Origin of the sequence: Rheinheimera maricola (assembly GCF_016918075.2) — a bacterium.
GTDB lineage: Bacteria > Pseudomonadota > Gammaproteobacteria > Enterobacterales > Alteromonadaceae > Alishewanella > Alishewanella maricola_A.
This window is the reverse complement of sequence record NZ_JAERPS020000003.1, coordinates 173015-403700: the sequence shown is the minus strand read 5'-3', so window position 1 is coordinate 403700 and position 230686 is coordinate 173015. Positions and strand designations below refer to the sequence as shown.

At 48.6% G+C, this 230686-nt stretch carries 220 protein-coding genes, 7 tRNA genes, 1 other RNA gene, 2 pseudogenes and 1 riboswitch (2 of these 231 cut by a window edge); of the genes and pseudogenes, 134 read left to right on the top strand and 96 right to left on the bottom strand.

All coding sequences use genetic code 11. The features are described 5' to 3' along the window. The 13 genes from I4W93_RS10605 to I4W93_RS10545 form a co-directional block, all read left to right on the top strand. Positions 1-12, top strand: a tRNA-Pro gene (locus I4W93_RS10605); it begins 65 nt to the left of the window's first position. Positions 13-80: 68 nt separating this feature from the next. Then, a tRNA-Arg gene (locus tag I4W93_RS10600) sits at positions 81-157 on the top strand. A gap of 25 nt (positions 158-182) precedes the next feature. Next, positions 183-258 (top strand) — tRNA-His (locus I4W93_RS10595). Positions 259-280: 22 nt separating this feature from the next. Continuing rightward, positions 281-357 (top strand) — tRNA-Pro (locus I4W93_RS10590). 115 nt (positions 358-472) lie between these two features. Then, a complete protein-coding gene (locus I4W93_RS10585; protein ID WP_205310945.1) occupies positions 473-1120 on the top strand; it encodes a GNAT family N-acetyltransferase in 648 nt (215 codons plus the stop codon). Between the two features lie 211 nt (positions 1121-1331). Continuing rightward, entirely contained in the window at positions 1332-2453 is a 1122-nt protein-coding gene (gene proB, locus I4W93_RS10580; protein ID WP_205310946.1) for a glutamate 5-kinase, read from the top strand. Continuing rightward, positions 2450-3703 (top strand): glutamate-5-semialdehyde dehydrogenase, encoded by a 1254-nt coding sequence (locus I4W93_RS10575; protein WP_205310947.1) that lies wholly within the window; start codon positions 2450-2452, stop codon positions 3701-3703. Before proB ends, I4W93_RS10575 begins: the two co-directional genes overlap by 4 nt. A 242-nt stretch (positions 3704-3945) precedes the next feature. Further along, positions 3946-5256 carry a trigger factor gene (gene tig, locus I4W93_RS10570; protein WP_205310948.1) on the top strand — a complete coding sequence of 437 codons (1311 nt, stop codon included), beginning with the start codon at positions 3946-3948 and terminating at the stop codon, positions 5254-5256. A 105-nt stretch (positions 5257-5361) separates the two neighbouring features. Then, entirely contained in the window at positions 5362-5985 is a 624-nt protein-coding gene (clpP, locus tag I4W93_RS10565; protein WP_205310949.1) for an ATP-dependent Clp endopeptidase proteolytic subunit ClpP, read from the top strand. A gap of 54 nt (positions 5986-6039) precedes the next feature. Next, positions 6040-7320: an ATP-dependent protease ATP-binding subunit ClpX gene (gene clpX, locus I4W93_RS10560; protein WP_205310950.1), complete on the top strand. Its 1281-nt coding sequence runs from the start codon at positions 6040-6042 to the stop codon at positions 7318-7320. A 126-nt stretch (positions 7321-7446) separates the two neighbouring features. Continuing rightward, positions 7447-9843, top strand: a complete 2397-nt coding sequence (gene lon / locus I4W93_RS10555) for an endopeptidase La (protein ID WP_205310951.1) — start codon at positions 7447-7449, stop codon at positions 9841-9843. A 210-nt stretch (positions 9844-10053) separates the two neighbouring features. Beyond that, positions 10054-10326, top strand: coding sequence for a nucleoid-associated protein HU-beta (hupB, locus tag I4W93_RS10550; protein WP_008220336.1), 273 nt, complete (start codon positions 10054-10056; stop codon positions 10324-10326). Between the two features lie 227 nt (positions 10327-10553). Further along, positions 10554-12461: a SurA N-terminal domain-containing protein gene (locus I4W93_RS10545; protein ID WP_205310952.1), complete on the top strand. Its 1908-nt coding sequence runs from the start codon at positions 10554-10556 to the stop codon at positions 12459-12461. A gap of 42 nt (positions 12462-12503) precedes the next feature. Here the strand turns inward: I4W93_RS10545 and I4W93_RS10540 are convergent, their stop codons facing one another. The 6 genes from I4W93_RS10540 to pspF are packed head-to-tail and all read right to left on the bottom strand — an operon-like array spanning position 12504 to position 18904. Beyond that, positions 12504-13265, bottom strand: coding sequence for an ATP-binding cassette domain-containing protein (locus I4W93_RS10540; RefSeq protein ID WP_205310953.1), 762 nt, complete (start codon positions 13263-13265; stop codon positions 12504-12506). A 9-nt stretch (positions 13266-13274) separates the two neighbouring features. Then, the gene (locus tag I4W93_RS10535) at positions 13275-14261 is read right to left on the bottom strand and encodes a peptide ABC transporter ATP-binding protein (protein ID WP_205310954.1); all 987 of its coding nucleotides are present in this window, start codon (positions 14259-14261) and stop codon (positions 13275-13277) included. Continuing rightward, positions 14261-15157: an ABC transporter permease subunit gene (locus I4W93_RS10530; RefSeq protein ID WP_205310955.1), complete on the bottom strand. Its 897-nt coding sequence runs from the start codon at positions 15155-15157 to the stop codon at positions 14261-14263. Before I4W93_RS10530 ends, I4W93_RS10535 begins: the two co-directional genes overlap by 1 nt. A gap of 2 nt (positions 15158-15159) precedes the next feature. Then, on the bottom strand, positions 15160-16176 hold the full coding sequence (locus I4W93_RS10525) for an ABC transporter permease (protein ID WP_205310956.1): 1017 nt from the start codon (positions 16174-16176) through the stop codon (positions 15160-15162). Beyond that, entirely contained in the window at positions 16173-17819 is a 1647-nt protein-coding gene (locus I4W93_RS10520; protein WP_205310957.1) for an ABC transporter substrate-binding protein, read from the bottom strand. Before I4W93_RS10520 ends, I4W93_RS10525 begins: the two co-directional genes overlap by 4 nt. Further along, complete coding sequence (gene pspF, locus I4W93_RS10515) at positions 17816-18904, bottom strand: phage shock protein operon transcriptional activator (RefSeq protein ID WP_205310958.1); 1089 nt, start codon at positions 18902-18904, stop codon at positions 17816-17818. Before pspF ends, I4W93_RS10520 begins: the two co-directional genes overlap by 4 nt. A 184-nt stretch (positions 18905-19088) precedes the next feature. Between pspF and pspA the strand changes: the two genes are divergently transcribed. The 15 genes from pspA to I4W93_RS10440 all read left to right on the top strand — a co-directional run bounded on the left by pspA (position 19089) and on the right by I4W93_RS10440 (position 33988). Then, positions 19089-19760, top strand: a complete 672-nt coding sequence (gene pspA, locus I4W93_RS10510; protein ID WP_205310959.1) for a phage shock protein PspA — start codon at positions 19089-19091, stop codon at positions 19758-19760. A gap of 24 nt (positions 19761-19784) precedes the next feature. Beyond that, entirely contained in the window at positions 19785-20021 is a 237-nt protein-coding gene (pspB, locus tag I4W93_RS10505) for an envelope stress response membrane protein PspB (protein WP_205310960.1), read from the top strand. Continuing rightward, complete coding sequence (pspC, locus tag I4W93_RS10500) at positions 20014-20430, top strand: envelope stress response membrane protein PspC (RefSeq protein ID WP_205310961.1); 417 nt, start codon at positions 20014-20016, stop codon at positions 20428-20430. The genes pspB and pspC overlap by 8 nt, the downstream gene beginning before the upstream one ends. A 16-nt stretch (positions 20431-20446) precedes the next feature. Then, the gene (locus tag I4W93_RS10495) at positions 20447-21826 is read left to right on the top strand and encodes a YcjX family GTP-binding protein (RefSeq protein ID WP_205310962.1); all 1380 of its coding nucleotides are present in this window, start codon (positions 20447-20449) and stop codon (positions 21824-21826) included. Further along, positions 21823-22848, top strand: a complete 1026-nt coding sequence (locus tag I4W93_RS10490; protein WP_205310963.1) for a TIGR01620 family protein — start codon at positions 21823-21825, stop codon at positions 22846-22848. Before I4W93_RS10495 ends, I4W93_RS10490 begins: the two co-directional genes overlap by 4 nt. Positions 22849-22951: 103 nt before the next feature. Then, on the top strand, positions 22952-24145 hold the full coding sequence (locus tag I4W93_RS10485; protein WP_205310964.1) for a trans-sulfuration enzyme family protein: 1194 nt from the start codon (positions 22952-22954) through the stop codon (positions 24143-24145). A 106-nt stretch (positions 24146-24251) separates the two neighbouring features. Beyond that, positions 24252-25430 (top strand): DUF547 domain-containing protein, encoded by a 1179-nt coding sequence (locus I4W93_RS10480; RefSeq protein ID WP_205310965.1) that lies wholly within the window; start codon positions 24252-24254, stop codon positions 25428-25430. A gap of 209 nt (positions 25431-25639) precedes the next feature. Beyond that, positions 25640-26440 carry a phenylalanine 4-monooxygenase gene (gene phhA, locus I4W93_RS10475; RefSeq protein ID WP_205310966.1) on the top strand — a complete coding sequence of 267 codons (801 nt, stop codon included), beginning with the start codon at positions 25640-25642 and terminating at the stop codon, positions 26438-26440. A 9-nt stretch (positions 26441-26449) separates the two neighbouring features. Beyond that, complete coding sequence (locus I4W93_RS10470) at positions 26450-26791, top strand: 4a-hydroxytetrahydrobiopterin dehydratase (protein WP_205310967.1); 342 nt, start codon at positions 26450-26452, stop codon at positions 26789-26791. A 182-nt stretch (positions 26792-26973) separates the two neighbouring features. Continuing rightward, the gene (tyrR, locus tag I4W93_RS10465) at positions 26974-28536 is read left to right on the top strand and encodes a transcriptional regulator TyrR (protein ID WP_205310968.1); all 1563 of its coding nucleotides are present in this window, start codon (positions 26974-26976) and stop codon (positions 28534-28536) included. Positions 28537-28749: 213 nt separating this feature from the next. Further along, positions 28750-29823: a 4-hydroxyphenylpyruvate dioxygenase gene (gene hppD / locus I4W93_RS10460; protein ID WP_205310969.1), complete on the top strand. Its 1074-nt coding sequence runs from the start codon at positions 28750-28752 to the stop codon at positions 29821-29823. Further along, entirely contained in the window at positions 29816-30949 is a 1134-nt protein-coding gene (locus tag I4W93_RS10455) for a homogentisate 1,2-dioxygenase (RefSeq protein ID WP_205310970.1), read from the top strand. The genes hppD and I4W93_RS10455 overlap by 8 nt, the downstream gene beginning before the upstream one ends. 23 nt (positions 30950-30972) lie before the next feature. Further along, positions 30973-31989, top strand: coding sequence for a fumarylacetoacetate hydrolase family protein (locus tag I4W93_RS10450; protein ID WP_205310971.1), 1017 nt, complete (start codon positions 30973-30975; stop codon positions 31987-31989). A gap of 227 nt (positions 31990-32216) precedes the next feature. After that, positions 32217-32855 (top strand): maleylacetoacetate isomerase, encoded by a 639-nt coding sequence (maiA, locus tag I4W93_RS10445; protein WP_205310972.1) that lies wholly within the window; start codon positions 32217-32219, stop codon positions 32853-32855. Between the two features lie 206 nt (positions 32856-33061). After that, positions 33062-33988: a chemotaxis protein gene (locus I4W93_RS10440; RefSeq protein WP_205310973.1), complete on the top strand. Its 927-nt coding sequence runs from the start codon at positions 33062-33064 to the stop codon at positions 33986-33988. A gap of 250 nt (positions 33989-34238) precedes the next feature. Here the strand turns inward: I4W93_RS10440 and I4W93_RS10435 are convergent, their stop codons facing one another. From I4W93_RS10435 to gloB, 3 genes are read right to left on the bottom strand one after another with little or no spacing between them, the layout of a single operon-like run. Beyond that, positions 34239-34742: a hypothetical protein gene (locus I4W93_RS10435; protein ID WP_224673381.1), complete on the bottom strand. Its 504-nt coding sequence runs from the start codon at positions 34740-34742 to the stop codon at positions 34239-34241. An 18-nt stretch (positions 34743-34760) separates the two neighbouring features. Further along, complete coding sequence (locus tag I4W93_RS10430; RefSeq protein ID WP_205310974.1) at positions 34761-36365, bottom strand: LysM peptidoglycan-binding domain-containing protein; 1605 nt, start codon at positions 36363-36365, stop codon at positions 34761-34763. A gap of 57 nt (positions 36366-36422) precedes the next feature. Further along, positions 36423-37190 (bottom strand): hydroxyacylglutathione hydrolase, encoded by a 768-nt coding sequence (gene gloB / locus I4W93_RS10425; RefSeq protein WP_205310975.1) that lies wholly within the window; start codon positions 37188-37190, stop codon positions 36423-36425. A gap of 39 nt (positions 37191-37229) precedes the next feature. Here gloB and I4W93_RS10420 point away from each other — a divergent pair, with 39 nt between their 5' ends. After that, positions 37230-37964, top strand: a complete 735-nt coding sequence (locus I4W93_RS10420; protein ID WP_205310976.1) for a class I SAM-dependent methyltransferase — start codon at positions 37230-37232, stop codon at positions 37962-37964. On the opposite strand, the gene I4W93_RS10415 is transcribed toward I4W93_RS10420, so the two are convergent. Beyond that, positions 37961-38467, bottom strand: a complete 507-nt coding sequence (locus I4W93_RS10415; protein WP_205310977.1) for a GNAT family N-acetyltransferase — start codon at positions 38465-38467, stop codon at positions 37961-37963. The two genes, I4W93_RS10420 and I4W93_RS10415, sit on opposite strands and share 4 nt — an antisense overlap. A gap of 32 nt (positions 38468-38499) precedes the next feature. Beyond that, positions 38500-39033, bottom strand: coding sequence for a DUF2058 domain-containing protein (locus I4W93_RS10410; protein ID WP_205310978.1), 534 nt, complete (start codon positions 39031-39033; stop codon positions 38500-38502). A 147-nt stretch (positions 39034-39180) separates the two neighbouring features. Here I4W93_RS10410 and I4W93_RS10405 point away from each other — a divergent pair, with 147 nt between their 5' ends. Then, a complete protein-coding gene (locus I4W93_RS10405) occupies positions 39181-40497 on the top strand; it encodes a DEAD/DEAH box helicase (protein ID WP_205310979.1) in 1317 nt (438 codons plus the stop codon). A 268-nt stretch (positions 40498-40765) separates the two neighbouring features. Continuing rightward, a complete protein-coding gene (locus I4W93_RS10400) occupies positions 40766-40978 on the top strand; it encodes a cold-shock protein (protein WP_068230058.1) in 213 nt (70 codons plus the stop codon). A 68-nt stretch (positions 40979-41046) separates the two neighbouring features. Here I4W93_RS10400 and dinB read toward each other — a convergent pair whose 3' ends face one another. Then, positions 41047-42111, bottom strand: coding sequence for a DNA polymerase IV (gene dinB, locus I4W93_RS10395; RefSeq protein ID WP_205310980.1), 1065 nt, complete (start codon positions 42109-42111; stop codon positions 41047-41049). A 270-nt stretch (positions 42112-42381) separates the two neighbouring features. Here dinB and glyA point away from each other — a divergent pair, with 270 nt between their 5' ends. From glyA to I4W93_RS10345, 10 genes are all read left to right on the top strand, one after another. Further along, positions 42382-43635 (top strand): serine hydroxymethyltransferase, encoded by a 1254-nt coding sequence (gene glyA / locus I4W93_RS10390; RefSeq protein ID WP_205310981.1) that lies wholly within the window; start codon positions 42382-42384, stop codon positions 43633-43635. 102 nt (positions 43636-43737) lie between these two features. Beyond that, a complete protein-coding gene (nrdR, locus tag I4W93_RS10385; protein ID WP_205310982.1) occupies positions 43738-44199 on the top strand; it encodes a transcriptional regulator NrdR in 462 nt (153 codons plus the stop codon). Continuing rightward, positions 44192-45310: a bifunctional diaminohydroxyphosphoribosylaminopyrimidine deaminase/5-amino-6-(5-phosphoribosylamino)uracil reductase RibD gene (gene ribD, locus I4W93_RS10380; RefSeq protein WP_205310983.1), complete on the top strand. Its 1119-nt coding sequence runs from the start codon at positions 44192-44194 to the stop codon at positions 45308-45310. Before nrdR ends, ribD begins: the two co-directional genes overlap by 8 nt. Positions 45311-45359: 49 nt before the next feature. Then, on the top strand, positions 45360-46010 hold the full coding sequence (locus I4W93_RS10375) for a riboflavin synthase (protein WP_205310984.1): 651 nt from the start codon (positions 45360-45362) through the stop codon (positions 46008-46010). Between the two features lie 12 nt (positions 46011-46022). After that, on the top strand, positions 46023-47132 hold the full coding sequence (gene ribBA / locus I4W93_RS10370; RefSeq protein WP_205310985.1) for a bifunctional 3,4-dihydroxy-2-butanone-4-phosphate synthase/GTP cyclohydrolase II: 1110 nt from the start codon (positions 46023-46025) through the stop codon (positions 47130-47132). A gap of 117 nt (positions 47133-47249) precedes the next feature. Further along, positions 47250-47714, top strand: coding sequence for a 6,7-dimethyl-8-ribityllumazine synthase (ribH, locus tag I4W93_RS10365; protein ID WP_205310986.1), 465 nt, complete (start codon positions 47250-47252; stop codon positions 47712-47714). A gap of 15 nt (positions 47715-47729) precedes the next feature. Next, positions 47730-48143, top strand: a complete 414-nt coding sequence (gene nusB, locus I4W93_RS10360) for a transcription antitermination factor NusB (protein ID WP_205310987.1) — start codon at positions 47730-47732, stop codon at positions 48141-48143. Between the two features lie 11 nt (positions 48144-48154). Next, entirely contained in the window at positions 48155-49138 is a 984-nt protein-coding gene (gene thiL / locus I4W93_RS10355; protein WP_224673379.1) for a thiamine-phosphate kinase, read from the top strand. Then, positions 49135-49614 (top strand): phosphatidylglycerophosphatase A family protein, encoded by a 480-nt coding sequence (locus tag I4W93_RS10350; RefSeq protein WP_205310989.1) that lies wholly within the window; start codon positions 49135-49137, stop codon positions 49612-49614. Before thiL ends, I4W93_RS10350 begins: the two co-directional genes overlap by 4 nt. Positions 49615-49641: 27 nt before the next feature. Next, the gene (locus I4W93_RS10345; RefSeq protein WP_205310995.1) at positions 49642-52674 is read left to right on the top strand and encodes a ligand-binding sensor domain-containing protein; all 3033 of its coding nucleotides are present in this window, start codon (positions 49642-49644) and stop codon (positions 52672-52674) included. Between the two features lie 37 nt (positions 52675-52711). Here the strand turns inward: I4W93_RS10345 and dxs are convergent, their stop codons facing one another. From dxs to xseB, 3 genes are read right to left on the bottom strand one after another with little or no spacing between them, the layout of a single operon-like run. After that, entirely contained in the window at positions 52712-54571 is a 1860-nt protein-coding gene (gene dxs, locus I4W93_RS10340; protein ID WP_205310996.1) for a 1-deoxy-D-xylulose-5-phosphate synthase, read from the bottom strand. A 14-nt stretch (positions 54572-54585) separates the two neighbouring features. After that, complete coding sequence (gene ispA, locus I4W93_RS10335) at positions 54586-55473, bottom strand: (2E,6E)-farnesyl diphosphate synthase (RefSeq protein ID WP_205310997.1); 888 nt, start codon at positions 55471-55473, stop codon at positions 54586-54588. A gap of 1 nt (position 55474) precedes the next feature. Then, positions 55475-55720 (bottom strand): exodeoxyribonuclease VII small subunit, encoded by a 246-nt coding sequence (gene xseB / locus I4W93_RS10330; RefSeq protein WP_205310998.1) that lies wholly within the window; start codon positions 55718-55720, stop codon positions 55475-55477. Positions 55721-55918: 198 nt separating this feature from the next. Between xseB and pomA the strand changes: the two genes are divergently transcribed. Beyond that, positions 55919-56686, top strand: coding sequence for a flagellar motor protein PomA (gene pomA / locus I4W93_RS10325; RefSeq protein ID WP_205310999.1), 768 nt, complete (start codon positions 55919-55921; stop codon positions 56684-56686). Between the two features lie 3 nt (positions 56687-56689). Next, complete coding sequence (locus tag I4W93_RS10320) at positions 56690-57643, top strand: flagellar motor protein MotB (protein ID WP_205311000.1); 954 nt, start codon at positions 56690-56692, stop codon at positions 57641-57643. A gap of 70 nt (positions 57644-57713) precedes the next feature. Here the strand turns inward: I4W93_RS10320 and I4W93_RS10315 are convergent, their stop codons facing one another. Beyond that, positions 57714-58073, bottom strand: a complete 360-nt coding sequence (locus tag I4W93_RS10315; RefSeq protein ID WP_224673377.1) for a serine aminopeptidase domain-containing protein — start codon at positions 58071-58073, stop codon at positions 57714-57716. A gap of 6 nt (positions 58074-58079) precedes the next feature. Then, complete coding sequence (locus I4W93_RS10310) at positions 58080-58256, bottom strand: hypothetical protein (protein ID WP_205311002.1); 177 nt, start codon at positions 58254-58256, stop codon at positions 58080-58082. 273 nt (positions 58257-58529) lie between these two features. On the opposite strand from I4W93_RS10310, the gene I4W93_RS10305 reads away from it, so the two are divergent. Genes I4W93_RS10305 through I4W93_RS10280 form a run of 6 tightly spaced genes read left to right on the top strand, consistent with a single transcriptional unit; the run spans position 58530 to position 63617 of the window. Continuing rightward, on the top strand, positions 58530-59000 hold the full coding sequence (locus tag I4W93_RS10305; protein ID WP_205311003.1) for a hypothetical protein: 471 nt from the start codon (positions 58530-58532) through the stop codon (positions 58998-59000). Positions 59001-59011: 11 nt separating this feature from the next. Continuing rightward, positions 59012-60460 carry an Lcl C-terminal domain-containing protein gene (locus I4W93_RS10300; RefSeq protein ID WP_205311004.1) on the top strand — a complete coding sequence of 483 codons (1449 nt, stop codon included), beginning with the start codon at positions 59012-59014 and terminating at the stop codon, positions 60458-60460. A gap of 52 nt (positions 60461-60512) precedes the next feature. Continuing rightward, on the top strand, positions 60513-60698 hold the full coding sequence (locus I4W93_RS10295; RefSeq protein WP_205311005.1) for a hypothetical protein: 186 nt from the start codon (positions 60513-60515) through the stop codon (positions 60696-60698). 11 nt (positions 60699-60709) lie between these two features. Beyond that, positions 60710-61876, top strand: a complete 1167-nt coding sequence (locus I4W93_RS10290; RefSeq protein ID WP_205311006.1) for an Lcl C-terminal domain-containing protein — start codon at positions 60710-60712, stop codon at positions 61874-61876. Continuing rightward, complete coding sequence (locus I4W93_RS10285) at positions 61857-62828, top strand: hypothetical protein (RefSeq protein WP_205311007.1); 972 nt, start codon at positions 61857-61859, stop codon at positions 62826-62828. Before I4W93_RS10290 ends, I4W93_RS10285 begins: the two co-directional genes overlap by 20 nt. Positions 62829-62864: 36 nt before the next feature. Next, a complete protein-coding gene (locus I4W93_RS10280) occupies positions 62865-63617 on the top strand; it encodes a hypothetical protein (protein WP_205311008.1) in 753 nt (250 codons plus the stop codon). A 1-nt stretch (position 63618) separates the two neighbouring features. Here the strand turns inward: I4W93_RS10280 and I4W93_RS10275 are convergent, their stop codons facing one another. The 3 genes from I4W93_RS10275 to I4W93_RS10265 are packed head-to-tail and all read right to left on the bottom strand — an operon-like array spanning position 63619 to position 67428. Further along, a complete protein-coding gene (locus tag I4W93_RS10275) occupies positions 63619-64134 on the bottom strand; it encodes a hypothetical protein (protein ID WP_205311009.1) in 516 nt (171 codons plus the stop codon). A gap of 14 nt (positions 64135-64148) precedes the next feature. Next, positions 64149-66866 (bottom strand): serine/threonine-protein kinase, encoded by a 2718-nt coding sequence (locus tag I4W93_RS10270; RefSeq protein WP_205311010.1) that lies wholly within the window; start codon positions 66864-66866, stop codon positions 64149-64151. Between the two features lie 28 nt (positions 66867-66894). Beyond that, a complete protein-coding gene (locus I4W93_RS10265) occupies positions 66895-67428 on the bottom strand; it encodes an ECF-type sigma factor (protein WP_205311011.1) in 534 nt (177 codons plus the stop codon). Between the two features lie 208 nt (positions 67429-67636). Here I4W93_RS10265 and I4W93_RS10260 point away from each other — a divergent pair, with 208 nt between their 5' ends. From I4W93_RS10260 to thiI, 5 genes are all read left to right on the top strand, one after another. Further along, positions 67637-67834, top strand: coding sequence for a hypothetical protein (locus I4W93_RS10260; protein ID WP_205311012.1), 198 nt, complete (start codon positions 67637-67639; stop codon positions 67832-67834). 98 nt (positions 67835-67932) lie between these two features. After that, a complete protein-coding gene (locus tag I4W93_RS10255) occupies positions 67933-68250 on the top strand; it encodes a hypothetical protein (RefSeq protein WP_205311013.1) in 318 nt (105 codons plus the stop codon). A 58-nt stretch (positions 68251-68308) separates the two neighbouring features. Beyond that, complete coding sequence (locus tag I4W93_RS10250; RefSeq protein ID WP_205311014.1) at positions 68309-68530, top strand: hypothetical protein; 222 nt, start codon at positions 68309-68311, stop codon at positions 68528-68530. 152 nt (positions 68531-68682) lie between these two features. Continuing rightward, positions 68683-68931: a hypothetical protein gene (locus I4W93_RS10245; RefSeq protein WP_205311015.1), complete on the top strand. Its 249-nt coding sequence runs from the start codon at positions 68683-68685 to the stop codon at positions 68929-68931. A gap of 386 nt (positions 68932-69317) precedes the next feature. Then, positions 69318-70790, top strand: coding sequence for a tRNA uracil 4-sulfurtransferase ThiI (thiI, locus tag I4W93_RS10240; RefSeq protein WP_205311016.1), 1473 nt, complete (start codon positions 69318-69320; stop codon positions 70788-70790). Here the strand turns inward: thiI and I4W93_RS10235 are convergent. Both I4W93_RS10235 and I4W93_RS10230 read right to left on the bottom strand, forming a co-directional pair. Then, the gene (locus I4W93_RS10235; protein WP_205311017.1) at positions 70778-71683 is read right to left on the bottom strand and encodes a ketopantoate reductase family protein; all 906 of its coding nucleotides are present in this window, start codon (positions 71681-71683) and stop codon (positions 70778-70780) included. The two genes, thiI and I4W93_RS10235, sit on opposite strands and share 13 nt — an antisense overlap. Beyond that, complete coding sequence (locus I4W93_RS10230; RefSeq protein ID WP_205311018.1) at positions 71650-72006, bottom strand: VanZ family protein; 357 nt, start codon at positions 72004-72006, stop codon at positions 71650-71652. The genes I4W93_RS10235 and I4W93_RS10230 overlap by 34 nt, the downstream gene beginning before the upstream one ends. Positions 72007-72100: 94 nt before the next feature. On the opposite strand from I4W93_RS10230, the gene I4W93_RS10225 reads away from it, so the two are divergent. Both I4W93_RS10225 and I4W93_RS10220 read left to right on the top strand, forming a co-directional pair. Continuing rightward, complete coding sequence (locus tag I4W93_RS10225; protein WP_205311019.1) at positions 72101-72583, top strand: YajQ family cyclic di-GMP-binding protein; 483 nt, start codon at positions 72101-72103, stop codon at positions 72581-72583. A gap of 76 nt (positions 72584-72659) precedes the next feature. Beyond that, positions 72660-72845: riboswitch (cobalamin riboswitch) on the top strand. Positions 72846-72881: 36 nt separating this feature from the next. Continuing rightward, positions 72882-74645, top strand: coding sequence for a TonB-dependent receptor domain-containing protein (locus I4W93_RS10220; protein ID WP_205311020.1), 1764 nt, complete (start codon positions 72882-72884; stop codon positions 74643-74645). A 53-nt stretch (positions 74646-74698) separates the two neighbouring features. Here I4W93_RS10220 and msrA read toward each other — a convergent pair whose 3' ends face one another. Beyond that, positions 74699-75235: a peptide-methionine (S)-S-oxide reductase MsrA gene (gene msrA, locus I4W93_RS10215; RefSeq protein ID WP_205311021.1), complete on the bottom strand. Its 537-nt coding sequence runs from the start codon at positions 75233-75235 to the stop codon at positions 74699-74701. Positions 75236-75400: 165 nt separating this feature from the next. On the opposite strand from msrA, the gene I4W93_RS10210 reads away from it, so the two are divergent. Both I4W93_RS10210 and I4W93_RS10205 read left to right on the top strand, forming a co-directional pair. Further along, a complete protein-coding gene (locus I4W93_RS10210; RefSeq protein ID WP_205311022.1) occupies positions 75401-76381 on the top strand; it encodes an NAD(P)/FAD-dependent oxidoreductase in 981 nt (326 codons plus the stop codon). Continuing rightward, entirely contained in the window at positions 76378-77082 is a 705-nt protein-coding gene (locus I4W93_RS10205; protein ID WP_205311023.1) for an SDR family NAD(P)-dependent oxidoreductase, read from the top strand. Before I4W93_RS10210 ends, I4W93_RS10205 begins: the two co-directional genes overlap by 4 nt. A gap of 62 nt (positions 77083-77144) precedes the next feature. Here the strand turns inward: I4W93_RS10205 and I4W93_RS10200 are convergent, their stop codons facing one another. Both I4W93_RS10200 and I4W93_RS10195 read right to left on the bottom strand, forming a co-directional pair. Beyond that, on the bottom strand, positions 77145-80267 hold the full coding sequence (locus I4W93_RS10200) for an efflux RND transporter permease subunit (RefSeq protein WP_205311024.1): 3123 nt from the start codon (positions 80265-80267) through the stop codon (positions 77145-77147). Between the two features lie 2 nt (positions 80268-80269). Further along, entirely contained in the window at positions 80270-81322 is a 1053-nt protein-coding gene (locus I4W93_RS10195; protein ID WP_205311025.1) for an efflux RND transporter periplasmic adaptor subunit, read from the bottom strand. Positions 81323-81527: 205 nt separating this feature from the next. On the opposite strand from I4W93_RS10195, the gene I4W93_RS10190 reads away from it, so the two are divergent. The 4 genes from I4W93_RS10190 (at position 81528) to I4W93_RS10175 (ending at position 85228) form a co-directional block, all read left to right on the top strand. Then, positions 81528-82190 carry a DUF2982 domain-containing protein gene (locus I4W93_RS10190; RefSeq protein ID WP_205311026.1) on the top strand — a complete coding sequence of 221 codons (663 nt, stop codon included), beginning with the start codon at positions 81528-81530 and terminating at the stop codon, positions 82188-82190. A gap of 59 nt (positions 82191-82249) precedes the next feature. Continuing rightward, a complete protein-coding gene (locus I4W93_RS10185; RefSeq protein ID WP_205311027.1) occupies positions 82250-82585 on the top strand; it encodes a hypothetical protein in 336 nt (111 codons plus the stop codon). Between the two features lie 182 nt (positions 82586-82767). Further along, complete coding sequence (locus I4W93_RS10180) at positions 82768-84351, top strand: flagellar assembly protein A (RefSeq protein WP_224673374.1); 1584 nt, start codon at positions 82768-82770, stop codon at positions 84349-84351. Positions 84352-84466: 115 nt separating this feature from the next. Continuing rightward, the gene (locus I4W93_RS10175) at positions 84467-85228 is read left to right on the top strand and encodes a DUF2884 family protein (RefSeq protein WP_205311029.1); all 762 of its coding nucleotides are present in this window, start codon (positions 84467-84469) and stop codon (positions 85226-85228) included. 14 nt (positions 85229-85242) lie between these two features. Here the strand turns inward: I4W93_RS10175 and I4W93_RS10170 are convergent, their stop codons facing one another. The 4 genes from I4W93_RS10170 to I4W93_RS10155 all read right to left on the bottom strand — a co-directional run bounded on the left by I4W93_RS10170 (position 85243) and on the right by I4W93_RS10155 (position 89650). Continuing rightward, a complete protein-coding gene (locus I4W93_RS10170) occupies positions 85243-86298 on the bottom strand; it encodes a succinylglutamate desuccinylase/aspartoacylase family protein (protein WP_205311030.1) in 1056 nt (351 codons plus the stop codon). Next, the gene (gene rimK / locus I4W93_RS10165; protein WP_205311031.1) at positions 86298-87215 is read right to left on the bottom strand and encodes a 30S ribosomal protein S6--L-glutamate ligase; all 918 of its coding nucleotides are present in this window, start codon (positions 87213-87215) and stop codon (positions 86298-86300) included. Before rimK ends, I4W93_RS10170 begins: the two co-directional genes overlap by 1 nt. 102 nt (positions 87216-87317) lie before the next feature. Further along, entirely contained in the window at positions 87318-88667 is a 1350-nt protein-coding gene (gene mgtE / locus I4W93_RS10160) for a magnesium transporter (RefSeq protein WP_205311032.1), read from the bottom strand. 20 nt (positions 88668-88687) lie between these two features. Continuing rightward, positions 88688-89650 (bottom strand): magnesium transporter CorA family protein, encoded by a 963-nt coding sequence (locus I4W93_RS10155; protein WP_205311033.1) that lies wholly within the window; start codon positions 89648-89650, stop codon positions 88688-88690. A gap of 200 nt (positions 89651-89850) precedes the next feature. On the opposite strand from I4W93_RS10155, the gene I4W93_RS10150 reads away from it, so the two are divergent. Both I4W93_RS10150 and I4W93_RS10145 read left to right on the top strand, forming a co-directional pair. Beyond that, positions 89851-90726: a hypothetical protein gene (locus tag I4W93_RS10150; protein WP_205311034.1), complete on the top strand. Its 876-nt coding sequence runs from the start codon at positions 89851-89853 to the stop codon at positions 90724-90726. A 76-nt stretch (positions 90727-90802) separates the two neighbouring features. Next, positions 90803-91519 (top strand): substrate-binding periplasmic protein, encoded by a 717-nt coding sequence (locus I4W93_RS10145; RefSeq protein WP_205311035.1) that lies wholly within the window; start codon positions 90803-90805, stop codon positions 91517-91519. 60 nt (positions 91520-91579) lie between these two features. Here the strand turns inward: I4W93_RS10145 and I4W93_RS10140 are convergent, their stop codons facing one another. The 8 genes from I4W93_RS10140 to I4W93_RS10105 all read right to left on the bottom strand — a co-directional run bounded on the left by I4W93_RS10140 (position 91580) and on the right by I4W93_RS10105 (position 98129). Continuing rightward, the gene (locus I4W93_RS10140) at positions 91580-93424 is read right to left on the bottom strand and encodes a DUF885 domain-containing protein (RefSeq protein WP_205311036.1); all 1845 of its coding nucleotides are present in this window, start codon (positions 93422-93424) and stop codon (positions 91580-91582) included. A 105-nt stretch (positions 93425-93529) separates the two neighbouring features. After that, on the bottom strand, positions 93530-94672 hold the full coding sequence (gene hemW / locus I4W93_RS10135; protein ID WP_205311037.1) for a radical SAM family heme chaperone HemW: 1143 nt from the start codon (positions 94670-94672) through the stop codon (positions 93530-93532). A gap of 3 nt (positions 94673-94675) precedes the next feature. Then, positions 94676-95281 carry an RdgB/HAM1 family non-canonical purine NTP pyrophosphatase gene (rdgB, locus tag I4W93_RS10130; protein ID WP_205311038.1) on the bottom strand — a complete coding sequence of 202 codons (606 nt, stop codon included), beginning with the start codon at positions 95279-95281 and terminating at the stop codon, positions 94676-94678. A gap of 9 nt (positions 95282-95290) precedes the next feature. Then, a complete protein-coding gene (locus tag I4W93_RS10125) occupies positions 95291-95713 on the bottom strand; it encodes a DUF4426 domain-containing protein (protein WP_205311039.1) in 423 nt (140 codons plus the stop codon). 42 nt (positions 95714-95755) lie between these two features. Further along, entirely contained in the window at positions 95756-96052 is a 297-nt protein-coding gene (yggU, locus tag I4W93_RS10120; RefSeq protein WP_205311040.1) for a DUF167 family protein YggU, read from the bottom strand. After that, positions 96049-96588: a YggT family protein gene (locus I4W93_RS10115; protein ID WP_205311041.1), complete on the bottom strand. Its 540-nt coding sequence runs from the start codon at positions 96586-96588 to the stop codon at positions 96049-96051. The genes yggU and I4W93_RS10115 overlap by 4 nt, the downstream gene beginning before the upstream one ends. 30 nt (positions 96589-96618) lie before the next feature. Beyond that, positions 96619-97434: a pyrroline-5-carboxylate reductase gene (gene proC / locus I4W93_RS10110; RefSeq protein WP_205311042.1), complete on the bottom strand. Its 816-nt coding sequence runs from the start codon at positions 97432-97434 to the stop codon at positions 96619-96621. Between the two features lie 8 nt (positions 97435-97442). Continuing rightward, a complete protein-coding gene (locus I4W93_RS10105) occupies positions 97443-98129 on the bottom strand; it encodes a YggS family pyridoxal phosphate-dependent enzyme (protein WP_205311043.1) in 687 nt (228 codons plus the stop codon). A 30-nt stretch (positions 98130-98159) separates the two neighbouring features. Between I4W93_RS10105 and I4W93_RS10100 the strand changes: the two genes are divergently transcribed. The 4 genes from I4W93_RS10100 (at position 98160) to I4W93_RS20525 (ending at position 101016) form a co-directional block, all read left to right on the top strand. After that, positions 98160-99212 (top strand): type IV pilus twitching motility protein PilT, encoded by a 1053-nt coding sequence (locus tag I4W93_RS10100; protein WP_205311044.1) that lies wholly within the window; start codon positions 98160-98162, stop codon positions 99210-99212. Positions 99213-99218: 6 nt separating this feature from the next. Beyond that, complete coding sequence (locus I4W93_RS10095) at positions 99219-100343, top strand: PilT/PilU family type 4a pilus ATPase (RefSeq protein ID WP_205311045.1); 1125 nt, start codon at positions 99219-99221, stop codon at positions 100341-100343. A gap of 26 nt (positions 100344-100369) precedes the next feature. Next, the gene (locus I4W93_RS10090) at positions 100370-100798 is read left to right on the top strand and encodes a CBS domain-containing protein (RefSeq protein ID WP_205311046.1); all 429 of its coding nucleotides are present in this window, start codon (positions 100370-100372) and stop codon (positions 100796-100798) included. 98 nt (positions 100799-100896) lie between these two features. Beyond that, complete coding sequence (locus I4W93_RS20525; RefSeq protein WP_205311047.1) at positions 100897-101016, top strand: PEP-CTERM sorting domain-containing protein; 120 nt, start codon at positions 100897-100899, stop codon at positions 101014-101016. A 332-nt stretch (positions 101017-101348) separates the two neighbouring features. Here I4W93_RS20525 and I4W93_RS10080 read toward each other — a convergent pair whose 3' ends face one another. Both I4W93_RS10080 and I4W93_RS10075 read right to left on the bottom strand, forming a co-directional pair. Beyond that, a complete protein-coding gene (locus I4W93_RS10080) occupies positions 101349-102059 on the bottom strand; it encodes a lytic transglycosylase domain-containing protein (protein ID WP_224673372.1) in 711 nt (236 codons plus the stop codon). A 62-nt stretch (positions 102060-102121) separates the two neighbouring features. Next, positions 102122-103399, bottom strand: coding sequence for a DUF3422 family protein (locus I4W93_RS10075; RefSeq protein WP_205311048.1), 1278 nt, complete (start codon positions 103397-103399; stop codon positions 102122-102124). A gap of 314 nt (positions 103400-103713) precedes the next feature. Between I4W93_RS10075 and I4W93_RS10070 the strand changes: the two genes are divergently transcribed. Next, complete coding sequence (locus I4W93_RS10070) at positions 103714-104592, top strand: EamA family transporter (RefSeq protein ID WP_205311049.1); 879 nt, start codon at positions 103714-103716, stop codon at positions 104590-104592. Between the two features lie 8 nt (positions 104593-104600). On the opposite strand, the gene I4W93_RS10065 is transcribed toward I4W93_RS10070, so the two are convergent. Further along, positions 104601-105086 carry a fasciclin domain-containing protein gene (locus I4W93_RS10065; RefSeq protein WP_205311050.1) on the bottom strand — a complete coding sequence of 162 codons (486 nt, stop codon included), beginning with the start codon at positions 105084-105086 and terminating at the stop codon, positions 104601-104603. A 211-nt stretch (positions 105087-105297) separates the two neighbouring features. Between I4W93_RS10065 and I4W93_RS10060 the strand changes: the two genes are divergently transcribed. Next, positions 105298-105726 carry a CBS domain-containing protein gene (locus I4W93_RS10060; RefSeq protein WP_205311051.1) on the top strand — a complete coding sequence of 143 codons (429 nt, stop codon included), beginning with the start codon at positions 105298-105300 and terminating at the stop codon, positions 105724-105726. 138 nt (positions 105727-105864) lie between these two features. Here the strand turns inward: I4W93_RS10060 and I4W93_RS10055 are convergent, their stop codons facing one another. From I4W93_RS10055 to I4W93_RS10005, 11 genes are all read right to left on the bottom strand, one after another. Beyond that, complete coding sequence (locus tag I4W93_RS10055; protein ID WP_205311052.1) at positions 105865-108021, bottom strand: S46 family peptidase; 2157 nt, start codon at positions 108019-108021, stop codon at positions 105865-105867. A gap of 161 nt (positions 108022-108182) precedes the next feature. Beyond that, positions 108183-109880 (bottom strand): diguanylate cyclase domain-containing protein, encoded by a 1698-nt coding sequence (locus I4W93_RS10050; protein ID WP_205311053.1) that lies wholly within the window; start codon positions 109878-109880, stop codon positions 108183-108185. Between the two features lie 87 nt (positions 109881-109967). Beyond that, a complete protein-coding gene (gene hisIE / locus I4W93_RS10045; RefSeq protein WP_205311054.1) occupies positions 109968-110582 on the bottom strand; it encodes a bifunctional phosphoribosyl-AMP cyclohydrolase/phosphoribosyl-ATP diphosphatase HisIE in 615 nt (204 codons plus the stop codon). A 383-nt stretch (positions 110583-110965) separates the two neighbouring features. Next, a complete protein-coding gene (gene hisF, locus I4W93_RS10040; RefSeq protein ID WP_205311055.1) occupies positions 110966-111739 on the bottom strand; it encodes an imidazole glycerol phosphate synthase subunit HisF in 774 nt (257 codons plus the stop codon). After that, positions 111721-112458: a 1-(5-phosphoribosyl)-5-[(5-phosphoribosylamino)methylideneamino]imidazole-4-carboxamide isomerase gene (gene hisA / locus I4W93_RS10035; protein ID WP_205311056.1), complete on the bottom strand. Its 738-nt coding sequence runs from the start codon at positions 112456-112458 to the stop codon at positions 111721-111723. The genes hisF and hisA overlap by 19 nt, the downstream gene beginning before the upstream one ends. After that, entirely contained in the window at positions 112455-113048 is a 594-nt protein-coding gene (hisH, locus tag I4W93_RS10030) for an imidazole glycerol phosphate synthase subunit HisH (protein ID WP_205311057.1), read from the bottom strand. The genes hisA and hisH overlap by 4 nt, the downstream gene beginning before the upstream one ends. Further along, positions 113048-114118, bottom strand: a complete 1071-nt coding sequence (gene hisB / locus I4W93_RS10025) for a bifunctional histidinol-phosphatase/imidazoleglycerol-phosphate dehydratase HisB (protein ID WP_205311058.1) — start codon at positions 114116-114118, stop codon at positions 113048-113050. The genes hisH and hisB overlap by 1 nt, the downstream gene beginning before the upstream one ends. Beyond that, the gene (gene hisC, locus I4W93_RS10020) at positions 114115-115215 is read right to left on the bottom strand and encodes a histidinol-phosphate transaminase (RefSeq protein WP_205311059.1); all 1101 of its coding nucleotides are present in this window, start codon (positions 115213-115215) and stop codon (positions 114115-114117) included. The genes hisB and hisC overlap by 4 nt, the downstream gene beginning before the upstream one ends. A 12-nt stretch (positions 115216-115227) precedes the next feature. Then, entirely contained in the window at positions 115228-116544 is a 1317-nt protein-coding gene (gene hisD / locus I4W93_RS10015; protein ID WP_205311060.1) for a histidinol dehydrogenase, read from the bottom strand. A 2-nt stretch (positions 116545-116546) separates the two neighbouring features. Next, positions 116547-117455: an ATP phosphoribosyltransferase gene (hisG, locus tag I4W93_RS10010; RefSeq protein ID WP_205311061.1), complete on the bottom strand. Its 909-nt coding sequence runs from the start codon at positions 117453-117455 to the stop codon at positions 116547-116549. A 390-nt stretch (positions 117456-117845) separates the two neighbouring features. Beyond that, a complete protein-coding gene (locus I4W93_RS10005; protein ID WP_205311062.1) occupies positions 117846-118919 on the bottom strand; it encodes a M24 family metallopeptidase in 1074 nt (357 codons plus the stop codon). 147 nt (positions 118920-119066) lie between these two features. Between I4W93_RS10005 and I4W93_RS10000 the strand changes: the two genes are divergently transcribed. Then, positions 119067-119729, top strand: coding sequence for a GntR family transcriptional regulator (locus I4W93_RS10000; protein WP_205311063.1), 663 nt, complete (start codon positions 119067-119069; stop codon positions 119727-119729). Positions 119730-119791: 62 nt separating this feature from the next. Here I4W93_RS10000 and I4W93_RS09995 read toward each other — a convergent pair whose 3' ends face one another. Continuing rightward, entirely contained in the window at positions 119792-122548 is a 2757-nt protein-coding gene (locus I4W93_RS09995) for a M9 family metallopeptidase (RefSeq protein WP_205311064.1), read from the bottom strand. 239 nt (positions 122549-122787) lie between these two features. Here I4W93_RS09995 and I4W93_RS09990 point away from each other — a divergent pair, with 239 nt between their 5' ends. Continuing rightward, entirely contained in the window at positions 122788-125049 is a 2262-nt protein-coding gene (locus I4W93_RS09990) for a S9 family peptidase (RefSeq protein ID WP_205311065.1), read from the top strand. A 55-nt stretch (positions 125050-125104) separates the two neighbouring features. On the opposite strand, the gene I4W93_RS09985 is transcribed toward I4W93_RS09990, so the two are convergent. The 3 genes from I4W93_RS09985 to I4W93_RS09975 form a co-directional block, all read right to left on the bottom strand. After that, positions 125105-126511 carry a peptide MFS transporter gene (locus tag I4W93_RS09985; RefSeq protein ID WP_205311066.1) on the bottom strand — a complete coding sequence of 469 codons (1407 nt, stop codon included), beginning with the start codon at positions 126509-126511 and terminating at the stop codon, positions 125105-125107. 95 nt (positions 126512-126606) lie between these two features. Beyond that, positions 126607-129579 carry a TonB-dependent receptor gene (locus I4W93_RS09980; protein ID WP_205311067.1) on the bottom strand — a complete coding sequence of 991 codons (2973 nt, stop codon included), beginning with the start codon at positions 129577-129579 and terminating at the stop codon, positions 126607-126609. Between the two features lie 93 nt (positions 129580-129672). Further along, positions 129673-130935: an NAD(P)/FAD-dependent oxidoreductase gene (locus I4W93_RS09975; RefSeq protein ID WP_205311068.1), complete on the bottom strand. Its 1263-nt coding sequence runs from the start codon at positions 130933-130935 to the stop codon at positions 129673-129675. 80 nt (positions 130936-131015) lie between these two features. Between I4W93_RS09975 and dapA the strand changes: the two genes are divergently transcribed. The 11 genes from dapA (at position 131016) to I4W93_RS09920 (ending at position 141028) form a co-directional block, all read left to right on the top strand. Beyond that, positions 131016-131939 carry a 4-hydroxy-tetrahydrodipicolinate synthase gene (gene dapA, locus I4W93_RS09970; RefSeq protein ID WP_205311069.1) on the top strand — a complete coding sequence of 308 codons (924 nt, stop codon included), beginning with the start codon at positions 131016-131018 and terminating at the stop codon, positions 131937-131939. A gap of 17 nt (positions 131940-131956) precedes the next feature. Beyond that, a complete protein-coding gene (locus I4W93_RS09965; RefSeq protein WP_205311070.1) occupies positions 131957-132958 on the top strand; it encodes a 4-hydroxyproline epimerase in 1002 nt (333 codons plus the stop codon). Between the two features lie 2 nt (positions 132959-132960). Continuing rightward, positions 132961-134466 (top strand): aldehyde dehydrogenase (NADP(+)), encoded by a 1506-nt coding sequence (locus tag I4W93_RS09960; protein ID WP_205311071.1) that lies wholly within the window; start codon positions 132961-132963, stop codon positions 134464-134466. Next, positions 134463-135659, top strand: coding sequence for a M24 family metallopeptidase (locus tag I4W93_RS09955; protein ID WP_205311072.1), 1197 nt, complete (start codon positions 134463-134465; stop codon positions 135657-135659). Before I4W93_RS09960 ends, I4W93_RS09955 begins: the two co-directional genes overlap by 4 nt. Before the next feature lie 107 nt (positions 135660-135766). Then, positions 135767-136018, top strand: coding sequence for a hypothetical protein (locus I4W93_RS09950; protein WP_205311073.1), 252 nt, complete (start codon positions 135767-135769; stop codon positions 136016-136018). 88 nt (positions 136019-136106) lie between these two features. Then, complete coding sequence (yoaA, locus tag I4W93_RS09945) at positions 136107-138032, top strand: DNA repair helicase YoaA (protein ID WP_205311074.1); 1926 nt, start codon at positions 136107-136109, stop codon at positions 138030-138032. A 1-nt stretch (position 138033) separates the two neighbouring features. Next, positions 138034-138732: a tRNA (adenosine(37)-N6)-threonylcarbamoyltransferase complex dimerization subunit type 1 TsaB gene (gene tsaB / locus I4W93_RS09940; protein ID WP_224673370.1), complete on the top strand. Its 699-nt coding sequence runs from the start codon at positions 138034-138036 to the stop codon at positions 138730-138732. A 210-nt stretch (positions 138733-138942) separates the two neighbouring features. After that, positions 138943-139245, top strand: a complete 303-nt coding sequence (locus I4W93_RS09935; RefSeq protein ID WP_205311075.1) for a hypothetical protein — start codon at positions 138943-138945, stop codon at positions 139243-139245. A gap of 61 nt (positions 139246-139306) precedes the next feature. After that, the gene (locus I4W93_RS09930; RefSeq protein WP_205311076.1) at positions 139307-140047 is read left to right on the top strand and encodes an SDR family NAD(P)-dependent oxidoreductase; all 741 of its coding nucleotides are present in this window, start codon (positions 139307-139309) and stop codon (positions 140045-140047) included. Further along, entirely contained in the window at positions 140044-140544 is a 501-nt protein-coding gene (locus tag I4W93_RS09925; protein WP_205311077.1) for a DUF2878 domain-containing protein, read from the top strand. Before I4W93_RS09930 ends, I4W93_RS09925 begins: the two co-directional genes overlap by 4 nt. Further along, positions 140528-141028 carry a chalcone isomerase family protein gene (locus tag I4W93_RS09920; protein ID WP_205311078.1) on the top strand — a complete coding sequence of 167 codons (501 nt, stop codon included), beginning with the start codon at positions 140528-140530 and terminating at the stop codon, positions 141026-141028. Before I4W93_RS09925 ends, I4W93_RS09920 begins: the two co-directional genes overlap by 17 nt. 4 nt (positions 141029-141032) lie before the next feature. Here I4W93_RS09920 and I4W93_RS09915 read toward each other — a convergent pair whose 3' ends face one another. Then, positions 141033-142331, bottom strand: a complete 1299-nt coding sequence (locus I4W93_RS09915) for an alkaline phosphatase (RefSeq protein WP_205311079.1) — start codon at positions 142329-142331, stop codon at positions 141033-141035. Positions 142332-142582: 251 nt separating this feature from the next. Here I4W93_RS09915 and I4W93_RS09910 point away from each other — a divergent pair, with 251 nt between their 5' ends. The 4 genes from I4W93_RS09910 (at position 142583) to I4W93_RS09895 (ending at position 147977) form a co-directional block, all read left to right on the top strand. Further along, positions 142583-143434, top strand: coding sequence for a class I SAM-dependent methyltransferase (locus I4W93_RS09910; RefSeq protein WP_224673369.1), 852 nt, complete (start codon positions 142583-142585; stop codon positions 143432-143434). Positions 143435-143587: 153 nt separating this feature from the next. Next, positions 143588-145243 (top strand): long-chain-fatty-acid--CoA ligase FadD, encoded by a 1656-nt coding sequence (gene fadD, locus I4W93_RS09905; protein WP_205311080.1) that lies wholly within the window; start codon positions 143588-143590, stop codon positions 145241-145243. A gap of 67 nt (positions 145244-145310) precedes the next feature. Further along, complete coding sequence (gene rnd, locus I4W93_RS09900; protein WP_205311081.1) at positions 145311-146444, top strand: ribonuclease D; 1134 nt, start codon at positions 145311-145313, stop codon at positions 146442-146444. Positions 146445-146588: 144 nt separating this feature from the next. Then, on the top strand, positions 146589-147977 hold the full coding sequence (locus I4W93_RS09895; protein ID WP_205311082.1) for a DUF4397 domain-containing protein: 1389 nt from the start codon (positions 146589-146591) through the stop codon (positions 147975-147977). Positions 147978-148065: 88 nt separating this feature from the next. Here I4W93_RS09895 and I4W93_RS09890 read toward each other — a convergent pair whose 3' ends face one another. Beyond that, the gene (locus tag I4W93_RS09890; RefSeq protein ID WP_205311083.1) at positions 148066-148218 is read right to left on the bottom strand and encodes a hypothetical protein; all 153 of its coding nucleotides are present in this window, start codon (positions 148216-148218) and stop codon (positions 148066-148068) included. Between the two features lie 66 nt (positions 148219-148284). Here I4W93_RS09890 and I4W93_RS09885 point away from each other — a divergent pair, with 66 nt between their 5' ends. Next, the gene (locus I4W93_RS09885; protein ID WP_205311084.1) at positions 148285-149007 is read left to right on the top strand and encodes a hypothetical protein; all 723 of its coding nucleotides are present in this window, start codon (positions 148285-148287) and stop codon (positions 149005-149007) included. Positions 149008-149048: 41 nt separating this feature from the next. On the opposite strand, the gene I4W93_RS09880 is transcribed toward I4W93_RS09885, so the two are convergent. The 4 genes from I4W93_RS09880 to minC form a co-directional block, all read right to left on the bottom strand. Beyond that, complete coding sequence (locus I4W93_RS09880; protein WP_205311085.1) at positions 149049-149273, bottom strand: hypothetical protein; 225 nt, start codon at positions 149271-149273, stop codon at positions 149049-149051. Between the two features lie 811 nt (positions 149274-150084). After that, on the bottom strand, positions 150085-150345 hold the full coding sequence (gene minE / locus I4W93_RS09875; RefSeq protein ID WP_205311086.1) for a cell division topological specificity factor MinE: 261 nt from the start codon (positions 150343-150345) through the stop codon (positions 150085-150087). Between the two features lie 3 nt (positions 150346-150348). After that, a complete protein-coding gene (gene minD / locus I4W93_RS09870; protein ID WP_205311087.1) occupies positions 150349-151158 on the bottom strand; it encodes a septum site-determining protein MinD in 810 nt (269 codons plus the stop codon). A gap of 10 nt (positions 151159-151168) precedes the next feature. Further along, the gene (gene minC / locus I4W93_RS09865; protein ID WP_205311088.1) at positions 151169-151900 is read right to left on the bottom strand and encodes a septum site-determining protein MinC; all 732 of its coding nucleotides are present in this window, start codon (positions 151898-151900) and stop codon (positions 151169-151171) included. A 165-nt stretch (positions 151901-152065) separates the two neighbouring features. On the opposite strand from minC, the gene I4W93_RS09860 reads away from it, so the two are divergent. The 9 genes from I4W93_RS09860 (at position 152066) to I4W93_RS09820 (ending at position 162299) form a co-directional block, all read left to right on the top strand. Next, on the top strand, positions 152066-152338 hold the full coding sequence (locus tag I4W93_RS09860) for a YcgL domain-containing protein (RefSeq protein ID WP_205311089.1): 273 nt from the start codon (positions 152066-152068) through the stop codon (positions 152336-152338). Between the two features lie 30 nt (positions 152339-152368). Then, the gene (locus I4W93_RS09855; protein ID WP_205311090.1) at positions 152369-153418 is read left to right on the top strand and encodes a lytic murein transglycosylase; all 1050 of its coding nucleotides are present in this window, start codon (positions 152369-152371) and stop codon (positions 153416-153418) included. A 2-nt stretch (positions 153419-153420) separates the two neighbouring features. After that, complete coding sequence (locus I4W93_RS09850; protein ID WP_205311091.1) at positions 153421-154083, top strand: fumarylacetoacetate hydrolase family protein; 663 nt, start codon at positions 153421-153423, stop codon at positions 154081-154083. Between the two features lie 2 nt (positions 154084-154085). Beyond that, entirely contained in the window at positions 154086-154580 is a 495-nt protein-coding gene (locus I4W93_RS09845) for a YcgN family cysteine cluster protein (protein WP_205311092.1), read from the top strand. Positions 154581-154597: 17 nt separating this feature from the next. Next, positions 154598-155215, top strand: coding sequence for a mechanosensitive ion channel domain-containing protein (locus tag I4W93_RS09840; protein ID WP_205311093.1), 618 nt, complete (start codon positions 154598-154600; stop codon positions 155213-155215). A gap of 76 nt (positions 155216-155291) precedes the next feature. Beyond that, on the top strand, positions 155292-158705 hold the full coding sequence (gene smc / locus I4W93_RS09835) for a chromosome segregation protein SMC (protein WP_205311094.1): 3414 nt from the start codon (positions 155292-155294) through the stop codon (positions 158703-158705). Between the two features lie 14 nt (positions 158706-158719). Next, positions 158720-159661 (top strand): cell division protein ZipA, encoded by a 942-nt coding sequence (gene zipA / locus I4W93_RS09830; RefSeq protein ID WP_205311095.1) that lies wholly within the window; start codon positions 158720-158722, stop codon positions 159659-159661. A gap of 93 nt (positions 159662-159754) precedes the next feature. Next, a complete protein-coding gene (gene ligA / locus I4W93_RS09825) occupies positions 159755-161788 on the top strand; it encodes an NAD-dependent DNA ligase LigA (RefSeq protein ID WP_205311096.1) in 2034 nt (677 codons plus the stop codon). A gap of 28 nt (positions 161789-161816) precedes the next feature. Then, on the top strand, positions 161817-162299 hold the full coding sequence (locus I4W93_RS09820) for a DUF2919 family protein (RefSeq protein ID WP_205311097.1): 483 nt from the start codon (positions 161817-161819) through the stop codon (positions 162297-162299). On the opposite strand, the gene I4W93_RS09815 is transcribed toward I4W93_RS09820, so the two are convergent. The 4 genes from I4W93_RS09815 to I4W93_RS09800 form a co-directional block, all read right to left on the bottom strand. Beyond that, positions 162296-163921 carry a response regulator gene (locus tag I4W93_RS09815; RefSeq protein WP_205311098.1) on the bottom strand — a complete coding sequence of 542 codons (1626 nt, stop codon included), beginning with the start codon at positions 163919-163921 and terminating at the stop codon, positions 162296-162298. The genes I4W93_RS09820 and I4W93_RS09815 overlap by 4 nt on opposite strands. Before the next feature lie 214 nt (positions 163922-164135). Next, a tRNA-Val gene (locus I4W93_RS09810) sits at positions 164136-164211 on the bottom strand. A gap of 21 nt (positions 164212-164232) precedes the next feature. Then, positions 164233-164308 (bottom strand) — tRNA-Val (locus I4W93_RS09805). Between the two features lie 25 nt (positions 164309-164333). Next, a tRNA-Val gene (locus I4W93_RS09800) sits at positions 164334-164409 on the bottom strand. 200 nt (positions 164410-164609) lie between these two features. Between I4W93_RS09800 and gltX the strand changes: the two genes are divergently transcribed. Together gltX and I4W93_RS09790 are read left to right on the top strand one after the other, a co-directional pair. Then, complete coding sequence (gltX, locus tag I4W93_RS09795) at positions 164610-166028, top strand: glutamate--tRNA ligase (protein WP_205311099.1); 1419 nt, start codon at positions 164610-164612, stop codon at positions 166026-166028. A 29-nt stretch (positions 166029-166057) separates the two neighbouring features. After that, entirely contained in the window at positions 166058-166855 is a 798-nt protein-coding gene (locus tag I4W93_RS09790) for a DUF481 domain-containing protein (RefSeq protein ID WP_205311100.1), read from the top strand. 51 nt (positions 166856-166906) lie between these two features. Here the strand turns inward: I4W93_RS09790 and serA are convergent, their stop codons facing one another. The 4 genes from serA to ssrS form a co-directional block, all read right to left on the bottom strand. Further along, on the bottom strand, positions 166907-168133 hold the full coding sequence (gene serA / locus I4W93_RS09785) for a phosphoglycerate dehydrogenase (protein WP_205311101.1): 1227 nt from the start codon (positions 168131-168133) through the stop codon (positions 166907-166909). Between the two features lie 80 nt (positions 168134-168213). Continuing rightward, on the bottom strand, positions 168214-168870 hold the full coding sequence (gene rpiA, locus I4W93_RS09780) for a ribose-5-phosphate isomerase RpiA (protein ID WP_205311102.1): 657 nt from the start codon (positions 168868-168870) through the stop codon (positions 168214-168216). 152 nt (positions 168871-169022) lie between these two features. Further along, the gene (locus tag I4W93_RS09775) at positions 169023-169643 is read right to left on the bottom strand and encodes a 5-formyltetrahydrofolate cyclo-ligase (protein WP_205311103.1); all 621 of its coding nucleotides are present in this window, start codon (positions 169641-169643) and stop codon (positions 169023-169025) included. A 37-nt stretch (positions 169644-169680) separates the two neighbouring features. Next, a non-coding RNA gene (gene ssrS / locus I4W93_RS09770) (6S RNA) lies at positions 169681-169865 on the bottom strand. A gap of 195 nt (positions 169866-170060) precedes the next feature. Between ssrS and I4W93_RS09765 the strand changes: the two genes are divergently transcribed. The 10 genes and pseudogenes from I4W93_RS09765 to I4W93_RS09720 all read left to right on the top strand — a co-directional run bounded on the left by I4W93_RS09765 (position 170061) and on the right by I4W93_RS09720 (position 180462). Next, a complete protein-coding gene (locus I4W93_RS09765) occupies positions 170061-170642 on the top strand; it encodes a UPF0149 family protein (protein ID WP_205311105.1) in 582 nt (193 codons plus the stop codon). Further along, entirely contained in the window at positions 170643-171827 is a 1185-nt protein-coding gene (gene ubiH / locus I4W93_RS09760) for a 2-octaprenyl-6-methoxyphenyl hydroxylase (protein ID WP_205311114.1), read from the top strand. It begins immediately after the preceding gene. Further along, a complete protein-coding gene (locus tag I4W93_RS09755; RefSeq protein ID WP_205311115.1) occupies positions 171828-173051 on the top strand; it encodes an FAD-dependent monooxygenase in 1224 nt (407 codons plus the stop codon). It begins immediately after the preceding gene. Positions 173052-173241: 190 nt separating this feature from the next. Next, complete coding sequence (gcvT, locus tag I4W93_RS09750) at positions 173242-174321, top strand: glycine cleavage system aminomethyltransferase GcvT (protein ID WP_205311116.1); 1080 nt, start codon at positions 173242-173244, stop codon at positions 174319-174321. Positions 174322-174378: 57 nt separating this feature from the next. After that, the gene (gene gcvH / locus I4W93_RS09745) at positions 174379-174765 is read left to right on the top strand and encodes a glycine cleavage system protein GcvH (RefSeq protein ID WP_205311117.1); all 387 of its coding nucleotides are present in this window, start codon (positions 174379-174381) and stop codon (positions 174763-174765) included. A 100-nt stretch (positions 174766-174865) separates the two neighbouring features. Continuing rightward, a complete protein-coding gene (gcvP, locus tag I4W93_RS09740) occupies positions 174866-177757 on the top strand; it encodes an aminomethyl-transferring glycine dehydrogenase (protein ID WP_205311118.1) in 2892 nt (963 codons plus the stop codon). 170 nt (positions 177758-177927) lie between these two features. Continuing rightward, positions 177928-178116: pseudogene (locus I4W93_RS09735) on the top strand (HigA family addiction module antitoxin); the annotation flags it as partial. A gap of 325 nt (positions 178117-178441) precedes the next feature. Further along, positions 178442-178699 (top strand): type II toxin-antitoxin system ParD family antitoxin, encoded by a 258-nt coding sequence (locus I4W93_RS09730; RefSeq protein ID WP_205311119.1) that lies wholly within the window; start codon positions 178442-178444, stop codon positions 178697-178699. An 80-nt stretch (positions 178700-178779) separates the two neighbouring features. Next, complete coding sequence (locus tag I4W93_RS09725) at positions 178780-179469, top strand: RluA family pseudouridine synthase (protein ID WP_205311120.1); 690 nt, start codon at positions 178780-178782, stop codon at positions 179467-179469. 180 nt (positions 179470-179649) lie between these two features. Next, entirely contained in the window at positions 179650-180462 is an 813-nt protein-coding gene (locus I4W93_RS09720; protein ID WP_224673366.1) for a PhzF family phenazine biosynthesis protein, read from the top strand. An 8-nt stretch (positions 180463-180470) separates the two neighbouring features. Here the strand turns inward: I4W93_RS09720 and I4W93_RS09715 are convergent, their stop codons facing one another. Beyond that, positions 180471-180935, bottom strand: a complete 465-nt coding sequence (locus I4W93_RS09715; protein ID WP_205311122.1) for a CreA family protein — start codon at positions 180933-180935, stop codon at positions 180471-180473. 248 nt (positions 180936-181183) lie between these two features. Here I4W93_RS09715 and I4W93_RS09710 point away from each other — a divergent pair, with 248 nt between their 5' ends. Genes I4W93_RS09710 through I4W93_RS09700 form a run of 3 tightly spaced genes read left to right on the top strand, consistent with a single transcriptional unit; the run spans position 181184 to position 182776 of the window. Then, a complete protein-coding gene (locus tag I4W93_RS09710) occupies positions 181184-181705 on the top strand; it encodes a GNAT family N-acetyltransferase (protein WP_205311123.1) in 522 nt (173 codons plus the stop codon). Next, positions 181705-182268: a GNAT family N-acetyltransferase gene (locus I4W93_RS09705; protein ID WP_205311124.1), complete on the top strand. Its 564-nt coding sequence runs from the start codon at positions 181705-181707 to the stop codon at positions 182266-182268. The genes I4W93_RS09710 and I4W93_RS09705 overlap by 1 nt, the downstream gene beginning before the upstream one ends. Continuing rightward, positions 182258-182776, top strand: a complete 519-nt coding sequence (locus I4W93_RS09700) for a SixA phosphatase family protein (protein WP_205311125.1) — start codon at positions 182258-182260, stop codon at positions 182774-182776. The genes I4W93_RS09705 and I4W93_RS09700 overlap by 11 nt, the downstream gene beginning before the upstream one ends. Positions 182777-182826: 50 nt before the next feature. On the opposite strand, the gene katG is transcribed toward I4W93_RS09700, so the two are convergent. Beyond that, entirely contained in the window at positions 182827-185085 is a 2259-nt protein-coding gene (katG, locus tag I4W93_RS09695) for a catalase/peroxidase HPI (RefSeq protein WP_205311126.1), read from the bottom strand. A 369-nt stretch (positions 185086-185454) separates the two neighbouring features. On the opposite strand from katG, the gene I4W93_RS09690 reads away from it, so the two are divergent. Next, positions 185455-185898 carry a hypothetical protein gene (locus I4W93_RS09690; RefSeq protein WP_205311127.1) on the top strand — a complete coding sequence of 148 codons (444 nt, stop codon included), beginning with the start codon at positions 185455-185457 and terminating at the stop codon, positions 185896-185898. A 49-nt stretch (positions 185899-185947) separates the two neighbouring features. Here the strand turns inward: I4W93_RS09690 and I4W93_RS09685 are convergent, their stop codons facing one another. The 4 genes from I4W93_RS09685 to I4W93_RS09670 form a co-directional block, all read right to left on the bottom strand. Then, positions 185948-186694, bottom strand: a complete 747-nt coding sequence (locus I4W93_RS09685; protein WP_280847881.1) for a class I SAM-dependent DNA methyltransferase — start codon at positions 186692-186694, stop codon at positions 185948-185950. 87 nt (positions 186695-186781) lie between these two features. Then, on the bottom strand, positions 186782-187189 hold the full coding sequence (locus I4W93_RS09680; RefSeq protein ID WP_205311128.1) for a glutaredoxin family protein: 408 nt from the start codon (positions 187187-187189) through the stop codon (positions 186782-186784). A 123-nt stretch (positions 187190-187312) separates the two neighbouring features. Further along, positions 187313-187717 carry a nucleoside diphosphate kinase regulator gene (gene rnk / locus I4W93_RS09675; protein WP_205311129.1) on the bottom strand — a complete coding sequence of 135 codons (405 nt, stop codon included), beginning with the start codon at positions 187715-187717 and terminating at the stop codon, positions 187313-187315. Positions 187718-187728: 11 nt separating this feature from the next. Then, positions 187729-188151, bottom strand: a complete 423-nt coding sequence (locus tag I4W93_RS09670; RefSeq protein WP_205311130.1) for a GreA/GreB family elongation factor — start codon at positions 188149-188151, stop codon at positions 187729-187731. 359 nt (positions 188152-188510) lie between these two features. On the opposite strand from I4W93_RS09670, the gene I4W93_RS09665 reads away from it, so the two are divergent. The 3 genes from I4W93_RS09665 (at position 188511) to I4W93_RS09655 (ending at position 194125) form a co-directional block, all read left to right on the top strand. After that, positions 188511-189041: an OmpA family protein gene (locus I4W93_RS09665; RefSeq protein ID WP_205311131.1), complete on the top strand. Its 531-nt coding sequence runs from the start codon at positions 188511-188513 to the stop codon at positions 189039-189041. A 174-nt stretch (positions 189042-189215) separates the two neighbouring features. Further along, complete coding sequence (locus tag I4W93_RS09660) at positions 189216-191876, top strand: CHASE domain-containing protein (protein WP_205311132.1); 2661 nt, start codon at positions 189216-189218, stop codon at positions 191874-191876. Between the two features lie 173 nt (positions 191877-192049). Beyond that, on the top strand, positions 192050-194125 hold the full coding sequence (locus I4W93_RS09655; RefSeq protein WP_205311133.1) for a collagen-like triple helix repeat-containing protein: 2076 nt from the start codon (positions 192050-192052) through the stop codon (positions 194123-194125). A gap of 46 nt (positions 194126-194171) precedes the next feature. Here the strand turns inward: I4W93_RS09655 and I4W93_RS09650 are convergent, their stop codons facing one another. Further along, a complete protein-coding gene (locus I4W93_RS09650) occupies positions 194172-194582 on the bottom strand; it encodes a hypothetical protein (RefSeq protein WP_205311134.1) in 411 nt (136 codons plus the stop codon). Positions 194583-194820: 238 nt separating this feature from the next. Between I4W93_RS09650 and I4W93_RS09645 the strand changes: the two genes are divergently transcribed. The 3 genes from I4W93_RS09645 to I4W93_RS09635 all read left to right on the top strand — a co-directional run bounded on the left by I4W93_RS09645 (position 194821) and on the right by I4W93_RS09635 (position 196857). After that, positions 194821-195201, top strand: a complete 381-nt coding sequence (locus tag I4W93_RS09645; RefSeq protein WP_205311135.1) for a hypothetical protein — start codon at positions 194821-194823, stop codon at positions 195199-195201. Between the two features lie 25 nt (positions 195202-195226). Continuing rightward, on the top strand, positions 195227-195637 hold the full coding sequence (locus I4W93_RS09640; protein ID WP_205311136.1) for a type 2 periplasmic-binding domain-containing protein: 411 nt from the start codon (positions 195227-195229) through the stop codon (positions 195635-195637). Positions 195638-195804: 167 nt separating this feature from the next. Then, positions 195805-196857 (top strand): aldo/keto reductase, encoded by a 1053-nt coding sequence (locus tag I4W93_RS09635; RefSeq protein ID WP_205311137.1) that lies wholly within the window; start codon positions 195805-195807, stop codon positions 196855-196857. 26 nt (positions 196858-196883) lie between these two features. On the opposite strand, the gene dinF is transcribed toward I4W93_RS09635, so the two are convergent. Continuing rightward, a complete protein-coding gene (gene dinF / locus I4W93_RS09630) occupies positions 196884-198206 on the bottom strand; it encodes an MATE family efflux transporter DinF (RefSeq protein ID WP_224673364.1) in 1323 nt (440 codons plus the stop codon). A gap of 218 nt (positions 198207-198424) precedes the next feature. On the opposite strand from dinF, the gene I4W93_RS09625 reads away from it, so the two are divergent. The 3 genes and pseudogenes from I4W93_RS09625 to I4W93_RS20520 form a co-directional block, all read left to right on the top strand. Then, the gene (locus tag I4W93_RS09625; RefSeq protein WP_205311138.1) at positions 198425-198877 is read left to right on the top strand and encodes a GNAT family N-acetyltransferase; all 453 of its coding nucleotides are present in this window, start codon (positions 198425-198427) and stop codon (positions 198875-198877) included. Positions 198878-199231: 354 nt separating this feature from the next. Next, on the top strand, positions 199232-199693 hold the full coding sequence (locus I4W93_RS09620; protein ID WP_205311139.1) for a GNAT family N-acetyltransferase: 462 nt from the start codon (positions 199232-199234) through the stop codon (positions 199691-199693). A gap of 161 nt (positions 199694-199854) precedes the next feature. Further along, positions 199855-199959, top strand: a pseudogene (locus tag I4W93_RS20520) (nucleoside deaminase); the annotation flags it as partial. Between the two features lie 13 nt (positions 199960-199972). On the opposite strand, the gene ytfE reads toward I4W93_RS20520, so the two are convergent. Continuing rightward, the gene (gene ytfE, locus I4W93_RS09615; protein ID WP_205311140.1) at positions 199973-200689 is read right to left on the bottom strand and encodes an iron-sulfur cluster repair protein YtfE; all 717 of its coding nucleotides are present in this window, start codon (positions 200687-200689) and stop codon (positions 199973-199975) included. 170 nt (positions 200690-200859) lie between these two features. On the opposite strand from ytfE, the gene norR reads away from it, so the two are divergent. The 4 genes from norR to I4W93_RS09595 all read left to right on the top strand — a co-directional run bounded on the left by norR (position 200860) and on the right by I4W93_RS09595 (position 204566). After that, entirely contained in the window at positions 200860-202386 is a 1527-nt protein-coding gene (norR, locus tag I4W93_RS09610; protein ID WP_205311141.1) for a nitric oxide reductase transcriptional regulator NorR, read from the top strand. Positions 202387-202406: 20 nt separating this feature from the next. Then, entirely contained in the window at positions 202407-202808 is a 402-nt protein-coding gene (locus tag I4W93_RS09605; RefSeq protein WP_205311142.1) for a YbaN family protein, read from the top strand. After that, complete coding sequence (moeB, locus tag I4W93_RS09600) at positions 202792-203577, top strand: molybdopterin-synthase adenylyltransferase MoeB (protein ID WP_205311143.1); 786 nt, start codon at positions 202792-202794, stop codon at positions 203575-203577. The genes I4W93_RS09605 and moeB overlap by 17 nt, the downstream gene beginning before the upstream one ends. A 125-nt stretch (positions 203578-203702) precedes the next feature. Beyond that, positions 203703-204566 (top strand): DUF5694 domain-containing protein, encoded by an 864-nt coding sequence (locus I4W93_RS09595; protein WP_205311144.1) that lies wholly within the window; start codon positions 203703-203705, stop codon positions 204564-204566. Between the two features lie 26 nt (positions 204567-204592). Here the strand turns inward: I4W93_RS09595 and I4W93_RS09590 are convergent, their stop codons facing one another. The 3 genes from I4W93_RS09590 to I4W93_RS09580 all read right to left on the bottom strand — a co-directional run bounded on the left by I4W93_RS09590 (position 204593) and on the right by I4W93_RS09580 (position 207753). Next, on the bottom strand, positions 204593-204970 hold the full coding sequence (locus I4W93_RS09590; RefSeq protein ID WP_205311145.1) for a putative zinc-binding protein: 378 nt from the start codon (positions 204968-204970) through the stop codon (positions 204593-204595). 261 nt (positions 204971-205231) lie between these two features. Next, on the bottom strand, positions 205232-206434 hold the full coding sequence (locus I4W93_RS09585; protein ID WP_205311146.1) for an NnrS family protein: 1203 nt from the start codon (positions 206432-206434) through the stop codon (positions 205232-205234). Beyond that, positions 206425-207753 carry an MFS transporter gene (locus I4W93_RS09580; protein ID WP_205311147.1) on the bottom strand — a complete coding sequence of 443 codons (1329 nt, stop codon included), beginning with the start codon at positions 207751-207753 and terminating at the stop codon, positions 206425-206427. The genes I4W93_RS09585 and I4W93_RS09580 overlap by 10 nt, the downstream gene beginning before the upstream one ends. Positions 207754-208056: 303 nt before the next feature. On the opposite strand from I4W93_RS09580, the gene I4W93_RS09575 reads away from it, so the two are divergent. The 4 genes from I4W93_RS09575 to I4W93_RS09560 all read left to right on the top strand — a co-directional run bounded on the left by I4W93_RS09575 (position 208057) and on the right by I4W93_RS09560 (position 212345). Continuing rightward, positions 208057-209553: a NarK family nitrate/nitrite MFS transporter gene (locus tag I4W93_RS09575; protein WP_205311148.1), complete on the top strand. Its 1497-nt coding sequence runs from the start codon at positions 208057-208059 to the stop codon at positions 209551-209553. A gap of 14 nt (positions 209554-209567) precedes the next feature. Further along, complete coding sequence (locus tag I4W93_RS09570) at positions 209568-211307, top strand: bifunctional protein-serine/threonine kinase/phosphatase (protein ID WP_205311149.1); 1740 nt, start codon at positions 209568-209570, stop codon at positions 211305-211307. An 80-nt stretch (positions 211308-211387) separates the two neighbouring features. Then, a complete protein-coding gene (locus I4W93_RS09565; protein ID WP_205311150.1) occupies positions 211388-211777 on the top strand; it encodes a TA system antitoxin ParD family protein in 390 nt (129 codons plus the stop codon). Next, positions 211767-212345, top strand: a complete 579-nt coding sequence (locus I4W93_RS09560; RefSeq protein ID WP_205311151.1) for an ATPase — start codon at positions 211767-211769, stop codon at positions 212343-212345. The genes I4W93_RS09565 and I4W93_RS09560 overlap by 11 nt, the downstream gene beginning before the upstream one ends. A gap of 6 nt (positions 212346-212351) precedes the next feature. Here I4W93_RS09560 and mog read toward each other — a convergent pair whose 3' ends face one another. From mog to ubiU, 3 genes are all read right to left on the bottom strand, one after another. After that, positions 212352-212888, bottom strand: coding sequence for a molybdopterin adenylyltransferase (gene mog, locus I4W93_RS09555; RefSeq protein ID WP_438646775.1), 537 nt, complete (start codon positions 212886-212888; stop codon positions 212352-212354). Between the two features lie 153 nt (positions 212889-213041). Then, complete coding sequence (locus I4W93_RS09550) at positions 213042-213914, bottom strand: U32 family peptidase (RefSeq protein WP_205311153.1); 873 nt, start codon at positions 213912-213914, stop codon at positions 213042-213044. Positions 213915-213918: 4 nt separating this feature from the next. Continuing rightward, positions 213919-214911, bottom strand: coding sequence for a ubiquinone anaerobic biosynthesis protein UbiU (ubiU, locus tag I4W93_RS09545; protein WP_205311154.1), 993 nt, complete (start codon positions 214909-214911; stop codon positions 213919-213921). A gap of 110 nt (positions 214912-215021) precedes the next feature. On the opposite strand from ubiU, the gene ubiT reads away from it, so the two are divergent. Together ubiT and hemN are read left to right on the top strand one after the other, a co-directional pair. Next, positions 215022-215534, top strand: a complete 513-nt coding sequence (gene ubiT / locus I4W93_RS09540; RefSeq protein WP_205311155.1) for a ubiquinone anaerobic biosynthesis accessory factor UbiT — start codon at positions 215022-215024, stop codon at positions 215532-215534. A gap of 85 nt (positions 215535-215619) precedes the next feature. Then, positions 215620-216981, top strand: a complete 1362-nt coding sequence (gene hemN / locus I4W93_RS09535; protein ID WP_205311156.1) for an oxygen-independent coproporphyrinogen III oxidase — start codon at positions 215620-215622, stop codon at positions 216979-216981. Positions 216982-217114: 133 nt separating this feature from the next. Here hemN and I4W93_RS09530 read toward each other — a convergent pair whose 3' ends face one another. Together I4W93_RS09530 and I4W93_RS09525 are read right to left on the bottom strand one after the other, a co-directional pair. Further along, on the bottom strand, positions 217115-217432 hold the full coding sequence (locus I4W93_RS09530) for a CcdB family protein (RefSeq protein WP_205311157.1): 318 nt from the start codon (positions 217430-217432) through the stop codon (positions 217115-217117). Next, a complete protein-coding gene (locus I4W93_RS09525; RefSeq protein ID WP_205311158.1) occupies positions 217432-217677 on the bottom strand; it encodes a type II toxin-antitoxin system CcdA family antitoxin in 246 nt (81 codons plus the stop codon). The genes I4W93_RS09530 and I4W93_RS09525 overlap by 1 nt, the downstream gene beginning before the upstream one ends. Before the next feature lie 219 nt (positions 217678-217896). Between I4W93_RS09525 and I4W93_RS09520 the strand changes: the two genes are divergently transcribed. Next, complete coding sequence (locus I4W93_RS09520; RefSeq protein WP_205311159.1) at positions 217897-218592, top strand: hypothetical protein; 696 nt, start codon at positions 217897-217899, stop codon at positions 218590-218592. 76 nt (positions 218593-218668) lie between these two features. On the opposite strand, the gene I4W93_RS09515 is transcribed toward I4W93_RS09520, so the two are convergent. The 3 genes from I4W93_RS09515 to I4W93_RS09505 all read right to left on the bottom strand — a co-directional run bounded on the left by I4W93_RS09515 (position 218669) and on the right by I4W93_RS09505 (position 222769). Continuing rightward, entirely contained in the window at positions 218669-219073 is a 405-nt protein-coding gene (locus I4W93_RS09515) for a ribonucleotide reductase subunit alpha (protein WP_205311160.1), read from the bottom strand. Positions 219074-219171: 98 nt separating this feature from the next. Next, a complete protein-coding gene (locus I4W93_RS09510) occupies positions 219172-220401 on the bottom strand; it encodes an HPP family protein (RefSeq protein ID WP_224673363.1) in 1230 nt (409 codons plus the stop codon). 100 nt (positions 220402-220501) lie between these two features. After that, on the bottom strand, positions 220502-222769 hold the full coding sequence (locus tag I4W93_RS09505; RefSeq protein WP_205311162.1) for a nitric-oxide reductase large subunit: 2268 nt from the start codon (positions 222767-222769) through the stop codon (positions 220502-220504). Between the two features lie 318 nt (positions 222770-223087). Between I4W93_RS09505 and I4W93_RS09500 the strand changes: the two genes are divergently transcribed. Beyond that, positions 223088-223468 carry a SirB2 family protein gene (locus I4W93_RS09500; RefSeq protein WP_205311163.1) on the top strand — a complete coding sequence of 127 codons (381 nt, stop codon included), beginning with the start codon at positions 223088-223090 and terminating at the stop codon, positions 223466-223468. Between the two features lie 65 nt (positions 223469-223533). Here the strand turns inward: I4W93_RS09500 and nrdD are convergent, their stop codons facing one another. From nrdD to narH, 7 genes are all read right to left on the bottom strand, one after another. Next, on the bottom strand, positions 223534-225369 hold the full coding sequence (gene nrdD, locus I4W93_RS09495) for an anaerobic ribonucleoside-triphosphate reductase (RefSeq protein ID WP_369408125.1): 1836 nt from the start codon (positions 225367-225369) through the stop codon (positions 223534-223536). Then, entirely contained in the window at positions 225350-225802 is a 453-nt protein-coding gene (gene nrdG / locus I4W93_RS09490; RefSeq protein WP_205311165.1) for an anaerobic ribonucleoside-triphosphate reductase activating protein, read from the bottom strand. Before nrdG ends, nrdD begins: the two co-directional genes overlap by 20 nt. A gap of 315 nt (positions 225803-226117) precedes the next feature. Continuing rightward, positions 226118-227308 carry a hypothetical protein gene (locus tag I4W93_RS09485; RefSeq protein WP_205311166.1) on the bottom strand — a complete coding sequence of 397 codons (1191 nt, stop codon included), beginning with the start codon at positions 227306-227308 and terminating at the stop codon, positions 226118-226120. A 419-nt stretch (positions 227309-227727) separates the two neighbouring features. Next, positions 227728-228495 (bottom strand): peptidylprolyl isomerase, encoded by a 768-nt coding sequence (locus I4W93_RS09480; RefSeq protein ID WP_205311167.1) that lies wholly within the window; start codon positions 228493-228495, stop codon positions 227728-227730. A gap of 71 nt (positions 228496-228566) precedes the next feature. Then, positions 228567-229256: a respiratory nitrate reductase subunit gamma gene (narI, locus tag I4W93_RS09475; RefSeq protein WP_205311168.1), complete on the bottom strand. Its 690-nt coding sequence runs from the start codon at positions 229254-229256 to the stop codon at positions 228567-228569. A gap of 12 nt (positions 229257-229268) precedes the next feature. Then, the gene (gene narJ / locus I4W93_RS09470; protein ID WP_224673362.1) at positions 229269-230039 is read right to left on the bottom strand and encodes a nitrate reductase molybdenum cofactor assembly chaperone; all 771 of its coding nucleotides are present in this window, start codon (positions 230037-230039) and stop codon (positions 229269-229271) included. A gap of 5 nt (positions 230040-230044) precedes the next feature. After that, positions 230045-230686, bottom strand: partial view of a nitrate reductase subunit beta gene (gene narH, locus I4W93_RS09465; protein ID WP_205311169.1) — the final stretch only. 894 nt of this gene lie beyond the right edge of the window; 642 of the gene's 1536 nt are visible here — the last part of the coding sequence; the start codon falls outside the window, past its right edge; its stop codon occupies positions 230045-230047.

Below are 230686 nucleotides of genomic sequence, written 5' to 3'. Positions count from 1 at the left end.
CATCACCGACCAATTTAAAAATGGTAAGATATAAAGTATTCAGACCATTAGATTTATAGCTTGGTAGGGCTTTCGATAGTGCGCCCGTAGCTCAGCTGGATAGAGCAACGCCCTTCTAAGGCGTGGGTCATAGGTTCGAATCCTATCGGGCGCGCCATAACAAGCGCAAAACAGGTTCAGTGGTGGTTGTAGCTCAGTTGGTAGAGCCCCGGATTGTGATTCCGGTTGTCGTGGGTTCGAACCCCATCATCCACCCCATCTTTCCCAGAGTTTATATAGTCGGTGATTGGCGCAGCTTGGTAGCGCACTTGGTTTGGGTCCAAGGGGTCGCAGGTTCAAATCCTGCATCACCGACCATTCTCCCTTAAGTTAAATATACGCACTTGTTTTGGGTGCTCCTAATCCCACGGGTCGCAGGTTCAAATCCTGCATCACCGACCATTCTCCCTTAAGTTAAATATACGCACTTGTTTTGGGTACTCCTAATCCCACGGGTCGCAGGTTCAAATCCTGCATCACCGACCATTCTCCCTTAGTTTTAAAAAATCAAAATCCTGTTTCCATCGCCTTCAAGCTTGTTGTATGCTTTTTATCAGTTAATCCAGTGAGGATAGCGATTTTGGTTATAGCAGAAACCCCACGCTTGCGTATTCGCCATATGGTTGCAACAGACGCTGCTTTTATCTGTAAGTTGCTTAATGAACCTTCTTTTATCGAAAATATTGCTGATAAGGGGGTTCGCAACGAGCATGATGCGTTGCATTACATGGCTGAGGGGCCAATTAAAAGCTATCAGCAGCATGGATACGGTTTATTTTTGGTCGAAGACTGTAACAGCATTCAGCCAATGGGCTTGTGCGGCTTATTGTTTCGTGATTTCTTGCAGGAAACAGATATTGGTTTTGCATTTTTGCCGCAATACTGGGGGCAGGGGTTTGCCTATGAAGCTGCGTCGGCTGTTATGCATTTCGGGTATAAAAAGTTGGCCCTTAAGCGAATTGTCGGATTAACCAGTGCCGGCAACAGCACTTCAGTAAAGTTGTTAACGCGTCTTGGTATGCAGTTTGAAAAAATGGTCACCATGTGTCCTTCGCAGGAGAGCGTCCAGCTGTATTCCTGAAAGCAGATAAAAATGTAATTAAATTACATTTCCAGTCAGTTTTGTTGCCTGTGTCACGCCTTATGGTAGGTATTCATAATCTTTATAATATAAGTTAATCAACTGCTTGCTGAGTGTTTTGCTTCGCCTGTGGCCAGGAAAACTGTAACCCAAGTGGAACCAAGTTACAGTTTTTGCTATCATAGCCGCCGAAACAACCATTGGAGGAGTTATGATTAACCCATCCTGGCGTCGGATCGTGCTTAAAGTTGGCAGTGCTCTGATAGCGCCGGAAAACCAGGGGTGTAGCGAGCAGTATTTACGTCCCATCGCCGAATTTATCCGGCAATGCCGGTTACAGGGTCTTGAAGTTATCTTGGTTTCTTCAGGCAGCGTGGCCGCTGGCCGCCATCATTTTAATTTTCAGCATCAACGGGTGCCTCTCGCTTTAAAGCGGGCGATGGCAGCTGTTGGCCAGAATGAGTTGATGAATTTCTGGAGCCGCTGCTTTGACTTCCCTTGCGCGCAGGTACTACTGACGCATGGAGACTTAAGTGACCGTGTGCGTCACGTCAATATTAAGAATACCTTACGGCGTTTGCTAGACCACCAGGTGCTGCCTATCGTGAATGAAAACGACACCATAGCCACCAATGAGCTTAAAGTTGGCGATAACGATAATCTGGCGGCGATGGTAGCTACTGTAGCTAATGCGGATGCATTAATTATCTGCTCAGATGTTGATGGCTTGTACACCGCCGATCCGAATAAAGACCCGTTTGCCAGCTTGATCCCCGAGGTACGTAAGATTGACCAGCGTATTTATGATTTGGCTGGTGGTGCTTCGTCAAAAGTGGGTACCGGAGGTATGTATACCAAAATTGAAGCAGCAGAAAAAGCCGCGGCACACGGTATTGATACCGTTATTATCGACGGCCACAAGCCTGATGGCTTTCAGTGTATTTTGGCGGGTAAGAATCCCGGGACCATTTTTTATGGTCAGGCCGAACCGTTACCGGCTAAAAAACATTGGGTACGTCATACCTTACGTGCTAAAGGCGAAATTTGGGTGGATGACGGTTGTATAGAGGCATTAAGCCGTCATGGTGCGTCTTTACTGTGCAGTGGTATAGTGAGCATCAGCGGTGAGTTTGACTCGGGCGATGCCGTGTTGGTGCGCTGCTCGCAAGGCAAACGTAAAATTGCTAAAGGGGTGAGCCGCTTTAGTGCCAGTGAGCTGTTTTCGATTAAAGGTCAGCAAAGTCGCGATATTGCCGCCTGCCTTGGCTATTGTCCTGCCGGCAGCGATGCGGTTATTCATCGCAGTGAAATGATGTTACTGGAGAGAATATGACTACCGATGTTGCGGCTTCAATAGCCGCTAAAGCGTCACAGGCTGCCAAAGCTGTGGCGAACTTAACCACCGAACAAAAGAATTTTGTGTTGCAAAGTATGGCTAATCATATTCGTGCAGCCAGTCCGGCTATTTTGAACGCAAATAAAGACGAAGTGGCCACTGCCAGTGCCAATGGCACCAGCACTGCCATGCTGGATCGGTTGACGCTGAATAACGACCGTATAGAAGCTATGGCTAAAGCCATAGAGCAGATTATTTCCCTGCCCGACCCTGTTGGTGCGATGCGTCATATTGAGCAGCGGCCAAATGGCATTAACATCGAAAAGCGCCGTATAGCACTGGGCGTTATTTGTATGATTTACGAAGCACGGCCTAATGTTACTGCTGATGCCGGAGCTTTATGCTTTAAATCGGGCAATGCGGTTATTCTGCGTTGCGGCCGTGAAGCGATACAAACCAGCCTGTCGATAGCGGCTGCAATGCAACAAGCGCTGCGTGAGCATGATTTGCCGGATGAGGTGATCAGTATAGTGCCCGACCCTGACCGCGATTTAATGCTGGCGTTGTTAAAGCAAGATAAGTATATCGACCTGGTTATTCCACGCGGCGGCGAGGGCTTAATCCGCTTTGTTACCGAGCATAGCCGTATCCCGGTTATTCAGCATTATAAAGGCGTATGTCATTTATATGTTGATCAAAGCGCAGATTTAACCATGGCACTGGGCTTACTGCTTAACGGTAAAGTGCAGCGCCCGGGTGTGTGTAACGCGCTGGAAGGCTTGTTAGTTAATAAGCATGTCGCCTCCGATTTTCTGCCGCTGGTGGCCAATGCGTTGGCGCAGCACGATGTTATAGTGCATGCCTGCAACCAAAGTATCGGTTACTTTAACCAGGCACAGCCGATAGCCGATGATGAGTTTGGTCAGGAATATCTGGCGCCGGAAATTGCCATCAGAGTAGTTGACGATATGGACGCGGCCATCGCGCATATTGACCAGTTCGGCAGCCAGCACACAGAAGTCATTTGTACCGCTGACCAGGCCAATGCTGAGCGTTTTATCCGCCAGGTAGACTCCGCCGTGGTAATGCACAATGCCTCATCACGTTTTTCTGATGGTGGTGAATTGGGCTTAGGTGCTGAGATTGGTATTTCTACCAGTAAGTTGCATGCTTACGGCCCTATGGGACTGGAAGCGTTAACCACCGAAAAATATGTGGTAACCGGCAGCGGCCAAACCCGCAGTTAACTCGGCTTATCGCAAAATAAAATACAACGCAGTAACGCCAATATACTGGCTATACTGCGTTTTTTGTTGGCTTAGTAAAAGCCTTATTTGGCTACTTAGTTAAGGGCTCGACGCCAGACATTTACCCCGCTATAATGCCGCGTCCTATTTTATAACAGGTCTGGTTCAGTGCTGCGTTTTGATACCAGATCACACTAGTAAGGCGTCAATTACACGCCTGTTTTTGAATTTGAGGTAACAAGATGCAAGTTTCTGTGGAAACCACTCAGGGTTTAGAACGCCAATTAACTATCACTGTTGCGGCCGATAAAATTGATTCAGAAGTAAAAAACCGCTTACGTGATTTGGCCAAGCGTCAGCGTATCGACGGTTTCCGTCCGGGCAAAGCGCCGGTATCATTGATCCAGAAGCGTTATGGCCTGGCCGTATTGCAAGAAGTGGCTGGTGAGCAAATGCAGCGTCATTTTTATGATGCGATTATTGCCAACAAACTGACGCCAGCCGGTTCACCTACTTTTGCACCTGGCCAGTTGGAGCAGGGCAAAGATTTAGAATTTAAAGCCACTTTCGAAGTGTATCCAGAAGTAGAAGTTAAAAACCTGGATAAAGTTGAAGTAAATAAGCCAGTGGTTGAAATTGCTGATGCTGATTTAGATAAAATGCTGGAAACACTGCGCAAGCAACACGCGAAGTGGGAAGCGAAAAAAGGCAAAGCCGCTACTGGTGATCGCGTAATCATCGATTTTGTTGGCTCTATTGATGGTGAAGAATTTGAAGGCGGTAAAGCCACTAACTTCACGTTAGAGCTGGGCCAGGGCCGGATGATCCCAGGCTTTGAAGATGGCATCGTTGGCAAAAAGGCCGGTGAGCAGGTAACGGTAGACGTTACGTTCCCGGAAGAGTACCACGCTGAAAATTTAAAAGGTAAGGCTGCTAGCTTCGCCGTAACGGTTAACACGGTTGAGCACCAGGTTCTGCCAGAGCTAAATGATGAGTTTGCTACGTTATTCGGTTTAGAAACCGCTAGTGTCGATGCGCTGAAAACTGAGGTGCGTAAAAACATGGAACGTGAGTTAAACCAGAACATTAAAGCGAAAGTAAAAGAGCAAGTAATCAAAGGTTTACTGGCTAACAACGACGTTGACGTGCCACAAGCATTGATTAAAGGCGAAGTTGAAGTGTTACGTAAACAGGCACTGCAGCGTTTCGGCAACAACTTAGATCCTAAGCAGTTACCTGAGTTACCGGCGTCATTGTTTGAAGAACAGGCAAAAGATCGCGTTAAAGTAGGTTTGTTGCTGGGCGAAGTGATCAAAACTAATGAACTGAAAGTAGACGATAAAAAGGTTCAGGCGTTAATAGCATCTGTTGCTTCTGCTTATGAAGATCCAGAAGAAGTAGTGCAGTACTACAACAGCAATAAAGAGTTATTGCAGAGTATGCGTAATGTTGCTTTGGAAGAACAAGCTATCGAAGTAATTTTAGCCGGTGCTAAAGTCACTGAGCAAAAAGCGGCTTTTGACGAGATAATGAACCCGCAAGCTGCCAACTAACGTTGACTTATTTGGGCTTGACGGCTTTAATGGCTCGGACAACAGTTCGGGCCATTTTATTTTCTGCAACAGCAAAACCCAGCCATTTAGAGGGAATCCTATAATATGTCTATGCCGCAACATTTGAATGACATAGTAAGCGCTCTGGTACCAATCGTAATTGAGCAAACTGCCAAAGGCGAACGTTCGTTCGATATCTATTCACGCTTGTTAAAAGAGCGGGTTATATTTTTAACCGGTCAGGTAGAAGACCACATGGCTAACCTGATCGTGGCGCAATTATTGTTCTTAGAATCAGAAAATCCGGAAAAAGACATCTATATTTATATTAATTCACCGGGTGGTTCAGTCACTGCAGGCTTGTCAATTTATGACACTATGCGTTATATAAAGTCAGATATCGCTACAGTGTGTGTAGGCCAGGCAGCCAGTATGGGCGCATTTTTATTATCTGGTGGTACTAAAGGTAAGCGTTATTGTTTACCCAATGCCCGCGTGATGATCCACCAGCCATTAGGTGGATTCCAGGGCCAGGCTACGGATTTCGAAATCCATGCCCGAGAAATTTTAAGCATTAAAGAGAAATTAAACCGCCTGATGGCAGAACACAGCGGTAAAACTTACGAGCAGGTATGTAAAGATACCGAACGTGATAATTTCTTAAGTGCGCAGCAAGCCTTGGAATATGGCCTGGTAGATGCCATATTAACCAATAGAGAAACGAAGTAATCATATTGGCCGCTCTGCATCACAGGGCGGCACTGTAGTGAAAGAGGTAGTTACATGTCTGATCACCGCACTGACGGCGATAAGAACGGTAAACTGTTGTACTGTTCTTTTTGTGGCAAATCACAGCATGAAGTGCGTAAGTTGATTGCAGGCCCACAGGTTTATATTTGTGATGAATGCGTAGATTTATGCAATGACATCATTCGTGAGGAAATTAAAGATATTTCCCCGAAGCGCGATGCGGATAAATTACCGGTACCGCGTGAGATCCGTAATCATCTTGACGACTATGTAATTGGTCAGGAGCATGCGAAAAAAGTATTGGCAGTTGCGGTATATAACCACTACAAGCGCCTACGTAACGCACAGCACAAACAAGACGTCGAACTAGGTAAAAGTAATATTTTGCTGATCGGTCCAACCGGTAGCGGTAAAACCTTGCTGGCTGAAACCCTGGCGCGGTTACTCGATGTGCCGTTTACTATGGCCGATGCCACTACATTAACGGAAGCCGGTTATGTCGGTGAAGACGTCGAAAACATAATTCAGAAGTTGCTGCAAAAGTGCGATTACGACGTAGAAAAAGCCCAGCGCGGCATAGTCTACATTGATGAAATTGACAAAATTTCGCGCAAGTCAGATAACCCGTCCATTACCCGTGATGTGTCAGGTGAAGGGGTACAACAAGCCCTGTTAAAGCTGATTGAAGGTACCGTTGCTTCAGTACCACCGCAAGGCGGCCGCAAACATCCACAGCAGGAATTTTTACAGGTTGATACCTCAAAAATTCTATTTATTTGTGGTGGGGCTTTTGCAGGGCTAGACAAAGTTATTGAGCAGCGTTGTGCTAAAGGATCTGGCATTGGTTTTGGTGCTGAAGTACGCAGCAAAGAAAGTACACGTAGTTTAAGCGAATCGTTTCGCGATGTTGAGCCGGAAGATTTAGTGAAATACGGTTTAATTCCAGAATTTATCGGTCGTCTACCGGTAGTGGCGACGCTAACTGAGCTGGATTTAGCTGCGTTGGTACAAATTCTAAGCGAGCCGAAAAACGCCCTGGTGAAACAGTTTGCAGCCTTGTTTGCTATGGAGGACGTAGAATTAGAATTCCGCGAGGATGCCCTTAAAGCCATAGCGCAAAAGGCAATGGAGCGTAAAACGGGTGCTCGCGGTCTGCGGTCTATTGTTGAAGGTGTATTACTGGATACGATGTACGAATTACCGTCCATGCAAGATGTTACCAAGGTCGTGGTGGACGAAACTGTGATCCGTGGTGAAACAGATCCTATCCTCATTTACCAAAGCAATGAGCCGGTTGCGGCAGAATCACATTAAACTTTGATAATAGAAAAAAGGAGCTGAATCAGCTCCTTTTTCGTATATGTAATTGAAGTTTCTAATTTGAACCCCATATACTTATACATATTCGCGCCTGCAGTAACTAATTTCGAGAGAGAATCAATGACATCAGAACACGCTGAACGTTTGCATATGCCGGTACTGGCCCTGCGCGACGTGGTCGTCTATCCCCATATGGTTATTCCATTGTTTGTTGGACGGGCGAAATCGATTAAGTGCCTGGACGCGGCGATGGAAAATGATAAACAAATCTTCCTGGTCGCTCAGAAAGATGCCACTTTGGACGATCCTGCTGCAGCTGACCTGTACCAGGTAGGTACAGTGGCAACTATTTTACAGTTACTCAAGCTACCTGATGGCACTGTAAAAGTGCTGGTTGAAGGCAGTCGTCGTGCTCGCCTGACTGAATTCACTGAAACCGATAAAGCTTTTGCTGCTTATATTGAAGTGATTGAAACGGCAGAAGTAGAAAGCAGCGAGCAGGAAGTGTTTTTGCGCTCTGCGATAAACCAGTTTGAGGGTTATATCAAGCTGAATAAAAAGATCCCGCCCGAGGTTTTAACTGCACTTACCGGCATAGATGACCCAGCCCGGTTGGCTGATACTATGGCAGCGCACATGCCATTGAAAGTCGAAGACAAGCAAAAAGTACTGGAAATCTTCGATGTGACGGAACGGCTTGAATACCTGATGGCAATGATGGAGAGTGAAATCGACATCTTGCAAGTTGAGCGTCGTATTCGTAGCCGGGTTAAAAAGCAGATGGAGAAAAGCCAACGCGAATACTACCTGAATGAGCAGATGAAGGCCATTCAGCGCGAGCTGGGTGAACTTGAAGATACGCCTGATGAATTTGAAACGCTGAGCAAAAAGATTGAACAGGCGCAAATGCCAACAGAGGTATCTGATAAAGCCAAGGCTGAGTTGCAAAAGTTGAAAATGATGTCTCCGATGTCAGCGGAAGCAACCGTTGTGCGCAGCTATATTGATTGGCTTGGCAATGTACCCTGGAAAAAGCGCAGCAAGGTAAAGAAGGACCTGGCTGCGGCAGAGAAAATTCTTAATGCCGACCACTACGGCCTGGAGAAGGTAAAAGAACGAATCGTTGAGTATTTAGCCGTACAGCAGCGGGTGCAAAAGTTAAAAGGGCCAATCTTATGCTTGGTTGGTCCGCCGGGTGTGGGTAAAACTTCATTAGGGCAGTCGGTAGCCAAAGCGACTGGACGTAAATATGTGCGTATGGCCTTGGGCGGCGTGCGCGATGAAGCGGAAATTCGCGGACATCGGCGTACTTATATAGGCTCTATGCCAGGCAAAATTATCCAGAAAATGGCCAAGGTAGGAGTGCGTAACCCGCTATTCCTGCTTGATGAAATTGACAAAATGGCATCAGATTTTCGCGGCGATCCGGCTGCCGCGTTGTTGGAGGTGTTAGACCCAGAGCAAAACACCGCGTTTAGCGATCACTATCTGGAAGTCGATTACGATTTGTCCGATGTAATGTTTTTTGCTACCTCTAATAGTCTGAATATTCCGGCCGCCCTATTGGACCGGATGGAAGTTATCCGGCTGGCCGGTTATACCGAGGATGAAAAGCTGAATATCGCCAGGCAGCATTTGATCACCAAGCAAGTTGGCCGTAACGGCTTAAAAGCCAGTGAAATTGTTATTGAAGACAGTGCCATTATCGGTATCATCCGCTACTACACCCGTGAAGCCGGGGTGCGCAGCTTGGAACGGGAAATCTCTAAATTATGCCGTAAAGCGGTGAAGCAAATTCTGCTAATTAAAGGTTTAACCCAGGTAGTAATTAACCAGAACAATCTGGAAGAGTTTTTAGGTGTACAACGCTACGATTACGGTAAAGCTGAGGACAGCAACCGTATTGGCCAGGTTACCGGCTTAGCCTGGACTGAAGTAGGCGGTGATTTACTAACTATCGAAGCTGCTTCAGTGATGGGCAAGGGGAAGCTTACCTTTACCGGTTCACTGGGCGATGTTATGAAAGAATCGATCCAGGCAGCAATGACAGTAGTACGCAGCCGTGCAGCTGGTCTGCGTATTAATGAAGATTTCTACGAGAAGCGCGATATTCACGTACACGTACCGGAAGGCGCTACGCCAAAAGATGGCCCCAGTGCCGGTATTGGCATGGTAACCGCGTTAGTGTCCAGCTTAACCGGTAACCCGGTGCGTGCTGATGTTGCCATGACCGGTGAAATTACCCTTCGTGGTGAAGTATTACCGATAGGTGGCTTAAAAGAAAAGCTGCTGGCAGCGCACCGTGGTGGCATCAAACGAGTACTTATTCCACACGACAACGTGCGTGACTTAAAAGACATCCCTGATAATGTTAAAGGTGATATCGAAATTTGCCCGGTGAAATGGATTGATGAAGTGTTGGAACTGGCGCTGCAAGAGCCTTTGGAGCGTGTTTCAGTGGTAGAAACGGCAAAAATTTCAGCAAAAAGCAAAAAAACGGAAAAAAATCCTGTATAGGGGCTTTTCATTCCTGTTGGCTGTGCTAAGTTATGGAAAGTTTCGACCAAGCCCTTGTTATACAAGGGCTGCAGTCAAAGCCAGAATTGTTAGTTTTATAGTTTCTTTTGCTTGCAAGCGCCAAAGATGCTTGTTATAACGAAGAGGCTCACTTAAAAAACTAATAAAGTGTAGTTGTTGAAAATAATAACAATTGAAGGGGATGATATTGTGAACAAGTCTCAACTTATCGACAAAATTGCTGCTGGTGCAGACATTTCTAAGGCGGCAGCAGGTCGTGCTTTAGATTCGTTCATTGACGCTGTTACCGAAGCTCTAAAGGAAGGCGACTCTGTAGCATTAGTTGGTTTTGGCACTTACAGCGTACGTGAGCGTGCAGCCCGTACTGGCCGTAACCCACAAACTGGTGCAACTATTCAAATCGCTTCTGCGAAAATTCCTTCTTTCAAGCCAGGTAAAGCGTTAAAAGACGCCTGTAACTAAGCGATAGTTTGGTATTGATAGACAAAATGCCAGCTTGGGAGAACATTATAGTAGAGCTGACTACTATGTTCAGATTCGTTATAAAGGCTGCTTAATACGGTAACCATAGTCTCCCAAAGGCTTCTCTAAGAAAAGCGCATCTGTTAAGATGCGTTTTTTTTTACGGCAACAACGCGACAGTTTGCTGCCACCCAGCTATTAAAGATGAATAAAGAGATCACGCTAAGATGTTAGAAAAAATCAGAGAAGGCTCTCAGGGCATTATCGCTAAATCTATTTTAGGCTTAGTGATCCTCACCTTTGCATTGGCAGGTGTGGGCAGTTACCTAAGCACGCCGGCAGAAATTAATGTTGCGACAGTAAACGGCGAAAAAATCAGCCGCGCTGATTTTGACCAGGCGTTTCAGAATGAACGTGCGCGCATGCAGCAACAGTTTGGTGAGATGTACGCTACATTGGCTGCAGACAGTGCTTATATGAGCAATTTTCGCAGTGAAGTGCTTGAGCGTTTAATTGATGAAGAACTGCAAAAGCAGTTAGCCACTGAGTTGGGCTTGCGTGTTAGTGATGAGCAAGTGCGCACCGCTATACGTGATATGGCAGAATTTCAGGTAGACGGCCAATTCAATAACGACCGTTATATCGCTTTACTGCGTCAGGCCGGTTATCAGCCTGATCAGTTCCGTGAGTTAATGCGTGAGCAAATGTCACGCAATCAATTGCTGACAGGTGTACTAACCAGCGAGTTTGCTACGGTTAAAGAAATGCAACAGTTGGCTAAACTGCAGCAGCAAAGCCGCGATGTTGAGTTTGTGCGCATTGCCGCAGCCGATTTTGCCTCACAGGTGGAGTTAACTGAGCAGTTATTGCAAGACTACTACGCGACAAATTTACAACAATTTGAAACTGAAGAAAAAGTAGCCGTTAACTACATAGAGTTGTCCGCCGCGGCATTAGCCTCTGACGCTGATGTGACTGCGCAGCAAATTGAAGAATACTATCAAGCGAACAAGGCGCGTTATACTCGCGAAGAGCGCCGGCAGGTTGCTCACATAATGCTTGAGTCTGAAGCAGATAATGACGAAGTTGAAGCCAAAGCCCAGCAATTATTACAGCAGTTAAACGACGGTGCAGACTTTGCTGAACTGGCCAAGGCTGAGTCGGCAGATACCTTTTCTGCAGAGAATGGTGGTGTTTTAGATTGGCTGTCGGCGGGTGATGTTGACCCTGAGTTTGAGCGTGTAGCTTTTGCGATGCAGCAGACCGGAGAATTAAGCCAGGTAGTGAAAAGTGCCTACGGCTACCATATTATCAAACTGGTTTCGCTGGAGCCTGCTCAGGTAAAATCACTGGTTGAAGTTTCGGATGAAATCGCTGATAGCATTAAGCAAGAAGCTGCCACTGCACGTTTTTATGATTTGCAGCAGCGTTTGGCAGAGGTTAGTTTCGAAGTGCCTGATACGCTGGAAGATGCTGCAGCTGCGGTAGAATTAAATGTAATATCAACACCACTGTTTAGCCGCAGCGAAGTAACAGCTCCGTTATCTGAGCCGGTGGTAATGAATAAAATATTCGACCGTGGCTTTATCGACGAACGTTTGAACAGCGAAGTCATAGAGCTTGGTAATCAACGCGTGCTGGTAGTGCGTATTACTGATTATCAACCAAAACGGACGCAATCTCTGGAAGAGGTTAAAGCGGCTGTAGAAGCGGCAGTAACTGCAGAGCAAAGTGCATTGCTTGCTAAAGCAAAAGCGGAGCAGTTGCTTGCTGCCGCCGCGGCGTCTGATTTGGCAACGCAAGCTAGCCTGCTAGAACTGACAGTAGAGCAGTCGCTGAATACCTCTCGCTTTGGTGGCTCGCTGGATGCACAAGTCCGCGCTAAAACTTTTGCTATGCCGCGGCCCACTGAGCAGGCTGCGTTAGACATGGTTACACTTGCAAATGGTGATGCGGCAGTACTGTCGTTACTGGCAGTAAAAGATGCCGAAATTGCGGTTGCTCTAGAACCTGCTCAGCTTGACCGTATGGCTGAACAGCAAGCTGAGCAATCTTACCGTGCGTTGTTGGCTGCATTAAAAGCTGAAGCGGAAATAACCCGTAATTTACGCGCCGCGACTACAGACACACAGTAGCGGCTCTGCGTTGAAAAAAAACCGTGGCTTGCCACGGTTTTTTTATGCTGTCGCGCTATTGATCAGCTTACGGCTGTAGTCATGTTCAGCGTGAGCAAAGACATGGCTGGTGCTGCCGTAGTCCAGCATTCTGCCTTGATGCAATACTAACAAATCGTCAGCAATATGCCGTACCAGGCGCAAATGATTGGTGATGAGCAAATACGCTAAGCCATTTTTTTGCTGTAGTTCCAGCAATAGGTTAACTATCTGTGCGCGTAGTGACGGATCCAACGCCGTTAATGCTTCATCGAGGATTAATAATTTAGGATCCAGTATTAATGCTCTAGCCAGAGCCACGCGCTGCAGTTGTCCTCCCGAGAACATATGTGGGTAATAATCACTATGCTCGTCTAACAAGCCAAGTTGTTTCAAAGTTTGACGTATTTTTACGTTGCGTTGTGTTGTATCCAGCTGTGTACTGTATCGCAACACATCGTCTAACATTTGCCCGACCTTTTGATGCGGATTCAGTGATTTTGCAGCGTCTTGAAAAATAAACCGGATGATATGGTTATATTGGCGAAAATGTCTGCTTTTTAGCTGCTGTTCTGCCAGCAATATATCGCCGCTGTCAGGCTTTTCAATGCCGACAAGTAGTTTTGCCAGCGTGCTCTTGCCAGAACCTGTTTCACCGACAATTGCCAGGGTTTTACCTTGCTGCAGTGTGAAGCTTATATTTTCCAGAGCAACAACACTGCGATGGCTAAACCAGCCGCTTTGTTTGCGGTAGGTTTTACAAAGCTGTCTTACTTCCAGCAACATATAATGGCCTTATTTATCAGTTAAAGGAAAATGACAGCTGTAGAAGTGATTTTGTAAACGCTCTAAGGTCGGCGTTTTGACACATTCTTTCCGTGCATTAGGACAGCGTGGTCCTAATCTGCAACCGATAGGCAGATGTTGCAACACTGGAATACTGCCGGGTAGTGCATACAGCGGCGTTTTAGGCTGTAAGTTGGGTTGAAACTCCGGCACACTCTTAATTAAAGCATGGGTATAGGGATGATATGGCTGTTTAAGGATACCTGCAGTTTCGCCGGCCTCTACCAGTTGGCCGCAGTACAACACGCTTAGGCTTTGCGTGTAGCGGGCGATACTTTCCAATTCATGGCTTATCAATAATACTGACATGCCCTTTAGTTGGTTAAAGCTGGCTAGTAAGCGAAATAGTTGCGCTTGGGTCGTACTTTCCAGTGCGGTAGTGGGCTCATCTGCAATCAAAAGCTTTGGATTTTTGGCAATAGCCATTGCAATCATTATTTTTTGGCAGACGCCCTCAGATAATTGGTAGGGGTAACTTTGTAACACGGCCTGATGGTCACGAATTCCAACTTTGTGCAGTAATCCTATCGCTTTACGGCGGCGCAGATAACCGCGCTTCCACCAGGGGCCTTCCAACAGATGATCTGGTATTGCTTCTTCTAACTGGTCAAGTATGACCGCAGTGGGATCAAGGCTGCGACTGGGCTCCTGATAGATCATGGCGATATCGCGGCCAATAATTTTTCGTTGCTGCTCGTAGGGCAGGTTCATTAAATCGTTACCCCGCCAACTAAAGCGATCTGCAGTAACTTGCCAGCGTTTATTCAGCACGCCGACAATCGCTTTAGCGACCAGACTTTTGCCTGAGCCTGACTCGCCAACCAGCCCGCGGGTTTCGCCTTCGCGTAAGCTCAGATTTACCCTGTCTACCGCTCTGATTAAGCCATCTGCTGTTTTAAGCTCGATGGTCAGATTCTTTATATCGAGTAATAGCATCAGTTATCCCGCCGCTTTTTCATTGCATTGCGCAGGCCATCGCCGACCAGGTTTACACTTAGTACGCAGGTAAAAATGAGCAAACCTGGCAGGGCAACCCCAACTGGAGCAACGTAAATCAAATCCAGTGAGTCAGCAATAATAGCACCCCATTCAGCGGTAGGAGCTTGAGCTCCCAAACCAAGAAATCCCAGTGCTGCTATATCCAGTATTGCAGTAGACAACGCCATACTGGCTGTAACCGTCAGCCGCTCCCAGATGTTGGGTAGAATGACCCGAGTCAAGACTTGCCAGTTCGACGCACCGTCCAGACGATAAGCAATAACATAATCCAGGTTTAATTGTTCTGCTATCGCATTACGTACGCTATGCACAAACTGTGGCAGCAAAGCCAGCATAATTGCCCATATAGTGTTAATTAATCCCGGACCGAGTATGGCAACTATAATAATGGCCAATAACAAGGAAGGAATGGTCAGTGCTAAATCCAATACATGATTAAGCGCACTGGATTTCAGGCCTTTACTCATGCCAGCCAGGGAGCCCAATACCAGCCCGGTTAATAAGGCGCCAAGAACAGTAATCAAGGCGATACCAAAGCTGTAACGAGCACCTATTAACATACGGGAGAGTAAGTCGCGGCCCAGATCATCGGTACCAAAAGGGTATTGTACCAAGCCGGCTTCAGACCATGATGGTGCGATAAGCAGCAAGGCATCATTCTGCAAATAGGGATCGTGTGGTGCTAAAAGCGGGGATAACACCGCCAGAACGACAAACAACAAAAATAACGCCAGGCCTGCCATAGCGCTATGTTGTCTGGCAAACTCGCGCCACAGTTCTCGCAGTGGTGAACGTGCTAGCTGCTCATCAGGTAATAGGCGAAATCGAGCCATACTTAGCGCTTCCTTGCTAAAGGGTTAAACAAGGTGTGCAAAATTTCTGTCAACATATTCACGCTTATAACTAAGGTGGATATCACTAACAAGCCTGCCTGAATAGCCGGATAGTTTCGCTGATAAATACTGTCAATCAACCAACGGCCCAAACCGGGCCAGGAAAAGATGACTTCTGTAATCATTGCCAGTGTGATTAATGTACTAAATTGTAAACCGATCTGGCGTATCACCGGTAGTAACGCATTCCTTAGTCCATGGCGATACAATACCTGAGCCCGGTTGAGGCCCTTGGCGCGCGCAGTCTTGATATAGCTTTGTTCCCACACATCCAACATTGAATCTCGGGTAAAACGTATCATTACCGTAGTTGGGAAAGTAGCCAGTACCAGAGTGGGCAATAATAGGTGCCGTAAAGCATCAATCAATGCTTCTGACTGGTGCTGACTGTTTGACAGCAAAATATCTAACAGCATAAAACCGGTCACATGAGGAATTTCATACAATACGCCAACACGGCCCGCCGTCGGTAACCAACCTAAGCCCAGTGAAAATAGCATAATAAGTAGCAGTGCCCACCAAAATACCGGAATAGAAAAGCCTGCTACTGCCAGTGCAGATATGATCCGGCTAATAATACCTTCGGGTTTAATGGCCGCTAAAATACCAAGTGGAATACCAATAAAAAAAGACATCAGTAAGGCGTAAGCAGCCAGCTCTAACGTTGCCGGCAATAGTAACTGGATCTCATGCAGTACAGGCTGGTTGCTAGAAAACGACAGGCCCCAGTTACCGTTAAAGATACGTTGTAAATAGGCGATATATTGCTGCAGATAGCCGGAATCGAGCCGGTATTCTGCTTGTAGCTCTGCTGCATGCTCAGTTGACATCGTCGTCAGACCGGTAAAGTTTTGCAGCACATCACCCGGAAACAAATAGGCCAGGCTAAATGCCAACAAACTTAAGCCAAGAAACACAAAAGCCAGTAAGAATAAACGCCGTAGTAGATACAATGTCATTGACTATCCTTTGCCGCAGTAGCCAATGCAATGCCGCCATAGGGATTAATCGCAACACCGCTAATATCACTGCTAATCGCCTGAAAGCGCTGAGAATGAGCGATGCTGAGCAAGGGCATTTGCTCTGCCACATATTGCTGCGCGGCCATATAATAGCTGCGACGTTGTTTTTGATCGGCGGTAAGCAATGCTTGACTGATAAGCCGGTCAAAGTTTTGATCGCACCAATTTGCCCGGTTGGTTCCGGTATCTGCCGCACTGCAGCTAAGCAATGGTCGAAAAAAGTTATCCGGGTCTGCGTTGTCGGCTGACCAGCCAATTAATACTGAGTCATGTTCACCGGCGCTGAGCTTACGACGAAAGCTGTTCCATTCGTAAGATACAACTGTTGCTCTCACACCTATCCGGGCTAGATCGGCTTGCATCATCTCTGCCATTTTTAATGCATTAGGGTTATACAAGCGTTGTACCGGCATAGCCCAAATGTCCATACTCAAGCCTTGCGCATAGCCCGCCTCTGTCAATAGCTCTCTAGCTTTTTCAGGGTCATAAGGTAGAGTTGGTAAGTCGGCGTTATACGCCCAGGATGTCGGTGGCAGAATAGAATGGGCGGCCGTGGCATGGCCAAAGTACACAGCTTGCAAAATGGCTTCACGGTTTATAGCAAGCGCAAGCGCCTGGCGGACTTTAACATTGTCAAATGGTGGTTTGGTGGTATTAAATGCCCAAAAGCCCACATTCATGCTGGTGCTTTCCTGGATGTCGACATCGGGACGCTGGCTGATAAGGCCCAGTTCGGCAACGCGAGGAAACGCGACGACATCACACTCATGGGTAAATAATTTTGCCATACGCCGGGCATTGTTTGGCACTATATCAAACACCAGCTGTTCCGGCTTTGCCAGTTCGCGCCAGTAATTACGGTGGCGATAGTAACGGATCAATACATCTTTTTGATACTCTTTAAAGCGAAACGGGCCAGTACCTACCGGATGGCTATCAATTTGTGACAATTGACCATTGCTAAGCAACTGATCAGCATATTCTGATGAAAGAATAGCGGCAAAGTCAGTTGCCAGATTAGACAAAAATGAGCTGTCAGGCCTGCTAAGTTCAAAATGCACAGTGCGATGATCTGCTGCGGTTACGCTGTTTACCAGGCCTGCCCAATCGACACTTTGAAAAAACGGGTAATTGCCTCCGCCCTGGTAATGAAACGGATGAGTCGTTTGCATAATACGGTTAAAAGTGAACACCACATCTTCTGCACTTAAAGCTCTGCTGGGTTGAAAATATTCGGTTTGGTGAAATTGCACGTTATCTTGCAGTACAAAGCGGTAGCTTAGGCCGTTGTTACTAACATGCCAACTTTGTGCTAAACCCGGCTGCAATTCCCCAGTCTGTGCATCAATATCTAATAGGCGGTCGTAAAGTTGCTGGCTTATCGCATCTATAGTGGTGCCTGATGTCACCAACTGTGGATTAAATGACTCAGGTGATCCCTCCGAGCAATAGACCAGCCCGCTTCTTACCGTTTGCGGTAGTTGCGGTTGACATGCACAAAGTAGCATACTGCTGGCAAGTAACGTCAGCCATCGTTTGTCGCAGATGGACAAGTTTAACCAGCCGGGGTAAATATTCATCCTTGCTGGCTTTCCAATAACTGGTATTTTTTCATATAGCCCCGCAGTTGATGATAAGTAAGATTGAGCAACTCTGCCGTTTTTTTCTGGTTATACTGACTGGCTGCCAATGCTTGTTTAATCAGGCTTACTTCAAAGTCTTGTGACAGAATTTTGAAATCTTGCACCTGGTTGAAATCGAAGGCTTCTGTCGCTGCGGGTAATACTGGCAAAACAGCTGCAGATACCGCAGCGGACTGACCTGTGTCGCTGTTTAATGCGCTATGCACTGAGCGAGCCGTTCTGATGCGTTGCTTGGGACGGTAAGGCGATTCAAAAGGATCCAGCTGGATATCATGCACCGGCACATAAGCGTTATTGGTGCGGTACACACTGCGTTCTACTACATTTTTCAACTCACGAACATTTCCAGGCCATGGATGTTCAAGCAAGGTGCGTTTAGCCTTTTCGCTAAAGCCGCTGAATAATTCAAAGCCAAGCTCACGCGCCATGTTAATGGCAAAATGTTCAGCCAGTATCAAAATATCTTCGCGGCGCTCACGCATCGGTGGCAGTGTAATAACATCAAAAGCAAGTCGATCAAGCAAGTCCGCTCTAAACTCACCTTGTTCGGCCAATACAGGCAAATCTTCATTGGTGGCACAAATTAGTCGCACATCAGTTTTAATTGAGCGGCTACCGCCAACACGCTCAAACTCACCATACTCAATAACACGCAGCAACTTTTCCTGCACTAGCCCAGGGGTATTGGCCAATTCATCCAAAAACAGCGTGCCACCGTGAGCACGCTCGAACCGACCTTCATGACGTTTGCTGGCGCCGGTAAAGGCACCTGATTCGTGGCCAAACAGCTCACTTTCAAGCAGGTTCTCATTCAGGGAAGCACAATTTAGTGTCAAATACTGCTGATCCCAGCGCTGTGACAGGAAGTGCAACCTTGCGGCTATCAGCTCTTTGCCCGTGCCGCGTTCACCAATAATCAGCACCGGTTTATCTAACGGCGCTATTTGCGACACCTGGTCCAGCACATTAAGAAAACTGTTAGACTGGCCAACTAGATTGTCTTGTTGAAATTTTCGATTCATAGCGTGCTATTTGTTAGTTAATTTGGCTAATTAATAGTGTATTTCATAATAGCCATGAGCAGAAGTATTAAAGCAAAATAAATATAAAATGAGTTTAATCATTAACTTAAAATAATTTGCAAAGTTGGCAAGAAAACTGAATAGAGTAGGTTGTACTAATCCAGTCATTTAAGAGGTAAATATTATGGGTATTTTTTCACGCTTTTCAGACATAGTGAATTCAAATATCAACGCATTGTTGGACAAAGCCGAAGATCCGGAAAAAATGGTGCGCCTGATTATTCAGGAAATGGAAGACACTCTGGTAGAGGTTCGGTCATCTTCAGCTAAAACTATTGCTGAAAAAAAAGAGCTGCAACGGGTGGTTAACCGCATGCAGGAAGAGGTTGCAGATTGGCAAGCCAAAGCTGAACTAGCCTTGAGTAAAGAGCGCGAAGATTTAGCTCGCTCGGCGTTAATTGAGCGGCAAAAAGCAGCTGATCAGGTTGAGGCGGTAGCCGCAGACATCGCTAATCTGGACGAGCATATCGGTAAGCTGCAGGACGAAGTAGCGCAGCTGCAAGAAAAGCTGGCCGATGCCAAAGCCCGGCAAAAGTCGATGTTAATGCGTCAGCAGACCGTTTCATCACGGCTTGAGGTTAAGAAAACGCTGGATAGTAACCGTATCAACGACGCCATGTATAAGTTTGAGCGATACGAGCAAAAAATTGATACGCTGGAAGCTCAGGTCGAAGCCTATGATTTAGGTAAGAAAACCCTAAAAGATGAGTTTGCCGAGTTGGCCGCTCAAGACAAGATTGACAATGAGTTAGCTGCGTTAAAAGCTAAGGTAACTCAAAAAGATAAAAACGCCTGATAAACAGGCGTCTGGGAGTTGCAGATGGATATTCATGAGTTAATTTTTGTACCACTGATCTTGTTCATGATTTTTGTGGCACCAATTTGGGTCATAATGCATTACCGCAGTAAGAACAAGATTGGCCAGGGGTTGTCAGATCAGGAATTGTTGCAGCTAAACGATTTGGCTCATCGGGCAGAAAAAATGACCGACCGCATCAAAACGCTGGAAGCGATTTTAGATGCGGAAAGTCCGAAGTGGAGGTCACAGCATGACTAAGCTTAAACGGGAGCTGTTTCGTGACGACGCTAATGGCAAGATTGCTGGTGTATGTGCCGGTATCGCAGATTACTTCGGCTGGGAATTGTGGCTGGTGCGTATCATCACTGTGTCTGCCTTTTTCCTCGGCGCTGGCGGTTTTGTCTTTGTGCTGTACATTGCCGCCTGGGTGGTGTTGGAAAAAAAGTCGAAAGCTGCGGCGAAGCTTCATTCCGCAGCAGACTTTAAACCGGCAACGGAACGAACGGTTGAAGTAAAAACCCGCGTTTGGCAGCGTGGTGAGGCGCCAAAACAGGCGTTGCAGCATTTAAGCACACAGTTTAATGGGCTGGAGCTGCGCTTACGTGATTTAGAGCGCCATGTTACGTCGGCTAAATTTCAGTTGAACCGCGAATTTAACAGCTTGTAGGGTACTATATAACCTGATGAGTTTATTGCAGAAAATTCAACATCAGCGGCACGATTTTACTCATCGTGCCTTTGATCGTCATATCCGCTTGGGGGTTACCGGTCTTAGTGGCTCGGGAAAAACTGCCTTTATTACCTCGCTTGTATACCAATTAACCCAGGGCGACCATCCAGCTAATCTGCCGTTTTTCGATGTAGTACGCGAACAGCGCTATTTGGGCGGGAAGCTCTCTGCACAATTGCCGGATATGCCTCGGTTTCCGCTTGAACAAAATCTACAGTACCTGCTGCAGGCGTCGCCACAGTGGCCGCCGTCCACTGTTGGCAGCAGCCGGCTAGGATTGCAGCTGCGTTATAAAGCTACCACAGGGCTCCGTGCGCGGCTGCAATCACACAGCGAATTGTCACTGGATATTATTGATTACCCCGGTGAGTGGTTACTAGACTTACCGCTAATGGAGATGAGCTACCAGCAATGGTGTGAATTTAGCTGGCAATTGTTCAACCGTGAACACCGTGCTGCACTGGCGCAGCCATTTTTGCAACAGCTGCAAGATGCAGATTTAGCCAATGACGGCGAGCTGTATGTGCAGCAACTTACCGACAGTTATAAACAGCTGTTACAGCAATATCATGATTTGCCAGGAGCTTATTTAAACCAACCCGGCCGTTTATTAGTGCCCGGGCCGCTTGCCGGCGCTCCAATGTTGCAACTGTTTCCGCTGCTACCGCAGCAAGCAGCGCAAAACACCGCTTTAGTCGCTAAATTAACACAGCACTACGACAGCTACTGCAAACATGTTATTAAGCCGTTCTACCGGCGTTATTTTGCAGCGCTGGATCGTCAGGTCATATTGGTTGATTGTTTGTCGGCGTTAAATGCCGGCTACGCTGCCACACAAGAATTGCGACAAGCACTGCGGCTCATATTGCAAAGTTTTAATTATGGTCCGTCCAGTTTGTTGAGCCGGCTATTTAAGCCGCAAATCAGTAAAGTATTATTTGCCGCCACTAAGGCTGATCATACGACGCCAGAGCAACATAAAGCCTTAACGTTGCTATTACAGCAGTTATTGCAACAACCATTGAAACATAGTCAATATCAAGCTGCTACCACTGAAGCCATGGCAATTGCTGCTATTCGCTCTAGTAACAGTGGTTTTGTGCAGCTTGATGGTTTAGCTCAGCCTTGTATCAGCGGTAGCACACTGCAACATGAAGCTGTAACGTATTTTCCAGGTGACGTGCCGACAAACTTGCCAACACCAGCCTTATTTGCGCAGCATCAGTTCGCTTTTATACCGCTGGCGCCATTGCCGTGGCAAGAGCCTGAGCCTCTACCTCACGTGCGGATGGATCATGTACTGCAATTTATTCTCGGAGATAAATTACGATGAGCGAGTTAAAGCAAGCCCGTCATTTTAAGCAGTTGGCGGCGACGGCGACGATGATGGAACTAAACCCGGATCTAAAAGGCGCCAGCCATCATCAAGCTGACAGTTTCAGACCAGAGCCGATAACAGAAACGATGAACCTTAAGCCGCCATCACGCTGGTGGTGGACACTGGCAAGCGTCACCTTGCTGGCAGTTGTTTTATTATCGGTTTGGCAGTGGTTGCTAGTGTTACAACAAAGCTGGCAGCAAAGTGTTGTGCAAGGAGCAGTGTTAACGCTAATTTCGGCTGCCGTGTTGCTATTATTATCAACATTAGTTTGGCGAGAAGCTACGCTATGGCGGCGTTTAGCACGCAATCGTAAGTGGCAACAAAGTGCCGACAGAATTCGCCATAGTGTGCAATTTGGCGAAGCAGAAGCCTTATGCCAGGCTATTGCCAGTAGTCTGCCCAGCTCGCCTGAGATTTCGCGAGCAGTAACGCTATGGCGCAGTGCAGTAAAAGATGAACACAGTGACGAAGAGCAACTGCAGCTATTTGAAAACTTTGTATTGGCGCAGTTAGATCAGCAAGCACAAAAGCTAATTTATCGCGCTGCAACTGATAGCAGTCTTGCGGTCGCTATCAGCCCGTTTGCCCTGGCCGACATGTTATTAGTGCTATGGCGCAGCAGCCGTTTAGTGCGTGAATTGGCACAGCTATATGGAGGCGCTATCGGCCAACTACGCAGCGTAGTGTTGTTAAAGCAGCTATTTACCGCGTTGTTGTGGGCTGGCGGTTCAGAGCTTGCGCTGGATATGGCATCTGATGTGATGAGCAGCGAACTGACGGCTAAACTATCGGCCCGAGCAGGGCAAGGTATTATCGCCGGTCTGCTGGTCGCGCGCTTGGGCAATCTGGCGCAGCAAAAACTGCGGCCGCTGCCGGCCACAGCGTCGGCCAAAGTCAGTCTAAAATCATTGGCTAATGCATTAGTGGCTCGATTTAAAACCGCTGCGCAAACTAAAGCTGACACTGCGATTTAAGTAAATAAGCATCTGCCAGACTGCAAGATGTCTGGCATGCTTCCATTAGCTGCAAATTCTGCTATTTGTTACGGCGACTTTAACTTTTAGTAGCAGTAGAACTATGCACGACAACAATAAAAAAGCAGAAACCTTATGTATTCACGCTGGTAAGGAGAAAAACCAGCACGGAACCTTAGCTACACCTTTGTATCAAACGTCTACTTTTATTTTTGATAATGCGGAGCAGGGTGCCGCGCGATTTGCCGGTGAAGCTGAAGGCTACATTTATACCCGACTGGGTAACCCCACCACTCGTGAGCTTGAGTTAAAAATTGCTGCGCTTGAGGGTATGGCCGATGCTGCCGCCACTGCGACGGGTATGGGGGCCGTGGCGGCCAGTACCATGGCGTTTTTGCAACAGGGTGATCATTTAATTGCCAGCAAGGCCATTTACGGATGCAGTTTTGCGCTGTTTAATCATATGTTCGCCCGTTATGGCATCGACGTTAGCTTTGTAGATATGACAGATCATGCGGCAGTTGAGCAAGCGATTAAGCCAAACACCAAAATGTTATTTGCCGAAACGCCAATCAATCCGAATATGGTGGTACTGGATTTAACCTTCTTAGGCGATTTTTGCCGTCGTAATCAGCTGATATCGGTTATCGATAACACCTTTATGACGCCTCTGCTGCAAAAACCAGCAGACTATGGCATTGATATCGTTATTCACAGCGCCACTAAATACCTTAACGGTCATGGCGATGTGGTTGCTGGTTTAATAGTGGCAGACAGCGAAACGATTAAAACTATTAAGCTGACCACATTAAAAGATATGGGCGCCACCATTAGCCCGCATGATGCCTGGCTGATTATTCGCGGTTTAAAAACTTTATCTGTGCGCCTTGAGCGCCATTGTAGTAACGCGCAAAAGGTCGCTGAGTTTTTACACGCACACCCCGCAGTGCGCGAAGTATATTACCCAGGGTTACCGTCGCATCCCGGCTTTAAGTTTATTGGCAACCAGATGAAAGCAGCGGGTGGCGTGCTGGCTTTTGAGTTAAACGCTAGCCTGGACGAAAGTCGATTCTTTATCAATCAATGTCAGTTGCTTAGCCTGGCAGTAAGCTTGGGAGACGCCGAGTCGTTAATACAGCATCCGGCTTCAATGACGCACAGCCCTTATACCGCAGAAGAGCGCCAAATGGCTGGGATCAGCGATGGCTTGATTCGGGTATCTGTTGGTTTAGAGCATGTTGAAGATATCATCGCCGATTTAGCGCAGGCATTAGACAAGATGCAGAAAATGTGCTGAGTTAATCGAGAAAAGTTGTTATTCCCGAAAAAAAGAACTACGTTAATTGTGCTAAAAGTTGCATTAAGATCAACTTATTTATAAACATTAACATGAGGGATATAAAATGTTTTATCGAAACATAAGCAGAAACTGGCTACCACTCTGTGCTGCAGCACTGTTGGCAAGTGCGTTTAGCGTTCGTGCAGAACTGCCTGAAGTGTTCCAAGGTGATACACCTGGCTCGGAATACAGTATCAGTTATGACGATTTGGATGCGCTGCTCAAGGCTACGGTATTATACACCGGCAACTCCAACCGGCAAAAGGCCGGCAAAAGTGTGGCACGTACAGGGACCCGCATGAAAGCCAATGTAGACCGTCTCACTGTTAATGAGGGGAACCGGTTTTACTTTGAAGCGTTTAAAGACAATGCCGAACTTAGGCAAATATTAGCGGCGATCAGAACAAGCCTGCAGCAAGTTCCTGCAGAAGTTAAACTTTCTGCGTTCTCGAAAAGTGAGCAATTGGCGTACTGGCTAAACTTGTACAATGTAACAGTGTTGGATGAGCTGGTTAAAATATACCCACAAAAAAATTTGGAAAGCCTGGTTGACGGTGGTGAGTCTTTGTTTGAGCGTAAAACGCTTAATGTTGCCGGTATAGCGTTGAGTTTGAATGACATTCAATTCAATATATTGCAGGAAAAATACAACGACCCATTGGTTATTTATGGCCTGCATCAGGGCTATATTGGTAGTCCAGGTATAAGAAAGCATGCCTATACTGGCAAAAATGTTTATCGTACTCTGACAAATAATGCCTACGAGTTTATAAACTCAAACCGTGGGACCTATGGCGAAGTAAATGCTGAAAACTTCAGAGTGTCGAGTTTTTATCAGCGCAGCAAGGCCTACTTTCCTAACTTTGAAAAAGATCTGACTGCACATTTGTTGGAACATATCAGTGGCACAGAACGCAAGGCGCTGGAAACGGCAAGTGTAATTGAAGCCGATATCAACAATTGGAATATCACCGATGTCTATGGCACCAGCCGAAACTATGGTGCGGGTTTAGCTGATAATACTGCCGCGCTGATTGGTTCATTTAGCAGTGGCGGTACGCGTGGTCCGGAATACGATGGTATTGCTAATTTAGACAGTGCCGCTATGTCGTTGCAGAAGTTATCTACCAGTTATGGTCGTTTCGGACCCGATCAGATACAACGTATGCGTGAGTTAGATGCGATACGTGTGGGTGAGCGCGGTGCCGTAACCGTTACTGACATTGAAGACGAAAATAATTAATAGCAGTAAATTTGCCTGTTCTCTGCATTACGCGCTGTAACTCTATCTTTACGGCGCGTCGTCCAACTTTAGGCGGCATTGAGATTAACTCTTGCCGCGCTATCGCTTAGTATCCGCATTAACTAATTGTCTGCCAGCGTCACTACAACAAAAAATTAAAGCAGATAAGCGGGACACTCCCGTATAACAGAATAGTCAACAGGTTGTTTATGAGTAAGTCGAGCAAATATATATCCCGTCAGTCTGACGATAAGGGTGTTATCGCCTGGTCAGCTGAAGAAAACCAAATATGGCATGAATTAATCAACCGCCAGCTTAGCGTTATAGAAGGTAAAGCCTGTGATGAATACATGGCTGGCCTGGAAAAGTTGCAGTTACCTACAGACCGTATTCCTCAATTAGAGGAGGTGAGTAAAGTGTTGCGGGCTGAAACCGGTTGGGAATGTGCAGAAGTGCCGGCGTTAATCAGTTTTGATAAGTTTTTTGAGTTATTGGCGAATAAGCGTTTTCCGGTAGCCACGTTTATCCGGTCAAGAGAAGAATTTGACTATCTGCAAGAACCGGACATTTTCCATGAAATTTTCGGTCACTGTGCCATGCTAACAAACCCCGCCTTTGCAGAGTTTACGCACATATACGGTAAACTAGGTTTGGCGGCCAGCAAACAAGACAGGGTATACCTGGCGCGTTTGTATTGGTTTACTATCGAGTTTGGTATGTTAAGCACACCTGATGGCCTGCGTATTTATGGTGGTGGTATATTGTCTTCGCCTGGTGAAACCTTATATGCACTGGAATCTGATGTGGCTGAGCGCAAAGTATTTGACGCTGTCGATGTGCTGCGCACGCCTTATCGCATAGATATTATGCAGCCAATTTACTTTCTGATTGAACGTATTGATCAACTGTTTGATATCGCGCATTTAGATATGATGGCACTGGTAGAACAGGCCAAGGCTTTGGGGCTGCACGCCGCTAAGTTTCCACCCAAAGAAAAACAAGCAAGTTAGGAATTAACGATGTCTGAATTAAAAGCAATGCAATGCGAAGCCTGTCGTGCCGACGCGCCGAAGGTTTCTGATGCTGAACTACCCGGTTTGATGCGTCAGATACCAGATTGGGCGCCGATTGTTCGTGACGGAATTTTGCAATTAGAGCGTGAGTTTAAATTTAAAAACTTCAAGCTGGCCTGGGCATTCCACAATAAAGTTGCCGAGCTGGCAGAGTCTGAGGGCCATCATCCTGCGTTGTTGCTGGAGTGGGGGAAATTAACAGTCACGTGGTGGTCGCATTCAATTAAAGGCTTGCACAAAAACGATTTTATTTGTGCTGCTAAAACGGATAATTTGTTAAACGCTTAATGTTTTGTCAGAGTGGCGCACAAGCGCCACTCCTGTGCATCACTTCCTTTCTTTACCGCCGCTTGTCGCAATCTATCGCGTAATCGTCTTTTTGTTCACATTTGTTTACAAAACTACTGGTCTGTTATTGCCGTTATGCCGTATTATGCAGCTCATTACTTGGTCGTGGGACATATTGCCGTATGCGATTAGAAATTCAGTGTCAGAATAGGCTCGGGCTGGCGCAAGAAGTGTTGAATGTATTGGTAAGTTATCAACTCGATTTGCGTGGTATTGAAGTCGACCCCAGCTTAAGCCGCATGTACGTATCTTTCCCAACCGTTAACTTCGAGAAATTTCAAGAGTTAATGGCTAAGATCCGGCGCATTGCTGGGGTAGAGGATGTTAAAACTACAGCATTTATGCCCTCTGAGCGTGAGCACAATGAACTGTCAACATTATTAAGAACCTTGCCAGATGGCCTTATTGCGGTGGATATTAAAGCCAATATCACTGTGATCAATGAGGCAGCACAAGAAGCTTTGTCATTGCAAAGAGAGGCGATTGTTGGCCTGTCATTGCAGGGTATGGTGAAAGGGTTTAATTTTCAGCGTTGGCTGGAAGGGGAAGACGTACTGGCGCAAACCCGACGCTTGGAAATTCAGGGTAAACGCTTTGTCGCTGACATTTTGCCGGTTATGGTGCCGGATGAAACCGGACATGAGATTTTGGCAGGTGCAGTGATTAATTTAAAATCAGAAAGCCGGCTGGGCCAGCACATGGTGGCGTTTAAAAAAGGTGATCAGGAAAGTTTTAATACGCTGCAGGCGCATAGCAATTTGATGCGTAAAGTCGTGCGGGAAGCCAAAAAAATGTCACAGCTGGACGCGCCGATACTCATTATGGGAGAAACCGGCACAGGTAAAGAACTGCTGGCGCGCGCTTGTCATGCTGCCAGTAGCCGTTCTGGCAAACCGTTTTTGGCACTAAACTGCGCATCGTTACCCGATAATGTGGCCGAGTCTGAATTATTTGGCTACGGCACCAATGCTTTTCCGGGGACAACTGAGGGCAAAAAAGGTATTTTTGAGCAGGCCAATGGCGGTACCGTATTTCTTGACGAAGTGGGGGAAATGTCGCATTCGCTGCAAACCAAGTTGATCCGGTTCTTACAAGATGGCAGCTTCCGTCGCGTGGCGGATGAAAACGAGGTTAAAGTTGATGTGCGTGTAATTTGCACAACACAAAAAGACTTACCCGGCATGGTGCAAGAGGGTAAATTTCGTGAAGATTTATTCTACCGCTTAAACGTGTTGACGTTAGCCCTGCCAGCCCTGCGTGAGCGCAAACAGGATGTCATTCCACTGGCAGAGTTCTTTATTGCCCGCTTCTCAGCTCGCTTAGGCCGCAAAGCACCTAAATTGACCGATAGTTGTGCGACCTTTTTACAAAATTACCCTTGGCCCGGCAATGTCCGGCAATTAGAAAATGCACTTTATCGGGCAATTACCTTGCTGGAGGGATTTGAACTTGATAAAGAACATTTACAGCTACCGAGCTATAACAATGACTTCGGCTATTTGGAGCAAGACTTTGACGGGACTCTGGATGAGGCAGTAAAGCGCTTTGAAGCTAACTTATTGCGTAAACTGTTTCCTGCCTATCCCAGTTCACGGCAATTGGCGAAAAAACTTGGTTTAAGCCATACTGCTGTGGCTAATAAGCTGCGTGACTATGGCATTAACCGCAAGAGTGTAAAAATATAATTACGCTTTGTTTGCATAGCTTTACTTGTGTAGGGCAGAAAAACTGATTTGACTGTCATTTTTTGCCTGTTTTGTACTTAAGCGCGTTTTTGTAGTGCTAACTTTACAAAAACGCTATTTTCCTTCCTATTACTCGTAACAAGCCCGCCTCTTTCTTTTTTCTGCCGCAAGCGCATTATGAGCGCCATTGAAGACGTAGCAGGGAATACACCAATGTTAGATAATATAAACCCACTGGGTACTGATGGTTTTGAATTTGTTGAGTACACTGCCGCAGATGCCAACGGCATTCAGAAATTAAAAGAGTTGTTTCACTCGCTCGGCTTTAGCGAGGTGGCTAAACATCGCTCAAAACAAGCCTGGCTGTATAAGCAAGGTGATATCAACTTTATTGTTAATGCTGAGCCCAACTCACAAGCTGAAGAATTTGCCCGCCAGCACGGCCCTAGTGTATGTGCTATGGCGTTTAGGGTTACTGATGCAGCAGCAGCGTTAAAGCACGCTTTGGCCAATGGCGCCAAAGAGTATAAAAACCAAATTGGCCCGATGGAGCTAAATATTCCAGCGGTATATGGCATTGGCAGTAGCTTGTTATATTTTGTAGACCGTTATGGTGCCAGCTCGGTATACGACGTTGATTTTAAATACTACGACAACTGGCAAGTTGATATGGCTAAACACGGCGTTGGCCTCGAAGTGTTAGATCACTTAACCCACAACGTTATGCGCGGCAATATGAATGTTTGGGCAGGCTTTTATGAAAGCATTGGTAACTTCCGCGAAATTCGTTATTTCGATATCGAAGGCAAGTTAACCGGGCTGGTGTCAAAAGCGATGACAGCACCGTGCGGCAAGATTCGTATACCTATTAATGAATCCTCAGATGATAAATCGCAGATTGAAGAGTTTATCCGGGAATATAAAGGTGAAGGCATCCAGCACATTGCCCTGACTTCAGACAATATCTACGAGACAGTGCGCACTTTACGTAACCGTGGCATGGATTTTATGCCAACGCCAGAAACCTATTACAACAAGGTAAATGAGCGTGTAGTGGGGCACGATGAAGATTTAGACCAGCTGCGTGACTTACGTATTCTGATCGACGGTGCGCCAATGAAAGACGGTATTCTGCTGCAAATATTCACCAAAACGGTAATTGGCCCGGTATTCTTTGAAATTATCCAGCGCAAAGGCAATGAAGGCTTTGGCGAGGGTAACTTTAAGGCGTTATTTGAATCTATTGAAGAAGATCAAATTCAACGTGGAGTGTTAAGCAATGCGTAAATGGGCATCGTTTCCGTTAAAGGAAGGGGATGTATCACGCCAGGCGCACGCTGATTTTCCTCAGCAGGCTATTTATGAACGCGAAACCGGCCGCAGTGGTTTTTTCGGCCCGGCTACGCATTTTCATCATCAGCATGCGCCAACCGGTTGGAGCGATTGGCAGGGACCATTGCGGCCGCACCTGTTTAACTTTAATGAGATTGGTGTTGATAACACTAACTCGCCGTGGGCAGTGCCTGATTTACTGTTTAATGCGCATTGTAAAATGCGCACCTGGCGTTTAAATGACAATATGAGTAAATTGGTGCGTAATGCCGATGGCGACGAGTTATTGTTTATTCACGAAGGCAGCGCCGAGCTTTATTGCGACTATGGTCATATGACAGTGCGGGACGGTGATTACATTGTTATTCCACGCTCAACCATGTGGCGTTTAGAGCCAAAAGAGCCGATGTTCATCTTGTTAATTGAAGCAACTAATGACAGTTATCAACTGCCAGAAAAAGGCTTGGTAGGTAACCACGCTATTTTTGATGCGGCTATGTTGGATACACCAAAAATTGACGCTGCCTTTAAAGCCCAATACAGCGAAAGCCAATGGCAGGTAGAGGCAAAACGGCATGGCCAGGTTTCAGTCATTACGTATCCGTACAATCCATTGGATGCCATCGGTTGGCATGGTGATTTAGCCGTGATGCGTATTAACTGGCGCGATATTCGCCCGTTGATGAGCCATCGCTACCATTTGCCACCTTCTGCCCATACCACTTTCGTCGCGCAGCGTTTTGTCGTGTGTACTTTTGTCCCGCGGCCAATTGAAAGCGATCCTGGTGCATTAAAGGTACCGTTTTATCATAATAATGACGATTATGATGAGGTGCTGTTTTACCATGCTGGAGATTTCTTTAGCCGCGATAATATTGAAAAAGGCATGGTGACCTTCCATCCGGCTGGCTTTACTCACGGCCCACACCCAAAAGCGTTTCAAGCGGGTCTGGAATACCGGAAGAAATTTACTGACGAAGTCGCTGTAATGCTGGATACCCGTGACGCTCTGGAAATGAGTGAGGCGGCGCTGGCAACTGAAAATACCGATTATGTTAACAGCTGGAAATTGAAACCCTAAGCACGGTTGGTTAAGGAATTGAAATGAAGTTAGCAAGTTTGAAAAATGGCAGCCGCGATGGTTTGCTGGTGGTAGTCAGCCGTGATTTAAGCCGCTGTGTAGCTGTGCCAGCGATAGCGGGCACGATGCAGCAGTTACTGGATAGCTGGGCGCAATTGCATCCAATGCTTAAAGACGTGTACCAGGCGTTAAACCACGGTACTGTCGATGGCGAAATGGCTTTTGAACAGTCGCAATGTGAATCGCCGTTGCCACGGGCTTTTCAGTGGGCTGATGGCAGCGCCTATGTTAACCACGTAGAGTTAGTGCGCAAAGCGCGTAATGCCGAAATGCCACCAAGCTTCTGGACTGACCCACTGATGTATCAGGGCGGTTCAGACGATTTTATTGGCCCGCGCGATAATGTCGAAGTGGTTAGCGAAGAGTACGGCATCGATTTTGAAGGCGAAGTGGCTGTAATTACCGACGATGTATCAATGGCGTGCAGTGCTGACGATGCTCGCAGCAAAATCCGCTTACTGATGCTGGTAAACGACGTGTCACTACGCGGCCTTATTCCGAATGAGCTGGCAAAGGGCTTTGGCTTTTTTCAATCGAAACCGTCATCAGCTTTTAGCCCGGTAGCGGTGACACCGGATGAGCTGGGAGAGCATTGGCGGGATGGCCGTGTGCATCTGCCGTTGTTATCGACCTATAATGGAAAGCTTTTTGGCAAGCCTAATGCTGGTATAGATATGACATTTGATTTCGGCCAGCTGGTGGCACATGCGGCTAAAACCCGCAATTTGGGCGCCGGTGCAGTTATCGGCTCTGGCACGGTATCGAATAAGCAAGGCACTGATCATGGAACTTCAGTTGAGGCAGGTGGGGTTGGTTACAGCTGTATTGCTGAAATCCGTATGATTGAAACTATTCGTGACGGTAAGCCGTCTACTGCATTTATGAAGTTTGGCGATACTATCCGGATGGAAATGCTGGACGAGCAGGGCAACAGCATCTTTGGTGCGATTGACCAGCAAGTGGTGCAGTATAAAGCCTGAGTCTAACTCAGCTCTGGTAGAATCACTGCGTACATTTTTTCTGCGACACGCCGTAAACCCATCCCTGGGGGTTCGTTTGTAAACGTCTTCCATGACGTTCACCCTTAAAGGGCCAGCGGCGCTGTCCAAATTCGTTCCTGACGAATTTGTCAGGCCGTCCGGGCCTTCAACGGTCGCAGAAAAAAGTACATCCGCGCTTCTACCTCATTTAATTTCAGAGGATAACAATGAAACTATACGGTTACTGGCGCTCATCTGCAGCTTATCGGGTGCGTATAGCGCTGAATTTAAAACAGCTGAGCTTTGAAAATCTGCCGGTACATTTGGTTAAAAACGGTGGTGAACAACACAGTGACAGCTATAAAGCACTAAACCCAGCGGAACTTGTGCCTACCCTGGTCGATGGTGATTTCAGCCTGAACCAATCGTTGGCTATTATTGAGTATCTGGAAGAAATATATCCACAACCGGCATTACTACCGTTAGAAGCTGGTGCAAAGGCTCAAGTCCGGGCACTGGCGCTGGATATTGCCTGCGACATTCATCCGCTAAATAATTTACGAATCTTGCAGTATTTGACCGGGTCGTTAGCACTGACGGAGCAACAAAAGCAGCAGTGGATATTACACTGGCTTCATTGTGGTTTTACAGCATTTGAGCAACGTTTAAGCGCATCGGCAGGGCATTTCTGCTTTGGCGACACGGTAACGCTGGCCGATATTTGCCTGATACCGCAAGTGTATAATGCATTGCGGTTTGGGCTTGATATGTCGCCATTTCCTACCATCAACGCAGTACATCATCAATGCCTACAACTGGCGGCTTTTGCTTTGGCTGCACCAGAGCACCAGCCAGACGCACAATAGTGCTGAGTTACCTTTCGCAGGCTAATCGCCTGCGAAAGGGATTCTTTGTTTTCGCTAGAATATTAACTATAGTCGCCTATGCTTAAGCAGTATTTAGTTTATCTATTGCAGTCAACATTGCGTTGTGTCTAGCAACATGCTTTAGTGTTGTAAGTAGACAATAGTAATTTATTATTTGGGCAACAAAGCCTTAGGGGTAGCACGTTATGAGTAAATTGATGGCGGCGGTGAATCAGCGCACAAACCTGGTTGGTAATAACCGATTGGAGTTGTTGTTGTTTCGCCTTTATGGCGGCCAGCCTTTCGGTATCAATGTGTTTAAAGTGCGTGAAGTGTTGCAATGCCCTGAATTAACAGAAATGCCAGGGTCTAGCCCGCACGTAAGAGGTATAGCCCACCTGCGCGGTGTTCCTGTAATGGTAATTGATTTAAGCCAGGCCACGGGCGGCAAGCGAATTGAGAATTTGTCGACATCTTACGTGCTGGTAACAGAATATAACCGACATACCCAGGGCTTTTTGGTTAGTGGTGTTGACCGTATCGTAAATACAAATTGGGATAAAATTATGCCGCCGCCAAAAGGTGCGGGTGCTGGGCATTATCTGACCGCGGTCACAGAGATTGATGGTAAATTGGTACAGATTATTGATGTTGAAAAGGTATTTTCCGAGATCACACCAGTAAATGAAGAAGTTAGCGATGATGTCAAAACGAAGGCCACAGAGCGGAATTTTGATGATTTAGTGGTATTAGTAGCTGATGATTCTGCAGTGGCACGAAATCAAGTAAAACGCGCTTTAACATCCATAGGGATTAAAGTAGAACTGGTCAATGATGGTAAATTAGCCCTAGATTGGCTAAATGCCAAAGCGGCTGAGATTGGAGGTGATATTTCCGCTAAAGTGCCACTGCTGATTTCTGATATTGAAATGCCAGAAATGGATGGTTATACGCTAACAGCAGAAATTAAAGCCGATCCGTTGCTTAGAAATATGCATGTGGTGTTGCATTCATCGCTAAGCGGTGTGTTCAATGAAGCTATGGTTAAAAAAGTTGGCGCAGATCAGTTTATTGCAAAATTTCATCCGGATGAATTAGTATCAGCAGTGCAAAAGTGGATGACTGCAGATTAGGCTTAGTTAATTTATTCGCTATTTACAGGTAAGAAGTATGACGTTGTCTTTGCCAAAACGGCTGTTAAATCGGGCATTAGTTTTATTAGGCCTTTTTGGAATTGTGTTTCAGTTAACGGCAGCGTTTTACGCCTGGTGGTATGGTATCGATCTTCAGACAGGCTGGGTTGTAACACTAATAGCGCCACTTCTTTGTGTTGTTTCGGGTTCAGTGCCGGTGCTGCAATTGCAGAAAGAGCCCGAATAACGCCTATTTATGTGGCTTTAGCATGCCAGCTATTTTTATTTCCGATATACCTTCTTCCGTGAAATAAAAATTAACTTGTCCGGGGCCGCGGCTGAAATAGTAAATTTCGCCATTATATTGCAGTACAAAGTGGCCTGGTGAATCCGTTGAAGGCTCGTGGCTCAGCACAATATCTGCTCCAGCAATACTTAACGTAAAGTATTGTAACGGTTCTTTACTGAAGTCGGGTACCCAAACCTGATTTTTATCATTAAGGATCAGCGTTAGTGAGTACTTTTGCGGCACCGACGGCACTACAATCCTTTGTTGACCAGCGACAAAGTGGTAGTTACCGTCCTGGCGAAAATATCTAAAACCATAATTTAACTGCTCAGTGTTGCCATTGCTAAGGGTCATCTGCGCGGCACCTTCGATATCAAATTGTGCCTGACACGCTAACGGCAGCCATAGCGACGTATATAGGACCGCACGCACTAGATATCGGCATTTACCTTTGAGTGTTGGCATCGAGTAACCCTTATATGGTTAAACCTGAGTCATATTAACTATCAGTTTTAACTGTTGGCCTGGCTGTAGATAATTGCTGCTGTTGATATTGTTCCATTTCTCTATATCAGATACCGATATGCTAAAGCGTTGCGCAATACGTGCTAACGAATCGCCTTTGCGTACTTTATACGTAACAGTACGAGAGATACCGGCGGTACGCTCATTGTTTGACGTTTGCTGCCAAATAACCAATTTTTGACCGGGTTTAAGTGCCGCACGCTGTGCTATACCGTTCCACTTCGATAGTTGTGCAACGGTCACATTATGCTGCCTGCTAATATCCCAAAGGGTATCGCCGTTTTCTACGATGTAATCAAGTTTAGCATCGCCCAGGGATTTCTGCTGTGCTTTAGCGATTCGGGCGTCCTGGCTTAAGCTGTAATCGGCATTATCTGCAGATGCAACCGGGATTAACAAGTGCTGCCCAAGTTGAATAACGTTATTATTTAGCTTGTTAATACGTTTAATCGCATTGACATTGGTGTCGTGCTTTTGCGCAATCTTACCTAAGGTGTCACCTTTAGCTACAGTATATCGCTGCCAACGCAATCTGTTTTGATCGCTTGTTTGTGCCAGTTTCTGCTGAAAAATATCAGCCTTAGCAATCGGCACAACCAGCTGGTGTGGCCCGTCAGGATCTGTTGCCCATTGGTTGTAACCGGGGTTTAAAGCTTGTAATTCAGCGACACTTAGACCTGCAAGATCTGCAGCGATCGCCAGATCGATTTGGCTGCCAATATCAACTACAGAAATACGGGATTCATTGGCAATAAATTTCCAAACAATGTCAAAATCATCCGGACGTTGAAGGATATCAACCAATGCTAGTAGTTTAGGGACATAAGCTGTGGTTTCAGCCGGTAAGTCCAGCGACCAAAAATCTGTGGGTAAGCGCTTTTTCTTGTTGCGTTTAATCGCTGCCAGGATGCGGCCTTCACCGGAATTATATGCAGCAATCGCATTTAACCAGTCACCTTCAAGTCGGTCATGTAAATATTGCAAATAATCAAGAGCTGCACGAGTTGACGCAATAACGTCGCGCCGACCGTCGTACCAGAAGTTTTGTTTTAAACCGAAGCGCTTGCCAGTTGCTGGCATAAATTGCCACATACCAGACGCAGCAGCATGCGAATAGGCAAATGGGTCAAATGCGCTTTCAACGATAGGCAGCAGTGCCAATTCGAGTGGCATCTGGCGCTTTTCAATCTCTTGCACAATGTGATAGAGAAACGGTTGGGCGCGGTTTGCAACTCGGTCCAGATAGGCTTGATGGCTGGAGTAAAAGTTGCGTTGTTCGACAATAGGCCGCGTTTGTGGCACGTTAAAGCTCAGTTGAGACTGTATTCGCAGCCATAAATCTTCCAGCTCTGCTGCGTTTATCTCTACCTCGTCTTGCACTTGAGTATGTCCGGCACTCCATAAACGGTCGGCAATTTGCTCAGCGCTTGCGGCTTGCTTATGAAAATCTGCATTGTTTATTTTTGTCGTAGTTACCGGAGTCTGCGTGTTTTCGGTAGTATTGGTCGTCACGCAACCACAGAGAAGCATGGCGCCTGCCAGCGCAGATAGTCGTTTAAGCATTGTAAAATGTTCCACCAGTAAAATTCGAATGTTACCTGTTCAGTGATTGAATGCAAGTCAGCCTTTATATTGATCTTTACTTGCTCGTAGCAGGGTAAATAGCGCCACTGCGCTATTTACCCGCCATCTGGTCTGCAACGCAGTGTCATCGCAGCGTAAAAATGGGTTTATTTGTTTCTCCAGTGCCAACGTCGTCGGTAGTGTCGGCAGTTGCACCTGACGCAAGGCCTGGCAACGCTGCTGATATTCGATTAACGCGGCGTTGGTAGGTTCCACCGTCAGAGCAAACTTTATGTTAGACAGGGTATATTCGTGGGTGCAGTAAATCAGTGTACTATCCGGCAACGCTATTAATTTTTGCAGCGACTGCCACATTTGCTTAGCAGTGCCTTCAAATAACCTGCCACAACCTGCGCTGAATAAGGTATCACCACAAAACAAAACCGGCGCTGAATAATAAGCAATATGTCCTGATGTATGGCCTGGTACGCTAATAACCTCTAACTGCAATCCAAATGTGGGCAGTTGTACGGTATCGCCATCGTCTACCAGTTGCAACAGCCCGGGTATGTAAGCATGCTCAGCTGCTGGCCCTATTACATTGACTGCAGGAAATCGTTGCCGTAGCTTGGCTATGCCACCGGTGTGATCACCGTGGTGATGCGTAATTAAAATGGTATCTAATTGTTTATTCTGCTGCGTTAGAAATTGTTCCACTGCATCTGCATCACCCGGGTCGACTACCAGGCAATAACAGTGATCGGGCTGACACAGCGCCCAAATATAGTTATCCTCAAATGCAGCTATAGGTGTAATCTGAAACATAAACACGGCATCAGTAATTGAATCAGGATACAATTTAACATGAAACCGGCGTTAAGCGAAAAAGAGCGGCTATCTCCTGCGGAGTGGCGGCAGATCAATCAGGGCGAAGCTCTGGCGCGCGCTATCGCTGAAGTGTTAGAGCCGATGTGGCAGCGTATTTTCGGCTATTATTTGCTTAAAGTGGGTGATCTTAGCTGCCAGTTGGATACTCGAAACTGTAAAATACAGCATCATATCAATGTTGGCCGCGATGGTAGTGATCTGATGCTGCAAGCTGATGCTGATGCTTTACCTTTTAGTGAGCACAGTGTTGACGCCGTGTTGCTTAGTCATTATCTGGAGTTTACCCCGGACCCACATCACGTAGTACGCGAAGCGCACCGGGTGTTGCGTGCTGACGGCTATCTGTTATTGACTGGGATAAACCCCTTCAGCTTGGTGGGTTTGTTACGATGTTGGCCAGCACTACAGCAGCGCTATCCCTGGCAAGGTCGATTTTTTTCTGCATCACGTATTAAAGATTGGTTACATCTGATGGGGTTCGAAGTTGTCACAGAACAGCGCTTTTTCTGTTCAGCACTGTTGGCTCGTGAATACAATACAGGCTGGGCAAAACAGTTGGCAGAGCAATATCTAAGCTATTTTTCTTCCAGTTATCTTATCGTTGCCCGCAAGCGCGAATTACCGCTGACACCAATAAGACCAAAATGGCAGTTAACCCCTGCTTTTGCGCAGCAAGTAAAAGGAGCCAGTGCCAGGCAGCAAACGGATTAAAGCTGGGTTAAATATTGCGCCACACTCACCTTGGCAGTATCGGCAGGCAACGTCATAAAATACAGCCGTGCATTATCTTCCTCCGGTGGGGTGGTGATGTTAAAACCAAGTCGGTTATAGCATTGCAGAGCTACAACATTATGCCGGTGTACATACAAAGAAATGTCCCGCTGTTGCGTGCTTAGGGCCTGCATAATTAAAGCAAAGATAAGTTGTTTTGCTAAACCTTGGCCACGGTGTGGCGGAGCAATAACTAGCCGGGCAAGATGATGGCAGCCAAAACGGTCACACAACTGGCCAAAACCGAGCAACTTGCCGCTGTGGCGATCTAACAAGCTATAGCTTTGAGTTCCGGGGCGACATAATAGTTGAAGAAACTGTTGTTCGCTGCAAGGATAAACAAAATTATCCCCGCCCCAGCTTTGCTGCTGCTCAGCATTTTGAAACCAATTGCGCAGCTGGCTCAATTCACTCATGCTGGTCACAGCTAGTAGTGTTTGCATGGGGTTAAATTCTGTAATGGTAGCTATCTCTGTTACCACATCAAATCATCGGGGATCTTAAAGTCAGCATACGGGTCGTCTTCGTCCTGTTGCTGCTGTTTCACATTTAGTACCACAATGCTGTCAGCCTGGCGTTGCTGAATTTTCTCTGCCACTGCCGCAGGCACTAAAAAATAGTGTTCATCCTGTTTGGCTATGGCCAGCATGCCTCGGCTTAGCTCGTCATGCAGTTTGTTATTTACGTACAACCGCTTAACTAGTTTGCCATCGGTAAAGTTATAGGCCAGCTCGCCCTGGATTTTTATGGTGTTGTTGCTTATGAGTTGTCGCACTTGCGCTGCAATAGCTTTTTGCTGCAATACCGCTTGTTTTTGCTGATTCAGCTGACGGTCCCGTTCTATCTGTTGCTGGCGACGTTCTTCGGCCAGTACTGTTGCTTCATTTACAACCGGTTGTTTTTTACCCGCCTGCACTTTTTGCTGATGCTTTTCTTTTTTCAGCGCTTTTAATTTTTTGGCATCTGCCAGGCCTGCTTTTAACAGTTGCTCTTTTAATGCATTACTCATGGTAAACCTTGATCAGTCAGTATGTTTATAGCGGTTGAAACACTTTGCATATACTAACGCAAAGCTAAGTCGTAACGAAATCAAACTAACTCAATTTGTCAGCATCGGTTATCATATAGCAGTAATTTATGCTTGAAGAGGTTCACTTTGCCATTTAATGATTTATCGTTAGACCCGCGTTTAATGCGATCGGTGCAGCATCTGGGGTTTGTAAAGCCTACAGAAATTCAGCAAGAAGCCATACCTGCCGTAATGGTGGGACGCGATCTGATTGTGTCGTCGCAAACTGGTTCTGGTAAAACGCTGGCGTATCTGCTGCCGATGATGCAGCGTTTGTTAAAGAGCAGAGCATTGTCAAAACGTGATGCACGAGCATTAATTTTGGCTCCGACCCGCGAGTTAGCAAAGCAGGTATATGCTCAGTTAAGGTTGTTTGTATCCAACACGCCTCTAACGTCAGCATTAATTGTCGGCGGCGAAAACTTCAATGATCAGGAAAAATTGTTGAAGCGACAACCGAATATTATCGTTGCCACGCCTGGCCGTTTTGTTGACCATTTAGAGCATAAATCAGTTTTTATCAATGGCTTGGAGGTGCTAATCCTCGACGAAGCCGACCGTATGTTGGATCTTGGCTTTATGCCGCAGCTAACAGTGATAAACAAAGCCGCGGACCATCGCTTGCGCCAGACGTTACTGTTTTCTGCCACGCTGGACCACGCAGAAGTAGATGAATTGGCACTGGCGCTGCTGAAAAACCCGTATCGGGTTGCGGTTGGCGCCTCGCACCAACAGCATCAGGATATTAGCCAGCAATTTTTCCTTGCTGATCATCTAACGCATAAAGAAGCGTTGTTGCAGCATTTTTTGCAGCAGGCTGAGATTAAACAACTCATTATCTTTACCGCGACACGCGAGGATGCTGAGCGTCTGGCCCAGCTTTGTGAGCAGCAAGGCAAGAGTGCCGTTGGCTTAAGCGGCAAGTTGACACAGAGTAGCCGTAATAGTGTGATGCAAGCATTTGCCAGCGGCAAGCACCAGGTGCTGGTAACTACTGATTTAGCGTCTCGTGGTCTGGACTTGCTACAGGTTTCGCATGTGATTAACTTTGACTTGCCTAAACATGCTGAAGAATATGTGCATCGTATTGGCCGTACAGGCCGTGCAGGTGCCAAAGGCGCCGCTATTTCATTAGTCGGACCAAAAGATATTGCTGCATTGCTGCGTATTGAAGCCTTTTTACGCCAGCCTACCAGCTTCAGTGTTGTTGAGGGATTGGTTGGCAAGTTTGACGGCACAGTTCGTCCGGCGACACCGGCAATTACACCGGAGAAAAAAGCAAAACTGGCTGCACGTAAAGCAAAAGCTAAAGTGAAATCCCAGCCTAAACTGAGTTCTGGCAAAGCACAATTTTTTCAGGGTGGGGACGACGGCATGGCACCGCCCAAGCGCAAACAAAAATAAATTTGCGGCTGATTATTTATTCAGCATTATTGCTGCTACACTCAAACTGTTATTGTTAAACATACTAACAACAACAGGGTTATCAGTGATGTGGCTCACAATGCTGATACGGCCTAGCAGATTATTTGCACTGCAGCAGGCAAGGTTATTGACCCCTTATATGGCTTAAATGATAATAAGGGCGAAAATATATACTCGCTAGTTGCTATGGCCGGTAATATTTAAGTCGCCAGCGAGCTGGCAAATTTAGTTAAAGTAAGAGAGTGTTATGTCACAGTTAATTTCCGGTTCAGTTAAGTGGTTCAACGAAGAAAAAGGTTATGGTTTCCTGGAGCGTGATGGTGGTAAGGACGTTTTCGTTCACTTCCGTGCGATCAATGGCACCGGCCGTAAAACTTTAGTTGAAGGTCAGAAAGTTACTTTTGAAGTAACTGAAGGTCAAAAAGGCCCACAAGCTGAGAACGTAACTGTTATCGGATAATTCCGGCCATGATTGCAAAAAACCGGCTATGGCCGGTTTTCTGTTATTTGCAATACACAAATACCACGTCAAAATGGTAATGCCAATTGCTGCAATGCCGAGGTTTTAAAACCTATCTGCAAGCCAATTAATCGTACACCTTGTTGTTCACGCCTCTGCCAAGCTTCATCTAATAAAGGTAATAGTTTATCTAGTTGTAGTGGCTGGCCCTGTTTTTCTACGGTGGTTTGGCGAAAATCACTGAACTTCAATTTAACTGCCACTTTTTGAATAGGGGTTAAGCGCCCTGCTGCCGTACTACTGTATTGCTCAAGCCTGCGCTGCAGTTGTGGTAAAAGCTGACTTAAGGTTTCTACGCACTGGGTATACTGTAGTAAATCGTGGTCCAAAGTACGCTCTACTCCCAACGATTTACGCTGTTCATTGCTGCATACTGGCCTTTCATCAATACCTTGGCTGCGCTTTAACAAGCTGTCGGCCAAGGCGCCAAAATGCTTTACCAATAGCGACAGAGGAGCATTACCGATATCTATACAATTATGTAGTCCCAAATGACTTAAACGCTCGGCTGTTTTTGCACCTACTCCCGGCAACTTTATTAGCTGCAAATTTTTTACAAATTCAGCGACCTTGTCTGGTGTAATAACATACAAGCCGTCTGGCTTATTTTCATCGCTGGCGATTTTAGCTAAAAACTTATTCGGCGCCACCCCGGCAGATGCGGTAAGACCAGTCTCTAATAATATGCTTCGGCGAATATCTTCAGCAATACGGGTAGCACTGCCATTGAACAACTTACAGTCGCTGACATCCAGGTAGGCTTCATCTAGTGACAACGGCTCAACCTGCTCAGTGTAACGGTTGAAAATAGCCCGAATTTGTTTACTTGCCAGTTTGTATTTGTCCATGTTGCCGTGCAGCAAAGTTAGATGAGGACAAAGCTTTAATGCTTGGCCCGTTGGCATGGCTGAGCGCACCCCATAACTGCGGGCAGGATAGTTACAGGTGGATATTACGCCACGACTTTGTCTGGAACCGCCAATAGCCAACGGTACATGCTTAAGTGCCGGGTTATCACGCATTTCCACGGCAGCAAAAAAGCAATCCATATCAATATGTATTATTTTGCGCATAGGGTTGTCGCGGCTGTTTATATATACAGTATACTAGGCGGTGTCAGCCCTGTTGTAAAGTCTACGTCACGTTGCGACCACAAGTGTTACAAAGGTATTTTGTGCGCGGACGTTTAGATGTCTAATTTCTAAGTGCATAAATGCCGATTTAACGGTAGAATAGCGACCAATTTTATCAGCCCGTTTTGCTGTGCTGCATTTTGATTAACAACTGTTTTTTAATACCCGATCTTTTTAAGACTAAGCGTGCAAGCCGCACCAGGAGAGAGCATGTTAAAGCGTGATATGAATATTGCCGATTTCGACCCGGAATTATGGCAAGCCATAACAAATGAAACTGATCGCCAGGAAGCTCACATTGAGCTTATCGCATCAGAAAACTACGCCAGCCCACGCGTACTGCAAGCACAGGGCTCTCAACTGACCAACAAATATGCCGAAGGTTATCCACACAAGCGTTATTACGGCGGTTGTGAATACGTTGATATAGCAGAAGATTTAGCCATTGCCCGCGCGAAAGAGCTGTTCGGTGCCGATTACGCCAACGTGCAGCCACACTCTGGCTCGCAAGCGAACTCTGCTGTATTTCTGGCGTTGTTAAATGCCGGTGATACAATTTTAGGCATGAGTCTGGCACACGGTGGTCACTTAACCCACGGTGCCCATGTCAGCTCCTCTGGAAAATTATACAAAGCGGTACAATATGGCCTACACCCTGAAACGGGCGTGATTGATTATGATCAAGCTGAAGCACTGGCGCTGGAACACAAACCAAAGCTTATTATCGCCGGTTTCTCTGCCTATTCAGGTATTGTTGATTGGCAGCGCTTCCGTGATATCGCCGACAAAATCGGCGCTTACCTGATGGTTGATATGGCCCACGTTGCGGGTTTAGTTGCGGCAGGCCTGTACCCTAACCCGGTAGCAGTGGCTGATGTGGTCACTACCACTACGCACAAAACACTGGCTGGTCCGCGTGGTGGCTTAATTTTGGCGCGTAAAAACGAAGAGATTGAGAAGAAACTGAATTCTGCGGTATTCCCTGGTGGCCAGGGCGGCCCGTTAATGCATGTTATTGCTGCTAAGGCCGTGGCCTTTAAAGAAGCGCTGCAACCAGAATTTAAAACCTACCAACAACAAGTGCTTAAAAACGCCGTGGCTATGTGCGATGCGATGATGGCTCGCGGATATAAGATTGTGTCCGGTGGCACGCAAAACCACTTGTTCCTAATGGATTTAATCGACAAAGATATCACAGGTAAAGAAGCGGATGCCTGGTTAGGGCAGGCGCACATCACTGTGAATAAAAACTCGGTACCCAATGATCCACGGTCTCCTTTTGTTACCTCTGGTTTGCGCATCGGTACGCCGGCAATTACCCGCCGTGGCTTTAACGAGGCAGAAGCCCGCACCGTGGCAAACTTTATCTGCGATGTGTTGGACAGCCGTGGCGATGCCGCTGTAATTGATAAAATACGTAGCCAGGTATCTGAGCTGTGTGGCCGTTTCCCTGTTTATGCGTAGGCCCTGATTAAGTGCTATGATGGCCGCTATTGCGGCCATTTCTTTATGCGGCCTTTTCTTTATTGCAATCGTGCTTTTTGACGGTTTAGCAGGATTTTTCTTATGTACTGTCCGTTTTGTAATGCTGATGATACCAAGGTAATAGATTCCAGATTGGTGGCAGACGGCCATCAGGTGCGCCGTCGTCGCGAATGCTTGGCTTGTCATGAGCGCTTTACCACTTTTGAAGCCGCCGAGCTGGTAATGCCGCGTATTATTAAAAGAGATGGTTCGCGTGAGCCGTTCAATGAAGACAAGCTACGTAGTGGCTTATTACGTTCGCTGGAAAAACGCCCTGTCTCGACCGAGCAGATAGAGCAGTTGATTAATAAGATTAAGTCGCAACTGCGTGCCACCGGTGAGCGTGAGGTAGGCAGCCAACTGCTTGGTAACCTGATTATGGATGAGCTGGTTAAGGTTGATAAAGTCGCTTATGTGCGTTTTGCCTCGGTGTATCGCTCATTTAAGGATATCCGCGAGTTTGGTGAAGAAATAGCTCGTTTAGGTCAAAGCCCTGATGTTTAGCGCAGCAGACAGTAATTTTATGGCCCAAGCACTGCGTTTAGCCGAACTTGGCCGATTTACCACCAGTCCAAACCCAAATGTGGGTGCCGTGTTAGTAAAAAATGACCAAATTATTGGCCGGGGCTATCATCGTCAGGCTGGTGGACCACATGCCGAAGTGTTTGCACTGCGAGAGGCTGGTAGCGAGGCGAGAGGGGCAACTTGTTATGTAACGCTTGAACCGTGCAGCCACCATGGCCGTACACCGCCGTGCGCGGAGGCTCTGGTGGTCGCGGGTGTAAGCCGGGTTGTTGTTGCCATGCAAGACCCTAACCCTAAAGTAGCGGGGCGTGGCACAGCACTGCTAAAGGCGGCAGGCATTCAGGTAGACATTGGCTTAATGGCAGCAGAAGCACGGGCAGTAAACCCTGGCTTTCTAAGTCGGATGGAACGCAATCGTCCTTATGTGCAGTTGAAGTTGGCAGCTAGCCTGGATGGGCGCACGGCGCTGGCAAATGGTGACAGCAAATGGTTAACCAGTGCTGCGGCGCGAGCCGATGTACAGCACTACAGGGCCCAAAGCTGCGCTATTTTATCAACCGCCACCACTGTAATGGCTGATAATGCCCGGCTCAACCTGCGAGCGGAACAGTTGCAACTGAACATTAGCCAGCTGGACACCGGTGAGCTACGTCAGCCCAAACGCGTAATATTGGATCGAAATGATAATTTAGATCACAATCTTGCCCTGTTCAAAGAAGGGGGCGAAGTGATTGTTTGTGTCAGTAAACTTGAAAATGCACGCGTCCTGCCCAATATCGCCAGGCAAATCCATTGTCCGTTGAATACCCAAGCGCAGTTTGACTTAGCATTGTTGCTTGAGCATTTAGCACTGCGTGAGCAGATAAACATGTTGTGGGTAGAGGCCGGTGCGACGCTAGCCGGAGCGCTATTACAACTAAATTTAGTTGATGAATTAATCGTGTATCTGGCACCCAAACTGCTGGGCAATACCGCGCAGCCTCTCGCTGTTTTACCCCAATTTAGTGTGTTAGCGCAGGTTCCTCAGCTGTATTGGAGCGACGTGCGAATGGTAGGGCCGGATGTTCGGCTGACAGCTCGGCTAAGCTAGCTGGTAAACATTTTTCAATTACAGCCCAAACATTTTAACAGGATAAGCCATGTTTACAGGTATTATTGAAGCCACAGGTAAGCTAAGTCGTGTCCAACACCGCGGTACTGATATTTCAGTAACCATTGAAAGTAACACATTGGATTTTAGCGATGTAAAATTAGGCGACAGCATTGCCAGCAATGGTGTTTGTTTAACGGTAACCGAGCTTGGCCAACATAGCTTTGAGGCGGATGTATCATCCGAAACACTGGCGTACACCTTGTTTGGCCAGTATCAGAGCGGGCAGCTGATTAATCTGGAAAAAGCGCTGCTACCGACTACTCGTATGGGTGGCCATATGGTCAGTGGGCATGTCGACGGTGTAAGCCAAGTCGTTAAAATAGAGCGCAGTGGGCGTGCCTGGCAAATCTGGCTGGCGTTGCCGGCCAGACTGGCACATTACATTGCCGCTAAAGGTTCAATCACCGTCGACGGTATCAGTTTGACGGTAAATGAACTTAGTAGTGATGCATTTCGGTTAACCATTGTGCCGCATACTGCACAGCAGACCACTATTGCGCAACTTAAAGTGGGCAGCAGTGTGCATCTGGAAGTAGATTTGATAGCACGCTATCTTGAACGTTTAATGAGTAAAAACAGTGCCGGTGCAACCGGTGGTGTTAGTCTGGCGCTGCTGGCGCAGCGCGGCTTTTTATAAATAAGGTCTGTTATGCTTCTGAATACTCCAGCTGAAATTATTGAAGATATCCGCCAGGGCAAGATGGTAGTGCTGATGGATGATGAAGATCGTGAGAATGAAGGCGATCTGGTTATGGCGGCAGACTATGTTACGCCTGAAGCCATTAACTTTATGGCGACCTATGGCCGCGGATTAATTTGTTTAACGCTGACGAAAAAACGCTGTAAACAGTTAGCGTTACCATTGATGGTGGATGCGAATAAATCGCCTTTTGCCACTAATTTTACCGTTTCGATTGAAGCCGCTGAAGGCGTTACAACTGGCATATCTGCTGCAGATCGTGCGCGGACCGTAAAGGCTGCCGTAGCACGCGACGCCAGGCCAGCCGACATTGTACAGCCGGGACATATTTTCCCGTTGATGGCGCAGGACGGCGGTGTATTGGTGCGAGCTGGGCACACCGAGGCGGGTTGTGATTTAGCCCGTTTAGCCGGATTAGAGCCTGCGGCAGTTATTGTTGAAATTTTAAACGATGATGGCACCATGGCACGGCGGCCAGATTTAGAAGTATTTGCCAACAAGCATGGTATTAAAATTGGCACCATCGCCGATTTAATTGAATACCGTAATTTAAATGAAACCACTATCGAGCAGGTTGCCAGCTGTCAGTTGCCAACCGAAGTAGGCGATTTTCAGTTAGTGACCTTTAAAGACACCATTGACAACCAAATACACTTTGCCTTAGTCAAAGGTGAGATTAGCGCCGACCAGCCAACACTGGTCCGCGTGCACCTGCATGATACCTTCAGTGATTTGTTAATGGCCAATCGTGCTGCTAACCGCAGTTTCCCATTGCACACAGCGATGGCTCGTATTGCTAAAGATGGCGGTGTACTGGTGTTACTGGGTAAACATGAAAATACCGAAGCGCTTATCCGCACTGTGCAGGGGTTTGAGGCTGAGGATAAGGGCGAAAAACCACGCAGTGTGCCGTGGGCTGGAACGTCGCGTAACGTTGGGGTTGGATCACAAATTCTAGCCAGTCTTGGTGTGAAAAAAATGCGCTTGTTAAGCCAGCCGAAGAAGTATCATGCCCTGTCTGGATTTGGTCTTGAAGTTGTCGATTATGTTAGTGAGTAGCCACTGCGTAGCAGTGAAATTAACCGCGTGAGTCAGGCAGAAAGACTCTGCCGGTTTGCGCACTGTTGTGCTATTATGCACGGCTAATTTTTAGCGGTCAGATTTTAAGGGCAACTTATGCAGGTTATTGAAGCAGGGTTTTCTGCCAACGGTAAAAAGTTTGCGTTAGTCGTAGCGCGCTTTAACAGCTTTATTGTTGAGAGTTTATTAAGCGGCGCAGCGGATACCTTACAGCGTATTGGCAATGTTGCCGAGCAGGATATTACTGTGATCCGTGTACCGGGTGCCTTTGAGTTGCCACTGGCTGTGCAACGTGTTGCTGCAAGCAAAAAATATGATGGTATTATTGCGCTGGGCGCAGTTATCCGTGGTGGTACACCTCATTTTGAGTATGTATCCGGCGAATGTACCAAAGGTATTGCTCAGGTGATGATGCAGCATGATATCCCGGTAGCCTTTGGTGTATTGACGGTAGACAGTATTGAGCAGGCGATTGAGCGAGCAGGGACCAAAGCGGGTAACAAAGGCTGCGAAGCGGCTATGTCAACGCTGGAAATGGTTAACCTACTGGCTAAGCTGTAACAGGAATAAACACACATGAAACCGAACGCCCGTCGTCAGTCACGCTCCCTTGCCGTGCAGGGTATTTACAATTGGCACGTTAGCCAGAATCCAATTGCTGATATTGAACAGCAGTTGTTGCTGGAAACAAACGTCAAACATATCGATGTTGGCTATTTTCAGGATTTGCTGCGTGGCGTGGTAAAAAACCATGCAACCTTGGATGAGGCGTTAAAGCCTTATTTAGACCGTCCGTTTGATGAAATTGATTTTGTTGAAAAAGCGATATTGCGTGTTTCAGCCTATGAGCTAAAGTACCGTTTGGACGTGCCTTACAAAGTAGTCATCAATGAAGCCATTGAATTGGCTAAAGTGTTTGCCGCTGACGACAGCCATAAATTCGTAAACGGTATTTTGGATAAAGCTGTCCGCGTACTGCGTCCAAGTTAAAGGAGTGCCGGTTGTTGCCGGCTTCTTATTTTATGGGTGAATTCGAACTCATTTCCCGCTATTTTGCCAGTGCTGGTGCTAGACGCAGTGATGTCGCTATTGGTGTCGGCGACGATGGTGCTGTGTTGCAAGTGCGCGATGGTTGTGATCTGGTGGTGACTACCGATACCATGGTAGTAGGTACACACTTTTTTCCAGATGATGAACCCAGAGCGTTGGGACATAAACTGGTTGCAGTGAATGTCAGCGATTTAGCCGCTATGGGGGCTGAGCCCGTCTGGTTGTCGTTGGCGTTAACATTACCTGCGGTGGATGAGCCCTGGCTGGCGGCTTTTGCTGCCGGGTTACATGAGACCGCAGAGTATTACAACTGCCAGTTAATTGGTGGTGACACCACACGTGGGCCGCTTAGTCTAACTATGATTGCCAAGGGGATAGTGCCACGAGGCAAAGCGTTGACCCGCGGTGGCGCTAAAGTGGGCGATTATATTTATGTTACCGGTACCTTGGGTGATGCAGCCTTAGGCTTGAAACTATGTCAGGGCCTGCATGAAGTTAGTAAAAAGCATCAGACCCATATTTTGCAGCGGTTTCATTACCCTTCAGCCCGCGTCGCGTTAGGGCAGGCGCTGCGCAATCTTGCTAGCAGCGCAATGGATTTATCTGATGGCCTGTATAGTGATATTCAACATATTTTAAAGCGATCAGCGGTAGGTGCTAGTATCGACGTGGCCCGTTTGCCGTTGTCTCAAGCGCTAAAAGACAGCTGTGACACTGCTATGGCTATCCAATTGGCATTGTCTGGTGGCGAAGACTATGAGTTATTGTTTACCATCCCAGAAGCTAAACGTGGTTCGCTGGACGTGTTGTTGTCACCATACGGCATTCCTGTCAGTTGTATCGGTCGCATTACCGGTGTCGCCGGTAAGCTGGAATTGAAACATGGCGAGCAGGCGTTTAATTATCAGCACCAGGGTTTTGTTCACTTTACATGAATACACCACAGTTCAATCTAAAAAAATGGTATCAGTTTTTAGCACTGGGATTTGGTAGTGGTTTGGCAGCTAGAGCACCCGGCACTTTCGGTACTTTGGCCGCGGTGCCTCTGGTTGCGCTGCTATTATGGCTGGGGCAGGTTTATTTACTGATATTTGTTGTCGCTGGTGCCATATTAGGCGTGTTTTTGTGCGGCCAAACGGCAAAAGATGTCGGCGAGCACGATCATAAAGCTATCGTCTGGGATGAGATTGTTGGTTATGCCATCACATTGCTGTGGGCACCGCTACACTGGCAAACATTGCTGTTGGGCTTTGTGTTGTTCCGGCTGTTTGATATTGTAAAACCTTGGCCAATCAGCCTGTTAGATAAGCATATCCACGGTGGTTTAGGCATTATGCTGGACGATATTGCTGCCGGTGTCGCGGCCTTGATTGCGCTGCAATTGCTATTGCCCTATCTACCTCTAGGCTGACCAATTTTTAGGAACGAGACCGTGTCAATGAAACACATCCTACTGTTGCTTTTATTGTTATGCCCGCTCTCGTCTTACGCTTATAACCAGCAATCTGTATATGATTTTGATATTAAGCATTGGGGCAGTGACGACGGTTTGTCGAGCAATTCTGTCCGTGCCATTAGTCAGGATACACAGGGCTATATCTGGCTGGCAACCTTATATGGTTTAAACCGGTTTGATGGTGTGCAATTTGAACACTTTACCTCTGAGACACATCGTCATCTTGCCAGCAATAGTGTGACCCGTTTGTTACATGACAGCCAGGGATACATGTGGGTAGGCACTAAGTCTGGTCTGTCTGGAGTGGACCCCCAAACATTACAGTTCGACCGCTTTCAGATCCTTGCTGAAGTTACATCCATAATTGAAGTTCGTGCCGGAGAAGTGTGGGTAGCCGCTGATCATTTGTACCGGGTGGTTCAGGGCAAAGTTAGCCGGGTAGAGCAAGTACTCGGCCAGGTTAGTCAACTGGAGCAAATAGGTGAGTATATTTGGATCAGTGGCGCTGAACAGCTATACAGAATGGACTTGGATGGTAATGTTAAGAGTTTCCGCCTACCGGTTGAACTGATACAAACCCCGATTTATGACCTGTATTGGTCTGAGGATAACCTGCACCTGGCTGGGGAATCAGGGTTTTATCATCTAGATGAATCTGGTTCGGTACAAAAATGTCAGCTACCCGATCAGAATAACACAGCCGTTTATAAGCTATTAAAAGACAGCAGAGGTAATAGCTGGATTTCGGCGCATCGCAAGTTGTTTCATCGTCACCGTGGCCAACAATGGCAACAAATTACCGGTGACGAGCTGGGGAGCTATCCCTGGTTTAGCGACATTTTTGAAGATCGCGAGAAAAATGTTTGGCTGGCCAGTTTCAGCGATGGTATTTATCGTGCGTCAGTGGGTAATATTCGCCGGGTGATACCTTATCTGGCTGATCCCGTTGTGCGTAGTGTTGCAGTAACGCCTGATGGCGCGTTGCTGGTGGCAGGTCAATCGGATATCGGTGAAATGAATGCCGATGGCAGTTATCGCAGCCTGATTAACAGTGGGCAAATGGGGGCGGGCACTGTTCACGATGTTTATTGGCCCGATAGCGAAAATATGTGGTTGGCAACCGATAAGGGAGTATTGAGTTACAACCGTAAAACGGCCAAATTAGACAATCCTTTTAGTAGCCTGGAAGGTTTTACCGTAAGAGTATTGCAGCCTGATGCTGCAGAAGGACTCTGGGTTGGCGGTGTGATGGGGTTGTTTCATTACCGCGATAAGGTGTTAACGCCTTTTGCCCTCAATGCTGAGCTGGAATCACGACATATTACGGTGCTACAACATACTGCAGATAATCTGGTGTTTGGCACCACCAGAGGGCTATATCAATATCAGCAACAACGATTAAGCCGGCTCGGCGTGGGTACGCCACTTTACAACAGTTATATTACCGCGATGCAGCTATTGCCTGGTGGCGAGTTGCTGGCAAGTACCTTGGACGACGGTATTTTTATCCGTAACGCCAACAATAGTTGGTTTCAATTACATGCTGCCAATGGCTTGCCACACAGCCCGGTAGTTAGCATGACATTCGATGTTGCATCAGACTATGTGTGGATCAGTACGCATAAAGGTATCTTCAGATTAAAGGCGTCACAGTTAAGTGCGGATGCGTCGAGTCAATTGCGGATAGAAGAGGTTTTAGGCCCCTATGACCGACAGTTGGGCACCGTGCCTGGGCGCTGTTGCAATGGTGCCGGCCATGCCAAAGTGGTGTTTTGGCAAGATCAATACTGGTACCCAACACTAAAAGGCTTGGTTGCAGTGCCTCAAGCATTAGATTTACAAGCGGATAGCCTGCTACTGCCAGTTATAAAGCAGGTACAGGCAGATAAGCCTTACATCATCAGCGCAGGGCAACAGCGACTGGTATTGGAGCTAGATGAGCGTAACGTTACTGTCCATTATTCAGCGTTAGAGTTTATTAAACCCGCAGCAGTGCAGTTTCGCTATCAGTTAATCGGATTTGAGCATCAGTGGCATTATGTTGGTGAGCGGCGAGAAGCTATCTACACCAATCTTGAACCAGGACGCTTTACGTTCCGCTTGCAAGCACGGATGGAAAACCAACCCTGGACCGATGCGCAAACCCAGCAGCTGGACTTGGTAGTACCAAAGCGTTTTGATGAGACTTTGCTCTATCGAGGCTTGTGGTTGGTTCTGGCGTTATTTTGTTTATATGGCTTGGTATGGCTATTACGCCGCAACACAGCGCATCAACAACAACAGCTGGAACGACTGGTGAGCCAACGTACTCAGGAGCTGGAAAATAGTAATGTGAAGCTCAATGAACTGAATGAACAGCTGGTTCTTCTGACACACAAAGATAGTTTAACCGGGTTACGAAACCGTCGTTTTATGTTCGAGCAGTTGCCTAAAGATATTGAGCATTTTCAACGCAACCGTGAGTCGATGATTAGTCAAGGCAAGTGTGTTGCCCTGATCCATCTGGATTTAGACAACTTTAAACAGGTGAATGACCAATTTGGTAACAGCGCAGGTGACAGCTGCATTCAGCAGGTTGCGGGTATTTTGATCCGCGAAACACGCGGTTCAGATTACGTGGTACGTTTTGCCGGTGAAGAGTTTGTTTTGGTTTTACGGGACATTCAGTTGGAGCTGGTAGCACAGTTTAGCCAGCGTTTGCATGATCTGATTGGCAAGACCGTTTTTAATTTACCGAATGGGCACCGAACCCGGCTGACCTGCTCTGTTGGCTACGCCGTGTATCCACTGGAGCTTTTGGGGGGACAGTTAATTAACTGGGAAATATCGTTGCAGCTGGCGGAAATGGCTTTGTACCAGGTCAAACATGTTGGAAAAAATGCGGTGGCTACCATACATTTCGATCAACAGGTTGATGCCTTTGAGTTTGAAGATTCCTCGCATATTGAAGCGCAGGTAGAGCGGCTTATTGCTGCAGGCCTGGCGCATTTTGAATTTAACAAAACGACTGACTAGATAAAAAAACCGCCTTCAGGCGGTTTTTTGTGTTACCTCAGCTCAGACGCTGCAAGCTGGCGAGTATGCCATCGCTGTCCAAACCAAGCTCGGTATAAATCTCCTGCTGGCTACCGTGTTTTATAAAATGATCAGGTAAGCCCAGATTATGACATTTCACTGCCAACGCTTTGCTGGCAACAAATTCATTCACGGCTGACCCGGCGCCGCCCATAATGGCGTTATCTTCCACTGTAACAAATTGCTGGTGGTTCTGAGCCAGTCGGCTAAGCAAGGTTTCATCCAGCGGTTTGACAAAACGCATATCAACCAGGGTGGCATTTAACTGCTCTGCGGCGTGCATGCAAGCACTTAGCAAGGGGCCAAAGGCCAGTATTGCCAGACCCTCGCCTTCGCGTATTACCCGGGCTTTAGCCAGAGGCAGCAGTTGCATCTGTGCTTCAGCTGCAGTGCCACTGCCAACACCACGGGGATATCGCACCGCTGCTGGGCCCTTATATTGATAGCCGGTGTACAACATCTGCCTGCACTCATTTTCATCAGATGGCACCATAATTAGCATATTTGGAATACAACGCAAAAAGCTGATATCAAAAGCGCCCTGGTGGGTCGGTCCATCGGCGCCAACTACACCAGCCCTATCTATAGCAAACAGCACGTCCAGATTTTGCAGCGCTACATCGTGGATAAGTTGGTCATAGCCGCGTTGTAAAAAACTGGAATATATTGCTACGACAGGCTTTAAGCCCTCAATGGCCATACCCGCTGCCAGTGTTACAGCATGTTGTTCGGCAATAGCAACGTCGAAGTAGCGTTTAGGGTAGGTTTTAGAAAAACGCACCAAGTCTGAACCTTCACGCATTGCGGGCGTAATGGCCTGCAAACGTTCGTCTTCGGCCGCCATATCACAAATCCAGTGACCAAAAATATTAGAAAAACTGGGTAAACTGGCTTTCTTGGCCGGTTGCTTGCTGTCGTCTGGATTAAACTTAGCTACGGCATGATAGCCAATTGGGTCGGCTTCTGCCGGCGCGTAGCCTTTGCCTTTCTTGGTTACAATATGCAGTAACTGTGGGCCTTTAAGATTACGCATATTACGAATGGTATCCACCAATCCTAATACGTCATGGCCGTCAATAGGCCCAATATAGTTAAAACCCAATTCTTCAAAGAAGGTACCAGGTGTCACCATGCCTTTAAAATGCTCTTCAGCACGACTTGCTAATTCATGCAGCGGCGGTACGCCACTTAATATTTTTTTGCCACCCTCGCGCAAGCTGGTGTAAAAGCTACCGGACAAAATTCGGGCAAAATACCGGTTTAGTGCGCCGACATTTTCTGAAATCGACATTTCGTTGTCGTTTAATATAACCAGCATGTCTGGCCGCACTTCACCGGCATGGTTTAAAGCTTCAAATGCCATACCTGCGGTAATAGCACCATCACCAATTACCGCCACAACTTTACGGTTGTTACGCGCTTGCTGAGCTGCAATAGCCATACCTAAAGCGGCGCTAATTGAGGTGCTGGAATGGCCCACCGAAAGCACATCGTATTCACTCTCTTCGCGATAAGGAAAAGGGTGTAAGCCGTCTTTTTGCCGAATAGTATGCATGCGCTCAGCGCGCCCGGTAAGAATTTTATGTGGGTAAGCTTGATGACCAACATCCCAAATCACTCTATCAAAAGGGGTGTTGTACACATAATGCAATGCTACCGTAAGCTCTACCGTGCCAAGCCCAGAGGCAAAGTGTCCACTACTTTGGCTTACACTTTGTAATAAGTAGCCACGCAGCTCATCACTGAGGGCGGGCAGTTTATCTTGTGCCAGCTGACGCAGCTGCTCGGGGTAATTAGCCTTGGCTAATAACGGGTAATCGTTAATATCTAACGCCATAATTGATGCCTGTGTTAAAACCTGCGTTCGATAATGTAATGCGCAAAAGCGCTTAACTCATCAGTGTTATACGGTAAACCAGCTAAAGCGTTCAATGCTTCTTGGTGCAATTGTTTTGCTTTGGCCTTAGCGTTATCCAATCCCAACAGGGCCGGATAAGTTGATTTGTTGGCCTTGGTATCTGAACCCTGAGGTTTACCCAAGGTGATGGTGTCGCTTTCTATGTCGAGAATATCATCCTGCACCTGAAATGCCAGACCTAATGCACGAGCAAAACCAAGCAATGCCTTCAGTTCTGCCGGCACTCGGTTGGGGCTACACAACCAAGCTAGGTGTACTGCATTTTCAATTAATGCGCCGGTTTTCAAACGGTGCATCTGTTCTAGCTGTTCTAAGCTGGTTGACTGGTTGGTTTGTGCCAGGTCAATGGCTTGGCCACCACACATGCCTGCGTAGCCAGCTGCGCTGGCAAAGGTTTGTAGCATTGCAACTAATTCTGGCGCTTGCACTTGCTGATAGGGGTGACTGGCAAGAATGTCAAACGCCAGCGCTTGTAACGCATCACCGGCAAGAATGGCCGTGGCTTCATCAAAGGCTTTATGACAAGTGGGTTTGCCGCGGCGAATATCATCGTTGTCCATAGCGGGTAAGTCGTCATGAATTAACGAGTAGCTATGTAGAGCTTCCAGCGCAGCGGCTGGGCCATCTAAATCATGCAAGTTGGCACCCAACAGCGTTCCACAACTGTACACCAAAAACGGCCGCACTCGCTTCCCGCCTAGCAGCAAGCTGTATGACATCGCTTCAAGCAGCCGCGGATCGGTTTGTCGTTGTCGGGCTAAAAGCAAATGCAAATGTTGCTCTACCCGCTGTTGATACTGCGTTAGCTTGGCTGGCTGCAACTTAGTCTTCCTGCTCGGGTGCAAACGGCAGCAAACTTTCCTGCTGCTGATGTTGCATCAATAGCTGGACTTTCTGCTCCGCAGATTGCAGCATTTGCTGGCTTTGCCGAGCCAGGGTGATACCGCGTTCAAACTGCTGCAACGACTGATCTAGTGACAGTTCACCGTGCTCCAGCTGCTGCACTATCTGCTCAAGCTCAGTTAGGCTTTGCTCAAACTGGCTTAAATCAGTTTTCTTCTTGCTCATACACCCCCCACAAAAGTGTGCGCAAAGTTACCTTAGCAGGCTATTATGGTCAATCAGAAAGCGGATGTGAAAGGCTAAATTGATAATTTTACGCAATTTATACTTAATCATTCGGCGCTTTTGTCGATAAACAACTATCGTCTAAGATAAACTGGCGCAGGCCGTTAATATAGCAGTGGTTCAGTTAAGGAGAAAACAGTGGATTTAGCTACCCTCGTTGGTATGTTAGGCGCAATTGGCTTTATTATAATGGCCATGGTTTTAGGCAGTAGTGGCAACGTCGGCATGTTTATGGACACCGTGTCGGTGCTTATTGTGTTTGCTGGTTCTATCTTCGTGGTCATTTCCAAGTTTACGCTTAGTCAGTTTTTTAGCTCTGGTAAAGCTGCCGCTAAAGCCTTTATGTTTAAAATTGAAGCGCCAGAAGAGCTAATTGAAAAAGCGGTGCAATTGGCCGACTCTGCCAGAAAAGGTGGCTTTTTGGCGCTGGAAGAAGCCGAAATTCCCAATGCGTTTATGCAAAAGGGCGTCAATATGTTGGTAGATGGCCATGATGCGGATGTTGTGCGGGCCACGTTACAAAAAGATATAAGCCTTACTGAGAAGCGCCACGAAAATGGCATTGCCATTTTTAAGAGCCTGGGCGATGTGGCACCTGCCATGGGTATGATTGGTACACTGGTTGGTTTAGTGGCAATGCTGTCAAACATGGATGACCCCAAGGCGATAGGACCAGCTATGGCTGTAGCATTACTAACAACGCTCTACGGCGCTTTTATTGCCAACGTTATTGCTATTCCGCTGGCAGACAAGCTGGCGATCCGTAACCAACAGGAAAAGCAAAATAATCAGCTGATTCTTGACGCCATTCTTGGTATTCAGGATGGACAGAACCCTAAAGTCATTGAAGGCATATTGCGTAATTATTTAGCGCAAGGCAAACGCGAACCGGTTGCAGCGGAGTAATGTATGACTGATGAAGCCGAAGAGTGTAAATGCCCACCCCCAGGGTTACCTGCATATATGGGCACCTTTGCTGACTTGATGGCATTGTTAATGTGCTTTTTTGTGCTGTTATTAGCGTTTTCTGAGATGGATGTGCTGAAATTTAAACAGATTGCCGGCTCAATGAAGTTTGCTTTTGGGGTACAAAACAAAATAGAAGTTGAGGACATCCCCAAGGGGACCAGCGTTATTGCTATGGAGTTTCGTCCCGGCAGGCCAGACCCAACACCGATAGAAACACTGCAGCAGCAAACAATCGAAATTACCCAGCAAGTTATTGAGTTTCAGGCCGGCGAAGAAGACTCCGCAGGTGGGCGGCAAGAGCAACAGGAAGATTTAAGTGGTGGGCAGTCAGTCAGCAATGCTGAAGAGGTAATGGATGGTGAAGCTGCAGCAGCTGAAGCAGAAGCGCAGGCGCAGCAAGAACAAAGTAATGAAAATGTAAAAAAACTAGCCGAACAGTTGGAAAGGCAAATTGTTGACGGCGCTATTGAGTTGGAGTCATTGGGACAACAAATTATTATCCGTATTCGTGAGAATGGCGCATTTGCGTCTGGCTCTTCGTTTTTGCAGCCACGCTTTAAACCGATAATCCAGCGCATAGGTGTTTTACTGAACGACGTACCTGGCGAAATTACTGTTACCGGTCATACCGATGATATTCAGGTCTCTGATGAGTTACACAGCAACAACTGGGATTTATCGGCAAAACGGGCGGTATCTGTGGCAACGGAAATGGTTAAAGCAGATGACTTTGACCGCAAACGTTTGGTTGTCGTTGGCCACGCTGATACCAAGCCTTTAGTGCCTAATGATACCGATTTAAATCGTCGGCGTAACAGACGGGTCGAAATTTCAATTATGCAAGGCAAAGCCAAAGAATCCGAACCTATCAGCCTTGAGGCGCCAGCGCAGTGACCGGAGCATAAAGGGCGAAATGGCGCCGATATTAATACTCCCTCTGTTAAAACCATAGAGACCGTTTTGGCTATAAAGCGGTCGGTATTTTTGGGCAATAATTTGTTTTTACATACTCAATCATTGTAATTAGCAACTCCCCAACTGTACCCACTTCTTTATGCAGCGAGTGATCATCATCCACCAGTACCAACTTAGCCTGATATTGCTTTGCCCAATGGACCGCATTGTTTACCGGCACCACCTCGTCATGCCAACCATGTACTGCGGCGATGCGGCTTGCTAAAGGCGCGGGGTAAGGCTCTGGGTAATCCTCAAGGCCAAATGCCGGAGCCATTAACAGTAATGCATCGGGCTTAAGTGTGCGGCTGGCCACAGTACTAACATACCCGCCCATACTGGAGCCGACTAAAATTAGGCCGTTATGCACATGTAACTATGTCTCAAGCAGCAGTTGTACCCGTAAAGTCGGGTTCATGGTACGGGTGTAATCCACGCTTAAGGTTTTAGCTCCGGCGCTGTGAGCAATATCACGCAGCGTGTTAATTTTACGGCCATTAGGGCCAGTTTCTTTACCGTGACTAAAAACGACTAAAGGTTGTGATGCTGGCATGTGTTTTAAAACCTGATTTTGTTACTAACCTAGTACGAACCGCCTCGTTAAGCTGGCAGAGAAAAAGCGTTGTATGCTAAATACCATAACGTTATTTGCTTGTTTCTTACCACTAATTTTTTTTGATAATATTTTTTCAGCTCATTTGCGAAAACGCGTTTTAAATACGTGTATTGCAAAACGCTACTTTTTTTGTAACTGTTCGTAATTAATTATGAGTAAAAACAGATAGCTTAGTCGGATTACAGCTTAATTTTTCAAGTAGAGGAAGGCATGACTGATAAAGAACTTCAGGTACCGGATATTCCACCACAAATGAAAAGGGGGCAACAACCGCTCGTTATACTGTTGCTTGCAGTGATTGCATTGCTACTCGTTGGTGTTATTGCTTTGTTTGTTTATCAGCAAAACCAGAATCAGCAATTTCAACGCATGCAAACAGCAACTGCCTATTTCGATAAGTTAGAACAAGAGGGAAAAGTAGCGGCTGAGCAAGAACGCTTAAAAGCAGAATTGGCTCGTGCTGAAGCGGCCAGAGTAGAGACTGCCAGACAAGTTGCAGCTCAGCAAAATGCCTACAACCCATGCAAACATGTTTATGTGGGTAAAGTGGCTCAAACGACGGGATGGTTAAAGCTTGATTACACCGTGATGGGGTTTTCCCCCTCATCAGGCAAGGCATCTATTCGTTATAAGCACGACGGGAATATGAGTGAAATCTCTTGTTCGCAAATTCCTGATTAATGGGATCTAGAATGAAAAAACTATTGATATTATCTGCACTTGTATTAACCGCTTGCTCTCCTGCACCAACTGTCGTTTTGCGCATAGACTGCGGTGAATATAACAACAAAGATCTGCAAGTCACCATTAATAATGAAGTAGCAGGAACATGCCCTTTAGATACCATGATTCGTCATGGTGAAACAGTTATTAGTGCCCGCAAGGATAGCGAGGATGCCAGTTATCTTTATAGCGAAGTGATTGAGAAGTTTGCTGAAAACGCGATGAAGCGTATTAAGCTAGAGTTTAAAACTATCTACCCAGAACTGTATTACTATAAAAAAGCCACTGATATGAGAGGATTTGAGGTATATCTACAGCACTACCCGAATGGAGAATACTCTGCCGAAATACAAAGGAAGCTTGCTCCTCTTGTTGAGGAAAAACGGTTGCAGGAAGAAAAAGCAAGGCTTGCCGTTGTTGCCGCTCAGGAAAAAAGAAAAAAAGAGTTATTAAATGCCGGCTTTATTGATAACAATGATGGCACTTTAACAGCAGTAGCCACCAACCTAATCTGGCAGCGTTGCAGTATAGGCCAGAACTGGAATGGTTCAACCTGCACAGGTAATGCAAAGACTCTTAATTGGTATGATGCTAGAGCACTTGCCAAAGATGAATGGCGTTTACCTACATTAGATGAGTTGGAATCACTTGTATTTTGTTCCAGTGGCGAGCGAGAACCCTCTAGCCGCCCAGGCGGTAGTTTTGTCAGAAATACAGATGGAGATTGTTTAGGTGATTATGCCCGCCCTACCATTCATCCAATTGCTTTTCCAAATACTCCAGCAGAGCGGTTCTGGTCATCTTCGATTTATGCCGACAATAGGAGAGGAGCTTGGGACATCCAATTTAACGCAGGTAATGTTGGTTACGGTGAAAAAGATTACCTGCGCTTCTATGCGCGATTGGTTCGTGACACTGAAGAAAAAAGGCAAGCAGATGAAAAGCTATTACAAAAGGCTGGCTTTGTTGTTCACAATGACGGCTCAGTGACTGATGCAGCAACTAAGCTAATTTGGCAGCGTTGTAGTGTTGGTCAGCGCTGGACTGGTAAAACCTGCACTGGTGAAGCCGCCAAGTTCAAGTGGAATGATGCTATGCAGCAGGCTAAAGATGGCTGGCGACTGCCCACAATAGATGAGTTGGATACGCTGGTTTTTTGCAGTAGCGGGCAGCGCAAACCCTCCTCCCGCCCCGGTGGTAAATATGTAAGCGAAACGAACGGATACTGTGAGGGTAACTATGTAGAACCAACCATTAACCAAACGGCTTTTCCAAATGCAGCACCTGAAGGGTACTGGTCGTCTTCTCCAGAACTCAACGGTCTAAATGTGCTTCGTGTTCGTTTCAACTATGGCGATGCTGGTATTACCAGTGAGGATAGCCACCTTAGAGTCCGATTGGTGCGCGCCAGTCAGTGACTTGGGCTGCGCAGCGGCATTTGGCCGATGTTGGGGTTAACTAAGGCACATAATGATGAAAGCAAAACCGGCTGCTGCCTTCAAACATGTTTATGTGGGTAAAGTGGCTAAGATGACGGGGTGGTTAAAACTTGATTACACCGTGATGGGGTTTTCACCCTCATCAGGCAAGGCATCTATTCGTTATAGGCACGACGGGAATTTGAGTGAAATCTCTTGTTCGCAAATTCCTGATTAATGGGATCTAGAATGAAAAAACTATTGATATTATCTGCACTTGTATTAACCGCTTGCTCTCCTGCACCAACTGTCGTTTTGCGCATAGACTGCGGTGAATATAACAACAAAGATCTGCAAGTCACCATTAATAATGAAGTAGCAGGAACATGCCCTTTAGATACCATGATTCGTCATGGTGAAACAGTTATTAGTGCCCGCAAGGATAGCGAGGATGCCAGTTATCTTTATAGCGAAGTGACTGAGAGGCTTGCTGAAAATGCGATGAAGAGAATTAAGCTGGAGTTTAAAACTGTATATCCAGAGCCTTATTACTTTATTAAAGCCACTGATATCAGCGGTATTAATCGCTATCTAGCTGAATTTCCAGAAGGTAAAAATGCGCCTAAACTTCTAGAAAAGCTTGAGAATATTTATTATGAAAATGCAAAAGATGTTGCGGGTATCGATAATTATTTAACTAAATTCCCAGAGGGGAAATATGCAACTGAGTTACGTGAGCAGCTAGAGAGCATATTTTTCTTAAAAGCCTCAGACATAAAAGGCGCTCAAGCATATCTGAGTAGGTATCCAACGGGTAAAAATGCAGCTGAAATAAATAGAAAACTTGCACAACTTGTGGAGGAAAGGCGTGTTGCTGATGAAAAGAATAGAGCGGCAGCGAGAGAAAAAATTCGCAAAGAAATGCTAGCTGCCGGATTTATCGATAATTTTGATGGAACAGTTACACAGGTTTCAACTGGTTTACGATGGATGCGTTGTGGCGTTGGTCAAAATTGGACAGGCTCTAGTTGCTCAGGAAGATTGGCTTCATATAGCTGGTATAGTGCACAGAAACTTGGTGATGATGGTTGGCGTTTGCCGACGGCTCGTGAGCTTTTTACATTAGTTCACTGTAGTACTAAAGAGTTATCAAGCTATAGCAGAGATGTTGGTGACGGCATGCCTGCCATAAAACACGGCTGTTCGGGTAAATATAAAAAACCCACTATAAGTATACTAGCTTTTCCTAATACACCAGCAGATTCATATTGGACTTCAACTATGAGCACTGGTGGTAGTCTATATTGTAGTGAGTTTGCATTGATCATACGTTTTGATAATGGATCAATTGATACACATTGTAGAAAAACTGGCAATCATGTTCGTTTAGTACGCAATGATAACAGCAAAACCTGATGCTTCTTTTAAAGTATTCGCCATACTGTCGCTGCTTATTAGTGCGGTTTGGTGTTTACCAAAAGCCCATGCCGCAGAAATACTTCCAGCAAACACCCCACCCACCGCAGTGCCCTTGCCTGCGGTGGGTGGCTGTGTAAAGGCAGCATTTAACAACCCCGGCTCACCCAAATGGCCGCTGCCCTTGTATTTGTGCCATTTCAGCGCCGCAGAGTTTAATGCCCTAAAAGTCCAGCCTGCGCTGGATAATGGCTGGCTACCGAATAATGATAGTTATCAGGGTTTGGCAGATAACTTATTGGATTCTCACTTACCGTCTATCGCCTTAGCGCACGGACAGCGCTGGTACCGCCAGTTTGCCGATAACAGCGAAGCAACTAGTGCAGTGGTGCAGCTAACTGAGTTAATCTCACCCTATTTTGGTTGCGAGCTGCAGCTAACCGATACCGGTTTTACCGACTCTTGTGTTAGTGCCCGCTGGGATAAGCTGGGCCGGTTATTAGCGCCTGTGTCTAATTTGCCCAACCAAGCTTTGCGGCAGTTTCCTTTCAGGCTAGATAACGGCAAGGTGGTATTGGGCGAAGCCGATGCCAGGCTAAGCTGGCAGTTGCACGCCTTTGAACCCAATTTACAAGATGCCACCGTGCCGCTTTTAGACCGCATAGGTAAAGGTTTGTTTTGGGGGAAGGTTGACGAGGTTGCCGCACTTTGGCCGCTGCTAAGCGAACAGGGCGAGTTAACCCAAAGCGAGCAAGCTCGGCTGTATATTATGGCGGTGTCGAAACAGCAAGCCGCCGCAGTGCGCTTTTTGCAGGCGCAGGGGCTAAACCCGCAAGCTACTAATGAATATGGCGACAGTGCGCTAAGTATTGCAAAAATGCTGCAAAGCGAGGCGATGCTGCAATTGCTTAGCGAGTTTGAAGCCAACTCCACTAATAGCCCGGCAAAATAACAGGCGCTGTAACTAGCAAAGCAATAAGGCGGCTAATTGAAGTTCACCAAAGAAGATATTTATGCTCAGCTGGGGCTGCTGATTATTTTGGCCATGAGCCTCTTCGCACTGCTGATTATTTACCATCACTACCGCGTTGATTTTAAATGGGCGCAACCCGTAAATGATGTTGAGCTTAACGCCGGTCAGGTAAGGTATTGGCAGTACGATACGCTGCATAGTGTCAAGCAACTTTCCGAAACCTCTTGTCGGCCTTCACGGCGCTTAAGTGAATTGGAACAAGGCCGTTACGTGAGCGTTAGTCGGGTAGATGAAACCTGGGCGCTGGTGCAAAAGGAAACCACGCTCTATCTTGTCCAGCGCTTTCCATCAACCAATATTCCTTATGGCGCACCATTACAACGGTTTTTAGATACCTTTATTGAACCTGAAGACGCCAAATACTTAGTCAAACCCATAACGCCACAGCAGAGTATTTGGCTGGAGCAGCAGCTTGTTGAATATCCAGAGTTAAGCGTGCAGCAGGATTGGGTGCTGCAGGCGTTAGAATATCCGCGCACCACAGTGCTACTTAGTGTGCCGTTTATCTTACTGGCCAGTTTTGGCCTGGCGCTAACACTGGCTTATTACACTTGCCGGTTTATTCAATTTATAAAGTGGCTTGCTGGTAGGCAAAGCCATGATGAAAACTCAAAACGCATACTCAGTTGCCAGCAACAACCCAAGCCTATAGTGATTGTCGCCACGCTGCTGCTGTTGGGGTATTTACTCTTGCTGCAACTGGGCTAGTTTAAACGTCAGCTTTGGTTAACCATCGAATCGCATCCTGCTCCAGCTGTTGCAAAAGCTGCTGCACATTTTCTCTGTTATAGGGTTGCACTTTTTTAGCCGCATCTAATTTTTGCCATATCGCCTGATAAGGCCGCACAATAATGCGCTTGGCAAAAGCATCTGGTTGCTCCGCCGTTAGGGCTAACAACGCTTGCTCTAAAGCATGCAGTAACCGGACGCTCTCAACAGGAATAGCGATATCCAGCTGCCATTTAGCCGGGCTATCCGTCAGGTACAGTCCATCGGCAGCAAAGCGTTCAATATCTACCTGCGTTTGGTTAATAAGCCGCACCCACACCGGCAACTGGAACTTACTAAAGGTAAGCAGGGTGCTGTAGCGGTTAAGTATTTCGCTGTGCTCCAGGGTAAAATCTTCAGCAAGTAAGCAAGTTGTAATGCTCCCGGTATCACATAGCTGCCAAACACGGATCAGGTGAATGGCAGTGGATTGGGTTTCATCGAAAAGTGTAGGCAAGAGTACTTCCTACCTTAAAGTTGCTCTAGCTCAACTAACGCTCTTTTGCTAAGGCGGTGATGCTCACTAAAAAGTGCAACAAATTGCTCTCTTGCTTCAGTGATGTATATTTGTGCATCTGTTTTTTTGCCGATAGCTTTTAATGTCAGACCGAACTCAAGTTTATAAAGCCCGAGTTGCCAATTCTTTTTATTCACCACACCATCGTATACCTTAAGTAGTTCCGTGTACTCTGCGAGACTCTCGTCGTGTTTTTCCATTCTTCTGAGTAACACACCGGAGGTATTTAAGATGTCCAGATACAACCTGCTTTGTTTATTGCCGGTTCGCTCTATGGCGGTTTTGGCTTCATTTACCAGCATGGAAGCTTCATCATATTGGTTCTTATCTATTAATAGTCTGGCTAATTTAACCTGAGAGCTTAGGGTGACGGAGTGTGTTTCACCTCTGAGTGTCTTCATCTGCGACAACGCATGCCGATAATGCTTCTCTGCTTCGTCAAGTTGGCCCGAGGCATAAAGCGCTGCTCCCAAGCTGTCGTGCCAAAGTGCTACAGAGTTGTGGGCTTCGCCAAGCACGGGTGTGCCATCTTCAAGGTTTTTTCTAAACAAGGTAATTGAACGATCTGACTCGTCTAATTCGTGAAGTAGCGTCGCAAAATTGGCTCTGTTTAATAAAGTGTTGATATGTTTATTTCCGAGCACTTTCTCTAGCGCTGCCTGATTCTCTTCGAAAAGTGTTTTAGCGTATTCAGACTTGCCATTCCTATGGTTAAAAGCAGCGTAGTTAATCGTTACGGTTAGATACAGTGGGTTTTCTTCGCCAAACTGAGCCTTGTATTCACTTCTAACTAAACCCAAATAAACCAGCGCTTTTTCTGTCTCACCGGTTTGGTAGTAAAGTGTGGACAGGTTATTGTAAAAGTTAAGTTTAAAGGGAGAGTTGGTTTTCTCGCTATAATGTAAGCCTTCTTCAAGCACCTTCTCAGCGTCTTTCAACTCGCCAAGAGCTGTTAAGATCAAGCCATAAATATTTAAAGACTGCAAAATGTCGGTGTCGTCTTTGGCTAAACTTGCACGCTGCTTTAACAGTGTTTGTTCTATCAGCGCTTTCGCATCTTCGTTTTTTCTTTGTCCGTAAAACACCTCCGCAAGGTAAGCTTGGCTATTTAATGTTTTACGATGGTTTTCACCCAATGCTGTGGATTGAATGTTTATTACTTTTTTGAAGGTTGTATTGGCTGCTTCATGCAAACTTAGTTCATTTAGGGTAATAGCGGTAGAATGTAGTAACGACGCTTGTGTATCTGGTTCTGCAGCAAATTGTTCGTTAATGGCGCTAATTGACTTATCAAAAATAGTGTTTTTAATTAACTCAAGGCCAATGTCCGTAAAGTTGATTTGCTGAAGCAATGTCAGCTCGGTTACTTGATTGTCTGCTGAAGTGGCTTTCTCAATAGCTTGCGTAGTCAGCTGCGATAAATATTGGCCCATTTCTTTTGGGTTAATAGATTTGAGTTGAGAAGATTGGAAGGTCACAACCTTTTCAAGTTCTTGAGCCTTTTGCTCTGCCATTGTCTTCGCCTGTTCGGCAATGTCGCGCTGTGTGGTCGCTTCAATGATGCCCAAGGTTGTTCCAGTAATGCCAGCGCAAACTGATAAAACGGCAACTATCATCAGTGCGCTAATTGCAGGCTGGCGGCTGATAAACTTTCTCACTTTGTAAAGTCTGGTGTTTAACGCTAACGAAATTGGTTTGTTTTCTGTTATTGCAATTAAGTCTGCTTGTAAGTCTCGCATAGACAGGTAACGGCTAGCTGAAAACGTAGCTAGGGCTTTGCCAATAATCATATTTAGTTCAAGTGTTTGTAGCTTATTTTGATAAGCTTTCAGTGCTAAAGCATCCTGCAATACTTTGCCAACACTATATACATCCGACAATGTAGTCAGTGGCTCGCCGCTTAATTGTTCCGGGCTGGCATAGTGGTGCGACAGGGCTTTTACATAATGCTGTACATAGGCGGGGGCTTGCTCGCTTTGCTGTTGAAGCCGTGCAATACCAAAGTCAATCAGCTTGGGCTTGCCGTGCTCATCTACCAGAATATTTTCCGGCTTTAAGTCGGCATGAATAATCTGGTGGGTATGGGCGTAATGTAGTGCATCACACAATTCAATAAAGAGTCTCACCAAGGTTTTTACGGGCGGCTTGGTGTTCTCAAGCCAACGATTCAGCGGTTGGCCTTCAATGTATTCCATTACTATATAGTGCGCTTGCTGGCCCTGATGCTCGGTAATGCCGGCATCAAACACTTTGGTAATACCAGGGTGGTTAAGCTTGGCGGCAACATTAGCTTCGGCAAAGGCCTGGCTGTTGGGGGTAACCGGGTAAATTAACGGGTTTAATACTTTTATGGCCACTTGTTGTTCAAACTGGCCATCCTGGCGGCTGGCTAAATACACGGTACTCATACCGCCGTGGGCAATAATGCTATCTAGCTGCCAGTAACCAAGCTGCTTGCCGGTTAGCTCACTGCTGATGTCCAGCTGTTGTAAGCGGCTGGCGGCATGACGAATGTCGTCGGCTAAATGCAGAGTATGGTTAGTATCAGCCAATAAGGCTTTTAACTTGTCGGCCAGCAGGGCAGATTTTTCTGCCAGGGCGTCAATAAAACGCTGCTGTGCGTTTGCATCAGGCAGGGCGGCGGCATCTAAATAGAGTTGAAATAAGTTCATCGTAAGGCTTCTTTTTATTGTTTTACTATCAAGCGCTGAGCAGTTCAGCTTTAACGGCGGTGCGGATAAAGTTTAGGTAGTTGTCTACCGTGCGTGGTGATATCTGCTGCACTTTGGCGATGTCATCACGGTTAAGCTTGCCAAAATAGTACAGTAAGGCAGCTTGAGTCTGCTCAGGGTAGCTTAGCTGTAATTCGGTAAGTACTTTATCTAGTTGCAGTAGTTTCATATCTAACGCCGCAGCGGGTTCGACCTCATCTTGCTGCTGGCGTTTCTCAGCCTGCTGTTTGCGCACTAAGTCCACTATTACGCAGCGGCACACCTGGCTTAGCTGCCTAAGTAGCGCCCGCTCGTCGTCGGTAATTAACGCCACTTTGTTTTGCTGCAGTTTTAAATACACCTCATGCACCAGGGCGGTGGTGTTGTGCCAGTCTAAATCGGCATCGCATACTACCGCTTTGTGGCTTTGTGCCAGTTGCTTTACCAAAAAGTAAATGTCGGGCGAGTTAAATAAGTTAGCAGCATTTTCAGAAGTAAAAGAGGCACTTGTAACAGCAGGCATGCAGAAATCCATTAAGTTAACCTAGCCTTAATTTATTATTTTTCTGCGGTAGGTCAACAAATTTTTGCGCTTAAGGCCTGATAAGAAAATATTTTTTCTCAGGTTTTGCGAAAACCTGGCGCAAATACGTGGCTATACCAAATTGGAAGGTTTGGGCAGACTCAACCGGACCAATATGCCATGGTAGTCAAGTATTAAGGTGATAAAGATGGAGGAGTTAGTATTTTGGAGCTGGTTTTTTTGGGTTGTTTTTGCGTTGCTGCTACCTGAGATCTTGGTTCCATTATCAATTTGGGCACTTACTGGTGGAGGTGCTTCTGATTGGATAATAATTCTTCTGCTTGGTGCTGCAGGTGGTTTCCTTCGTTATGGTTGGATGATTCCTAAATTGAGTGAAAAAGCTTGAAAAAGGCTTTGTTAAAACAGGAGGCAATAACGTCTGAAGCGAAATTTTCATGACAGGTTTATGTAAAATTTTTTAAGTATTTTTTATAGGTAATTTTTATGAATGCTAAATGTGTTATTGGATTTTTTGTTTCATTTCTAATTATATACTTTATTTTAGGCGACCTTGTTGCGGGTTGGATGTTTGGTATTTTAATGGAAAAAAATGTTGTCGGAGGCCTTATGATGATGTTTAAGCCAGACAGGATCAATGTTGTCGATGCATGTGATGCTAATATGGGATGGTGTATGGTTGTTTTATGGCGAGATTACTCTTTCATTGTTTCAATTGCACTTTCGCTTATGATTGCATCAAATTTTTGGGATTCTCGTGAAGGTAAGTCAGATAGTGTCGGTAATGGTTCTAACGGAGAGTAATTTAGTGGGATTCAATATTAGCCCTAAAAACTAATGTAGATCACGAATAGCCTAGCCTATGGCTGTAATATTATTGCTTACTGGCTGTGGTGGAGCCCCAAACAAATTGCCTGAATTTAATGGAGTTTATGCTCGTTACTCAGATGGCACTTTGATCAAGCTGGATGGGGTTGAAAATCACACTTCGGCCTGGCTTGATTTTGAAGGCAGTATAAGTTTTAGTACGGCAGCTCAAGCCAATAGCAATTTACGCTTGTATGTTATGCAAAAACAAAAATAACTCTCGATGAAAAAAGGCTTAATGCTTTTATTCTGATAGGAGGGGAATCAAAGCAATATGGTTTCCCTAAATGGTTGATCCGTTACTTTGTCAGTACAAAAGATCTGCAAGGTAATCCCTTCAATAAAACGGGATCGGGAACGAAAGAGTCAATGTTCATTACAAGTAATACCTGTGGTACAGCTGATGGCATGTTGTACAACGAGCCGGTACCTGGTACTTATGTGTTTCAATTTCCAGTGGAAGAAAAAGAAGGCTACAAATTTTGTTATCTGCTTAGCGGTAAAGCGTTCCATCATAGCTGTACTCTAAGCACGTCAATCTGGGAAGTAAAATCCAGCATTGTAGATTTTTTTGGTATCTGGCACGACGGGCTCTTCCATACGTATCATATCAAATAAGTAGGTAGCACGCTTTAAACAGGCCTGACACTCAGACCGGTTTGGTGTTATCCAGCGTTTTGTTGAGCAACGTTGCGATAAGTTCAGACTAGGTAATTACGCCTACTAGTTGCTGTTGATCATTTAATACCGGTATATCGTGTCTTGGCAGGGTAGCGCAAAGCCCAGGCTTGTCATGGGAGTTATTAACACAGTTGAAAGTTTACTTGGTTCGTTGGGAGAAAAGGCAACACAGGGGCGTGTTGGTTCCTGCTATTGGATGTCAGTAGGTATAAACTTCGAACTACTTTTTAAAAGCTCTGCCTGATTGCCCAAATTAGGTCTTGGACTAAAGTTCCGCTATAATCTGCGCCAGTTTTTTTCCTGCTTATGAATGCTGCTGCCTGATGATTGAGTTTTTGATTAAATTACACCCTGAAATTGCGATTAAAAGTAAGTCGGTGCGAAAGCGCCAGACGTTGCTGTTAGAGCGCAACCTGAAAACGATTTTGTTGCAAGTTGATAGTAATGTCGAAGTGTGTAACAACTTTGATCACCTTACTGTGCGCTGCGACAGTAGTGGGGATGCATCGAGCCAGGAAGCCGTGCGCCAACGCTTAATCGAACGGCTGGAATGTATTCCGGGCGTTGTTGCTTTTGCCGAAATGCAATCCAGTAGTTTTAGCGACTTGCACGACATTTTTCAGCAGGTACTAGCGGTGTACGCACCACAGCTGGAAAACAAAACCTTTAGTGTTCGGGTGCGACGCACCGGCAACCATGAATTCAGCTCAATTGAAGCTGAGCGGTATATAGGTGGTGGTTTAAATCAGCATGTTGCCAGTGCTAAGGTGAAGCTTAAGAAACCTGATTTGGTTGTTACACTGGAAATTAAAAAAGACTTGTTGATCATGGTGCGCAGAATGCACCAGGGCATGGGCGGCTTTCCGCTGCCGTCACAGTCTGATGTATTGTCATTGATCTCCGGTGGCTATGACTCTGCGGTAGCAAGCTACCTGATGATCCGCAAAGGCTTGCGCACTCACTACCTGTTTTTTAACCTGGGCGGTGCCGCGCACGAAGCGGGCGTACGTGAAATGGCGTTTCTTGTCTGGCAAAAATACAGCTCGTCGCACAAAGTAAAATTTGTCAGTGTTAACTTTGCTCCGGTAGTAGAGCAGATTTTAAATACCATTGATAACGGCTTAATGGGCGTAGTGCTAAAGCGTATGATGATGCGTGCTGCCAGTGAAGTAGCAGAAAGCCTTGGGATTAAGGCGATAGTCACCGGTGAGAGTATAGGCCAGGTATCCAGCCAAACCATTGCTAATTTAAATGTGATAGACCGCGTTACTGAAACATTAATCTTGCGGCCATTGATCTATCAGGACAAGCAAGAAATTATCAATATGGCGATTAAAATTGGCGCTGACGAAATTGCTAAAAGCATGCCGGAATATTGCGGCGTTATTTCAAAAAAGCCAACGGTTAATGCGGTATTAGCCGAGGTATTGGCGAACGAACAACAGTTTGATTTCAGTGTTTTGCAACAGGCAGTGCAAACGGCGAAAGTGCTGGACATTCGCACCGTGGATTATCAGGCTGAGCAACAGGCTCATGTTATCAGTGAGCTGGCACAGCTGCCAGCAGACGCCATAGTGCTGGATATCAGAGGTCCGGAAGAAACCGATAGCAAACCGTTGACTGTCGACGGGCATCAGGTAATTGAATTGCCATTTTTCCGCTTGGCATCTCAATTTGTCGGATTGGACCAGAGCAAACAATATTACTGTTATTGTGATCGTGGCGTAATGAGCCGCTTGCAAGCTGTGGTTTTACAAGAGCAAGGTTTTACTAACGTAGCGGTTTACCGGCCGTAAGGCCGGTTTTCAAGCTCAAGCACTTGCTGCAATAGGTTTTCATTGTGTGGCACCGTTATACCGTAGTGTCTGGCTTGTTGAACGATAAAGCCGTTAATTGCGTTTATTTCGGTGCGCCGTTGATGCACGATATCTTGCTGCATCGAGGAATAATTTTCTGCCGTGTTGCGGATAACCTGCCTAACGTTCTGCTGTATCTGTGTTGGCTCTAATACGACACCCTCTGCGCTGGCAATCTGACACACTTCTAGTACTAAAGCGTCAAGCAACGGCTGAAATCTTGCTTCAGCCAGAGCCCCATTTGAGCAGTTATGAATTGCAGTTAGTGGATTTATCACGGCATTTACCGCTAGCTTTTGCCACAAAAATGGCTCGATGTTTTCAGTTGTTATAACCGGGCCAAGCGCGTCATCCATCGCCCGGTGCACCACAGAACTTTGCTGTTTGGCTGCCGTATTTAATGGCGCTAATACACTTTGTCCGTTGCCGGTATGGAATAGATTTACACCTTGTTTTAATGCACCATGGGTGGTGGTTAAAAACCACAGCCCTTGATCAGGCTGCAACAACGGTAAGATCTGGCTAATAGTTCCCATACCGTTGTGGCTTATTACCAGCTGCGCGTTCGACGTTAAAAAAGGTAACAAACCTTTTATAGCATCAATAACGGCATAGCTTTTTACCGGAATAAGTACCGCATTAAGTGGGGTAACCGCTGGCGTGAAGCGAAATTGCTGGCCCTTGAATTGGCTATATACGGCGAGTGGCTGTCTTAACCATAGACCAATTGGATAGTTGGCCAGTGTCAAACGGCAGGCGGCTAAGAGTCCAATGGCGCCTTTGCCAACAATGGTCCAGCTTAGCGCTGACTGCGAGGACGGAATTTGTGCCATACGGCTCTTAGCAGATAAAAACTGACTACGCCGCCGATGTCGGCGAGTAAATCCCACCAATCACCATTGCGGCGGGTAAAATTATGTTGCGCCAGCTCAATAGCCCCACCGTAGCTGCCTAGTAACAAAAACGCTAATGCAGGGCGCAGCTTAAAACCTTTCCACAACAATAATGTTAGGATGGCAAAAATACCGAAATGCGCTACTTTATCCAGGTGAGCAATGCCGTGACCTATTCTGTAGCCGCTAAGTTCAGCAAGGAAACCCGCAGTAGCGAGCAAAAAACACAGCAAACAGACAAAGCGATAAAAACCCTGCGACACAGCCAGCCCCTAAAAACATAAGTCGCTCGGATTGTAGCAGTTTTCTGGTTATAATCACCAGCAGACATAACGGCTTAAGTACAGGAGACTCTAAATGCCCTCGTTCGATATCGTATCAGAAGTTGATCAGCAGGAAGTGCTGAATGCGGTGGAAAACGCCAACCGTGAATTAACGACCCGCTTTGATTTTCGTGGCGTAAATGCGGAATTCACTTTAAAAGAAAAACTTATAACCATGCAGGCAGAAGCTGAGTTTCAACTGCAGCAAATGCTGGAAATTTTCCTTGCAAAGGCAGTGAAGCGTAGCCTGGATGTGCGTTCTTTTAAAGAGGGCGATGTGGTGCATTCCGGCAAAACGTACAGCCAGAGTCTGAGCCTGCTGCAAGGTATAGAAACCGATATGGCAAAAAAGCTGGTAAAGCTGATTAAAGACAACAAACTAAAGGTACAAGCTGCGATACAGGGAGATCAGGTGCGCGTTACCGGTAAAAAGCGAGATGACTTGCAAGAAGCCATGGCGTTGGTGCGCGGTAGCGAGCTGGAGCAGGCATTTCAGTTCACAAATTTTCGTGACTAAACATTTAGTATTAATTTAGCCATCTGGATATCTATTGACTTTTACGTTTCAACGGCTACACTGCACGCGGCTCCGTCAGGGAGCCGCTTTTTCTGGTGCTGCAGTTAACTGCAGGTAAACGGGAATCTGGTGTAAAACCAGAGCTGCCCCCGCAACGGTAAACAACTGAGCTGCATTCATGGCCACTGTCGCAAGATGGGAAGGCGAGTGCAGGCGCAAGCAGGTTGTCAGCCCGGAGACCGGCCCGAAAAATTCCACTACTGTTCAAATGTGCGGTGGGCACATTTTCGGAGTTCTCATGTTTAAACCTAGTTTCGGGGCGATGCTTGTCGCTACCTGTATTGTCTCAGCATATGCTGAGGATATCGAACACATTAGTATTTACGCCAATCGCAGTGCCTCAGAACAACAGCATGTGCTTGCCAGTATCACCGTGCTGGAGCGTGAAGACATTGTTGCGCGTCATGCCACCGATTTGCCTGCTTTGTTAGCACAGTTGCCCGGAATTAACCTGTCCCGCGATGGTGGCCGCGGTCAAAGCAGCGGTGTTTATATTCGCGGCGGCAATACCGGTCATACCCTGGTACTGATAGATGGTGTGCGCACAGGCTCGGCCACCTTGGGCTATAAATCACTGGCGATGTTGCCACTGGAGTTGATTGAACGCATCGAAGTGATACGTGGCCCACGGGCGGCATGGTACGGTTCAGATGCTTTAGCGGGTGTGATTGCTATCAGTACCCGCCGCGCGCAGGCCGTTGAACTAAACGCGAATATCGGCAGTTTCGGTCAGGCTGGCACAGATATCAGCCTAAGCCACAGTGCCGAACAGCTGACACTGCGCTCTACAGCAGGCGTCAGTCGCTCTGATGGTTTTAATGTACGCGAAGATTTAGATCCTGACAGCGACGGCTATGAGCAGAAGTTTTTCAAGCTGGCGGCCGATTACCAAACGGCGTTGGGCCAACTAACAGCGCAGGCTGATGTTAACTCGGGCTTGTATCAGTTTGATACCGCCTGGGGTAGTGAAGATCAGGCTGACACCTTAAGCCGTGCCTATCTACTGGGTTGGCAGCAGCAGTTCGGTCAATGGTTGCATCAGGCGCAAGTCAGCCGGAATCTGGACCGGGAAACAACGTTTGGCCCCGACTCCCGCAGCCCGTTTAACACTCGGCGTGATGAGTTTAACTATCAAACCACAACCGATCTGTCGACTAAACTGCGCCTGCTGGCAGGCATAAACTGGTATCAAGAGCAGGTGAGCAAAGCCGCTCCAGACTATGAACAGGATAGCCGCATCAACCGGGCTTTGTTTGCCGGTGCCGAATATCAACAGGATGCGCTGCAGCTGGAAGCGGTGCTGCGCCGGGATCTGATTGATCAGTATGGTGGCAACAACACCTGGCAGCTGGCGGCGGGTTATCAATTTTCACCGTATTGGTTGGTGCGTGCCAGCCGCGGCACAGCGTTTAAGGCGCCAAGTTTCAACGAACTGTATTTTCCTGGTTTTGCTAACCCTGAACTCAAGCCACAACAGTCTATGTCAGATGAGCTTGCGCTGCGTTATAAACATGCCGGCCTGAATCTTCAGTTCGCGTGGTTTGATCGCGAAGTTACCAACCTTATCCAAGGGGTAGAGCAGGCCGAAAACGTCTTACTAGCCAGTATTCGTGGTATTGAATTCAGCCTGTCGCAGCAGTGGCATCAGTTTCACAGTCAACTGGCGTACACCTGGTTGCATACACAAAATCGCAGCACGGGCTTGAAGTTAGAGCGCAGGCCAGAGCACACCTTAAATTGGCGAGGCAGTTACGACAGCGATACTTGGTCGGTCTTTGTAACCAGTGATTATCAAAGTGAGACCTATCAGGGGGCTTTTGCACCGGTTGCTAATCTGGCAGGTTTTACCTTATGGGGGCTTGGAGGGAACTATCAGATTAGCTCGGCGTTTGTGCTGCGTGTAAAACTAGATAATGTGTTTGATAAACGTTACCAGAGCAGCGCCGGTTACGCTACGGCAGGTGCAAACTTTGGTATCAGCATCAATTTCACACCACAATAGTGCTATCAGGCGCTCGCAGAAGGCGAGCGTACCTTTGGTATTAGGACAGATTATTATTTTTTTAGCATAGCAGCATATTGTTGCTTGAAGCGGGCCATTTTCGGCGCAACGATACCCTGGCAGTAACCTTGCTGTGGATGCTGCGAAAAATAGCCCTGGTGGTGTTCTTCTGCGACATAGAACGGCTCTGCAGGGCATATTTCTGTTACTATGCGTTGCGGGAAAACCTTATTTCGCTCCAGTTCAGCCATAACCCCGCGAACCAATTGCAGTTGCTCATCGTTATGGTAAAACACCACAGATCGATATTGGCTGCCAATATCATTGCCCTGACGGTTGAGTTGGGTAGGGTCATGCAGACTGAAAAAAATCAGGCATAGTTGCTCAAAGCTGACGATATTGTCTTCAAACTGCAGTTGCACAACCTCTGCGTGTCCTGAATTGCCAGTACACACCATCTGATAGGTAGGAAAGCTCTCCTTGCCACCCATGTAGCCGCTTAGCGCTTGAGCAACGCCATTGAGTTGATTCATCGCAGCTTCTAAACACCAAAAACAGCCAGCACCAAAGGTCGCGGTTTGTATTGTCATATGCGGCTATCCTGTTCATCCGTTATGTAATTTAAATTAACCATAGCTTACACCTACGCTTTCGCTAGCCAGTTAGATGGGTCTGGCTGCCGATTAATATTGATCGCCACAGTGGCAGGCAGCGTAAATGTGCCTAGCGATATACGCAATTGGGAAAAACAAATTTTGACAATAGCTATAGTTGGCGCCGGTATTGCTGGGGCTGCGTGTGCCGCCCAGTTGCAACAATCCGGACGCAACGTTGTGGTGTTTGACAAAGGCCGTGTGGCAGGGGGGCGCATGAGCAGTAAGCGCGCAGCCGCCGGCTATCTGGATTTGGGGGCGCAGTATTTCACCGCACGCACCAAAGCTTTTGCTCTGCAGTGTCAGCAATGGCTTGACGCTGGAGTTGTTGAACGTTGGACTGGCCGGATAGCAACTTATCAGCAGGGCCAATTTACCGCGACGCCTGATGACACAGTGCGTTTTGTCGGCATACCGTCAATGCAAGCCCCGGTCGGCCAGATGCTAGATGAAGTGACTCTACACAGCCGCTGTCTGATAGAGCGCGTGCAATTTAACGGTACCTTATGGCAATTATTTGATGCAATTGGTTGTGTTGGCGAGTTTAGTCAGCTGGTACTGGCAGTACCGCAGCAGCAGGCCGCGCAACTGTTAACTGCGCAGCACCGAATAGACGCTGATCTTACTTCTATATTTGGCCAAGCTGCATTATTGCCTTGCTGGGCAGTAGATTTACAACTTGCAACACCGCTGCCGCTGGACTTTGATGGCATTTTTGTTAAACAGGACACTGAAGTAAGTTGGTTGGCCCGACAATCTATTAAATCAGGCCGTTGCGCAATTGAGCATTGGCTACTGCATTTTACGCCGTCCTGGTCAGAGCAACACCTTGAGGCTGATAAAAGCCAGATAGTGGCGGCGGCAACATCGGCATTACAGCGGATAAGTGGGCATTCATGCCGCGTTGTAACCAGCCAGGCTCATCGCTGGCGTTATGCTCAGCAAGCGCCCGATTTTGGCTTGTTCGGTGCGTTGCATCGGCCGCAACTTGCACTAACGCTATGTGGTGACTGGTTAAATGGCGGTAGGGTAGAGAATGCCTGGCTTAGTGGCGTGCAGGCCGCGGAGGCAATAATGCTATGAGTGCTTCAGTATTAGTGATTGGCGGTGGCAGCGGTATTGGGCTGGCGCTGGCACACCATTATTATGCGTTGGGTGCCACAGTGAGCGTTATCAGCAGGCAACCCGCCGCAGGTCAGCAGTGGTATTGGTATCAGGATGAATTACAGCAACACGCTATAACCGAGCAGTTGCTGCAACAAGCTTTACAGCAACAACCTGATACTATTTTTATCTGTAATGGCGTATTGCACGACGCTCAGGCGGCACCAGAAAAAACCATTCGCCAATTCGACACTGAGGTATTACTTAGTCGGGTGACCAGCAATGTTGCAGTGCCGGCGCGTTATTTACAGTTGCTGTTTAACTATTTGTGCAAAACGCCAAATATCAAGCTGTTGGTGTTAAGTGCAAAGGTAGGCAGTATAACGGACAATGCCTTAGGCGGCTGGTATAGCTATCGCATCAGTAAGGCTGCGCTGAATATGCTGGTTAAGAATCTCAGTATTGAAGTGTCACGGCTTAATAAAAGTGCAGCTATCGTCAGCGTACACCCGGGTACCACGGATACTGCTCTATCTATGCCTTTTCAGGCAAATTTGCCGCAAGGACAATTACAAAGCGCAGCAAGTACGGCATTGCGATTGGCGCATGTAGCCGCAGGGTTGCAACCGGCAGCAAGTGGTTGTTTGCTAAATTGGGATGGCAGTATATTGCCGTATTAATGCAGTGGTTGTTGTACGAGTAAAAACTAAACAGGCGCCAATGGCGCCTGTTTAGTTTTAGCTTAAGGATGTATCTCGTCAGCGGCATGTTCATCTGGTGCCTGCTGCTCCAGTTGGTGTAATCTTTGTTCCAACCGTTTTGGTGAGCCAGTGTTACGCGCCAGCGCTATATACAATACCGGTACAACATAGATGGTCATTAATGTTGCTAATGCCACGCCGGAGAAGATCACCATACCAATGACCATTCGGCTTTCTGAACCCGGTCCGGTGGCTACAATAAGTGGAATGCTGCTCATAGCGGTAGTAAATGCGGTCATAACAATAGGACGCAAGCGCTGTGTTGCCGCTTGTTGCACTGCGCTGACGAACTCAACACCGGCATCACGCAATTGGTTGGCAAACTCTACAATTAAGATACCGTTTTTTGCTACTAATCCAATTAACATTACCAAGCCGATCTGACTATAAATGTTTAGAGTCATGCCACTGAAATACAATCCGGATAACGCGCCAACCAAGCCAAGTGGTACGGTGATCAATATTACCAGCGGGTGAATAAAGCTTTCAAACTGTGCCGCTAATACCAGGTAGGTGATAAGCAGTGCCAGAATAAATACCATTAAAGTAGAGCTGCCGCTCTCCTGAAACAGCAGCGATTCGCCTTTGTAATCAATGCCTACCGTGTCTTGAATTTCAGTTTTAACGATATTCTCCAAGTACTCCAGCGCTTCTCCCAAGCTGTAACCCGGCGCCATACTGGCAGTTAAAGTAATGCTACGCATACGGTTGTAGCGGTTTAAGCTGGATGACGTTGCCTCTTCGCGCAAGGTTACCAGGTTATCCAGCGGGATAAGCTGGCCTGAGGTTTCAGAGCGCAAATATACATTGGTTATGCTGCCTGGCTCGGCAAAGTCTTCATCCAAACCCTCCAGAATTACGTCATATTCTTTACCGCGGTCGAGGAAGGTGGTGACGCGTCGCCCTCCAAGCATCGCTTCAAGCGAACGGCCAATAGCACCAACTGAAATACCCAGGTCACCGGCCCGTTCTGTGTCAATTTCAACCAGTACCTGCGGCACCGTTTCTTTATAATCGTGATCCAACATTAGAATATTAGGGTTTTCTGCTGCTTTGTTGATCACCACATCGCGCCAGCGTGCCAGCTCTTCATAGGTATTGCCCTGCAACACAAATTGAATTGGCCTGCCACCGCCGCCGCCACCGCCCAGGCCGCTGCGCATAAAGGTAAAGGCACGTACATCAGGTATTTCATTCAGCTTTTGGCCTACTTCCGCCATTAGTTCCTCAGTGCGGCGCTTACCGTTGTGCCAGTTTTCGGTGCCGACAATGGCGACGCCGCCACTGTTGCCCCAGCCGGGAACGCGAACCAGCAACCGGTTAAATTCGCCTTGCTGATAATAAGGCATTAGTACATCTTCAATCAGGCGCATGTTGCGGCTGTTGCTAGTATAACTGGCGCCTTCCGCCGGACTCATCATGACAAAAAAAGTACCGCGATCTTCAGTCGGCGCCAGTTCACTCGGCAGCAGTTTTACTAACATATAACTGGCAACAAAGCACAGCGCTACGACGGCAATAACCGGCCAACGGGTGGCGCACACCACGTTTAGTTGACGCCGATAAGCCGCTTCTAACTTATGAAACGCCGCATGCAGCCATAAGCCGAGCTTGCTTTCACGTTTTTGGTGAGTGAGCAATTTGCTGCATAACATCGGCGATAAGGTTAAAGCCGTTACACTTGAGAACGCTACTGCCGCGGCAATGGCGAGGGCAAATTCAGTAAATAATTTTCCGAGCTGACCTTGCATAAACACTAAGGGTACAAATACCGAAATGAGCACCAGTGTGGTGGCAACAACCGCAAAGCCAACCTCGCGTGCACCACGATATGATGCCACCAGCGGGTGCTCGCCCAACTCAATGCGCCGGTAAATGTTTTCCAGTACGACTATAGAGTCATCAACTACCAAACCTATTGCCAGCACCATAGCTAACAGAGTAAGAAGGTTGACCGAAAAATCCAGGGCATAAAGCACTGTAACTGCCGCAACCAGCGCCACAGGCACCGTAACGGCCGGAATAAAAGTTGCTCGGATATTGCCAAGAAATAAGAAGATAACCACTATTACCAACGCCATAGCAATAGCCAGGGTGTTGTATACCTCTTTAATTGATTCAGCAATAAACAACGATGAGTCATAGCCAGGTTCAATGGTTGTACCATCAGGCAGGGCTTGTTTTATCTGCTCCATCTCAGCTCTGGCGGCTTTTACTACTTCAAGCGTATTGGCTTTTGACTGTTTTATAATGCCTATGCCTAGCAGGTTTTTGCCATCGCCGCGAAACTCGCTTTCTTCGTTTTCGGCTGTTAACAATACATCAGCGACTTCACCTAAGCGCACCAGATAATTGTTGTCACCGCGCTTAATCACCAGCCGGCGGAAGTCCTGTTGTGTTTTGTAAGTACGCAGCACACGCACGGTAAAATCACGTTCTGTTGATTTAATATTGCCGGCAGGGAGCTCAACGTTTTCGGCCCGTAGTACATTTTCAATGTCCTGTACGGTAACCCCGCGCGATGCCATGGCGTCGCGATCCAGCCAGATGCGCATAGCATAATCACGTGCGCCGCCCAGTTGCAAACGGGCTACGCCATCTACCACTGAGAATCGCTCGACGATATAGCGATCGGCGTAGTCAGTCAGTTCCAATGAGGTCATGGTTTCACTGTTTAACACAAACCAGGCAATGGTATCTTCATCATCACTGGCTTTGGATACTTCTGGTGGGTCGGCCTGATCAGGTAAATTGTTCAATGCACGCGATACACGGTCGCGTACGTCATTAGCGGCAGAGTCAATGTCACGCTCTACGTTAAACTCAATGGAAATATTTGAGCGGCCGTTACGGCTGCTAGAATTAATGTTTTTTATACCTTCAACACCACTGATGCGGTCTTCTAATAGTTGGGTGATCTTTGATTCTACAATCTCTGCTGATGCGCCAGGGTAGTTGGTACTAATACTGACAATTGGCGTATCTATGTCTGGGTATTCGCGCAGTGGCAGCATGCTAAAGCAAACAATACCAAATACGATAAGCAGTAAATTAACAACGGTAGCAAAAACCGGCCGTTTAACTGAGGTATCAGATAACCACATAGTTAACCTCCGACGCGGTTAATACTGACACCAGAGCGCAGCTTTTGAATGCCCTCTACCACCACTTCATCACCTTCCTCCAAGCCGGTGAGTATTTCTACCCAACCCGGGATGCGCTGGCCGATCGTGACTTCAACCTGGGATACTTTGCTTTGGGCATCGACTTTGTAAACAAATTGTTTTTGCTGCTGCGGTACCAGCGCCTTTTCAGAAATTTGCAGCGCTTGGCGTTTATCCAGCTCTAACGTTACATTGAGTAGCATTCCCGGGCGTAATTTTAAGTCAGTGTTGGGTAAGGCGCCATGCACAGTTACTGTACGAGTAACAGGGTCTAACCGTGTATCTACAGCGCTTATTTTTCCACTGAACGCAGCAGTGCCATAAGCGGCGTTAGTTACCGTTAATGGCATGCCGACAGCTATATCTGCCAAATAGTGTTCTGCTACACTAAAGGCCACCCGCAAGGTGTTTAAATCGTCTAATGTAGTAATGACTGTACCAGCGTTAAGGTAGGCACCTTCGCTAACCTGGCGTAGACCAAGGTAACCGTCAAACGGCGCCATTATGGTCATTTCGGCCAATTGTGCTTTTGCAATGTCCAACTGTGCCAGCGTAGTATTTACTTTGGTTTGTTGCTCATCTAACAAAGATTGTGCAGTGGCTTGGGTGGTTGCCAGATTTTTTAATCGAGCTAGTTGGCGCTTGTTATCTTCAAGTATGCCCTGCAATTCGGTCACGCGGGCGCGCTCTTCGATATCATTCAGCCGTGCAATTACTTCACCATTTTTTACCGCTTTTCCTTCGCGTACATTTAACTCAGTAACAAAGTCACTGGTTGGCGATACCAGCGTAATAGATTGATTAGAAATGCCGGTACCTAATGCGTTTACACTGCGGATCATTGGCATGGTTTGCACCGTTGCTGTGCTAACAGCAACCGCAGTGCCGGCGCGGCGCGTTTCTGTTTTCTGTCCAGGCATCCAGTATAAGTAGCCAACAAATAGCAACAGAGTGATTAAAATCACCCAAATTAATTTTGAATGTAATTTTGCCACAGTAACCCCGTGTAACAGCTGTTTAATAATTCCAGCCATATTGTATGGAAGAAAGTGTGGTTTAGATTTCCTGTTATCGCAATCGCAGCGGCGTTGGTCGATTCAACGCAGTAATTGCTTAGCCTATTTGACAACAAATGGTGAACTTAACGCTAAAGGCTGCCATAGTTGGCTTATAAAACCAGGCTTGTAAGGGATGCACAATATGAAACCTATACAGCTAGAAGGCAGCAGTAGTCGCGGTGGCGCAGCTGTTTTGTTATGCAGCAGCACCATATTGGTAACGTTGCTATTAAGCCTAATTTGGATTGACCAAGTGTCGTTGTTGCATGCACTGGCATTTGTTCTGGCATTGTTAGGTATTTTTGCCGGTTGGGCCAAGCTATCCGAGCCGCGCTATTTTTTGCAACTTGATAGCGATGGTATTCGCTATTTCCACCGGCGCGGTAGTTGGTTATTGTCATGGCACTGCTTGCAATATAGCGGTGTGCCGCAATCGGGTCAGACGACTTTAAGTTATATAGCCTTTAAGCTGGGTAATTACGACGCGTTTTTACAACAACTTCCATTGCGTTTGGCGGTTCGGATTATGACAGAGCAGCGAGCATTATATCTTGAGGCCGTTCGCCAGGGTTGCAGCATGGGTGGCTGCGCCAGTGAGTTGTTAACAGAGACGGATAAGTTTAGTACCCGCAGTACTGACTACAATGGTATCAAAGCGGCGTTTGGCTGGCGCATGCAGCGGTTAGCTGACACTTTTGGTTATGAGCTCTATGTTCCGGTATCCTCAACACAAAAACATGCTGAGCAACTGTGCAGAGAAATTAACCAAGCCAGATTACAATGTATACAGAATACAGCAACCTAGACACTTCTGGCTGTCTGTATCATAATGTTGGCAACAGTGACATTTATGCAGGGCAATAAATGAATAATTATGAAAAAGCGTTTCTGGTTAGTGGCCGTAACACACTAATACACAAGAATAAAAAGCTAGACTTAATTGTAATGAATGACGATAACGATCCTGTGGTAATAGTAACCCGCAACAGCGTTAAAATTTTCAGTGAAACTGTGCCTGCAAGCCGTGCAGAAGCTAAAGAGCGCTATATGGAAATTGTTGATATTTCTAGTTCAGACGTGTTTGGTGAAGCAAAAACATTATTATTTGTACAAGCAATTAATAATAAAGAATATAAAATTGATTACAGTAAAATAGGTACAGATCTATTTATCCGTATCCATCAGGAAAATTATATCTGATTGCGCCGTTATGATTGGCCCTCTAAGTGGTTAGAGTGCTTGTTTTTTTGCCGGTTATTTGTTCCATTAGTTTAGCTTTGTTGTAGTAACTTAAAATGTGAAGCCCTATGCAATTTTCTGAGCATAATAAAAGTATAAAAATAACGGTGCCAGTCACACTGAGCGCGCTGAGCGCACAAGATGTGAACACAAAATTACAAGAGGCGGGCTACGGCCGCTGCTTTTTGATTCAGGAACAAATAACGAACTTGCTGGTGGAATATCAACAGATCCAGCTAAAAATCAAAGATCAACTGCAGCCGGTTGGCACCCCCCTTAATTACCGCATTGCCGAAAAACGTCCGGCAGAACTCAGCTTTGATATCAATGAAGATAAAATGGCGGCGGCTGCAATTATTACAGCGGCTTGGGGAGGTGATCCGATATCGGCCAACATGCTGGTAAAATCAGCGCAGGAAGCGGGTATAGTGTTTGGTTTTAGTAAAGAACACATTATTAAACTAGTAACCCATGCCAGTAAAGCTGAGCCAGGTAGCAAAGTGAAATTAGTTATAGCGCGAGGCCGTGCAGCCGTGCATGGTGAGAACTCGCGATTTGAAGCTTTGATCCCTGAAATAGAAAGTCGGCGTAATAAGCCGCTATTGCAATCTGAAGAAAAGGCCGACTTACGTGATTTTGGTGTTATTCCGGCAATACGCAGCGGTGAGTCGTTAATGCGGCGTCACCCACCTACACCAGGTGTAGACGGCATGACAGTAACTGGCACAGTGTTGCCGGCCGTGCCAGGTATGGTTGTTGAGTGGAGCCAAGGTGAAGGTACTGAGTTTTCTGCTGCTGACGCAGACTTATTACTGGCCGCGCGCGATGGTTTGCCGCGTGTTATTGAGCAAGGCGCAACGGTAGACGAAGTGTTTACAGTGAAGAACGTTGATTTAGCCACCGGCCATATAATATTTCGCGGTTCTGTTGTGGTAAATGGTGACGTGTCCGAAGGGATGAAAGTTGTTGCTGGTGGCAATGTCTTTGTGAAAGGATTTGTTGAGGGACTTTTAGTTGAGGCTGGCGGTGATATTAAAATTGGCGGCTCTATTATTGGCCATCAAATTGCTACCGCTGAGAAAGATAGTGAGTATAGTACTCAGTTAAAAGCTAAAGGCGATATTGAGTGTAACCTGGCGCAATATGCCCGTTTAACTGCAGACGGCAATGTGTACGTAAAAAAGCAAATTATGCACTGCGCTGTATCAGCTGCCAAAGTTTATGCCGGCCCGGAAGACAACCCAAATGGTAAGGTTATCGGTGGTTATTACTATCTGGACTACGGTATCTACACCGGTAATTTGGGCGCACCTTCGAGCAGTAATATCGTTATTGAGTTAAATCGTATGATTGACCCGATAGTTGAAAAACAGGAGGTTTTGCGAGCCAGCATTACCGCTGCAAAAAACGATATGCAAGATATACGTGAACAAGTAGAAAAGTTGAAAAAAATTAAGGGCAGCCCACAAATAGATGCGCGCCGACAAGAGTTGCAATTGGAGTTTGAAGAACAAAAAAATGTCGCTGTGGCACTGATTGAAGATGTAAAAGTGTTGGAGTTACAGCGCAAGGAAAAGCTTAGTCAGGCGCTAATTATTGTGCGCCAACAACTGTTCTCTGCAGTAGAAGTACGGTTTGATAAAGATGGTATTCGTAGTCGTCGTGAATATGGGCCGTCAAAAATTATACTGGTAGACGGTAGCCCCGCAATAGAGCCATTCTTTTAATTTAACATGCCGTATGCCTTACTCGACAGACGGCAAACCTAATGCGATGCAGCGCACTGTAATTTACCGCTTACTAACGTAGGCTTGAGCTGATTAAACTGCTGAGTAAAGTAATGTGAAACGTTTTTTATTGCTATCGTTACCGCTGTTAGCGTTATCCCTGCAGGCGGCAGAATGTAATATGGCGTTTGGCCACGGTATTCTTATTGCCCCTGATCATATCCGAATTTTGCAAAACAACCGCACACATGTGCAAATCAACGCCGATAAGCAACTGTTTATTCGTGGCGAGTGGGCAACGTTGACCGAGGAAGATACGGCGCTGTTGCACCAATACAGTCAAGGATTGCGTAAATTTGTGCCCGAGATAGTCAGCATTGCGGTAGATGGTGTTGAGCTGGGTTTATCCAGTATTGAAGCAATGTTTACCGGTATTGGCAGTAAAGCGCAACAAGCAGAATGGCGTGAGCTGGTGCGTGAAACCACCTTCCAATGGATGTCTCGTTTTGTGCGTACCAATGAACACTTTTATTTGGCACCACAAAGCCTGAACGAGTTGGATTATTTTTTACACGGTGAGTTAAAGCCGCAATTGGATAATCTGGCCCGGCATACAGTGGGGGCGGTATGGGGCGCGCTGCGCGATGCGCTGCGACACTCCGACAGTAACTTTGAGCGCAGCGACAATCAGGAATGGCAGTCTGTTGGCCAGTTGGTCGATAGAATAAACCTGGGACTGGATGCTAAAGCGGTCGAGTTGGAAGAAAAGTCAGCACTGTTTTGCCAGCGAATGCAAGAGCTGGATAAAATTGAGCTGCAATTACAGCAACGCTTGCCGGCCTTAGTCGCGTACGACGTCGTTGCAGAAAAAAACTAACGTTGGGCCAGGCGTTAAACAACGCCATATTCTTCACCCAACACCGGTGGCATCGCGTTATCTACTTCATCATTTATAGCATCCAGGGTTTTTTCTGCTTCATCTAATGAACTTACTTCTGCAATATGAAACAGTGCCTCTCCTTCATTAACCAGCGGTAGGTTGTTGCGGCCTATCACAATGCCGGCAAAACTGGCTTGTACTGCTACTTCAAAATCAGAGTAAGGTGAGTAGATATGCGCCATGGTATCGCCAGTCTGTACTGTTTGGCCCAGGCCCACGTAGTAACGGGCAATACCGTCATGCTCAGCGCGTACCCAGCTACTTTTTTTCGAAAACAAAGATTTGGTATTAGGGCGTTTACGGCCAGCGCGCAGCATGCCAAGGTCGGTCATAACATTTAAAATGCCACGCACGCCGACGTTGATTGACTGTTCATCAAAACGTAGTGCTTCACCTGCTTCGTATAGCAAAATTGGAATGCCGAGATTATTTGCCGTGCCGCGCATCGTGCCATCGCGGCTGGCGGCTTTAATAATGATGGGCGCGTTAAACACTTCGGCCATACGCAGGGCTACTTTGTCTTTCGCACTGGCACGAACCTGTGGCAGGTTAGAGCGATGAATTGCGCCTGTATGCAAGTCGATAGCATGAGTGCATTTTTTCAGAATTTTATCAGTAAACTGAAATGCCATTCTGCTACCTAGGGAACCTTTTTCACTGCCGGGAAAACTGCGGTTTAGGTCGCGTCGGTCCGGCAAATAGCGTGATTGCTGTACAAAGCCGTAAGTATTAACGATTGGCACCACTACCAGTGTGCCCTTTAGCTGATTAAGCCGTGGCAGTTTTAACAGACGGCGACAAATTTCGACACCATTAATTTCGTCACCATGCAACGCAGCGGCCACCAATAACACCGGCCCATCTTTACGGCCATGAATAACATGAGCACCGATATTTAGCTCGGTATGGGTATACAGTTTGCCAAATGGAATATCTACCACCGCGCGGCTACCAGGTGGAATGCTACTGTTTCCCAGTACAAACGCTGCTCTGCTGCCAGTTTGCATTAGCCAGTTCCTTTCGTGTTAAGTTTGCGCCGGGTTTTATGAGCTGCCACTTTTTGTTCCAAGAACGCGATGGTTAAACCGGCGATATCTTTTTCTGTAGCTGATTCGATACCCTCTAAACCTGGCGAGCTGTTGACTTCCATCACTACCGGACCGTGGTTGGAGCGAAGTAAGTCGACACCCGCCACGTTTAACCCCATAGTTTTTGCGGCACGAATAGCCGTGCTGCGTTCTTCTTTACTTAAGCGTACTGTCGATGCTGTCCCGCCTCGGTGTAGGTTGGAGCGAAATTCTCCGGCTTTGGCCTGGCGTTTCATGGCTGCTACCACTTTGTTACCTACCACGAAACAGCGGATATCGGCACCATTGGCTTCGCGAATATATTCCTGCACCAGAATATTGGCATTTAAGCCCATAAAGGCTTCAATTACGCTCTCTGCAGCGGTACGTGTTTCAGCCAGCACAACGCCAATTCCCTGTGTGCCTTCAAGTAATTTAATCACTAGCGGCGCGCCGCCTACCATATCGATTAGGTCGGGAATGTCGCCCGGCTTATCGGCAAAACCGGTTACCGGCAGGCCAATACCCTGGCGCGCCAGCAATTGCAGGCTGCGCAGCTTGTCGCGCGCCCGACTTATGGCTACTGACTCATTCAGGCTGTAAACACCCATCATTTCAAACTGGCGCAATACAGCGGTGCCGTAAAAGGTGATTGAGGCGCCGATGCGGGGAATAACAGCATCGAAGCCTTCCAGTGCTTCACCTTTTTGATGAATGGAAGATTTGCTGCGGTTTACATTAATGTAGCAGGTTAGGGGGTCGATCACCTGTACCTCGTGCCCGCGTTCTATTGCTGCCGCCACCAAACGTTTGGTGGAATACAATTCTGCATTACGCGATAAAATCGCAATTTTCATGCGCTCTCCAAAAAGCGGTGTGGTTCAGCGGCTATTGTAAAAGCCCATGATGTTTGTGGCAGCAACAATACTGTACGGTTAAACAAATAATGTTGTTGCTTTTTACGCTAACAAAAATAATGAGCCTAAACCGAGAAAGGCGAAAAAGCCAATCACGTCGGTTACGGTGGTCAGGATCACCGATCCTGACAGCGCAGGGTCGATGTTTAGTTTTTCCAGCCAGATGGGAATCATTACACCAGAAATGGCGGCCACGACGATATTTATAACAATAGCCATACCAATAATAGCGCCAATAACCCAGTCGCCAAACCAAAAATAGGTAATGGCGGCAATAACTAAAGACCACAACAGGCCGTTAATTGCGCCAACGCCTAACTCTTTGCGCAGCAATGTCATATAGGTTTTTGGCGTAATTTGCTCCAGCGCCAGGCCACGTATAATCAGGGTCAATGTCTGGCTACCCGCTATGCCGCCCATACTGGCGACAATGGGCATTAACACTGCCAGCGCCACAACTTGTTGCAATGTGGCTTCAAACAACCCTATAGTCCAAGCGGCCAAAAAGGCGGTTAATAAATTAATACCCAGCCAAAGTGCGCGTCTTTTAGCACTGTCAAACATTGGCGCAAACAAGTCTTCTTCTTCATCTAAACCTGCAGTGTGCATAAACTGGCTTTCTAAACTGCGACGCACGTTTTCAAGCGCCTCGCCAATAGATAGCCGGCCCAGTAGTTTACTTTCAGCATCTACAACCGCCAGTGCGGTATAACCAGAGCGCGACACGATATCTGAGCCTTGGTCCAGGTCCATCTCGCCCTCTACCAGTGGCGCCTCTTTGTCGATTACCGTTTCAATCGGTAAATGACTACCTAAACCTAACAATTGGGTAGCATGCACCAGGCCAACATAGCGGCCGGTGCGGTCAACAACAAATAATGCATCATGGTACTCAGCATCATCGGCTAATTGCCGAAATAACCTGACAGCATCACGTACTTTGGCATTTTTATTGATGATTAACATGTCGTGGTCGGCATAACGACCACATTGATCCTCATCGTAGCCTAACGCGGTATCTAACCAACGCCTTTGGCTGGCATCTAGCCTTGAGCAAGCATAGTCGTAAATACGCTGCGGCAGTTCGTCTAATAGCTCAATCAGGTCATCAACTTCCATATCCTCAACCAGATTGCGCAATTGTGCTTCATCCAGTTGCTTGAATATGTTGTCGCGGGCGTCTACCCGCATATAGGTTAATGCAGCAATTTGATCATCAGTGCGCAGGCTTAGCCAGGTACTTACCCGTTGCTCAACCGGCATAGCCTCTAGTGCTATCGCAATTTCTTCCGGTTCCAGCTGGCTTAGCTTGCCTGCTAGCTGTTCAGCTTCGTTTTCATCAAAGCTGTCGCGTACGATTTCTTCAATATCTAATGTTTGGTTTTCGGCCATCTACAACTCCCCGGCTAGTACTACCACCAACCGCGTATTTTAAACCAAATCAGCCCGCCAATGCCGCCCAGTGCCATGGCAATCAATACCATAAAATAGCCATTAGCTATATGTAATTCAGGCATATAGACAAAGTTCATGCCGTAAATTCCGGCGATAAATGTCAGCGGAATAAAAATGGTGCTGACAATAGTAAGTACTTTCATCCGTTCGTTGATCTGGTGCGAGGTAGTGGAAAGGTATCCTTCCACCAGATCACTAAGTTGATCGTAGTATAAATCAGTCATGCTGTGCAGCCGCTCAAATTTTTCATAAAAATCACGAATTTCGGTGTCACTAAAGTGGCGCAGCAGCGGATTTTGTTGCTCGTATATGGCATCAGAGAATATATCTTTCTGATACGCCAAATTGCGGTTAATTTTCCGCAGTACCGAGCGGTAACGCATAATGCTGGCCATTTGCTCATCGCTGCCGCGATGCAGCATGACATCTTCCAGCTCACTTTGCTCATCCTCGAAGTTAATCAACTTTTCCAGATAGCTACCAGAGACAGCCAGTACCATTTGTTTAACCCATTCAGCTATGGCAATACTTTGCCCAGGCTGGATTAGTGGTGTTAACTGCGCGAGTAACTGTGGATTGTGGCAATGCAGCCGACTAATTAAAATATTTTGTGAATACAGTATATTAACCTGTGCGCTGGCAGTGTATTCGCTAAAGTCGGCATCGGCATAGCCGCGCAAGATAAGCAGCGTAAAGTTACTTTGAGCCTCAAGCTTTGGCGGATGGCGTTGGCGGCTAAAGTCTTCTGCCAACGTGGGCTCTATGGCAAAGCGCTGCAGTACTTGCAATGTTTCATCGGCGGTGGCGTCAGTCAGGTTAAGCCATACCCGGGCATCAGCAGGTATCTTAGCAGGCAGTTTGCTAAAGCTAATTTGCTGCCAACTGCGGGTTTCCGGTTCAAAATAGCTAAGTGAAATCATAATGTTCTCAATATTTTGCCGCGATGAATGCGGCGTTGCTACAGCATACTCATAAAAGTGACTAGCGGGCAAATATCAACGATGCAGACAAATACCGATTTGTTACACAACCGCACGGTTAATCTGACTATAATGACTGGATAATTATTGCGTAAAGTAGCAAACAAACTTATCGTAATTGTTCATGACAAAGGTGAGCTATGTCGCTCAATTCATTTGCTGTAGCACTGATACTTTGCATCGCGGCTATGCCACAGAGTATGGCAACCGAAGCGCTGTGGCTGTCGGATATGGACGACGCTGCGGCTATTTATAAAAATGTACCAGGTATTGATATCAATGCTGCCACCCGGCGCTTGTTGCTGGAATATATGCCGCTGCACCAAGACAGTATCAGCATAGTTAATAATGAGCGTGCTTTTCAGATCCTGAAAAGCCATGAACGGGCTTGCAGCGGTAATAAGGTACGTAATGCTGAGCGTGAGACATTTGCCTATTTTAGTACGCTACCCCAATTGATATTTCCTGGTTTACGTTTGTACATGCTGCAAGCTACCGCTGACGCTGTACAGCTAAACCTAAACGCAGCTGACGAAACCGTGCATTCATTAGCCAACCTCAGTATTACGTTGCCAAAGGCGCGTATTGGGGTAGTAGGTGGGCGTAATTACGGCGAGCCATTACAGCTGCTGTTTGAGCAGCTAGCAACACGCAACCGTATTTACACCCGCACGGCCAGCGATATGACTGCAGCAGCTTTGTTGGATATGCTGGTTTCAGGCCGAATAGAGCTGCTTATTGAATATCCGAATGTAGTGCAGCATTATGCTGAAGCGTTGAACCATGCTGTGCCATTGGTGAGTGTAACGATTAGCGAGGCAGCGGATTATGCCGGGGGGTATATTATGTGCAGTAAAACTGAGCAAGGTGAAAAGCTGGCTCTGGCTTACAGCAACGCTATACGCCAGGCTAGCCATGATAAGCGTTACCTGCAAGCCCATTTGCGCTGGTTTGACATCAGCTCGCATGAGAAAGTAACGGCATTATACAACCACATTTATGGCACACACTTTTAATATTGCAGTCGCTGTTTAAATTGTTGGCTATATTTGCGTTAGTGCCAACATAACTAACAACAAGGAGATCACAACTGTGATTTGGCGCATTGCCAGTGTTTTAATGTGTTTGCTCATGTTTAGCGCTGCAGCTGTTGAGCGTAAACCTTTAATTTGGTGCTTGGACAACTTGCCGTTACGGCATCACTACGAGGCTAATAAAGCGCCTTACGGCAAGCTCGTCGACTTGATGTTAGAAGTATCTGCTCAGCTTGATTTTGAATTGGTATACACCGTACCAACGCCGGTAGCCCGTTGCTTAAAACAGTTAGAGCAAGGGGAGGTGGATGTTGTCACCGGGCTGTTACGCAGCACAGAGCGGGATCAACGATTTATTATGTTGCCGTTTGACATTGCCAGAACCGAAAGTTGGTTTATAAACCAAAACAATGTTGTTACTGACGCTGCATTGCGCCTGACGATGATTGAAGGGCGGATATACTCTGAGTCAGTCGCAGTGCAATACCAGGCACAAGGTTACCAGATGAATACGGCGGCCAGTATCGATGATGCACTGGCGGCACTCTATTTCAAGCAGACTGATGTTGTAGTAGGGCCCGAACATACTGTACTTAGGCATATCGCCACTAATGCACGCTACCAGGATGTTTTGGTACTGGCAGCAAAAACACAACAATCTAATATGGACGTGCATATCGCATTGGCAAAAAATGGCCGTTACGCAGCTAAATACGATGCGTTAAAGCGTGTGTTGGAGCAATTAAGGGCTGAGGGTAAATATCGCTTATATTGATTTGCTGTTATATAAACAAGCCGCGCAACAGCACGGCTTGTTTATATTGTTGCCCAGCAATCAGACCTGAGTTGCTGCGATATATTCGTCGACCAGTTGCTCCAGTACATCTAACGGCACGGCACCGTTTTTCAGCACGACACTGTGGAAAGCACGAATATCAAATTTCTCACCCAATGCCGCTTTGGCTTTTTCGCGCAGTTGCAAAATTTTAATCATACCCACTTTGTAGGCCGTGGCCTGAGAGGGCATCACGATATAGCGTTCAATGGCTTTTTCTATTGCGCTAACGGTATTCGGCGTGTTTTCAAGCAAATAATCGATAGCTTCTTCGCGGCTCCATTGTTTAGCGTGAATACCGGTATCTACCACCAGACGACAAGCGCGCCATAGCTCCATCGCCAGCCGGCCGAAATCAGAGTAGGGGTCTTGATATAAGTCAATTTCTTTTGGCAGCAGCTCGGTGTATAAGCCCCAGCCTTCAATGTAGGCGGTATAACCACCGAAACGGCGGAATTTAGGCATATCCTCCAATTCCTGCGCGATAGCCAGCTGCATGTGGTGTCCGGGTATGCCCTCATGGTATGCCAGCGCTTCTAACTCGTATTTGGGCATATCACTCATACGGTACAGGTTGGCGTAGTAAATACCGGGGCGTGAGCCGTCCATTGATGGTTGCTGGTAAAATGCTTTGCCGGCACTTTGCTCACGAAACGGCTCTACGGCTTTTACAATCATCTCTGCTTTGGGCTGAACTAAAAACAGTTCGTCTAGCCGAGTGCGCATGTTATCAATAACTGCTGTAGCTTGGGCCAAATACTCCGCTTTACCCTCTGGGGTATCGGGATAATAAAATTGCTGATCGGTTTGCATAAAGTTGAAAAAGGCTTTTAAATCACCGTCAAAGCCCGTTTTTTGCATAATAGCCAGCATCTCGCTGTGGATGCGGGCTACCTCGTCCAGACCAAGCTGGTGAATTTGCTCTGCTGTTAAATCTGTGGTGGTAGTGCTTTTCAATGCATCATGGTAAAACGCGGCGCCGTCTTTTAAACGCCAAACGCCATCTATGGTGTCTGCTTGTTGCTCCAGCGTCTGCAGATACTGAATCAGCCCGGTGTAGGCGGGTTTAACGCTGGTCAGCAGGGCTACTTTAGTTTCATCTATTAGCAGTTTTCTACTGTCTTCGCTCAGTTCAAGTTTAGCAACTTTGTTACTAAAGTCGGCTAGCAGGGTTCCAGCCTCGCCTGCTTCAAACGGTGCGCCTTTGATAACATTTTCACTGGCAGAAATAACATGTGGAAACACGAATTTAGGCGCAATAATACCGGCGTCAGCACGTTGTTGCAGTTGCTGTTGTAACTGGCTAAATAGGGTAGGCACCGCATTTAAACGGGCAATATAGGCTTTAGCGTCGCTTTCATCGCTGATGCTGTGCTGATTGATCAACAGTGATGGCACTTGTGAATGAGTACCAAACATTTGGTTTACCGGGTAGCTGTACAGACGCCATTTTGCCTCTGCCAGGTCTTGTTCCAGGCTGCGTTGCATTAGCAGGTAACTTACGCGGGTATTAGGGTCCAGTTGGCTAACATCTATCGCCTGCAGCATAGCGAGATGCTGGCGGGTTAGCGCCAGGCCGGCGTCATAATGCTCGTTTGATAAGTCTTGCCATTTATCGTAGTCATCTTTAATGCCCAGTTGAGTTTGCGTTACCGGGTTGCGCCGTACGTTGTCCATAAAAATTTGTTCGAACAAGGCATTGGCTTTTTCAGCTTCGGTTTGCTGCTGCACTACTACGGCAGGCTGGGTCGGTGTCTGGGCTTGCTGCTGCGGGCCGCAACCGGCTAGTAGTATAGCGCTGATGGCCAGTGGCAATGCCAGCTGACGAAAACGGATAGGTGTCATTGATGTTCCCTTTGTAAGCGAAGTTATCGTTAGTATTGTAATTTTATTCTACGCCACTGCCACCGGATTAAAAGTCTACCTACCGCAAGCTACGTGCAACACGCCCTAGATAAATAGCTCGAGCAAATCGTTCAGATAACGGGCGCCGTTAGCCGTTATTTGCCAATGTGTAGGCGTAACGGTTAACAGGCCTTTTTGTTCAGCGGTGTTAATCGCTGTTCCGATGCTGCTTAGTGCTAAGCCAGTGTAAGCGGTAAATTCTGCAATTGGGCAGGGCTCTAACAAGCGAAAGCGGTTCATAAAAAATTCAAATGCCCGGTCTTCAGCGGCAACTTGCTCGCGACTATCCATGTAGCCACGGCTAATGTCCATGTAGCCTTTAGGATGTTTAATTTTTACAGTACGTAAAATGGCATTGCGCGAAGGCAAGGTAATTTTGCCGTGTGCACCGCAGCCAATACCCAAATAGTCGCCATAGCGCCAATAGTTTAAATTATGCCGGCACTGCTGGCCGGTTTTGGCATAGGCCGAGATCTCATATTGTTGATAACCATGTTGTTGTAGCAAATCCAAGCCCTGCTGCTGAATATCCCATAAGGTGTCATCCGGTGGTAGCAGCGGCGGGCGGGAGGCAAAAGCGGTATTGGGCTCAATAGTCAACTGATACCAGGACAGATGCGGCGGGGCTAAATCTATGGCTTGCTGTAAGTCTGCCAGTGCACCGCTAACATTTTGCTCCGGCAAGCCGTGCATTAAATCCAAATTAAAACTTTGTAATGGCAGTGCCTGGGCGAGTTCCGCTGCACGGATAGCCTCATTGGCATCGTGAATGCGCCCCAGCGCTTTTAGCTGGGCTGTTTGAAAGCTTTGAACACCAATAGAAAATCGTGTTACGCCAGCGCCAACGTAGCCAGCAAAGCGTTCAGCTTCAACAGTACCAGGGTTAGCTTCCATGGTCACTTCCATATCGGCCGCGCAGGTTAGCTGCTGTTTTACACCGGTTAATATCTGGCCAATACCTGCGGCGGAAAATACGCTGGGCGTACCACCGCCAATAAAGATACTGCTGACCGTGCGTCCTGTCACCAAGGGAGCATCCTGGGCTAAGTCGGCCAATAGATGGGCAATGTATTCCTGCTCTGGAATACCCTGCTTTACGGCATGCGAGTTAAAGTCGCAATAAGGACATTTCTGAATGCACCAGGGAATGTGGATATACAGCGCCAGAGGCGGTAATTGCAGGGCCACGGATTATCCTGCCTGCAACAATTGCAGTTGAGTGAGCAACTGTACCAGGGCCTTACCTCGATGGCTAAGTTGCTGCTTGCGCTGCCTGCTCAGCTCAGCGCTGGTACAGCCTTCATCGGCCAGATAAAACACCGGATCGTAACCAAAGCCCGCATTACCTGCTGGCGCCCGGGTAATACTGCCGTGCCAGATGCCGTGGCATACCAACGGAGTAGGGTCTTCGGCATGGCGCATATACACCAATACACAATGAAATTGAGCGCTGCGCTGGTTATCGGGCACGTCGTTTAAGGCTTTAAGTAATTTAGTGGTGTTGGCACTATCGCTTGCTGCCTCGCCGGCGTAACGGGCGGAGTAGATGCCCGGCGCGCCGGAAAGGGCATCGACTGCGAGGCCAGAGTCATCGGCTATTGCTGGCAAACCGGTTACCAGCGCAGCATGGCGGGCTTTGATAATGGCATTTTCAATAAAGCTCAGCCCGGTTTCATCGGCGTCGGTTACACCCAGTTCAGATTGCGGTATTACACTAACGTTAAACGGTGCCAGCATCTGGCTTAATTCTGCTACTTTACCTTTATTGCCAGTAGCCAGCACAATTTTAGTTGTCATAGGATAAGGTTAATCTACGTAAAAGGTCTGGTCGAATTTCAGCTGCTGGCTTTGGTTGCCATTGCTGATAGTGAAGGTAAAACTAAAGCGCTGTTCGTGGCGAAAGGGCAGCTGTGCCAGATAGTACACTGCATCGCCTTCAATCACTTCGCTAAATTCCAGCTTGCGCTGGCGGCCTTGTAAGTCTTTAGCAACGCCGCTAATGGTCACTTTTTGTGCCTGTTTTGAACTGCTGTCCAGCACTGAAATATTAACTATGCCGTTGTATTTGCTACGCTGCAGCCGGTACTGTTGTGCGATCTCTGCAGTTATTAACGGTGCGGGGAAGGCAATATAGTGCACGTCCCAAGCGCCCAGTTGTTGCATTTGTTCGGCTTGGGCTGGCAGACAAAGCGAGAGCCCAAGTAAAAAAGCCAGCAGAAAACGGTTCATTTTATTCTCCAACGTTGTCGTTTGGCGCTTAAGTATAGCGCCTCAGGCTAAGGCTAACTGGCTTTTTACCAGCTCGGGTAGCTGTTTTGGTGCAATAATTAACACGGTTTTGTGCCGGCCCAGTACACCTTTTTCAATAATTACCTGTGATTTGGCCACGGCAAAACTTTTCGCCAGATATTTTTGTAGGTGGGCGTTAGCTTTGCCGTCAACAGGGGGGGCAGTAATAGCAATTTTCAGCTCATCGCCATGCCGGCCAGCCCAGCAATCGCGGCTGGCTTTGGGCTGAATATATAGCTTTAAGCGGATATCGCTGCCGCTAGACGTAACACATGTCAAAGGCCAGGAAACCAGCTGCTAAACAAAATATTTAGAAACTGCAAACCAACCAATACCACCAGCACCGATAAATCCAGCCCTCCCAGCGGTGGCAGAATACGGCGTATCGGGCGCAGCAGTGGTTCAGTTAATTGGTGCATAACATACTCGACCGGGCTTCTGCCTTGGCTGAACCAGCTAAGCAAGGCGCGGATCACCAGGATCCAAAACAGCAAAGTAAAAATTTCTTTCAACAGAAAAATGACAGCGAAGATAAGACTAGGGACTAATACAACCTGACCGCTGCTAATCAACTGCATAATTAGCAATTTAGCCAGCATAATGCCATAAGCTAGTAATAGAGTTGCACTGTCCATGCTACCGATGCTAGGAATAACACGGCGTAGCGGCAGTACCAGTGGGTTGGTGGCTTTTACCACAAACTGGCTAAACGGGTTGTAAAAATCGGCTCGCACCAGTTGTAACCACAAGCGCAATATCATAACCATAAGGTACAGACTAAAGGCAGTATCAATTAGAAATAGCACAGCTTGCATCAGGTTCTCCGCATCATAAAAAAGGCATTATTATAGGCTTTGCGCCATTTCCTGCGCCCGCTTAATAGCGGCATACATGGCATCAGAAACCATTTTTTCAAGGCCTTGTTCAGCAAAGGTGGTTACTGCCTCGTGCGTAGTACCGCCTTTTGACGTAACCTGCGCCCTCAGCTCAGCAAAACTGTGTTCGCTGGTAAGGGCCATAGTCGCTGCACCTAGTGCGGTTTGCGCCACCATTTTTTTGGCCTGGGCTGCATCAAAGCCTAGTTGTTCGGCCACTTGTTGCATCGCTTGCATAAAGAAAAAGAAGTAGGCCGGTGAACTGCCGGTAACGGCAATAACATGGTCAATCTGCGCTTCGTTATCCAGCCATACCGTGATGCCGGTGCCACTGAACATGTGATCAACAAAAGCTTTTTCATAATTAGAGCAGCCAGTAGGAAACAAACCGCTAACCCCCAGTTGAACCAATGACGGGGTATTAGGCATTGCCCGCACCAGACGAATATCGCCCAACCATTGCTGATAACGGGCGGCAGTGATGCCGGCAGCCAGCGTAACAAACAGTTTTTCGGCTATCTCCGGGGCTGCGGCAATAAGCGCCGCGCACAATTCCTGCATCATCTGCGGTTTTACTGCCAACACAATAACATCCGCTTTTTTTACTGCTTCAATATTATCCAGCGTAGTTTGAATACCGTAGTCTGCCGCTAGGGCAGTAAGTTTAGGCTGGCTGCGATTGGCGGCAATAATATTGTCAGCCGGATAGCCGGCATTTACCATAGCTGCGATAACACAGCGAGCCATATTACCAGCACCAATAAAGGCAACCATATTGTCATTCATCTGCTTTGTCATTCCTGTTGATAATCTCTTGCACCAAAAATTGCGGTGCCTAATCGTATCATAGTTGCGCCATATGTCAGAGCCAAAGGCCAGTCATCTGACATTCCCATAGATAATTCAGTAGCTTGCGGATAGTGCTGCTGTAACTGCTTGGATAACTGTTGCATGGCAGCAAAGGCCTGTTCTCCATCGCCCGGTGCCGGTATCGCCATCAGGCCTTTGAGTTCAAGTTGTGGCAACTGACTTACTGCCTCAGCCAGTGGCAGCATCTGTGCGGCATTGATACCGGCCTTACTGGCTTCAGCACTAATGTTTATCTGTAATAATACGTTAAGTTTAGCCATAGTTGCCGGGCGTTGTGCGGCTAAGCGCTGAGCGATTTTTAACCGCTCAATACTGTGTATCCAGTGGGCATGTTCGGCCACCAGTTTTGTTTTGTTCGATTGCAACGGGCCAATAAAGTGCCAGCCAATATCAGGGTAATTGGCCAATTGCTCTGCTTTTTTTGCCAGTTCTTGCGGGTAATTTTCAGCAAACTGGCGTTGGCCAGCCTGATAAGCACTGACAATGTGCTCTACCGGTTTAGTTTTACTCACGGCCAGCAGTTGTACTTTGTCCGCGCAAATGGACACTTGCGCGCATTTTTGTGCAAGGTTGTGATAGGCGAGCTGTAGTTGTTCTGCTATGTTATTCATATTAATTGGCAAAGTGGAGTAAAAGTTGTCATGGATATTACCGAATTATTAGCCTTTAGTGTGCAGCATAAAGCATCAGATTTACACTTGTCTGCCGGCGTACCGCCATTAATCAGGGTAGATGGCGATGTGCGTAAATTAAATATACCAGCCTTAACGCATAAAGATGTGCATGCGCTGGTGTACGAGATTATGACCGACAAACAGCGCAAAGAATACGAAGAACATCTCGAGTCGGATTTTTCTTTTGAAGTGCCAAACCTGGCGCGGTTTCGTGTTAATGCCTTTGTGCAAAACCGGGGCGCGGCCGCTGTGTTCCGTACTATCCCCAGCGAAGTATTAACACTGGACGATTTAGGCGCGCCTGATATCTTCAAAACTATTTCAGAAAACCCACGTGGTTTGGTACTGGTAACCGGACCTACCGGTTCAGGTAAAAGTACTACCCTGGCGGCGATGATCGATTACATTAACACCATGCGCCACGACCATATTCTGACTATTGAAGATCCTATCGAATTTGTGCACAACAATAAGCTTTGCCTGATAAACCAGCGTGAAGTGCATCGTGATACGCACAGTTTCAGTAATGCGTTGCGCTCTGCACTGCGTGAAGATCCCGACGTTATTCTGGTGGGTGAATTACGTGATTTAGAAACCATACGCCTGGCAATGACCGCAGCTGAAACCGGCCATTTGGTATTTGGTACTTTGCATACCACCTCAGCGCCGAAAACCATAGACCGTATTATCGACGTATTCCCCGGCGAAGAAAAAGACATGGTGCGTTCAATGTTGTCAGAGTCGCTACGTGCCGTTATCTCGCAAACACTGCTGAAAAAAATTGGCGGCGGCCGTATTGCGGCACACGAAATTATGGTTGGCTTGCCGGCAATACGAAACCTTATTCGTGAAGACAAAATAGCCCAGATGTACTCTGTTATTCAAACCGGTGCATCCCATGGTATGCAAACTATGGATCAGTGTCTGGTCAACTTGGTAAACCGTGGTTTGGTGTCGCAAAAAGATGCGGCGTCCAAAGCGCAGGACAAAAACACCTTTGGCGCCATGGGTAGGATATAGAACATTATGCAGCTGGTTGATTTTCTTGAAAAAATGGTGTCGATGAAAGCGTCGGATATGTTTGTTACCGCCGGCATGCCGGTGGCGGCAAAAATTAACGGTGAAATGACCCCGATAGATGAAACACCGCTGACCGATGCCGGTTCATTTAAGCTTGTGCTGTCTGCTATGAATGACAAACAGCAGCAAGAGTTTATGACCAGCAAAGAGTGTAACTTTGCCATTTCTAATGAAGCCGGACGTTTTCGTGTGTCGGCGTTTTGGCAGCGCGACTGTGCGGGCATGGTAGTGCGGCGTATCGTAACCAAAATCCCCAATGTTGATGAGTTGGGGCTACCACCCATTATGAAAGAAGTCATCATGTCCAAACGGGGCCTGGTGCTGTTTGTCGGTGGTACGGGTACTGGTAAATCTACCTCTTTGGCTGCCTTGTTAGGCTATCGCAATAAAAATACCAAAGGGCATATCCTCACCATTGAAGATCCAATTGAATTTGTCCATGAACACCAAAAAAGTCTAATTACTCAGCGCGAAGTAGGCATCGACACCGAGTCATTTGAAGCGGCATTAAAAAGCTCGTTGCGACAGGCACCGGACGTTATTTTGATTGGTGAAATTCGCAGCCAGGACACCATGGAGTATGCGCTGTCGTTTGCTGAAACTGGCCATTTATGTATTGCCACTTTACACGCTAATAACGCCAATCAGGCCATCGACCGCATTATGCACCTGGTACCTAAAGAGATGCACCAGAAGCTGTTGTTTGATTTATCGTTGAACCTGCGAGCCATCGTGGCACAACAACTTATTCCCACAGCTGACGGTAATGGCCGGTTAGCCGCGATTGAGGTGTTGCTGAATTCGCCACTGGTCGCTGATTTAATCGCCCGCGGTGAAATGGGTGAAATTAAGTCGGTGATGACCAAATCGCGAGAGCTGGGCATGCAAACCTTCGATCAGGCACTGTACGATATGTATCAACGCGGCCAAATTAGCTATGCAGACGCAATACACCATGCCGACTCGCCAAACGATCTGCGCTTGATGATTAAACTGCGCAGTGGTGACACTAAAGGCGCTGGGTTTTTGTCCGGTGTTACCATTGAAGGTTTCGAGAAAGAACAAGACTAAACTTTACCTTTGCTAAAGAGGCTGTTATGAGCATTGTGCAAATTATGACCCATCGCAGTAAGCTGGTAACAACCTTAGCCGACGCCAACTTAGCTTCTTTACGCGAAGTTTTCGCTAAAGCCCGTTTTCAACATGTACCGGTAGTTGAACAAACCAATCGCCTGGTGGGGATCGTCTCGGTAAAAGATTATTTTCGCGAGTTAAGTCCGGTAATGGACTCAGCATCAGACCCATCTATTGCCGTGTTTATGCGCAGTCGAAAAGTACATCAGGTGATGATAACGCCCGTTATTACCCTATCTGAAAACAGCACGGTAAAGCAGGCCGCAGCGCTGTTGTTGCAACATAATATCAGTTGTTTGCCCGTGGTAGATGAACACCGTCACCTGCTTGGTCTGGTGTCATGGAAAGACATCCTGCGCGCTGCGCTAGGCAAGTCAGCCACGGGTGCTTAGCCTGTTCGGCATTAATTAATTGGTGGAATCAGATTGAATTTTTTTGATGTATTTCAGCATACAGTGATAATTCTAGCCGCACATTTTTACGTGATGGCTTGACTATTAACATTGGGAATATTACCTCTGTTGCAGATGTACCTGAACCTTCAACACTTGCTATATTTGCATTAACCTTGGTTGGTTTAGCATCACGTAGGTTTAAAAAGAAATTCTAATATCGTTTCATTGCGCTGTTCAGAAAAGCATCAATTGTCATGATTGGTGTTTTTTTTCGTCTGGTGGAAGGAGGTTCATAATTCTGTATCAGGAGGATAAAAAGTCGTATTAAAAACAGTAAATAACTAAGAATGCTGTTAAAAGGAAATACATTGGAGTCTGAGTTATATCAACAAACTCAGGCTTAGGCGCTGAGTGATTTACAAGTAACTGCCCGCTCTGACTATGTAGCGGATGTATCTAGCTGGCAAGCATGGGTTAGCTTCATCGAAAAGCAAATACCTGTTGAAGAACATTTGCAGTTTTTACTTGCCGAGAACGTCGCCGAGCATTAACCCGCTCGCTGATAGCGTTTATGTAAAATCGCTACCCGTTCTATATAGGCCCGGGTTTCAGCAAACGGCGGTATGCCGTTGTATTTCTTTATATTACTAGCTCCAGCGTTGTAAGCGGCCAGTGCTAGCTGTGTATCGTTGTTGTGTTGTTTTAGCAGTTGCGCCAGATAACGGCTGCCGGCGCTGATGTTTTGTTCTGGCTGGCTTGAGTCTTGTACGCCGAGAAACGCTGCAGTTTCTGGCATTAACTGCATTAAGCCAATAGCGCCTTTTTTCGATATAACTTGTGGCCGGAACGAAGATTCAGCGTGGATCACAGCACGGATCAGCGCGGGGTCGAGCTGGTGCTCGTTTGCGGCCAGGGCAATTATGCGGTTATAGGGTTTAGTGTAAAGCGGTACGGTATGCCAGTTAATATTGGAGACCGGATCGCAGGCAAAGCAATCAAATCGCACCACCTGGTAGGGGCGGTTAACGGGTTTACGATCGGAAAACAGCGCTGTGCCATCCTTTGTCACCGATTTATATACGGCTATCTGGGCTGCGGTAGATTTTTTTGCCGGCACAGCGACGTTATGTAGCGATTGGCCTGGCACCAGTTTCAGCTGTTTTTTAGCTGCAGCTGCATCGTCCTGCGTCGCATTGGCGGCACTGCAGGCACAAAAACAGCTAAAAACAATAACGGCACTACGAAGCACTTTACCCATCCAACGTATAACAGCGGATCGCAAGTAAAGCACTTAGCCGGCGAATTCTCAAGCGCTGCGCATTATTTGTCGCGGTGTAGCTGCCGGTTTAGCCAAAATAGCACCAGACATACCGTGAAAATTGTCAGCGGTACACTAATACTTTGCCAGTATGCGGTGTCTAGCTGTGGCAGCCAGTGTCCCAGTGCATAAATGGCTTTGTCGCTGAGCTGCACCGCGTAATAACTGATGGCGACTAACGATAAGCTTTCTACCATTTGCTGCATATTTAATTGCAGTTTGGCGCGTTTATCCATCGATGCCAGCAACTGTTGGTTTTGTTGCTCTAGCTTTAGGTTAATTCGGGTACGCAAGAGCTCGGTCGAACGTCCCAACCGGCCCGATAACGCATTTTGACGTAATGCCACTGATTCGCTGGTGCGAAAAGCCGGTGTTAAGCGCCGTTCGGTAAAATCCTGTAGCGACAATAAGCCTTCAATCGGGTTTTCATCCAGGCTTTTAATCCGATCTAATGTAAGTTGGTAATACGCGGCAGTGGCTTGCAAGCGCGAGCTGGTATCGGCAATTAAGTGCTCGGTTTGCGCTGCCATAGTTGTTATCTCGTTCAGCAGGTGCTCATCATCATTTTTCTTATGTTCAATGCGCTGAGTAATATCCGACAACTGTTGCTCCAGTACCGTTAGCTTAGCTAACGCCTGACGTGACAGCGGCCAGCCCAGTAAAGACAGTTTGCGATAGTTGCCCAAATCGAACAGCTGCTGCACTAAGCGGCCCAGCGCCGCCGGACTTAAGCCCTGATCCAGCAATAACATACGGCCGGCGCCTTCCGCATGTTTTTGAAAATCTGTCCAGATACGCGCCTTGTTGCCCGCCAGCAGGCTGCTGATGCAATTATCCGGGTTAAACAGCATGTTGATATTGCCATTAAGCTTAAGCTGGGCTGGTGTAACGACGCTTAACTGAACCACGCGAAAAATCTGGCCGGGAACATCATCCAGCCAGTTTCTGCTGGGTAAAAAGTCCAGCGGGTCATCAAACAGCTGCTTTTCGCTACCCGGTTGAATAAAGACATAGCTGGAAAACTCGCCATGTTTTTCAAACCGCAGTGTGCCACCAAATAGTGACAGATTGATATCATGGTCGGTTTCACTAAAGTGGCTGCCTTGTGTACTGGCCAGTTGCTGCATCAAGCTCAGCTCGCTGCTACGTGAGGCTGGCGATACCGTTAGCATAAACTGGCACAAGCGGCACGGCGCCGTTAGCGCCGGGAAGGTGCGTTGTTGCAGTTCTTTATCCAAAACATCGCGCAGTGGATGGCTGCGATTGTGTAGTCCGGTCATAGTAATGCTCCTGGGTCAGAGGACGAAAAAGTAACTGAGCACGAATACCGATAACACAATGCGGTGCAGTTGCCATGCCATAGCGACTGCTGCAGCGGTTTAATGCACAATCTGACGTTAAATTATTGCCAGATAATGATATTTTTTTGAAGTATTAAAGTCGGTTGCAATGTGCCAAATTTGTTTCACCGACATTTGCCCCGGAATAACGCACGGGTGACGCAATACAGTGCGCTGCGGCTTACCTTTTTTCATTGCGGCAGGCTACAATTAACGCCTTCATGTGTTGTACGTCCATTCGGATTTCTATTGTTATGTCAGTATTAATAAACCGCAGCCTGGTTGTCGCGGTGATCAGCGTATTGTTGGCGATGATTACCATTCAGTCCGGCGCTTCGATTGCCAAGCAGCTTTTTCCATTAATTGGCCCTGAAGGCACCACGGCACTGCGGTTAGGTTTTTCTGCGCTGGTACTATGGCTGGTGTTCCGGCCCTGGCGCGCGCTTCCCAAGGGCCGTGATTGGCAGGCAATAACGGTGTATGGCTTGTGTTTGGGCGGGATGAATATTCTGTTTTATCTGGCTATTGCGCGTATTCCGTTGGGTATTGGTGTGGCGCTGGAATTTACCGGGCCTTTGGCCGTGGCGCTATTTTCCTCGCGGCGTAAGCGCGATTTGATTTGGGTGGGTTTTGCCATCGCCGGTATTTTATTGCTGTTGCCCGATATGCATGGCGTAGATGCATTAGATCCGGTGGGAGTAATGTTGGCATTAGCAGCCGGCGCCTGTTGGGCGGGTTATATTTTATTTGGTAAAAAGACCAATAGCCAAAGTTCGGGTGGTATTACTGTGGCACTGGGCATGACAGTGGCTGCAGCGGTTCTGGTGCCAGTCGGTGCGGTAACGCAGGGACTGGCGCTGCTTAGCTGGGAAGTGTTACCGCTGGGCTTCTTAGTGGGTATTTTATCCAGCGCCATCCCGTATTCATTGGAGATGGTGGCGCTTAGAAATATGACGTCGCAAAATTTCAGCGTGTTTATGAGTATGGAGCCAGCAATCGCGGCTATGGCGGGCTTTTTAATTCTGGCCGAACTGTTAACGCTATGGCAGTGGTTGGCGATTATTCTGGTTATTCTGGCGTCTTTGGGCAGCTCATTGACGTCGTCTCAGGCCAGTAAGCCTGAGACGGCATAACAGCTAACTTATTTTGGCATTACAACCGAGTCCAGCACATGAATTACGCCGTTGCTGGTTTCAATGTCGGTGGCAATGACCTGTGCGCCATTGACGTAGACTTTACCGTCTTTTACTTCAATCGCTAAATCCTGGCCCTGCACGGTTTTAGCCGATGTTAACTTCACCACATCTGCCGCCATGACTTTGCCCGCAACCACATGGTAAGTCAGTACGTTGGTCAGTGCGGCTTTATCAGCAACCAGCGCATTTAAATCCGCAGCCGGGATTTTTGCAAAGGCCGCGTCGTTCGGGGCGAATACAGTAAAAGGACCTGCACTTTTTAATGTATCTACCAGATCAGCAGCCTTTACGGCCGTAACCAAAGTAGAAAAACTACCGGCAGCTACTGCGGTATCGACAATATCTGCCTTCATTTTGTGGTTGTGAGCCTGAGCGGTAACGAGCAGCGAACCCAGCAATAAAGACGCGGTGACAAGGTGTGACAGTTTCATAGCGTTTCCTTTTTCAGTTAATAATAGGGCTTAGCAATCGGCTATAAAAACGCCACTGCGGCATAATAAGATCAGATTTATATTTTTTTCCTCAGACAAAACCAGGCGCTTTTTAGCGGCGTACGGCAAAAAACTTGATCCAGTTCGCTGCAGCCAGCGCGCTTTTTGCTATATCTAATACAAACAAACTGCTTGGATACAGGAGCCATGTATGACTATTACCACTGTTGCTGAATTAATGACCATTGACCCTTTATGTGTAACGCGCGACGCTAGCTTAAAAGATGCGCATGATTTAATGCGGCAAAAAAATATCCGCCATATTCCGGTAATTGAAAAAAATGGCGAGTTAGTTGGCATGCTTACGCAGAAGATTATGGTGGCTAAGGTGATGAGTTTAATGGCACAGTTCGGTGCTACTGCGCTGGAACGCAAAGAAAAACAGCAATTAGTGGCCGATATGATGGCGACTGATTTTGCTGCTGTTACGCCTGATCAGTCACTAAAAGACGTGGCGAGCTTTTTTGTTAAAAACCGTCATGGTTGTATGCCGGTGGTAGATGAAAACAATAAGCTAAAAGGTATTCTAACCTCGTCAGACTTTGTCCGGCTGGCGGCAGAGTTATTGGAAAATCAATAAAAAAGCCGGCAATACCGCCGGCCTATGGTGTAAGGCTCACGCCGGTCTACTCACGCCAACGCGCCGTGAACCCTTCCATGGGGGCTCGTCTCACGCATCCATGCGTTCAACGGTTGGCGTAGAGTAAACCTATGCTCGCTAATTCTTCACGCCCATTTCTTTTAACAGATTATCAGCGCCATCCAGCTGCATTTGCCACAGCATAAAACGGTGATCAACCTGAATAGAGCGGGTGTTGTTTGGGTTGTAATCCCAATCTGAAATAATGGAATCCAGCGTACCGTCAAACGCCAGGCCAACCAGCTCGGCTTTGCTGTTAAGTACTGCAGAACCCGAGTTACCGCCGGTAATATCCAGTGTGGCTAAAAAGTTAACCGGTACTGAGTTTAAGTTGTCTACCTTGTACGGGCCATACTGCTTGGCTTTAATGGCGTCTAACTGGCTGTTTGGTGCATTAAATTCACCTTCACCAGTCGCTTTAGCGGTAATACCGCGCAGCGTGGTAAACGGCGCCCAGGCATTGCCATCTTCGTTACCATGGCCGCGGCCTTTTACATTACCGTAAGTAATGCGAAGAGTGCTGTTTGCATCAGGGTAAACCGCCTGACCTTTAGACTGCATAAAGGCAATTTTTGCGCGCATATAGCTGGCATAAGCTTGTTGAATTTTACCAGCCAGCTCTTCTTCTGCCGCTTCTTGCTTGAGGTTCCACTTATGCAGAGCAACCGCCGCTTTGACAAAGCTGTCGTCCACTGCAGCGATTTGCTCAGGCGTCATCTCCAACAGGGCATTACGTTTATCCAGCGCGGCTAAGCTGGTATTGATATACCAGTTGTCGATAAGCGCTGTTAGCTGCTGCTCTGTCATGCTATCTTTAATGCCCATTACCTTGTCAAACTCAGCATCGCGTTGTTTTTTCGGCTGAGCGGCGTAGCGGCTTAAGTTATACAGATCCAGTGCTTTTTCTACGCTAACGGCGAAATTACGCTCCATACCGGCAACAAAGGCTTTGTAACGTGGTAAATCACGGCTTTGGAAACCGGCTTTACGCTCTGCATCGGGTTTGGTGCTTTCCTCTGCTAAGCGGTACAGCGCGCCAGCTACTGTTAATAGGCGTGGCTTGGCGTTATCGAGTAGATAGTCTTTACGGTCTTTATCCTGGCGCTGTTTTAGCAGCTTTTCGATAGTTTTCAGGTCATCAGCATAGGCTTTTTTGTTGTCGCGGCTGCTGTTAACCCAGCTGGTTAATTCTGCGTGTTCAGCTGTTTTACGTGCCAGAAAATCGCTATCGGCAAAGCTATCCAGCATACCCTGGCGGTTTTTCATATAGTTGTTTAAGCCAGCAACGCGGCTGGCGTATTTTAAATCAGCGTCTTTGTCGTTGGCTGTTTCGCGGCCAATAATGTCTAGCGTATTTTTAAAATGGCTTACCGTATTGGGGTATGACCATTCAAAGGTATCACTTACTTCACTGGGTAAACGATGACGGTTAGTGCGGCCCGGGTAACCCAGTGCCATAACAAAATCACCTTCTTTTACGCCATCTTTAGCCAGCGTTAAGTGGAAATCTGGCTTATAAGGCACGTTATCCAAGCTAAAATCAGCCGATTTGCCTTCAGGGCTAACATAAGCACGGTAGAAGCTGTAATCACCGGTGTGGCGTGGCCACATCCAGTTGTCGGTGTCACCACCAAATTTGCCTACTCCTTCAGCCGGTGCATGCACTAAACGCACATCTTTAATTTCCAGCTGTTTAATACGGTAGAATTCCAGGCTGCCGTAATAAGCCGCAACGGTGCAGCGATGGCCTTCGTCTTTTTCACATTCTGCCACCAGTGCTTTTTGGTTGGCTTCAATAGCATCAATGCGTTTTTTGCCGGTTAATTTGGCGGTAGCGGCATCTATTACTTTGTCGCTTACGTTATCCACCGCTTTGGTAACGAAAATACGGCTACCCGGTGCTGCGGCAACTTCATCAGCTAAGCTTTTCGCTAAAAACCCGTTGGCCAGTAAATCATTTTCTGGCGTGGAATTATGTGCAATGCTGCCATAAACGCAGTGATGGTTGGTGGCAACCAGGCCATTTGGCGACACAAACGAGGCAGAACAACCGCCCAAACTGACAATGGCCGCAGCCGGAAATTCGGTGAGTTTAGTTAAGTCGGCTGGGTTAAGCGCTAAACCGGCGGCTTTTAATTCTGTAGCAATGTCAGGCAGTTGTTGCGGCATCCACATGCCTTCATCGGCCATGGCGAAGCTGCTGGCTACGGCCAGCATTAAGATGGATTTTTTCATAGCGACTCTTTTTATTTTAGTGTTAACAGAAGTGTTAAACGTAAGACCGCGGTTATAGTCGGTTTCCATGCCGGTCTTGTCAATAGACAGACAAAGGCTGTTACATTTTTATGCGACGGGTAAGTGCTAAGCTGCGGTGTTTAGTAAGGCGAGGAAGAGGGTTAAGCTTTGCTATACCAGCAAGGACGATTTTGTCCTTGCTTTTTCGCCTGATACATTGCTGTATCGGCTTGACGCAATAACTCGTCACTGTCAGTGTCTCCGATAAACAACACTAAACCTATACTACAGGCGCACTGATGCATGCTGTTATCATTGAGTGGGTAAGGACGGGATAATTCCTGGGCAATTTTTGTGGCAACAATGTGCATATGTTGTCTGCTGCGCTGGGCGTCAGCGTCGATATCGCGCAATAGCACGATAAATTCATCACCACCAAAACGGGCTACAGTGTCGGCCTGGCGCACAGCGCTTTGTAACCGGCGGGCTACTTCTTGCAGTAGAGTATCGCCTACTTTATGGCCGTAAAGATCATTTACCGGTTTAAAGTTGTCCAGATCGATGAACATCAGGCCGCAGAACTTCTGGCTACGTTTACTGGCAGCCATCGCCTGCAGTAAGTGCTCCTCCAGTAAGCGACGGTTAGCCAGGCCGGTCAGGCTGTCATAAAATGCCAGGCGGCGAATTTGTGCGTTGCTTTGGCTGCGGCTAATCGCCAGTTCTGCCAAATTGCCATAAGTTTTAATCTTCTGCAGCAGCTCAGCAGAGGGTTCGGCGATATGGTGGTGATAAATTGCAAAGGTGCCCAACACTTTGCCCTGGGCATTTTTTACCGGTTGTGACCAGCAGGCTTTAACCTTAGCCAGTTCTGCCAGTGCAAGGTACGGCTGCCAGTATGGATGACTGTTAATGTCGGCTACAATTACCGTTTCACCGGTACTGGCAGCGGTACCGCAAGAGCCAACCCCCACGCCGATAGCAATGCCATCCAGTGCTTGATTATAGGCATCGGGCAAGGATGGTGCGGCGCCGTGACGCAAAGTTGTGCCATCTTCGTCCAATAGTAAAATGGAGCACAACATTTCCGGGTGTAGCTGTTCCACCTGCGTTACTAAGTTGTGCAGCACGGCTTTTAGTTCAGCACCTTCGCTGATCTGGCTTAAAATTTGGTTTTGCAGTGTCAGCTCTTGCGTGCGCTGCTGCACCTGCAGCTCGGTTTGCTGCAAGCTATGCTGATAGCGGTTATTGGTCAGGCTAAGCTCGGTAATTTGCAGTGCCAATGACGCCAGCATATTTAGCATTGCAGGTAAGCGGCTTTCATCAATAATTGGCACCTCTGCCAAAGCAGATAGGTAGTCCTCAGTATTAAAGCCGGCAGTTTTGGCTTGTGCAGTAAAGTACGCCGTATCTGGCTCGTTGAGTAAAAACTGGCCGATAAACAAATTAGCAATATGCTCGCCATCAAGAATAATCGGCGTGGCACAGTCGGTCAGGCCATTGCGACAACGGTAAATAGAATAGTTTTTACCTTGCTCCAGCTGTAATGCCAGGTCGCGGTCACTCTCTAAACAGCGCTGTAAGGTATGTTCACTCTGCCGATGAAACTGAATGCAGGCCCGTTGCCAGCGCGATGACGCCAGCACCTTACCTTGCAAGTCAAGCAAAGCAATGGGTATATCCATCACCTGCAGGAAATTTTCAAACAAGGTATTTAGGCGGGTAAAATCTAACGCAGCAGCCAGTTTACTGGTTACCGTTGTATTAGGTGCAGGCAACGCCTGATTCCAGTCGGTGGACATTGGGTCCAGCATTTGGATAAGGTTTGCCTCGCGCTGCAAATGCGGCGATTTGGTTGTCATAACGAGCTAAGTGTAGTTAGCAAAGCGTTACTGCGCTACTGCCGTTGTAAATCAAGTCATGTTCTAACGTACACTAATACTGCCAGTTCACTTATGCCGCTGTTGCAGCACCTTAATTACATCGTTCAGTTCCAGCTTTTGGCTGCGTAGTAATACCAACAGGTGAAAGATTAAATCGGCGGCTTCGTTGGCGAGTTCTTCCCGGTCACCGGCCATCGCAGCCAATGCGGATTCGACGCCTTCTTCGCCGACTTTTTGTGCAATGCGTTTTACGCCTTTGGCAAACAGGCTGGCGGTGTAGCTGCTGGCCGGATCGCTGCCTTCGCGTGCCTTAATCACTTGTTCTAAGTCGTATAAGAACGCCAGCTGCGGGCTATTAGCACTGTCATCATGCCAGCAGGTTTCAGTGCCGACGTGGCAGGTTGGGCCCTGTGGTAATGCCAGCACTAAAATGCTGTCGGCATCGCAGTCGCTGTCAACGCTAACCAGCTGTAAGGTATGGCCCGAGCTCTCGCCTTTGGTCCACAATCGCTGTTTGCTGCGGCTGTAAAAGGTTACGTTGCCGCTTTGTAGCGTGTGCGCAAGTGCCTCCGGGTTCATATAGCCCTGCATCAGCACTTTGCCGGAAATGGCATGTTGCACTATGGCCGGTAATAACTGGTTATCGGGCCAGCTTAGCGCTTTGATTTGTTGTTCGTTCATAAATGACCTTTATTCATTTTTGTTCTGGCTTACAGCAGGCTCTGAGGTTTAGCTGCACACAGAGACGCCGTAAATACCTCCCTGTAGGCTCCTCTGTGGCATCCTTGCCACAGACGCTCTGTTTAGCAGTTAAACCTCGTCGCTTGAGACATATGCTTGACGGTTGGCACAAGCAGAGCAAGTGCGGATGTACCTTTTTCAGCGACCGTTGGAGGCCATGGATGCTGACAAATTCGTCAGGAACGAATTTGAACAGCTTCGCTGGCCCCATGGGGTGAATTTCATTGATGAAATTCATAAATCGAGCCCCCATGGATGGGTTTACGGCGTGTCACAGCAAAAATGTACGCAGCGATTGCGTGTTCGAATCTCCGTTTCTGCTTTTACGGCCGGATGCTGATGCCATCGGCAATCAGCTTGGCTTTAAGCGCCGCTATTTCAATAATGCCTTTGTGAAACACACTGGCAGCAAGGGCGCCATCCACATCGGCTTGGTTAAACACATCGCTAAAATGTTGCATAGTGCCGGCGCCGCCGCTGGCGATTAACGGCACAGTACAAATATCGCGGATGCTTTTTAGCTGCGCGATATCATAACCCTGGCGCACGCCATCCTGATTCATGCAGTTAAGCACAATTTCACCGGCGCCACGGCTTAGCACTTCTGCTACCCAATCACGGGTAAGCCATTGGGTTTTTTTTGTGCAGCTTTCATCGCCGGTAAACTGGTATACCTGATACTGGCCTGAGGCGACATCAAAAAAACTGTCTATGCCAATAACTACACATTGCTGGCCAAAATTATGATTCAGCTCGTTGATCAGCTCTGGTCTTGATAGCGCAGGGCTGTTGACTGAAATTTTATCAGCGCCCATCTCCAAAATTTTACCAGCATCGGCTACGGTTTTTATGCCACCGGCGACGCAAAACGGAATATCGATCACTTCGGCAATGCGTTTAACCCAGCTTTTATCCACTACGCGACCATCGCTGGAGGCGGTAATATCATAAAACACCAGTTCGTCAGCGCCAGCCTCAGCATAGCGCTGCGCCAGCGGTACTATATCACCGATAATCTCATGGTTACGAAATTGTACGCCTTTAACCACTTTGCCATCGCGTACATCCAGGCAGGGAATTAACCGTTTTGCCAGCATGCTATGGCCTCCTCCAGCGTAAATTTACCTTCAAGCAAGGAGCGACCCAGAATGACCCCGGCGACGCCGCTGCCAATTAAGGCGCGAATATCGTCCAGCTTGCCAATGCCGCCAGAGGCCTGCCACTGAATTTGCGGGTAGTTTGCTGCCAGCTCTTTATACAGCTGCACATTAGAGCCAGTTAAGGTGCCGTCTTTACTGATGTCGGTACATAACACATGCTGAGCGCCGGCGGCGATATAGCCATCCAGCACCTGCTCCAGGGTAATATTGGATTGCTCAATCCAGCCATGCGAGGGCAGGGTTTTCTCGCCATTGTCGTTTATGGCTACATCCAGCGCCAACACGATTTGCTCGCCGCCGTATTTGCGCACCCAGCCTTGCACCAGTTCGCGTTGGCGAATGGCTAAACTGCCAATAACCACACGGCCAGCACCGGCGTCGAGTAAGTCTTTTACATCTTGCTCAGAGCGCACACCGCCGCCAACCTGAATATGCAGCGGTGCCGCGCTCATCAGCTCAGTTAGTAATGTTAACTGGCGTTTAGTGGCATCTTTGGCGCCGGACAAATCGACAATATGCAGCCAGTCGGCACCTGCACCGGCGTACTGATTACGCAGGCCAAGCGGGCTGAAATCGTATTCGGTAGTGTTGTCGTAACGGCCCTGATACAGTCGCACCACAGTGCCGTCAATTAAATCAATGGCGGGGATAATCATAGCTGCCACTCCAGAAAGTTTTGCAATAAACGCGCGCCGGTTTTACCCGAGCGCTCAGGGTGAAACTGTGCGCCGGCGACATTATCTTTACCAATAACCGCGGCAAAATCGCTGCCGTAGTGACATTGCGCCAGTGCGTGCGCTCCCGCTGCAACAGCAAAGCTGTGGACAAAATACACATAGTCTGTGACAGAAAAACCGCGCATTAACGGGTGTTCACTGATGCTGTGCAATGTGTTCCAGCCCATATGTGGTAAACGCAGGCCAGCGCTTTGCATTGGCAGTACTTCGCCCGGAATAAGGTTTAAACAGCCAACATCGCCTTCCATGCTGTGGCTGGTGAGCATTTGCATACCTAAGCAGATGCCTAATAGCGGTTGCTGCAAGCCTTGCAGGGTGTCAATCAGCTCTGCTTGCTCAAGCTTGGCCATGGCATTGTGCGCAGTACCCACGCCCGGCAGCAGCACTTTGTCGGCGGCTTTAATCACTTTGGCATCACGGCTAATCGTGGCCTCAATACCTAAGCGTTTAAAGGCAAAATACACCGAGCTGATATTGGCGCAGCCGGTATCAACAATGACCAGTTGCATTAAAGTACTCCTTTTGAGCTTGGCAGCGCCTCGCCCGATACGGTAATCGCCTGGCGCAGCGCACGGCCAAAGGCTTTAAACAGGCCCTCTACCTTGTGGTGCTTATTGCCTTCGGTAATGCTTAAGTGCAGTGACATCAGCATGGCATCGCTTAACGAGCGGAAAAAGTGCGGCACCATTTCCAGGGTTAAACCACCTACAGCGCCGTCGCCCAGCTCGCCGTTAAACACAAATAACGGCCGGCCGGATAAATCCAGTACACACTCGGCGCGGCATTCATCCATCGGCAACACAAAACCAAAACGGTTAATGCCACGTTTGTTGCCCAGTGCCTGCTTTAATGCCTGGCCCAGCGCCAGTGCGGTGTCTTCAACACTGTGGTGATCGTCAATGTGATAATCGCCGGTAACTTTTACCTGCAGTGAAAAGCCGCCGTGGGTGGCAATTTGCTCCAGCATGTGGTCAAAAAAGCCCACACCGGTGCCAAAAAAGTTATTGCCGCTGTTATCCAGATCAACGCTGATCTCAATGTCAGTTTCACGGGTGGTACGGCGCACGGTGGCTTTGCGGCCGCGGCTTAGCAGCTGCTTGGTAATATCCTGCCAGCCCAGCGTGTCGCGGTTATATTGAAATGCCGGCAGCCCCATATTCTCGGCTAGCTGCACATCAGTTAACCTGTCGCCAATCACGTAAGAATTGGTAAAGTCGATTTTACCCTGTTGCAGATAGTCTTTTACCAAGCCAAGTTTCGGCTTGCGGCAACTGCAGTTGTCACTGTCAAAGTGCGGGCAAATCAATACGTCATCAAAGTTAATGCCTTGCGAGGTCAACAGCTGCATCATTTTGTTCTGCGGTGCATCAAAGGTATCGCGCGGGAAGCTACTAGTACCTAAACCATCCTGATTGGTTACCATCACTAAACGGTAGCCGGCAGCTTGTAGCTTTAATAAGGCCGGCACTAAGCCCGGCTCATAAGCCAGCTTTTCCAGGCTATCCAGCTGCTTGTCAATTGGCGGCTCTTCTACCATGGTGCCGTCGCGGTCGATAAATAAAATAGGCTGGCCACTCATGCGCGTGCTCTCTTAGTTGCTTCGTTATTTAAAAAATATTGCTGCATCGCCTGCTGTAAGCGTTGCATTTCATCTGCGGTGCCAACCGACACCCGCACCACTTGCGATAAACCCAGCTGGCTGGACTGATTGCGGATTAAAATATCGGCGTTAATTAGCGCGCTGACGCAGTCGGCGGCGTTGTCTACCTGCAGCAGCACATAGTTGGCGTTGCTGGGCCAGACTTTGTTAATGCCGCTTTGGCTTTTGGCAAAGCTGATAAAGTCATCGCGTAGCTGATTAATTGTCGCCACGCTTTGCTGCATTTGCGCTATGCCTGCGTTAGATAACGCCTGGGCAGCAATTTGCGCCACCGGCTCGGCAATCGGGTAGGGCGCTATCATTTTTTTCAGTGCGTTAATCACATCGACTGAGGCCAGCGTAAAGCCACAGCGTAAACCGGCGAGGCCAAAGGCTTTAGACAGGGTTCGCAGGATAACTAAATGTGGATAGTGGCTCAGTAAGTCTACTACCGATGCCTGGGGCGCAAACTCGATATAGGCTTCGTCCACTACTACTAATGCTTTAGCGGCAAAGTGCTCAAGCACAGCGATAATTTGCTCACGCGGGATCAAATCACCGGTCGGGTTATTCGGGCTGCAAATAAACACCAGTTTTGGATTAGTAGCAAAAATGCCGGCCAAATCCAGCTGCTCATTGTTAATTAACAGCACTTTATTCACTAGGGTTTGGTTACTTTCAGCGCTAATCGCATACATGCCGTAAGTCGGCGGGCAAATAGTAATGCTGTCTTGCTTAGGCTCACAAAAGCTGCGGATCAAAAGCTCAATGCCTTCATCGGCGCCGCGGCTGACCAGCACCTGCTCCGGGTTTACACCTGCATAGGCGGCATAGCCATTAATTACCGCCTTAGGTTGGCAGGACGGATAGCGGTTAAAAGTGCCGTCTAATTGATAGCTTGGTGCCAGCGCGTTTTCATTGGCGTTAAGCCACACCGCGCCGCCACTCATGCTGCTGCGTGCTGATGCGTAAGGCACCAGATCTTTGACGATTTGTCTGGCTAAGTTAGCTACGCCAGTAGGATTTTTATCAGACATGTTTATTCAACCCTAATTGCTATTATTCAGTTCAGCCAGACGCAAGCGCACTGCATTGGCGTGCGCATCTAAGCTTTCCGCTTCAGCCAGCGTGACGATGGCCGGGCCAATATTGCGCATGCCTTGCGCCGTTAATTTTTGCACCGTGAAGCGGCGGTAAAAATCGGCCAGTGACAAACTCGACACGGTTTTGCTGTAGCCATAAGTCGGTAACACATGGTTTGTGCCGCTGGCGTAATCGCCGGCCGACTCCGGCGTCCATTTACCGACAAAGATACTGGCTGCACTGTTAAATTGCTCAGTAAGCTCATCATCTACAGCAGTTTGCACAATTAAGTGCTCTGGTGCATAGGCATTGGTTACCGCTACCGCCTGGGCTAAATCGGCGGTTAAAATATAACGGCTGTGGCTCAGTGCGGCCGAGGCGATGTCTTTACGGGGTAACCGGGCTAATTGGCTGACGACCTCAGCCTGCACGGCGTCTATTAACGCTGCGCTGTCGCTGACTAAAATGACCTGAGAGTCGGGGCCGTGCTCGGCTTGCGATAACAAGTCTGCGGCAACAAACGCCGGGTTGGCGCTGTTATCTGCCAGCACCAGTACTTCAGACGGCCCAGCCGGCATATCAATTTGCGCGCCCTTGGCATCCTGGCTCACCTGCTGTTTGGCTTCGGTGACATAGCGGTTGCCGGGGCCAAATATTTTATCCACTTTGGCAATAGTTTGCGTGCCATAGGCCAGCGCAGCAATAGCCTGTGCTCCGCCGATGGTGTAAATCTCGTTAATACCACACAGCTCTGCTGCGTACAGAATTTCTGCTGCAATATCACCGGCTTCCGGTTTACCCGGCGGCGTAACCAACACAATACGCTCGCAACCGGCTAACTGCGCTGGTACGCCCAGCATCAGCACGGTGGACGGCAAAGGCGCACTGCCGCCCGGGATATACAAGCCTACTGCGGCAATGGCGCGACTTTTTAGCTGGCACATAACACCGGCGCTGGTTTCCACTTCGATATCGCGTGGTAACTGGGCAGCATGGAATTTACGGATATTGTCATACGCCAACTCAATGGCGGCTTTACGTTCGGGCAAAAGCTTATTTAACTGTGCCATTTTAGTCTGCACACTTAAACGCAGTGGGTTAGCTGTTAAGCCATCAAACTGCTTACTAAAAGCAACAAGGGCTGCATCGCCTTGCTGACGCACAGTATTAATAATGGCCCGTACTTGCTCACCTAAAACGGCAGAGTCGGCAAGCTCAGGCCGCGCCAATGCCGCTTGTTGCTCAGTGGCGGATAACTGCGACCAATCAAATACCCGGCTCATAGCTACTCCATCATCTTTTCAATTGGCAGTACCAAAATTGAGCTGGCGCCCAGGGCTTTTAATTGCTCCATGGTTTCCCAAAACAGCGTTTCACTGCTGACCACGTGAATGGCCACCATGTCATTATTCCCGGCCAACGGCAGCATGGTGGGGTTTTCAGCGCCCGGCAGCAGTGCAATCACTTCATCTAAGCGGGCGCGTGGTGCGTGCAGCATAATGTATTTGCTTTCATTGGCTTGCATCACGCCATTAATGCGCGGCATCAGCTTATTAATCAGCTTAAGCTGGCGCTCATCGCTTAAGCCTTTGCGCTGAATAAGTACCGCTTTGCTGCGGTATATTACATCAACTTCTTTTAAGCCATTGGCTTCTAAAGTTGCGCCGGTAGAGACTAAATCACAGATCGCATCGGCCAGGCCGGCACGGGGCGCTACTTCAACCGAGCCTTTTAAATTAACAATACGGGCACTGACACCTTGCTCTTTTAAATAACGCGCCAGCAAGCGCGGGTAGGTGGTGGCAATGGTTTTGCCGTCCAGCGAGGCAATACCGCTGTAGTCCTCTTCCTGCGGTACGGCAATCGACAAGCGGCAGCCGCCAAAGTCCAGCCGTTTTAATACCGTGTAATCAAAGCTGTCGTTGTCCAGCTTGCGCTGCAGTGATTCTTCTTCCAGCACGTTTTCACCAACGATGCCCAAATCACAGACGCCATCCATCACCAAGCCCGGTATGTCGTCATCACGCACGCGCAAAATGTCAATATCCATATTCTCGACATGGGCGATAAGGCGCTGCTCGCGCAAGTTGATTTTTAGGCCGCAGCTGGCGAACAGGGCTTGGGAGTCGACCGATAAACGGCCGGATTTCTGCATGGCGATACGTAAGCGTTTAGATTCTGTTGCCGGACTCATAATAGTCTCCGTGACGATAATTAAAATGTGTAATGCGAATAAACAAAAACCCCGGGCCTGGGCTCGGGGTTTTTGTTGCTGTACCACCGGAGCGCCAGAAAACAGCCCTCCGAAAATTCCGGACGGCTAGTCGCTATGATGGTGTAGTACAGTGCCAGTTTTCATTTCGCAATTCTTGCTTATTAAGATGTTATACAACTTAATCGTTGCGTGTTTAAACTGCAAGTGTAAATTTAGCTGGCATTCAAGTGCGTAAAATTGTTAAGTAATTGAATTTGTTATAATTGTTGTTAATCTGTGCTGTTTGTCTGAAAAATTAATTTTGCTGTTAGTGTCTGGCTTTAGTTAGTTACGGTATGAAAAATGCTCAACTTGTATAGTCAATGCAATTCAGGTTGGTAGTTGTTGCAGTTGCCTTGGGCTGTGAGTTAGTAACTCGTAGCCATCATGGGTTAACACAATATCATCTTCAATCCGCACGCCGCCAAAACCGGGTTTATACAAGCCAGGTTCAATGGTTATTACCATACCCGGCTGCAATACCACATCACAGCCGCGGCGCATTAACGGATATTCGTGCAGCGCCAGGCCAACGCCGTGGCCTAAACCTTCACCAACATAAGCCGCATAAGGTGAGGCGCTAAGTACCTGCTGCGCTATCTGATCTAATTGATGGCCAGTGATACCGGGCTTTACCGCCGCCAGCGCTGCCTGCTGGGCGTTAAATACAGTTTGATAAAATTGCTGCTGTTCAGCACTGGCCTGACCCAGCACCACAGTGCGGGTCATATCAGAGCGATAGCCTTCAACGCGGGCGCCAAAATCCAGCAGGATCCAATCGCCGCGCTCGAAGCGGCGCTGACCGGGTTTGCCATGGGGTAAGGCGCTACGTGCACCAGACAGCAGTATGGTAGGGAAAGCCAGTTCATCTGCGCCCAACGCATAAATTTTGTGTTGTAGTAAGTCTGCGGCTTCGCGCTCCGTCATGCCCAGCTGTAGTTGCGGCAGTAACCAGGCGAGGGCGTTGTCGGCAATGCTCGCTGCCTGGCACAGGCACTTTAGCTCCTGTGGGTCTTTGCAGGCACGTAATTGCTCGGTCAGATTAGCGGCCGGGCTTAACGTAAGCGGTAACTCATGCTGTAATTGCCGATATAGCTCGACACTCAGATGGGCATATTCCAGCTGTAATCGATTGATAGGCAGTGGCGCTAACAGCTGCGCAATGCATTGACCAAGGCTTTGCGCCGAGCGGTCGCGGCAGATAATAGTAAAACTGGCGCATTCTGTCTGCGCCTGCTCTGTGTAGCGATAATCTGTTAGCAAAAATTGCTGCTCTGCGGTAATAAGCAGGCTGGCGGAGCTGCCACTAAAACCTGACAGGTAGCGGATATTCAGTGGTTCAGTCAGCAGCAGGGCTTGGTAGTCCAGCTTGGCCATCATCTGGCGTAGTTTGCTTAAGCGCATGGTTTTGCCTTTGGCTATTTTTGTATACAATATCCAAATATGCGCTTTGCCGCAAGTGACGTTTATACCGCATGGCTAAGTTATTGCTGCAGCAATAAATGTATTTGATATACTGCATACCATGTTAATGCAAAAGCAGGCACTGTAATGGTTGTTGAATATAAAACCCGCACCCAGGTGGTCGTGGAAGCGATCCGGGAAAAAATTCTTACCGGTGCTATTAAAGCCGGTGAGCCACTGCGTCAGGCGGCTTTGGCCGATGAATTAAAAGTGAGCCGTATTCCAGTGCGCGAAGCACTGCTGCAGCTGGAAGCCGAGGGCCTGGTTGAATTTGAAGCGCATAAAGGCGCTACTGCCACCAAGCTATCGGCAGAGCAGGTTACTGAATTATTTGAACTGCGTGCCTTGCTGGAGTGCGAGTTGCTACGTATGGCGATCCCTAACCTTACTGAAGCCGAGCTGGCACAAAGTGAGCTGTTATTGCAGCAGATGAGTACCGCCTATCAGGCGGCTGATACCTCAGGTAGCTGGAGCGAGCTAAATAGTCGTTTTCATATGAGCTTATACCGTGCAGCCAAGCGACCACTCACGTTTGAAATGGTACAAAACCTGAACAGCAATTCTGACCGTTATATCCGTGTGCATTTAATGCTGGCTGGTGGAGTAAAAAAAGCTGAACCGGAGCACAGTAATTTATTACAGCTGGTCAGGCAGAAAAAAACCGACGCCGCCTGCAAACTGCTGAAACAGCATATTCTGGGGGCGGCCGCAGAGATAAAACAGCTGGTAACCAAGCTGGATACAAATTAGCGCAGCACTGTTATAGCTACGATACTAAAACGGGCAGCCAGGCTGCCCGTTTTTTTATAGCGCTACTCTACGATAAACACTTTCAAATCAACATTGTTAAAGCCTTCTAAGGTATTAACCATAATATGGTAATAGCTGCCTGGGACGATATTAGGCAGATGAATTTTTTGTGTGGTACCGCGCGAAATGCTGGATGCGCCATCATAGTTGCCTGGCGTTGGCCAGCCCTGGCGTTTTACGTACAGCTGGGCATCACCGGTGCCGTTACTCAGGGTAAAATATAAGGCTTTGGCATGCGGCGGCACATACACCCACTGGTACAGTGCGTAATTGCTGCTAAGTGCCGGCCATTGCTGCAACGAGGTTAAGTTACCCAGCTTCCAGCTGGCGGTTAGGTTGGCATCAGTAAACTGGCGGTAGCCATGCAACATAACAAACCAATCCGGTTGTTGCGGCTGCAATACGTTAACCCGTTCACGGTTGCCGATAGCGTAAGGTCGGAAGTCCCATTCTGTCAGGCTGGCGGCCAATTGCTGGCGCACATACAAGTCAAGATCTCCGCTGCCGCCTGTTGTTGTAATACTCAGATCATAGGCGTTTTCCGGCAGCGCGATGCGGTAGTGTTGCTCTGAATCCCGCGCACCACTCACCGTTACCGGCACGCCATTTTGCAGTGCTGTTACCGGGTTAGTGTTGTTGCTACAGTCGTCATTGGCAACGATGCAGTCCAGCCATTGATGAAACTCGGCATCAAACTGATTGCCCCAGGCGGCAATAATTTCAGCATAAGGCGTGTAATCCGGCAGTTGGGGGGTGTCGCCATCGTTAATCTGGCCGCAGGTCCAGACCCAGTTGCCTTCACTCCACTCGCTGTCGTCATACAGCCAGCTCCAATTATTGGCAATAGCGTCGTTCTTGCTCTGCCAGCCCCAGTCAAAGCTACAGGGCGCGTCGGAAATAACATACTTAGCGGCGCGCATGCTGGGCAATAATTCAGTGTCGATAAGCTGACGCTGGCGTTCAAACATAAAGCGGGTGGCTAAATAACCCCAATAGTAAGTGCGTGCGGTGTTGCTATTGGCATAGGTGGTTTGAAACAGCTCACTTAACTGGTAGGTTTTATCAGCTGCCACCGCTAATGCAGTAGGGTTGTCCGATCCCTTGGAGGAATATTCGGCCAGGCCTTCGCCCCACCAGACCAAGTTTGTCGGCTGATCGCTAAAGCTGCCCCATTGGTTAAAGCGGCCATCCAGATAATGTACATATTCGTGTTCTAAATTCCACACCACAAATTCCGGCTGTAACCAGGTGGCTTGATAGGCAATAAAGCGCGCCTGATTGTTTGGATCAGATGGCGTGCCTTCCAGGTACATGCCGCCATTATTGGTGTCGATATTGAAAAAGGTACCAGCGTAGTTTTGATAATCAGCGGACGAGCTGAATATCACCATTTCCAGTGCGGTATTATTGTCGTTGGCGACTGGGCTGCTGTTGCCAAACTGGGCATGGAAGCTTTGTTCCTGCACAGCCAGATCGCTACAAATTTGCTGTAAGTTGTTGGCTGCTATGGGCTGCTGATAGCGCAGTTTCAAAGTATCACCACAGGTATGCTGGCCGCTAAGTACGGTGCTTTCCAGGTCAAATTCACAGGCATCGCCATACAGCTGGCAATTGCCGCTGTCGTACAGTTTTACCATGCCCTGGGCAATTACCCAGCCATTAGAGCCGTTACCATTAAACTGATACGTGCTAAGAATAGTCTGCATTGCCGGACGTACCTGCTGGGCTATAGCGCCACCAAACTTCAGCAACCGGCCCAGTTCAGTAACCGCATCAGACCATTGATACTCACGCGTGTGGCCAACCAGCCACAGGCCGTCGGTAAGGACAAAGTCACGCAGGTTGCTAATAATTTGCGGCTCGCTAACCAACAGTTGCTGCAGTGCTGCGCTGCCGTTATTAGTGGCATTAAAGTAATGTGTTAACACCTGCGTCAGGCCGTTTTCTTCATACGCCACGCCCCAATTATCACTGCGTGATACGCTAGTGCTATAACCTTTTAGCGCCTGACTAAAGCGGGCTAAGTAGCGCAGTGCATCAGTACCGGAACTGTTCACCAGGATCAGCATTTCGTAGCGCAGCATAAAGTTGCGCGATACGTTACCGTCAAAGCGGACAAAGTGGCTGCCGGCAAAATATTGGTCAAAAGCCTGCTGTAAGGTGCTCAGATACGCGGCGCTAAACTGGCGGTTGCTGCCAGCTTCTACCCAGTGCATCGCACGCAGGTAGCTGACCAGTTTTTCTAATTCGGCCGCACCAGTGGCATCTGAGCCATCAAAGCTGGCCATAAGGTTGCTAATTGCCTGCACCACAGTAAGAATTTTTGCATCGCTAAAATGCGCGCTACCTAATAACGCATTATCGTACAGCCCGTATAAGCAACTGGTTAGGCTGGCGCCTTCAATGGCGCTGACTAACTCTGCACCAGTTAGAGGCAGCAGAGTAGCAGGCGAGGTGCAGCTACTTTGCTGCATCAGTTGCTGCCTGTTGGCTAAATGCATAGCCTTGTCGGCATCAGGCACCAGGTGTGAGGGCAATGGTAGTTGGTTACGCTCGGCATACAGTTTGGCCTGTATTTTTTCAAACTCATGCGGTGATACCAGCCTGGGCGGTTTGGGGCTGTGCTGCATGGCATTATGCTCGTGGCCATGTTGTAAATCCTGTGCCAGCATACCCGGATGGGAAGGTGAGGCTGGCTCGGCGGCCAGTAAGGCGCTGCTGCCAAATAGCAGGCTAAGCAGCAAAGTGTTTGTTTTCATTTGTTTTTGTTCCTTCTGGTGAAGTCGTTATAGTTATTTGCCATAAGTGGCCGACCTAACTTAGCATAAAAAATATTGTATACAATATAATATATAGTTTGATTAGAATTTAAAACCATGAGGTAAATAGCGTTTTGACATAAGGTAAATAAGGAACAAACAGATTAAATGAAATTGGATATTGTATACACTTACTCTGATTGCTATGCTGCAGCGTCGATGTCTGAAGAGGAAATAGTATGTCTGCTCGTTATCTGCTACTTAGCGCCGCCCTATGGTTCATGCCGGCGGCAGCTACAGAATTGCCTGCAATGCCATTAGCTTATGCTAAAGCACAGCAGTTTTTTTACCCTAAAGTGCGGCCGTTAGTGCTAAACGCCGAGCTGCCGTTTTACTGGCAACAGCAAGGTTACTGGTTTAGCCGGCAAGAAGCCGATGGCCGCCGGTTTTACTTTGCCGACAGCTTGCAGCAAACGCCGCAGCAATTAGATATAACTAAATTGGCGCGCGCGCTGGGAGCGACGGCCGCGCTGGATACTGACAACTTACAACTGCGGCTTAACCGCAGCGATAACAACTGGCACGCAAAATTACAGTACCAACAACAAAGCTGGCAGTGTCAGCTAGGGCTATCGACGCCGCAACAACAGGGGCAATATCAGTGTCAGCAACTGGCACAGCAGGGCGCTGTAACCTCACCGGATAAGCGCTGGCAGCTGGATAGTGTGGCGCATAATCTGCAATTAACTGAACTTAGCACTGGCCGCATGCAGCAACTGACCACAGATGGCAGTGGCGATTATGCCTGGGGCGAGCTGAATGACTGGTATCAGCTGGACCAGATTAATGGCGCGGCGGTAGCGCCCAAACGCAGTACGCAGTTTGTCTGGTCAGGTGATAGCCGCTACGCCGCCACCTTTGTGCTGGACAGGCGCACTATGCCAACGCTACATATGCTGCAAAACCTGCCAGATCAGGGCCACAGCGCAGTGTTGCACTCTTATAAACGCGCTTTACCGGGTAATGATCAGCGCTCGCATTATCAACTGGCGATTGTTGATGCGCATAGCGGCAAACTAAGCATGACGCAGCTGCCGCCGCTTGAAACCACGCAAAACTGGGGCGATGTCAGCTGGCATGACGACGGCTTTTTTTATCTGGTAGCTCGCGACCGCGGCATGCGGGCGCTGACATTATGGCAAATTAGTCCTGCTGGGGTGGCAACGATTAAATGGCAGGAGCGCAGCGAGCAGTTTCTCGATTATGCTAAACACGACATTGCCTGGCTGGACTCTGAGCAATTTATTTTCAGCTCTGAGCGCGATGGTTGGAACCACCTATATTTACAACAGCAAAATGACGATATACGTCAGGTGACTCAAGGCGATTTTGTCGTGCGCCAGCTGCACGGCATCGACCACAGCAAGCAACAGCTGTATTTCTCCGCGTCGGGTCGCGAGCCCGGCGATCCGTACTTTCGCTACCTGTACCGCATTAATCTGGATGGCAGCGGGTTAACTTTGCTTACACCAGAATATGCTGATCATCAGGTAAGCCTGGCGCCAGACTGGCAGCATTTTTATGATAGTTATTCCCGCGTTGATTTGCCCACCGTCAGTAGCATTAGACAGAGCCTCGATGGCGCTGTGTTACAAACTTTGGCGGTAGCCGATGACAGCGCACTGCGCGCCACGGGCTGGCAACCGCCAGAGCCGTTTAACGTATTGGCACGCGATGGCAAAACAGCGCTGTATGGCCTGCTGTACAAACCGGTTAATTTTGACCCAACCAAGCGCTATGCGGTGGTGCAGCATATGTATGCCGGGCCACACACTATCGTTAGTGCCAAGCGCTTCTCCCGTGGTTTTGCCAATACAGAAACGCCGATTGCCCAGTTGGGGTTTGTGGTGCTGAACTTAGATCCGCTCGGTACGGCACATCGCTCGCGGGCTTTTCACCTGCACAGTTATAAAAATCTCGGTGATATCGGTGGGCCGGACTATATCACTGGCTTGCAGCAACTGGCAGCCAAGCGGCCTTATCTTGATCTAAGCCGGGTAGGCGCTTACGGCCACTCGGCCGGTGGCTATGATGCGGCCAGGGCGTTGCTAAAATATGGTGATTTTTACAAGGTAGCCGTATCTTCTGCCGGTAATCATGATCACCGTATGTCAAAAGCCTGGTGGCCGGAAATGTGGATGGGCATGCCAGCAGAGGGCTCGCACTACGACAGCAATAGCAATATGACGCTGGCGCATCAGTTAAGCGGCAAGCTGTTATTAGCCACGGGGGATTTAGATAATAATGTTAATCCGGCCAACAGTTTCCGGCTGGCGGCAGCCATTCAGGCAGCCAACCGCGACGTGGATTTGCTGGTGCTGGCCAACAAAGACCACGATTTACGTGAAGATAGCTATTTTACCCGCCGGCGCTGGGACTATTTTGTCCGCCATTTACTTGAGCAAACACCACCAGCGTTTTTCCACATTAGCACTAACTGAACAAATTAACCCGACGCTCTTTAGCACAGCGAAAATTAGCGCGCCGGGTTAATCTTCAGCCTTTACCGTGCATCCAGTACACCAGCTTGTCGGCCAGAAAATACAATAGTATGGCCGCCAATATCGCTGTCAGGCTAAAACCACTGAAAATAGCTAAGGCATTGGCCACCATTTGCTGTTCATTATCAACGTCGCCGCTATCCAGCAGGGCACCAATCAGACCAGCCAGTTTATTGGCCGCAGCTAAAAACAGATACCAGGCGCCCATCAGCAGCGATGCTACCCTAAGCGGTGCCAGCCGGCATACCAGCGCTAAGCCAATTGGCGACAGGCAAAGCTCGCCCAGGGTAAAAAACAGATAAGCGCACACCAGCCACCACAGGCTGGCTTTGCTATCACCGCCAAGATGCGCGCTGTATTGCAAACTGGCGCCAACCATAAATAAAAAGCCGATACCCAGTAGCAGTAGCCCCAGGGCAAACTTAAGTGGCGAATTCGGCTCGCGTTTACCCAGCTTTATCCACAACACGGCCAGCAGTGGCGCAAAAATGAGAATAAACAGCGGGTTAAGTGACTGAAAGTAAGTGGGGTTAATTTGCCAGCTGCCGATGTTGCGTTCGGTAAAGCGATCGGCATAGATATTCATCAGGCCGCCGGCCTGTTCAAAGCCGGCCCAGAAAATAATGGTAAAAAGTCCCATGATCAGTAATACCTTTAGCCGGTCAATTTCTGCTTTAGTTAGCGTGGTGGGCAGCTGGGGTTGCAAGCGCCGGGCTTTGCGCGCTGCTGGCTCGGTACCGATATTGCCCAGCAAGCGCTTGGCCAGGCTAAGTTGCAGCAGCAGTGCCAGCAGCATGCCGATACCGGCTAGCAAAAAGCCGGCCTGATAGTTGCGCACCAGCTGGCCATCTTGCTGATAACCAAAGGCATCAATGGTTATGCCAACCGCAATACCGGCCAAAAACATACCGGCATTAATGCCCAGATAAAATATCGTGAAGGCGCTGTCGCGGCGTTTATCATTAGCGCTGTACAAATCACCGACCATGGTAGAAATATTTGGCTTAAATAAGCCATTACCCAGCACCAACAAAGCCAGGCCGCTGTAAAAAGCCGGCAACGGCGAGGCAAACCAGCTATGCGGTAGCGCCAGACAAAATTGGCCCAATGCCATCAGTACAGCGCCGGCCAGTATTGCATTGCGCTGCCCCAGCCAGTTATCGGCCAGCCAGCCGCCGATTAGCGGCGTCACATACACCAGCATGGTAAAAGTGCCATACAGTTGCAGCGCACTGGCATGATCCCAGCCCAGGCCGCCGCCCTGCGCCTGCAGCTGATCGACCAGATACAGCACCAGCAAAGCACGCATAGCGTAATAAGAAAAACGCTCCCACATTTCGGTACTAAACAGTAAAAATAAGCCTTTGGGATGACCAAAGCAGTCAGTTGAGTTTTTTTGCATGATAACAACGTCCGGATAAATCAATTAGATGATGGACAAGGCGGGACCAGCTATTGCAGCTGTCCCGCCTATAATCAGAGATATCAGCGCTGTGATTAGAACTGGTAGCGCACGACTAACGACACGGTGCGGTTACTTTGCAGACCGGTGGCGGTATTCCAATCCGGATTGGCAGCAAAGCTGTTATCGGTTTGCGTGATTTGCGCCACCTGATTTACGCTGAGCGGTGTGTCAAAGTTAAACAGATTAAACACCGTGGCTTTAACCGAGAAATCACCGTCAGCCAACTGCCGCTGGTAGGTTAGGCTCAGGTCAAACTCGTACAACCAGTCAAGCCGGCCGGCAGAGCCGCGCGGTGCTGGCGTGCCGTCCCAGTCGTAGAATGAGCTTTCATCGTACCACTGGCTGGCACACCAATCGGCCCACAAGCTGGGCTCGGCACAGGTGTCGACTCCGGTGGGGTGAATACTGAACTTGTTCAGCGGCGCACCTGAGGTAGCACGGGCAACAAAGCCCAGCGCCCAGTTGTCGCTGATGTCATATACACCACTGAGTTTAAAGGCATGGCGATGATCATTGGGCAGGTTGCCAGCGGCATGGTCCATTAAGTCGGCGTAGTCGTATGAGGTGGTCCAACCCGGATCGGCCTGGCCATTATCGGTACGCACCAGCCCCTCCGTCATACCCCAGTTATGCGACCAGACGTAAGAGAACCACAGCTGCAAGTTGTCAGTCGGTTTACCATCCAGGGTAAACTCCCAGGCCAGATATTTACGCTCGGGTTTGGGCAGGCGTAAATCTGCTGCAGACAAAGCTACTGTTTCTTTTACGCCATCTAAATCAAAATCGTAGTGAAAAGTAACGTCGTTACCCGGATTAATCAGCGTGTAGAAGTAGTATTCGTTGGCATTGTTGGCAATATTATTTTGCTCCAGCCACTGTGCTACTACCGGGCCTAAGTCGCTGTCTTCTATTGATTGCTTAAGGTTACGATAGACAAAGCGTATACCGCCTTTGACGCTATCATTCAGCTGGGTTTCATAGCCCAGGGTAAACTCGTCAGAATACATCGGCCCCAGGTTGTCGGCAGCAATGCGCTCAACATCTACCGCACCGCTTTGTACTACGTTGGTGGCTACCAGCGCACCGTGGCTGGGTGCGCCATCTGCACCTAACACCAGGCTGCCATCGCTGTTTAACTGATCCGGCAGATAGTAGTTGTACACATCACGCTGACCACTGGCTTGCTTAATATTCATATTAGCCGACACCGGCTGGAAATAGCGGCCAAAAGTAGCAAACACTTTGCTGTCACCATTGCCGCTTGGATCCCAGATCAGCTGCGCTCTGGGCGCTAACTGGTCATCCAGCTCAACGTAGGTTTGACCGGTGGTGGCAGTGTTTTCAAAGCTGCTATAACGCAGGCCGGCGTTTAACACCAGATTGTCGTTAATTTGCCAGCTGTCCTGCAGATAAAACGCCAGTGAATTGACTTCGGTTTTGCCGCCGGTATCGCGTTGACGCCGCATAACATAAGTGCCGGCATCCAGGTCAATACGTGGTATCGCCACATAAGTACGATATTCCCACCAGCCACGTGCTTCGGCTTCACCGTTTTGAAATTCAAGGTAATCGACGCTAAGGTTTTCACTGTCCAGACCAAATTGCAGTGTGTGATCTGAGAACAGGTAAGTGAAGTCGAGGCGGAATTGATCGCGCTGGTAGCTCTCGCTGATCAAATTGCTGGTGGTCCAGTTACCATAGCGCTGACCATTCAGATTAACGTAATCCCAAATACCGGGCAGACGGTTGGTTGGAATGGTTTCTGCTGAGTCTTCCAGTCGGCCCAGGGTGGCAGATACCGAGAAATCGTCAGTTATAAAGCCCTGGTAGCGGGCTGAGTACATAGTACCGCCGGTGGTACTTTTGGTGACACCGCGGGCATTGCCTTTGCCCTGTTGTTGATCCCAAGCAAAGCTGTCGTAACGTAAATCGGCGCTGTTATCCAAAGCGGTAAAAGTTACCACATGGTCATCGCTGATGTACCAGTCCATATTAACAAACCAGCGTGTATCCTCTTTTTCATATTCGGTAAACTGGGTGGCTGCACTGTTCGCATACTGCGACTGATATTTGCGCGGGTTAAACAGGGCATAAACAAACAGTTTATCCTCTACCAGTGCGCCACTGGCCCAAACATTAGCCTCATAGAATTCGGCTTCAGAGTCTTTGTTATTAATAGAGATACTGCCGCCGGGGTTATACACCGTGCCGTGGGCTGAATGCAGCGCGGCTGGATCATAACGCAGCTCGGCGCCAAAGCGGCTGTCGTTACCGCCGGTTTTCGATACTGCATTGACCACGCCACCAATAAAGCGGTCATACTCGGCGGAGATGCCACCGGTTTTTACCTGGGTTTGCGCTATGGCCTCCCATGGCAAGTCAATAGAGCCGATACCGGTGCGCAGGGCGCTGATATTCATGCCATTTAAAAAGTAGCCATTTTCCGCAGCCGAAGCCCCGCCGAAGCTGGATGCCTTAAATTCAGAGCTGCGCGCCACCCCCGGGGTTAGCAGTGCAATATTTTCAAAGCCGGTGTTAACTGGCATCTGATCCAGCGTCACGGCATCAAAGGTCAGACCGGCGGTAGAATCGCTTACGTCAATGCGCTGTGCGCGTGAGCCCAATACGGCAATTTTTTCAATACTGTCGGTATTACCCAGTACTGGCGCGTAAACCAGCGCCTGGCCCAGGCTAATAGTAATGCGCTCGCCGTCAATTACTGGTTTACCCGCATGGCTTACGCTAACGCTGTATTCGCCCACCGGCAGTGCGCGCAGCACGTACTCGCCTTTGCTATTGGTTTGCACCGTGCGGCTAAAACCTTGCTGCACATGCCGCAGGGTAATAATGACATCGGCAAGCTGGTTGCCGTTTTGCGCACTTATCGTGCCTTTTAGTAAACCGGTGGTGTTGTCTTGTGCCTGTAGCGGGCTGGCAGACAGTGCCAGTGCCATCGCTACGGCCAGCACCGAGGGCGAGATGTTTCTTGCTGTGTTAAGTTTCATCGCTGTTGCTTCCTGTATATTGTATATTTTAATTATGGTTAAAAGTTTTTGCCTACAGCTGCAAAAATTCCACGCTAAATGGCGGAAAAAAATTCAGAAGCGATTGATCCGAAACGGGGTCAGATCAAGCGCTGGTGTTTGTTTCAACAGACAACTGGTTAGCAGCTCGGCGCTGAATGCGGCCTGGGTTAATCCCAGATGCTGATGGCCAAAGTTGTAATAGATGCCGGTATGGCGTGGGCAAGAGCCCAGCACCGGCAACGAGTCGGGTAGTGATGGCCGGTTACCGGCCCAGACGGTATGGTTAGCAAACACGTGCTCTGCAGCCTCTGCCTCTGGCCTAACAGCGGCGGTGCGCTGGCGCAGTAACTGATCGGCATGTTGCTGAAGTACAATGGCGCGCTGATAATCGGGTTTAGCCTGCAAACCGGCAAATTCTGCGGTACCGGCCACACGCAGGCCGTGCTGCATCGGTGTCATTATGCACTTACGCTCTAGCGAGCTAACCGGCCGGCTAAGGTCTGCAGCTTGTAGCATCAGGTGATAGCCGCGTTCTGCTTCCAGCGGCACCGGCCAGCCTAATTGCCGCGTAAGTTGTGCTGAGTGCGCGCCGGCAGCAATGATGACCTGCTCAGCGTTGATGTCGCCATGGCTACAGATAAGCCGATGCCGTTTTGGTGTTGGTATTATCTGACGTACGTCAGTGCGCATATAGCGGCCACCCAGCTGACAAAACTGCTGATAAAGTTGCTGACACAGCGCCAGTGGGTCGCAGCTGTGCGCCACTTCAGTAAAATCCAGCGCGGCAGTAAGCTTGGCACTCAGCGCTGGCTCCAGTTGCAGTAATTCATTTTGCTTGCACCAGCGCACGTCAATACCGGCGTCACGATAAGCCTGATACTGCTGTTGCAAAGCGGTTAAGTCGCTGCGCTCTGTTACCAGCAGCGCACCGCGATATTGGATCTGTTGGCTAAGCTGACAGCTATGCAGCAGCTTTTGCCAGCTGGCCAGGCTGGCATGGTTTAAACCGCTTAGTGCCTGCTGATTTGCATTGCGCTTGTCCTTACGCATATTGGCGACAAAACGGGCAAACCAGGGTAGCGCCTGCAGCAAGTAGCCGCTGCGAATGCGCAAAGGCCCCAGCGGATTTAATAGCATGGCTGGCAGTTGGCGAAGCAGCGCCGGCTGCGCCAGCGGGAATACCTGTTCTGTGGCGAAATGGCCAGCATTGCCAGCAGAGCAACCGCTACCAACGGCGTTGGCATCGAGCAACAGCACGTCAAATCCGGCTTGCTGCAAAAATAATGCGTTGCAAAGTCCCACTATACCGCCACCGATAATACAAAGCTGTTGCACAGTTAAATTCCAAAATCACTTGATAATGTAGATTGTATACAATATTCTTTATCCAACATCAATGATAGAGGTTAAAAAAAATGCAACTAAACTGGCAAGGGGTTTATCCGGCAATCTCCACCCAATTTCAGCAAGATGGCAGTATTAACTATGCGGCAAACGCCCGTATGCTGGAGCAATTAATAGCCGACGGTATCGACGGCATTATTGCGCTGGGTACCGTGGGTGAAAATGCCTCACTTACCAGCACGGAGAAGCGCGAGTTTCTGCAACAAACGGTAAAGACGGTGGCCGGGCGCATTCCGGTAATTGCCGGTTGCACCGAGCACAGTGCGGGCCAGGCAATCGACTATATTAAAGCCGCTGAGCAAATTGGTGTAGATGGCATTATGCTGCTGCCGGCAGTGGTGTATCGCGGCACAGACCGTGAAGTGCTGGTGCACTATCAAACCGTGGCGCGGGCGACGAAATTGCCGATTATGCTGTACAACAATCCGGTCAGCTATGGTGTGGATATTAACCTTGAGATGACAACGATTTTGGCAGAAGAGCCGAATATCGTCGCCATTAAAGAATCTACTACCGATACCCGGCGTATCACCGAGCTGCAGAGCCGTTTTGGTGAGCGTTTCCAGATTTTTTGCGGTGTGGATGATATTGCGCTGGAGTCCATATTACTGGGCGCCACCGGCTGGATCTCCGGTTTAACCAATGTGTTTCCACGCGAGTCGGTGATGCTGTTTAAGTTAGCCCGGGCCGGGCGCATCAGCGAAGCGCGCGAGCTATACCGCTGGTTTATGCCGCTATTACGCCTTGATACCATTCCAACTTTAGTGCAGTGCATCAAGCTGGCAGAGCAACTGCTGGAGCGTGGCAGTGAGCATGTGCGTTTGCCGCGGTTGGCACTAGAAGGCGCAGAGCGTGCTTATGTTGAGCAGGTGGTAACACAGGCGCTGCGTACCCGACCCGACCTGGCCAAATATCACGCTGTGCTGGCGCAATAACAAAGCGGGGAAGCGGTGTGTTAAAAGGAACCTATTTTTGTATCGATGCCCATACCTGTGGTAATCCGGTGCGGCTGGTAACCAGCGGCCATCCGGTATTGCGCGGGGACAGCATGAGCGAAAAACGGCTGGATTTTCTCGCCAATCATGACTGGATCCGCAAAGGCCTGATGTTTGAGCCACGCGGCCACGCCATGATGTCGGGGGCATTTTTGTATCCGCCTTGCTCTGACAATGCTGATGCCTCGGTGCTGTTTATCGAAACCAGTGGCTGCTTGCCAATGTGCGGTCATGGCACTATCGGTACTGTTACTGCGGCAATTGAAAGCGGTTTATTAACCCCAAAAACTCCGGGTGAACTAACGCTGGACGTACCGGCCGGGCAAATTCGCGTTAGTTATAAACAGCAGGGCGACAAAGTGCTGGCGGTAAAGCTTATCAATGTGCCGTCTTATCTGGCTATCGCCGACGCCTGCGTTAGTGTGCCCGGCCTGGGCGAGCTGATTATCGATGTCGCTTATGGCGGTAATTTTTACGCCATTGTCGAGCCTCAAGCCAATTTCCCGGGGTTAGAGCACTGGAGTGCAGATAAGGTGCTGCATTTTAGCCCACTGCTGCGCGAGGCAATTAATAACGCTTATCAGTGTCAGCATCCTTTGGATAACAGTATTAGCGGCATTAGCCATGTGCTGTGGACCGGCACACCAAAAACGCCGGGCTCTGATGGTGCCAACGCGGTGTTTTATGGTGACGGCGCTATTGACCGCTCGCCATGCGGCACCGGCACCAGCGCCCGTATGGCGCAGCGTTTTACCCGTGGTTTATTAAAGCAGGGTGAGCGTTTTGTGCACGAGAGCATTATTGGCAGCCAGTTTAGCGGTGTGGTGGAGGCGGTAACAGAGGTAGCGGGGTGCACAGCAATAATACCGTCGATTGAAGGCTGGGCCCATGTTTACGGTTCTAACCAGATCCGCATCGACGATGCCGATCCCTACGCTGAAGGTTTTCTGGTGAGGTAATTATGATTACAGGTCAACATTATATCGGCGGTCACTGGTGTGGTCAGCCGGAAGCAAGCAACACATCTTTTAATCCGGCGCAAAACGCGGCGCTGCCCTGGTGCTTTGCCGAAGCCGGTGAAGCCGAACTACATAGTTTAACAGAGCAAGCCACCGCAGCCTTTGCGCTTTATCGCTATGTAACGGCCGCCGCCAGAGCCGGTTTTCTTGATGCAATTGCCACTGAGTTGGAGCAGCGCCAGGCTGAGATTGTCAGCACTATGGTGCAGGAGACTGCATTAGCACCAGCCAGAGCACAAAGTGAGCTGGGCCGCACCTGCAACCAGTTACGCCTGTTCGCTACTGAGCTGCGTGCGCCCGCCAACGATTGCAGCCTGCCGGCGTTGCCAGAGCGCCAACCGTTACCCAGGCCAGCACTGCGGCTTGGCAAAGTGCCGCTGGGGCCGGTGCTGGTATTTGCTGCCAGTAACTTTCCGCTGGCATTTTCGGTGGCAGGCGGCGACACCGCCTCGGCACTGGCCGCCGGTTGTCCGGTAATTGTTAAAGCACATAATGCCCATCCGGCCACATCTGAGCTGGCGGCACAAGCCATAGCCTCTGCAGCCGATAAAACGGCGATGCCAGCTGGGGTGTTTAGCCTGGTGCATGCCCGCCAGCATGCATTTTCAGAGGCACTGCTGCGCCATCCGGCGATTAAAGCGGTAGCCTTTACCGGCTCTGAGCAGCTGGGCATGCATTTTCAGCGCTTGATTTGGCAACGGCCACAGCCAATACCGTTTTTTGGTGAGCTTGGCTCGCAAAACCCGTTGTTTGTTACGCCAGATTATCTGGCGCAGCACAGTGAACACTTTGCTACGCAATTGGCGCAGTCGGTGCTTAACGGCTGTGGTCAGTTTTGCACCCGGCCGGCGCTGGTATTTGTGCCTAAGGGGGCCGCGGTGTTGCAGTCCCAGCTTAAGCTGCACTTTGGCCAGGCGCAGGCGGGCGCCATGTTAACGGCGAAAATTGCCAAGCACTACCGCGACGGCTGTCAGGCATTACGGCAATGCGCAGCTGTGGCCTTGCTGGCTGAGGGACAAGGTGAAGAAAGCGCCTGCTATACCCGGCCGCGACTTTTTGCGACGACTGCTAATGCGTTTTTACAACATGGCATCTTGCAGCAGGAAATTTTTGGCCCGGCCACAGTATTGATTGAATATGCTGATACTACGCAACTGCAGATGCTGGCCACCACCTTGCAAGGGCAGTTAACCGCAACCCTGTATGCGACAGAGCAAGAGTTGGCTAAGATGCAGGCATTATTGCAAGAGCTGGAAGTGCACTGCGGCCGGTTAATTTATGCCCAAATGCCAACGGGCGTAGAAGTGTGTGCCGCTATGCAGCATGGCGGGCCCTTTCCGGCGGCTACCGACAGCCGTTATACTGCGGTAGGCAGCCGGGCAGTAGATCGCTTCTTACGGCCATTGTGTTACCAGAACTTCCCCAATTTAAATGGAGATAAAGCATGAGCAAGCAAATTGGTGGCGCAAGCGCTGCAGACGCATTAGCCCGGCTAAGCGATATGACCGCTGGCGTTGTGCCAATCACGGCGGATGAGTTTTCTCAGCGTCAGGCTAATGCTTGTCAGCTAATGCAGCAGCAACAGGTGGATGCCATGCTGTTAACCGCCGGTACAAATTTATACTATTTTACCGGTTTACACTGGTATGCCAGTGAGCGGCTGGTAGCGGCCTTGCTGCTGGCCGATGGCAGCCTGCATTATGTTATTCCTGAATTTGAGCGCGGCACCATAGCGCCCTTACTGCTGCTACCCGGCGAGCTGCATGGCTGGCAAGAGCACGAAAGCCCGTATCAGTTATGTGTGCAGTTGCTGCAAGGTAAAACGGTATTGGCACTGGATGAAAGTGCGGCGTTTTTCATCGCCGATGGCTTAAAAACTGCTAACCCTGCTCTGCAGCTTACCAATGCTGCGGGTATTAGCGCACCTTGCCGGCGGCTTAAATCTGCGGCCGAGCTGGCCATTATGCAGCGGGCGATGGACATGACCCTGGCGGTGCATAAAGCGACAGCCAGCATGTTATATAGCGGCATTACCGTGGCTGAAGTTGAAGCCTTTATTGATTCGGCACACCGTAAAGTGGGGGCTGCAGAGGGCAGTTACTTCGTTATCGTGTTATTTGGCGGCGATACCGCTTTCCCGCATGGTGTGGCTAAGCCTAAGGCACTGGCTGACGGTGACATGGTGTTAATTGATACCGGTTGCCGCCTGCACGGCTATCTGTCTGATATTACCCGCAGTTATGTGTTTGGCACGCCAAGCGCGCGGCAGCGTGAGGTATGGCAGCACGAGAAAACTGCCCAGGCGGCGGCCTTTGCTGCAGCACAATTGGGGGTGGCTTGTCAGGAAGTTGACCGGGCCGCACGGGCTTATCTTACGCAGCAGGGTTATGGCCCGGGCTATCAGTTGCCGGGCCTGCCACATCGCACCGGCCATGGTATTGGCCTGGATATTCACGAATGGCCCTATCTGGTCGAGGGTAACCAACTGCCGCTGGCAGAAGGTATGTGCTTTAGCAATGAGCCGATGCTGGTGCTACCAGGCGAATTTGGCGTGCGCCTGGAGGACCATTTTTATATGACTGAGCAAGGCCCGCGCTGGTTTACTGAGCCGGCACGAGCTGTAGATCAGCCGTTTAGCTAAGCCAGGTTAAGGGAACTTTAGCAGCTATTACTATCTCCTAAAATTAAGTTAACGTTTTGTTGGCCGATAACAGTACATAACACTATGTACCATTGCAGGAGAAACGGATGGATGCTTTTATGCCCTTTGTACAGCGCGTACCTGGCACGCCGGTTGAGCCTGATCCCAAGCAGGTGGTGCCGGTGTTTAAAGATGCGCGCTTAAGTCCAATTAAGCCAAACGAGCAAAAGTATCTTATTTTAACCCGACAGGCACGCAAACGTGATGCACAGCAGGAAGAGTATCCCGATGCGCCTTACACCACGCCAGAAGAAGAGCAACACGTGGATAAAGATGGCCATCTGGATATTTTTGTCTGAATTTACCCGCTAATAAGGCATAATAGCCGTCTTGTATTGTTATCGGTTTCTGCTGTGTTTTTGATCTATCTCCCTAATTCGAGCCGTTATGCGTAAGCAGGTTGTCAGCGCCTTTGCCCCAGGCGGCGCGCTTGCGTCGCACATTGCCGGCTTTAACGCCCGCGACGCCCAGCTTGAAATGGCGCTGGCAGTAGCTGAGATTATTGAAACACCGGGCGCTCTGGTAGTAGAAGCCGGCACCGGTACTGGTAAAACTTACGCTTATTTAGTGCCAGCGCTGCTTAGCGGCAAAAAAGTGGTGTTGTCTACCGGTACAAAAAACCTGCAGGAACAGCTGTATTTTCGTGATTTGCCCAAAGTCGTCAAAGCGTTGGCCAGCCCGTTGCAGCTGGCGCTGCTTAAAGGCCGCAGTAATTATTTGTGTTTATTCCGCTTAGAGCAGCATTACAACCATGTGCCAATGCAGGATGAGCAGCTTATCCAGGATTTAAGCCTGATCAAAAAATGGTCGGCCGAAACGCAAAGCGGTGATATCGGCGAGCTAAGTTATATCGCCGAGGACTCCAAAGCACTGCCCTATGTTACCAGCACCACCGACAACTGCCTGGGAAAAGACTGCCCGGTGTATGAAGATTGCCACTTATTAAAAGCGCGCAAAAAAGCCCAGGCAGCTGATCTGGTGGTGGTTAACCATCACTTATTCTTTGCCGATTTAGCGTTAAAAGACACCGGCTTTGGCGAGTTGTTGCCGCAAATGGATGTGATTATCTTCGATGAAGCGCATCAGTTGCCGGATATTGCCAGTGATTACTTTGGCGAAAATGTCTCCAGCCGGCTGCTGCTCGATTTATGCCGTGATATCGACACCGCCTGTAAAACCGAACTGCGTGATCACCCGCAATTAGCTAAAACCGCCGACAAAGTGGCGCTGCTAATTAAAGACTGGCGCCTGCAGTTTGGCACCGAACCGGCAAAAGGTAACTGGCGCGAGGCTTACCAGAAACCTGAGATGCAAACCGCGTTAAACCGCGTTGGCGAAGCGATAGATATGCTGTATCTGGTGATGAAAAACAGCCTTGGTCGCAGTGATTTAATTGACAACGCCTTTGAGCGTTTGGCCCTGTGTAAAACCCGCTTAGCAAAGCTAACCGATATGCAGCAAAGCGGTGTTAGTCTTTGGTTTGAAACCACCCGCCTGCACGTTAGCCTGCACTTAACCCCGCTGAGTATCGCCGACAAGTTCCGTGATATTGTCGCCACAGATGAGCGCAGCTGGGTATTTACCTCGGCTACCTTGTCGGTAAATCATGGCTTTAGCCATTACACCGCGCAGATGGGGCTTAACGAGGCCAAAACGCTGTTGCTGGAAAGCCCGTTTAATTATTCCGAGCAAGCGCTGTTGTGCGTACCGCGCTATCTTAGCGAACCGCACGAGCAGGGCATGGCAAAACAGCTACTGCAAATTGCGGTGCGCTTGATAGAAGCCAATAACGGCCGCTGCTTTTTCTTATTTACCAGCCATCGCATGCTGCAACTGGTAGCAAGGCAGTTGCCGGATCTGATCCGCCAGCCAGTGCTGGTGCAGGGCAGTATTGGTAAGCGGTTGCTGCTGGATCAGTTTGTTAAGCTGGATAATGCCGTGCTGCTGGGTACCGGCAGTTTTTGGGAAGGCGTCGATGTGCGTGGCGATACGCTAAGCTGTGTCATTATCGACAAACTGCCGTTTGCCTCGCCGGATGAGCCCTTACTGCAAGCCCGCAGTGAAGACTGCGTTATGCGCGGCCAGGACCCTTTTGCTCAGGTGCAGTTACCGCAAGCGGTCATTACGCTAAAACAGGGTGTAGGCCGGTTAATTCGCGATGTTACCGATCGCGGTGTAATGGTAATTTGCGACAACCGTTTGGTTACCAAACCTTATGGTGAAGTTTTTTTAACCAGCTTACCGCCAATGCGCCGCACCCGCTCGCTGGATGAAGCGGTAAACTTTTTACAACAGATGAAACAGGACAACTAAGTTGAACAACGCCTCAATAAAACTACTTGCCCTTGATACCTCAACCGAAGCCTGCTCGGTAGCGCTGCAATACGGCAGTGAAGTGCTAACGTTAGATGAAGTTTGCCCGCAGCAGCATAGCAAACGTATATTGCCGATGGTGCAGCAGTTGTTACGTCAGGCCGGTATCAGCCTTAATCAGCTTGACGGTATTGTGTTTGGCCGTGGCCCCGGCAGTTTTACCGGTGTGCGCATTGGCGTTGGTGTTACCCAGGGGCTGGCGTTTGGCGCCGATGTGCCGGTACACGGTGTGTCAACACTAGCGGCGATGGCCCAGGCGGCGCAGCGTTTGTATGGTGCGAAGCAGGTAATTGCCGCAATAGATGCGCGGATGGCGGAAGTATATATCGGCAGTTTCAGCTTACAACAAGGCCTGATGCAGGCACTCAGCAACGAAGTTGCCATTAAACCGCAAGACATCAGTGACTTTGGCCTTAATGGCGAAGTACATGCTGTCGGCACTGGTTGGCAAACGTACGCTGAGGCCTTGTTAGCAAAACAGCCGGCCGTTATTGCCGCTGATATTTTATACCCGTCAGCGCAGGATATGCTGACGCTGGCGCTGCCGGCATTGAGCGCCGGCCAGTTTATCGCCGCCGAGCTGGCAGAGCCGGTGTATGTGCGCGATGATGTGACCTGGCAAAAACTGCCCGGCCGATAGCCTGCCTACTTGAAGCTGCAGCGGTGTTGGCTGCAATCGTGAACTGGAACGCCAGCCCGACCCAATCACATAGACAGCTATGCTCTTGGTGATTCACTCACTTGCCGCCTAGCTGCAACTTCAATTAGTTTGGCTATCCGAAGCATAAAATGCTTGGTTTGTTGCTGGCACTGGCTATAATTAGCGCAATGTCTGGATGAGCTCTGTACTATGACACTAAACATTAACGCCACCGCCAATGCTACCCAAAGCGTCAGTACCGTTTTTAACGGTGCTGAACCGCGCCGTGCGCCAGTGCGTAATGAAGCTGCAACAGAGCTGCCATCAGGCCGTGTTGTTCGGGCCAGTAATGAAGTAATTAACCGGCTGGATGATGAGCGTCGTCAACAAGCCAATTTTGGTTCTGCCACTGACCGGCGCAGCCAGCAAGCCATAGATGCCTACCAAAGCCAGGCTAATGAACAGCGTCGCAGCGAAGTGCAAGCTATGCTGGGTGTTGATATTTACGCCTGAATAAAACCAACTCTGTGTTTTTGTCGTAGTCTTAGTAATACTTACTTGTATTGAGACCGCTATGACTTCTTCTTGTTTAATTACCGGTGCCAGCTCTGGCATTGGCCGCGAGCTAGCGCTGCACTACGCTGCCAATGGCTGGACTGTGTATGCGGTAGCGCGCTCGGTCGACAAGCTTGATGAGCTGAGCAAACATGCCGGTATTCATGCTGTACCACTTGATCTGACTGACAACGCTGCGATACAGACGGTGGCTTCAGCTATGCAGGAGCAAGGCATAGTATTGGATCTGCTGCTGCTAAATGCCGGTACCTGTGAATATGTTGATGCGTATGATTTGGACTTAGCCGCCTTTGAACGCACCTTTGCTATTAATTTCCAGGCTGTGGTGGCAGCAACCAAATACTTTATGCCACTACTCAAAGCGTCTTTAGCACCCCAGCTGGCTATCGTCAGCTCTATGGCGCACTTTTTCCCGTTTACCCGCAGCCAGGCCTATGGCGCCAGTAAAGCCGCCGTCAGTTATTTTACCGATAGCTTGAGGGTAGATTTAGCCGGCACGGGTATTAGCGTACATTTAATTGAGCCGGGCTTTGTTGATACGCCTTTAACGCAAAAAAATGACTTTTCTATGCCGTTTTTAGTCTCGGTAGAGCAAGCTGCAGAACGTATTTACAGCGGTTTATTGCAAGGTAAAAGCCGTATTCGGTTTCCTCGGCGCTTAAGTGTGATGTTAAAGCTGTTATCCCTGCTACCGTACAATTTGCGCAACAGCGTAGCACAGCGGATGAAACAGCAATGAATGCGGGCAAGAGTTTTAACTGGCGGGCGTTAATTGGCTTTGAGCTGTGTTGGTTTGCATTGGTGTTATGGCAGCACTTTGCCTTATTGCCAGTAGCATTATATTGGTTGTACGGTTTTTCGCGACTGGCTAGATCTGAGCGTGTGGCGGTACTGCTTATTTTATTGCTCGGAATTGGCATAGATGCGTTACTGGTACAGCTAAAGGTGTTGCAATTTGCTGACAGTGCATTACTACCATTTTGGTTTTTAATGGTTTGGGCGGTATTTGCCTTAGCAGCAGTAGAGTTTATGGCTAAAGTGTTAACCAACCCCTGGTTGGCCGCGTTACTCGGTGCCAGCGGCGGGCCCTTATCCTATTGGGGAGGGGCGGCGTTAAGTGGCGGTGTATTACAGTTTCCATCGCCGGTGTTGTCGATAACAGTATTGATAATAATCTGGGCGATATTGGCGGTAGCCCTGGGCCAGGGCAGGAGGTTTTATGTTCAAGCGAGCTAGTATACTGGTTGCAGTCGTTATGGCGTTTCAACTGCATGCGACCCCTGAGCTGAAAACCGTTGGTGAAGGGGCGTACCGCTATTTATTTTGGCAACTGTATGATGCCCGTCTGGCGACGGTTGATGGCGTGTTCACTGATTACCGGCAAAATGCGCCTGTATTGCTGGAGTTAACTTACAAGCGCGATATAAGCAGGCAGCAGTTTATCGATGCCACGGTAGATGAGTGGCAAAAGTTGGGCCACAGCACAGCCGAGCAGCAACAGCTATGGGCGCTAAAGCTGCAAACGCTGTGGCAGGACGTGAAAGAAGGCGATAAGCTGGCAGCATTGTTACTGGACGATGGCAGGGTTCAGTTTTATTTTAATGGTGTTGAGACCGGTGTGCTGGATGACACTGCCTTTGGCGCGGCTTTCTTTGATATATGGTTGCACCCTGACACCAGTGCACCAAAATTGCGCCGCCAGTTAATAGCAGCGCAATAACAATTTACTTAGTTTGCTGAATATACTGCATCAGTTTTTTTGCGATATCGGTATTATCCTGAAAACCGGCAAAGGCTTTTGCGTCTTTACCATATGCCAACACCGCAACATCAATAGCGGTATGGCCGCCGGTAGTCCAGCCGGTGTAAGAGTATTTAGCCACCAACTGGTTTGACAGTTTACGCAGCTTAGTTTCATCTTGCTGCCGGGTCGCCAGTAAAGTTGCCTGCTCCTCCTCAGTTAAACTGATTGAGGTAAGTGTACGCCAGAGCGCCAGAGCCTCAGTGTCAGACTTGGCTTGCTGTAGCTGCTCGGCAATACTGCGGCCGGTGGCTTTTACCTTACGCACAACATCTGGCAACCACTGGTACTCGCCAGCTGCACCCAGTGACATACCACCGGTTTCATGATCAGCCGTAATAACCAACAGTGTATCCGGATGCTTATCGACATAGGCCTTGGCCACTGCAATGGCTTTGGCGAAATCGTCCATTTCAGCCATCGCGCAGGCGATATCGTTATCATGGCCACACCAATCAATCTGGCTGCCTTCTACCATTAACACAAAGCCCTTTTTTGCCGGCGTTAACAGTTGTAGCGCTTTTTCGGTTAGAGGTGCCAACATAGCATCAAAACCGCTGTTTAATTTAGCTGGCAAGGCGGTTTCAGCCAGCAACATCATCGCCGGCGCAGTGGTAATGCTGTCGAGTTGGGTGTAATCGTCGGTGTATTGATAACCCAGCTGCTTAAATTCATTCACTAAATTTCTATCTTCGCGCACAAAATATTTAGTGCCGCCGCCAATCATTACATCCGCTACGGGCTTGCCATCAATACGGTAATCCAGATACATATCGGCAATCTCATCGTAATTGCGCCGACTTTTGTTGTGCGCCAAAAAAGATGCCGGCGTAGCATGATTAATTTGAGAACTGGCAAGAATGCCGTTAGCTTTGCCAAGCTTTTTCGCCAACTGCATCATTGTGCCAATAGGAATATGCTGGCGGTTTACTGAGATAGCGCCATTGTAGCTTTTAAAACCAGTAGCCAGTGCGGTAGCGCCTGCGGCGGAGTCTGTAACATAGGTATCATCGTCCGGATAGGTACTGGCCATGCCCTGCCATAACGCATCAAAAATAGTATTTTCTACTTCAGACGTGGTTTTGTCGTCGTTAAAATAGCGGTAGGCCGACAAATACGCTGGCCCCATACCATCACCAATCATATAAATAATATTCTTTGGTGTCGCCAGCACAATGCCAGGCGTTAACAGCAACGACAGATACAGCATATGACGACGCATTAATGTTTACCTTAATAGAGCTTGATGTTATGAAATGCTAGTGTACTTTATACCAAGCTTATGACAAACCTAAGTCGACAAACAGCGGTTTTACCATGTTCAATGTTTTGCTTTGCTTTCGTCTCAAAGCACAGCTAAATTAACCGCAAAAGGAACTGAATCAAAACTGAACAATCGAAGTGTAATGTAGGTGTATAGTCGCGGCATCACGTCGGTTCTATGCGATATCAGCAATCAGTAAGGTTTAAAATATGTCTATTATAATTACAAAAAAGACAGCAGTATTTGCAATACTTTTCAGTGTGTTATCGCTTAGCGCTTTTTGTGACAGTGCCGTGGATAATGGCATGGTATTTCAACAACTGGCTGAAAATGAGCAGCGCAGTAGCGAGCATAGGGCACGCAATGTCTACCGTAATCCGGCAGAGACGCTACAGTTTTTCGGGCTTACCGAACATATGTCAGTGCTGGAAATATGGCCTGGTCATGGTTGGTATACCGAAATTCTGGCACCATTTTTAAAACAGCATGGGCAGCTGACATTGGCACAATTTCGCCACAATGATGGTTCATTAAAAAGTGATCGCAGTATTTTTTGGGCTAAAGTCAGTGAGCGGTTGGCGCAACGCATTGATGAAAATAGTGATTATTTTGGTACGCCACAGCTAGTTGAGCTCGACCCGCCAGCGTTTTATCCTGAGCTAACTGATCAGTTTGATATGGTACTAACCTTTCGCAATGCCCATATATGGGATGAAGATGGGCATTTATTTGCGACGTTGCACAGCATTTTTAAGGCATTAAAGCCCGGTGGCATCCTGGGTATGGTAGAGCACCGTGCTGCCAGGCTGTCTGATATCTCAAGTTCTGCCGTTGATGGCTATCTGGATGAGTCTTATGTTATTCAGGCGGCTGAATTGGCAGGATTCAGTTTGGTTGCAAGTAGTGAACTGAATGCCAACCCGGCCGACAGCAAAAACTATGCAAAGGGTGTGTATGCTTTACCGCCTACACTGGCAATGGGGCAAGTTAATAAAGCGCAGTATCTGGCTATTGGTGAAAGTGACCGCATGACATTAAAGTTTGTTAAACCAGCACAATAGAACCGCAATTGTGTTAACAAAGCAATTGTGGGATGATTGGCCGTTAGAGTAATAACTCCAATTAAACCGACAGCCTAATAAAACGCAACTTAAGATTGCGATAGCTTGGTTTTAATCCTATACAATAATAACCTTAGACAAGAGGAGAGGACGGTGGATAAAGTTTGGTTAAAACGTTACCCGTCAGGCGTACCTGCAGAAATTAATGCCGATCACTACCCGTCATTATTAGATATTTTCGAACAAAGCATTGCGCAATACCCAGATAAAACTGCCTTTATCAATATGGGCAAAAGCATCAGCTATACGGATTTGGATCAACAAAGCACAGCCTTTGCTGCTTATTTACAAACTAAACTCGGTTTGGTCAAAGGCGATGCGGTTGCCGTAATGATGCCTAACCTGTTGCAGTACCCCATTGTGATTATGGGCATATTGCGAGCGGGTTGTGTTGTGGTGAATGTTAACCCGTTATACACCCCGCGTGAGTTAGAACACCAGTTAAACGACTCCAAAGCTAAGGCCATTGTTATTGTTGAAAACTTTGCCCACACCTTAAATGCTATTCAAAGCAAAGTGCAGCTTGAGCATGTTATTTTAACCAAGATGGGTGACCGTTTAGGCTTGCTAAAAGGTGGCATTGTTAATTTTGTCGTTAAGCATATTAAAAAGCTGGTGCCTGCCCATAGCTTGAGCAAGTTTGTGCGGTTTAATCAGACGATAGATCAAGGTAGCCAATTGCAATACACCAAACCTGAGTTGAACGGGGCTGATATTGCATTTTTACAGTACACTGGTGGTACAACTGGCGTGTCAAAGGGAGCCATGTTAACTCACCGAAATATGGTAGCTAACCTGGAACAGGTTAGTGGTTGTCTGGATAGCTTTTTAAACAAAGGCGCCGAGAACGTCGTTACAGCGTTACCGCTGTATCATATCTTTGCTTTAACGGCTAATTTCTTTACCTTTTTTAAATACGGTGGTACCAATTTACTGATAACCAACCCGCGTGATATGCCCGGTTTTGTTAAAGAGTTATCGAAGTTTCCATTTACCGCCATTACAGGCGTAAATACCTTATTTAATGGCTTACTCAATACGCCAGGTTTTGCTGAGTTAGATTTTTCCAAGCTCAAGTTATCACTCGGAGGCGGTATGGCTGTACAGCGGCCCGTCGCCGAGCGCTGGCAGAAGATTACCGGTACCCGTTTGGTAGAGGGGTATGGTTTAACCGAGTGTTGTCCATTGGTGACAATAAGCCCTTATGATTTAAAAAGTTTTAACGGTAGCATCGGTTTGCCAGCGCCCTCAACCGATATTCGTTTAGTTGACGATGACGGCGTAGATGTTGCGCCGGGGGAGCCGGGTGAAATGCTGGTGCAGGGCCCACAAGTGATGTTGGGGTATTTAAACCGGCCGGAAGAAACCAGTAAAGTATTGAAAGATGGTTGGTTGTTCACCGGCGATATTGCTCGAATGGACGAAGAAGGCTTTTTCTATATTGTCGATCGGAAAAAAGACATGATTTTGGTGTCTGGCTTTAATGTTTACCCGAATGAAATAGAAGAAGTGGTTGCCATGAGTGAAAAAGTGCTGGAAGTGGCGGCTGTTGGTGTGGCTAATGACGCAACCGGTGAAGCGGTAAAAGTGTTTGTAGTGAAAAAAGACGCCAGCTTAACTGAGCAAGAAGTTATCCAGCATTGTCGGCAACATTTAACCGGCTATAAAGTACCAAAGCTGGTAGAATTCCGTACAGAGCTACCAAAAACTAATGTTGGTAAAATATTGCGCCGCGAATTGCGGGGTTAACACGCAATAGTAAATAAAACCGGCCGCTATAGCCGGTTTTTGTTTTCAAAGGATGTATTAAAAACGCATGATTTCAGTAATCACTGACAACGCAGCGTTGGCAACTTATTGTCAGCAAGTCACCAACAGTACATTGCTGGCGGTAGATACAGAGTTTATCCGCCAAAGTACCCTCTATCCAAAACTCGGGTTGATCCAGATGTTTGATGGTCAACAGTTGGCTTTGGTCGACCCGTTGGCAATAACAGATTGGCTGCCTTTGCGGCAGTTATTTGCTAACCTCAATCTGGTAAAGTTGCTGCATTCATGCAGTGAAGACATTGAAGCGCTTGCAACAGTTGGCATTACCAGCATAACACCGTTGTTCGATACACAGTTGGCAGCAGAATTGTTGGGGTGGGGTAGCAGTATGGGCTATGCCAGGCTGGTAGAACAACTAACAGGTGAAGTGCTGGACAAAAGTGAATCGCGTACCGATTGGCTGGCGCGGCCGCTAAGTCAGACCCAGCTGCAGTATGCTGCAAATGACGTGCATTTTTTATTTCCGTTGTACCAGCATCTGACATTGCAAATGACGACACAGCAACAGCAACTGTTGTTGGCAGAGGGGCAGCAATTAATGCAACGCCGGGCCCAACAATTACCGCTGGCGTTTAAGTATCTGGAAATTAAAAATAGCTGGCAACTAACACCACGCGAGCTGGCCGTGTTGCGTGAGTTGGCGGCCTGGCGCCAGGCCTATGCGATGGAAAAGGATTTAGCGCTGGGGCTTATTCTAAAAGACATTCAGCTTATTGAGTTGGCTAAACGTCGTCCGGCTACCGCCGAAAGCCTGTTAAATATACCTGGTATGCCGCTTCGTGAAATTCGTCGGCATGCCAAATTATTGGTCGAGCTGATTACTACCGCAAAAGAGCTGCCGCCAGCGAGTTGTCCGCAACGGTTTTATCATCAACATGATTTTGTCGGTTACAAAGAAACCACTGAGTTACTAACTAAAGCCATTAAAGCTGCGGCTGTGGCTCATGCGATACCGGCAGAGTTTATCTCGGTAAAACGCCAGCTAAATGAATACCTTAACTGGTGCTGGCGCGTAGCAGACGAAGACAGGCAGAGCTTGCCGGTTCCGGAGTATATGCTGGGTTGGCGTCAGCAATATTTATTACCATTTTTACCCAAGCCAGCACACATTTTTGCTTAAACTTGTTTTGAACGGTAGATCAGCTTAACTAGATCAGTCTATTTTTTTGCTGGTTTTTACCGTTTTTTAGCAACTTTTTTTCTTGATCGGAGCGTAAATTGTCGGCGTAACACTTCAGCAATTCACAACTGAAGGGTTACAACAATGAAAGGAATAAAAATCTTTGCTTTGCCTGCAGTATTGTCGCTGTCTTTAAGCGGCTGTTTTCTCGACGATTCAGATCCTCTGCCCACGCCGCCACCGCCACCACCGCCACCACCACCGGTAATAGTGGATGCCAGTGTACAAGTGGTGCACACTGCAATTGATGCACCAAATGTTAACGTGTTGGCAAATGGCGAAGCGGCAATTGAAGGGTTGGCGTTTGGTCAGGCATCTGACGTGTTGTCGTTACCGCCAGCGACTTATAGCATCGCAGTTGATGCATTGTTACCCGGCGGTACCGCTGCTACGGTAATTGGCCCGCTAGACTTAGCGCTGGAAGAAGCTGTGCGTTACACCGTGTTCGCTGTAGGTAAGGTAGCCGAAGAAACGTTGGAGCCGTTGGTTGTAACTGGCACGGTAGATGATGTTGCCGCCGGTAAAATTCGTTTACAAGTGGTGCATGCCGCATCTACTGCACCTGAGGTTGATATTCATGTCACTGCGCCGGGCGCCGAGCTGGGTTCACCACTGTCAACCTTAATGTATAAAGACTTTACTGATTATGTCGAAGTAGACCCGGCAGAATATCAGGTGCGCATAACCCTGCCTGGTACTGATACTGTGGTATTTGACAGCGGCACCTTACCGTTAACCACCGCCGGTACTGACTTAGTTATTGCAGCAGTTGATAGCCAATATTCTGGCGCATCACCAGTATCGTTGTTAGCGGTGGGCCAAGATGGCAGCGAGATGGCAATTTTAGATGCCAACGCCACGTCATCAGTACGGGTGGTACACAATGTATCGGATGCGCCGGCGGTAGATGTGATTGTGAATGACGCCATTACACTTGTTGATGCCTTGTCCTTCCCCGATTTCACCCCTTATGTTGCTGTTGCGCCTGACACTTACAACGTAAAAGTGGCGGCTGATGCAGATAATAGCGTAGTGGTAATTGATGCCGACTTAACGCTTGCAGCCGGGGCATTCTATAGCGTGCTGGCAGTGGGGGCACTGGGCGAAGCAAGCATTGAGCCGCTGGTATTAGCCGATATGCCACGCCGGGTTGCTACCGAAGCGCAGGTTCGCATAGTGCACGGCTCTACACTTGCCGGTAATGTCGATATCTATGTTACCGCAACAGAAGATATCAGCGCAGCAACCCCAGCTTTTGCAGCTGTGCCGTTCAAAGCGGAAACCGGTTATGTGTCGCTGGCAGCGGGTGACTATGTAGTAACGGTTACCCCAGCGGGTAGCAAAACTGCAGCTATTGGCCCGGTAGCTTTAACACTGGAAGCTAACAGTATTTACACTGCCATCGCCCGTGACGGAGCAGACTTAACGGCAGATGTTGGCCTGATTTTAATGGACGATTTCGTCCAGCCGTAAGGCTAAGTACAGCATAAAAATCTAATACGGTGTTGTAATGTAAAGCCCACCTCGCGTGGGCCTTGTTTTGACATCTCAATGTATTAAATCATGACACATCGATTAGCAAAATATCGGCCATACTTAAGCTACTAAAAATATCTAACGCTATGTTTTTCCTATGAATAATGTCCGTTTTTTTTACAACGCCAAAATGGGTTGCGTTTAAACCTTGTAAAATCATATGGTTACGGTTGCGCATGATTATTGCATAGTGTTGCGGCGCTACTCTAGCCGAAAACAAAAATATTAAAGGGAATAAATAATAATGAAAAAGTGTTTAATCAGCCTTGTTGCCAGTTGTATTGTTGGATTTAGTGGTGTTGCTCAAGCGGCAATCATCGATTTTTCCGGTGGTACAGCATATCAAAATGGCGGCGGCACTTGCAGTGCAACTGATGTTACGTTGTGTGGGTCAGTAGATTACTATGAAGAAGACGGCTTTATCTTTGATTTCATTGGCTCATATGAATATGTTGGCAATTACTACAATGCCACAAACAGCGTTGTTCATGCGCATTGGCAAAATGGTTTGCAGGCAATGGAAATCAGAAAAGACGGTGGTGGTGTATTTGACCTGAACTATTTTATTCTGACTAGCAACACTATCGTTGGTGGCGGATGGGCCTCGGGTGTTGAGGAAACTTACGTCGAAGCCTGGGCAGGTGGCGTGATGTTAGAGCGTCTGTTATTGACACCTGATACCTGGGGGTTTGTTGGTGTAAATAATATAACCAGTCCTTTACAAACTGATCCACAAATTTATTTAAGTTCAAATTTTGATGCGGTTGACACTGTTCGCTTTACGTCAGCCAGTACCGTACACGGCCAGCCAGGGCATGTGCACGACGCTTTTTGCTTTGGTATGGACATGTTTTTTATCGATCAGGCAGCACCGGGCTCAAATCCAGTTCCGGTTCCTGCTTCAATAGCATTGCTTACATTAGGCTTAATTGCGTTATCGACACGCTCGTCAAAACGCAAGGCATAACATTCTGCATTGTTTCGAAGATAATAGATGTTGTTAAAAGCTCACCTCGCGTGGGCTTTGTCATTTTTTGTAAGGGGCGAGGCAACGACAAATGAAATGTATGCAAGCCAGTTAAATAAAACTGCTGATATGATCCATAATTTTTTCTCAATACCATACACTCTCTTTGAGCTAGCTATTAAAAATAATGGTATTAACCAGAGTATGACTGGCAGCACTACTGGAGCCCATGTTGTCATGGTGTGTTGAATTAAAGAGTCTTCCATCTGTTTCCTCCTGTGAGTCATCGAATTGATGTTTTTTTGAAAGTCACTACTGAATTGTGTTTATTTAACGTTTTAAATATGTCAAAAAATAATTAAAAGCCAATGGGGCAGTGGCTTTGATTCTCAGTACATCTTGCTGGACTACGGTGCACACCGCCACCTAAGCACCAACTGCAAACCTTTCAGGCAATGGACGGCTTTTTAAAGCAACACTTAAAAGGAGCCAGTTCCGCAGGCCGCTGCCTGACATTAAAATGAACAGACAACGGCAGCTAGTGCTGGCTTTGTCAAAGAATGTTAGATAAACAGAGTCTGGCGATTTAGGTTTTCGTTATCAGCAATCCAAGGCAGCCTGGCCCAAAAGAGGCCGACATGAGCACCAGGAAAGGATATATCGCGATGAACATCTGGTCGTCACTGTAATTGCCGGCTTTGCGCATCAATATCCAGGTTAGTGTTGCTACTGCAGAAAAAGTTAAGAAAACAAGCGTAAACAGTACACCGGTTAACTTGGTACAGCGTGTAACATTAATTCGAGTAACGTTTTGCAAAGCCCAGTGCGTGTATAGCCAATAGCTCAGTAGTGTCATGACAAACAAATGGCCAAAACTCATCAACGTTTGTGCCTGCATCAACGTTGATATCTGTGAAGCTATTAGCATGCCGAAAAGCAGCGCGATAACAGCTCCAAGAAGGTAAAGACAAGAAAATAACAATCTTTGCATGTTGGTTTTTAATCAGTTAAGTGTGGTGTTATATCGATAATAAAAAAGCCCGCTATCAGCGGGCCTTATTTTTCAGCGCCAGGTTATCAGCGCTTATCATCCGGGAAGGTGATATTCAGCTCTAACACAGACAATTCGTTGTCGCGTTTCTCCAGAGATACAGCGATATCTTCTGCTGAAATATCCACGTATTTGCGGATCACTTCTAAGATATCGCGCTCCAGCTGGGGCAGGTAGTCCGGGCTGTTGCGCTTTCTGCGCTCGTGCGCGACGATGATCTGCAGTCGCTCTTTCGCCGTGTTAGCGGTGTTCTTTTTATTTGAACGAAAATAATCCAGTAACGACATGCGTTAACCTCCAAAAATCCGTTTTAACAGGCCCTTTTTCTCCACAGTTAAAAAGCGGAAAGGCACATTTTCACCCAACAGGCGGTCTACCGTATCGAGGTACGCCTGGCCGGCGTCACTGTCGGTATCCAGAATAACCGGCTGGCCGGAGTTTGACGCGTTAAGCACAGCTTGTGACTCGGGGATCACGCCTATCAGGTCGATAGATAAAATTTCTTTTACATCTTCCACACTAAGCATTTCGCCTTTTTCTACCCGCTCCGGGTTATAGCGGGTAAGCAGCAGGTGCTCTTTAATCGCGTCCTGGCCTTGCTCGGCACGGCGTGACTTGCTGGATAACATACCTAAGATGCGATCGGAATCGCGCACTGAAGACACTTCCGGGTTGGTAACCACTACCGCTTCGTCGGCAAAGTACAGCGCCATCATGGCACCGGCTTCAATACCTGCTGGTGAGTCACACAGAATAAAATCAAAATCTTTTGCCAGCTCGTTCAACACGCGCTCTACGCCTTCTTTGGTTAGCGCATCTTTGTCGCGGGTTTGCGAAGCGGGCAGGATAAACAGCTTATCAATGCGCTTATCTTTAATCAGCGTTTGCTTTAAATTTGCTTCGCCGTTGATCACGTTGACAAAGTCGTACACTACACGCCGCTCACAGCCCATAATTAAATCCAGGTTGCGCAAGCCAATATCAAAATCGATAATCACCGTTTTGTGGCCTTTTAATGCCAAACCTGTACCTATAGCGGCGCTGGAGGTGGTTTTGCCCACGCCGCCTTTGCCTGACGTAACCACTATGATTTTTGCCATAGTAAAATCCTTACACTAATTCTGCTAATACCAATTGGTCGTCTTGTAATTTGATACAAGATGGCTTACCCCAGAAACTGCCCTGCAGGCTTTCACTTAGCCAGTAATTACCAGCGATAGACACCAGCTCTGCTTGCAGGTTGTAACAAAAAATACGCTTACTGCTATCGCCAGCTGCACCGGCAATGGCCTTACCCCGCAAGGTACCATAAATATGAATATTGCCATCGGCGATCACTTCGGCACCGGCACCGACAGTGCCTTTAACCACCAGATCGGTGCCTTTGGCATAAACCTGCTGGCCCGAGCGTACCGTTTGCTCGATAATTTTGCTGTCCATCGCCACGGCAACATTATTGGTGACTACCGTAGTCTGACGGTTGGTGTTGCCGCTGTCCGTCGCGGTAACCGCTTCTACTGCCTTGGCAGTTTTGCTGTCTTTACTCAGCTGCAATGCCGCAAGGCCAGCTTGCTGCGCCTGTTGTTTAATAATGTTATTGGCACCACACACGCCCACAAGCACCAGGTTTAACTCAGTAAATAGCTGTTTTATCGCATTAAAATCGGGAGCTTGTGCAATGTCAGTTACATTTAACACTATTGGCGCCTGATAAAAAAACGCTGGCGCTTGCGCCAATTTTTGCTGCAATTGCCGTTGTAACGAACTGATGCTGAGATCGGTGCAGGACAGCACCGATAATGGAAATAAACTGCCTTTTAGTTCCAGAGATTGATCTGACATAAGGATATCGTGCGCACTTATTATTATTTATCACTGCCGTGGGTTCTGTTTCAGCTAACCCCCAGCATTTATTTGCGCTGCCGCTACTGTGCGGGTGCGCAACACCTGGCGGTCATGTTATAGTTTAGCCCTTCGTTAAGCAAGGTTGAGGCGTGGTTTTATTCGATGTTGTGTGCCGTATATAAAAGTCTTAAAAAAGACCGTACTTATCTGTATGTTCAGCGCCGTGACGATTTCTCAGCAGTACCTGAGGCATTGTTAAAAACCTTCGGCACGCCGACGCTGGTAACCATAGTTAATTTAGCCAAACGGGAACATTTGGCGCTGGCTGATATCGATAGGGTACGGCAGCAATTAACTCAGCATGGTTTTTACCTGCAATTGCCGCCGCCTGAGGACAATTTACTGGCACAGCACAAAGCCAATCAGTCCGCTTAACCTTGTCACTTAATAGCAGGTTTTCTTATTATGCCTAGAAAGATGTTTAGAACCCTTAGCAGTGTTACTTCTGTTGTTGTATTTAGCTTGTCAGTGTTAATCAGTTTGCCTGTGGAGGCGGAACCGGCCAAAGTCGAATTTGCCGACTACGTTGCCAGTTTAAAACAAGAGGCACTTGATAAAGGCTATGCACCGGCGCTTATCGAACCGGTGTTTGCCTCGTTGCAGTTCCATGAGCGCGTCGTGTCGGCCGATAAATCTCAGCCGGAATTTGTCGAGACGTTAGACACCTATTTACCTAAGCGGGTTAGTGAAACACGGATCAAAATGGCGCGCGAACGCTATCAGCAATACTTGCCTGAACTGGAAAAAATTGGCGCTAAATATGGCGTACAGCCACGCTTTATCGTTGCGCTGTGGGGACTGGAAAGCAGTTTCGGTCGCATAATGGGCAATTATTCAGTGCCATCGGCACTGGTGACTCTGGCCTATGAAGGCCGACGTGAAAGCTTTTTTAAACAAGAGTTTTACCATGCGTTGGATATCATGGCGCAAGGCCATATTAGCCTGCAGGATATGAAAGGTTCCTGGGCCGGAGCTATGGGGCAGAGCCAATTTATGCCTAGCTCTTTTATGGCCTATGCCCAAGATGGTGATGGCGACGGTAAAAAAGACATCTGGACCAACCAAATTGATGTGTTTGCCTCTATTGCTAATTATTTAAAGCAGCAAGGCTGGGACAACAGCAAAACCTGGGGCAGGGAGGTGCTACTGCCAAGCGCTTTCGATGCCAGCCATGCTATTGCCCGTGGCAGCCTGCAACGCAGTGAATGGTTAGGGCGTTGGGCCCTGTCTGAACGCAGCTTGACACAGTGGAGTGAACTTGGCGTGCAACGGCTTAACAACACGGCATTACCCAAGGTTGAGTTAAATGCCGCTTTAGTTTTACCCGACGGTGAAGCTGGCCGTGCTTTTTTAGCCTACGATAATTACAAAGTGCTAATGCACTGGAACCGGTCGTACTATTTTGTAACCAGTGTCGGATATTTGGCTGATCTTATCGTTGCTGCGGAGCACTAAACATGCAGTACCAACACCGAACTCTTGACGGACGAGACATCGCATTACCGCTAGGTAAAGTGGTGTGTATTGGTCAAAATTATCAAGACCATATAGCTGAAATGCAAAGCAAGACTGCGCCGCAGGCGCTGTTTTTTATTAAACCCGCTACGGCACTGTGCGCATTAACACCCGGGTTTAGTATTCCGCAGCAACAAGGGGAAGTGCATAATGAAATTGAGCTGGCCATACTGATTGGCAAACCACTGAAACAGGCCGATTTTGCTGCAGTAAATGACGCTATTTGGGGTTACAGTTTAGCGCTGGATTTAACGCTGCGTGATGTGCAAGCCGGGCTGAAGCAACTTGGCCGGCCCTGGGAAATAGCCAAAGGTTTTGATGGCGCTTGTCCGGTGGCGGGTTTTGTTGCTAAATCGCAGGTGCAGCATCCTCAGCAGTTAGAGTTTCGTTTAAGTGTTAACGGCCAGTTGCGGCAAAATGGTAACACCGCCAATATGATCCGTGGCATTAGCCAGCTAATCGCCGAAATGAGCCAGCATTTTACTCTATTGCCGGGTGATATCGTGCTTAGCGGCACGCCTGCGGGTGTTGGCCCATTACACAGTGGCGACTCGTTGCAGTTACAATTGGCTGATTTGTTTAGCCTGACCACCAGAGTATATTGAGCATGGCACTGACAGAACGTTACTGGGAGCATAAAACGCTGGACCAGATGAGTACCGAAGAGTGGGAAGCATTGTGTGATGGCTGCGCCAAATGCTGCCTGAACAAGTTTATCGATGACGATGAAGAAGAAGGCCCAACAGCGGTGTTGCATCAGGACGAGCAGGTGCATTACACCAATATTGCTTGTCGCTATTTAAACAGCCACAAATGCGAATGTACCGAATATAGCCAGCGTACGGTGCTGGTGCCTGATTGTATTGCCTTGACCAAAGAAAATCTCAAGCACATTTTTTTTATGCCGACCAGCTGCGCTTATCGGCGATTGCATGAAGGCCGCGGGTTGCCGCACTGGCATCCGCTGCTAAACGACGGTAAAAAGAGCCTGATGCACAAAAAACAGATGTCGGTGCGCAATAAAACCATTTCAGAGCTACAGGTAAACCTGGATGATTTTGAAGACTTTATTGTGCGTTGGCCGCTGAACGATCTGGATTAATCCTCGGGGACCTTACCTTGTCATTCTTTCAACAGGTACAACAATTGTTGCAGCATTTCAGCCCGGTTACTGTGCAACTTATTATTAGCAGCGCTGCTGTGCTGCTGTACTTTATTATCAGCCGGCGGGTAATGCCGTTGCTGTATCAGGTGATCGCCAATAGCCGGTTAAAAGCTGAGATGAATAAGCGCGCGGCGGCGGTGTTTCATATCTTACTGGTGCTTTTGCTTATTGTTGTGCTAAGCGTGATATGGGGCCTGGATGTGCGTGGCCTGCTGGTGTTGGCTTCATCCATGATCGCGGTGGTTGGTGTAGCGTTATTTGCTGCCTGGAGTTTACTTAGCAATATTACGGCGTTTTTTATTCTGCTGGGGCAAAAAGCCTTTGCCGAAGGTATGGACGTGCGGGTAGTTGATGGTGCTAATTATTTGGAGGGGCGCATTGAAGAAATTAACCTGTTTAGTACTGTGCTGCGAACTAAAGACAATGAGCAAGTGGTTTATCCGAATAATTTATTAATTTCTCGCCCGGTAGTGGTGTTTGCCAAGAAAAACCGTATCGCGATAAAAACGACTGTAGCCGAAAAAGCCCAGCGCTGGCGACGCAAGACATTTAGCGGTTACAAGAGCGATTGATTTTTCCGTGACAGCGGATTTTCCTGCTGCTACATTGCCCATAACGCAATGATAATTATAAAACTATGTTGCCTAAATGCGCTTAAAACAAATTAAGTTGTCCGGCTTTAAGTCGTTTGTTGACAGCACCAATGTGCCATTTCCACAGCAAATGACAGCTGTGGTAGGCCCCAATGGCTGCGGTAAATCTAATGTAATTGATGCCGTGCGCTGGGTTCTGGGCGAGAGCTCGGCAAAAAATCTGCGTGGCGATGCCATGACCGACGTAATTTTTAACGGCTCATCGCAGCGCAAGCCGGTATCACAAGCGTCAGTCGAGCTGGTGTTTGAGAATACCCAGGGCCGTTTAGCCGGCGGCATGGCCGATCGCAGCGAAATATCCATTAAGCGCATTGTCACCCGTGACGCGCAGTCAAATTACTTTCTAAATGGCAGTAAATGCCGCCGGCGCGATATTACCGATATCTTTTTGGGCACAGGCCTGGGGCCGCGCAGCTACGCCATTATTGAACAAGGCATGATCTCGCGGTTAATTGAATCGAAACCGCAAGAGCTGCGCGTGTTTATTGAAGAAGCTGCTGGTATTTCTAAGTACAAAGAGCGGCGGCGCGAAACTGAGAACCGCATTAAACACACCCGCGAAAACCTCGACCGGCTGGCAGATGTGCGTGAAGAGCTGGGCAAAAATATAGATAAACTAAAACGCCAAGCCAGTGCGGCACAGCGCTATAAAGAATTAAAAGCGCAAGAGCGTAAGTTAAAAGCGGAGTTAACCACGATTAAATGGTTAGCCTTCAATCAGCGCTACAGCACATTAGAGCAACACTATACCCAGCAACAAACCGAGCTGGAAAAATACCAGTCGCAAGAGCTGGGTGATCAGCGGGTATTGTTGGAGTTGAAACAGCAGGCACAAGATGGCCGCCAGGCGCTGGAAAAAGTACAAAGTAATTTTTATCAACTGGGCAGCAGCATCAGCCGCTTAGAACAGCAAATTTTGCACCAACGCCAACAACAGCAAACCTTAACTGCGCAGTTACAGCAGGCACAATATGGCCTGGCCCAAGCCGACGAATTTATTGCTACTGAACAAGCGCAGCAAGCTGAGCTGCAGCAGCAATTAGCCGAAGACGAGCCACAACAGGCGTTGCTCGATGAGCAATTGGCCGAGCTGATAGAGCAGTTACAACAGTTGGAAGACGAGCAGTATCAGCAGCAACAGGCCTTTAATCAGTGGCAACAACAACATTTTCGCTTACAGCAGCAACAGCAGCAGCAGCAGTTACAACAACAAAACCAACTTAGTCAGTTAATGCAGTTGCGCCAGCAGGAACAGCAACTACAACAGGAACAGGCCGCACTGGCACTAGCGCCGTTGCAGCAACATGTCGCTGCGCTTGAAACTGACCTTAGCCATGGTGCCACACAAGTGCAGCAACGCACCGAGTTGCATGAACAGGCGCAGCAGGCGGTGCAGCAGCAAGAACAGCTTAGCCGTGAACTCGATGCTGCACAGCTACAGGCAAAATCGGAATTAATGCTGTTGCAGCGCGAACAACAACAACTGCAACAACAGCAGCAGCAACAAGATGGTGAACAACAGCAATTATTACGCCAGCTGCAGCTCAAACCCGGTTGGGCGACATCAGTGGCGCTGGTACTGGGGCAATTGCAACATGCTGCGGTTGCAGAGCAACTGCAGGCGACGGCACAAAGTATGGTAAGCCGTAACAGTTGTGCTGCCGCCCCGGGCAGTTTGGCAGAGGTTATTATCCGTGGCGTGTATCCTGAGAGCTTTAACCAGATTTTCTGTGTTGCCGACACTAACGCCGCGCAGCAACGGCTGCCGCAGCTCGCTGCCGGCCACAGCGTGATCACCGCCTCTGGCTGCTGGCTGGGTGCTAATTGGTGTTTGCAGGCTGGATCGCAACAACAAGATAACTACTTGCTGCGCTCAGAGCGTTTAGGGCAATTGCAGCAGGAGTTGGCAAACGCTGAGCAACACGTTAGGCAGCTCAGCGGTCAATACGCTACGCAGCAACAAGCGTTGCAACAAGCGCAACAACAACAGCAGCAGGTGATGCAGCAACTGCAACAGGCCGAGCGGGCACAACAACAGCAACTTACGGCGAAGCTGCTGGCGCAGCAAGAGCTGCAACAAGCGGAAAAACTGGCACAAAAGCTGGTGACGGAGCAACAGAAATTACAGTTGAAACAAGCGCAACTGGAAGAAAGCACAGAGCAACTGGCCATGTCGCTGGAGGACAGCGCAGAGCAGTTGTTGCAGCATGAAACTGCGCAACAGCAACTGCACAGTCAAAGCGGTAACCAACAGCAGCAGTTGCAGCAATTACGCGCTCAATTTGAACAAAAACGCACGCAGCAGCAACAGCTGCTAATGCAGCAAAAGGTGGCGGAGCAGCAATTAAGCACGCTGCAACAAAGCTTGCAACGTAGCCTTGCGCAACAGCAACAATTGCAAGAGCAAGCCAGTGTACTGACGGCAAAGCTAGAGCAGGATGACGAGCCGGAATTATTGCTACACGAGCAATTACAACAAGCGCTGCTGGAGCGCGAAGAGGCCGAGCAGCAAATGATTGCGCAGCAAAATCAGCTGGCAGTGATAGAACAGCAAATTCGTGAGCTGGAGCAGGGCCAACATGGTATTTTACAGCTATTAAACAAAAAACGTGCTGAGTTGGCAGAGCTACGTCTAGATGCCGAAGGCTACCGGGTAAGGGCCAACAATATGCTGGAGCTGCTGCGTGAGCAGCACGTTAGCATGAAAGAGGTGCTGCCGCAGTTACCAGCCGACGCAGATGAAACCGTTTGGCAGCAGCAACTGGATAAAACAATTGATGCAGTTGGCCGCCTGGGGCCGATAAACCTGGCGGCCATTGAAGAGTATGAGCAGCAAGCTGAGCGAAAACAGTATTTGGATAGGCAAAATGATGATCTCATTGCCGCGATGGACACGCTGGAAACGGCTATGCGTAAAATCGATAAAGAAACCCGGCAAAAGTTTAAAGAAACCTTTGAACAGGTTAATGAAGGCTTAAAAACACTGTTTCCGAAAGTGTTTGGCGGTGGTAGTGCTTACCTGGCGTTGACAGAAGATGACTTGTTAGAAACCGGTGTCACTATCATGGCAAGGCCGCCGGGCAAAAAAAACAGTACAATACATTTATTATCGGGTGGTGAAAAAGCCCTAACCGCTTTATCATTGGTGTTTTCAATTTTCCGGCTAAATCCGGCACCGTTTTGTATGTTAGACGAAGTAGATGCGCCACTGGATGACGCCAATGTCGGTCGTTTTTGCAATCTGGTGCGGGAAATGTCGGAAACGGTACAATTTATTTATATTAGCCACAATAAAATTGCCATGGAAATGGCGGCGCAGCTAATGGGCGTGACAATGCAGGAACCCGGCGTGTCACGCGTTGTGGCTGTTGATGTGGATGATGCTGTTAAAATGGCAGCAGCCTCTTAATTAAAGGTAACCTTATGGCTGACGAATTACGCTTGGTGTTTATTATTATCGGTGCTTTAGTACTGGGGGCGTTGTTATTGCATGGCTTGTGGACAGTGCGCAAAAATGCCGGTCAACCTAAACACCGCTATTATGATGAACAAGCCAATAGTCCTACTACTGAAAAAGCCGACGGTTTTGACGAGTACGGCATCGGTAGTGTGCGGGTGGTTAAATCTGCTGCCAAAACGCAAGCCGCAGCGGCCGTAAGCCCGGAACCTGCTAAAGCCGCGCCGGTAAGCCGCAATGATGCGAGTAGCAATACCCGCGGTGTTAGCACTGCAGCCGTAGCTGAAGTGCAAACCGAGTTGCCATTTGACGAGCCCCAGGAGCCACAACTGAATTTTTCTGCACTGCCAGATGATGAAACGGCTGCTAGACCCGGTAACGCAGATAGCACATCGCACCATGGCAATATCCATGCGGATACCAACGTAGAGCCGCACTTTGACAGCTCACCAGATAGCGTATCGGCCGAAGAAGAAGCCCCGGCTGAAGTGCTAATATTGTATGTTTTGTTGCCTGAGCATAAAGAGATGAAAGGGCCAGACTTACTTTCATCCTTGTTGACGCTGGGTTTTAAGTATGGCGACATGGATATATTTCACCGCCATCTCGACAGTGCCGGTTCTGGTGCCGTGCTGTTTAGCCTGGCCAATATGTTTAACCCCGGCACTTTCGATTTAGAAAACATCGATAAATTAGCCACCCGCGGTGTCAGCTTGTTTATGACCTTGCCTGGCCCCGGCGAACCGCTGCAGAATTTTAATCTGATGCACAATGCGGCGAAAAAGCTGGCGGAAGAGTTTGGCGGCCAGGTGTTGGATGGCCAGCGCAGTGTACTTACGGTACAAACCGTGCGGCATTATGTGGATAAAATTCGTGAATTTCAGCGCCAGCAACTGATCCACGGTTAACGGTCTAAATACATAAACGAAACGGCAGGCAGTGGTCCTGCCGTTTTTGTTATGGCAAACTCAGGCGTAAATTTTTACAGGCAAAGTAATTTTATGAGTCAGGCTATTTTGCAGCAACTACAACAATTGCGTCAGCAACTGGAAGACTACAGCTACCAGTACTATGTATTGGATAACCCCTCAGTACCGGACGCCGAATACGACCGCTTATTTCGTCAGTTGCAACAGTTAGAAGCTGAGCATCCTCATTTAGTAACCGCAGATTCACCTACCCAACGGGTAGGGGCAGTACCGTTAGCAAAATTTGGTCAGGTAAGCCACAACATCCCGATGTTGTCGCTGGATAATGCCTTTGGCGCAGATGAATTCAGCGCTTTTTGTAAACGTATGGCCGACATGCTCGATAGCAGTGCTGAGTTTAGCTTTTGCTGTGAGCCGAAACTGGATGGCCTGGCAGTAAGCATTCGCTATGAAAACGGCCTACTGGTGCAGGCAGCAACCCGTGGCGATGGTTATACCGGTGAGGATATTACCGCAAACGTGAAGACCATCCGTGCCGTGCCGTTAAAGCTCAAGGGTGCATCTGTACCGGCGGTGCTGGAAGTGCGCGGTGAAGTATTTATGCCACTGGCCGGTTTTAACCTCATGAATGATAAAGCCCGTGCGACGGGGGATAAGGTGTTTGCCAACCCGCGTAATGCCGCCGCCGGTAGTTTACGTCAACTGGACCCGAAAATTACCGCACAGCGGCCGCTAATGTTCTATGCCTATGCGGTAGGTGCGGTGGAAGATCCGGTACAACTGCTGGACAGCGGCAGCCATTATCAGCGCTTAATGCAGCTAAAAGATTGGGGGCTGCCGGTGTGTGCGGAAATTCGTCTGGTAACCGGCGCTGAGGCGGCACTGGCTTACTATCAGGACATTATGCAGCGCCGTGCCGCGTTGGCGTATGAAATTGACGGTGTGGTGATCAAAGTAGCGGATCTGGCGCAGCAGCAAGCATTGGGCTTTGTTGCGCGGGCACCGCGCTGGGCCATCGCTTTCAAGTTTCCGGCGCAGGAAATGCTCACTACGTTGCTGGATGTGGAATTTCAGGTTGGCCGTACCGGGGCTATTACGCCGGTAGCACGCTTAGAGCCTGTTGTCGTCGGTGGTGTTACCGTAAGTAATGCCACCTTGCATAACCAGGATGAGATAGACCGGCTGGCGGTAAAAGTGGGCGACAGGGTTATAGTGCGCCGCGCCGGTGATGTGATCCCGCAAATCGTCTCAGTGGTGCTTGAGCAGCGGCCCGACACGGTGCGCGACATTGTTTTTCCAATGCATTGCCCGGTATGTGGCTCCGCGGTCGAGCGGGTTAGTGGCGAAGCCGTAGCGCGTTGCAGCGGCGGTTTGTTTTGCGCCGCTCAGCTTAAAGAGTCGATAAAGCATTTTGTGTCGCGTAAAGCCATCGACATCGAGGGGCTGGGTGATAAGTTAGTTGAACAGTTAGTTGATCAGCAACTGGTGAAAACCCCAGCTGATATTTACAGCCTGGATATGGCGGCGTTGGTTGGGCTGGAGCGGATGGCCGAGAAATCGGCGTTAAAGCTGTTAACGGCGATTGAGCAGTCAAAAACCACCAGCTTGCCCAGGTTTATTTATGCACTGGGTATTCGCGAAGTAGGTGAGGCCACTGCACTGAATTTGGCGAATCATTTTAGTACGCTGGAGCAATTACAACTGGCGACTCTTGAACAGTTGCTGGCCGTAACAGATGTTGGCACTGTGGTAGCTGAATATGTAAATGGCTTTTTTGCTGAGCCGCATAATCAAAGCGTAATAGCCGCGCTGGTAAGCGCTGGCATTAATTGGCCGGCGATAGCGCAGCAGGCCCAAACTGAACAGCCACTGGCCGGGCAAACGCTGGTGCTTACTGGTACGTTAATTAGCATGGGCCGTGATGATGCTAAAGCAAAACTGCAGCGTTTGGGGGCTAAAGTATCAGGCTCGGTATCAGCTAAAACGCATGCGGTTATCGCCGGCGATAATGCTGGCTCTAAGCTGGTTAAAGCCACCGAGTTGAATGTAGCTGTATGGACAGAGCAGCAAATGCTGGACGTATTTACGCAGTATGGAGTGATCTAAATGCCCAATATTGGTATTCAAGGTTGTAATGCGCACTAAAGCAATCTGGCCGGTACTAGACGACCATGGCTTGCACAAGGTACCGCTGCGCTTTTACTGGCTGCTACTGTTGTTGTTGCGGCCGTATATTTGCTGGGTGTTGGTATTAACCTTGCCTGAGGCCCAGCGCAATATGCTGGCACTGTTTTATCCACGGCAGGTCGACTTTATGTTGGCCTGTGCGGTGGCAGCGCCTTTGCTACTAATAATAGCCGCGCTTAGCCAACGCAAGCCCAAAGGCTACCAGAGCTGGCGGCATATTTGGCGCTATGGCCGGGGGTTAATGCTAACCGTCGCCTTAACCGACTTAGTGTTAACAACAGTTGATTTACCACCGCAGGTGATGCTGGATGCACCTTGGCGCATGGTAGCGCCGGTGCTGTTGTTTACCGGATGTTTGTGGTTGTTTGGCTCACGTACCCTTAAAGCGGTTTTTTCTGAGTGGCCTGATGCAGCAGCAAAAGCACATTAAGCGGGTAATTCACTAAGATATTTTTGTTTTAGTTGAAGGTAGCGCTCTTGTTGATCGGTTTTTAGTTTACTGCTGTTAATCAACTGCTGGCATTGCTGTAACAGGCTGTCTCGCTGCGCATCAGCACAAAGTGGTCGCGGTGCTGTCAACAATGTTTGCAATAGGTTTAACGCAATACCAGCGTTTCTCGGCATCACTTGTGCCGCCATAACAAAGGCTGAAAATGCCTCCTGCCAATTACCATGCTGGTATAAATGTACCGCATTGTTGTTTAGCTCGCGCGGCCCTTGCGGCATGCGTTCACGCTCTTGCTGCTCTTGTTGCAAATAGGCCGAAAATACCGGCTCTGCCTGGTTAAGCCGGCAATGCTGAATAATTTGCTGAAACAGCTGCCTTGAAGCGTCTGTCAGGCCAACTTCATGCAGGGCTTTGGCTTTGTCTAGCGCGTCTTCCAGTGAAGTAAACGGGGTGTCTGTCTCGAGCTCCGCCAGCATACTGCGTGCTTTTTCACGATGATCCTGCAGATATAATAACCGTGCCTGCAGAACTTGCTGCGGCTCAGACAAACTGCGCTGCTTAAATTGCTGTTGTACGGTATTAAGTGACAATGTCGCCTGACGGTTTAAACGATACTGTTGCTCGCTGTCTTCTGAACTTAGCGCCAAATCGATGCTGGCCCGAGCCATATTCAGGTATAAATCGGGCTGTTCGTATACTGAATTGCGGGCAAACTTCAGCATGTCCCGCGCAGCACGGTATTGAATTTCATAGTCATGGTTTAATCGCGACAGCTGCAGTAGCTTTTGCTGTCGTAACAAATTACGTGGTGCTATATCCGCGGCAGTGAGAATATGCTGTTGGGCTTGTTGGTAGCGCTGCTGACGGAACTCCAGTTCGCTTAAACAATCCAGTGCAAATAAGCGCGTCTCAGAGCGGGCTAGCATTTGTTCTAATTCAGTAAAAGCTTGCTGCTCTTCTTGCTGATGTAACAGACAATGTACTTTACCGATCCGAGCCCAGCTAAACGGCTGAATTTGTAACATAGCCTGAAAAAAAACAAAGGCATCTCCGTAGGCATGTTGCTGTAACAGAATATCGCCCTTTAGTTTTAGTAATAATGGAAATAATTTGTGTAGCTCAGGCTGCGAAAGTTGCTGGTTAATCACCTGTAAAGCACTGTCGTACTGATGTTGTTCCAGCAGATCGTAAACCACTCTTAACTGTTGCTTACGTTTTAACACCCGCTCAATGCGCTGCTGCAAGTCGCGGATCACAAAGGGTTTGGCCAAAAACTCATCAGGTTGCAGCTCCAGTACACTATGTACCAGTGCAGGGTCGGTTTCTGCGCTGATAAAAATAACACCGCAGCTAAGCTTTTGCAGGCCGCTATTTTTTAACTCTTCAAATAGCTGAAAGCCATCTTTACCTTTTGGCAGGTTATAGGCGCAAACAATTAGGTCGTAGCGGTTTTGCTTGCACAAGCCCAGCGCAGTTTGGGCACGGTCGGCATAACTAATATTTTGATAGCCTAATTGGTCCAAGGCATAACGCAGATAGCTCTGGCTCAGGCTTTGCTCATCAATTATAAGTATGCGTTCGTCGCGTTTAACTGCTGGTTCCATAAAGATAAAGCAGACACCAAGGGGACTATTGGTTTTACTATAGCAAGTTTTTAACGCTACATAACAGCACAACAATTAAATTTAAGGTACGCCGGACCATGTTTGCTATAGTTTTTTGTACTAAGAGGTGGTGGATTGTACTGGGTTGAGCTAGTGGCAACCGTGTCTTAGTAAAGAGCGGGTGCTGCTTTGCTATGATTTGTGTACTAGGAGGTGGTGGATTGTACTGGGTTCGAACCAGTGACCCCCGCCTTGTAAGGGCGGTGCTCTCCCAGCTGAGCTAACAATCCATGGGAGTATCAAAAAAGTTTTGGTGGATTGTACTGGGTTCGAACCAGTGACCCCCGCCTTGTAAGGGCGATGCTCTCCCAGCTGAGCTAACAATCCATGGGAAAAGTCTTCTACATCAAATTGGTGGATTGTACTGGGTTCGAACCAGTGACCCCCGCCTTGTAAGGGCGGTGCTCTCCCAGCTGAGCTAACAATCCACGCTGTTTGATGGCGCTCATTATAGGGAGCATGAAAAAGCTGTCAACATTATTTTGGCAATTATGGTTTGCTTGCTGTAAAAGTAAACACTCCTGTGTGATTTAACACAAAACAGATGCGGTGGTGATGCCTTAGCGGGTGCATCCGGCGTCCTGCATTGTTACAATAGCGGCCATTATTGCACTGTGATGGATAAACTATGTCTCTTGTTACCCGTTTTGCGCCAAGCCCAACCGGTTATTTACACGTTGGTGGTGCCCGTACCGCCTTATTCAGCTGGTTATATGCGAAAAAGAAGGGCGGAAAATTTATTCTGCGTATTGAAGATACCGACTTAGAGCGTTCTACCCAAGCATCAGTTGATGCCATCTTAGAGGGCATGACCTGGCTTGGACTGGACTACGACGAAGGCCCGTACTATCAAACAAAGCGTTTTGATTTATACAAAGAAGTGGTTGCGCAACTGGTGGCAGAGGGCAAAGCTTACAAGTGTTTTTGCAGCATAGAAGAAGTCGATGCCATGCGCGAAGCGCAAACGGCCGCCGGCGAAAAACCGCGCTATAACGGGATGTGGCGCGACCGCACTGATCATCCGGCAGATAAACCCTTCGTCATTCGCTTTAAAAACCCGCAAAGCGGCACTGTAGTCATTGACGATTTAATTAAAGGTCGCATTGAAATTGCTAACAGCGAGCTGGACGATTTAATTATTGCCCGCAGCGACGGCACGCCAACCTATAACCTGACGGTAGTGGTTGATGACTGGAAAATGGGTATTACCCATGTAATCCGTGGCGATGACCATGTAAATAACACACCACGGCAAATGAATATTCTGGCGGCGCTGGGCGCTGACATCCCAAAATACGCCCATGTGCCGATGATATTGGGTGATGACGGCAAGCGCTTGTCTAAGCGTCATGGCGCGGTTGGTGTTATGCAGTATCGTGACAACGGCTTTTTGCCAGAAGCCTTGCTTAACTATTTGGTGCGTTTGGGCTGGTCACATGGCGACCAGGAAATTTTTAGCAAAGACGAGCTGATTCAGTTATTCGACCTCGATAGCTGTAATCGGGCGCCGTCGGCGTTTAATACCGACAAGTTAATTTGGTTAAATCAGCATTATATGAAAACCCTGCCGCCAGAGCAGGTAGCCGCGCAGTTGCAATGGCATATTGCTGAACAAAAACTGGATACCAGCAACGGTCCAGCGCTAACTGAGTTGGTTAATGCTCAGGCTGAGCGGGTAAAAACGCTTAAAGAAATGGTTGAAGTTAGCCGCTATTTTTATGAAGATTTCAGCCAATTTGACGCCGATGCTGCGAAAAAGCATTTACGGCCGGTGGCGTTAGAACCTTTACAAGCGGTTGCGGCTAACCTCGCAGCGTTGGCGCAGTGGGATCAAGCCGCTATTCATCAGGTCATTAATACCACTGCTGAGCAGTTGGGCGTGGGCATGGGTAAAATTGGTATGCCATTGCGGGTAGCGGTGACTGGCGGCGGCAATTCGCCAGCATTAGATATTACCCTTGCATTAATTGGTAAAAACCGCAGCCTACAACGGCTACAGCAAGCTATAGTTTGGGTGCAGCAACGGGCTGCAGAAACAGAGCAATAACCGCGCTATGGGAGTGACTAACGCGAACAATGGCTGATTTTTTTAAAAGTGTTAGCGTAATGCTAGGCCTGTGTTTGCTGACAGCACAGGCCAATGAATCAGATAGCTTACCTGACATTGAGGAGCCGCTGCAGCCGATTGGTTTTTTTGGCACCGTAACGGGCGATGTTGAGCTAGGATTTTTGTGGGCTTCAGGTAATACCGACTCCTTTGCTATCAGAGCTAACAGTGAACTTGTGCACGAGTTGGAATACTTCCGTAACCGCTATCAGGTGCAAAGTATGTTGCAAAAAAATAACATTTTGAACGCGAGTAGCGGTGAGAAAAGCAAGGTAACTACGGCGAGTCGTTATGGTTTTAGCGGCCAGAGCAATTACAAAATTGTTACTGGTCGTCAAACTATCTTTGGTCGTGGCGCTTTTTTACGTGACAAATTTGGTGCCTTTAAAGAGCAGGCGTCGTTAGTGGTGGGTTATGGTAATCGCTTGTATGAAAAGCAAACTGATTATGTCGATATTGAAACTGGCCCTGGTTTTGGCCATCAGAAATCGGCTGCGGGCAATACCAATACCGGCTTAATCTGGTATCTTGCGGCCAATATTGATTACCAACTAACCAGCAGCAGTAAATTCCGGCAAACACTGGAAAGTACCATGTCGATGAACGGCGAAAACTCCACCTTGCTAAGTCGCAGCAGTATTACAGCAAAAATTGCTGACAGCTTGTCGATGCGGTTTAACTTTATCGTGAAATATAATTCCAGGCCAGAGGGGGCGCTGGAAAGCACAGATTCTGAAACCTCAGCATCTCTGGTGTATACCTTTTAATAAAAAGCCGGTTTGACACCGGCTTTTTATTGTCAGCACTGCTGGAATGGCTTAATGCAACACTCGCGCCCGCAATGTGGCGGGTATTGCCCGCAGTTCATTTAATGCCTGCTCGACATCGTCAGAATCAATATCAATCACCACATAACCGATATCGGCATTGGTTTGCAGGTATTGGCCAGCGATGTTGATATTGTGTTTGGCAAAGGCTTCGTTAATCTTTGTCAGCACGCCTGGCTGGTTTTTATGAATGTGCAGCAAGCGTGAGCGGCCTTTGTGCTCTGGTAGTGATACTTCCGGGAAGTTGACTGCCGACAGGGTAGAGCCGTTGTCGCTGTATTTCACCAGCTTGCCGGCGACTTCAAAGCCGATATTTTCCTGTGCTTCCTGAGTAGAGCCGCCAATGTGTGGGGTTAAGATCACATTATCAAATTCACGCAGTGGCGAGATAAATTCTTCATCGTTGCCTTTGGGCTCGGTTGGGAACACATCAATGGCGGCACCGGCCAGCTTTTTGCTGCGTAGTGCTTCTGTTAACGCATCGATATCGACTACAGTGCCGCGCGAGGCATTAATAAGGATACTGCCTGGTTTCATCAGTTCCAGCTCGGCTTCACCTATCATATTCTTGGTCTGCGGCGTTTCCGGTACATGCAAGGTAATAACATCCGAGGTTTTCAGTAAGGTGCCAAAGTTAACCTGGCTGGCATTACCCAGTATCAGCTTGTCTTCGATATCGTAAAACTGCACCCGCATACCGATATTTTCGGCCATGATGCTCAGCTGAGTGCCAATATGGCCATAGCCGATAATGCCGAGGGTTTTACCACGCGCCTCAAAGGAGTTATTCGCGGTTTTTTGCCACTCGCCACGATGAGCCGCGGTAGAGCGCTGCGGAATACCACGCAGAAGCATAATAATTTCGCCCAGTACCAGTTCGGCTACCGAACGGGTATTGGAGAAGGGGGCATTAAATACCGGTATGGCCCGTTTTAATGCGGCAGACAAATCGACCTGGTTGGTGCCGATACAAAAGCAGCCGATGGCGACCAGCTTGCCGGCAGCATCCAGCACTTTTTCGGTCAGTTGGGTGCGCGAGCGGATACCGATAAAATGCACATCTTTAATGCGCTCTATCAACTCGTCTTCAGGTAGTGAGGTTTTTACATACTCAATATTGCTGTAGCCCTGATTTTTAAAGCTTTGCACCGCACTTTGGTGCAAACCTTCCAGTAGCAGTATTTTTATTTTGTCTTTGGCCAGTGAAAATTTTTCCATGTCACATCTCTTCATTAAATTTAAAAATAAAATCAGTTAGTTATTCTTATTATAGTGTTTCGTGGCCTTGAACTGCTTTATCAGCGGATAACTTGTGTGCCTTGTGCTGTGCCCACTAATACCATATCGGCAGCGCGCTGTGCGAAGATACCGTTAGTGACTACGCCGACAATGTTATTAATTTTTTGCTCAAGATCAGCAGGCTTGCTGATGGCTAAATCGTGTACATCCAGGATCACATTGCCGTTGTCTGTAGTAACTCCATCGCGTAATACCGGGCGGCCCCCCAGTTTTGTCAGCTCGCGCGCCACATAAGCGGCAGCCATGGGTATAACTTCTACCGGCAGTGGAAACTTACCTAATACCGCAACCTGCTTGGTTTCGTCGACAATACAAATAAAGCGCTCAGCAACGGCAGCAACAATTTTTTCTCGGGTAAGGGCCGCACCGCCGCCTTTTATCATATGTTTATGCGCGTTAATTTCATCGGCACCGTCAACATAAACGCTAAAGCTGTCGATACTGTTTAAATCTAACACCGCTATGCCCAGGGCTTTGAGTTTTTCGGTAGATTGTACTGAGCTGGACACAGCCCCAGTAATGTCATGTTTAATGCTGGCCAGCGCATCGATAAAATGATTCACGGTAGAGCCGGTGCCCACGCCAACCACAGTATTACGTGGAATAAACTCCAGTGCAGCCCAGGCGGCATTTTTTTTCATTTCATCTTGTGTCATCAGCTGATCCAAATTCGTTTAGCCATACAGATGGATATTATATCGAAAGGGCCTGCCGACAAAAGGGTAAAAGCAGAAAAAGGCGAAAACTGTTTGCTGCTCGAAATATGATGGTTCGAATGAGGAGGCCAGAGCGGGTATTGTGGCCGGATTCAAGCAAACACCCAATGTTTTGTCGGCGTAATAATCTGTTTAAGCGGAATATCCCAGGCTTCACCCGGCACGGCATCAACCTGCTGGCAGCTATGTGCCAAGCCAATAACCCGGCAAGGGCTGTCAGGCGGCAGTTGCGACAGGGTGCGATCATAAAAACCGCCACCCATACCCAGGCGGTTCCCGGCAGCATCAAAGGCAACCAAGGGCGTAAAAATAATATCCAGTTGCTGCAGCGGCATTAACAGGTGGCAGGCAGGCAAGGGCTCGGGTATGCCGAATTTATTCGGGTACAGCAGCGTGTTTTTATCGTAGCGCACGAACAGCAAATAACCGGCAACAAACAGATGCAGCACCGGCAAATACACGCTTTTACCTTGTTGCCACAGTGTTTGAATTAATGGGTAGGTGTCCAGCTCGCCGTCATTAGCTAAATACAAGGCAATATGCTGGCTGCGCTGTACATCGGCTAATGCCATGGTTTGAGTGACTAAATCTAGTGCAGCCTGTTGCTGCGTGGCCGGGCTCAATTGCTGGCGACGTTGGCGTACTTGCTGGCGTAATTGTTGGCGCTTGATAGTGTTATCTGGCACGGAGATAAAATGCGTTGTGGTAGTCATAGCGCTTCAGTATGCCTGAAGCAGGATAGAAAAAAAGGGGTTCTCCAAATTGCCGTGTCTGGTGTTAGCCCTTGAACCATAGGTTCAAGGCGGGAGTCAATTGGCGACCTCAGGCTTCCCGGTACGGGCCGGGCTTGCACACTGGCAGCGCAGAAGAATCCCTGGGTAAAAACAATTATCGGCTCAGGGACATCCACCTGATCACCAACAATCCAGAGAACAGACTTGAGTATAACACCGCCCTTTGCTCTGTATAAGGTTATTCATCGCAGTTTTACGTCAACTTAGGTTAGTTGCATGGTTTTACAGCAACTTTTGTTTACGCTTTACACCGTTGTTAAAACTGCAGCGCGAAAGTTGGCGCTTTTTCACTGCAGTGGTAGCATAAAGGCAAGTAAACACGGTACGAATGGTTATATGAGCAGCTCTTTTATACTCTCCTACGATGAATGGACTTATACGTTAGACCAGGCCTATGTAATGGCTTCGGCGGCAGAAGTGCATGGCTTAATTGCCGGCTTGCTCAGCGCTGGTGTTGCAGCTGACGCCCAGCAACTGTTACCGGTAATACAAGATTTTCTTAACGACGGTCAGGCACTGTCATTAGATGTGAAGCAGCATGTGGTGAACCTGATTGACGTCACGGGTAAATCACTGGCAGAGCATGACTTTAATTTTGCCTTGCTATTGCCCAGCGACGACGACAGTTTGCCAGAGCGTTTAGATGCCATGGTGGAATGGACACAGGCATTTTTAGTTGGTTTTGCTGTGCAGCAGACAGATTTATCTCTGGTATCTGACGATGTGCGAGAAGCATTGGATCAATTAAGCGAAGTAACCCGCATTGACATCCATACTACGGATGATGGCAGTAGCGAAGAAAACGAAGAAGCCTATTTTCTGGTGTTAGAGCATATCCGCATGATGGCGCTGGCTTGCTATACCGAAGTGGGACAAAAGTTCGGTGCTAAGCCGGTAAGTAATAAGACATTACATTAAATGAGTAAGCCAACTGAGCCGCAGTTCGATATTGTTATTGCCGGTGGCGGTATGGCAGGGAGTACGCTGGCGTGGGCGTTGCTTCAGGCTAAGCCGGAACTAAAGCTGGCGATTATCGAGCAGCAAGCCGACAGCGTTAGCCAGGTTAGCTTTGACAGCCGCAGTATAGCGCTGGCTGCAGGCAGTGCCGCGTTGTTACAGCACTGGGGCTTGTGGGCTGAATTGGAGCCGCAGGCCTGTGGCATTGCACAAATTCATGTTTCTGACCGCGGCCATTTTGCCAAAGCCACCCTAACAGCTGAAGAATACCGGCAAAAAGCGCTGGGCTATGTAGTAGAAGTCGAGCGTTTGGGAGCTTTATTGGCAAAAAAACTCGCCGGTAAAGCCTCGCTAAGTCGTTTTGCGCCAGCCAATATTAGTTGTATTGTGCCCCAGCAAGATCGGCAACAACTGACATTAGCCGATGGCCGTACTCTAGATACAAGATTGCTGCTGATTGCCGAAGGTGGACAATCGCAAAGCCGGGCTCTGGCAGGTTTTACCGTGCAAGAACGCTCATATCAGCAACATGCAATTATCGCTAATCTGGCTCTGAAGCAACGCCACCAGCAGAATGCGTATGAGCGCTTCACCGAGCAGGGGCCTATCGCCTTGTTGCCGTTACCGGATCAGCGCTATTCACTGGTATACACTGTTGACGACACTGCAGTTGAGCACATTATGCAGTTGGATGATCAAGCGTTTGTTGCACATGTGCAACAAGCATTCGGCTATCGTGCCGGGGTGTTTAACGCCACCGGCAAGCGCGTTTGTTATCCACTAAGTTTACGCCTGAGTGGCGAAATTGTACGCCATCGCGTAGCACTGCTGGGCAACAGTTTGCATAATTTACACCCAATTGCAGGCCAGGGGTTTAACCTGGCTCTGCGTGATATTGCCGAATTGGTTTGGCAAGTCAGCAGCCAGTCGGCGGATATTGGCGGTTATAGCATGCTGCGCGCCTATGAGCAGGCTAGGCAAAAAGACTTGGATGTTGTCAGTACCGCCACCGACTCACTGGTGCGGCTGTTTTCAAACCGCTCACGTAGTGTGGCACTGCTGCGCAATATCGGTTTACTAACCATGACATTATTCGATGACATCAAGCGGCCGCTGGCCGAGCATGCAATGGGGCTACGCAGCTAAATGCAAAATGTCGATATCACTATTGTTGGCGCCGGCAGTGCCGGCCTTACGCTGGCACTGCTGCTGGCGCCACTGGGCCTGGATATTGTAGTACTGGAGCAAGGCAGTGCGCCTAGTGTTAGCAAGGTTAATCATCAGCGCGTTAGCGCCCTAAATTTGGCCTCTCAGCGCCTGCTTAGCCATCTTGGAGCTTGGCCAGCTATTGCTGCTACCGCGCAAGCTTACAGCCACATGCAGGTATGGGATGCTGACAGCTTTGCCCGCATCGAATTTGATGCCGCCAGCGAGCGCTTAGCTCAATTAGGCTGGATTTGCGACAACGAGCAAATTCGTTTGGCGTTGTACCAACAGCTTAAAGTGCATAGCAACGTCCGGTGTGAATTCAACTGCACAATAAACAGCTTGCAGCAAAGCGAGCGTGATGTGTTGGTAAATATTAATCAGCAACAGATATTGTTAAGCCGTCTACTCGTAGGTGCCGATGGCGTTAACTCTCATGTAAGGCGTGCAACGCAATTACCACTCACGCACTGGGATTACGAGCAGCAGGCACTGGTAGCCAGCGTTAAAACATCGCAGCCACATTTGGCAACGGCAAGGCAGGTATTTTTGCCCAGCGGCCCTCTGGCACTGCTGCCGTTGCCCGAAAGCAACATGTGCTCTATTGTGTGGAGTTGTACCACAGAGCGGGCAGCACAGCTGTTAGCTCTGCCAGAGCAAGAGTTTAATCAGGCACTTACCGCGGCCAGTAACAGTGTGCTGGGCGTGCTGCAACTGCAAACCAAACCCAGCGCTTTTGAGCTTAAAATGCGTTATGCCAGCAGCTGGCTGTGCGGTCGAGTGGTATTGGTGGCGGATGCTGCCCACAGCATACATCCACTGGCGGGGCAGGGCATGAATTTAGGCCTGATGGACGTTGCTGCATTAGCAGAACTAATAAGTGCGGCTGTAGCCGAAAATAAAGACTTCAGCGAAGCTAGACTATTGCGCCGCTACGAGCGTTGGCGCAAAGCTGAGGCACAAACGCTGATCGGTGTAATGGAAGTTTTTAAACGTGGTTTCAGCAATAAGCAGCCGTTATTAAAGCTGGTAAGAGCTGTGGGTATGAGCAGTATGAACCAATTACCGTGGCTAAAAAGTAAGATCATTGCTGCAGCCCTTGGTAACACTGGCGACCTGCCGAAACTGGCTCAGCCGCAGGCAAAAACACGCGACCTTGCTTGAGTTAGTTTTTTTAGTAATTAGGCTTGTCGCATTACAAAAACTAATTGATCAGGGGCTGTTGGCCGGCGTTGCCTTGCGTTATAATCCGGCTGCCTTTTTATCCGCTGATACTGCATAAGTTGTCATAAAACTATGCTGTAGCGCTGAATTACCGGCGCCTTGCGGGCCTAACAATAAGCAGGAAATAGCAATGGCCAATCAAACTGCGTTACATGGCAAACACCTGGAAGCCGGTGCCAAAATGGTCGACTTCTTTGGCTGGGACATGCCAATTAATTACGGCTCACAAATCGAAGAACACCACGCGGTGCGCCGCGACGCCGGTATGTTCGACGTTTCTCACATGACTATAGTAGATTTGAAAGGCGCGCAAACGCGTACCTTTTTGCGCTACTTGCTCGCCAACGACGTGGCTAAACTTACTGTGCCGGGAAAAGCACTGTATAGCGGCATGTTAAATGAAACCGGCGGCGTAATTGACGATTTAATTGTATATTTTCTGCAGGAAGACTTTTTCCGCCTGGTAGTTAACTCGGCCACTCGCGAAAAAGATTTAGCTCACATTAATAAAGAAGCCGCAGCTTTTGCTGTATCGGTAACAGAACGGCCAGAGTTTGCCATGATTGCGGTGCAAGGCCCGAATGCCAAAGCCAAAGTTGGTAGCCTATTTAGCGAAGAACAACAAGCTGCTGTAGCGGGTATGAAGCCATTTTTTGGTGTGCAGGCTGGCGACTTGTTTATTGCCACCACCGGCTACACCGGTGAAGACGGTTACGAAATTGCGCTGCCAAATGAGCAGGCGGCCGATTTTTGGCAAAAGCTGCTGGACGCTGGTGTGGCTCCGGCCGGTTTAGGTGCGCGTGACACCTTACGTTTAGAAGCCGGTATGAATTTATACGGCCAGGATATGGACGAAACCGTATCGCCGCTGGCGGCCAATATGGGCTGGACCATCGTTTGGGCACCGGAAGATCGTAACTTTATCGGCCGCAAAGCGTTAGAGCAGCATAAAGCCGAAGGTACCTTCAAGCTGGTTGGCCTGGTTATGGAAACTAAAGGCGTATTACGCCATGGCCAGCGTGTTGTGGTAGAAGGCGGTGAGGGTGAAATAACCTCAGGTACTTTCTCTCCTACACTTGGCTACAGTATTGCTATGGCCCGGGTTCCTGCCACGGTGGGCGACACGGCTGAAGTAGATATTCGCGGCAAGATGGTACCGGTTAACGTAGTTAAACCTGCTTTCGTGCGCATGGGCAAGAAAGTCATCTAAACTGTGACAGTGATTAAAAACCAGATTAAATAAAAAGCACTTGCTAAGGATTAAACAATGAGCTCAATTCCTAACAATTTAAAATACGCCAGCAGCCACGAGTGGGTGCGCGATGAAGGTAACGGTGTTTACACTGTAGGTATTACTGAACATGCTCAGGGCCTGCTGGGCGATATGGTGTTTGTTGAACTGCCAGAAGTAGGTGATAGCGTAACGCAGGGCGAAGATTGCGCCGTAGCTGAATCGGTCAAAGCCGCTTCTGATATCTATGCACCATTGTCAGGTGAAATTGTTGAAGTAAATGAAGCCTTAGCCGATTCACCAGAGCTGGTAAACAGCAACCCGTATGAAGATGGTTGGATGTTTAAAATTAAACTGTCTGATGAAGCTGAAATGTCAGCCTTGTTAGACGCAGACGGCTATAAAAACTCGATTGACGAGTAAAACTTAGCAAACCCATTTAAGCCCCGTGCCGTATTAGTTACCGAATAAGCCACGGGGCTTAACTTTAGCAGTAACGAAACATTACCAGGACAATCAAGGCATGACCAACTCCGCTGTGAAAACCCTGTCGCAACTTGCGAACCATGACGAATTTATTCAGCGCCATATCGGCCCAGATGCAGCCGAAACCGCTGCTATGTTAAGCGAGCTGGGTGTAGACAGCATGGAAACGCTGATTGCCCAAACGGTGCCGGCAGATATCCGCCTGACCACACCACTGGCCACCGGTGCCGCGCGCACTGAAGCCGAAGCGTTGGCGGTATTAAAGCAAGCTGCTGCGAAGAACAAAATGTTTAAATCTTACATTGGTATGGGTTATCACCCGACGTTAACGCCAAATGTTATTTTGCGTAACGTGCTGGAAAACCCGGGCTGGTACACGGCGTATACCCCATACCAGCCAGAGATTGCTCAGGGCCGCCTTGAATCGTTATTAAACTTCCAGCAATTAACGTTGGATTTAACCGGTATGGAGCTGGCTAGCGCGTCCTTGCTGGATGAAGCCACTGCCGCTGCTGAAGCTATGGCACTGGCAAAACGGGTAACAAAAAGTAAGTCGAATCTGTACTTTATTAGCGACGATGTGCACCCACAAACTATCGACGTAGTAAAAACCCGCGCCGAAATGTTTGGTTTTGACATCGTTATCGGCAAGGCGGCGGATGCTGCTGAGCACGACGTATTCGGTGCCTTAATTCAATACCCAACCACTAACGGTGATATCCGTAACGACAGCGCGTTAATCGCGGCGTTACAGGCGAAAAAAGCCATAGTCGCTGTTGCTACCGACCCTATGGCTCTGTTGCTGTTAAAAGCGCCAGGCCAACTAGGTGCCGATGTGGTATTGGGCAGTGCCCAGCGTTTTGGCGTACCTATGGCATACGGCGGCCCGCACGCCGCATTTTTCGCTACCCGCGATGCGTATAAGCGTTCTATGCCGGGCCGGATTATCGGTGTGTCGAAAGACCGTCGCGGTAATCAGGCACTGCGTATGGCAATGCAAACGCGCGAGCAACATATCCGTCGCGAAAAAGCCAACTCAAACATCTGTACTGCCCAGGTATTACTGGCCAATATGGCCTCGTTCTACGCGGTGTATCACGGCCCGCAGGGGCTGAAAAACATTGCGCAGCGTATTCACCGCAATGCCGATATTTTCGCCGCTGGTATACAAGCCAAAGGCGTAGCGTTAGTAAACAGCCACTGGTTCGATACCGTTACCTTTACAGTAAGCGACCGCGCCGCAGTTGTTAGCCGTGCTTTAGCCGCCGGCGTTAACCTGCGTACCGACGTTGCCGACTCGTTAGCGGTAAGCTTTAATGAAGCCACCACCAGCGCCGACATTGCTGAGCTGCTTGATATCGTACTGGGCGCGGGCCACGGCTTAAACGTGGATGCACTTGACGCGGCTATCGTAGCAGAAGGCAGCAAGTCAATTCCGGCCGATTTAGTGCGCAACGACAGCGTGCTGGGCCATCCGGTATTTAACCAGTATCACTCTGAAACAGAGATGCTGCGTTATATCAAAAAGCTGGAAAACAAAGACTTATCGCTTAACCACTCGATGATTTCGCTTGGCTCATGCACCATGAAGCTAAACGCCACCGCCGAGATGATCCCGGTAACCTGGCCTGAATTTGGCTCCTTGCACCCGTTCGTGCCACGCGATCAGGTAGATGGCTACTACGAGATGATTAACCTGCTGGGCGACTGGCTGGTAAATATCACCGGGTACGACAATATCTCTATGCAGCCAAACTCGGGTGCCCAGGGTGAGTACGCCGGTATGGTAGCTATTCGCAAGTATCACGAAAGCCGCGGCGAAGGCCATCGTAATATCTGTTTAATTCCGGTATCAGCGCACGGTACTAATCCGGCTACTGCCGCCATGACCAGCTATGACGTGGTGCTGGTAGAGTGCGACAAGCGCGGCAATATCGACATGGTCGACTTAAAAGCCAAAGCTGCTGAAGTAGGCGACCGTTTAGCCGCGATTATGGTGACCTATCCGTCTACCCACGGTGTATTTGAAGAAAGTATCCGTGAACTGTGCGACGTTATTCACAGCTACGGCGGCCAGGTGTATATGGACGGCGCCAATATGAATGCTCAGGTAGGTGTTACTGCACCTGGCTTTATTGGCTCAGACGTATCGCACTTAAACCTGCACAAAACCTTCTGTATTCCGCACGGCGGTGGTGGCCCGGGTATGGGTCCTATCGGTGTAAAAAGCCATTTGGCGCCGTTCCTGCCAAACCACTCGGTGGTTGGCATTGATGGCACAGGCGCTACCAATGGCGCGGTATCAGCAGCACCTTTTGGTAGCGCGGGCATATTACCAATCAGCTGGATGTACATTGCGATGATGGGCGCCGAGGGCTTAAAACAAGCCACCGAATACGCCATCCTCAATGCTAACTACATGGCAAAGAAACTCGATCCGTTATTTCCGGTGCTTTATCGCGGTACTAACGGCCGTGTGGCGCACGAATGTATTATCGACATTCGCCCGGCGAAAGAAGCCAGCGGCATTACCGAGATGGACATTGCCAAGCGCTTAATGGACTTTGGCTATCACTCACCGACCATGAGCTTCCCGGTAGCCGGCACGCTGATGATTGAGCCAACCGAGTCTGAAAGCAAAGCTGAAATGGATAAGTTTATCGAAGCGATGAGCACCATCCGTGCCGAAATTGCCAAGGTAGAAGCCGGCGAGTGGACAGTAGACAACAACCCACTGGCCTACGCACCGCATACCATGCAAGATATTTTCGACCCGGCATGGGACCGCGCCTACGAGCGTCAGTACGCTGCTTTCCCGGCAAGCTTTGTTGCAGAAAACAAGTTCTGGCCAACGGTTACCCGTATCGACGACGTATACGGCGACCGCAACCTGATCTGTTCATGCCCAAGCCCGGAAGCGTATCGCTAAGCGGTTAGTGTTTATGTAGTAACAACGAAAACCCCGGCCAGCGTGCCGGGGTTTTTTATCAGCTAAGACTGGCTGGTTTGTTGTGTAAAACACAAGTTTGCAGTTTATCGATATATGTTTTTATGATTAATAGGCGATCGGGCAGGGCAGTATAGTATTTACGGGTAACACCGGCACGGATCAATGAAATAGTGCGTGAAAAGCGCGGTGTCACTGCTGACACAGCACTTCGGCGGGCTCGTTATTTTGGCGCCGATGCCCAAAGCTGGCTTAATTTGCAGGCGATGTACGACCTTAAACTGGCTGAGCAGCAAAGTGGTGAGCAAATCAGCAAAGATATTTCACCTCATGCGGCTTGAACTTAAACATAGCTCTGCCAGATAGCGCGTATTCATGTTGCTAGACAGTAGATAACGGCAGTTATTTTCTGTTTGTCCTTGTACAACAATCATTAGGGGAGTGTCTTGGGGGAAATGTTGCTGGAAGAGATATCAATGATCCTGACCCTATCGTTCGAGGCAATTTAACTCGCTATAACTATGATACTAATGGCCGTTTATTTCAAACGATTCAGTAAACTGCGGCAGGGAAATTTAGAAATTCCCGATGCATGACTACAAAGATTGACATTTTTGTAGCTGCACCTAGCATTATTGCTGTTGGTGTTTACCCTTGGAGGCCATTGTGCATGTATCCCTGACGCCCGAATTAGAGTCGCGCATTAAAGCCAAAGTCGATAGCGGCCTTTACAACAATGCCAGTGAAGTCATCCGCGAAGCTTTGCGCTTTATGGATACCCACGAAGACTGGATCCACGAAGTGAAACTGGCCCGCTTGCGTGAGCAACTAAAAGTAGGTACTGATCAATTGGACTGTGGCGATGGTATCGCAATTGAATCAAAGGCGGCACTGGATACACTGTTTGACGATATAACACGCTAAACTCTTGTCTTTGCGCAGACTTGTTGTTGCGGGCGCTGTTAAAATGGACTTGAAAACTGCTTAACGTTACCGGGAACCTTTTGGATATTATTGATAATTTTATCGCGCCTGCCTGCGAGGATGTGGTACAGGTTTTATATCAGGATGAGACCATCTTATTGATAAATAAGCCCTCAGGCCTGCTGAGTTTATCCGGTAAAAACCCACTTAATCTTGATTCGGTGCACTTTCGTTTACTACATGGCCAGCCGGGTGTAAGCCCAGCATTTGCAGAGGCTAAATTACCGCATCGGTTAGACTTTGGTACCTCGGGTATTATGCTGGTGGCGCTGACGCAGCAGGCCACGGCGCAGCTTAATAAGCAGTTTCAGGATGGCAGCGTACAAAAGCGCTATACCGCGATGTTGGAAGGCTGGGTGAGTGCGGACGAAGGCTTGATAACAGCGCCTATTGCTAAAAATAAAAGCCAGTTTCCGCTGGTGAAAATATGCCATAGCAGCGGTAAAGCGGCGAGCAGTCAGTTTAAAGTGTTAGACCGGTTAAACGAACCAAAGCGCAGCCTGGTGCAGTTTACCCCGCTTAGCGGCCGTACCCATCAGCTGCGCATCCATAGCCTGAGTATTGGCCACCCGATCCTGGGTTGTGATTTGTACCACAGTGCTACCAGCCAACAACTGGCGAAGCGGTTATTACTGCATGCCAGTGATATCTATTTTCAGCATCCGCTAACTGGCGAACCATACCACGGTCAATGTGTCAGCCCTTTTTAATACCGGCAGTAATTTGTACTGCGGTTGCGGGTGTTCTCTGCGCACTACGAATACAACCTCTACCGCTGCTGGTTAAGCTGCTGACTATGCCAGCGACTGCAGCTACAATCGGCAACATTGGTTGCGCACCTTGATTGATAGGAAATACCTGTCGCTTAAGCGATAACCCCTGAGGAGCTTGTGTTGGAACTGGATATTTATATTGTCGATGCTTTTACTCAACAGCAGTTTAAAGGCAATTCAGCTGCGGTGGTGCCATTAAAAAACTGGCTGGCGCCTGAGCTAATGCAAAATATTGCCGCTGAAAATAATCTGTCGGAAACTGCTTTCATCCGCGCATTATCAGCCAATCAATATGAAATTCGCTGGTTTTCGCCGTTAACCGAAATTGATTTTTGTGGCCACGCCACGTTAGCAGCGTCCTATGTGATATTTAATCAGCTGGGCGGGCAGGGGGAAATTGAATTTATTACCTTAAAGGTCGGCTCGCTTTATGTAAAGCAGCATAGCGACGGCCGAATTGAGATGAGCTTTCCTAATCAATGCCCGGACCAGGTAGACCCGCAACAGATCCCGGACGCATTACTGGCAGGGTTTTCGGTAACACCCATTCAGGTACTCAAGAACCGGCAGGCTTATTTTGCGATAGTGGCCTCGGAGCAGGATGTGAAAAGCCTGAGTTACATGTCAGAACAGCTGAAACAATTAGCCCCGTTTGATGTGGTTGTGGCTGCAAGGGCCAGTGCGACCAACAATGAGTATGATTTTATCTCACGCTATTTCTGGCCGGCTAACGGCGGTGATGAAGATCCGGTAACGGGGTCAATTCATGCCGGGTTGGCGCCTTACTGGGCTAAAGAGCTGGCAAAATCTGATTTGGTCGCTTACCAGGCATCACAGCGAGGCGGCATTTTATATTGCCGCCTTGTCGGTGAGCGAGTGTTGGTGTCAGGCTTTGCGGTGTTGTATTTAAAAGGCAAGGCGTATATTTAGGTACACTGTTATTCTTGCACCTTCGCTGCAGCATAAGCTTGGGTTCCCCACAGTGGCACGGTAGATAAGCTGTGCTTAAAGCTGCCGGAGGTTTCTTTGGTGGAATAAGACAGATACATCAGGGTTTGGTTTTCAGCATCCAGAATACGGCGTATCTTCATGCTTTTAAAAAAGATGCTTTTTGATTTAGAAAACAACACCTCGCCGTTTTTACTTTTGTCTATTTGCGCAATCATCGCAGCTGTGATGATGCCGGTTTGCCGACAGGCGATAGAGCTGTCTGATGGATCAGATAAATCCAGGTTGGCCTCGATACTGGCGACATGACAAGTAACGCCGGTAACTATCGGGTCGACAATAGCATCGAGCTTAATATCCTTGGTGGTAAACACACCGAGTGATACATCACCCACTTCATTTTTGTCACAAGCTGCCAGCGTTAGCAGCAGTAATACAGCGTAAATAGCGCGCATAAAAGGCTCTCCTTCGGGGAATTAACGTAGTTCTACCATTTTCTCGGCCGGCAATTAGCATAGCATTGTTGATGCTGTAAGTGGTGGACATGTCAGTGCTGGTCCGTAAAATGGTACTAAGCTAACTTATCATTTTTGGGCTGGTAGTACGCAACGAATTATCAGGCGAGCATGTCAGCCACCTGATAGGTGAGGCGCGGATCTTAGAGGTAGAAATGGTTGGTAGTGTTTGGTAGGAATTGCAGTTTATGACGATAAGTATAAGGTTAATGACGCCGGCAGATATACCGGCAGTGGTGGCACTGCAAGATAGCTGCTACAGCGATGCACTGTATGAAAGCCCGGCACTTTTGAGCCAGCGCTTGCAAGCGGCGGCTAGCAGTTGCTGGCTGGCAGAAAGCAGCGCCGGTGAGCTGCTGGGGTATTTATTCAGTTATCCGTCAATAAATGGCTATGTTACGCCGCTGGCGTCGGCTTTTGCACCGGCTGGAGCGCCGCAGCTGCTGTATTTGCACGATATGGCGGTAAGCCCGGCGGCGCGTGGTTTGGGGCTGGCCAGCCAATTATTGGCAATGGCAAAGCAGCATGCGTTAAGCCTGGGGCTAAGCAAGCTGGCGCTGGTGGCGGTGCAGGGCTCGGTGCCGTATTGGCAGCGCCACGGTTTTGTTGTGGTTAACCAATTACCAGCTAGCGCGCTAAGTGCGCTGGCCAGTTACCTTGGCGAGCAGGCGTGTTATATGCAATTAACTCAGATCACACAGGAAGCTTAATGTTACAAATAAGTGCTACAGCAAGACTTCATTTTTCGCTGCTGTCTGAGCAAGACGCGGCGTTATTTTTTGAAGTGGATCAGGATGCAGAGGTAATGCGCTACATCAATGGCGGTAAACTAACCAGTATGCAAACCATTGTTGAAGTGATGTTGCCGCGCATGGCGCAATATCGTGATACAGAACGGGGGTATGGCATTTGGCAGGTACGGCGCAGTGATGACAATGCTTATTTGGGCTGGGTATTAATACGGCCGATGGGGTTTAATAGCAAAAAACCAAGTACGAATGACGTTGAAATTGGCTGGCGTTTTAAGCGTGAGTATTGGGGCCGCGGTTATGCCAGCGAAGCAGCGGCTGCGGTGGCAGAAGCAGTGCTGGCACACAACGGTAATGTGCAGTTTTTATCGGCCATAGCCATGCCGGATAATGCCGGTTCTATTGGGGTTATGCGCAAACTGGGCATGCAGTTTATAAAACGCTTTTTGCACCGCGATGCACTGGGTGATGTTGATGCAGTGCTGTATCGTAGCAGCGTAAATGGAGCTGAATATGCAGGTTAATTTAAAGCTGTTAATGAGCGGGGGGCTGTCGTTAGCGATATGGCTGCTATCTTCATCCGCAGTGGCCAATACGGTCTATCTGGTGCGCCACGCGGAAAAGCAAAATGATGGCAAAGATCCGGCACTAACGGCCTGTGGTCAGGCCCGGGCGCAAGCGCTGGCTGCATATTTTGCCGATGTGCCGTTAGCGGCAGTATATGCCACGCCCTATCAGCGGACGCAGCAAACCGCAGCTGCGGTGGCCGGCAGCAAAAAGTTGGCCGTTACCAGCTATGATCCGCGTCAACCGGAGCAGTTATTGCAGCAGTTAACGGCGTTGTCGCAGCCGGTGTTGGTTGTCGGGCATAGCAATACCGTGCCGCAGTTGGTTAGCTTAGCTAGTGGTATTGAGATGGCGCCGTTAACAGAGCAGGATTACAGCTTGCTGTATCAGCTGGAACTGGCTGAGCAGGGCAGTGTAACGTTAAGCCATCAGGCGTTTACCTGCGATGCACAGCTATATGAATAAAAAAACGCTGCACCTTTTCAGGTTGCAGCGCCTTATGTTTTTGATCGGTATTAACGGTCCAGGTTCATTACCTTGGTCCAGGCTTTGATAAAGTCGTCGACAAACTTCTGTTTTGAGGTATTAAAAGCATACACTTCCGCTACCGCACGCAGTTCAGAGTTTGAGCCGAACACCAAATCAACAGAAGTGGCGGTCCACTTTTTGTCGCCTGATGCCCGGTCAAAGCCGTCGTATATGCCGTCGGTGGCAGATTTTTTCCACACGGTGGACATATCCAGCAGGTTAACGAAGAAATCGTTATTCAGCGTACCTGGCTTAGCCGTAAACACACCGTGCTTCGCACCCTGATAGTTAGCATCCAGTGCGCGTAAACCGCCTACCAACACGGTCATTTCCGGTACGCTCAGGTCCAGTTGGTCGGCTTTATCTACCAGCATTTCAGTTGGCGATTTATAGCTTGCAGCCGCGTCGAAGTAGTTTCTGAAACCGTCTGCTGTCAGCTCAAGCAGGCTAAAAGCATTAACGTCTGTCATGTCCTGAGTGGCATCACCACGGCCTGGGGTAAAGGGCACCGTAACTGTGTAACCAGCGTCTTTGGCGGCTTTTTCAATGGCCGCTGCACCGCCCAGCACAATTAAATCGGCCAGCGATACTTTTCTTCTGCTGTTGTTAAAATCAGCCTGAATAGCGGTTAGGGCTTTAAGTACCTTAGCAGTTTCGGCCGGGTTGTTAACCGCCCAGTCTTTTTGCGGCGCTAAGGCAATACGTGCACCGTTGGCACCACCACGCATATCGGTATCACGGTAGCTGGCAGCTGAGCCCCAGGCCACACGCACTAACTCAGGTACGGTTAAACCGGATTTTAAAATACTGGCTTTAAGGGTTTTAACATCACCGGCTTTAATGCTGGATTGAGTTTTCTCGTCGATAGGATCCTGCCAAATTAGGATGTCTTTCGGTACTTCTTTACCCAAAAAGTTACGTGGTGGCCCCATATCGCGGTGGGTCAGCTTGTACCAGGCTTTGGCAAAGGCTAAGCGGTATTCTTCCGGATCTGCCAGGAAGCGCTCGGCGATTTTGCGATACTCCGGGTCAAACTTCAGCGCTAAATCGGCTGTGGTCATCACCGGCGGATTAAACTTACCTTTAACATGGGCATCCGGCACGATTTTATGCAATGACTCATCGGTTGGGATCCACTGAATAGCACCGGCAGGGCTGCGGGTTTGTTGCCATTCAAAGTTAAGCAGGTTGCTTAAATACAAGGATGTCCATTGGGTTGGCGCTTGCGTCCAGGCACCTTCTAAGCCGCTGGTTGTGGTGTCTTCTGAATGGCCTTTACCGCATTTGTTTTTCCAGCCCAGGCCTTGCTCTTCAATACCGGCTGCTGCTGGCTCCGGCCCCATACAGTCAGCGGGTTTACGCGCGCCGTGCATTTTACCAAAGGTGTGGCCACCGGCAATAAGCGCCAGGGTTTCTTCATCGTTCATCGCCATGCGTTCAAAGGCAACACGGATATTTTTCGCCGAGCCCATTGGGTCTGGTACGCCTTTTGGCCCCTCAGGGTTAACGTAAATAAGCCCCATATGGGTAGCACCTAACGGGCGTTGCAGCTTGCCGCCTGCGTCTTCACGGTCGCTGGCCAGCATTTCTACTTCCGGCCCCCAATACACCATATCCGGTTCCCAGTCGTCAGCGCGTCCACCAGCAAAACCGTAGGTTTTAAAGCCCATGTTCTCAAGCGCGACATTGCCGGCCAGTACCATTAAATCTGACCATGACAGCGCTTCGCCGTATTGTTGTTTTACCGGCCATAATAACCGCCGGGCTTTATCCAGGTTGCCGTTGTCTGGCCAACTGTTTAGTGGCTCAAACCGTTGCTGGCCACCACCTGCGCCGCCACGGCCGTCCAGAGTGCGGTAAGTACCAGCGCTGTGCCAGGTCATACGGATAAAGAACGGGCCATAATTACCAAAGTCGGCCGGCCACCAGTCTTGTGATTGGGTTAACAGCGCATTGATATCCTGCTTTACCTTGTCCAGGTCCAGCTTGTTAAACTCTGCTGCATAATTGAAATCGGGGCCGTAAGGGTTAGAGCGGCCATCGTGGTCACGCAGCGGTGTTAAATCAAGTTGATCCGGCCACCAAAATTGGTTGGTTCTTACCGCGCCTACCTGAGCTGCGCCCTTACCAGCAGCACCACCTGGTTTGGTCATTTGCGCTTTGGTGTCGGCAAAGGCAGTTCCAGTTAGCAACAGCACACTTATCATGCCTGCCAATGCTGTAGTTTTAAATGTTTGCTTTGTCATCATTCGCATCCTTTAAATTAACCTAGGGTTGTTATAAGCCGCAGCGACTAGACAGCTATATTTGTCCTAACTGCATAACAGTGAAAAGAGTATAGTAAGACGCTAATAGATTGATGTGAATTAAAGCGATGGTGTTAATCGATAAACTCGATTACTTGCTGCAGCTATATTAGGCTGGATTAAGGTAGATAAGCTGCAGCATTTTTTAGTAGTTAGCATCGTTCGAATGAATGGCTAATGTAAACCTCCAATATTGCTGTAGCTGTCGCGTACCTGCACCTGCACTGCCACGCTAGATTGTATTTTATTGTTAATATCGAGTGAGGTATATTGGCGGCCAACTATTAACAATATTGGAAAGGATCCAGCGTGTTAAAATTAGTGGGTGGGTTATTAATCGCAGTTTTTTTGCAGGGCTGTAACGTTGCAAACGAGATAAAAACGCTAAGTGACAACGTTGAAGATGAAAAAGTATGGGCATTTATACAGTTTAATGTACCTGAAGAAGGTAATGATGTGGAGTCATACTACTACTTTGCAGAAATATCCAAACCGCTTTTGCAGAGCATCAATAATAATAGCGTTAGCAGTGGTTTTATCTTTTTGCAGAATGTACGTTACTGGGGTTCCAACGACGTTATTCATGAGTATAAAGATAAAGAGAATACTGGCGACATTCTGTTCCGTATAGAAGATATCCGCAAACTGAAAACGGTAAATGATGCGCCTGTTATTGGCCAGGGAATTGAGCAATATGCTGACGATGTAATTGAGCAGCTAAAAGACCTTGATCCCGCTAATGCGCAGGGCTAAAACAGCTGCATAAAAACGCGGCTATATCATGGTGAGCCGCATTTTCATGCTACCGTTTTGTGCAGACAAACAATGCATTGCCAGTTGTCGTATCCCATGGCTGTATTTTTTCATAGTCGTGAGCCAGCATTTCAACGTCAAAGTAGGGCTGTAGCAGAGCGTTAAGCTCGGCAAAGCTGATTGCCACCATGGTGTGCTGGTCGCGCCATTGCTGGGTAATGTCGGCGGTGGTTTTGGCAATACTTAGCTTTAGCGCTTGTTGCTCGCCACTGCCACTGTAATACCAGCTGGACTCAAACTCAAAATGGCTACCCATGTGTGCAGTGTTATGCCGCACTGCACTGTTGTTACATATTTTATTTTTGTCTACTGCGTTAAAGCAAAATATACCGCCCGCGTTTAACGCCGTATACACACTGGTAATACAGTGCTGCAGTTGAGTGATGCTAGCGCTGTAATGAATCGAATATAAAAAGCACGTCACCAGGTCAACCGGCTGTGGCAGGGTAAAACTGCACATATTTTGCAGCATAAACACCGCTTCCGGGCAGCGTGCCTGTGCTAATTGCAGCATCGGTTGGTTCAAGTCCAAGCCGCTACTGTGATAACCATAATCAATAAAGTGGCGGATATGCGGCCCGGTGCCGCAGGCTAAATCAAGGTGGTTTTTGCCTCCATTACCCAGCAACTGATGCAGCCGGTGCACGGTGTTGCTTTGTGCCGGGTAATTGATGTCGCAGCACATTAAATCATAGTAGCCGGATAAATCGGTGTATAACGCATTGGACGGCATCATCGCGGCATTCTGCTTAGACGAAATTAGGGTGGCGCATTTTATAGCAGTTATCGCGTTTTGCGAAGCAGCATTATTGCACTGTCATCACTATTCTGTTGAGGCCGAACCGGGCTCAAAGCGTTGCTGTAAATACGCAATAATCGCTGTCGATTCGTATAACCATTCAACATTGCCCACTCTGGTTTCGATACGCAGGCAAGGCACTTTAATTTTGCCGCCTGCAGTTTGAAGTTCGCTACGGTGTTGCTGATTGTGCTGTGCATTGCGCTTGGTAATATTCAGCCCAAGCCGGGCCATTTCTTTGCGTACTTTGATACAAAACGGGCAGGCGCTGAATTGATACAGTGCCAGTTGCTTGCAAGCGGCATCGACAGCTTGTTGTTCGGCCTCGCTGCGCACTATGGCTTTTGGCGTTGTCAGCTTTTCAGCCAATAGCATAAAAGGCGTTAATATAAGGCGAACGAAGCGGAAAAATAAACGAATAAACAAGCGCATAGACTACTCTGCAGATTAAGTTTTTATCGGAAAATGTGCTAACAACTGCGCTAGTGTAACATTGCCGTTGCGGTTATGCCTATGCTGCGGCCTGCCTTAACAGCATAACCGCAGCCTGGCAACTTAACGATGATAAGCGCCCTCACGCTCTGGCTGGAATACCACGTCCTCAACTGTTATGGTCGACATATCGCCGCCAGGCAACGGCCAAACAATGGTATCGCCTGTTTTCAGGCCGAGCAAGGCGCAACCTACCGGAGCTAACACCGAAATAGTATTGCTGCTTTGGCCGGCGTCTTTCGGGTAAACCAGGGTTAAGGTGCTTATTTTGCCATTACCCAGCCGAAAACGTACACAGGAGTTCATGCTAATCACATTGGCCGGCAGTTGCTCCGGTGCCACCACACTGGCGCGATCCAACTCCTGGCTTAAGGTGTCATAGCCAATACTGTCTGTACTTAGTTTGGCAAGCAGAGCATCCAGGCGTTCATAATCGGTAGTAGATAAAACGATATCGGGTGTATTCATTTGAAGCTCCTTTAATTTAAGCTTGTTAATGTGTCGTGCTGAACATTGTGTTTAACGTACAGCACCGAGAGTATGCGAAGGCGCAGGGTATAACCTAACAGTTGCAGCGAGATAACCATGTCAACCGTCTTACCTGGCAAGGCGCAGCCCAGCGGCGATAACAACGAAATGCGGCCCTGGTGATAGTTTGCTTGCGCCGGATTAACCAGTTGCAGCCAGCCTTGCTCACCAGTGTCAATATTTTGCAGTTCAACCGTACTGCCCGGACGAATGCCGCCGTTGCTGCGCAGTCGGCTTTGATTTTTGCTGTCGGCAATAGCATGCAACATGTGGTTTAGTTGCAGCGCGGTCAGCGGAAAGAATTGCCGGCAAGCCAATTGGGCAATAGTGCAGGCAACAATCTTGTTGGATTGTTTCGGATAGCAAAAATACATTACAGCTCCGCTTTACAGAGACAAAAAAAGTATGGGTGATAAGCAGGTGTTAGGCCGGTTTTGCGCATGGCAAAACCGGCCTAGGAATGGCAGGCTATAGCGGTAATGTGCCGGCAGTAAACTTTGCAGTTTAGTGCCTTAGGCTTAAGGTAAGTTTGCATGGGGCAACCATAATGCATTCGCCGCAAAACTGCAATGCAATTGCCGCCGCACCAAGCTGCAGCAATAGCATTGCGACACCCGATTACCTGTCATGTTTGCATAATTTTCATTTATTGTTAATTGCTGGTATTTATTTGTTGCTGTGAAAGAATTAAAGTGTGCGTCTTTATTTTACATTAACTAACGGAGTCTTTCCCTTGCGCACTTTATCGCTAGTCGCTGCTGCTATTGCAGCCATGTTATCAGTTGGCTGTGCCAGCACGTCTGGCAACGAAACGGCCGCTAATCCAGCGGTGGTCAATGCTGAAACCGCTAAGCCACAAACGCTGCTTTTAGCCAGACTACAACCGGTTGCCGGCGTAGTTACGTCTGAGCATGACAGCGGAATAAAAGTCACTTTTCCCGGCAGCGCGGCGTTTTCCCATGATGGCGCACATATTAACGAGCCATTGCAGCAGCAGCTTGGTGCGGTGGCACAGATCCTGAAAAATACGCCGTTTAACAAGCTTACCGTATTAGGGCACACCGACAGTTCAGGCCAATTGGTTTATAACAATAATCTGTCACAACAGCGGGCAGAGCAGGTGAAAGAGTTTTTACAACAACAGGGGTTAAACGCAGAGCAATTGGAAGCGCAAGGGCGTGGCCCGGCGGAGCCTATAGCAGACAATACTAGCCTGCAAGGTAAGGCTGCAAATCGGCGAATAGAGATTATGCTGTCGTTTTGACGCAACTGTTAAGCTGAAAACGGCTGCCATGTGGCAGCCGTTTTTTTATGCACAAAGCCAGACTGCCTGTGGCGATATCGTTTTCAGGTTTTGCTATGAAACAGATGCGCAGCATACAGGTTTTAAGCTATCTTTCTGGAAGTTGTTTAAAATTGTACATATATGAGCGTGCCAATGCCCCAGAGTTCAGCTGCAGTATCGTCGTTTGGTAGTAAGGTATTCCACATACTGTTATTGGCACTGTGTTATGCGTGTATTGGTCGCTTGTCAGTATTACTGGCGATACCACCGGGTTATGCGACGGCCATCTTTCCGCCGGCCGGCATAGCACTGGTGGTAATGTTGTTGTTCGGTCGCTATTGCGCGCCTGGCATTTTTCTTGGCTCACTTTTGTTAAACCTGTGGATTGGTTTTGACAGTGGTAGCGATATTGTCGCCGGCCTGCCTATTGCCTTCGGCGCCGCGACGGGAGCAACGCTACAAGCATTGTTGGCACTTTACCTGGTGCGCCGATATGTTACTGCACCAGATGAGTTAATCCGCGATACCGATATTATTCTGTTTTTATTGCTGGCCGGGCCGCTAGCCTGTGTGGTGAACGCCAGTTTCGGTGTCAGTAGTTTGTATTATGCCGGCGCTTTAAACTCCGCTGGTATAGCTTACGCCTGGGTAACTTGGTGGGTGGGCGACTCGTTGGGGGTGCTGGTTAGCGCGCCACTACTATTTATTTTGTTGGCACCAGGGCGTGGCGTTTGGCGCCAGCGGCGCTGGGCAGTTGGGTTGCCGTTGGTGATGTTGAGCGTTGGGTTGATGTGGATGTTTATAACGTTTAGCTCTTGGGAGGTACGCCAGCGGCAGTTTGAGTTTAATGAGGACGTTAACATTACCCACGAACAGCTCGGATCCCGATTGGAGCGCACGGTATTGGCGTTGGGGGCGTTAGAGCGATTCTTTTCTTATTCAGCCAATGTATCCCGTGGCGAGTTTAAAGGCTATGCAGATTTTTTTCTCAGCAGTAGCAGTGATGATGACGTGCGTGGTTTGTCATGGAACCGTTATCTACGTCAGTCACAACGGTCTGAGTTCGAGCAAACATTACAGCAGGACGTTGGCCAGCCATTCATCTTTGATTTTACCGCTCAACGTGAAAAGCAACGTTCAGCCGAAGCTGAGCATTATGTGGTGGTAGAGTATATAGAGCCACTGGCGGGTAATGAGGCTGTTATTGGCCTGAATATTTTGTCCAACCCGGTACGATTAGCCGCCATATTCTCCGCCCTTGATAGCGGCCAGCTCAGTGTCAGTGAAAAAATTAACTTACTGCAAAGCAATGAAGATGCAGTGTTACTGTTTTTTCCGGTTTATAGTGTACCCGCGTTAGATGAGGCGCAGCGCCGCGAACATATAGCCGGCTTTGTTACCGCAGTGCTAGCCTTCAAGCCGTTAATCGAAAATTTACTAACAGAAAAAGATAGCAGTATGCTGGAGATGCGCCTGACCGACGTCAGTAACAACAACGCGTTGCTATACCAAACTGCAGCACTGCCGCAGTCCACACCGCTGCAGTTAGAACAGTCATTGAATATAACGGTTGGCGGGCGACAATGGCAGGCGCAGTATTGGTTGTCGGCTGAATACAAAAGCCTTAATTCCGATTTTTTAGCCTTTTACGTGCTAACGATAGGTTTGTTGTTTACCAGTATCCTTGGTGCCTTTTTACTGGTAGTTACCGGCAGGGCACACTACATTGGTCAATTAGTAACCAAACGTTCAGCTGAGTTAAAAGGTGTGCTGGATAACGCAATTGATGCCATTTTAACCTTTGATAGTAAAGGCAATATCGAAAGTGTTAATCCGGCTGGTGAAAAGCTTACCCAGTATCCAGCTACTCAGTTGATTAACAAGTCTGTGCAGATGATTTTGCCAAAACTTGAATTAGACCCATTAGTCGAATCTGAACTGCACAATAGCCCGCTCAACGCCCGTTTTGACAGCACAGTAATGCGCCAAGACACTGCTGCTATACCGGTTGAAGTGGCACTCAGCAAGATGGAATTTAATGGCGAAAGCCGCTTTACGGTGATATTGCGCGACCTGACTGAGCGGCACGAAGCAGAAAAGATTAAAGACGACATTATTTCCACTGTCAGCCATGAACTGCGTACACCACTAACATCGATTATGGGCAGTTTGGGCTTGGTAAGCAGTGGTGTTACCGGGCCTTTGCCGCAAAAAGCGGCTGAGCTGGTTAGCTTGGCTATGCAAAACAGCCAGCGTTTAACCATGCTGGTGAATGATATCCTTGAGCTAAGCAAACACCAAACCGAAAATTACCAGCTAGCACAAGAGCCTATAGCATTGGAGACATTTTTAACCAAGGCCATAAACTTAAATGCCGGCTATGCCAGTCAATACGACGTTAAATTAGTTTTACAACAAGTGCCAACAGACATGGTTATTAGCGGCGATGAGGTAAAGCTAATGCAAGTTATGGCTAATTTATTGTCAAATGCCATTAAATATTCGCCTCGTCATGGTTGTGTTACGGTGTTTACGGCGATATCAGCGCCGCAATTTGTCGATATTGCAGTGCAAGATCAGGGTAACGGCATTCCGCTGGCGTTTCAGCAACAGGTGTTTCAGCGCTTTAGTCAGGCGGATTCTACCGATACCCGCCGGGTTGGTGGTACCGGGCTTGGCCTGGCAATTGCCAAAATAATTGTGGAAAAACATCAGGGTAAAATCTGGTTTGAAACAGTTGAAGGTAAAGGCTGCACGTTTTTTATCCGCTTACCCTTATATCAGCACGTTGCTGCGATGCCGTTGCCGGGCTAGCAGTGGCTATTTTTTATTCGGTTACAAAGATTCTCCCCTAGCTGCATCCAATCTGGTGGCAAGGTCGTTACTTGGCAGGGGTGAATAAGATGCCAGCGACTAGCTTACTTTGCGTATCGCTGAACTGATGCAGTTGTTCACCAATTACTGTTAATAACACAAGGTGAAACAACATGACCGTTACCACAACAACCTTGCCTAAAATGGCTAAGTTTACTCTCAGCACTATTACATTGGCGTTGTTAATAACATTGACCGGCTGCGAAGGCGAAGATGGCAGCAATGGCACTCCTGGGCAGCCTGGCGAAACCGGCGCCCCCGGCAACAATGGTACGCCTGGCTTAGCTGCAGCTAACTTTTTAGTTGCCAATAATGGTGCAGACAACGCGGGCAGTGTTGACTTGCTGGATCAATATGCTGCGCAGTTAAATCGCTATACCGGCTTGAACAACCAAGGCGTGACACTGGACGCACTAAATAACCTGCTTCAGGCCGGAGATGCAGCCAATGGCAGTGTAAAAACCGTGTGTAATATTGCCCAGCGCAATGAAGGCAGCGTATTTAACAACACCATCGACCGCGAATTAACCGGCGCTGCAACCGGGCTGGTAAACCCCAAGGGCATGCATTTCGCTGCAGTTAGCGGCTTGGTTTTTATTGCCGATAACAGCGCCATGCAAGTGAGCGTATTTGGTGGCGCTGCCGCAGGCAATGTCGCGCCGCTAGCAACCACAACGACGGAAGCCGCGCCGTGGGACCTGTTTTATGATGAGATAAACGACCGACTGTATGTTGCCCTGATCAATGGCGTGTTGTCAGTTTATGACGGTTACGTTGCCAGCAATTATGCCGCCATGCCGAGCCGGAATATTGTGCCGTCTGATGCCGCAGGCAAGCAAATTTCGGTAAATCTGCATGGCATAGCCTACGACCGCAGCACGGACAAAATGGTGTTGTCCGATGTTGGCAGTGCCAGTGATGCCAGCGATGGGGCATTGTTTGTTATTAACAATGTGTCCGTTGCCGACGGCGCCGTTGTACCGGCAAGAACCATTAAGGGACCGGAGACACAGTTAGGCAATCCGGTTGACATTGTGTTGTCTGGCACCGAGCTTAGAGTGGCCGAAAAAGCTAACGATGCCGTTTTGGTGTTTAGCAATATTTTTGCCGGACCAAGTGGTGACGTGGTGCCAGCGCTGTCAACGGCGCATAGCAAACCTGAAGCCTTGGTACAATTGGGCGAAAAAACTAACGCTGCCGATGTATCTGATAGTAGCTACGCCAGTTTATTAGGGGTGGCGGTATCGAGCAATCCAGCGGTTACCGGTGCTACTTCCGGTCAAATCAGCCGTATCAATGCCAATTTAACTAGCGAGCTTAGCCAGTACAATGCGTTGCAAAATATAGAAAGTGTCACTTTTGATATTGCCGGTGATAGTTACGCTACCTTTGATACTGCCGACAGTGGCGGTATTGTTATTTCTAACCGTGTGGCTAGTCAGCGCAGCGGCGAACAATTTTCCTCCTCACAAGACCGCTTGATCAGCGGTGCAAATACTAAGCTTATTTCGCCAAAAGGGCTGGATGTTGATTCTGCCAGCGGGCTGATTTTTGTGGCAGAGAACAATGCGGTTACACCTGCCGTGCACATTTATTCCAGCTGTGCCGCGGGCAATGTTGCGCCGTTGCTAAGCCTTAACACTGCACCTGCGCGGCCATGGGATGTCGACTATGACCCCGCAACAGACAAAGCCTTTGTCGCGCTAACCAACGGCAACGTGGCGGTGTTTTCTCAGGTTAAAGCTAAATGGTTAGCCGGTGCCACGGAAATTAGCACTGCGGATGTTACCATTATGCCGGCTTTTTCTGGCGTTGCTGTAGCGGCGCCGACTAACCTGCATGGTATCGATTACGATTTTGCCAGTGACAGTTTATTGTTATCTGATGTGGGCAGTGCAGCTGATGCCGGTGACGGTAAACTGTATGTGCTAAATAACATTAGCGCAGCCAGTGGTTTAACAGAGATAGCCGTGAGTATTAGCGGTGCTGCTACGGCATTGGGTAATCCGGTAGACATTATGTATCACGGTCAGCATCTGTACGTAGCTGAAAAATCTAACAATCTGTTGCTGCGCTTTGACAACATACTTAACAGCAACGGTGGCAATATTCCAGCCAGCTTAAGTTACAGTTTCACCGCGCCAGAATCTGTAGCTGTTATGCCACAGTATTTGAATAATCGCCGCTAACAAACACAGCGGATAACACGGCGCATTGCTGTGTTATCCGCCGTAGTTAATCGGTTAACGCCCAACCATTTTCTGTCATGCGTAAGGTGATTTTTTGTTGTTTTACCTGATAAACATCACCGGCTTTAAAATCGCCGTACTGCAGTTTTAGTAAGCCGGCCGCCATGCCACTGGCCACTTTTTCCAACACATTGCCAGGTTTTGCTGTCTGTGCATCAATATAGCTTTTAAATGACTGCTTAAATTCAATATCGTAGCTAACTTCGACGATGTACTGAGTTTCGCTGTCAGACCATCCGTTCAGTTTTTCCAGCTGAGCTATGTTAATCAAGCCATCGTATTGCTGATCAAACTGCTGTTGTAGCAACTGTTTAAGCTTAATAGTGCCCGGCGCGTCAGAACAGCCGGCTAAGCAGGTGGCCAACAATAGAAGCAATAACACTGTGATAAAACGCATAAAGTACTCTGAAGCTGATAATGATGGCACGATTATCGTACAAAGTGGCGCTGCTGCGCCATTACTTTAAAACCTGGCAGCATAAAAAGCGGGAATGTCTTTAATATCTTGCTGCAGATATATGTCTAAAAAGGCAATTAAAGCGAAGCCAACTGATATATCAGGCATTTTCATTGCAACTGCCTGTGCTACGTCTACAGTCATAACGTGTACAGATAGATAATTTGAAGAGGGTGATATGGCACTAAGTCGCAAAACCAGCTCGTCAAATGCAGCATTGATATTATTCGCCGTGGCTGCGTCGGCACCGCTTCAAGCTGAAATAAACTACACCTTTAATGGGTTTGGCACGGTAGCTGTAGGGAAGGTTCTGTCAGGCGATGTGGACGACCCGGACTATGTGAGTTATCAGTGTCCCTGCTTTATTACAGATTATAACAACGGCGGCATTTACGAGCGCAATGACAGTTGGAGCTTCAAGCAGGAAAGTCGACTGGGTGCGCAGTTAAACGTGAATTTCAGCGATAAATTGTCATTGGTTACCCAGGTTATGGCGCGAGCGGTAGACAGCGAGCTGAGCCTGGAATGGGCTTACTTGTCTTATGATTTTATTTTTTAGCCCTTACGCCAAACGGAGATAGATTATGAAAGCAGTGATTATTATATTGAGTTTTCTAGTAATGGGTACGGTACAGGCAGGTATTGTTGTTATCGCACATCCGGCTAACAGCAACAGTGTTACGGTTGAGGAGCTACAACGGTTATACACCGGGAAAAGCAGCAGCTTTGCTAATGGTGATGCGGTATTGCCGTTAAATTTGACCGATGCCAATACGTTACGCGGTAGCTTTGACGAAAAGGCGTTGGGCCGCTCATCCAGCCAAATTAAAGCGTATTGGTCTAAGTTAGTATTTACCGGTAAAGGTACACCACCAAAAGAAGTAAGTAGCGACGAAGAGATGATCAAGCTGGTGAGTAGCAATCCGAATATTCTGGGCTATGTAGGCAGTGACACCGACGTGTCGGCGGTAAAAGTGCTACTGAAAATTGACTAATTAGTGGTCTGCCGTACCAGGTATAGCAGTGCGCCGCTCAGTTTTGAGCGGCGTTTTTTCTTTGCTGGCAGATTTTCAGCCCGACATTTTTTCTGCATTAGCCGTAGCCGGGCTGGCAATATCAACGTATAAGGCAGTAAATAAGCACGATTATAATAGGTTGTTATATGCAATATTCTGTTTTGGGCAGTAGTGGGTTAAGGGTATCAAGGGCGTGTTTGGGCAGCATGACCTGGGGTTGTCAAAACAACCAGGCCGACGCTGACGCGCAGCTGGATTATGCGCTGGCGCAGGGGGTTAATTTTATCGATACCGCCGAGATGTACGCCATTCCGCCTACTATCGACACTTACGGTGCCACCGAACGTATTATTGGCGATTATTTTCAGCGCAATGCCGGTAAACGGCAACATACTATACTGGCCAGCAAAATGGCTGGTCCGGGCCTGGCGCATGTGCGTGATGGTAGTGACATGACACCACAAAGCCTGCTGCAGGCGGTAGAAGGGTCTTTAGCGCGTTTGCAAACCGACTATATCGATGTGTACCAATTACACTGGCCAAACCGGGTGTCGCCGCATTTTGGCAAGCACCGGGTAGGGCGTATTGGTTTTTCTGACATTAATTCTGATGCGCAAACCGAGCAGATGCTAGCGTTACTGCAGGCTTTAGACAGCTGTGTTAAGGCTGGCAAAATTCGCTTTTGTGGGCTATCGAACGAAACACCCTGGGGTGTTAGCCAATATTTACAATTAAGTCAGCAGCATGATCTGCCGCGGATGGTGTCCATTCAAAATGAATTTAGCCCACTGCATACTAAAGACTGGCCATATTTAATTGAGCAATGTGTGCATGAAAATATCGGCTATCTACCCTGGTCGCCACTGGCTGGTGGTGCCTTAACAGGTAAGTACCTCGGTGCAGCCCGTCCGGCAGGCAGCCGCTGGAGTATGCTGCAGCGCAATGGCTTGTTTCGTGATACACCGCAGTCAAATAACGCCATCGCCGCTTTTACCGAGCTGGCACGCAGCCACAATGTGGTATCAGCTGAACTGGCGTTAGCTTGGGTTAATCAGGTTGATGGGGTAACCTCTACCATTATTGGCGCCACCAACATGGCACAGCTGCAGCAAAATATGGCGGCGTTTGCACTGGTGCTAACCCCGGCGATGCTGGATGACATAGCCCAGTTTTTACAGCAATATCCGGCGCCGTTTTAGCAGATAAAAACTACCGGCGCTGCTTTTCATGTAAATAATACCCTCACTTTGCGCCGGTAAAGAGGCCACGCCAGTGTCAGGCCGCGCAGCAGCATAAACACGCACAGTGCCAGCCATAAGGCATGGTTAGCCAGGCTGTGCGTAAAGGCATAACACAGTGCAAAACCGCCTAAGGATAACAGCATACTGTTACGCATAGCGCGCCCTTGGGTAGCGCCAATATAAATGCCGTCTAACAGGTAGCTCCATACCGCTATTAAGGGTAGGGCAATTAGCCAGGGCAGGTAGTATTCTGCTGTAGTTTGCACCGCAGTAATAGAGGTAAGCACGCTGATTAATGCCGGGCCACCCAGCCAAAACAGCAGGCTAAACCCTATGCCCAAAAGCAAACCCCACTGGGCCAGTAGGGTAAACAACAGCTGCAATTCGCTCTGATCTTTTGCGCCTACCGCTTTGCCGGTCATCGCTTCAGCGGCATAGGCAAAGCCATCAAGCGCGTAAGATACCAGCATTAAAAACGTGATTAGCACCGCATTGGCCGCCACTATATTGTCGCCAAAGGCGGCACCACGAAAGGCTATAAACACAAACACCAGTTGCAGGCACAGGCTGCGGATAAAAATATCGCGATTAAGCGCAAATAAGCGGCCATAGCCGCTAAATAGCGGCAAGGTTACCTGGCTTAACGCGCCAAGTTGTTGCTGCTGCCATACCTTTCGTGCCAGCACCAGGCCAACCAGTAGCGTGCTGTAATCGGCAATTACCGAGGCGGCGGCTACACCGGCAACGTTCCAGCCCAGCCCCAATACAAACACGACATCCAGCACAATATTAATACTTTGCCCCAGTAACAGCAGCCACATGGGGTAGTGGGCATTGTGCAGGCCTAAAAACCAGCCCAACAACACCATATTAAGCAGTGCCGCTGGCGCGCTCCAAATGCGGACATGAAAATATATCCCGGCTTGTTGTAATACGTCACTGCCAGCGGCGCTGAACCATTGCACCAGCGGCCACACCACAGAATGCAGCAGTAACAGCAGCAGTGCTAAGGCCAGTGCTACCACAGCCCCTTGCAGCAAGCTGCTGCGTATTGCTGGCTTATCAGTGGCGCCAAACGCCTGCGCCGTTAAACCGGTGGTGCTCATGCGCAAAAAGCCCAACAACATAAACAGCAGGCTAATAACACTGCTGCCCAGCGCTACACCGCCTAAATACCAGGCATGGTCCAGGTGGCCCACTACGGCAGTATCTACCAGTGACAGCAGCGGTATTGTCAGGTTAGAGGCAATCATCGGCAGGGCAATTAACAGCACCTGCTGTTGTTTGGGCTGGAAAAAGTTCAGCAAAGCGTGCGTATCGTCAAGCAGTTATCAGTGTTTGGCATACTAGCACATTATCCCTCCGTTGCTGCGGCAACAGTCATTTTGCCAAACCGCAACAGCAAGACCTGGCAGTTTAACTGCGCGGTTGTTTAAGGGGGCATACACTAAATTTGCAATCTGACGTTGAAAATCCACATTAAGGCACAATTAATCTCTGCGACTGTTAAAAATAAGGAAATAACGTGGAAATTAGTTTGCGTGAAGTAACAAAGGATAATTGGCTAGATGTTATTCATCTGCAAATAAGCCCGCAGCAGCAAGACTATGTTGCGCAAAATGCAGAGTCGATAGCGGAATCACATTTTTACCCTCATTACGTAAACCGTGCCATTTACCGTGGCGATGAGGTTGTGGGTTTTTTACAGTATTACCAAGAGCTGGAAGAAGGCTTGCCGGATGAGTTTTATATCGCCCAATTTATGGTCGACCTGAAACTGCAAGGGCAGGGCATAGGCACTGAAGCCACCCGGTTGGCAATAGCAGAAATAAGCCAAATACCCGAGTGTAAAATTATTTCTATTTTGTATATGCCCGGCCATCATGCCATGCGCGATTTTTACGCCCGCTTTGGCTTTGTGGTTACTGAGGAAGATGAGAACGACGGGGTTGTGATGGAGCTTAACGTTCGGGATTAAAAAGCCGTTGCAGCAGATAAACGCTTTTTAGCAGAAGGCGGTAAATCGCGGCTATCGCAAATACTCAGCGGTAAGCGCTCGCTAACGCCGAGCCATATCCGCGCTTTATCCAAGCGCTTTGATATACCAGCGGCGCTGTTTGTTTGATATCGTCGCTGCGCATTTAAACGGCAGTAATGAGCGAAAAACAGACATTAATTTGGCAGTCGATCAATTCCGCCAGCAGTTGCCTGGCGTTGTCTAATCGCAGTAAATCGATGTATTGTTCCTGTGTTTCACCGATATGCTCGACAAAGTGTCGATGGAAATTATGTTCACGTATGTCGCAGTTGCAGCCTGACCCAGAGGAATAAGATGAAAATTGTGCAGGATGATTTAGCCGGCGGTGAGGTGATATCGCTACTGCAAGAGCATTTAGCCGATATGTACGCCACCTCACCACCAGAGAGTGTACATGCGCTGGATATTACTGCGTTAAAAGCCAGCAATATACGCTTTTTCAGTGCCTGGCTGGATGGCGAATTAGCCGGCTGTGTGGCGATAAAAGCACTGGATAGCGGTTTGGCAGAGCTTAAATCAATGCGCACCACTAAGGCTTTTAGGGGCAAAGGCATCGGGCAGGCGTTACTGCATTTTATTATTGAGCATGCCAAAACCGAGGGTTTTTCTGCGCTTAATTTAGAAACCGGTACTCAGGATTATTTCGCTCCGGCCAGAGGCTTATACCGTAAGTTTGGATTTAGTGACTGCGACCCTTTTGGCCAGTATAAACCAGACCCGAATAGCCATTTTATGACACTGAGCTTGCGTGGATAAACAGAGCCTAACCAATAAAGGCGCTAGCCTATGCACTTTTTGCTGATCGTAGCCCTTTTCACCTGAACTGGTAGAGTTAAGCCTGACAATGGCCAAAAGTGAATCCAGAATCTTTTTTGCACAGGAGCAAATATGACAGATACCTACATGCAGCCGATTGCCGCCGCGCTACGCTGTACTCTACCTTGTAACCCTGCGATATGTGCAGCGGCACCGTATTGCTATATGGCATTCCAAAGGTGGTGATTGGTGAATACCTGAGCTTTGATGACAGAATGGTTACTGGCAACTGCCGCAGCACATCTGGCCGTCGGCTCCGTGGTTTGCTCTGGCAGGTTGTACGAATAAAATCTCATTCTCCAGCAAAATATGCTGCATTAAATCTTCTTTTAGTTCTTTTAACCCCAGATATAGTGCAGTCCAGGTGTTGCAGGCATCTGCTGGCAGCGTAATGTTGTTGGTTAGCTTATCCAGGGTTTCCAGCGCATCGCCGTGCTGCAGGTGTTCTTCTTCCATTACGCTTATCGGGCCGTTGGGGTAAATGCCACCGGCGAGCATAGGAAACAGAATTTGCTCTTCTTTCATCATATGGCTTTCCAGCTCCTGATACATCTCTTCCAGATGCTGTGCCAGGCCGGTTGGGCAATTGGCATCGAGTGCATGCACATGCTCTACCCGCCGCGCTAAACGGCTAAGCTCGGGCAACTGTCTGCGATGGCGCTGATGAAAACGCTCTAAAATAAACTCAATCAACTGTTTTACGGGTTTGCTACGCCAGTCAGTTAACTCGCCGTCCTGCTGCTGTAATTGCTGTAGCGCGCTTAATACCGGCGCTTCGGCCAGCTGTTTTTTTGCCAGTGCATCGCGCAGGCTGTGCTTACCACCACAGCAAAAATCCAGTTTGTATTGATGAAATACTGCGGTAGCGCCGGCAATACTGGTCGCCAGCTGGCCTAAAGATTGATCTAATAAAGTTGAAGTAGTAACTGCTGACATAAAAACTCCTGCTTATACAATTTAACGTAGCGCCAATGCGACGCAGCTGGGCTTAAAGGGCAAGAGTCAGGCCAAAACTACCACCTTTGATTTATATAGCTTTATTTTCTGTCGTGGTACATTAAACCCAGTTAATGCCGGGTAAAAAATACCCAAGGGTAAAAAATACCATGCTGCAAGAGAGTTTAGTTGCCGATTTAGTTACCGAGTTGCCTGCTGCCGTGCGTCTGCAGCGTTTGGTGAGTACACTACGCAGCCATTTTAGCTGTGGCGCTGTTGGTTTACTGCGTCTGGAGCACGATGTACTAAAGCCGGTTGCCTTACATGGTTTAGTCCGAGAGGCGCTGGGCCGGCGCTTTGTGGTGGCGCAGCATCCGCGCTTAGCCGCTATTTTAGCTAGCCGCAACCCGGTACGGTTTGACCCTGGCTCTGAGCTACCTGATCCCTATGATGGCTTATTAGCTGATCAGCCCGGCCTGGCGTTGCCGGTGCACGATTGCATGGGCACAGCGCTGTATATTGAAGGTCGCTGCTGGGGCTTACTAACACTGGATGCGTTAACCGCGGGCAGTTTTTCAGCCGCAGCAGTATATGAGTTACAGCGCTATAGCCTGCTGGTAGAGGCCGCCGTACGTATGACTGAGCTGGAGCAAGCCAACCGTGCGCTTAGGCTTAATCAACAATCTGATGAGCAACAATTTGAACCTGCCGCCAAACAGCGTTACGAGCTAATTGGTCAAAGCACGGCGTTAAAGCAAATATTGCAGGAGCTGACGGTGGTGGCTAACTCCGATTTACCGGTATTATTGCTGGGCGAAACCGGGGTGGGAAAAGAGCTGTTTGCCCGTCATTTGCATCGTTGCTCGGCACGCGCGGCTAAGCCGATGATTTATATTAATTGCGCAGCTTTGCCAGAAAGTCTGGCTGAAAGCGAACTGTTTGGCCATAACAAAGGCGCCTTTTCCGGTGCGCACAGCGAACGTGCTGGCCGCTTTGAGGCCGCCGATGGCGGTACCTTGTTTTTAGATGAAGTGGGCGAGCTGCCACTGGCGGTGCAGGCAAAGTTGTTGCGGGTGCTGCAAAACGGCGAAATTCAGCGCCTGGGCTCTGATAAAACCCGCACCGTAAATGTGCGCTTAGTGGCCGCCACGAACCGTGATTTAAAGCAACAGGTAAAAAGTGGCGAATTTCGCGCTGATTTGTATCACCGTTTATCGGTGTACCCGCTACCGATACCGCCTCTTCGCGAACGGCCGGACGACATTCCGTTACTGGCCGGCCATTTTCTCGAGTTAAACCGCAGTCGGCTGGGCTTGCGTGCGCTACGTTTATCCGGCGATGCCGAGCTGGCCTTACTTAGCTATAACTGGCCGGGCAATGTGCGAGAGCTGGAGCACGTGATCAGCCGCGCCGCAATAAAAGCGTTAAGCCAGGGCGCGTCGCGCAGTGACATTGTCACCTTAGAGGCGGCCTTGCTGGATATCGATACGGTACCGGCGGCTATTGTGCACACTGAGTTGCACGGCAATACGCTAGTCAACGGCATAACGCTGAAGCAGGCGGTAAGCCAACTGCAACGGCAGATGATCCAACAGGCGCTGGCGCAGCACGATGGCAGTTGGTCACAGGCGGCCCGCCAGCTAGAGCTGGACCCCAGCAACCTGCACAAACTGGCACAGCGGCTGGGACTTAAGTAAATTGACTCAGGAGCAAAACCATGTGGTGTTATAGCCGAATAGTGTTCTGGCGTGCCCTGGCGCTGACAAGCTTAGTACTGGGGTTAATAGGTATACCGCTGCCGGTGTTGCCAACGGTGCCGTTTATCTTACTTAGCGCCTGGGCTGCCGGCAAAGGCTGGCCAGCGCTAGAGCAACGTTTATTAGCCCACGCCACGCTGGGGCCGCCTATTTTGGCTTGGCGGAAATATGGTGTGGTGCCGCGGCGCGCCAAATATCTGGCCAGCGCCATGATGTTGCCCAGTGTGCTGCTGTTGCAGCTATCTGCAGCACCGCTAGTGTTAAAACTGCTGCTGCCGTGCTTTTTGCTATTGGTCGCTATCTGGCTATGGCGCCGCCCCGAACTGACTTTGCAGGAACGACACCATGACAACACCCAGTAAATTAACTGAGCTGACGACACAACAGGCGCTGCGTTATAGCCGTCAGCTGATGCTGCCCGCGATGGACTTTCGCGGCCAGGAAGCCCTGCTGGCAAGTAAAGTACTGTTAATCGGTGTTGGTGGTTTAGGCTGCGCCGCCGCACCATATTTGGTGGCCAGTGGTGTCGGTAGCATTATGCTGGTAGACGATGACACTATCGACCGCAGTAATTTACAGCGGCAAATACTGTATGGCGAAGCCGATATTGGTCAGAGTAAAGCCGGGCAGGCAGCGGCAAGCTTACGCCAGCTAAACGCTGAAATAAGCATTCAGGCACTGCGGCAACGTTTAAATGCGCAAGATTTAGCCGCCCTGGTGCCACAATATTCATTGGTGCTCGATTGTACAGATAACCTCAGCACCCGCAATGCGATAAACGCTGCTTGCGTTAAGGCCAAAGTGCCGCTGGTATCAGGCGCGGCTATTCGCTTTGAAGGTCAGGTGGCCAGCTTTAGCATGCAGGGCGACGGCGCTTGTTATCATTGCTTAAGTCAGCTATTTGGCGAGCAGCAATTAACCTGTATGGAAGCGGGCATTTTAAGCCCGATAGTTGGTATCATTGGCACTATGCAGGCGCTGGAGGCGGTAAAAATACTTGCTGGTGTCGGCACGCCGCTGTATGGCAAATTGCAGTTGTTTGATGGCTTAACCAGCCAGTGGCGCCAGTTTAACTTAATAAAAGATCCCTGTTGCAGCGTGTGTGGCGACAGTCAAACTAACCCGACGTAATAAAGGACAGCAGCTGGTTATTACAGATTATGATCCGCGCCAAGCGGAGCCTTTAGTCACTTAATATTGCTGCACCTGCGGATGTTGGCTATGCTGGTGCTACTTCAATCCTTTGGCCTATATCAATGAAACATATCCTATTTTTGCTGGTGCTGTGCCTTGTTGGCTGCAGCAGTACAACGGACTCAGAGTTACTGGCTGAGGCCGGGACTGTGAATGCTGACAAAATTAAAGTATTGAATATAGGCAGCTTTCACTTTGGCGCGACCAGTGACGCCAATAAAGTCGAATTTGATGAACATGATCTAGCAAACCAACAGGCAGTCAGAAACATTGCTAAGTTGCTTGCTCAATTTAAACCCACTATCGTTTGCCTGGAGTTTTTACCGGAAGATATGGCCGCAATGAACCAGGCCTATCAGGCATTTTTAGCTAACCCTGAGCAGTTAAACACCCGTTATGGTGAGCTCAGTATGCTGGGCTTTGATATCGCCAGATTAAGTGGCGTGGAGAAAGTGTACGGTATCGACCATCATCTGGGATACAACTACAGTTTGGGTGACTTTATTGAAAACAGCCCTGAGCTGGAAAACGCGGTTGACCGGCAAACCTACCTGCAATTAACTCATCAGCCATTTTTACATTACCCTAAGTTAGCTGAGCTTAATCAACGCTTTGAACAGCTGCCGTTGCTGGAGCAATTGCAACTAACCAATCAGCCGCTAATGCTGGACTACTCACTTAATACCAATGCCGATAAGCTGTTTTACGTTGGCATTGGCGATGGCTTTGAAGGGGCAGAGCAAGCGGCGCAGTTTTATCTGCGTAATATGAAAATTTATACCAATTTGAACCGCATCCCCATGAGCAAAGATGATCGGGTACTGATTTTAATGGGCTCTGCCCATACCGCTATGCTCAGGGAGTTTATCCGCCGCAGCCCCAAATTCGACATGGTCAATACGTTGGATTATTTAACCGCAAAGTAGTCCTGAGTTGTTGAGTTGGCGGCCACTTATCCTGCAGTTGGCAGCAGGATATCGCTATGCACCATTTGCAGCAGTTTATAAGCATCGTCTAAACCACAGTTTTCGTGGTCGCGCTTTTTATAGCCTAGTGTGGTTAGCTCTATGTGCCAGGTGGGCACTACGTCTACTGTAGCCAGAGTTTGTTTAACGCAATTAAGCGGGCAGCCATCTACCGCCAGTATAGGCCGGCCGGACAGTGCCACTTTTACCAGTTGCTTTACTTTACCGCCGACGCCGGCAATACACGACATTTGCGCCGAGCCTTCGCGGTCGAGCACTACGGCCAAATCGTTGGCCAACTGGGCAACATTCGAGCAGCCAGAGCAGGCATAAACCAGCGGTTTGTTATCGTAGTGGTTTGGCATGGTGTGGGCTCCGTTAACAGCAGATCATTGCTCTAGTGTAAAAGCCATAGCAGCGGGCGGTTTGATATAAATCAAACTCACCGCAGCCTTACCCCTTCAGAGGTAACAGCGGGAATTGCAACCGGTTGGTTCGGCTCGGTGTTTAGGTTACAACGCCTTCAGAGCTTGTCACAGCAACTCCTTCGCTGCTGGCGCGCTCAGTCAGACACTCTGTGACAACTCTTCAGGGTTCTAACCTTTACAGTAGCACTCAGCGCTTGTTCAACCCGGCCGGCCATCTGGCCTGGGTGTGGTTAGCACCGGGAAATACACCAACACATACAGCGCATACGCCAGCACCCAGCCGCCGACACCCAGCCACAACCACTGCATGGTTTGCGCTGGCCATAGCCAAATTAATACTGTGCGGCTGATGGCGGCGGCCAGCACCAGCAAAAATGCCAGCGACATAATGGCATGCGGTTTTAGCTGCCGGCCACTGTGGCCCAGCGACACCCGGGCCATCATGCTTAAGATCATGCTGCCCATAGCGCCGGCAGTTAACGCATGCAGCGCTATGCTGTTGCTGATATTTAGCCCGGCATAGCGGGCGCTGTATAGCGCCAGACCAAGCGGGATGCACCAGTAGGCAAAATGCAATGACCACAGTAGCGGCACCTTTGGCGTAAGCCAGATTTTCCAGCGTAGGCAGCGCAGGCCGGTTAGCAGCGCACTTAAGCCAAATAAACCGCTTAGCGCTAGCGGTGGCAGGTACTTAGCCAGGGCAAAAAAGTGCAGCACGAAAATCAACCACAGTGAGCCCAGCGCGGCGCGATCCAGCCAGACAATGGCTTCAGCCTTTTTCGTTTGCGTACCGTTGGCCGTAAACATCGGCAGCACCCGGCCACCGACAATTGCCATTAACAAGGTGATTAACCACACGGCATTTTGGCTACCAAGCTGGGTTAAGTCGTAACGCTGGGTGGCGACACCGATATACATCAGCGCGTTGCAAGCGGTTAGCAGCAGCAACACCGGAATAAAAAACAGGTTGCGCTGTTGGCCGGTTTTAATCAGCGGTACCCCAAGCAGATAAGCGCAGATGGGCAGAAAGCTTAAATCGACTGCAGCCACCAGGTACAGCGATAACCCGTCACCGAACAATAACAGCAAGCGACCGGCTAACCATAGCAGGCTGATAAACAGCAAGCTTTTGCCATGCGGCGCGCGCAGCCCAGTCCAGTTTTGCACTGCAGTGAGTAAAAAGCCAATCACAATAGCGCTAACAAAACCAAACAGCATTTCATGGCTGTGCCAAAACAGCACATTAGCAAACGGCTTTAGCTGAATATGGCCGGCCAGGGTAAGGCCCCATAGCAGCATAGCTATGGCACTAAAGCCGGCGCCGAATAAAAACATCGGTCGAAACGCCTGGCGCAATAGCGGCAACAGCTTTTGTTCAGTTGCCAAATCAGTTATTTGCATGGTTTATCCTCAGCTTCAACAGCCATATCGTCATCAAGTAGAAAGTTATCTGCGCGCGCGGCCGCCAGTTTTTGTTGGTATTGCGCCGCCTGATTGGCAAAAAACATGGTGATCATACATAGCGCCAGTACGCCGTATAAAATCATAAAGCAGCCGGTGACTATACCCAGCACATCCTGTGCCACGCCAAATAAAATCGGCAAGGTGCAGCCGCCAAAGGCGCCAATGGCGGCAACAAAGCCACCGGCACTGCCCATATGCTGTGGGTAATAATCGTGAATAACCTTATAAACGCTGGCACGGCCAAAACCCTGCGCTACGCCGATAATAAAAATCAGTAAGGTAAACCACCACACATTAACACCAATTACCAGCTGTACGTCTTTTTCCAGCCCATGAATAATCAGCGTGGTAGGCGGGTAGCTTAAAAAAAACAGGCAAACAATACAGACCCAGAATACGCTCCAGTTCACGGAGCGGCCACCGTAGCGATCGGCAAACCAGCCGCCCAGCGCCCGCACCATGCTGGAGGTGGTAACAAAAAACAGCGTAAACGCCATCGCCTGCTGGGCATCCATGGCATAGGCCTGCATATAGTATTGCGGCAGCCACAATAGCAGCGCTAAAAAGCTGCCAAACACAAAGTAGTAGTACAGCGAAAACCGCCAGATGCGGGCATCACTGCACAGTTGGCGCAGGCTAAGCGCGCTCTGCGTTTGCACTAGCTGCAGCGGCTCTTTCGGTGCCAGTAAGACAAACAGCAGGGTGATGACCAGCATACCGCCGGCATATAAAGGCCCAACCCATTGCCAGCCAGCATAGTTAATAGCCAGCGGTACCAGCACAAAAGTAATGGCCACACCGGCATTGCCGACACCAAATAAGCCCAAAGCTCGGCCCTGGCGGCTGGAGCCAAACCACTGACTGACGTAACGCACGCCCAATGTAAAAGACACACCGCTAATGCCAAACCACAGCCCAAGCCATAAATAGCCGCTATAGCTCTGTACCGTTGGCAGCAGCAATAGCGCCGGGATCACTGCCAGCATCTGATATAACCATAGTGTCCGGCTACTGACACGGTCGGCCAATATACCCAGAGGTAAGCGCAAAATAGCCCCGCTTAAAATCGGTGCCGCCAGCAAAATGCCGTACTCGGTGGCGCTAAGTTCAAGCTGTTGCTGCAGCGCTATGCCCATCGCAGCGTACAGCGTCCACACTGAAAAACAGGCGGCAAAGGCCAGCGTCGCTAGTAAAAGGGCGCGGTTGGCATCGGGTAAGGTTGCCTGAGTCAGTGTGGTTGGGGCCGGGTGCGCCATAGCAAAAGCTCCGCCATGCAAGTAGTAGCCTGTAGTGTAACGCCAAAGCACTGCGCTGCCGCAGCGAAGAGGGTGTACCTCTGACGCGCTATGTTGGCGCTAGGTATAACGCTGGGCTAGCCAAAGTAGGTAGCAGTAGTTGGCAGGCCCGCTGTTAGCGGCGCTTACGCCACTACCTATAAGGTGGTATCTACTTGTTTTAACTGTAAAAACTGGCTTGGTAACTTTGTTTTATATCAATGATTTTGCCCTTAATGCTCTCTACACTTGCCGCAGTTTAGTATCAATCCTGTGGAGGATGTTATGGCTGGCCCTGCTTTAGCACAACAAAGCGGCAGTGGGTTAAACCTGCTTAATTTTGCCGAACAAAAAATAAAAATGCTGCACCTGACCTGGTTTGCCTTCTTTTTAACCTTTGTGATCTGGTTTGCCCATGCGCCGCTGCTTATTCATATTAAAGAAGCGCTGGCACTGACGGATGCACAGGTTAAAGCACTGCTGATTTTAAACGTCGCCATTACCATACCGGCGCGCATTGTCGTTGGTATGCTGGTTGACCGCTATGGCCCGCGCATTATGTATTCGTTACTGCTGTTTATCTCAGCGCTGTTGTGTATTGGTTTTGCCTTTGCTGACAGCTACGCTTCGTTGGCGCTGTTTCGCTTTTTACTGGGTTTTGTTGGTGCCGGTTTTGTCGTTGGTATCCGGCTGGTCGGCGAGTGGTTTCCGCACCATCAGGTAGGTACCGCCGAAGGCATTTATGGTGGCTGGGGTAATTTTGGTTCGGCTGCGGCAGCAATGACTTTGCCACTATTGGCACTGGCCTACGGTGGCGAGGACGGCTGGCGTTATGCCATCGGCACGGTTGGCGTAATTGCCGCCGTATATTCGCTGGTATTTTACAAATTTGCCCGCAATACGCCCAAAGGGTCGGTGTATTTTAAACCGAAAAAAACCGGCGCTATGGTGGTCACCAGCTGGGGGGCGCTGTGGGGCCTTATGCTGATGAATATTCCGATGCATCTGGCGCTGGGCATGCTGGCCTGGCGCTTATCACCGGCCGGCGTCAACCTGTTTACAACCGATATGATGTATGCACTGTGGGGCGTGTTATTGCTGCTGTTTATCGTGCAAACCCAGCAAACCTGGCGCATTAACGCTGAACATTTACGGGCTGGTGTGCCCGAGGTGGATAAATACAGCTTTAAGCAGGTGGGTATCTTAAATATTGCTTACTTTGCTACCTTTGGCTCAGAGCTGGCGGTGGTATCGATGTTGCCGCTGTATTTCCTGGAGACTTTCGATGGCTTAAGCGCAGTAAAAGCTGGTTTGTTGGCGTCGGGGTTTGCTTTTATGAACCTGGTGTCACGGCCGATGGGCGGCTGGTTTTCAGATAAATTTGGTCGGCGCAAAAGCATGCTAATTTTAATTGGTGGTTTAGCGGCCGGTTATTTCTTAATGGGCTTGATGGACAGCCATTGGTGGATCCCGCTGGCGGTGCTGGCAACCATGGCCTGTAGTTTCTTTGTGCAGGCCGGAGAGGGCGCGGTGTTTGCTATTGTGCCGCTGATTAAACGCAGTATGACCGGGCAAATTGCTGGCATGGCAGGGGCTTACGGTAATGTCGGTGCTGTGGTCTACTTAACTGTACTTAGCTATGTTAGCTACAGTCTGTTTTTCTATGTGATTGCCGCTTCGGCGCTGGTAGGGTTGGTGGCGGTGATGTTTTTGGATGACCCCAAAGGCCACATCATTGAAGTGGGCGAGGATGGCACCGTACACCGTATCAACGTCGGTTAAACAAGGATAAGCAGGTGAAGAGCGCATCTAAGCTGCAACTACGCTACAGCAGTGTCTGTGAGGCCGGCATCAAGCCAGCCAACGAAGATGCAGTGGCGCAGCATATACCGACTGATGCGCACCTGTTAACTTACAAAGGTGCCTGCTTTGCCCTGGCTGATGGCGTAAGTACTGCCGAAGCCGGCCAGCAGGCCAGTAAACGGGCGGTGAGCCGGTTTTGCCGCGAATACAGTCAGACGCCGGATAGCTGGTCAGTGGCTTATAGTGCCCAGCAGCTGCTAGCCACCATTAACAACGAGCTGTACGAGCTTAGCCATCAGTTTGTGCACGAACAAAAAGGTTATCTTACTACCTTTACTGCGCTGGTGCTTAAATCGCAAACCGCGCACTTTTTTCATATCGGCGACAGCCGGTTATATCATTGGCGCGACGGGCTGCTGGCGCAACTAAGCCAGGATCACACTACGGTGTTATCCGAACAGCGCCAGTTTCTTGGCCGCGCGCTGGGTATGGATGTACACTTCGAGCTGCAGCAGGGCAGTATCAGTATCAAAACCGGTGACCGCTTTTTGCTTTGCTCTGATGGCTTGTCTGACTTTATCAGTCCGGAGGCGCTGCAGCAGGCGGTGTCAGCCGCCTCAGACCTTGAACAAACTGCGCAGCAGCTAAAGCAGCAAGCGTTAGCTCAGGGTTGCGATGATAATATCAGCTTGATTTTACTAGAAATAACCGCACTGCCTGAACAAAGCCTGGATGATTTAAACCAGCACTTAACCGCTCTGCCATTTCCGCCGGCATTAAGCCCCGGCATGAAACTGGATGGCTACAAGGTGTTACAAGAGCTGTTTGCCAGCAGCCGCAGCCATCTGTATCTGGTAGAGGACGAAGCCAGCGCCGCTACCCTTGTGCTGAAATGCCCGTCGCTGAATTACGATGATGATGCGCTTTATATCGACCGTTTTATCCGCGAGGAGTGGATAGGCCTGCGCATTGAATCAGACTACGTAGTTAAGGTGGTGCGACAAAGCCGGCCGCGCACCTTTTTGTATTATTTAATGGAATACCTGCCGGGCCAGAGTTTAGAGCAGTGGTTTGAGCGCCAGCCCAAGCCGTTAAAACCGGCACTGGCGATTAAACTGGTAAAACAGATAGCTGAAGGCTTAAAAGCCTTTCACCGTATGGGTGCTATTCATCAGGATTTAAAACCGGGCAATATTATTTATCTGGATGACGGCAGCTTAAAAATTGTCGATTTTGGCTCGGTGTATGTTGCTGGTTTAGCTGAAATTTACAGCCCGCTGCAGCATGATGCTGCGCTTGGCACTGCGGCCTATTCTGATCCGCATTATTTGCTGGGGCATAATTCCGGCGTACAGGGCGATATTTATGCGCTGGCGACCATCGCCTACGAGCTGTTTAGTGGTGGCCATTTGCCTTACGGCAATGCAGTAGAGGAGTGTCGCACCGCAGCCGATTACGACAAGCTGCGTTATCTTAGTGCCAGCCAGTTTAATCCGGTTGTTCCAACTTGGTTTGACCGCGCACTGCAACAGGGCGTTAGCCTGGATTTATCGCAGCGCTATCAGAGCATAAATCAGCTGCTAACCGACTTACAGCAGCCGAATCCGGCGTTTTTACACGAAGAAGTTAAACAACAGCACAAAACCAACCCGCTGCTGTTCTGGCAGCTATTATCTGGCTTTTGGTTTATTACCTTATTGCTGGTGGTATGGCTGTTTTTGCTTAGGCGCTGATCATCTTGGCAATAGTGTATTGCTTTACTATACTCTAGCTGTTTTATTTAATGGTGTCAGTTTGACACTAGGAGTATACGATGGCCGTTACTATAAAAGTAGCCGACGAGAAAATTGTGCAGCAAGTGCGTAAAGAAAGTGAGCTTATGAGCCGCTCTATCGGCGATCAGGCTGCGCACTGGATGCGGCTTGGCCGGCTTGTTGAGCAGTCACCGTTATTTGATATGGCCAAAATTAAAGCTATTCTGCAAGGTCAGGAGAGCCCGGATCAACTGGCGTCGAATGAAGAAGCCGCGGTTTATCTGGGCATGTTTGAAGCCGGCATGCTGGAAGAAAATACCGCTTACACTAACGAACAGCAGGCTTATTATCTTAAGCGGCAACAGCAAGGCTTGGGAGCCGGGCTGGATGACGTAGGCAAAGTGGTTACTCAAGCCGAGATAAATGCCAGGGCTGCAGATGAGCAATAAGCCGGTGCTGTACGTGCTTGCCGGCCCCAATGGTGCGGGTAAGTCAACTTTCTATGAGCAGGTGCTAAAGCCCAAAGTAAAGGCACCTTTTATTAACGCCGATATTATTCAGAAAACTGAACTGAGCGATCAATCTATGACCGGAGCTTATGCGGCGGCTGCGTTGGCGGCAAAGCGGCGCGATGAGTATTTGGTACAGAAAAACAGCTTTGTTACCGAATCCACTTTTTCTCATCCTTCCAAGCTGGAATTACTGCTACAGGCCAGAGCTGCAGGTTTCATCATTATGGTGTTTCATGTCGGTGTAGCTGATGCAGAGCTGTCGGTACGCCGCGTAGCATTAAGAGTGACAGAAGGCGGCCACGATGTACCAGAAGACAAAATACGTCAGCGCTTTGCGCGCAATAAAGCACTGATCCGTCAGGCTGTGCTGCAAGCTGATTTAGGTCTGGTATACGATAACAGTCAGCTGAACCGTAAACCGGAACTACTGTTTAGCTTTCAACGTGGTCAGTTAAGCCAGCGTGTGGCTTTCACAGCCTGGGCTTTTGAATTATACGGCGTGTAGAGCAGCTTACTTTGGCCGAAACGCTTTAATTACCGCCTCATTGCACTGCAAATAGGGCCCGTGCATTAAATCAATGCAATAAGGCACCGCCGGAAATACCGCATCTAAACACTGGCGAATGGCTTTGGGTTTACCCGGCAGGTTAATAATTAAGCTGCTGCCACGTAGGCCGGCGTTTTGCCGCGATAGGATGGCTGTAGGCACATACTTTAACGATTCAGCACGCATCAGCTCACCAAAACCTGGCATCATTCTGTCACACACCGCTTCTGTCGCCTCAGGCGTCACGTCGCGTTTTGCCGGGCCGGTGCCGCCGGTGGTAACAATTAAGCAGCAGCCCTGGTCGTCGGCCAGTTCACGTAATGTTTGCTCAATTAACGGCTGCTCATCCGGGATCAGCCGGTATTCGGCTTGCCAGTCACTGGTTAAGTAGTCTTTTAGCGTATCGATGATCGCTTTACCGGATAAGTCTTCGTAAATGCCGGCACTGGCGCGGTCGCTTACGGTAACTATGCCGATTTTGGCGTTATGTTGGTTCATCATTGTTCCTGTATGGTATTGTTTCGCAACAGCAGGGCGTAATTATACGCCCCTACGTTGGTAATAAGCCGAACCCAGATGTAGGGGCGCATAGTTGCGCCCGAACTAAATTCATTGTTGCATCCGGGAGCGCAATAATGCGCCCCTACGGTGATATCAACCCGTTGCCATACCAGCCAGGTTCAGCCAGTAGCCATTACTGTCGGTTGCTGGCAGTGGCTGCGGCGCTGTGCCGTTAATATTGGCTTTAAATTTCGTCAGCCAGTAAAACGTATCTTGTTGCTGTGGGCTCAAACGTACTATATCTACATAACCCTGCATAGTGCTTAGCTGGTTAACCAGGTTATAGCGCTGGCCAGACTGGGTTTGTATACCGTTTAACACAAACACTGAACTGCCGTCCTGGCTTTTCACCTCGCGCCCCTGTGGGTAATTAATGCAGCACAGCTCACATTGATCTTTACTGCGGTTTTCCGAACGGGCAGTAAAGCAGCGGCCGCTCCAGGCCAGCGGCAAATGGCCAAAGCTGAACACTTCAGTACTAAAGCAGTCGCGGATATCGGCAATAATACTCTGGTTTAATACTTCGCTAAGCCACTGGCCGGATATCTCTACCGGCATGACCCAGCGGGTTAAGCCCATGCTAATTAAACGGCGCAGCGTATGCTGGTTGTAACAGTTAATCGCTGCACCGGCGACAAATGGCAGGCCCTGTTGCTGCAGCATGCTAATGGCGCCAACGTCATTGGCTTCTACCAAAAACTCGCCGTTATCGACATATTTGCGCAGTTCGCGCAGCTCGCCGGGCGCTTCATACAAGGTCATCGACGATAAACACACTTGTTTACCCGCCTCACGCAGCATATGGGCAATGGCAATATAGTCGTCAAATTTAAGCTCACGTCTTTTGCTGCACACAGTCTCGCCCAGATAGACAATATCAATGTCACTGGCGGCGGCCTCGCGGTAAAACTGCAGCATCTGTGCTTTGGGCCAAAAGTACAGTACCGGCCCCAGCGAAAATTTCATCAGCTTATTTCCATTTACGATGATAGGCGCCCAGCGTGGTCTGGCTGCCTTCAGATAGTCCTGCCAGCACCTGCTGCCACTGTGGCTGTACGTTAAAACGCTCTGGCGTGGCCATAACCGCATCTATGGCGGCACGCCAGACTTTGGTTATTTGTGCCACATAGGCCGGGCTGCGTTGGCGGCCTTCTATTTTTAACGATTTAATGCCCTCGGCGTACAGCTGTGGCAGCAAATCCAGCGTATTTAAACTGGTGGGCTCTTCCAGGGCATGGTAGGTGTCGCTGCCTACCTTAAAGCGGCCTTTGCAGAGGGTGGGGTAGCCGGCGGTTTCGTTGGGCGCAAAACGGTCGATTAAAATGCCGTTTAAACGCGACTCCAATGTGCCGTTGTTATCCTGCCAGTTAACAAAAGTAGCCGGCGAACAGGCACCCGCGGTATTGGGCGACTGCCCGGTCATATAAGAGCTTAAATAACAGCGGCCTTCGGCCATAATACACAGGCTGCCAAAGGCGAATACTTCCAGGTCTATATCGCAACTGTGAGCTAGCGCCCGCACTTGCTGCATCGATAATACCCGCGGCAGTACCACGCGGCTGATATTAAACTGGCGGTAAAAATCAATCGCCGCTGCATTAGTGGCAGACGCCTGCACCGATAAATGCCGCTCCAGTTTCGGGTAGCGCGCCGCAGCATAAGCCAGCACCGCAATATCGGCCAAAATAAGCACATCGGCACCGGCATCGGCGGCCATATCCACCGCCTGTTGCCAGCGCTGGTAGCTGTTTGGTTGGGCAAAGGTATTAATGGCCACATGCAGCTTTTTACCGTGCTGGTGCACATAACTGGCCGCTTCCTTCAGCTTAGCCTGGTCAAAATTCAAGCCAGCAAAATGGCGGGCGTTGGTATCATCTTTTAAACCGATATAAACGGCATCGGCGCCATGTTCAATAGCGGTTTTTAGTGCCGGCATACTGCCAGCCGGGCAGAGCAGCTCCATAATGGTCTTCCGCGTTAGCTTAGCGTTTATCACTACCACCGACAGGGAATAGCCGGTGGCGGCGTACTGTGGTTTTATTATAGGGTGATAACTAACAGCAAGGCTTGTATATGTTTGATATTAATAGAGTTAACTCTAAATTGGTAGCGTCACTACCTACAATGCTACGTGGCTTTACCCGCTGTGCGCCTAAAGCGGCCCAGGCTGGCGTGTTACAGTTGGCGCTAAACCAGTTCTTCCGCCCTGAACTTAAAAGCGGCGAGCTGAATTTTTTAAGTGCTAAGACGCTGGTGGTGCAGGTTAGCGATATAACACTGCAGTTTGCTATCAGCTTAAACGGCAACAGGCTGCAGGTACAGCTTGATAGCGCACCGCAGGATTTACTGCTAAAGGCAGAGCTGGCTGATTTTATCGCCATGATCAGCAATACAGCCGATCCGGATACATTGTTTTTTCGCCGCCGGCTGCAAATGCTGGGTGATACCGAGCTTGGCTTGTACTGCAAAAACCTGCTCGACAGCATAGGGCCAGAGCGTTTGCCGCTACTGTGTCATCGCGCTCTAAACTGGCTGGCACAGCAACAGCAGTTGGCTAGCAACAACGCTGCTGTAGTGGCCAATTAAGTTTGACCTGCGGCAGATCAAAGTATGCGCCCCGGAGGTTATTATAATGGCAAGCTGTCGGCCCAAACCCGTAAACGAGGTTAAAATGCAAACCATACAGTGGGATCAGAAGTTAATCAGTAAGTATAATATTAACGGTCCGCGTTATACCTCGTACCCTACGGCATTGGCGCTTGACAGCAACTTTGATCGCGGCCAAATTCAAACGGCCATAGCGCAAAGCCCGAACGAACTCAGCTTGTACCTGCATATCCCATTTTGCCACAAGCTTTGTTACTACTGCGGCTGCAATAAGGTGATCACCCGCCATCAGCATAAAGCCGATACTTATCTTGACGCTTTAGCGCAGGAAATGGCGCTGTATCAACCGCTGCTTAACGGCAAAAGCATCAACCAGCTGCATTTAGGTGGCGGTACCCCCACTTTTTTAACCGAAGTGCAGCTAAGCCGCTTAATGGCGTTGTTGCAGCAAAATTTTGCTATTAATACGGATGCAGAAATTAGCATTGAAATAGATCCGCGCAGCTGCAGCGACGATAAGCTGCGGCACTTACGTACGCTGGGCTTTAATCGTGTCAGCTTTGGCGTGCAGGATTTAGATGAAAAGGTGCAAATTGCCATTAACCGCGTGCAGGACACCGACCTTATCCGCCATCAGGTGCAGTTAAGCCGTGAACTCGGCTTTAGCTCGATTAATCTTGACCTTATCTACGGTCTGCCATTTCAGCAGCCGGCCAGTTTTACCGAGACAGTTGATGAAATTATCCGCTTAAACCCCGATCGCATCTCACTATTTAGCTATGCCCATATTCCTGAGCGCTTTGCCGCTCAGCGTAAAATCAGTGATGCCAGCCTGCCGGATGCGCCGTTAAAGCTGGAGTTAATGCAACTGGCCATTAACCGATTTGTTGCCGCTGGCTATCAGTTTATCGGCATGGACCACTTTGCCAGACCCGATGACGCCTTAGCCAAGGCGCAACAAGCTGGTAAGCTGCAGCGTAATTTTCAGGGTTATACTACCGCAGGGCAAGATGCGTTAATTGGCCTTGGCGTATCCAGTATCAGCCAGGTAAGCGGGGTGTTATGGCAAAACAGTAAAGAGCTGCCGGAATATTATGCCGCTATCAACAGCGGCCGGCTGCCGGTAGAGCGCGGCTTTAGTTTAAATAGCGATGATAAACTGCGTGCCGCACTGATTAGCCAGTTAATCTGTCACTTCGAGCTGGATGTTGAAGCTTTTAGTCAGCGCTGGCGTATTAACGGCCTCTGGCAATACTTCGCCGAGGCGCTAGAGCGCTTGCAGCCCTTTATGGAAGACGGTTTAGTTGAGGTATACGCTGGGCGGATTAAAGTCACCAACGCCGGCAGGCTATGGGTGCGCAGTATCTGCGCCTGCTTTGATGCCTATTTAACCCAGAGCCAGCAACGCTATTCGAAAGTGGTATAAACCTATATAGGCGCAACTATTTATACCGAGAAAGCGCCCCGATTTATAGCGGGCATTGATAAAGAAATAGGGCGCAACTATGCGCCCCAACACTGGTTTAGCTGTTAATTACCCAAACACCATTCTTGTTTTGTTAAATGCCGGTAACCAGAAAATCTATAGCCGCGACGATGTCATCCCGACTGGCAACGACTGACGTTTCCTGTTGTTGCAAAAAACTGATGGGGACGCTGGTCAGCTGATAGGTAAGCACTGCAAACTTTTTGTTGATAATTTCAATGACAGGGCAAAGGTGTTTGGGGTAGGTATTGTCGGCCCCCTGAATGGGCGTCAGTGGAATTACGACTCTGCTATTCAGGGTATCGAGGAGGCTGTTTTGAATATCGATAAAATAGGGGTAAATTTTATAGGTATCTTGATCAGTATTTACATAAACGTCGAACTGCGCCATCAGAATACCCGATGCTTGTCAGCAAAAAGACCGTTTTGTTCAGCAAGTTCATTACAGGCGGCAATGGCTTCGCGGTTATCTTGCAGCCATTGATTGCGCTTTTCCTGACGGATTTTTTCAGTTAGCGCCCCCTCAAGCGTGGCAGACAGGTTTATATTCAGGCTGCGGGCCTCTGCTAATAAATCTCTGTTGATACTAAGGTTTGTCGCTTTTTTAGCGACCGCGTTGCTGCTTAAAGGTGGCATCACATTTACTCCTAGCATCGCCTATGCGCACTGTTTATACGCATTATGCTAGTGGGTGGCATTTAACAAGTCAAGCAACCAAATGTTGCCCCCTATGCTCGCGCTGTTAAATACGCTTACAATTTTCTCCTTTCTGAACCGGAAACTTTGCGCCATGCTGTTGATTATGTACTCAGCGTTAATGCATGGACAACGCAATAGCCGGTAAGGGGAAACAGCATGGCACTTGATATCACAGGCGTAAAATTGGCAGACAGGCCTATTGCTCAGGTCAGGGAAGAGGTGATTGACCAGCTTATTATGAACTACAGCCACGGTGTCATTTCTGAGCAGGCCTTTGAGCGCCGGCTGGATATTGCTACTAACTCGGATGATCATCAGCTGCTGGCCGAGCAAGTGGCCGATTTAACCCTGCTGCCAGATGCAAAGTACCGTGCTATGTGGGCACAGAGCTTTAACAGTGCGGCAAAGCCGCAAGCTAAAGCTGAGCGCACTGCTACATCCGATACTGCGGACGGTGATCGACTGGTGTCGGTACTGAGCAGTGATGAGCGCAGCGGTCCGTGGCGCGTACCAGCGCAGCTGACGATTATTAATGCGCTGTCATCGATAGAGCTGGATTTTTCCGACGCCGTATTTGATCAGCCGCAGGTAACACTGTACACCCGTAATTGGCTTGGCAGCATCGACATTAAGGTGCCCGAGCATGTAGCTGTGCTTAGCGATATTAATAATATCGTCTCGTCCAGCAGTAACAGTGTAAGCACTGACAAGGCCGGGACACACAAAACCCACTTTATCCGTATTGAGGGCTATTCGGTATTGGGCTCGGTTAGCATCAGTGTAAAACGCAGCCTGACTGAGCGTTTTACCGACTTTGCTAACTCGGTTCGAACGGCGCTGGGGCTGAAATAACGTCTTGGCGAGGGCACAGACAATGGTTGTTGTAGGGGCGCATCATTGCGCTCTGCATCGGCTGTAATTGATGTGGTTAATACAACGCCACTAATTCACCTGCTTTATCAAAGGTTAGAAAATCGGCAATCATGCCGCCCTGAATTTTTTCCATCATCATTTTCAGTGGCTGGCTAGCCTCATCGCTGTTTGGCGGGAAACCACCACGGCCGCCCAGTGCTGAAACAAAGGCGATATCCCAGTCGACGCCAGTGGTTTTTGATTCATTCACTAAGCTGGCAAAATCGCTGACGTCATCCGGTAATTTATCAACACACAACACCGGTGCTAACGCGCCGCCGTGGCCTTGCTCAAAGTTGTTTTTCTGCGTGTCGGTGTAGCCATTAGGCAGCTCGGCTTTGGCAAACACAAACAGCAAACGCTGCGGCTCGTCCTGCATGGCGGCAGCCTGGATTAAGTCAGAGTAAGATTCAATATTCATAGCATAAGCTCAGTAACCATTTTGACTAGTGTAACAAAGCCGGGTCGGCCTGAGCCTTGGTATTAAGTGGTAACGGCTTACCCCTGATGGGGTAGGGTTCAGGTCGGTTTAGTGCTAGCCAAGTTGTCGTTAACCGAGTTGTTGCAAACCAGGTTGTTGCTAAAGAGCGCGGCAATAAGATCCGACTGGGTAATAATGCCGACCAGCTGCTGCTGGTCGTTTAACACAGGTATATGGTGCAAGCCCTGATCGGATAACATCGGCACCAACGCGGCGATATGGTCGTTCTCGTGCGCAACGGTTAGCTTTGTCACCATAATCTCGGCTACTTTACGTTTGTATTGTCTATTGTGGCGGTTTTTTAGCAGCAGTTGATTAACATGGCGCAGTAAGCCCCAGTAGTGTGGTACTTGTAAGTTTTTCAGAAAGTCGACCGTTGATACCACGCCTAGCAGTTGCTGCTGGGTGTCTGTTACTGGCAACATACTAATTTTGTGTTTGCGTAGCAGTTGCCAGGCCGATGCCACTGCGCTGTTCGGCCCAACAGTAACCAGATCACGCGACATAATGTCGCTACAGCGAATTTCACCGCTTTTGCGCTGATAGGCATTTAACTGCGCCTGATAGTACAAACGTTCTAAATCCTGCTCGCTAATATCGACCACGGTATCAAAGCTGTTGAGTGCGCTGAGTAAATCTTCTGGCTGCAGGCCCAGCCGTTTCAGCGGTGAGGCGTCTCTATGCAAATGCACTGGATCAAATTTTTGCGCTGTGGGCTGCAGCCCGCGTTTTAGCCAAAATTTTTGCAGCACAATAGCTACCAGCAGCATGACGAATACATTCAGCGCCACCGGGTACAGCAAAAAGTCATAACCCAGTACGCTGTCAGTTGAGGCAATCACTGGTACCAGCGCAGTGGCGCCGCCAGGCGGGTGCATACACTCAAACAGGTACATAACAAACAGCACACAGCCTATGGTTACCGCTGCCATCAGGGCTAAGTCGGTAAACAAGTGCGAGCAGATAAGGCCGACCGCAGCAGAGATAATATGGCCGGCGGCAAATGACCAGGGCCGGGCCAGTGGGCTGTTGGGTAAACCAAATAACAATACTGACGAAGCGCCCATTGAAGCAAGCAGCACAATAGTGCTGGTAGCATCAGCTAGCTGCAGGCTGGTGTAGGTAACCATAAATAACGCGATAAAGGCGGCCAGTGCTACCTTTAACCGTTCGGATAATGGTATGGCGGACAAACGCTGGCTGTCACGTTTAATCAGGCCCAATTGTGCCAGTGCGGCACTAAGCAGGTTTTTCGCTTGGCGTTGCAAGGTTAAATCCGATATTTGCACCAAAGGAGGGCAATTATAAGGAGTTAGTAGAAAAAAAGACACCGCAGACGTGCTACGGTGTCTTTAATTAACAGAAATATCAGCTTAGCTGTTGCAATGGCTGCCGGGCAGCTTTACCGTTAAACACGCCTTTTACCACCTGCCAACTTACTGCTAAGGCGCCGATGATAAAGATCACATCGCCAACTGTGCGTACCCAGCGTAGCGTATGCAAAATATCGCTTTGCATAAAAGCTTCACTGCGGGCATACCATAGGCCTTCGGTAGCGCTGGCGTAAAACTGGATAAAACCAATAGGCAATAAGCTGGTAAATAGCATTAACACCAGGCCGCCGTTCATCCACCAAAACGCGGTTTTCATCAATTTTTCATCAAACACCAGCTGTGGTCGGATATAACGCAGAATAAGCAAGCAAAAGCCCAGCGCCAGGAAGCCATAGACACCAAATAGTGCAGCATGGGCATGGGTTGGCGTGGTGTTTAAGCCTTGCAGGTAATACAGCGCAATAGGTGGGTTAATCATAAAGCCAAACACACCGGCACCAAGCATATTCCAAAATGCTACCGCGACAAAAAACATCAGTGGCCATTTAATATCGCCCATCCAGGGGGCTTTGTTTTTTAAGCGCCAGTTTTCCCAGGCTTCGTAGCCCAGTACCACCAGCGGCACCACTTCCAATGCACTGAAGGTGGCGCCTACCGCCATCACCGGTGTAGTAGTGCCAGCGAAATACAGATGGTGGAAGGTGCCGGGTATACCACCAAGCATAAATAACGATGCCGAGGCTAAACTAGCACTGGTGGCCACACTGCGTGATACCAGCCCCATGCTGTGGAAGATAAACGCCAGCGATACCGTGGCGAACACTTCAAAGAAGCCCTCTACCCACAGGTGTACTACCCACCAGCGCCAGTACTCCATTACCGATAAATGCGTACGTTCACCATAAAACAAGCCGGCGCCGTAGAATAAGCCAACACAAATTACCGAGGCAGCAAACAGCGCCAGCAGGTTTTTATCACCCGGCGCTTTAAATGCCGGCACTATGGCCCGCAGCATTAACAGCAGCCAGAACAACACACCAACGTATTTAATAATTTGCCAGAAGCGGCCAATATCGATGTACTCGTAGCCCTGATGGCCAAACCAGAAGCTGTACTGCTCGGGCATAATTTGCATAATGGCAAAGTAGTTACCGGCAAAGGAGCCAGCCACCAGCACCACTAACGCCCAAAACAGGATATCTACGCCCAGTTTCTGGAACTTAGGATCTTTACCGCCGTTAATGATCGGCGCTAAGAATAACCCTGCCGCTAAAAAGCCGGTGGCGATCCAGAACATCGCTGCCTGAATATGCCAGGTACGCGCCAGGCTGTATGGCAACCATTCAGTGGTATTTAAGCCATAAAAACCATCACCTTCTACCGTGTAGTGCGCGGTAAAGCCACCCAGCATTACCTGCAGGGTAAACAAGGCCACTACCACCAGAATATATTTACCTAATGACTTTTGTGACGGCGTAAGTTTAAGCCGGGCAATAGGGTCTTGTTTAGGAACTTCAGGCTCTTCTTCGTCGTGTTTACGCAAAAATGCCCAGCCCCAGATCAGGCCACCGACACCGGCGATCAGTAAAATAATGCTGACCAAAGACCAGATCAGATTCTCCGCCGTTGGCCGGTTATCAATTAATGGCTCATGCGGCCAGTTATTGGTGTAAGTGGCGCTATCCGGTGTGCGCTCTGTGCTGGCGGCCCAGGCGGTCCAGAAGAAAAACTGCGTCATTTCCTGGCGGCGTTTCAGCGAGGGCAAGGTATTGTTTTTCATCGCATAGTTGGCGCGGGTTTGGCTAAGCGTGGCATCATCGCCAAATAACGCTATATAGTGCTCAGCTGTTTGCGCTATTGCCTGCGCCCGTCTGTCGCTCAGCAGCAAGGTATCAGTGGCTTTGTCGTAGCTGTTAGTGCGATAAGCTTGCTTGAGCGCAAACTGCAACGCATTTTGTTGCTTGGCATTTAGCTCAGTGTAGCTTTGGCCAAATTCATCTTGCGCTGCCAGTTCCAGCCAGGCCATTAACTCGCGGTGCAGCCAGTCGGCCGTCCAGTCCGGTGCCTGATAAGCACCGTGGCCCCAAATAGATCCCAGCTGCATACCCCCGACAGATTGCCAGGCAGTCTGGCCGTTTAAAATAGTCTCGTTGTTCATCAGCACTTGTCCTTGCTGATCAACCACCTTAGCTGGTACTGGCGGCGCTGAGCGGTACACCTCAGCGCCAAAATAGCCCAGCACCGAGAAGGTAATGGCTAAAATGGTGATTAGCAGCCACCAGAGTTTACGATATCCGGCCATACAGCCCCCTTACATTATTGATGTTGCGCCCAAGTGTCATACTTCACTCCTGTTTTTTTATCGCACGGGCCTCGCCCGCCTGCAGCGCTATTACAAGAAGCAAGCCATATTTTAAGTTTTTGTTTGTAAAGGATTTATATGTAGCTTCACTAAAGGTTTGGTGCTTTTGACCTGAGAAGGTTCGGGTATTTTTTACCCATGGGGTAGAAAGTACCTGCCAGAATGTTGGTATTGGTGCTTTCTACCTCTTTAGCGATATAGGCACAGTGGCCAAGTTGCTTTAAGGTGGCGCGCATACACACGCTAGAGGTGAGGCCAATGGAATATTATTTACCCGTGAAACAATTACATATGTTTTGCGCTTATTTAAGTGCGACCTTATTTTTGCTGCGTTTGTTGTTGGATCTGGCCAGAAAGCCGGGCTGGCGACAAAGCCCGGTACGGCATTTACCACATATCAATGATACTTTGCTGCTCACGCTGGCCTTTACGCTGCTGGCTATCGGTCCGTGGCAGCCCTTTGTGCACCAATGGCTGGGGTTTAAAATTTTACTGCTGCTGGGTTATATCGCCTTTGGTATTGGCGCATTAAAGCAGCACTTAAGTGTGCCCGTGCGCTCGGCCTGCGCCGTATTGGCGCTGGCACATTTGGGTGGAATTTTATATCTGGCACGGTTTAAACCATTGTTGTTTGTTTGATGCCTGCATCGGTTTTGTAGGGGCGCCCATTACCATAGTTTCAGGCGCCCCAGCTCTGATCCGCTTTAGGCGCTGCGCTGTTGCTGCGAGTTTAGCTCTCTTTGATAATGCCGCAAACTATGCTCCTGGCGGCGGCCGCTGCTAAAGGCCGATACCCGTTTTAAGTAACCAATTACCCGGGTGCCGTAGTCTATATCCAGGCTACCGCAGTCGGGGCAGGCGCACAGCGTGCGTTTGTCGATTGCCTCGCAGTTGTTGCAGATGGTAATTTTCACGTTGACGCAAAAGTAATTGCAGCCGGTTTGGGCGGCGATATTCAGCAGGTTAAGGTAACCAGGCTGGTCGAGCTTTTCCGCCAGATTTAAATGCAGCGCCGAGCCGCCGTCGAGATAATCCAGCAGTTCACGGCCATGCAGTTGAAACTTATCCAGCGTATTGCTCTGCTCATCCTCAACCACATAAAAATACGAGTTGTAGCAGTCGCGCGGCACTAAGTAACCGTCGTCGCGGTCCCACTTAGCATTTTTTACGCCCAGGTTCTCCGCCGGCACAAACTCGGTGTTAAACATGTAGCCGTATTCGGCTTTGGCGGCTTTATTGGCGTCAAAAATCACTTTTAGCTGTTGCTGCACAAAGCTGATATAAGCCGGGTTATTACCGGCGGTTAAGCCCTGTGATTCGGCGGCTTCAACCATGCCGTTAATGCCAATGGTTAAAAATTGCTTATCCAGACTGATAAAGCCAGCGTCGTATACGGTGAGCAAACCGGCGGCTTGGTACTGCTCCATTAATTTACGGTAGGCGACCTGATATTTATGAATATTGCGCACCTCTGTAGCAAGATCGCGGCCATCCTGCATCAGGCGGTTCATATTAATGGTTATTACGTTAATAGAGCCGGTGGCCACGCCGCCAGCACCGAGTGAGTAAGAAAAAGTATTGTCGCTGATTTCACTGCGTAGCCGGCAGCAGCTGGCTAACGAGTCGGCATTTTCCGACTGGTAAATAAAGAATGAATTACCCGCGGCCATCTCGCTGGCGATGTCGTTGGCAAAGGCGGCATCTTTGCATTTACCGTTGTCGGTTAGCATCGCTACTGTCACCACAGGAAAGGTTAATACGGTTTTCTGCCGCTCTTTATTGAACCAGCTTAAGAAAAACTGCTGCAAGGCTGATACTGATTGCCACTGTGGTTTAACAAAATCCGGAAACACGAAGTTGCCAAACATGCTGTCGAAGTAATGTTGGTCGTACACCGAGATGTTCCAGAATACGCTTTGGTAACCGCGCGCTGCGGCTGGTTGGTTTAGCGCATACACCACATGCTGCAAGTGGTTAGCAATTTGCTTAGGGTGCGTTTGCAGATAATTATCGCCGTAGTCTTTACGGGCAAAGTAATCAAAGTAGGTTAAAAATTCTACCGTGGCCACGGCGCCGGCAAACTGGCTGGACACTGCAAACACAAAATTGACAAAGCAGCCGCAAAACGACTCTAAATGTTTTGGTGCTTGCGACTCGCCACCCAGTTTGGTTAAGCCATCGCGTAAAAACGGATACATGGTCACCGACACGCAATAGGGCTTTAAGCTGGTTTCATCGTGTACATAAATTTCGTGTTGTGTAATTTGTCGCAGGTATTCCGCGGCTAGCTCAGCGCCAAACAACTCGCTGATTTTATTGCTGATTAAAGCGCGGTTTACCTGAATAAACTGATCTTTCATCAGCTCGGCTTCCAACGTGGCAATGTTTTTTTGCGTTACGTTGGCGTTGGCATCGAGCTTTGAGCCATCGGCGGCGTTATTGGCATGCAGGTAGTTGTCGATAAAGCTGAGTTTTTGTTGTAGTTGCGAGAAGTTGAGCGCTTGCATGGCATATCCCTTGTTATGATGTGATAAATAAATGATTCAGGCGTTGGCCTGTGCGTAAATCGGTAAATATCTGGTTGGTGTGCAGGCTGTTAAGGCCGCCGCGCTCAGCGCGCCAAGGGCCAGTTTTCAGGTAAGTTAGCCGCTGTTTCAGTGATGAGCTAACATCGTCCAGCCCGGTATATAAACAAGTATTCAGCTTAGCGCTGCAGCTTAGTTCAAGCAGCGCTATTAGAGCATCAGGCTGCCATTCACCGCCTAAAAACAATACGCAGCTGATCAGGCCCTTGTAGCTGTCTAAACGCTGCTGCAGGTAAAGCGGTGTTAATGCTGTGCCCTGATCGCTGCGCCAGCTATAGCTGCTATGGCAGCCTTTACAGCCCACTGGGCAGCCGGCAATAGTAAACGCCAGTGACACCTCGCCCGGCACTTCCTGAAACACTATTTGCTCATCGGTAAATCTCAGCATGAAACCCGCTATATGGTGCTAATTTGCCATTATGGCACTATATGTTGTGTTTTAGCTTAGCGGTTCACGCCGTCAAATGTTTGATCTGGATCATGTTTTCAGGCCCGTGATAAGTGGTGCTTTGCGCCAGGGCGCAGTTTTATTGCAGCTATTACCCCATCGGGAGTACAGTGATTTTCGGGTGCTTATTCATGCAGCAATAAAAAACCGCCCGCTGAAAACCAGGGGCGGTGCAGAGGAGCCAACAACAACATTGGCCAACGTGGATCTGAGAGAAAGTGGGTGCCGATGGGGCACAATAATGTGCCCCTACAATTACAACTGGTAGCTAAGCATCAGCCAGACTTTAGTAGTGTCTACCGCCAGTGTATCAGCCTGGTAGTGCGCCAGTTTTAGCAACGCAGACAGTTGTTTGTTCAGGCTATAGCCGGCGCTGGCATTGAATTCATCACCATATTTCGTGCTGCCAAGGTCGCTGTCAAAGCGGTGATAAGCCACACTGAGGGCAACCTTGTTGAGTGAGGTCTTGGCCTCTAGCCAGTTATCGCGCAGGCCGCTATTAGGCGTGTTAAGAAATATATCGGCAAAGCCGGAAAACGCATGCAAGGTGGCCAGCGGCGTTTGAAACGCGCTTTGGCCATCGCCGGCTAAACGCTCCTGGCCTGCTTGCAGTGTTAGGTTATCCAATGCCCAGCTTAAGCTTAAACGGTGGTAATGATGGCTGAAACTGAGCGCAGCATTATGCGCATCATCCTGTTTGGCCAGTGCTACCTGCCAGCTTAGTTTCGGGCCAGTGCTCAGCTTACCCTGATAATCAATACCGACCGTGCGGCTGCTGCGCAGCGCCCAGTTATCAAAGTCAAAATCATAACCAAAAGCCGCCAGCTGATGCGCCGGTGTCAGCTGCCATTGCAACAGGGCAGTATTAAAGCTGCCGCCCTGATCTGCCGCGGCGCCTTTGGGACCAAATACGCGGTTTACGTTATGGTAATGGCCTAACTCAGCACTCACACTGTCGCTGAACTGCTGTTGCAGCCGGTAACCATCCAGCGTTTGTTCATTCTGGCGCCAGCCAACGCCACCGACAAAGCGCTGGTTTAACTGGTTAACTAACTGGCGGCCGGCGCTAAACGTAGTGCCGCTCTCGTTGCTGTATTGCAGTAAAGCCTGATTAATATCGGTGCCTTTAGGGTCGGCCACCACGCTGTAGTCTGTTTTGCCATTTACCGTGCTGTTGTAGTTGTCGTTACCCAGCAGGCTAACGTTATCGAGCTGCACTAAAGCACTAAAGCCCGAAACGCGGCCGGTATTAACCGTTAAGCGGCTGCGCAGGCTAGAGGCGATAGCGTCGTCCAGTGCATTATCTTGCTCAACGTATTCTAAGCGATAGCGAAAATTTGCTGATACGCTGCTTTGCTTAACGGCGGTACTCAGTTCATTGGCAACAAGGCTGGGGCTGAAACAAAATGGTAAGGCAGACAACATCACAGCAGAGAAAGCTTTCATAGTGTATTCCTTTAGTCAGGGCCGCGTAGCAACGGGCTGATCTTAACGTGATTAAATAATTTATATAATTTAATTAAAGGGTTACCCAATAGTCGGTAAGCCTGCTCTGTTGTTGGTATCGGTGCAGTACTCCTTTTTTGCAGGTATAAAAAAACGCCAGCAGCTGTCAGTCCGTTACCGAACCTGAGCGACTGGCGTCTTTGCCATGATAGTTACTGTTATACCAACACGTTGGAATTAAGCAGTGGCTATGCCAGCTTTTATTCAGAAATTATTTTCATATAAATTAATAGCTTAAAATTTTGAAGCCGGGCAGAGCAGAATATCGGGTGCGATATTGGGGCGCTATTGTGCTAACACAGGGCAAAGCAGGCAGGGCGCCGCCGAAGTGTTAAAACATGGTGGCCCCAATTGCACCTTTACTGCATCAGCGGCGACGCCGACAGGTTAAAGTCGAAACCGTCTATCTCGGCATCGACAATTAGCGTATGAATATACTGTGCTACCGCTTTGCGGCGGACTTTTTCATTTAAATAATCAGCAATTTTCCGTTCAACGGCATTAAATGGCAGCAATTGACCGGCAACTTTGCGGGCAATATGCACAATATGATAACCGTAGCGGCTTTCTACCGGCTGGGGTAACAAGCCCGGTTCAGCGCTGAATATTTGCCGTTCAAACTCGGGTACAGTTTGGCCGCGGCTAATTTGGCCTAAGCTGCCGCCGGTTTCTTTTGATGGGCAGGCTGAATGGTGCCGTGCCAGCCCGGCTAATGGTTCACCTTGTTGTAGCTGGCTAATTAGCTGCTCGGCCAGAATTTTAGCTTCAACCCGGGCTTTGTCATCCTCCGGTGCTGCAGCCAGTAAAATATGGCTTAGCTCTAATAAAGGTGAGCTTTGAAACCGTTGTGGGTTAAGTTTGTAGTATTGCTCGCATTCTGCAGTACTGGCTTGCGGTATGGCCACTTCTGCGTTAATTAATGCATCAAGAAAATTATCATCGCTGGCGGTATTGGCTTCACTTTTTACGCTAAGCCCCAGTGTTTTGGCGCGCTGACGCAGCAGCTCACCAATAATCAGTGACTCGGCCGCCTTTAGCATGGCCGCGCGTTTATCGCTGGCCGGGTGGTACTGCATTTCGGCCATTATCGCCGCTTCGCTGATACTGGCTTGGTTGACTTGTATCATATTAAACCTCTGTAATCGGGTGCGTTGCGGGGGCGCAATTATGCGCCCCTAAAATGATCACCGGCTCTGAATTACCGCACAAAACGCTGGCGTACTATCTGGTGCTGACGGCTGATGTACTGCACCGGCACGCTAAGCATGTGTACTAAGCGGCTAAACGGAAACACCACAAACAACGTCATACCTAAAAATACGTGCAGTTTAAAAATCCAGTGCACGCCGCTAATAGCTTCTGCTGCTGCCACGCTGTTAAAGGTGACGGTGTTTTGCGCCCAGGCCATCAGTTTTAGCATCTCAGCGCCATCTAAATGCCCCATCGATACCGTGATACTCAGCAAGCCCAGAATTAACTGCGCATAGAGTAACAATAAAATGGCAATATCCATTGGGTTGCTGGTGGCGCGAATGCGCGGGTTAAACAAGCGGCGTTTAATCAGCACGGTTAAGCCGTAAAAGCAGATCAAGCCAAACAAGCCACCGGCGCCAATGGCGATAAGCTGTTTCATCTGGGTGGTAATACCAAACAGGTACCAAATTTCTTTTGGCATCAGTAAACCAAAGAAATGGCCTAAAAAGATGCCCAGCACGCCAATGTGAAACGCAATACTACCTTTGCGCAGTTGTTTGCCTTCCAGCAACTGACTGGAGCTGGTTTTCCAGCTGTACTGTTCGCGGTCGTAGCGGATCCAGCTGCCAATCACCATAATGGCGATGGCAATATAGGGGTAAATGCCAAAGGCAAACATATTTAAATGTGCCATGTTAATGCTCCTTTAAGCGCGCTTAGCCGCGGCTGCTTTATAAAGTTGTTGCCCAGCTTCTTCGCTACCTAATAACTCAGTACTGAGCGGAATAAACTGATCGCGGCGCTGGCCGTCGCTAGGCTTGTTACCTGTGCCGCAAGCCGAATTGGTTTGCTCGTTGCCGATAAAGCTGACCATTTCCTCTTCCCAGACTTTGTCCAGTGCCTTGGGCGTATCGTCGCGTTTTTCGCTGGCAATTTGTGCTTTAATATCGGCTAAATCGACTTCTGCCGCTGACAGCGCCACCAGGGTGGCGAATATGCTGGCGTAGTCAGACTCGCGCTGCTCAAGGCGGCATAGTATTACTGCCAATACCGGTGCAATTTCTTCCAGGCCAATTTGCGCGTTTTGCTCGCCTTGAGTAGATAAAAACTCCAGGTAAAGCGGCAGGTAGTCGGGCAGCTCTTTTACGCCGATGTCTAAACCGGCTTCGCGGTATTGCGCCATCAGGTTTACCATGGCCTGGCCACGGTCGCGCGACTCGCCATGAATATGCTCAAATATCAGCAAAGACAGTGAGCGACCACGCTCGAACAGGCTATCGTATTCAGATTGCCAATCCATTAGCTCACCACTGCAGCGCGCTGTAATAAACGCATTTAACTGCTGCTTCAGTTCGGCTGCGATAGCGGCATCAGCCACTATCGCCAGCAATTCTGCTTGGGCATCAATTAACGGCTGCTTCGGGTAGTCCAGCAGTAAAGACAATAGTTGTAGTATCGGCATGCTTGTTGTTGACATAGTATTTAATCCTTAATCTCAACCGGGATAACCTGACGCACGCCCTTGGCTTTAGTGCCAAACAGGTTTACGCCGTTATTGCCATCGCCACAGCCGTTGCCAAAACTAAAACCACAGCTTGATTTTAAGTCATAGGCATTTTCGGCATAGGCACGGTGGCTGGTAGGAATAACAAATCGGTCTTCATAGTTCGCCAGCGCCATATAGCGGTACATTTCTTCAACCTGTACCGGTGTTAACCCTACTTGTTTTAACACCTCGGCATCTTCTACACCGTCTACCTGCTGGGCGCGTTTAAAGGCGCGCATGGCTATCATCCGCTCCAGCGCGCGTACTACCGGCGCTTCATCACCGGCGGTTAGCATATTGGCCAGATAACGTAGCGGTATGCGCAGTGATTTCAGATCCGGAATTTCGCCATTCATACCAACATGGCCAGCCTGCACCGCACTTTGAATAGGTGACAGTGGTGGCACATACCACACCATTGGCAGAGTGCGATACTCCGGGTGCAGTGGCAGCGCCACTTTCCAGTCCATTGCCATCATATACACCGGCGAGCGCTGGGCGGCAGTAATCCAGTTATCACCAATGCCTTCAGCGCGGGCAGCGGCGATAACTACCGGATCGTGCGGATCAAGGAAGAT

Coding starts and splice junctions, on each gene's coding strand:
- I4W93_RS09820 (WP_205311097.1), top strand. CDS start 161,817: ATGCGCACTAAAGCAATCTGGCCGGTACTAGACGACCATGGCTTGCAC.
- I4W93_RS10520 (WP_205310957.1), bottom strand. CDS start 17,819: ATGAATATTTACCCCGGCTGGTTAAACTTGTCCATCTGCGACAAACGA.
- pspB (WP_205310960.1), top strand. CDS start 19,785: ATGGATATTCATGAGTTAATTTTTGTACCACTGATCTTGTTCATGATT.
- I4W93_RS10430 (WP_205310974.1), bottom strand. CDS start 36,365: ATGCTTAAACGACTATCTGCGCTGGCAGGCGCCATGCTTCTCTGTGGT.
- proB (WP_205310946.1), top strand. CDS start 1,332: ATGATTAACCCATCCTGGCGTCGGATCGTGCTTAAAGTTGGCAGTGCT.
- I4W93_RS10150 (WP_205311034.1), top strand. CDS start 89,851: ATGTCGCTCAATTCATTTGCTGTAGCACTGATACTTTGCATCGCGGCT.
- clpX (WP_205310950.1), top strand. CDS start 6,040: ATGTCTGATCACCGCACTGACGGCGATAAGAACGGTAAACTGTTGTAC.
- I4W93_RS10050 (WP_205311053.1), bottom strand. CDS start 109,880: ATGACAACCAAATCGCCGCATTTGCAGCGCGAGGCAAACCTTATCCAA.
- mog (WP_438646775.1), bottom strand. CDS start 212,888: ATGATGAACCAACATAACGCCAAAATCGGCATAGTTACCGTAAGCGAC.
- I4W93_RS10440 (WP_205310973.1), top strand. CDS start 33,062: ATGAGTAAATTGATGGCGGCGGTGAATCAGCGCACAAACCTGGTTGGT.
- rdgB (WP_205311038.1), bottom strand. CDS start 95,281: ATGACAACTAAAATTGTGCTGGCTACTGGCAATAAAGGTAAAGTAGCA.
- I4W93_RS10255 (WP_205311013.1), top strand. CDS start 67,933: ATGAATGCTAAATGTGTTATTGGATTTTTTGTTTCATTTCTAATTATA.
- I4W93_RS10415 (WP_205310977.1), bottom strand. CDS start 38,467: ATGCAAACACTACTAGCTGTGACCAGCATGAGTGAATTGAGCCAGCTG.
- I4W93_RS09920 (WP_205311078.1), top strand. CDS start 140,528: ATGTTCAAGCGAGCTAGTATACTGGTTGCAGTCGTTATGGCGTTTCAA.
- I4W93_RS10295 (WP_205311005.1), top strand. CDS start 60,513: ATGATGAAAGCAAAACCGGCTGCTGCCTTCAAACATGTTTATGTGGGT.
- I4W93_RS10005 (WP_205311062.1), bottom strand. CDS start 118,919: ATGCGCTTAAGCAAACTACGCCAGATGATGGCCAAGCTGGACTACCAA.
- I4W93_RS09990 (WP_205311065.1), top strand. CDS start 122,788: ATGTCTGCTCGTTATCTGCTACTTAGCGCCGCCCTATGGTTCATGCCG.
- I4W93_RS10185 (WP_205311027.1), top strand. CDS start 82,250: ATGAATAATTATGAAAAAGCGTTTCTGGTTAGTGGCCGTAACACACTA.
- nrdG (WP_205311165.1), bottom strand. CDS start 225,802: ATGCTGAGATTTACCGATGAGCAAATAGTGTTTCAGGAAGTGCCGGGC.
- I4W93_RS09520 (WP_205311159.1), top strand. CDS start 217,897: ATGGCACTTGATATCACAGGCGTAAAATTGGCAGACAGGCCTATTGCT.
- serA (WP_205311101.1), bottom strand. CDS start 168,133: ATGGAAAAATTTTCACTGGCCAAAGACAAAATAAAAATACTGCTACTG.
- I4W93_RS09575 (WP_205311148.1), top strand. CDS start 208,057: ATGGCTGGCCCTGCTTTAGCACAACAAAGCGGCAGTGGGTTAAACCTG.
- I4W93_RS09595 (WP_205311144.1), top strand. CDS start 203,703: ATGAAACATATCCTATTTTTGCTGGTGCTGTGCCTTGTTGGCTGCAGC.
- narJ (WP_224673362.1), bottom strand. CDS start 230,039: ATGTCAACAACAAGCATGCCGATACTACAACTATTGTCTTTACTGCTG.
- proC (WP_205311042.1), bottom strand. CDS start 97,434: ATGAATGACAATATGGTTGCCTTTATTGGTGCTGGTAATATGGCTCGC.
- I4W93_RS10310 (WP_205311002.1), bottom strand. CDS start 58,256: ATGCCAGCATCACAACCTTTAGTCGTTTTTAGTCACGGTAAAGAAACT.
- I4W93_RS09530 (WP_205311157.1), bottom strand. CDS start 217,432: ATGGCGCAGTTCGACGTTTATGTAAATACTGATCAAGATACCTATAAA.
- I4W93_RS10065 (WP_205311050.1), bottom strand. CDS start 105,086: ATGAAACTGTCACACCTTGTCACCGCGTCTTTATTGCTGGGTTCGCTG.
- I4W93_RS09895 (WP_205311082.1), top strand. CDS start 146,589: ATGAAAGGAATAAAAATCTTTGCTTTGCCTGCAGTATTGTCGCTGTCT.
- I4W93_RS09605 (WP_205311142.1), top strand. CDS start 202,407: ATGTGGTGTTATAGCCGAATAGTGTTCTGGCGTGCCCTGGCGCTGACA.
- ubiU (WP_205311154.1), bottom strand. CDS start 214,911: ATGGAGCTGCTCTGCCCGGCTGGCAGTATGCCGGCACTAAAAACCGCT.
- I4W93_RS09910 (WP_224673369.1), top strand. CDS start 142,583: ATGTCTATTATAATTACAAAAAAGACAGCAGTATTTGCAATACTTTTC.
- xseB (WP_205310998.1), bottom strand. CDS start 55,720: ATGAGCAAGAAGAAAACTGATTTAAGCCAGTTTGAGCAAAGCCTAACT.
- dinB (WP_205310980.1), bottom strand. CDS start 42,111: ATGCGCAAAATAATACATATTGATATGGATTGCTTTTTTGCTGCCGTG.
- I4W93_RS09620 (WP_205311139.1), top strand. CDS start 199,232: ATGAAAATTGTGCAGGATGATTTAGCCGGCGGTGAGGTGATATCGCTA.
- I4W93_RS10490 (WP_205310963.1), top strand. CDS start 21,823: ATGAGCGAGTTAAAGCAAGCCCGTCATTTTAAGCAGTTGGCGGCGACG.
- I4W93_RS10095 (WP_205311045.1), top strand. CDS start 99,219: ATGCAGCTGGTTGATTTTCTTGAAAAAATGGTGTCGATGAAAGCGTCG.
- hisC (WP_205311059.1), bottom strand. CDS start 115,215: ATGTCTGATAAAAATCCTACTGGCGTAGCTAACTTAGCCAGACAAATC.
- I4W93_RS10470 (WP_205310967.1), top strand. CDS start 26,450: ATGTCTGAATTAAAAGCAATGCAATGCGAAGCCTGTCGTGCCGACGCG.
- I4W93_RS09645 (WP_205311135.1), top strand. CDS start 194,821: ATGGCACTAAGTCGCAAAACCAGCTCGTCAAATGCAGCATTGATATTA.
- narI (WP_205311168.1), bottom strand. CDS start 229,256: ATGGCACATTTAAATATGTTTGCCTTTGGCATTTACCCCTATATTGCC.
- I4W93_RS09995 (WP_205311064.1), bottom strand. CDS start 122,548: ATGAAAACAAACACTTTGCTGCTTAGCCTGCTATTTGGCAGCAGCGCC.
- I4W93_RS09710 (WP_205311123.1), top strand. CDS start 181,184: ATGACGATAAGTATAAGGTTAATGACGCCGGCAGATATACCGGCAGTG.
- rimK (WP_205311031.1), bottom strand. CDS start 87,215: ATGAAAATTGCGATTTTATCGCGTAATGCAGAATTGTATTCCACCAAA.
- I4W93_RS09935 (WP_205311075.1), top strand. CDS start 138,943: ATGACACTAAACATTAACGCCACCGCCAATGCTACCCAAAGCGTCAGT.
- I4W93_RS10410 (WP_205310978.1), bottom strand. CDS start 39,033: ATGAGTAATGCATTAAAAGAGCAACTGTTAAAAGCAGGCCTGGCAGAT.
- dxs (WP_205310996.1), bottom strand. CDS start 54,571: ATGGCGTTAGATATTAACGATTACCCGTTATTAGCCAAGGCTAATTAC.
- I4W93_RS10245 (WP_205311015.1), top strand. CDS start 68,683: ATGTTCATTACAAGTAATACCTGTGGTACAGCTGATGGCATGTTGTAC.
- I4W93_RS09960 (WP_205311071.1), top strand. CDS start 132,961: ATGATTACAGGTCAACATTATATCGGCGGTCACTGGTGTGGTCAGCCG.
- I4W93_RS09955 (WP_205311072.1), top strand. CDS start 134,463: ATGAGCAAGCAAATTGGTGGCGCAAGCGCTGCAGACGCATTAGCCCGG.
- phhA (WP_205310966.1), top strand. CDS start 25,640: ATGAGTAAGTCGAGCAAATATATATCCCGTCAGTCTGACGATAAGGGT.
- I4W93_RS09485 (WP_205311166.1), bottom strand. CDS start 227,308: ATGAAAGCTTTCTCTGCTGTGATGTTGTCTGCCTTACCATTTTGTTTC.
- I4W93_RS09505 (WP_205311162.1), bottom strand. CDS start 222,769: ATGGCCGGATATCGTAAACTCTGGTGGCTGCTAATCACCATTTTAGCC.
- I4W93_RS09915 (WP_205311079.1), bottom strand. CDS start 142,331: ATGCGTCGTCATATGCTGTATCTGTCGTTGCTGTTAACGCCTGGCATT.
- I4W93_RS09660 (WP_205311132.1), top strand. CDS start 189,216: ATGCCCCAGAGTTCAGCTGCAGTATCGTCGTTTGGTAGTAAGGTATTC.
- I4W93_RS09890 (WP_205311083.1), bottom strand. CDS start 148,218: ATGCGCAACCGTAACCATATGATTTTACAAGGTTTAAACGCAACCCAT.
- I4W93_RS09685 (WP_280847881.1), bottom strand. CDS start 186,694: ATGATGCCGTCCAATGCGTTATACACCGATTTATCCGGCTACTATGAT.
- I4W93_RS10190 (WP_205311026.1), top strand. CDS start 81,528: ATGAAACCTATACAGCTAGAAGGCAGCAGTAGTCGCGGTGGCGCAGCT.
- I4W93_RS10100 (WP_205311044.1), top strand. CDS start 98,160: ATGGATATTACCGAATTATTAGCCTTTAGTGTGCAGCATAAAGCATCA.
- gcvH (WP_205311117.1), top strand. CDS start 174,379: ATGAGCTCAATTCCTAACAATTTAAAATACGCCAGCAGCCACGAGTGG.
- I4W93_RS09815 (WP_205311098.1), bottom strand. CDS start 163,921: ATGGAACCAGCAGTTAAACGCGACGAACGCATACTTATAATTGATGAG.
- I4W93_RS10055 (WP_205311052.1), bottom strand. CDS start 108,021: ATGAAAAAATCCATCTTAATGCTGGCCGTAGCCAGCAGCTTCGCCATG.
- dapA (WP_205311069.1), top strand. CDS start 131,016: ATGCAACTAAACTGGCAAGGGGTTTATCCGGCAATCTCCACCCAATTT.
- I4W93_RS10285 (WP_205311007.1), top strand. CDS start 61,857: ATGATAACAGCAAAACCTGATGCTTCTTTTAAAGTATTCGCCATACTG.
- I4W93_RS10345 (WP_205310995.1), top strand. CDS start 49,642: ATGAAACACATCCTACTGTTGCTTTTATTGTTATGCCCGCTCTCGTCT.
- pspF (WP_205310958.1), bottom strand. CDS start 18,904: ATGAATCGAAAATTTCAACAAGACAATCTAGTTGGCCAGTCTAACAGT.
- I4W93_RS10090 (WP_205311046.1), top strand. CDS start 100,370: ATGAGCATTGTGCAAATTATGACCCATCGCAGTAAGCTGGTAACAACC.
- rnd (WP_205311081.1), top strand. CDS start 145,311: ATGATTTCAGTAATCACTGACAACGCAGCGTTGGCAACTTATTGTCAG.
- I4W93_RS09680 (WP_205311128.1), bottom strand. CDS start 187,189: ATGCGCTTGTTTATTCGTTTATTTTTCCGCTTCGTTCGCCTTATATTA.
- I4W93_RS09640 (WP_205311136.1), top strand. CDS start 195,227: ATGAAAGCAGTGATTATTATATTGAGTTTTCTAGTAATGGGTACGGTA.
- msrA (WP_205311021.1), bottom strand. CDS start 75,235: ATGACAATACAAACCGCGACCTTTGGTGCTGGCTGTTTTTGGTGTTTA.
- ribD (WP_205310983.1), top strand. CDS start 44,192: ATGTTTAGCGCAGCAGACAGTAATTTTATGGCCCAAGCACTGCGTTTA.
- I4W93_RS09515 (WP_205311160.1), bottom strand. CDS start 219,073: ATGAATATTGAATCTTACTCTGACTTAATCCAGGCTGCCGCCATGCAG.
- hisF (WP_205311055.1), bottom strand. CDS start 111,739: ATGCTGGCAAAACGGTTAATTCCCTGCCTGGATGTACGCGATGGCAAA.
- hemN (WP_205311156.1), top strand. CDS start 215,620: ATGCAAACCATACAGTGGGATCAGAAGTTAATCAGTAAGTATAATATT.
- lon (WP_205310951.1), top strand. CDS start 7,447: ATGACATCAGAACACGCTGAACGTTTGCATATGCCGGTACTGGCCCTG.
- gcvP (WP_205311118.1), top strand. CDS start 174,866: ATGACCAACTCCGCTGTGAAAACCCTGTCGCAACTTGCGAACCATGAC.
- I4W93_RS09650 (WP_205311134.1), bottom strand. CDS start 194,582: ATGCGTTTTATCACAGTGTTATTGCTTCTATTGTTGGCCACCTGCTTA.
- hisG (WP_205311061.1), bottom strand. CDS start 117,455: ATGAGTCCGGCAACAGAATCTAAACGCTTACGTATCGCCATGCAGAAA.
- I4W93_RS09670 (WP_205311130.1), bottom strand. CDS start 188,151: ATGTATTTTTGCTATCCGAAACAATCCAACAAGATTGTTGCCTGCACT.
- katG (WP_205311126.1), bottom strand. CDS start 185,085: ATGACAAAGCAAACATTTAAAACTACAGCATTGGCAGGCATGATAAGT.
- I4W93_RS09765 (WP_205311105.1), top strand. CDS start 170,061: ATGAGCAGCTCTTTTATACTCTCCTACGATGAATGGACTTATACGTTA.
- moeB (WP_205311143.1), top strand. CDS start 202,792: ATGACAACACCCAGTAAATTAACTGAGCTGACGACACAACAGGCGCTG.
- minD (WP_205311087.1), bottom strand. CDS start 151,158: ATGGCAAAAATCATAGTGGTTACGTCAGGCAAAGGCGGCGTGGGCAAA.
- I4W93_RS09925 (WP_205311077.1), top strand. CDS start 140,044: ATGAATGCGGGCAAGAGTTTTAACTGGCGGGCGTTAATTGGCTTTGAG.
- I4W93_RS09550 (WP_205311153.1), bottom strand. CDS start 213,914: ATGAAATTTTCGCTGGGGCCGGTACTGTACTTTTGGCCCAAAGCACAG.
- I4W93_RS10235 (WP_205311017.1), bottom strand. CDS start 71,683: ATGGCACAAATTCCGTCCTCGCAGTCAGCGCTAAGCTGGACCATTGTT.
- I4W93_RS10435 (WP_224673381.1), bottom strand. CDS start 34,742: ATGCCAACACTCAAAGGTAAATGCCGATATCTAGTGCGTGCGGTCCTA.
- gloB (WP_205310975.1), bottom strand. CDS start 37,190: ATGTTTCAGATTACACCTATAGCTGCATTTGAGGATAACTATATTTGG.
- I4W93_RS10265 (WP_205311011.1), bottom strand. CDS start 67,428: ATGCCTGCTGTTACAAGTGCCTCTTTTACTTCTGAAAATGCTGCTAAC.
- minC (WP_205311088.1), bottom strand. CDS start 151,900: ATGTCAGATCAATCTCTGGAACTAAAAGGCAGTTTATTTCCATTATCG.
- I4W93_RS09655 (WP_205311133.1), top strand. CDS start 192,050: ATGACCGTTACCACAACAACCTTGCCTAAAATGGCTAAGTTTACTCTC.
- I4W93_RS10060 (WP_205311051.1), top strand. CDS start 105,298: ATGACTATTACCACTGTTGCTGAATTAATGACCATTGACCCTTTATGT.
- ubiT (WP_205311155.1), top strand. CDS start 215,022: ATGTTTGATATTAATAGAGTTAACTCTAAATTGGTAGCGTCACTACCT.
- I4W93_RS09980 (WP_205311067.1), bottom strand. CDS start 129,579: ATGAAACTTAACACAGCAAGAAACATCTCGCCCTCGGTGCTGGCCGTA.
- I4W93_RS09950 (WP_205311073.1), top strand. CDS start 135,767: ATGGATGCTTTTATGCCCTTTGTACAGCGCGTACCTGGCACGCCGGTT.
- I4W93_RS10000 (WP_205311063.1), top strand. CDS start 119,067: ATGGTTGTTGAATATAAAACCCGCACCCAGGTGGTCGTGGAAGCGATC.
- I4W93_RS10200 (WP_205311024.1), bottom strand. CDS start 80,267: ATGTGGTTATCTGATACCTCAGTTAAACGGCCGGTTTTTGCTACCGTT.
- nrdR (WP_205310982.1), top strand. CDS start 43,738: ATGTACTGTCCGTTTTGTAATGCTGATGATACCAAGGTAATAGATTCC.
- rnk (WP_205311129.1), bottom strand. CDS start 187,717: ATGAATACACCCGATATCGTTTTATCTACTACCGATTATGAACGCCTG.
- I4W93_RS09775 (WP_205311103.1), bottom strand. CDS start 169,643: ATGACTACCACAACGCATTTTATCTCCGTGCCAGATAACACTATCAAG.
- gcvT (WP_205311116.1), top strand. CDS start 173,242: ATGGCCAATCAAACTGCGTTACATGGCAAACACCTGGAAGCCGGTGCC.
- I4W93_RS10480 (WP_205310965.1), top strand. CDS start 24,252: ATGTTTTATCGAAACATAAGCAGAAACTGGCTACCACTCTGTGCTGCA.
- hisB (WP_205311058.1), bottom strand. CDS start 114,118: ATGAGTGGCCAGCCTATTTTATTTATCGACCGCGACGGCACCATGGTA.
- ribBA (WP_205310985.1), top strand. CDS start 46,023: ATGCTTCTGAATACTCCAGCTGAAATTATTGAAGATATCCGCCAGGGC.
- ytfE (WP_205311140.1), bottom strand. CDS start 200,689: ATGTCAGCAGTTACTACTTCAACTTTATTAGATCAATCTTTAGGCCAG.
- I4W93_RS10170 (WP_205311030.1), bottom strand. CDS start 86,298: ATGCAAACTGGCAGCAGAGCAGCGTTTGTACTGGGAAACAGTAGCATT.
- I4W93_RS10320 (WP_205311000.1), top strand. CDS start 56,690: ATGACTGATGAAGCCGAAGAGTGTAAATGCCCACCCCCAGGGTTACCT.
- I4W93_RS10305 (WP_205311003.1), top strand. CDS start 58,530: ATGACTGATAAAGAACTTCAGGTACCGGATATTCCACCACAAATGAAA.
- I4W93_RS09880 (WP_205311085.1), bottom strand. CDS start 149,273: ATGGAAGACTCTTTAATTCAACACACCATGACAACATGGGCTCCAGTA.
- I4W93_RS10525 (WP_205310956.1), bottom strand. CDS start 16,176: ATGACATTGTATCTACTACGGCGTTTATTCTTACTGGCTTTTGTGTTT.
- minE (WP_205311086.1), bottom strand. CDS start 150,345: ATGTCGTTACTGGATTATTTTCGTTCAAATAAAAAGAACACCGCTAAC.
- I4W93_RS10155 (WP_205311033.1), bottom strand. CDS start 89,650: ATGATTTCACTTAGCTATTTTGAACCGGAAACCCGCAGTTGGCAGCAA.
- I4W93_RS10115 (WP_205311041.1), bottom strand. CDS start 96,588: ATGCAAGCTGTGCTATTTCTAATTGATACTGCCTTTAGTCTGTACCTT.
- I4W93_RS09985 (WP_205311066.1), bottom strand. CDS start 126,511: ATGCAAAAAAACTCAACTGACTGCTTTGGTCATCCCAAAGGCTTATTT.
- ribH (WP_205310986.1), top strand. CDS start 47,250: ATGCAGGTTATTGAAGCAGGGTTTTCTGCCAACGGTAAAAAGTTTGCG.
- rpiA (WP_205311102.1), bottom strand. CDS start 168,870: ATGACACAAGATGAAATGAAAAAAAATGCCGCCTGGGCTGCACTGGAG.
- I4W93_RS09715 (WP_205311122.1), bottom strand. CDS start 180,935: ATGCGCGCTATTTACGCTGTATTACTGCTGCTAACGCTGGCAGCTTGT.
- I4W93_RS09930 (WP_205311076.1), top strand. CDS start 139,307: ATGACTTCTTCTTGTTTAATTACCGGTGCCAGCTCTGGCATTGGCCGC.
- I4W93_RS09885 (WP_205311084.1), top strand. CDS start 148,285: ATGAAAAAGTGTTTAATCAGCCTTGTTGCCAGTTGTATTGTTGGATTT.
- norR (WP_205311141.1), top strand. CDS start 200,860: ATGCTGCAAGAGAGTTTAGTTGCCGATTTAGTTACCGAGTTGCCTGCT.
- I4W93_RS10205 (WP_205311023.1), top strand. CDS start 76,378: ATGAGTGCTTCAGTATTAGTGATTGGCGGTGGCAGCGGTATTGGGCTG.
- yoaA (WP_205311074.1), top strand. CDS start 136,107: ATGCGTAAGCAGGTTGTCAGCGCCTTTGCCCCAGGCGGCGCGCTTGCG.
- I4W93_RS09580 (WP_205311147.1), bottom strand. CDS start 207,753: ATGGCGCACCCGGCCCCAACCACACTGACTCAGGCAACCTTACCCGAT.
- gltX (WP_205311099.1), top strand. CDS start 164,610: ATGTCTCTTGTTACCCGTTTTGCGCCAAGCCCAACCGGTTATTTACAC.
- I4W93_RS09860 (WP_205311089.1), top strand. CDS start 152,066: ATGTTGTGTGCCGTATATAAAAGTCTTAAAAAAGACCGTACTTATCTG.
- hisH (WP_205311057.1), bottom strand. CDS start 113,048: ATGCAACTGGTCATTGTTGATACCGGCTGCGCCAATATCAGCTCGGTG.
- I4W93_RS10250 (WP_205311014.1), top strand. CDS start 68,309: ATGGCTGTAATATTATTGCTTACTGGCTGTGGTGGAGCCCCAAACAAA.
- I4W93_RS10300 (WP_205311004.1), top strand. CDS start 59,012: ATGAAAAAACTATTGATATTATCTGCACTTGTATTAACCGCTTGCTCT.
- tyrR (WP_205310968.1), top strand. CDS start 26,974: ATGCGATTAGAAATTCAGTGTCAGAATAGGCTCGGGCTGGCGCAAGAA.
- smc (WP_205311094.1), top strand. CDS start 155,292: ATGCGCTTAAAACAAATTAAGTTGTCCGGCTTTAAGTCGTTTGTTGAC.
- I4W93_RS10080 (WP_224673372.1), bottom strand. CDS start 102,059: ATGGGTAAAGTGCTTCGTAGTGCCGTTATTGTTTTTAGCTGTTTTTGT.
- I4W93_RS09585 (WP_205311146.1), bottom strand. CDS start 206,434: ATGCAAATAACTGATTTGGCAACTGAACAAAAGCTGTTGCCGCTATTG.
- I4W93_RS10485 (WP_205310964.1), top strand. CDS start 22,952: ATGCACGACAACAATAAAAAAGCAGAAACCTTATGTATTCACGCTGGT.
- mgtE (WP_205311032.1), bottom strand. CDS start 88,667: ATGGCCGAAAACCAAACATTAGATATTGAAGAAATCGTACGCGACAGC.
- I4W93_RS10455 (WP_205310970.1), top strand. CDS start 29,816: ATGCGTAAATGGGCATCGTTTCCGTTAAAGGAAGGGGATGTATCACGC.
- I4W93_RS10105 (WP_205311043.1), bottom strand. CDS start 98,129: ATGAATAACATAGCAGAACAACTACAGCTCGCCTATCACAACCTTGCA.
- I4W93_RS10545 (WP_205310952.1), top strand. CDS start 10,554: ATGTTAGAAAAAATCAGAGAAGGCTCTCAGGGCATTATCGCTAAATCT.
- I4W93_RS10290 (WP_205311006.1), top strand. CDS start 60,710: ATGAAAAAACTATTGATATTATCTGCACTTGTATTAACCGCTTGCTCT.
- tig (WP_205310948.1), top strand. CDS start 3,946: ATGCAAGTTTCTGTGGAAACCACTCAGGGTTTAGAACGCCAATTAACT.
- I4W93_RS10495 (WP_205310962.1), top strand. CDS start 20,447: ATGAGTTTATTGCAGAAAATTCAACATCAGCGGCACGATTTTACTCAT.
- I4W93_RS09500 (WP_205311163.1), top strand. CDS start 223,088: ATGGAATATTATTTACCCGTGAAACAATTACATATGTTTTGCGCTTAT.
- pspA (WP_205310959.1), top strand. CDS start 19,089: ATGGGTATTTTTTCACGCTTTTCAGACATAGTGAATTCAAATATCAAC.
- I4W93_RS10450 (WP_205310971.1), top strand. CDS start 30,973: ATGAAGTTAGCAAGTTTGAAAAATGGCAGCCGCGATGGTTTGCTGGTG.
- hisD (WP_205311060.1), bottom strand. CDS start 116,544: ATGAGCCGGGTATTTGATTGGTCGCAGTTATCCGCCACTGAGCAACAA.
- I4W93_RS10270 (WP_205311010.1), bottom strand. CDS start 66,866: ATGAACTTATTTCAACTCTATTTAGATGCCGCCGCCCTGCCTGATGCA.
- thiI (WP_205311016.1), top strand. CDS start 69,318: ATGATTGAGTTTTTGATTAAATTACACCCTGAAATTGCGATTAAAAGT.
- I4W93_RS10070 (WP_205311049.1), top strand. CDS start 103,714: ATGTCAGTATTAATAAACCGCAGCCTGGTTGTCGCGGTGATCAGCGTA.
- I4W93_RS09705 (WP_205311124.1), top strand. CDS start 181,705: ATGTTACAAATAAGTGCTACAGCAAGACTTCATTTTTCGCTGCTGTCT.
- I4W93_RS10225 (WP_205311019.1), top strand. CDS start 72,101: ATGCCCTCGTTCGATATCGTATCAGAAGTTGATCAGCAGGAAGTGCTG.
- I4W93_RS10535 (WP_205310954.1), bottom strand. CDS start 14,261: ATGCTATTACTCGATATAAAGAATCTGACCATCGAGCTTAAAACAGCA.
- I4W93_RS09635 (WP_205311137.1), top strand. CDS start 195,805: ATGCAATATTCTGTTTTGGGCAGTAGTGGGTTAAGGGTATCAAGGGCG.
- zipA (WP_205311095.1), top strand. CDS start 158,720: ATGGCTGACGAATTACGCTTGGTGTTTATTATTATCGGTGCTTTAGTA.
- I4W93_RS10260 (WP_205311012.1), top strand. CDS start 67,637: ATGGAGGAGTTAGTATTTTGGAGCTGGTTTTTTTGGGTTGTTTTTGCG.
- clpP (WP_205310949.1), top strand. CDS start 5,362: ATGTCTATGCCGCAACATTTGAATGACATAGTAAGCGCTCTGGTACCA.
- I4W93_RS10375 (WP_205310984.1), top strand. CDS start 45,360: ATGTTTACAGGTATTATTGAAGCCACAGGTAAGCTAAGTCGTGTCCAA.
- glyA (WP_205310981.1), top strand. CDS start 42,382: ATGTTAAAGCGTGATATGAATATTGCCGATTTCGACCCGGAATTATGG.
- I4W93_RS10420 (WP_205310976.1), top strand. CDS start 37,230: ATGAAACCGGCGTTAAGCGAAAAAGAGCGGCTATCTCCTGCGGAGTGG.
- I4W93_RS09855 (WP_205311090.1), top strand. CDS start 152,369: ATGCCTAGAAAGATGTTTAGAACCCTTAGCAGTGTTACTTCTGTTGTT.
- pspC (WP_205310961.1), top strand. CDS start 20,014: ATGACTAAGCTTAAACGGGAGCTGTTTCGTGACGACGCTAATGGCAAG.
- I4W93_RS10140 (WP_205311036.1), bottom strand. CDS start 93,424: ATGACACCTATCCGTTTTCGTCAGCTGGCATTGCCACTGGCCATCAGC.
- I4W93_RS10125 (WP_205311039.1), bottom strand. CDS start 95,713: ATGAACCGTTTTCTGCTGGCTTTTTTACTTGGGCTCTCGCTTTGTCTG.
- I4W93_RS09565 (WP_205311150.1), top strand. CDS start 211,388: ATGGCCGTTACTATAAAAGTAGCCGACGAGAAAATTGTGCAGCAAGTG.
- I4W93_RS09850 (WP_205311091.1), top strand. CDS start 153,421: ATGCAGTACCAACACCGAACTCTTGACGGACGAGACATCGCATTACCG.
- I4W93_RS09480 (WP_205311167.1), bottom strand. CDS start 228,495: ATGATACAAGTCAACCAAGCCAGTATCAGCGAAGCGGCGATAATGGCC.
- I4W93_RS10540 (WP_205310953.1), bottom strand. CDS start 13,265: ATGTTGCTGGAAGTAAGACAGCTTTGTAAAACCTACCGCAAACAAAGC.
- I4W93_RS10400 (WP_068230058.1), top strand. CDS start 40,766: ATGTCACAGTTAATTTCCGGTTCAGTTAAGTGGTTCAACGAAGAAAAA.
- I4W93_RS09845 (WP_205311092.1), top strand. CDS start 154,086: ATGGCACTGACAGAACGTTACTGGGAGCATAAAACGCTGGACCAGATG.
- I4W93_RS10075 (WP_205311048.1), bottom strand. CDS start 103,399: ATGACCGGACTACACAATCGCAGCCATCCACTGCGCGATGTTTTGGAT.
- I4W93_RS09525 (WP_205311158.1), bottom strand. CDS start 217,677: ATGCCACCTTTAAGCAGCAACGCGGTCGCTAAAAAAGCGACAAACCTT.
- nusB (WP_205310987.1), top strand. CDS start 47,730: ATGAAACCGAACGCCCGTCGTCAGTCACGCTCCCTTGCCGTGCAGGGT.
- I4W93_RS09790 (WP_205311100.1), top strand. CDS start 166,058: ATGGCTGATTTTTTTAAAAGTGTTAGCGTAATGCTAGGCCTGTGTTTG.
- I4W93_RS09560 (WP_205311151.1), top strand. CDS start 211,767: ATGAGCAATAAGCCGGTGCTGTACGTGCTTGCCGGCCCCAATGGTGCG.
- hisA (WP_205311056.1), bottom strand. CDS start 112,458: ATGATTATCCCCGCCATTGATTTAATTGACGGCACTGTGGTGCGACTG.
- ligA (WP_205311096.1), top strand. CDS start 159,755: ATGAGTCAGGCTATTTTGCAGCAACTACAACAATTGCGTCAGCAACTG.
- maiA (WP_205310972.1), top strand. CDS start 32,217: ATGAAACTATACGGTTACTGGCGCTCATCTGCAGCTTATCGGGTGCGT.
- I4W93_RS10575 (WP_205310947.1), top strand. CDS start 2,450: ATGACTACCGATGTTGCGGCTTCAATAGCCGCTAAAGCGTCACAGGCT.
- I4W93_RS10530 (WP_205310955.1), bottom strand. CDS start 15,157: ATGGCTCGATTTCGCCTATTACCTGATGAGCAGCTAGCACGTTCACCA.
- I4W93_RS09755 (WP_205311115.1), top strand. CDS start 171,828: ATGCAAAATGTCGATATCACTATTGTTGGCGCCGGCAGTGCCGGCCTT.
- I4W93_RS09590 (WP_205311145.1), bottom strand. CDS start 204,970: ATGCCAAACCACTACGATAACAAACCGCTGGTTTATGCCTGCTCTGGC.
- hisIE (WP_205311054.1), bottom strand. CDS start 110,582: ATGAACGAACAACAAATCAAAGCGCTAAGCTGGCCCGATAACCAGTTA.
- I4W93_RS09700 (WP_205311125.1), top strand. CDS start 182,258: ATGCAGGTTAATTTAAAGCTGTTAATGAGCGGGGGGCTGTCGTTAGCG.
- ubiH (WP_205311114.1), top strand. CDS start 170,643: ATGAGTAAGCCAACTGAGCCGCAGTTCGATATTGTTATTGCCGGTGGC.
- hppD (WP_205310969.1), top strand. CDS start 28,750: ATGTTAGATAATATAAACCCACTGGGTACTGATGGTTTTGAATTTGTT.
- I4W93_RS10220 (WP_205311020.1), top strand. CDS start 72,882: ATGTTTAAACCTAGTTTCGGGGCGATGCTTGTCGCTACCTGTATTGTC.
- I4W93_RS10350 (WP_205310989.1), top strand. CDS start 49,135: ATGAATACACCACAGTTCAATCTAAAAAAATGGTATCAGTTTTTAGCA.